This is a genomic window from Streptomyces deccanensis, from assembly GCF_022385335.1.
Lineage (GTDB): Bacteria > Actinomycetota > Actinomycetes > Streptomycetales > Streptomycetaceae > Streptomyces > Streptomyces deccanensis.
In genome coordinates this window covers 4,907,935-5,138,620 of sequence record NZ_CP092431.1, presented here as the reverse complement: position 1 = coordinate 5,138,620, position 230,686 = coordinate 4,907,935, and the positions used below count along the sequence as shown (strand labels likewise).

General features: G+C 69.4%; 198 protein-coding genes, 9 tRNA genes, 1 other RNA gene and 2 pseudogenes (2 of these 210 running past the window's edge). 105 read left to right on the top strand and 105 right to left on the bottom strand.

Translation table 11 applies throughout. The annotated features are described in order from the left end of the window. Positions 1-561, bottom strand: partial view of a DUF6049 family protein gene (locus tag L3078_RS22925; protein ID WP_239755842.1) — the 5' portion only. It extends 1,848 nt beyond the left edge of the window; the window shows 561 of its 2,409 coding nt (coding positions 1-561); the start codon lies at positions 559-561; its stop codon lies off the left edge, out of view. Between the two features lie 236 nt (positions 562-797). Between L3078_RS22925 and L3078_RS22920 the strand changes: the two genes are divergently transcribed. After that, positions 798-2,246, top strand: a complete 1,449-nt coding sequence (locus L3078_RS22920; protein ID WP_239755841.1) for a CCA tRNA nucleotidyltransferase — start codon at positions 798-800, stop codon at positions 2,244-2,246. Positions 2,247-2,343: 97 nt separating this feature from the next. Here the strand turns inward: L3078_RS22920 and L3078_RS22915 are convergent, their stop codons facing one another. The 3 genes from L3078_RS22915 to L3078_RS22905 all read right to left on the bottom strand — a co-directional run bounded on the left by L3078_RS22915 (position 2,344) and on the right by L3078_RS22905 (position 5,519). Next, positions 2,344-3,633: an MFS transporter gene (locus L3078_RS22915; protein ID WP_239755840.1), complete on the bottom strand. Its 1,290-nt coding sequence runs from the start codon at positions 3,631-3,633 to the stop codon at positions 2,344-2,346. 78 nt (positions 3,634-3,711) lie between these two features. After that, positions 3,712-4,794, bottom strand: a complete 1,083-nt coding sequence (locus L3078_RS22910; protein WP_239755839.1) for an inositol-3-phosphate synthase — start codon at positions 4,792-4,794, stop codon at positions 3,712-3,714. A gap of 44 nt (positions 4,795-4,838) precedes the next feature. Continuing rightward, positions 4,839-5,519 (bottom strand): PadR family transcriptional regulator, encoded by a 681-nt coding sequence (locus L3078_RS22905; RefSeq protein ID WP_239755838.1) that lies wholly within the window; start codon positions 5,517-5,519, stop codon positions 4,839-4,841. A 373-nt stretch (positions 5,520-5,892) separates the two neighbouring features. On the opposite strand from L3078_RS22905, the gene L3078_RS22900 reads away from it, so the two are divergent. Next, positions 5,893-8,556, top strand: coding sequence for a transglycosylase domain-containing protein (locus tag L3078_RS22900; RefSeq protein WP_239755837.1), 2,664 nt, complete (start codon positions 5,893-5,895; stop codon positions 8,554-8,556). A 183-nt stretch (positions 8,557-8,739) separates the two neighbouring features. Beyond that, positions 8,740-10,248, top strand: coding sequence for a glycosyltransferase family 87 protein (locus L3078_RS22895; RefSeq protein WP_239755836.1), 1,509 nt, complete (start codon positions 8,740-8,742; stop codon positions 10,246-10,248). Positions 10,249-10,377: 129 nt separating this feature from the next. Here the strand turns inward: L3078_RS22895 and L3078_RS22890 are convergent, their stop codons facing one another. The 3 genes from L3078_RS22890 to L3078_RS22880 all read right to left on the bottom strand — a co-directional run bounded on the left by L3078_RS22890 (position 10,378) and on the right by L3078_RS22880 (position 13,135). Continuing rightward, entirely contained in the window at positions 10,378-11,409 is a 1,032-nt protein-coding gene (locus tag L3078_RS22890) for an alanine racemase (RefSeq protein ID WP_033530670.1), read from the bottom strand. 65 nt (positions 11,410-11,474) lie between these two features. Then, positions 11,475-12,596, bottom strand: coding sequence for a peptidoglycan bridge formation glycyltransferase FemX (gene femX, locus L3078_RS22885; RefSeq protein WP_239755835.1), 1,122 nt, complete (start codon positions 12,594-12,596; stop codon positions 11,475-11,477). A gap of 224 nt (positions 12,597-12,820) precedes the next feature. Further along, the gene (locus L3078_RS22880) at positions 12,821-13,135 is read right to left on the bottom strand and encodes a hypothetical protein (RefSeq protein WP_005482944.1); all 315 of its coding nucleotides are present in this window, start codon (positions 13,133-13,135) and stop codon (positions 12,821-12,823) included. A gap of 264 nt (positions 13,136-13,399) precedes the next feature. On the opposite strand from L3078_RS22880, the gene rpsF reads away from it, so the two are divergent. The 4 genes from rpsF to rplI all read left to right on the top strand — a co-directional run bounded on the left by rpsF (position 13,400) and on the right by rplI (position 15,149). Then, positions 13,400-13,690, top strand: a complete 291-nt coding sequence (gene rpsF, locus L3078_RS22875) for a 30S ribosomal protein S6 (RefSeq protein ID WP_005482942.1) — start codon at positions 13,400-13,402, stop codon at positions 13,688-13,690. 78 nt (positions 13,691-13,768) lie between these two features. Beyond that, positions 13,769-14,365 (top strand): single-stranded DNA-binding protein, encoded by a 597-nt coding sequence (locus L3078_RS22870; RefSeq protein WP_239755834.1) that lies wholly within the window; start codon positions 13,769-13,771, stop codon positions 14,363-14,365. Between the two features lie 82 nt (positions 14,366-14,447). Beyond that, the gene (rpsR, locus tag L3078_RS22865; protein ID WP_003949403.1) at positions 14,448-14,684 is read left to right on the top strand and encodes a 30S ribosomal protein S18; all 237 of its coding nucleotides are present in this window, start codon (positions 14,448-14,450) and stop codon (positions 14,682-14,684) included. Positions 14,685-14,702: 18 nt separating this feature from the next. Further along, positions 14,703-15,149 carry a 50S ribosomal protein L9 gene (gene rplI, locus L3078_RS22860; RefSeq protein WP_184906394.1) on the top strand — a complete coding sequence of 149 codons (447 nt, stop codon included), beginning with the start codon at positions 14,703-14,705 and terminating at the stop codon, positions 15,147-15,149. A 134-nt stretch (positions 15,150-15,283) separates the two neighbouring features. On the opposite strand, the gene L3078_RS22855 is transcribed toward rplI, so the two are convergent. Continuing rightward, positions 15,284-16,630 carry an MATE family efflux transporter gene (locus L3078_RS22855; protein ID WP_420864090.1) on the bottom strand — a complete coding sequence of 449 codons (1,347 nt, stop codon included), beginning with the start codon at positions 16,628-16,630 and terminating at the stop codon, positions 15,284-15,286. A 449-nt stretch (positions 16,631-17,079) separates the two neighbouring features. On the opposite strand from L3078_RS22855, the gene dnaB reads away from it, so the two are divergent. Beyond that, the gene (gene dnaB, locus L3078_RS22850; RefSeq protein WP_184906398.1) at positions 17,080-18,555 is read left to right on the top strand and encodes a replicative DNA helicase; all 1,476 of its coding nucleotides are present in this window, start codon (positions 17,080-17,082) and stop codon (positions 18,553-18,555) included. 50 nt (positions 18,556-18,605) lie between these two features. Beyond that, on the top strand, positions 18,606-19,991 hold the full coding sequence (locus L3078_RS22845) for a serine hydrolase domain-containing protein (RefSeq protein WP_239755832.1): 1,386 nt from the start codon (positions 18,606-18,608) through the stop codon (positions 19,989-19,991). Positions 19,992-20,073: 82 nt separating this feature from the next. On the opposite strand, the gene L3078_RS22840 is transcribed toward L3078_RS22845, so the two are convergent. After that, the gene (locus L3078_RS22840) at positions 20,074-20,526 is read right to left on the bottom strand and encodes a GNAT family N-acetyltransferase (protein ID WP_239755831.1); all 453 of its coding nucleotides are present in this window, start codon (positions 20,524-20,526) and stop codon (positions 20,074-20,076) included. Positions 20,527-20,535: 9 nt separating this feature from the next. Beyond that, positions 20,536-20,994, bottom strand: a complete 459-nt coding sequence (locus L3078_RS22835) for a MarR family winged helix-turn-helix transcriptional regulator (RefSeq protein ID WP_239755830.1) — start codon at positions 20,992-20,994, stop codon at positions 20,536-20,538. A 139-nt stretch (positions 20,995-21,133) separates the two neighbouring features. Here L3078_RS22835 and L3078_RS22830 point away from each other — a divergent pair, with 139 nt between their 5' ends. Further along, positions 21,134-22,345: an MFS transporter gene (locus L3078_RS22830; RefSeq protein ID WP_239755829.1), complete on the top strand. Its 1,212-nt coding sequence runs from the start codon at positions 21,134-21,136 to the stop codon at positions 22,343-22,345. A 32-nt stretch (positions 22,346-22,377) separates the two neighbouring features. On the opposite strand, the gene L3078_RS22825 is transcribed toward L3078_RS22830, so the two are convergent. Beyond that, on the bottom strand, positions 22,378-23,244 hold the full coding sequence (locus tag L3078_RS22825) for a GNAT family N-acetyltransferase (protein ID WP_239755828.1): 867 nt from the start codon (positions 23,242-23,244) through the stop codon (positions 22,378-22,380). Between the two features lie 684 nt (positions 23,245-23,928). Here L3078_RS22825 and L3078_RS22820 point away from each other — a divergent pair. Beyond that, a complete protein-coding gene (locus L3078_RS22820; protein ID WP_239755827.1) occupies positions 23,929-25,398 on the top strand; it encodes a globin domain-containing protein in 1,470 nt (489 codons plus the stop codon). 49 nt (positions 25,399-25,447) lie between these two features. Here L3078_RS22820 and L3078_RS22815 read toward each other — a convergent pair whose 3' ends face one another. The 5 genes from L3078_RS22815 to L3078_RS22795 form a co-directional block, all read right to left on the bottom strand. Next, the gene (locus L3078_RS22815; RefSeq protein ID WP_037689600.1) at positions 25,448-25,930 is read right to left on the bottom strand and encodes an NUDIX domain-containing protein; all 483 of its coding nucleotides are present in this window, start codon (positions 25,928-25,930) and stop codon (positions 25,448-25,450) included. Between the two features lie 123 nt (positions 25,931-26,053). Beyond that, positions 26,054-26,959: a LysR family transcriptional regulator gene (locus tag L3078_RS22810; protein ID WP_239755826.1), complete on the bottom strand. Its 906-nt coding sequence runs from the start codon at positions 26,957-26,959 to the stop codon at positions 26,054-26,056. 188 nt (positions 26,960-27,147) lie between these two features. Beyond that, on the bottom strand, positions 27,148-28,293 hold the full coding sequence (locus tag L3078_RS22805; protein ID WP_239755825.1) for a cystathionine gamma-lyase: 1,146 nt from the start codon (positions 28,291-28,293) through the stop codon (positions 27,148-27,150). Further along, complete coding sequence (locus tag L3078_RS22800; protein ID WP_239755824.1) at positions 28,290-28,781, bottom strand: low molecular weight protein-tyrosine-phosphatase; 492 nt, start codon at positions 28,779-28,781, stop codon at positions 28,290-28,292. Before L3078_RS22800 ends, L3078_RS22805 begins: the two co-directional genes overlap by 4 nt. Positions 28,782-28,790: 9 nt before the next feature. Then, a complete protein-coding gene (locus L3078_RS22795) occupies positions 28,791-29,168 on the bottom strand; it encodes a phage holin family protein (RefSeq protein WP_239755823.1) in 378 nt (125 codons plus the stop codon). 57 nt (positions 29,169-29,225) lie between these two features. On the opposite strand from L3078_RS22795, the gene L3078_RS22790 reads away from it, so the two are divergent. From L3078_RS22790 to L3078_RS22775, 4 genes are all read left to right on the top strand, one after another. After that, positions 29,226-29,543: a cupin domain-containing protein gene (locus L3078_RS22790; protein WP_239755822.1), complete on the top strand. Its 318-nt coding sequence runs from the start codon at positions 29,226-29,228 to the stop codon at positions 29,541-29,543. 161 nt (positions 29,544-29,704) lie between these two features. Continuing rightward, on the top strand, positions 29,705-29,917 hold the full coding sequence (locus L3078_RS22785) for a DUF5326 family protein (protein ID WP_239755821.1): 213 nt from the start codon (positions 29,705-29,707) through the stop codon (positions 29,915-29,917). Positions 29,918-30,664: 747 nt separating this feature from the next. Continuing rightward, positions 30,665-31,390 carry an IclR family transcriptional regulator gene (locus L3078_RS22780; protein WP_392310205.1) on the top strand — a complete coding sequence of 242 codons (726 nt, stop codon included), beginning with the start codon at positions 30,665-30,667 and terminating at the stop codon, positions 31,388-31,390. Positions 31,391-31,487: 97 nt separating this feature from the next. Then, positions 31,488-31,925: an SsgA family sporulation/cell division regulator gene (locus L3078_RS22775; RefSeq protein WP_239755820.1), complete on the top strand. Its 438-nt coding sequence runs from the start codon at positions 31,488-31,490 to the stop codon at positions 31,923-31,925. 30 nt (positions 31,926-31,955) lie between these two features. On the opposite strand, the gene L3078_RS22770 is transcribed toward L3078_RS22775, so the two are convergent. Continuing rightward, positions 31,956-33,344, bottom strand: coding sequence for a YibE/F family protein (locus L3078_RS22770; protein WP_239755819.1), 1,389 nt, complete (start codon positions 33,342-33,344; stop codon positions 31,956-31,958). 220 nt (positions 33,345-33,564) lie between these two features. Here L3078_RS22770 and thiC point away from each other — a divergent pair, with 220 nt between their 5' ends. From thiC to L3078_RS22750, 4 genes are all read left to right on the top strand, one after another. Beyond that, positions 33,565-35,409, top strand: coding sequence for a phosphomethylpyrimidine synthase ThiC (gene thiC / locus L3078_RS22765; protein ID WP_239755818.1), 1,845 nt, complete (start codon positions 33,565-33,567; stop codon positions 35,407-35,409). 486 nt (positions 35,410-35,895) lie between these two features. After that, a complete protein-coding gene (locus L3078_RS22760; RefSeq protein WP_239755817.1) occupies positions 35,896-38,556 on the top strand; it encodes an ATP-binding protein in 2,661 nt (886 codons plus the stop codon). Between the two features lie 680 nt (positions 38,557-39,236). After that, positions 39,237-40,898, top strand: a complete 1,662-nt coding sequence (locus L3078_RS22755; RefSeq protein WP_239755816.1) for a hypothetical protein — start codon at positions 39,237-39,239, stop codon at positions 40,896-40,898. A 936-nt stretch (positions 40,899-41,834) separates the two neighbouring features. Continuing rightward, entirely contained in the window at positions 41,835-42,749 is a 915-nt protein-coding gene (locus L3078_RS22750; protein ID WP_239755815.1) for an aminoglycoside phosphotransferase family protein, read from the top strand. A gap of 3 nt (positions 42,750-42,752) precedes the next feature. On the opposite strand, the gene L3078_RS22745 is transcribed toward L3078_RS22750, so the two are convergent. Continuing rightward, the gene (locus L3078_RS22745) at positions 42,753-44,129 is read right to left on the bottom strand and encodes an NsdA family TPR-like regulatory protein (RefSeq protein WP_239755814.1); all 1,377 of its coding nucleotides are present in this window, start codon (positions 44,127-44,129) and stop codon (positions 42,753-42,755) included. 206 nt (positions 44,130-44,335) lie between these two features. Here L3078_RS22745 and L3078_RS22740 point away from each other — a divergent pair, with 206 nt between their 5' ends. Together L3078_RS22740 and L3078_RS22735 are read left to right on the top strand one after the other, a co-directional pair. Continuing rightward, on the top strand, positions 44,336-44,893 hold the full coding sequence (locus L3078_RS22740; protein WP_239755813.1) for an ATP-binding protein: 558 nt from the start codon (positions 44,336-44,338) through the stop codon (positions 44,891-44,893). A gap of 327 nt (positions 44,894-45,220) precedes the next feature. Next, complete coding sequence (locus tag L3078_RS22735; RefSeq protein WP_239760427.1) at positions 45,221-45,520, top strand: hypothetical protein; 300 nt, start codon at positions 45,221-45,223, stop codon at positions 45,518-45,520. A 410-nt stretch (positions 45,521-45,930) separates the two neighbouring features. Here L3078_RS22735 and L3078_RS22730 read toward each other — a convergent pair whose 3' ends face one another. Next, positions 45,931-46,710 (bottom strand): GntR family transcriptional regulator, encoded by a 780-nt coding sequence (locus L3078_RS22730; RefSeq protein WP_239755812.1) that lies wholly within the window; start codon positions 46,708-46,710, stop codon positions 45,931-45,933. 165 nt (positions 46,711-46,875) lie between these two features. Here L3078_RS22730 and L3078_RS22725 point away from each other — a divergent pair, with 165 nt between their 5' ends. The 4 genes from L3078_RS22725 to L3078_RS22710 all read left to right on the top strand — a co-directional run bounded on the left by L3078_RS22725 (position 46,876) and on the right by L3078_RS22710 (position 50,384). Beyond that, the gene (locus L3078_RS22725) at positions 46,876-47,223 is read left to right on the top strand and encodes an SCO3933 family regulatory protein (protein ID WP_009331900.1); all 348 of its coding nucleotides are present in this window, start codon (positions 46,876-46,878) and stop codon (positions 47,221-47,223) included. Next, entirely contained in the window at positions 47,223-48,527 is a 1,305-nt protein-coding gene (locus L3078_RS22720) for an FtsK/SpoIIIE domain-containing protein (protein ID WP_239755811.1), read from the top strand. The genes L3078_RS22725 and L3078_RS22720 overlap by 1 nt, the downstream gene beginning before the upstream one ends. Continuing rightward, positions 48,524-48,721, top strand: coding sequence for a hypothetical protein (locus tag L3078_RS22715; RefSeq protein WP_009331928.1), 198 nt, complete (start codon positions 48,524-48,526; stop codon positions 48,719-48,721). Before L3078_RS22720 ends, L3078_RS22715 begins: the two co-directional genes overlap by 4 nt. A 292-nt stretch (positions 48,722-49,013) precedes the next feature. Further along, positions 49,014-50,384, top strand: coding sequence for a replication initiator (locus L3078_RS22710; protein ID WP_239760426.1), 1,371 nt, complete (start codon positions 49,014-49,016; stop codon positions 50,382-50,384). Positions 50,385-50,521: 137 nt separating this feature from the next. Here L3078_RS22710 and L3078_RS22705 read toward each other — a convergent pair whose 3' ends face one another. After that, the gene (locus tag L3078_RS22705; protein WP_239760425.1) at positions 50,522-52,012 is read right to left on the bottom strand and encodes a recombinase family protein; all 1,491 of its coding nucleotides are present in this window, start codon (positions 52,010-52,012) and stop codon (positions 50,522-50,524) included. A gap of 152 nt (positions 52,013-52,164) precedes the next feature. Here L3078_RS22705 and L3078_RS44620 point away from each other — a divergent pair. Beyond that, positions 52,165-52,296 (top strand): annotated as a pseudogene (locus L3078_RS44620) (thiamine biosynthesis protein ThiC); the annotation flags it as partial. Positions 52,297-52,388: 92 nt separating this feature from the next. Here L3078_RS44620 and L3078_RS22700 read toward each other — a convergent pair. The 3 genes from L3078_RS22700 to L3078_RS22690 form a co-directional block, all read right to left on the bottom strand. Further along, positions 52,389-53,267: a hypothetical protein gene (locus L3078_RS22700; protein ID WP_239755810.1), complete on the bottom strand. Its 879-nt coding sequence runs from the start codon at positions 53,265-53,267 to the stop codon at positions 52,389-52,391. 183 nt (positions 53,268-53,450) lie between these two features. Next, positions 53,451-54,545 (bottom strand): metallophosphoesterase, encoded by a 1,095-nt coding sequence (locus L3078_RS22695; protein WP_391803261.1) that lies wholly within the window; start codon positions 54,543-54,545, stop codon positions 53,451-53,453. 201 nt (positions 54,546-54,746) lie between these two features. After that, a complete protein-coding gene (locus tag L3078_RS22690; protein ID WP_239755808.1) occupies positions 54,747-55,859 on the bottom strand; it encodes a LacI family DNA-binding transcriptional regulator in 1,113 nt (370 codons plus the stop codon). Positions 55,860-56,304: 445 nt separating this feature from the next. On the opposite strand from L3078_RS22690, the gene hisC reads away from it, so the two are divergent. From hisC to L3078_RS22665, 5 genes are all read left to right on the top strand, one after another. Next, positions 56,305-57,384, top strand: coding sequence for a histidinol-phosphate transaminase (gene hisC / locus L3078_RS22685; RefSeq protein ID WP_239755807.1), 1,080 nt, complete (start codon positions 56,305-56,307; stop codon positions 57,382-57,384). 255 nt (positions 57,385-57,639) lie between these two features. After that, positions 57,640-59,148 (top strand): cytochrome ubiquinol oxidase subunit I, encoded by a 1,509-nt coding sequence (locus L3078_RS22680; RefSeq protein ID WP_239755806.1) that lies wholly within the window; start codon positions 57,640-57,642, stop codon positions 59,146-59,148. 26 nt (positions 59,149-59,174) lie between these two features. Further along, complete coding sequence (gene cydB / locus L3078_RS22675) at positions 59,175-60,179, top strand: cytochrome d ubiquinol oxidase subunit II (RefSeq protein WP_239755805.1); 1,005 nt, start codon at positions 59,175-59,177, stop codon at positions 60,177-60,179. A gap of 108 nt (positions 60,180-60,287) precedes the next feature. Then, on the top strand, positions 60,288-63,785 hold the full coding sequence (gene cydD / locus L3078_RS22670) for a thiol reductant ABC exporter subunit CydD (protein WP_468163561.1): 3,498 nt from the start codon (positions 60,288-60,290) through the stop codon (positions 63,783-63,785). 318 nt (positions 63,786-64,103) lie between these two features. After that, positions 64,104-65,168, top strand: coding sequence for a M23 family metallopeptidase (locus L3078_RS22665; RefSeq protein WP_239755803.1), 1,065 nt, complete (start codon positions 64,104-64,106; stop codon positions 65,166-65,168). A 21-nt stretch (positions 65,169-65,189) separates the two neighbouring features. Here the strand turns inward: L3078_RS22665 and L3078_RS22660 are convergent, their stop codons facing one another. From L3078_RS22660 to L3078_RS22645, 4 genes are all read right to left on the bottom strand, one after another. Further along, the gene (locus tag L3078_RS22660; protein ID WP_239755802.1) at positions 65,190-66,059 is read right to left on the bottom strand and encodes an HAD family hydrolase; all 870 of its coding nucleotides are present in this window, start codon (positions 66,057-66,059) and stop codon (positions 65,190-65,192) included. Positions 66,060-66,219: 160 nt separating this feature from the next. Then, positions 66,220-67,122, bottom strand: a complete 903-nt coding sequence (locus L3078_RS22655; RefSeq protein WP_239755801.1) for an LLM class flavin-dependent oxidoreductase — start codon at positions 67,120-67,122, stop codon at positions 66,220-66,222. 36 nt (positions 67,123-67,158) lie between these two features. Further along, positions 67,159-67,707 carry an RNA 2'-phosphotransferase gene (locus L3078_RS22650; RefSeq protein ID WP_239755800.1) on the bottom strand — a complete coding sequence of 183 codons (549 nt, stop codon included), beginning with the start codon at positions 67,705-67,707 and terminating at the stop codon, positions 67,159-67,161. A 171-nt stretch (positions 67,708-67,878) separates the two neighbouring features. Beyond that, positions 67,879-69,642: an SDR family oxidoreductase gene (locus L3078_RS22645; protein WP_239755799.1), complete on the bottom strand. Its 1,764-nt coding sequence runs from the start codon at positions 69,640-69,642 to the stop codon at positions 67,879-67,881. A 403-nt stretch (positions 69,643-70,045) separates the two neighbouring features. Here L3078_RS22645 and L3078_RS22640 point away from each other — a divergent pair, with 403 nt between their 5' ends. The 6 genes from L3078_RS22640 to L3078_RS22615 all read left to right on the top strand — a co-directional run bounded on the left by L3078_RS22640 (position 70,046) and on the right by L3078_RS22615 (position 74,366). Further along, positions 70,046-71,035 carry an ABC transporter ATP-binding protein gene (locus L3078_RS22640; protein WP_239760424.1) on the top strand — a complete coding sequence of 330 codons (990 nt, stop codon included), beginning with the start codon at positions 70,046-70,048 and terminating at the stop codon, positions 71,033-71,035. Next, positions 71,025-71,963: an ABC transporter permease subunit gene (locus L3078_RS22635; RefSeq protein WP_239755798.1), complete on the top strand. Its 939-nt coding sequence runs from the start codon at positions 71,025-71,027 to the stop codon at positions 71,961-71,963. The genes L3078_RS22640 and L3078_RS22635 overlap by 11 nt, the downstream gene beginning before the upstream one ends. Next, positions 71,960-72,871, top strand: coding sequence for an ABC transporter ATP-binding protein (locus L3078_RS22630; RefSeq protein WP_239755797.1), 912 nt, complete (start codon positions 71,960-71,962; stop codon positions 72,869-72,871). The genes L3078_RS22635 and L3078_RS22630 overlap by 4 nt, the downstream gene beginning before the upstream one ends. 10 nt (positions 72,872-72,881) lie before the next feature. Then, complete coding sequence (locus tag L3078_RS22625) at positions 72,882-73,601, top strand: ABC transporter permease (RefSeq protein WP_239755796.1); 720 nt, start codon at positions 72,882-72,884, stop codon at positions 73,599-73,601. Positions 73,602-73,755: 154 nt separating this feature from the next. Beyond that, on the top strand, positions 73,756-74,001 hold the full coding sequence (locus tag L3078_RS22620) for an SGM_3592 family protein (protein WP_239755795.1): 246 nt from the start codon (positions 73,756-73,758) through the stop codon (positions 73,999-74,001). A 281-nt stretch (positions 74,002-74,282) separates the two neighbouring features. Further along, a tRNA-Ser gene (locus tag L3078_RS22615) sits at positions 74,283-74,366 on the top strand. A 195-nt stretch (positions 74,367-74,561) separates the two neighbouring features. On the opposite strand, the gene L3078_RS22610 is transcribed toward L3078_RS22615, so the two are convergent. The 9 genes from L3078_RS22610 to L3078_RS22570 form a co-directional block, all read right to left on the bottom strand. Then, positions 74,562-75,476 carry an HAD family hydrolase gene (locus tag L3078_RS22610; RefSeq protein WP_239755794.1) on the bottom strand — a complete coding sequence of 305 codons (915 nt, stop codon included), beginning with the start codon at positions 75,474-75,476 and terminating at the stop codon, positions 74,562-74,564. Further along, positions 75,473-76,750 carry a serine--tRNA ligase gene (gene serS, locus L3078_RS22605; RefSeq protein WP_239755793.1) on the bottom strand — a complete coding sequence of 426 codons (1,278 nt, stop codon included), beginning with the start codon at positions 76,748-76,750 and terminating at the stop codon, positions 75,473-75,475. Before serS ends, L3078_RS22610 begins: the two co-directional genes overlap by 4 nt. Before the next feature lie 570 nt (positions 76,751-77,320). After that, a complete protein-coding gene (gene pheA, locus L3078_RS22600) occupies positions 77,321-78,256 on the bottom strand; it encodes a prephenate dehydratase (protein ID WP_239755792.1) in 936 nt (311 codons plus the stop codon). A gap of 122 nt (positions 78,257-78,378) precedes the next feature. Further along, entirely contained in the window at positions 78,379-79,716 is a 1,338-nt protein-coding gene (efeB, locus tag L3078_RS22595) for an iron uptake transporter deferrochelatase/peroxidase subunit (RefSeq protein WP_239755791.1), read from the bottom strand. An 8-nt stretch (positions 79,717-79,724) separates the two neighbouring features. Beyond that, entirely contained in the window at positions 79,725-81,758 is a 2,034-nt protein-coding gene (locus tag L3078_RS22590; RefSeq protein WP_239755790.1) for a copper resistance CopC/CopD family protein, read from the bottom strand. A gap of 14 nt (positions 81,759-81,772) precedes the next feature. After that, a complete protein-coding gene (locus L3078_RS22585) occupies positions 81,773-82,243 on the bottom strand; it encodes a copper chaperone PCu(A)C (RefSeq protein WP_239755789.1) in 471 nt (156 codons plus the stop codon). After that, on the bottom strand, positions 82,240-82,914 hold the full coding sequence (locus L3078_RS22580; RefSeq protein ID WP_239755788.1) for an SCO family protein: 675 nt from the start codon (positions 82,912-82,914) through the stop codon (positions 82,240-82,242). Before L3078_RS22580 ends, L3078_RS22585 begins: the two co-directional genes overlap by 4 nt. A gap of 81 nt (positions 82,915-82,995) precedes the next feature. Further along, positions 82,996-83,742 (bottom strand): YcnI family copper-binding membrane protein, encoded by a 747-nt coding sequence (locus L3078_RS22575; RefSeq protein WP_239755787.1) that lies wholly within the window; start codon positions 83,740-83,742, stop codon positions 82,996-82,998. A gap of 260 nt (positions 83,743-84,002) precedes the next feature. Then, positions 84,003-84,818, bottom strand: coding sequence for a hypothetical protein (locus L3078_RS22570; protein ID WP_239755786.1), 816 nt, complete (start codon positions 84,816-84,818; stop codon positions 84,003-84,005). 237 nt (positions 84,819-85,055) lie between these two features. On the opposite strand from L3078_RS22570, the gene L3078_RS22565 reads away from it, so the two are divergent. Beyond that, a complete protein-coding gene (locus tag L3078_RS22565; protein WP_239755785.1) occupies positions 85,056-85,502 on the top strand; it encodes an ATP-binding protein in 447 nt (148 codons plus the stop codon). Between the two features lie 80 nt (positions 85,503-85,582). Here L3078_RS22565 and fxsT read toward each other — a convergent pair whose 3' ends face one another. The 4 genes from fxsT to fxsA form a co-directional block, all read right to left on the bottom strand. Continuing rightward, positions 85,583-89,578: an FxSxx-COOH system tetratricopeptide repeat protein gene (gene fxsT, locus L3078_RS22560; RefSeq protein ID WP_239755784.1), complete on the bottom strand. Its 3,996-nt coding sequence runs from the start codon at positions 89,576-89,578 to the stop codon at positions 85,583-85,585. 89 nt (positions 89,579-89,667) lie between these two features. Continuing rightward, complete coding sequence (locus L3078_RS22555) at positions 89,668-90,918, bottom strand: TIR-like protein FxsC (protein ID WP_239755783.1); 1,251 nt, start codon at positions 90,916-90,918, stop codon at positions 89,668-89,670. 172 nt (positions 90,919-91,090) lie between these two features. Next, positions 91,091-93,580 carry an FxsB family cyclophane-forming radical SAM/SPASM peptide maturase gene (locus L3078_RS22550; protein ID WP_239755782.1) on the bottom strand — a complete coding sequence of 830 codons (2,490 nt, stop codon included), beginning with the start codon at positions 93,578-93,580 and terminating at the stop codon, positions 91,091-91,093. Positions 93,581-93,623: 43 nt separating this feature from the next. Next, on the bottom strand, positions 93,624-93,821 hold the full coding sequence (gene fxsA, locus L3078_RS22545) for an FxSxx-COOH cyclophane-containing RiPP peptide (RefSeq protein ID WP_239755781.1): 198 nt from the start codon (positions 93,819-93,821) through the stop codon (positions 93,624-93,626). A gap of 383 nt (positions 93,822-94,204) precedes the next feature. Between fxsA and L3078_RS22540 the strand changes: the two genes are divergently transcribed. Both L3078_RS22540 and L3078_RS22535 read left to right on the top strand, forming a co-directional pair. Then, entirely contained in the window at positions 94,205-95,161 is a 957-nt protein-coding gene (locus tag L3078_RS22540; protein ID WP_239755780.1) for an intradiol ring-cleavage dioxygenase, read from the top strand. 9 nt (positions 95,162-95,170) lie between these two features. Next, a complete protein-coding gene (locus tag L3078_RS22535; RefSeq protein ID WP_239755779.1) occupies positions 95,171-96,004 on the top strand; it encodes a triphosphoribosyl-dephospho-CoA synthase in 834 nt (277 codons plus the stop codon). 219 nt (positions 96,005-96,223) lie between these two features. Here L3078_RS22535 and L3078_RS22530 read toward each other — a convergent pair whose 3' ends face one another. Both L3078_RS22530 and L3078_RS22525 read right to left on the bottom strand, forming a co-directional pair. Then, positions 96,224-97,714 carry an aminopeptidase P family protein gene (locus tag L3078_RS22530; protein WP_420864088.1) on the bottom strand — a complete coding sequence of 497 codons (1,491 nt, stop codon included), beginning with the start codon at positions 97,712-97,714 and terminating at the stop codon, positions 96,224-96,226. A 178-nt stretch (positions 97,715-97,892) separates the two neighbouring features. Next, positions 97,893-99,416 carry a PP2C family protein-serine/threonine phosphatase gene (locus tag L3078_RS22525; protein WP_239755777.1) on the bottom strand — a complete coding sequence of 508 codons (1,524 nt, stop codon included), beginning with the start codon at positions 99,414-99,416 and terminating at the stop codon, positions 97,893-97,895. Positions 99,417-99,929: 513 nt separating this feature from the next. Between L3078_RS22525 and L3078_RS22520 the strand changes: the two genes are divergently transcribed. Together L3078_RS22520 and L3078_RS22515 are read left to right on the top strand one after the other, a co-directional pair. Continuing rightward, complete coding sequence (locus tag L3078_RS22520) at positions 99,930-100,595, top strand: bifunctional DNA primase/polymerase (protein ID WP_239755776.1); 666 nt, start codon at positions 99,930-99,932, stop codon at positions 100,593-100,595. A 357-nt stretch (positions 100,596-100,952) separates the two neighbouring features. After that, positions 100,953-101,465: a hypothetical protein gene (locus tag L3078_RS22515; protein ID WP_420864181.1), complete on the top strand. Its 513-nt coding sequence runs from the start codon at positions 100,953-100,955 to the stop codon at positions 101,463-101,465. A gap of 254 nt (positions 101,466-101,719) precedes the next feature. Here L3078_RS22515 and L3078_RS22510 read toward each other — a convergent pair whose 3' ends face one another. The 3 genes from L3078_RS22510 to L3078_RS22500 all read right to left on the bottom strand — a co-directional run bounded on the left by L3078_RS22510 (position 101,720) and on the right by L3078_RS22500 (position 104,662). Further along, the gene (locus tag L3078_RS22510) at positions 101,720-102,709 is read right to left on the bottom strand and encodes a DUF5926 family protein (RefSeq protein ID WP_239755775.1); all 990 of its coding nucleotides are present in this window, start codon (positions 102,707-102,709) and stop codon (positions 101,720-101,722) included. Between the two features lie 207 nt (positions 102,710-102,916). Further along, positions 102,917-103,459 (bottom strand): ATP-binding protein, encoded by a 543-nt coding sequence (locus L3078_RS22505; protein ID WP_391803181.1) that lies wholly within the window; start codon positions 103,457-103,459, stop codon positions 102,917-102,919. Positions 103,460-103,852: 393 nt separating this feature from the next. Next, positions 103,853-104,662: a glycerophosphodiester phosphodiesterase gene (locus L3078_RS22500; protein WP_239755773.1), complete on the bottom strand. Its 810-nt coding sequence runs from the start codon at positions 104,660-104,662 to the stop codon at positions 103,853-103,855. 284 nt (positions 104,663-104,946) lie between these two features. Here L3078_RS22500 and L3078_RS22495 point away from each other — a divergent pair, with 284 nt between their 5' ends. Beyond that, the gene (locus tag L3078_RS22495; RefSeq protein ID WP_239755772.1) at positions 104,947-106,671 is read left to right on the top strand and encodes a S1C family serine protease; all 1,725 of its coding nucleotides are present in this window, start codon (positions 104,947-104,949) and stop codon (positions 106,669-106,671) included. Here the strand turns inward: L3078_RS22495 and L3078_RS22490 are convergent. The 3 genes from L3078_RS22490 to L3078_RS22480 all read right to left on the bottom strand — a co-directional run bounded on the left by L3078_RS22490 (position 106,640) and on the right by L3078_RS22480 (position 109,153). Further along, positions 106,640-107,197, bottom strand: a complete 558-nt coding sequence (locus L3078_RS22490) for a hypothetical protein (protein ID WP_239755771.1) — start codon at positions 107,195-107,197, stop codon at positions 106,640-106,642. The genes L3078_RS22495 and L3078_RS22490 overlap by 32 nt on opposite strands. A gap of 689 nt (positions 107,198-107,886) precedes the next feature. Further along, positions 107,887-108,342, bottom strand: coding sequence for a hypothetical protein (locus tag L3078_RS22485; RefSeq protein ID WP_239755770.1), 456 nt, complete (start codon positions 108,340-108,342; stop codon positions 107,887-107,889). Between the two features lie 580 nt (positions 108,343-108,922). Then, positions 108,923-109,153, bottom strand: a complete 231-nt coding sequence (locus tag L3078_RS22480) for a site-specific integrase (RefSeq protein WP_239755769.1) — start codon at positions 109,151-109,153, stop codon at positions 108,923-108,925. A 206-nt stretch (positions 109,154-109,359) separates the two neighbouring features. Here L3078_RS22480 and L3078_RS22475 point away from each other — a divergent pair. Continuing rightward, positions 109,360-109,447, top strand: a tRNA-Ser gene (locus L3078_RS22475). Positions 109,448-109,720: 273 nt separating this feature from the next. Here the strand turns inward: L3078_RS22475 and L3078_RS22470 are convergent. Beyond that, positions 109,721-110,140, bottom strand: a complete 420-nt coding sequence (locus L3078_RS22470) for a DUF6578 domain-containing protein (RefSeq protein WP_239755768.1) — start codon at positions 110,138-110,140, stop codon at positions 109,721-109,723. Positions 110,141-110,593: 453 nt separating this feature from the next. Here L3078_RS22470 and L3078_RS22465 point away from each other — a divergent pair, with 453 nt between their 5' ends. From L3078_RS22465 to L3078_RS22455, 4 genes are all read left to right on the top strand, one after another. Then, the gene (locus L3078_RS22465) at positions 110,594-111,175 is read left to right on the top strand and encodes a DUF6932 family protein (protein WP_239755767.1); all 582 of its coding nucleotides are present in this window, start codon (positions 110,594-110,596) and stop codon (positions 111,173-111,175) included. Continuing rightward, entirely contained in the window at positions 111,172-112,077 is a 906-nt protein-coding gene (locus L3078_RS22460; RefSeq protein WP_239755766.1) for a hypothetical protein, read from the top strand. Before L3078_RS22465 ends, L3078_RS22460 begins: the two co-directional genes overlap by 4 nt. Then, positions 112,049-113,239 (top strand): HNH endonuclease signature motif containing protein, encoded by a 1,191-nt coding sequence (locus L3078_RS44955; protein WP_420864087.1) that lies wholly within the window; start codon positions 112,049-112,051, stop codon positions 113,237-113,239. The genes L3078_RS22460 and L3078_RS44955 overlap by 29 nt, the downstream gene beginning before the upstream one ends. A 546-nt stretch (positions 113,240-113,785) precedes the next feature. Further along, positions 113,786-115,888: an ATP-dependent nuclease gene (locus tag L3078_RS22455; RefSeq protein WP_239755765.1), complete on the top strand. Its 2,103-nt coding sequence runs from the start codon at positions 113,786-113,788 to the stop codon at positions 115,886-115,888. A 357-nt stretch (positions 115,889-116,245) separates the two neighbouring features. Here L3078_RS22455 and L3078_RS22450 read toward each other — a convergent pair whose 3' ends face one another. From L3078_RS22450 to L3078_RS22435, 4 genes are all read right to left on the bottom strand, one after another. Beyond that, complete coding sequence (locus L3078_RS22450) at positions 116,246-116,743, bottom strand: hypothetical protein (RefSeq protein WP_239755764.1); 498 nt, start codon at positions 116,741-116,743, stop codon at positions 116,246-116,248. Positions 116,744-117,091: 348 nt separating this feature from the next. After that, positions 117,092-117,478 carry a hypothetical protein gene (locus tag L3078_RS22445; protein ID WP_239755763.1) on the bottom strand — a complete coding sequence of 129 codons (387 nt, stop codon included), beginning with the start codon at positions 117,476-117,478 and terminating at the stop codon, positions 117,092-117,094. After that, positions 117,472-117,900, bottom strand: a complete 429-nt coding sequence (locus tag L3078_RS22440) for an ATP-binding protein (RefSeq protein ID WP_239755762.1) — start codon at positions 117,898-117,900, stop codon at positions 117,472-117,474. The genes L3078_RS22445 and L3078_RS22440 overlap by 7 nt, the downstream gene beginning before the upstream one ends. Before the next feature lie 46 nt (positions 117,901-117,946). Next, the gene (locus L3078_RS22435; protein ID WP_239755761.1) at positions 117,947-118,354 is read right to left on the bottom strand and encodes an NUDIX hydrolase; all 408 of its coding nucleotides are present in this window, start codon (positions 118,352-118,354) and stop codon (positions 117,947-117,949) included. Positions 118,355-118,461: 107 nt separating this feature from the next. On the opposite strand from L3078_RS22435, the gene L3078_RS22430 reads away from it, so the two are divergent. Beyond that, on the top strand, positions 118,462-119,250 hold the full coding sequence (locus L3078_RS22430) for a GntR family transcriptional regulator (RefSeq protein ID WP_037722666.1): 789 nt from the start codon (positions 118,462-118,464) through the stop codon (positions 119,248-119,250). 25 nt (positions 119,251-119,275) lie between these two features. Here L3078_RS22430 and L3078_RS22425 read toward each other — a convergent pair whose 3' ends face one another. Then, positions 119,276-119,617 (bottom strand): hypothetical protein, encoded by a 342-nt coding sequence (locus L3078_RS22425; RefSeq protein WP_239755760.1) that lies wholly within the window; start codon positions 119,615-119,617, stop codon positions 119,276-119,278. 178 nt (positions 119,618-119,795) lie between these two features. Here L3078_RS22425 and L3078_RS22420 point away from each other — a divergent pair, with 178 nt between their 5' ends. The 12 genes and pseudogenes from L3078_RS22420 to L3078_RS22365 form a co-directional block, all read left to right on the top strand. Further along, entirely contained in the window at positions 119,796-120,152 is a 357-nt protein-coding gene (locus tag L3078_RS22420) for an SCO3933 family regulatory protein (protein ID WP_239755759.1), read from the top strand. Continuing rightward, positions 120,152-121,528: an FtsK/SpoIIIE domain-containing protein gene (locus L3078_RS22415; protein ID WP_239755758.1), complete on the top strand. Its 1,377-nt coding sequence runs from the start codon at positions 120,152-120,154 to the stop codon at positions 121,526-121,528. The genes L3078_RS22420 and L3078_RS22415 overlap by 1 nt, the downstream gene beginning before the upstream one ends. An 88-nt stretch (positions 121,529-121,616) precedes the next feature. Continuing rightward, positions 121,617-122,273, top strand: coding sequence for a DUF2637 domain-containing protein (locus tag L3078_RS22410; protein ID WP_239755757.1), 657 nt, complete (start codon positions 121,617-121,619; stop codon positions 122,271-122,273). A 3-nt stretch (positions 122,274-122,276) separates the two neighbouring features. Further along, positions 122,277-122,462 (top strand): hypothetical protein, encoded by a 186-nt coding sequence (locus tag L3078_RS22405; protein ID WP_093791174.1) that lies wholly within the window; start codon positions 122,277-122,279, stop codon positions 122,460-122,462. Positions 122,463-122,464: 2 nt separating this feature from the next. Further along, on the top strand, positions 122,465-122,653 hold the full coding sequence (locus tag L3078_RS22400; RefSeq protein WP_037705490.1) for a mobile element transfer protein: 189 nt from the start codon (positions 122,465-122,467) through the stop codon (positions 122,651-122,653). Between the two features lie 15 nt (positions 122,654-122,668). Further along, positions 122,669-122,863 (top strand): hypothetical protein, encoded by a 195-nt coding sequence (locus L3078_RS22395; RefSeq protein ID WP_046709296.1) that lies wholly within the window; start codon positions 122,669-122,671, stop codon positions 122,861-122,863. Positions 122,864-122,888: 25 nt separating this feature from the next. Further along, positions 122,889-123,134 carry a SpdD protein gene (locus L3078_RS22390; RefSeq protein ID WP_239755756.1) on the top strand — a complete coding sequence of 82 codons (246 nt, stop codon included), beginning with the start codon at positions 122,889-122,891 and terminating at the stop codon, positions 123,132-123,134. A gap of 155 nt (positions 123,135-123,289) precedes the next feature. Then, on the top strand, positions 123,290-124,573 hold the full coding sequence (locus L3078_RS22385) for a replication initiator (RefSeq protein ID WP_239760422.1): 1,284 nt from the start codon (positions 123,290-123,292) through the stop codon (positions 124,571-124,573). Beyond that, positions 124,570-124,782 carry a helix-turn-helix domain-containing protein gene (locus L3078_RS22380; protein WP_239755755.1) on the top strand — a complete coding sequence of 71 codons (213 nt, stop codon included), beginning with the start codon at positions 124,570-124,572 and terminating at the stop codon, positions 124,780-124,782. The genes L3078_RS22385 and L3078_RS22380 overlap by 4 nt, the downstream gene beginning before the upstream one ends. Further along, the gene (locus tag L3078_RS22375) at positions 124,782-125,924 is read left to right on the top strand and encodes a tyrosine-type recombinase/integrase (protein WP_239755754.1); all 1,143 of its coding nucleotides are present in this window, start codon (positions 124,782-124,784) and stop codon (positions 125,922-125,924) included. Before L3078_RS22380 ends, L3078_RS22375 begins: the two co-directional genes overlap by 1 nt. A gap of 116 nt (positions 125,925-126,040) precedes the next feature. Then, the gene (locus tag L3078_RS22370; protein WP_162948333.1) at positions 126,041-126,430 is read left to right on the top strand and encodes a hypothetical protein; all 390 of its coding nucleotides are present in this window, start codon (positions 126,041-126,043) and stop codon (positions 126,428-126,430) included. Between the two features lie 320 nt (positions 126,431-126,750). Then, positions 126,751-126,918, top strand: a pseudogene (locus L3078_RS22365) (antitoxin); the annotation flags it as partial. A gap of 129 nt (positions 126,919-127,047) precedes the next feature. On the opposite strand, the gene L3078_RS22360 reads toward L3078_RS22365, so the two are convergent. Continuing rightward, positions 127,048-127,536, bottom strand: a complete 489-nt coding sequence (locus tag L3078_RS22360) for a hypothetical protein (protein WP_239755753.1) — start codon at positions 127,534-127,536, stop codon at positions 127,048-127,050. A 138-nt stretch (positions 127,537-127,674) separates the two neighbouring features. Further along, positions 127,675-128,565: a bifunctional DNA primase/polymerase gene (locus tag L3078_RS22355; RefSeq protein ID WP_239755752.1), complete on the bottom strand. Its 891-nt coding sequence runs from the start codon at positions 128,563-128,565 to the stop codon at positions 127,675-127,677. 362 nt (positions 128,566-128,927) lie between these two features. Here L3078_RS22355 and L3078_RS22350 point away from each other — a divergent pair, with 362 nt between their 5' ends. The 6 genes from L3078_RS22350 to L3078_RS22325 all read left to right on the top strand — a co-directional run bounded on the left by L3078_RS22350 (position 128,928) and on the right by L3078_RS22325 (position 134,815). Beyond that, the gene (locus tag L3078_RS22350) at positions 128,928-129,233 is read left to right on the top strand and encodes a hypothetical protein (RefSeq protein WP_184892033.1); all 306 of its coding nucleotides are present in this window, start codon (positions 128,928-128,930) and stop codon (positions 129,231-129,233) included. Between the two features lie 385 nt (positions 129,234-129,618). After that, positions 129,619-130,575: a bifunctional MaoC family dehydratase N-terminal/OB-fold nucleic acid binding domain-containing protein gene (locus L3078_RS22345; RefSeq protein ID WP_239755751.1), complete on the top strand. Its 957-nt coding sequence runs from the start codon at positions 129,619-129,621 to the stop codon at positions 130,573-130,575. Beyond that, positions 130,572-130,967, top strand: a complete 396-nt coding sequence (locus L3078_RS22340; RefSeq protein WP_239755750.1) for a MaoC family dehydratase — start codon at positions 130,572-130,574, stop codon at positions 130,965-130,967. The genes L3078_RS22345 and L3078_RS22340 overlap by 4 nt, the downstream gene beginning before the upstream one ends. Further along, positions 130,964-132,130, top strand: coding sequence for a lipid-transfer protein (locus L3078_RS22335; protein ID WP_239755749.1), 1,167 nt, complete (start codon positions 130,964-130,966; stop codon positions 132,128-132,130). The genes L3078_RS22340 and L3078_RS22335 overlap by 4 nt, the downstream gene beginning before the upstream one ends. Before the next feature lie 227 nt (positions 132,131-132,357). Next, positions 132,358-132,999: a SigE family RNA polymerase sigma factor gene (locus L3078_RS22330; protein ID WP_239755748.1), complete on the top strand. Its 642-nt coding sequence runs from the start codon at positions 132,358-132,360 to the stop codon at positions 132,997-132,999. A gap of 157 nt (positions 133,000-133,156) precedes the next feature. Next, on the top strand, positions 133,157-134,815 hold the full coding sequence (locus L3078_RS22325; protein ID WP_239755747.1) for a long-chain fatty acid--CoA ligase: 1,659 nt from the start codon (positions 133,157-133,159) through the stop codon (positions 134,813-134,815). A 69-nt stretch (positions 134,816-134,884) separates the two neighbouring features. Here L3078_RS22325 and L3078_RS22320 read toward each other — a convergent pair whose 3' ends face one another. Together L3078_RS22320 and L3078_RS22315 are read right to left on the bottom strand one after the other, a co-directional pair. Beyond that, complete coding sequence (locus tag L3078_RS22320) at positions 134,885-140,320, bottom strand: PAS domain-containing protein (RefSeq protein ID WP_239755746.1); 5,436 nt, start codon at positions 140,318-140,320, stop codon at positions 134,885-134,887. A 299-nt stretch (positions 140,321-140,619) separates the two neighbouring features. Further along, positions 140,620-141,249 carry an SSI family serine proteinase inhibitor gene (locus L3078_RS22315; RefSeq protein WP_338059516.1) on the bottom strand — a complete coding sequence of 210 codons (630 nt, stop codon included), beginning with the start codon at positions 141,247-141,249 and terminating at the stop codon, positions 140,620-140,622. A gap of 214 nt (positions 141,250-141,463) precedes the next feature. Here L3078_RS22315 and L3078_RS22310 point away from each other — a divergent pair. The 3 genes from L3078_RS22310 to L3078_RS22300 all read left to right on the top strand — a co-directional run bounded on the left by L3078_RS22310 (position 141,464) and on the right by L3078_RS22300 (position 142,958). Then, positions 141,464-141,554, top strand: a tRNA-Ser gene (locus tag L3078_RS22310). A gap of 200 nt (positions 141,555-141,754) precedes the next feature. Beyond that, positions 141,755-141,827, top strand: a tRNA-Arg gene (locus tag L3078_RS22305). A 315-nt stretch (positions 141,828-142,142) separates the two neighbouring features. Further along, positions 142,143-142,958, top strand: coding sequence for a PASTA domain-containing protein (locus tag L3078_RS22300; RefSeq protein ID WP_239755745.1), 816 nt, complete (start codon positions 142,143-142,145; stop codon positions 142,956-142,958). A 63-nt stretch (positions 142,959-143,021) separates the two neighbouring features. On the opposite strand, the gene L3078_RS22295 is transcribed toward L3078_RS22300, so the two are convergent. The 7 genes from L3078_RS22295 to L3078_RS22265 form a co-directional block, all read right to left on the bottom strand. Then, the gene (locus L3078_RS22295) at positions 143,022-144,248 is read right to left on the bottom strand and encodes a site-specific integrase (protein ID WP_239755744.1); all 1,227 of its coding nucleotides are present in this window, start codon (positions 144,246-144,248) and stop codon (positions 143,022-143,024) included. Next, positions 144,248-144,430 (bottom strand): helix-turn-helix domain-containing protein, encoded by a 183-nt coding sequence (locus L3078_RS22290; protein ID WP_037725985.1) that lies wholly within the window; start codon positions 144,428-144,430, stop codon positions 144,248-144,250. The genes L3078_RS22295 and L3078_RS22290 overlap by 1 nt, the downstream gene beginning before the upstream one ends. Beyond that, on the bottom strand, positions 144,427-145,890 hold the full coding sequence (locus L3078_RS22285) for a replication initiator (RefSeq protein ID WP_239755743.1): 1,464 nt from the start codon (positions 145,888-145,890) through the stop codon (positions 144,427-144,429). The genes L3078_RS22290 and L3078_RS22285 overlap by 4 nt, the downstream gene beginning before the upstream one ends. A 152-nt stretch (positions 145,891-146,042) precedes the next feature. Beyond that, a complete protein-coding gene (locus L3078_RS22280) occupies positions 146,043-146,738 on the bottom strand; it encodes a DUF2637 domain-containing protein (RefSeq protein WP_239755742.1) in 696 nt (231 codons plus the stop codon). A gap of 59 nt (positions 146,739-146,797) precedes the next feature. After that, positions 146,798-148,204 carry an FtsK/SpoIIIE domain-containing protein gene (locus L3078_RS22275; RefSeq protein WP_239755741.1) on the bottom strand — a complete coding sequence of 469 codons (1,407 nt, stop codon included), beginning with the start codon at positions 148,202-148,204 and terminating at the stop codon, positions 146,798-146,800. Continuing rightward, the gene (locus L3078_RS22270; protein WP_239755740.1) at positions 148,201-148,413 is read right to left on the bottom strand and encodes a hypothetical protein; all 213 of its coding nucleotides are present in this window, start codon (positions 148,411-148,413) and stop codon (positions 148,201-148,203) included. The genes L3078_RS22275 and L3078_RS22270 overlap by 4 nt, the downstream gene beginning before the upstream one ends. Continuing rightward, positions 148,410-148,760 (bottom strand): SCO3933 family regulatory protein, encoded by a 351-nt coding sequence (locus L3078_RS22265; protein ID WP_239755739.1) that lies wholly within the window; start codon positions 148,758-148,760, stop codon positions 148,410-148,412. Before L3078_RS22265 ends, L3078_RS22270 begins: the two co-directional genes overlap by 4 nt. 171 nt (positions 148,761-148,931) lie before the next feature. Between L3078_RS22265 and L3078_RS22260 the strand changes: the two genes are divergently transcribed. Beyond that, on the top strand, positions 148,932-149,414 hold the full coding sequence (locus L3078_RS22260) for a GntR family transcriptional regulator (RefSeq protein ID WP_239755738.1): 483 nt from the start codon (positions 148,932-148,934) through the stop codon (positions 149,412-149,414). Between the two features lie 930 nt (positions 149,415-150,344). On the opposite strand, the gene L3078_RS22255 is transcribed toward L3078_RS22260, so the two are convergent. The 3 genes from L3078_RS22255 to L3078_RS22245 all read right to left on the bottom strand — a co-directional run bounded on the left by L3078_RS22255 (position 150,345) and on the right by L3078_RS22245 (position 152,176). Continuing rightward, positions 150,345-151,139: a protein kinase family protein gene (locus L3078_RS22255; protein WP_420864180.1), complete on the bottom strand. Its 795-nt coding sequence runs from the start codon at positions 151,137-151,139 to the stop codon at positions 150,345-150,347. Between the two features lie 117 nt (positions 151,140-151,256). Beyond that, positions 151,257-151,700 (bottom strand): glycine-rich domain-containing protein, encoded by a 444-nt coding sequence (locus tag L3078_RS22250; RefSeq protein ID WP_239755736.1) that lies wholly within the window; start codon positions 151,698-151,700, stop codon positions 151,257-151,259. A 245-nt stretch (positions 151,701-151,945) separates the two neighbouring features. After that, complete coding sequence (locus L3078_RS22245) at positions 151,946-152,176, bottom strand: hypothetical protein (protein WP_193382243.1); 231 nt, start codon at positions 152,174-152,176, stop codon at positions 151,946-151,948. Positions 152,177-152,301: 125 nt separating this feature from the next. On the opposite strand from L3078_RS22245, the gene L3078_RS22240 reads away from it, so the two are divergent. Continuing rightward, on the top strand, positions 152,302-153,642 hold the full coding sequence (locus L3078_RS22240) for an NsdA family TPR-like regulatory protein (RefSeq protein ID WP_239755735.1): 1,341 nt from the start codon (positions 152,302-152,304) through the stop codon (positions 153,640-153,642). Here L3078_RS22240 and L3078_RS22235 read toward each other — a convergent pair. Both L3078_RS22235 and L3078_RS22230 read right to left on the bottom strand, forming a co-directional pair. After that, complete coding sequence (locus L3078_RS22235) at positions 153,620-154,153, bottom strand: NUDIX hydrolase (protein WP_239755734.1); 534 nt, start codon at positions 154,151-154,153, stop codon at positions 153,620-153,622. The two genes, L3078_RS22240 and L3078_RS22235, sit on opposite strands and share 23 nt — an antisense overlap. Before the next feature lie 464 nt (positions 154,154-154,617). After that, positions 154,618-157,773, bottom strand: coding sequence for a hypothetical protein (locus L3078_RS22230; protein ID WP_239755733.1), 3,156 nt, complete (start codon positions 157,771-157,773; stop codon positions 154,618-154,620). A 705-nt stretch (positions 157,774-158,478) separates the two neighbouring features. On the opposite strand from L3078_RS22230, the gene L3078_RS22225 reads away from it, so the two are divergent. The 8 genes from L3078_RS22225 to L3078_RS22190 all read left to right on the top strand — a co-directional run bounded on the left by L3078_RS22225 (position 158,479) and on the right by L3078_RS22190 (position 169,001). Then, positions 158,479-158,700, top strand: coding sequence for a hypothetical protein (locus L3078_RS22225; RefSeq protein WP_033526723.1), 222 nt, complete (start codon positions 158,479-158,481; stop codon positions 158,698-158,700). Between the two features lie 141 nt (positions 158,701-158,841). After that, on the top strand, positions 158,842-159,729 hold the full coding sequence (locus tag L3078_RS22220; RefSeq protein ID WP_239755732.1) for a DUF2797 domain-containing protein: 888 nt from the start codon (positions 158,842-158,844) through the stop codon (positions 159,727-159,729). A gap of 364 nt (positions 159,730-160,093) precedes the next feature. Next, a complete protein-coding gene (locus L3078_RS22215; RefSeq protein WP_193241596.1) occupies positions 160,094-160,834 on the top strand; it encodes a response regulator transcription factor in 741 nt (246 codons plus the stop codon). Beyond that, a complete protein-coding gene (locus tag L3078_RS22210) occupies positions 160,831-162,555 on the top strand; it encodes a sensor histidine kinase (protein ID WP_239755731.1) in 1,725 nt (574 codons plus the stop codon). Before L3078_RS22215 ends, L3078_RS22210 begins: the two co-directional genes overlap by 4 nt. A 40-nt stretch (positions 162,556-162,595) precedes the next feature. Beyond that, positions 162,596-164,110 carry a bifunctional glycosyltransferase family 2/GtrA family protein gene (locus L3078_RS22205; protein ID WP_239755730.1) on the top strand — a complete coding sequence of 505 codons (1,515 nt, stop codon included), beginning with the start codon at positions 162,596-162,598 and terminating at the stop codon, positions 164,108-164,110. Next, positions 164,107-166,344: an ArnT family glycosyltransferase gene (locus tag L3078_RS22200; protein WP_239755729.1), complete on the top strand. Its 2,238-nt coding sequence runs from the start codon at positions 164,107-164,109 to the stop codon at positions 166,342-166,344. The genes L3078_RS22205 and L3078_RS22200 overlap by 4 nt, the downstream gene beginning before the upstream one ends. Before the next feature lie 147 nt (positions 166,345-166,491). Further along, the gene (locus L3078_RS22195; RefSeq protein WP_239755728.1) at positions 166,492-168,006 is read left to right on the top strand and encodes an MFS transporter; all 1,515 of its coding nucleotides are present in this window, start codon (positions 166,492-166,494) and stop codon (positions 168,004-168,006) included. Positions 168,007-168,239: 233 nt separating this feature from the next. Beyond that, positions 168,240-169,001, top strand: a complete 762-nt coding sequence (locus L3078_RS22190; protein WP_239755727.1) for a TetR/AcrR family transcriptional regulator — start codon at positions 168,240-168,242, stop codon at positions 168,999-169,001. Between the two features lie 56 nt (positions 169,002-169,057). Here the strand turns inward: L3078_RS22190 and L3078_RS22185 are convergent, their stop codons facing one another. The 4 genes from L3078_RS22185 to L3078_RS22170 form a co-directional block, all read right to left on the bottom strand. Next, positions 169,058-169,528 carry a PPOX class F420-dependent oxidoreductase gene (locus tag L3078_RS22185; protein WP_239755726.1) on the bottom strand — a complete coding sequence of 157 codons (471 nt, stop codon included), beginning with the start codon at positions 169,526-169,528 and terminating at the stop codon, positions 169,058-169,060. Positions 169,529-169,664: 136 nt separating this feature from the next. Then, a complete protein-coding gene (locus tag L3078_RS22180) occupies positions 169,665-170,537 on the bottom strand; it encodes a YceI family protein (RefSeq protein ID WP_239755725.1) in 873 nt (290 codons plus the stop codon). 85 nt (positions 170,538-170,622) lie between these two features. Continuing rightward, entirely contained in the window at positions 170,623-173,076 is a 2,454-nt protein-coding gene (locus tag L3078_RS22175) for an MFS transporter (protein WP_468163628.1), read from the bottom strand. A 171-nt stretch (positions 173,077-173,247) separates the two neighbouring features. After that, positions 173,248-173,718 (bottom strand): MarR family winged helix-turn-helix transcriptional regulator, encoded by a 471-nt coding sequence (locus tag L3078_RS22170; RefSeq protein WP_239755723.1) that lies wholly within the window; start codon positions 173,716-173,718, stop codon positions 173,248-173,250. 173 nt (positions 173,719-173,891) lie between these two features. Here L3078_RS22170 and L3078_RS22165 point away from each other — a divergent pair, with 173 nt between their 5' ends. Together L3078_RS22165 and L3078_RS22160 are read left to right on the top strand one after the other, a co-directional pair. Next, on the top strand, positions 173,892-174,092 hold the full coding sequence (locus tag L3078_RS22165) for a hypothetical protein (RefSeq protein ID WP_239755722.1): 201 nt from the start codon (positions 173,892-173,894) through the stop codon (positions 174,090-174,092). A 176-nt stretch (positions 174,093-174,268) separates the two neighbouring features. Beyond that, positions 174,269-175,087 carry an IS5 family transposase gene (locus L3078_RS22160; protein WP_239755721.1) on the top strand — a complete coding sequence of 273 codons (819 nt, stop codon included), beginning with the start codon at positions 174,269-174,271 and terminating at the stop codon, positions 175,085-175,087. Positions 175,088-175,326: 239 nt separating this feature from the next. Here L3078_RS22160 and L3078_RS22155 read toward each other — a convergent pair whose 3' ends face one another. The 9 genes from L3078_RS22155 to L3078_RS22115 all read right to left on the bottom strand — a co-directional run bounded on the left by L3078_RS22155 (position 175,327) and on the right by L3078_RS22115 (position 180,924). Then, positions 175,327-176,247 (bottom strand): RNA polymerase sigma factor SigF, encoded by a 921-nt coding sequence (locus tag L3078_RS22155; protein WP_239755720.1) that lies wholly within the window; start codon positions 176,245-176,247, stop codon positions 175,327-175,329. A gap of 432 nt (positions 176,248-176,679) precedes the next feature. Further along, positions 176,680-177,567: an RNA polymerase sigma factor SigF gene (locus tag L3078_RS22150; protein ID WP_239755719.1), complete on the bottom strand. Its 888-nt coding sequence runs from the start codon at positions 177,565-177,567 to the stop codon at positions 176,680-176,682. Between the two features lie 163 nt (positions 177,568-177,730). Next, positions 177,731-178,024 carry a Dabb family protein gene (locus L3078_RS22145; RefSeq protein ID WP_239755718.1) on the bottom strand — a complete coding sequence of 98 codons (294 nt, stop codon included), beginning with the start codon at positions 178,022-178,024 and terminating at the stop codon, positions 177,731-177,733. Between the two features lie 34 nt (positions 178,025-178,058). Next, positions 178,059-178,235 (bottom strand): hypothetical protein, encoded by a 177-nt coding sequence (locus L3078_RS22140; protein ID WP_033526709.1) that lies wholly within the window; start codon positions 178,233-178,235, stop codon positions 178,059-178,061. A 148-nt stretch (positions 178,236-178,383) separates the two neighbouring features. Continuing rightward, positions 178,384-178,468 (bottom strand) — tRNA-Ser (locus L3078_RS22135). Positions 178,469-178,545: 77 nt separating this feature from the next. Then, the gene (gene tadA, locus L3078_RS22130; RefSeq protein WP_033526708.1) at positions 178,546-178,977 is read right to left on the bottom strand and encodes a tRNA adenosine(34) deaminase TadA; all 432 of its coding nucleotides are present in this window, start codon (positions 178,975-178,977) and stop codon (positions 178,546-178,548) included. Between the two features lie 199 nt (positions 178,978-179,176). After that, the gene (locus tag L3078_RS22125) at positions 179,177-179,701 is read right to left on the bottom strand and encodes a tRNA adenosine deaminase-associated protein (RefSeq protein ID WP_239760420.1); all 525 of its coding nucleotides are present in this window, start codon (positions 179,699-179,701) and stop codon (positions 179,177-179,179) included. Between the two features lie 322 nt (positions 179,702-180,023). Then, positions 180,024-180,254, bottom strand: a complete 231-nt coding sequence (locus tag L3078_RS22120; RefSeq protein WP_239755717.1) for a hypothetical protein — start codon at positions 180,252-180,254, stop codon at positions 180,024-180,026. A gap of 484 nt (positions 180,255-180,738) precedes the next feature. Next, the gene (locus tag L3078_RS22115; RefSeq protein WP_329901935.1) at positions 180,739-180,924 is read right to left on the bottom strand and encodes a hypothetical protein; all 186 of its coding nucleotides are present in this window, start codon (positions 180,922-180,924) and stop codon (positions 180,739-180,741) included. Positions 180,925-181,205: 281 nt separating this feature from the next. Here L3078_RS22115 and upp point away from each other — a divergent pair, with 281 nt between their 5' ends. Next, a complete protein-coding gene (upp, locus tag L3078_RS22110; RefSeq protein ID WP_239755715.1) occupies positions 181,206-181,841 on the top strand; it encodes a uracil phosphoribosyltransferase in 636 nt (211 codons plus the stop codon). Between the two features lie 60 nt (positions 181,842-181,901). Here the strand turns inward: upp and L3078_RS22105 are convergent, their stop codons facing one another. The 5 genes from L3078_RS22105 to L3078_RS22085 form a co-directional block, all read right to left on the bottom strand. Continuing rightward, positions 181,902-182,555: a LytR C-terminal domain-containing protein gene (locus L3078_RS22105; RefSeq protein ID WP_239760419.1), complete on the bottom strand. Its 654-nt coding sequence runs from the start codon at positions 182,553-182,555 to the stop codon at positions 181,902-181,904. A gap of 149 nt (positions 182,556-182,704) precedes the next feature. Continuing rightward, the gene (locus L3078_RS22100) at positions 182,705-183,001 is read right to left on the bottom strand and encodes a type II toxin-antitoxin system VapB family antitoxin (protein ID WP_003999914.1); all 297 of its coding nucleotides are present in this window, start codon (positions 182,999-183,001) and stop codon (positions 182,705-182,707) included. 604 nt (positions 183,002-183,605) lie between these two features. Then, the gene (locus L3078_RS22095) at positions 183,606-183,908 is read right to left on the bottom strand and encodes a hypothetical protein (RefSeq protein ID WP_239755714.1); all 303 of its coding nucleotides are present in this window, start codon (positions 183,906-183,908) and stop codon (positions 183,606-183,608) included. Positions 183,909-184,199: 291 nt separating this feature from the next. Then, positions 184,200-184,793 carry an HhH-GPD-type base excision DNA repair protein gene (locus tag L3078_RS22090; RefSeq protein WP_239755713.1) on the bottom strand — a complete coding sequence of 198 codons (594 nt, stop codon included), beginning with the start codon at positions 184,791-184,793 and terminating at the stop codon, positions 184,200-184,202. Between the two features lie 91 nt (positions 184,794-184,884). Then, on the bottom strand, positions 184,885-185,880 hold the full coding sequence (locus tag L3078_RS22085; protein WP_239755712.1) for a siderophore-interacting protein: 996 nt from the start codon (positions 185,878-185,880) through the stop codon (positions 184,885-184,887). Between the two features lie 61 nt (positions 185,881-185,941). Here L3078_RS22085 and L3078_RS22080 point away from each other — a divergent pair, with 61 nt between their 5' ends. From L3078_RS22080 to L3078_RS22065, 4 genes are all read left to right on the top strand, one after another. Further along, positions 185,942-188,281, top strand: coding sequence for a penicillin acylase family protein (locus L3078_RS22080; RefSeq protein ID WP_239755711.1), 2,340 nt, complete (start codon positions 185,942-185,944; stop codon positions 188,279-188,281). Next, positions 188,271-188,927, top strand: coding sequence for a GNAT family N-acetyltransferase (locus tag L3078_RS22075; RefSeq protein ID WP_420864086.1), 657 nt, complete (start codon positions 188,271-188,273; stop codon positions 188,925-188,927). Before L3078_RS22080 ends, L3078_RS22075 begins: the two co-directional genes overlap by 11 nt. 28 nt (positions 188,928-188,955) lie before the next feature. Then, positions 188,956-189,462, top strand: coding sequence for a cupin domain-containing protein (locus tag L3078_RS22070; RefSeq protein WP_239755710.1), 507 nt, complete (start codon positions 188,956-188,958; stop codon positions 189,460-189,462). Between the two features lie 137 nt (positions 189,463-189,599). After that, positions 189,600-191,792, top strand: a complete 2,193-nt coding sequence (locus L3078_RS22065; protein WP_420864085.1) for a copper resistance CopC/CopD family protein — start codon at positions 189,600-189,602, stop codon at positions 191,790-191,792. A gap of 21 nt (positions 191,793-191,813) precedes the next feature. Here the strand turns inward: L3078_RS22065 and L3078_RS22060 are convergent, their stop codons facing one another. Next, positions 191,814-192,752 carry a DUF72 domain-containing protein gene (locus L3078_RS22060; protein ID WP_239755708.1) on the bottom strand — a complete coding sequence of 313 codons (939 nt, stop codon included), beginning with the start codon at positions 192,750-192,752 and terminating at the stop codon, positions 191,814-191,816. 74 nt (positions 192,753-192,826) lie between these two features. Continuing rightward, positions 192,827-193,807 (bottom strand): TauD/TfdA dioxygenase family protein, encoded by a 981-nt coding sequence (locus tag L3078_RS22055; RefSeq protein WP_239755707.1) that lies wholly within the window; start codon positions 193,805-193,807, stop codon positions 192,827-192,829. A gap of 176 nt (positions 193,808-193,983) precedes the next feature. Between L3078_RS22055 and L3078_RS22050 the strand changes: the two genes are divergently transcribed. Both L3078_RS22050 and L3078_RS22045 read left to right on the top strand, forming a co-directional pair. Further along, the gene (locus L3078_RS22050; RefSeq protein ID WP_239755706.1) at positions 193,984-194,910 is read left to right on the top strand and encodes an NAD(P)-dependent oxidoreductase; all 927 of its coding nucleotides are present in this window, start codon (positions 193,984-193,986) and stop codon (positions 194,908-194,910) included. Then, the gene (locus L3078_RS22045) at positions 194,897-195,382 is read left to right on the top strand and encodes a pyridoxamine 5'-phosphate oxidase family protein (protein WP_338059515.1); all 486 of its coding nucleotides are present in this window, start codon (positions 194,897-194,899) and stop codon (positions 195,380-195,382) included. The genes L3078_RS22050 and L3078_RS22045 overlap by 14 nt, the downstream gene beginning before the upstream one ends. Positions 195,383-195,416: 34 nt before the next feature. Here L3078_RS22045 and L3078_RS22040 read toward each other — a convergent pair whose 3' ends face one another. After that, entirely contained in the window at positions 195,417-196,658 is a 1,242-nt protein-coding gene (locus L3078_RS22040) for a cation:proton antiporter (RefSeq protein ID WP_239760416.1), read from the bottom strand. 147 nt (positions 196,659-196,805) lie between these two features. Continuing rightward, positions 196,806-197,291 (bottom strand): cation:proton antiporter regulatory subunit, encoded by a 486-nt coding sequence (locus L3078_RS22035; RefSeq protein ID WP_239755705.1) that lies wholly within the window; start codon positions 197,289-197,291, stop codon positions 196,806-196,808. Positions 197,292-197,596: 305 nt separating this feature from the next. Between L3078_RS22035 and L3078_RS22030 the strand changes: the two genes are divergently transcribed. The 3 genes from L3078_RS22030 (at position 197,597) to gap (ending at position 200,194) form a co-directional block, all read left to right on the top strand. Continuing rightward, complete coding sequence (locus L3078_RS22030) at positions 197,597-198,040, top strand: hypothetical protein (protein ID WP_239760415.1); 444 nt, start codon at positions 197,597-197,599, stop codon at positions 198,038-198,040. 39 nt (positions 198,041-198,079) lie between these two features. Continuing rightward, a complete protein-coding gene (locus L3078_RS22025; RefSeq protein WP_239755704.1) occupies positions 198,080-199,051 on the top strand; it encodes a GlxA family transcriptional regulator in 972 nt (323 codons plus the stop codon). Between the two features lie 108 nt (positions 199,052-199,159). Further along, positions 199,160-200,194: a type I glyceraldehyde-3-phosphate dehydrogenase gene (gene gap / locus L3078_RS22020; protein ID WP_239755703.1), complete on the top strand. Its 1,035-nt coding sequence runs from the start codon at positions 199,160-199,162 to the stop codon at positions 200,192-200,194. Between the two features lie 61 nt (positions 200,195-200,255). Here gap and L3078_RS22015 read toward each other — a convergent pair whose 3' ends face one another. From L3078_RS22015 to L3078_RS22000, 4 genes are all read right to left on the bottom strand, one after another. Beyond that, positions 200,256-201,113 (bottom strand): hypothetical protein, encoded by an 858-nt coding sequence (locus L3078_RS22015; protein ID WP_239755702.1) that lies wholly within the window; start codon positions 201,111-201,113, stop codon positions 200,256-200,258. A 175-nt stretch (positions 201,114-201,288) separates the two neighbouring features. Further along, complete coding sequence (locus tag L3078_RS22010; RefSeq protein WP_239755701.1) at positions 201,289-205,122, bottom strand: nSTAND1 domain-containing NTPase; 3,834 nt, start codon at positions 205,120-205,122, stop codon at positions 201,289-201,291. Positions 205,123-205,503: 381 nt separating this feature from the next. Continuing rightward, on the bottom strand, positions 205,504-206,778 hold the full coding sequence (locus L3078_RS22005; RefSeq protein WP_239755700.1) for a M23 family metallopeptidase: 1,275 nt from the start codon (positions 206,776-206,778) through the stop codon (positions 205,504-205,506). Positions 206,779-207,025: 247 nt separating this feature from the next. Then, positions 207,026-207,113, bottom strand: a tRNA-Ser gene (locus L3078_RS22000). 141 nt (positions 207,114-207,254) lie between these two features. Here L3078_RS22000 and ffs point away from each other — a divergent pair. The 6 genes from ffs to L3078_RS21970 all read left to right on the top strand — a co-directional run bounded on the left by ffs (position 207,255) and on the right by L3078_RS21970 (position 217,192). Continuing rightward, an RNA gene (gene ffs / locus L3078_RS21995) (signal recognition particle sRNA small type) lies at positions 207,255-207,351 on the top strand. Positions 207,352-207,396: 45 nt separating this feature from the next. Then, positions 207,397-209,904: a DNA polymerase III subunit gamma and tau gene (locus L3078_RS21990; protein ID WP_239755699.1), complete on the top strand. Its 2,508-nt coding sequence runs from the start codon at positions 207,397-207,399 to the stop codon at positions 209,902-209,904. A 256-nt stretch (positions 209,905-210,160) separates the two neighbouring features. After that, a complete protein-coding gene (gene purD / locus L3078_RS21985; RefSeq protein ID WP_239755698.1) occupies positions 210,161-211,414 on the top strand; it encodes a phosphoribosylamine--glycine ligase in 1,254 nt (417 codons plus the stop codon). Positions 211,415-211,884: 470 nt separating this feature from the next. After that, on the top strand, positions 211,885-214,185 hold the full coding sequence (locus L3078_RS21980) for a M48 family metalloprotease (protein WP_239760414.1): 2,301 nt from the start codon (positions 211,885-211,887) through the stop codon (positions 214,183-214,185). Between the two features lie 450 nt (positions 214,186-214,635). Next, positions 214,636-216,159, top strand: coding sequence for a N,N-dimethylformamidase beta subunit family domain-containing protein (locus tag L3078_RS21975; protein ID WP_239755697.1), 1,524 nt, complete (start codon positions 214,636-214,638; stop codon positions 216,157-216,159). Between the two features lie 133 nt (positions 216,160-216,292). Next, complete coding sequence (locus L3078_RS21970; protein ID WP_239755696.1) at positions 216,293-217,192, top strand: phosphoribosylaminoimidazolesuccinocarboxamide synthase; 900 nt, start codon at positions 216,293-216,295, stop codon at positions 217,190-217,192. 64 nt (positions 217,193-217,256) lie between these two features. Here L3078_RS21970 and L3078_RS21965 read toward each other — a convergent pair. The 8 genes from L3078_RS21965 to L3078_RS21930 form a co-directional block, all read right to left on the bottom strand. Continuing rightward, positions 217,257-217,329, bottom strand: a tRNA-Gly gene (locus tag L3078_RS21965). A 23-nt stretch (positions 217,330-217,352) separates the two neighbouring features. Beyond that, positions 217,353-217,985 (bottom strand): response regulator transcription factor, encoded by a 633-nt coding sequence (locus L3078_RS21960; RefSeq protein ID WP_239755695.1) that lies wholly within the window; start codon positions 217,983-217,985, stop codon positions 217,353-217,355. Continuing rightward, entirely contained in the window at positions 217,982-219,361 is a 1,380-nt protein-coding gene (locus tag L3078_RS21955; RefSeq protein ID WP_239755694.1) for a sensor histidine kinase, read from the bottom strand. The genes L3078_RS21960 and L3078_RS21955 overlap by 4 nt, the downstream gene beginning before the upstream one ends. Before the next feature lie 13 nt (positions 219,362-219,374). Further along, the gene (locus L3078_RS21950; protein ID WP_392309710.1) at positions 219,375-220,208 is read right to left on the bottom strand and encodes an ABC transporter permease; all 834 of its coding nucleotides are present in this window, start codon (positions 220,206-220,208) and stop codon (positions 219,375-219,377) included. Further along, positions 220,205-221,236: an ABC transporter ATP-binding protein gene (locus tag L3078_RS21945; protein ID WP_239755693.1), complete on the bottom strand. Its 1,032-nt coding sequence runs from the start codon at positions 221,234-221,236 to the stop codon at positions 220,205-220,207. The genes L3078_RS21950 and L3078_RS21945 overlap by 4 nt, the downstream gene beginning before the upstream one ends. 131 nt (positions 221,237-221,367) lie before the next feature. Continuing rightward, positions 221,368-221,440 (bottom strand) — tRNA-Gly (locus tag L3078_RS21940). A gap of 78 nt (positions 221,441-221,518) precedes the next feature. After that, positions 221,519-221,590: transfer RNA gene (locus L3078_RS21935), tRNA-Gly, on the bottom strand. Between the two features lie 159 nt (positions 221,591-221,749). Continuing rightward, complete coding sequence (locus L3078_RS21930; protein WP_239755692.1) at positions 221,750-222,067, bottom strand: histone-like nucleoid-structuring protein Lsr2; 318 nt, start codon at positions 222,065-222,067, stop codon at positions 221,750-221,752. 341 nt (positions 222,068-222,408) lie between these two features. Between L3078_RS21930 and purS the strand changes: the two genes are divergently transcribed. From purS to purL, 3 genes are read left to right on the top strand one after another with little or no spacing between them, the layout of a single operon-like run. Further along, positions 222,409-222,672 (top strand): phosphoribosylformylglycinamidine synthase subunit PurS, encoded by a 264-nt coding sequence (gene purS / locus L3078_RS21925; protein WP_033526749.1) that lies wholly within the window; start codon positions 222,409-222,411, stop codon positions 222,670-222,672. Further along, complete coding sequence (purQ, locus tag L3078_RS21920) at positions 222,669-223,349, top strand: phosphoribosylformylglycinamidine synthase subunit PurQ (RefSeq protein WP_086803083.1); 681 nt, start codon at positions 222,669-222,671, stop codon at positions 223,347-223,349. The genes purS and purQ overlap by 4 nt, the downstream gene beginning before the upstream one ends. Further along, positions 223,346-225,604: a phosphoribosylformylglycinamidine synthase subunit PurL gene (gene purL / locus L3078_RS21915; protein ID WP_239755691.1), complete on the top strand. Its 2,259-nt coding sequence runs from the start codon at positions 223,346-223,348 to the stop codon at positions 225,602-225,604. The genes purQ and purL overlap by 4 nt, the downstream gene beginning before the upstream one ends. Positions 225,605-225,670: 66 nt before the next feature. On the opposite strand, the gene L3078_RS21910 is transcribed toward purL, so the two are convergent. Next, on the bottom strand, positions 225,671-226,246 hold the full coding sequence (locus tag L3078_RS21910; protein WP_239755690.1) for a Uma2 family endonuclease: 576 nt from the start codon (positions 226,244-226,246) through the stop codon (positions 225,671-225,673). Between the two features lie 133 nt (positions 226,247-226,379). Here L3078_RS21910 and L3078_RS21905 point away from each other — a divergent pair, with 133 nt between their 5' ends. The 4 genes from L3078_RS21905 to purM form a co-directional block, all read left to right on the top strand. Beyond that, on the top strand, positions 226,380-227,177 hold the full coding sequence (locus L3078_RS21905; protein WP_239755689.1) for a maleylpyruvate isomerase family mycothiol-dependent enzyme: 798 nt from the start codon (positions 226,380-226,382) through the stop codon (positions 227,175-227,177). A gap of 54 nt (positions 227,178-227,231) precedes the next feature. After that, complete coding sequence (locus tag L3078_RS21900; RefSeq protein ID WP_239760412.1) at positions 227,232-228,050, top strand: META domain-containing protein; 819 nt, start codon at positions 227,232-227,234, stop codon at positions 228,048-228,050. An 84-nt stretch (positions 228,051-228,134) separates the two neighbouring features. Continuing rightward, a complete protein-coding gene (gene purF / locus L3078_RS21895) occupies positions 228,135-229,661 on the top strand; it encodes an amidophosphoribosyltransferase (protein ID WP_239755688.1) in 1,527 nt (508 codons plus the stop codon). A gap of 67 nt (positions 229,662-229,728) precedes the next feature. Then, on the top strand, positions 229,729-230,686 hold the 5' portion of the coding sequence (purM, locus tag L3078_RS21890) for a phosphoribosylformylglycinamidine cyclo-ligase (protein WP_239755687.1). Its footprint extends 113 nt past the window's final position; the window shows 958 of its 1,071 coding nt (coding positions 1-958); it begins with the start codon at positions 229,729-229,731; its stop codon lies beyond the right edge, outside the window.

The following is a 230,686-nucleotide window of genomic DNA, read 5'->3' as shown; positions in this document are numbered from 1 at the left end:
ACCGAGAACCTGGTCGTACGGGGCGGCGGCGGTCCTGCCCGAGAGCGAGACCCCCAGCTGATAGACACCGTCCGAGCCGAGGTCCAGTTCCTTGACGGGCACCGAGATGGTGAAGGGCTGAGCCACGCCGGATGCGAGCGTGTCGAACTTCTCCACGTACTTGCCGCCGACCTCCGGCCCGTCGGCGTACTGGTCGAAGCCGGTGCGTTTGGCCGCGTCGTCGATGGATGAGCGGCCCTTCACGGCGGCCGGGGCCACCCGCAGGCCCACATGGGCATTCGTGACGGTCTGCTTGCCCTTGTTCGTGACCGTGCCCGAGACGGTGACGGTGTCGCCTTCGGTGGGCACGCTGGGGCTGAACGAGTCGAGGGAGACCTCGACGGTCCTCGATCCCGTGGCCTCGGCGAGGGATGCCTTCGGGGACGCCTGCGCGGATGGGGCCGCCGGGACCTGGAACAGGCCGGCCAACAGGGGTGCGCCGACGAAGAGGGCCCCGGCGCGCAGCAGCCATCGGCGGGCAGGTGAGGGACTCGTCCCCTGGAAGTCTGCCGCCTCGGCCACGCGCTCGCCCGTCCCTCGTCGTCGTCAGTGGTCGTCGGAATGTGCGTCCACGCATGGTAACGATGTGCGCTGAGGGGAAGTGCCGCGGTCCGCTCCACAAGATCGGGGGAGGAGGCCGGGCTGTCCCCGTATGTGCACGTATCTAAGGGGTGGGCGAGGGGGCCACCTGCGCGAAGCCCTTGTGCACGTTCAATGGAGGCGACCGAGGCCACCGGCGCCCCGTACCCTTTTCAGTTGTGCCGAACGCCAACGAAGACATCAGTGCCCTGAGTCAGGTGCAGCGCCGCGCGGTGAGTGAACTGCTGCGGGTGTCCCCTGTCGCCGACGACCTCGCCCGCCGTTTCCAGGAGGCGGGGTTCTCGCTCGCCCTGGTCGGTGGCTCGGTCAGGGACGCGCTGCTCGGTCGGCTCGGCAACGACCTGGACTTCACGACGGATGCTCGCCCCGAGGACGTGCTGAGGATCGTACGGCCCTGGGCGGACGCCGTATGGGAGGTCGGGATCGCGTTCGGCACGGTGGGTGCTCAGAAGGACGGCTACCAGATCGAGGTCACGACTTATCGCTCCGAGGCGTACGACCGGACCTCGCGCAAGCCCGAGGTCTCGTACGGCGACTCGATCGAGGACGATCTCGTACGCCGTGACTTCACCGTGAACGCGATGGCGGTGGCCCTGCCCGAGAAGGAGTTCATCGACCCGCACGGCGGGCTGGAGGACCTCTCGGCGCGCGTTCTGCGTACCCCCGGTACACCTGAGGCGTCCTTCTCCGACGACCCGCTGCGCATGATGAGGGCCGCGCGTTTCGCCGCCCAGCTGGGCTTCGAGGTGGCTCCCGAGGTCGTCTCGGCGATGAGCGACATGGCCGGTCGCCTCGAGATCGTCTCGGCGGAGCGGGTGCGGGACGAGCTGAACAAGCTGATCCTTTCCGCTCACCCCCGTGAGGGCCTGACCCTGCTGGTCGACACCGGTCTCGCCGAGCACGTCCTGCCGGAGCTGCCGGCGCTGCGACTGGAACGTGACGAGCATCATCGGCACAAGGATGTCTACGACCACACGTTGATCGTCCTGGAGCAGGCGATCGCACTCGAGGAGAGCGGACCGGATCTCACGCTGCGGCTCGCCGCACTGCTGCACGACATCGGCAAGCCCCGCACGCGTCGCTTCGAGAAGGACGGCCGGGTCTCCTTCCACCACCATGAGGTGGTGGGCGCCAAGATGACCAAGAAGCGCATGGCGGCCCTCAAGTACTCCAATGACCAGGTCAAGGACGTCTCACGGCTGGTGGAACTCCACCTGCGCTTCCACGGATACGGCACCGGTGAGTGGACGGACTCCGCTGTCCGCCGCTACGTGCGCGACGCGGGTCCGTTGCTCGACCGCCTCCACAAACTGACCCGCTCCGACTGCACCACGCGGAACAAGCGCAAGGCGAACGCTCTCTCGCGGGCCTACGACGGGCTGGAAGAGCGCATCGCACAGCTCCAGGAGCAGGAGGAGCTGGACGCCATCCGCCCGGATCTCGACGGCAACCAGATCATGGAGATCCTGGGCGTCGGACCCGGCCCGGTCATCGGTCAGGCGTACAAGTTCCTGCTGGAGCTGCGTCTGGAGAACGGGCCGATGGAGCACGACGAGGCGGTGACAGCGCTCAAGGAGTGGTGGGCGCAGGCGTCCCAGGTTTCCTGACGGCAGGCAGTCCGTCGTCTTCGCCCGACATCCGTGCGGTGCGATGTTTCACGTGAAACAGAGAGCGATGTTTCACGTGAAACATCGCCGCCCCGCATCAGCGCCTGTTCGCCACACCGAAGCGGGCCATGACCGCAGCGATCACTCCGTAGATCACCGCCACGGTGACCACCAGAGCGGCCGAGCGGCCGTCCGGCGGGAGCATCAGGGCGGCCACGGCAGCGGCGCCGACGAAGGCGATGTTGAACAGGACGTCGTAGAGGGAGAAGATCCGGCCCCGGTATCCGTCGTCGACGGAGGACTGGACGATCGTGTCCGTCGAGATTTTCGCTCCCTGCGTGACCAGACCCAGGACGAAGGCCGCGATCAGTATGGGCACTTCCGTGAAGGGCAGGCCGAGGGCCGGTTCCAGTACGGCTGCCGCCGCGGAGCAGGTGACGATCCAGAGGCCGGGGCCCAGCCGTCCCGCGGCCCAGGGCGTGATCACCGCGGCCGTGAAGAATCCCGCTCCCGAGATGCCCACGGCGAGCCCGAGGATGGCCAGCCCTTCCTCGGATTCGGACGTCCCGGAGCTCTCGGACGACCAGGCATAGCGGCAGAGCATGAGCACCATGACGGTCAGGGCGCCATAGCAGAAGCGCATCAGTGTCATCGAGGCCAGCGCCCAGGCGGCGGCCCGCCGTCCCGGCTCGGCGAGATGTCGTACACCTGCAGCCAGGCCCCGTGCGGTGCCGGCGAGGGCCGCGCCCAACCGCGGCTGTACCAGCTCGGAATCCGGGCCGAGAAGTTCCCGGGCGATGCGCAGGGAGGCCAGAGCCGCACACAGGTAAAGGCCCGCGCCCAGGAGAACCACAGCGGAGTCGGAATCCGATGCCACCAGGCGTACGGCGAAGGCGAGTCCGCCGCCGGCCGTCGCGGCCAGCGTTCCGGCCGTCGGTGAGAGCGAGTTGGCGACCACCAGTCGGTCGGCGTCCACCACACGGGGCAGCGCGGCGGACAGGCCCGCCAGGACGAAGCGGTTGACGGCCGTGACGCAGAGCGCGGAAGCGTAGAAGAGCCAGTCGGGCACATGGCCAAGGATCAGAACGGCTGTCACCGAGGCCAGCAGGGCACGGAGGACGTTTCCGTACAGCAGCACCTGGCGGCGTCGCCAGCGATCGAGGAGGACGCCGGCGAAGGGGCCGACGAGGGAGTACGGAAGAAGGAGGACCGCCATCGCGGAGGCGATCGCGGCTGCCGACGTCTGCTTCTCGGGCGAGAAGACGACGTACGTGGCCAGCGCGACCTGGTAGACGCCGTCGGCTCCCTGGGACAGCAGCCGTACGGCCAGCAGACGCCGGAAGTCCCGGAAGCGAAGCAGGACGCGCAGGTCGCGCACGACGGACATGGGGCACAGCCTCACATACGGGGAGGGTCCCCGGGCACCTGGCCCGGGGACCCTCAACGGCCCACTAAGAACGCTTGATCAGCGTTCGACCTCACCCTTGATGAACTTCTCGACGTTCTCACGGGCCTGGTCGTCGAAGTACTGCACCGGCGGGGACTTCATGAAGTACGACGACGCCGACAGGATCGGGCCGCCGATGCCACGGTCCTTGGCGATCTTCGCGGCGCGGAGTGCGTCGATGATGACACCGGCGGAGTTCGGGGAGTCCCAGACCTCCAGCTTGTACTCCAGGTTCAGCGGGACGTCACCGAAGGCACGGCCCTCAAGACGGACGTACGCCCACTTGCGGTCGTCGAGCCAGGCGACGTAGTCCGACGGACCGATGTGGACGTTCTTCTCGCCGAGCTCTCGGTCGGGGATCTGCGACGTGACGGCCTGGGTCTTGGAGATCTTCTTGGACTCCAGGCGGTCGCGCTCCAGCATGTTCTTGAAGTCCATGTTGCCGCCGACGTTCAGCTGCATCGTGCGGTCCAGGACCACGCCGCGGTCCTCGAACAGCTTCGCCATGACCCGGTGCGTGATGGTGGCACCCACCTGCGACTTGATGTCGTCACCGACGATCGGGACGCCCGCCTCGGTGAACTTGTCCGCCCACTCCTTGGTGCCGGCGATGAAGACCGGGAGGGCGTTGACGAAGGCGACCTTGGCGTCGATGGCGCACTGGGCGTAGAACTTCGCCGCGTCCTCGGAACCGACGGGCAGGTAGCAGACGAGGACGTCGACTTGCTTGTCCTTCAGGACCTGGACCACGTCGACCGGGGCCTCGGCGGACTCCTCGATGGTCTCGCGGTAGTACTTGCCGAGGCCGTCCAGCGTGTGGCCGCGCTGCACGGTTACACCGGTGCTCGGCACGTCGCAGATCTTGATGGTGTTGTTCTCGGAGGCGCCGATGGCGTCCGCGAGGTCCAGACCGACCTTCTTGGCGTCGACGTCGAAGGCGGCGACGAACTCCACGTCACTGACGTGATAGTCACCGAACTGCACGTGCATGAGACCCGGGACCTTGGACGCCGGGTCGGCGTCCTTGTAGTACTCGACTCCCTGCACCAGCGACGCAGCGCAGTTGCCCACGCCGACGACGGCTACGCGAACCGAACCCATTCCGGTTGCTCCCTGTGTGTACGAGTGAGGTCCTGGCAGGGACCTCACGTGGTGGTGTCGCCGGGCGCATCCGGCCCGGGGGTGCCCCCGGGCCGGGGCAGGGCGCCCGGCGCTCCCTCTGTGGTGTCGCGAGCGGGTTCTCCGTGGGCGGGGCCCTTCAGGTCCCGGCCCGCCCGCTCGCTTTCGATGAGCTCGTTCAGCCAGCGCACTTCGCGCTCCACGGACTCCATCCCGTGGCGCTGGAGCTCGAGCGTGTAGTCGTCGAGGCGCTCGCGGGTGCGTGTCAGAGAGACGCGCATCTTCTCCAGCCGTTCCTCCAAACGGCTGCGACGGCCCTCCAGGACGCGCATACGCACATCCCGGGAGGTCTGCCCGAAGAACGCGAAGCGAGCGGCGAAGTGCTCGTCCTCGTAGGCGTCGGGACCCGTCTGCGAGAGCAGCTCCTCGAAATGCTCCTTACCTTCCGCCGTCAACCGGTAGACGATCTTGGCGCGGCGACCTGTGAGCGGGGCGGCGGCAGCATCCTCCGGGGTACCGCCCGACTCCTCGATCAACCAGCCGTTCGCGACCAGCGTCTTGAGGCAGGGGTAGAGCGTCCCGTAGCTGAACGCCCGGAACACACCCAACGACGTGTTGAGTCGTTTGCGCAGCTCATAGCCGTGCATTGGGGCTTCGCGGAGCAGACCGAGGACGGCGAACTCGAGTATCCCGGAGCGCCGGCTCATCGTCGCCTCCCGTCTCCCACTGGCCCTGTCGGCACGATTTATGCCGAGCTGATGTATCGACTCGATACATCACGACGATAGAACGCCCCTCCGGATGCGACAAGTGGGGATCCGGTGAACGGGGTCACATCACCGATTAGTAGGAAGCAAGTTGCCTGTTTTGGGATGAAGTTCGGTGCTCAGTGGGTTTTGGCGGTGCGTAGTCTGTGCGGCATGCACACCACTGGGAACCGAGTGACGTTTGAGCACGTCGTCGTCCTGGGTGCGGTACGGATGAATGCCAACACGACCGCATCCGTACTTCGGGGGGACCGGAAACCAGCCGCCGTTTCCAGGCGCGCACGGGTGCGCCTGCCCGAGGAGTAGTCGTTCGATGAGCGAGCACCGTCGCAAACCGCCGCAGCCGCAGGGAGGCGGACGTGCCGCGGCCCGACGCGGCCAGTCGGCGTCCTCCGGCCGCCGCGCGGCACCGCGGGGCGCCACCGGGTCACTTTCCGAAACCTATGGTGCGGGAGGTGAGGAGTCCTCGTACGAGGGCCGCGCAGCGTCGCGACGTGCGGCGCAGAGAAGCACCGGCGTCGGTCCGGGCGGCGGCCGTCGTAGAGCGGCCGAGCCCGCGGGGCGCGGGCCGGGTCGTGGCCGAGGGCGCGCCGCCCCGCCCGGCAAACAGCGTTTTATCGACTATCCGCGCGCCGGCAAGTACGGGGCGATGCGGTGGGTGCCCTCGTGGCGCCAGGTGACAGGGCTGTTCATCGGCTTCTTCGGCTGCCTCGTGGCGGCGGCCGGCATCGGGTACGCGGTTGTGGCCGTACCTGACCCGGCGCAGGCCGCGACCGCGCAGAACAACGTCTACTACTGGTCGGACGGCTCACAGATGGTCGCGACGGGTGGTGAGGTCAACCGCCAGATCATCGCGTACGAGAAGATCCCCAAGGCGATGCGCTACGCCGTCATGTCGGCCGAGAACAAGACGTTCGAGACCGACAGCGGTGTCGACCCGATGGGAATCGCCCGCGCTGTCGTCAACATGGCCAAGGGTGGTCAGACGCAGGGTGGTTCGACCATCACCCAGCAGTACGTGAAGAACGCCATGCTCGACGACCAGTCGCAGACACTGTCCCGGAAGGTGAAGGAACTCTTCATCTCGGTGAAGGTGGGCGCCTCCGTCGACAAGGACGAGATCATGCGCGGCTATCTGAACACGGCTTACTTCGGCCGTGGCGCCTATGGTCTGCAGGCGGCCGCCCGTACCTACTTCGGCACGGACGCGGAGAAGCTCAATCCCAGCCAGTGCGCCTTCCTTGCCGCGGTTCTCAAGGGCGCGACGTACTACGACCCGGCCGGTGCGACTGCGATCGACCCGGCCGCCACGTCGGAGGCGAACACCAAGCGGGCCACGGAACGCTGGGGTTGGATCCTCAACGAGATGGTCAAGGACAAGCATCTGTCCGCCGCCGAAGCGGCCAAGTACCCCAACTTCCCCAAGATCCAGCCTCCCCGGTCCAACGCGCAGCTGGGGGGCCAGATCGGTTACCTGGTCGACACGGCCAAGGGCTACATCCTCAACAACACCGACATCACGCAGAAGCAGCTCGAGCAGGGCGGCTACGAGATCCACACGACCTTCGACAAGAAGAAGGTCAAGGAACTCGAGAAGGCCGTGACGAAGGTCCGCAAGGAGAACATCAAGCCGGACCTCCGCCCGAAGACCGACACCCACGTGCAGTTCGGTGGCGCGTCGGTCAACCCGAAGTCGGGCGCCATCGAGGCGATCTACGGTGGTGAGGACGCCACCAAGCACTTCACCAACAACGCCGACGTCACCGGAGCCCAGGTCGGCTCGGTGTTCAAGCCCTATGTCCTGGCGGCTGCCATGACCTGGGGCAAGCGCGACCCTGATCTCGATCCCGACCAGGCACAGGACGAACGGACCATCGTCTCGCCGAAGAGCCTCTACAGCGGGAAGAACAACCTCAAGATCAGGGACTACAACGGCGACATCTGGACCAACGAAGAGGGCAAGGAGTGGCTGCAGGCCAACGACGGCGACGAGTCGTACGGCAGCCCGCCGAAGTACCAGATCGATCTCCGTGAGGCGATGCGGGTCTCGGCGAACTCCCCCTACGTGCAGCTGGGTATGGACGTCGGTCTGGACCGGGTGAAGGAGGCGGCCATGGAGGCAGGCCTCAAGGAGGGCAGCCTCACCGGCACGGGCTTCCCGTCCTTCTCGATCGGTATCTCCGACCCGAGTGCGATCCGTATGGCGGGTTCGTACGCGACCTTCGCCGCCAGCGGCAAGCAGAACGAACCGTTCTCGGTCAAGACCGTCGAGTACGAGGGACTGACCAGGTTCGACCACGACGACATCGCTGAGCCGAAGCGGGCCTTCACCTCGGAGGTCGCCGACAACGTGACCGACGTCCTCAAGACCGTCGTCGAGGAGGGAACCGGTACGTCGGCCCAACTGGCCGGCCGTGAGGTGGCGGGCAAGACCGGCACCACCGACGGCAACAAGTCGGCCTGGTTCGTCGGGTACACCCCGCAGTTGTCGACGGCGATCAGCATGTACCGCATGGACGACGACGAGTCGAACAAGAACCGCAAGTTCCTGGAGATGTACGGCACGGGTGGCCAGGAGACGATCCATGGTGCTTCGTTCCCGGCCGAGATCTGGCACGACTACATGGAGGACGCGCTCAAGGGCCAGCCGGCGGAGGACTTCCCGGAGCCGGAGCCGATCGGTGTGATCGTCAACGAGGAACCGGATCCGACGCCGACCCCGACGGTCACCGAGTCCGAGGAGGAGTCGCCCGAGCCGAGTCCGTCGCCGACCGAGAGCGAGGCCTCGCCTTCGCCGACACCCAGCGAGACCTGCCGCAACCCGTTCAACCCCACGTGCGAGGAGCCCGGCGAGACCGACACGGGCGGCACGGACACCGGTGGAATCGACGGCGGGGTGACCGCTTCGCCGACGGAGTCGGAGGATGATTCGAGAGGCAACCAGAACGGGGGTCTCTTCGGAGGCAACGACGGGTAGCTCCACGCCCGGCAGGATGTGTTTCACGTGAAACATGGGCCACCGCACCGATCAGGTGCGGTGGCCCTCGCCGTATCCCCTGCGCGAGCCGACGAGGGGCGGCCTGTGTTTCACGTGAAACACAGGCGCCGGAAACGACGGGTTGCGGTGGTCCTCGGCGTATTCCCAGGCGCGTACGGCAGGATGTGCGGCATGCCCAGTGCAGAGACGACGCGAGTGAGCACGGACGAGCCGGAGCCGGTGCGGCCCACCAAGGAGGACGAGGTCGCTTCGGCCGGCAGTGAGCTGATCGGCGGCCCGATCGGGCGCCGGGCGCTGCTCGGCACCTCCTGGTGGACACCGGTACGAGTCGTCGCGCTGGTGGCCATCGGCATGTTCGCACTGGGCATGGTGCAGAAGCTGCCCTGCTACGACGGCGCCTGGTTCTTCGGCGCCAGCTCGCAGTACACGCACGCCTGCTACTCGGACATCCCGCACCTCTACCAGGGGCGAGGATTCGCCGACGGACTCGTGCCGTACTTCGACAAGATCCCCGGCGACATGGAGTACCTGGAGTATCCGGTACTGACCGGCGTGTTCATGGAGGTCGCCGCCTGGCTCACCCCGGGCAGCGGCACCATTCAGCACCAGGAACAGTGGTACTGGATGGTCAACGCCGGGATGCTGATGGTCTGCGCGGCGGTCATCGCGGTCTGCTGCGCGCGCATTCACCGCCGGCGCCCGTGGGACGGCCTTCTGGTGGCTCTGGCGCCCGCATTCGCGCTGACCGCCACCATCAACTGGGACCTCCTCGCGGTGGCCCTGCTGGCCGCCGCGATGCTGATGTGGTCGCGCCGGCGGCCCCTCGCCTTCGGTGTGCTGATCGGGCTCGCCACCGCCGCCAAGTTCTACCCGTTCCTGGTGCTCGGACCGCTCTTCGTGCTGTGCTGGCGCGCAGGCAAGTGGCGAGCGTTCGCGACCGCGCTGCTCGGCGCCGTCGGGGCCTGGCTCGCGGTGAACCTTCCGGTGATGCTGCTGGCACCCGACGGATGGTCGAAGTTCTACCGCTTCAGCCAGGAGCGCGGTGTGGACTTCGGTTCCTTCTTCCTCGTCATCTCGCAACGGTTGAACATCCAGATCACCGCTGAGACGGCGAACGCGTACGCGATGGTCTCGATGGTGATCGTCTGCGTCGGCATCGTCGCGCTCACGCTCACCGCCCCGCGCCGCCCGCGCTTCGCCCAGCTCGCCTTCCTGATCGTCGCGGCCTTCATCCTCACCAACAAGGTCTACTCGCCGCAGTACGTGCTCTGGCTGGTGCCGCTCGCCGCCCTGGCTCGGCCCCGCTGGCGGGACTTTTTGATCTGGCAGGCCTGCGAGGTGGCGTACTTCCTGGGTATCTGGATGTACCTCGCGTACACGACCAGCGGAGACGCTCACAAGGGCCTGCCTGCCGAGGGCTACCAACTCGCCATCATGGCCCACCTGTTGGGCACGCTCTACCTGTGCGTTGTCATCGTGTGCGACATCTTCATGCCCGAGCGGGACGTGGTGCGCAGGGCCGGTGACGACGATCCTTCCGGCGGTGTGCTCGACGGCGCGGAGGACGTCCATGTGTACGGTGCGGCAGCCCATCCCCCGAGGCACGCGCTGCCCTTCGAAGGGCCTCAGGTGGAGTGGGGCATCCGGGGGCCAGGAGGCAGTTCGCTCTGAGCGAACAGGAGAGCCTGGGCAGGGATGAATGCGGAAGGCCGTACACGAAGCCTCGTGTACGGCCTTCCGCATTCATCCCTGCGGGCTGAACTACCTAGCGTCTGGTCCACTCCGCCTTCGGGCAGGCGCTCAGCGGTCGACGATCCGGTCGAACTGCGTGGTGGTGTGCCGCAGATGGGCCACCAGTTCCTCCCCGACCTTGGGCTCCGGGGCGTCCGACGGCACGAAGAGGATCGACACCTGCATGTGCGGAGGCTCGGCGAACCACCGCTGTTTGCCGCCCCAGACGAACGGAGAAAGGTTCCGGTTGACCGTGGCGAGGCCCGCCCGGGCGACGCCCTTGGCGCGCGGCATGACGCCGTGCAGTGCCTTTGGTGCCTCCAGACCCACCCCGTGCGACGTACCGCCCGCCACGACCACCAGGAAGCCGTCCGAGGCCGCCTTCTGCTGCCGGTAGCCGAAACGGTCGCCCTTGGCGACGCGGGTGACGTCCAGGACGGCACCGCGGTACTCGGTCGCCTCGTGGTCGCCGAGCCAGAGCCGTGTGCCGATGCGGGCCCGGAAGCGGGTCTGCGGGAACTGCTGCTGGAGGCGGATGAGGTCCTCGGACTTGAGGTGGCTGACGAACATGGTGTGCAGCGGCAGCCGGGCCGCGCGCAGCCGGTCCATCCAGCCGATGACCTCCTCGACGGCGTCCGAGCCGTCGGTGCGGTCCAGCGGCAGGTGGATGGCGAAGCCCTCCAGGCGCACGTTCTCTATGGCCGCGTGGAGCTGGGGCAGTTCCTGCTCGCTCACGCCGTGCCGCTTCATCGAGGACATGACCTCGATGACGACACGGGCGCCCACGAGTCCGTACACGCCGTCGACCGACGACACGGAACGGATGACGCGGTCGGGCAGGGGGACGGGCTCCTCAGCGCGTCGGTAGGGCGTCAGCACCAGCAGGTCGCCGCTGAACCAGTCCTTGATCCGGGCGGCCTCGTACGTGGTGCCGACGGCGAGGATGTCCGACCCGAGACGCGTGGCCTCTTCCGCCAGCTTCTCGTGCCCGAAGCCGTAGCCGTTGCCCTTGCAGACGGGGACGAGTCCCGGGAACTGCTCCTGAACGTGCTTGTGGTGTGCCCGCCAGCGCGCGGTGTCGACGTACAGCGTGAGCGCCATGGACGGTCCCGGAACCTTTCTCGTGGCTGCGGTGTATCAGAGGTATGGAAGCAAAAACGGGGGCGTCAGCGGCGCGACATGTAGATGTCGAGCGCCTTGTGGAGCAGCTTGTTCAGCGGGAAGTCCCACTCACCGAGGTACTCGGCGGCCTGTCCGCCGGTTCCCACCTTGAACTGGATCAGGCCGAAGAGGTGATCCGTCTCGTCCAGCGAGTCGGAGATGCCGCGCAGGTCGTAGACGGTCGCGCCGAGGGCGTAGGCGTCGCGCAGCATGCGCCACTGCATCGCGTTCGAGGGCCGGACCTCACGGCCGATGTTGTCCGAGGCCCCGTAGGAGTACCAGACGTGCCCCCCGACGACGAGCATGGTCGCCGCGGACAGGTTCACGCCGTTGTGCCGGGCGAAGTAGAGCCGCATGCGATTGGGGTCCTCGGTGTTGAGGGCCGTCCACATGCGCTGGAAGTACGACAGCGGGCGGGGCCGGAACCGGTCGCGGATGGCCGTGATCTCGTACAGCCGCTGCCACTCCTCCAGGTCGTGGTAGCCGCCCTGGACGACCTCGACACCGGCCTTCTCGGCCTTCTTGATGTTGCGGCGCCACAGCTGGTTGAAGTTCTTGTGGACCTCTTCCAAAGACCGGTTGGCGAGCGGCACCTGGTAGACGTAGCGCGGCTGTACGTCACCGAAGCCGGCCCCGCCGTCCTCACCCTGCTGCCAGCCCATCCGGCGCAGCTTGTCGGCGACCTCGAAGGCCCGCGGCTCGATGAAGTCGGCCTCGATGTCGCGCAGACGCTTCACGTCCGGGTTCTGGATGCCCGCCTTGATGGAAGTGGCCTCCCAGCGCCGGATGATCACCGGGGGACCCATCTTCACCGAGAAGGCGCCCTGGTGCTTCAGATGCGCGAGCATCGGCTCCAGCCAGTCGGTGAGGTTCGGTGCGAACCAGTTGATGACCGGACCCTCGGGCAGATAGGCGAGGTAGCGCTTGATCTTGGGCAGCTGGCGGTACAGCACCAGGCCGGCGCCGACCATCTCGCCGGTCTTGTCGTCGAACCACCCGAGGCTCTCGGAGCGCCACTCGGCCTTGACGTCGGCCCAGGCCGGGACCTGCATGTGGCTGGCCGAGGGCAGGCTCTGGATGTATGCCAGATGCTGCTCACGGCTGATCGTCCTCAGGGTCAGGCTCATTCAGGGCGCTCCTCGGGCTGGTGTGTCCCCATGGGTACAGGGGCTCCGGCTCTCGCGCCGAAGCCTACTGCGCCCTGCGGGCGCCCCGAATGGCTGTATGGGACCTGGAGCCCGGCCAGTACGCGGTCAGGACGTCAGGTGGTGTTATTCGGCCGCTTGGTCCGATGTGAGACCACAAACAGCATGGGGTCGGTCCGCCGACCGCGCGACAGGGCGGCGCGGAGTCAGCCGATGACGCCGCCGAAGAGACCTCCGTGGGCCATGCCCAGGAAGAATCCGACGGCCGAGGCACCGAGACCCACGATCAGGCCGAAGCGCTCACGGGTCGTCTCCGAGATGAACTGCCCGTACGCGCCGGTCAGAATCCCCACCAGGCCCGTCCAGGAACTGAGCAGGTGCAGATGGTGGAACATCGCCGTGATGAAGGAGACCGCCCCGAGCACGAGCGTCACGGCCAGCAGGGTGTCCTGCACGGGGTGGGGCTTGTCGTCGGTGGCGAACAGGGAGCCGGCGATGTTGGGTCGCAATGTCTGTGCCATGGGGCACCTCCTGCGGAAGGCGGCGCATCGTAGCGCCATACACACCCGATGTGTACAGATTGACGGTCACCGCCACCGGATTTCAACCGGAAGCGGGTGTGCGGGTAGTGTGTACCGTCTGCACCGGTGTCTGCCCAGGCCATGACAGGGATCCCCGAGGGGACCCCTCGATTGTCAGTGGCGGCCGATACCGTTGCGTACGCATCACAACCCTCCTGCCACGGAACGACCGTGGCCGTTGAGTCCAAAGGAGGTGGGTTCCACATGCGTCACTACGAGGTGATGGTCATCCTCGACCCCGATCTGGAGGAGCGCGCTGTCGCCCCCCTGATCGAGAACTTCCTCTCCGTCGTCCGTGAGGGCAACGGAAAGGTCGAGAAGGTCGACACCTGGGGCCGTCGTCGTCTCTCGTACGAGATCAAGAAGAAGCCTGAGGGCATCTACTCGGTCATCGACCTGCAGGCCGAGCCTGCGGTCGTCAAGGAGCTCGACCGCCAGATGAACCTGAACGAGTCGGTCCTCCGGACCAAGGTCCTCCGCCCCGAGACCCACTGAGCCTTCCCGCTCAGTCGATCCCGGGATCCGAGTAGCAGCACCAAGCAGCCAGCAGCAAACCCGCCGAGAGGTACCCCCATGGCAGGCGAGACCGTCATCACGGTCGTCGGCAATCTTGTCGACGACCCCGAGCTGCGCTTCACCCCTTCCGGTGCGGCGGTCGCGAAGTTCCGTGTCGCGTCCACTCCCCGCACCTTCGACCGTCAGACCAACGAGTGGAAGGACGGCGAGAGCCTGTTCCTGACCTGCTCGGTCTGGCGTCAGGCGGCGGAGAACGTCGCCGAGTCGCTCCAGCGAGGCATGCGCGTCATCGTGCAGGGCCGGCTGAAGCAGCGGTCCTACGAGGACCGTGAGGGCGTCAAGCGCACGGTCTACGAGCTGGACGTCGAGGAAGTCGGCGCCAGCCTGCGCAGTGCCACGGCCAAGGTGACCAAGACCGCCGGAGGCGGCCGCGGTGGCCAGGGCGGTTACGGCGGCGGTGGCGGTGGCGGCCAGGGTGGCGGCGGCTGGGGCGGAGGCCCCGGCGGCGGTCAGCAGGGCGGCGGCGCTCCCGCCGACGACCCGTGGGCCAGCGGCGCTCCCGCCGGTGGCAACCAGGGCGGCGGCGGTGGCGGCGGCTGGGGCGGAAGCTCCGGCGGCAGTGGCGGCGGCTACTCGGACGAGCCCCCCTTCTAAGGACTTCGAGGCCGGGGCACCGGTCTTAGAGGTCAAGGGTGGGGCCGTACCCCAAACTTCTTGATCACACAGGAGAATCACCATGGCGAAGCCGCCTGTGCGCAAGCCGAAGAAGAAGGTCTGCGCTTTCTGCAAGGACAAGGTCACGTACGTGGACTACAAGGACACGAACATGCTGCGGAAGTTCATTTCCGACCGCGGCAAGATCCGTGCCCGCCGCGTGACCGGCAACTGCACGCAGCACCAGCGTGACGTCGCCACGGCCGTCAAGAACAGCCGTGAGATGGCGCTGCTGCCCTACACGTCCACCGCGCGATAAGGGAAGGGTGACCGACACATGAAGATCATCCTCACCCACGAGGTCTCCGGCCTCGGCGCTGCCGGCGACGTCGTCGACGTCAAGGACGGCTACGCTCGCAACTACCTGATCCCGCGGAAGTTCGCGATCCGCTGGACCAAGGGCGGCGAGAAGGACGTCGAGCAGATCCGTCGTGCTCGCAAGATCCACGAGATCCAGACCATCGAGCAGGCCAACCAGATCAAGGGCCAGCTCGAGGCCGTCAAGGTCCGTCTGGCTGTCCGCTCCGGCGACGCCGGTCGTCTCTTCGGTTCCGTCACCCCGGCCGACATCGCTTCCGCGATCAAGGCTTCCGGTGGCCCCGAGGTCGACAAGCGCCGCATCGAGCTGGCTGCTCCGATCAAGACGCTGGGCGCTCACGAGACGTCCGTGCGTCTGCACCCCGAGGTTGCCGCCAAGGTCAACATCGAGGTCATCGCGGCCTAAGGGTCGCGTTCGCTGAAGCGGTGTATGGGGCCGCACCCTGCGAGGGGTGCGGCCCCACATGCTTGCCGGGGCGATGTTTCACGTGAAACGAGTCGGCCACACCGCGTTCTCAGCGCAAGGCATCGCCCGACCTATCAGCGGGTCGCCCCGGTGACGATCCAGAGTCCGGACCGGGAGCGCAGCCAAAGAGTCAGCATGCGTGTCGTCATCATCAGCGTCATGGCGCCCCAGAGGGCGGTCAGACCGCCGCCGAAGGTGGGGATGAGCAGGGCGGTCGGGACGAAGATCGCCAGGGTCAGGAGCATGGCCCAGGCGAGGTAGGGACCGTCTCCCGCGCCCATCAGTACGCCGTCGAGCACGAAGACGATGCCGGAGATCGGTTGGGCGAGCGCCACCACGATCAGAGCGGGCAGTGCCGTTTCCTGGACTGTCGGATCGCTGGTGAAGAGCGGGATGAACAACGGCCGGGCGGCGACCACCAGGAGTCCGAGCAAGAAGCCTGTGGCGACTCCCCACTGAACCATCCGGCGGCAGGCATCGCGGGCTCCTTGGGCGTCTCCAGCGCCGAGGTAGCGGCCGATGATGGCCTGCCCGGCGATGGCGATCGCGTCCAGAGCGAAGGCGAGCAGGCTCCAGAGGGAGAGGATGATCTGGTGAGCGGCGATGTCCTCGTCTCCGAGGCGGGCCGCCACCGCGGTGGCGATCATGAGGATCGCCCGCAGCGAGAGCGTACGCACCAGGAGAGGTACACCCGCCTGAGCCGAGGCTCGTATGCCGGCGATGTCCGGACGCAGTGAGGCGTCGTGTCTGCGGGCGCCGCGGAACACGACCCAGAGGTATGCGCCAGCCATGCCGAGTTGGGCGATGACCGTGCCCCATGCGGAGCCTGCGATACCCAGGTCGGCTCCGTAGACGAGGCCTGCGTTCAGGGCGCCGTTGGCGACGAAGCCCGCCACGGCGACGTACAGAGGTGTCTTGGTGTCCTGGAGGCCGCGCAGGACACCCGTGGCGGCCAGCACGACGAGCATGGCCGGGATGCCGAGGGCCGAGATCCGCAGATAGGTCGTGGCGTAGGGGGCCGCGGTGTCCGAAGATCCGAAGAGGGCCACCAGGGTGGGGGCCGTCGGGACGACGACCGCGACGACGGCTGCTCCCAGCAGGAGAGCGAGCCAGATACCGTCCATGCCCTGGCGGATGGCGGCGCGCAGATCGCCGGCTCCGACGCGCCGTGCGACGGCGGCCGTGGTGGCGTAGGCGAGGAAGACGAAGACGCTCACCGCAGTGACGAGGAGGGCCGAGGCGACACCGAGACCGGCCAGTTGCGCGGTGCCGAGGTGGCCGACGATGGCGGTGTCGACCATGAGGAAGAGTGGCTCGGCGACGAGCGCGCCGAAGGCCGGAACGGCCAGCGTGATGATCTCTCGATCATGCCGACGTCGCGTGGCCCTGGTGGTCGCGGAAGCCTGTGTCATGAGCACCAATCTAATCTTCCACAGGTAAGAGATGCAATGCGCTTGTGACTATTACTCGCCGCCTGGTCGGGTGTGTTCTCGTGCACTGATCCTGATGATCTTGATCCGGTCGTGGAAGTTTTTCTTCTGCACAGCCCGTGGACGGCAAAAGTGCAGTTCAGGGCGGTAGGGCACGCGTAACTGGAGTCTTGTTCACAGGGCTGTCCACCGAGTCGTGCACAGGTTTTGCGGGGTTCTCCACAGCATCTGGGCCGTCGTCCACATGGCCTGTGGATAACCAGATTGGCTGACGGTGCCGACGGGCCTACGGTGGTGCGGCGCCCACTCCCTGGCCGATCACGGAAACCTCGCAAAACCGACGTGCCAGAACCGGAGTTGGGCCTCTCATTTGTCAGTGTCGTGCCGTAGAAATGAGAAGCACGGCGAGGTCCGCTCGGCGGACGGGAGGAGGTCGCTCGGTGAGCATTTCCGAGCCCTTGGACGACCCGTGGGCCGACAGCGGGCCCAGTGATCGTCTGCCCCCTTCCCGTCGGCGTCCGGACGGCGACCGGAGCAGGGACGAGCGGCACGACCGGGGCCGGGACAACAGGGAGTGGGACGGCGGAGGTTCGGCCTTCGAGCGCGTACCTCCGCAGGACCTCGATGCCGAGCAGTCCGTCCTCGGCGGCATGCTGCTGTCCAAGGACGCCATCGCCGACGTGGTCGAGATCCTCAAGGGTCCCGACTTCTACAAGCCTGCGCACGAAACCATCTACCAGGCGATTCTCGACGTCTACGCCAAGGGCGAGCCCGCCGACCCCATCACCATCGCCGCCGAACTCACCAAACGCGGCGAGATCACCAAGGTGGGTGGCGCCTCCTATCTGCACACGCTCGTCCAGACGGTGCCGACGGCGGCGAACGCCGAGTACTACGCGGAGATCGTCCACGAGCGGGCCGTCCTGCGTCGCCTGGTCGAGGCCGGCACTCGCATCACGCAGATGGGATACGCGGCCGACGACGACGTGGACGAGATCGTCAACAGAGCCCAGGCCGAGATCTTCGCCGTGACCGAGCAGCGCACGACCGAGGACTATCTGCCGCTCGGCGACATCATGGAGGGCGCGCTCGACGAGATCGAGGCAATCGGCTCGCGGTCGGGGGAGATGACCGGTGTACCGACCGGCTTCACGGACCTCGACCAGCTCACCAACGGCCTGCACCCTGGCCAGATGATCATCATCGCGGCCCGTCCCGCGATGGGTAAGTCCACACTGGCGCTGGACTTCGCGCGCGCTTGTTCGATCAAGCACAACATGCCGAGTGTGATCTTCTCGCTCGAGATGGGGCGCAACGAGATCGCCATGCGTCTGCTGTCGGCCGAGGCACGCGTGGCCCTTCACCACATGCGCTCCGGCACGATGACGGACGAGGACTGGACGCGGCTGGCACGCCGGATGCCGGACGTGTCGGCCGCGCCGCTCTACATCGACGACTCCCCGAACCTGTCGATGATGGAGATCCGGGCCAAGTGCCGGCGCCTGAAGCAGCGCAACGACCTGAAGCTCGTCATCATCGACTATCTGCAGCTGATGCAGTCCGGTGGCAAGCGCTCCGAGAGCCGCCAGCAGGAGGTCTCCGACATGTCGCGAAACCTGAAGCTGCTGGCCAAGGAGCTCGAGCTGCCGGTGATCGCCCTGTCGCAGCTCAACCGTGGCCCCGAGCAGCGTACGGACAAGAAGCCCATGGTCTCCGACCTGCGTGAGTCGGGATCGATCGAGCAGGACGCCGACATGGTGATCCTGCTGCACCGCGAGGACGCCTACGAGAAGGAGTCGCCGCGCGCCGGCGAGGCCGACATCATCGTGGGCAAGCACCGTAACGGTCCGACGGCCACGATCACGGTCGCCTTCCAGGGCCACTACTCGCGGTTCGTGGACATGGCGCAGACCTGACCCGGGGAAATGCGCTCGACTCCGGGTCGTGGGCCCGGTGGACTGAGCGCATGACAACACCTCACGAAGAGCTGCTACCTGCCACGCGTCGGGCGCTGCTGCACCGCATCGCCGTCGCTCAGACCGAGGGCCGGGCACCGTCACTGGTCGCGGCGGTGGTCCGGGGCGGGGAGACGGTGTGGAACGGGGCGCGGACCTCGGTGGACGGGCACGGGCCGGACGCGAACGTGCAGTACCGGATCGGTTCGATCACCAAGACCTTCACCGCTGTTCTGGTCATGCGGCTGCGTGACGAGGGCGCCCTGGATCTCGGTGACCCGTTGGAGAAGCATCTGCCGGGCACCGGCGCGGGGGAGGCGACCATCGCCGAACTGCTCGCGCACACGGCAGGGCTTGCGGCGGAGTCCCCCTCGCCCTGGTGGGAGCGGACCCCGGGGTCCCTGCGTCCGGAGCTCGCCGATGTGCTCGGGGAGCAGCCCCACCGCCATCCCGTAGGCCGTCGCTTCCACTACTCCAACCCGGGCTTCACGCTGCTCGGTGCGCTCGTCGAGCAGTTGCGTGGTGCTCCTTGGGAAGAAGTTCTGCGACGAGAGGTGCTGGAACCCCTTGGGCTGAGTCGCACGACATGGCACCGGGAGGCACCGCATGCCGGTGGCTGGGCCGTGCACCCCTGGGCGGACGTGATGCTGCCGGAGCAGGTCGAGGACCTGGGACGCATGGGGCCCGCAGGGCAACTCTGGTCCACGGCAGGTGACTTGGCCCGCTTCGCGGTCTTCCTGGCGAGGGGGGACGAGCGCGTTTTGCGTGCGGAGTCGCTCCTGGAGATGCGGACGCCGGCAGCGCCGGGGGAGGCCGCCGATGTGGTCGCCGGAGCGGCGTACGGGCTCGGGATGCAGCTTCAGCACCGAGACGGCAGGTTCCTCGTCGGTCACGGAGGCTCGGTGCCCGGCTTCCTCGCCCAGCTCACCATCAGTGTCGAGGACGATGTGGCTGCCGTCGTGCTGACCAACTGCACCTCAGGACCGGTGGTGTCGGAAGTGGCTGCCGACCTCGTACGCATCGTGGCGGAGGCCGAGCCGCGGATCCCCGAGCCATGGCGGCCGCTGGCCGAGGTGGACCGGTCGGTCCTGGAGCTGGTCGGTCCTTGGTACTGGGGGACGTACAGCTTCGTGCTGCGGCTCACCGCCGAGGGAGGTCTCTCACTGGAGCCGCTGGCTGCCACCCTGCGCGGTGCTCGTTTCCGACGTAACGACGACGGCAGTTGGACGGGGCTCAACGGCTATTTCGCGGGAGAGCTCCTGCGGGCCGTACGGAGGCCCGACGGGACCGTGAGCCACCTGGACCTCGGATCGTTCGTGTTCACGCGTCAGCCGTACGACGAGGGGGCTCCGGTGCCCGGTGGAGTGGATCCCGAGGGGTGGCGCGCGATCGGGTAAGCACGGTTCTGCTGCTGTGAGGGTCCCGGCTCGCGATGTTTCACGTGAAACAGGACCCCCCAGCGGTCCCCGGAGCCGCTTCTCACAGCGGCAGTTTGAAGCCCACATGGCTGGCCTCGAAGCCGAGCCGCTCATAGAACCGGTGGGCCTCGGTGCGTGTGGCATCGGACGTCAGCTGGACCAACTGACAGCCCTGAGCCCGTGATGACTCGATCGCCCACTCGATGAGCCGTGAACCGAGGCCGCTGCCGCGCTCCTCGTCGTGGACCCGTACGCCTTCGATGATCGCCCGGGTGGAACCGCGTCGAGAGAGTCCCGGAACGATCGTCAGCTGGAGCGTCCCGACGACGCGGCCCTGACGGACGGCGACCACCACGTGTTGGTGCGGGTCACCACGGAGACGTTCCAGAGCGGTGAGATAGGGAGCCAGGTCGTCCGGTGACTCGCGCTGTGCGCCCAAGGGGTCGTCGGCCAACATCGCGACGATCTCCGGGACGTCGTTCTCGGTCGCCGGGCGAATCTCCAGATCTCCCATGCCCGCACCCTACGCGGGCACGTTCAGCGACTCCACGACGCGGACGAGTGGGGCCAGTTCGGGGTTCTCGGCGGCCGCGTCCAGGGCCTCACGCAGGGCGGCGTCGTTGGTGGGGCGTGCTGCCGCGAGGAGTTGCAGGCCCGTTTCGGAGACATCGGTGTAGATGCCCCGACGGTCGGTCGGGCAGAGGTAGCGCGCAAGCAGTCCGCGATCCTCGAGCCGGGTGACCAGGCGGGTGGTCGCGCTCTGGCTGAGGACGACCGCGTCGGCGACCTGCTTCATCTGGAGGTGCCCACCCTCGCCGTCGTGCTGTCGACTCAGCACGTCCAGCAGGGAGTACTCACGCACGCTCAGGTCGTGTCCGGCCTGCAGTGCGCGTTCGATGTGGGCCTCGATCCGACCGTGCAGCAGGGAGAGAGCGCACCAGCCCTGTGCCAGGGCGGTGAGCGCGGGATCCGTCGCTGTCATCGGTGGTCCTCCGTCCCAGAGCTGTCCTCTCCAGGATAGGCCAGTCGTGCAATAGACAGCTCAAGCAGATATGACGCGTCTGCAAGTATTGTGTACGCTCGTAAAGCGCACATGCAATCTTCTGGAAGGTGTAGCCCTCATGCCTCTCGCGCTTCTGGCTCTCGCGATCGGGGCCTTCGGCATCGGAACGACCGAGTTCGTGATCATGGGTGTGCTGCCCGAGGTCGCCGGCGACTTCGATGTCTCCATCCCCACCGCGGGGCTGCTCGTGACCGGCTACGCACTTGGTGTCGTGCTCGGAGCGCCGATCATGACCACCCTGGGCACGCGGGTGTCCCGCAAACGGATGCTCATGCTGCTGATGGGGCTGTTCATCGCGGGCAACCTGCTCTCCACGCTCGCCCCCGCCTACTCCGTCATGCTCCTCGGGCGTGTGGTCGCCTCCCTGGCGCACGGGGCCTTCTTCGGTATCGGCTCGGTGGTCGCGGCCGACCTCGTCGCCCCGGACCGCAAGGCCGGTGCTCTCGCGATGATGTTCAGCGGCCTGACCGTCGCGAACGTCGTCGGAGTGCCCCTGGGCACTCTGATCGGACAGACCGTCGGCTGGCGGGTCACCTTCGCCGGGGTCACGGCGCTGGGCGTCGTCGGGTTGTTGGGCATCGCCAGGCTGGTTCCCGAGATGCCCAGGCCGACAGAGGTCCGCCTCCGGCACGAGCTGGCCGCGTTCAAGAACGTTCAGGTTCTGCTGGCCATGGCGATGACTGTGCTGGGCTTCGGAGGGGTGTTCGCGGCAGTCACCTACGTCGCGCCGATGATGACGCATGTCGCCGGCTTCGCCGACTCCTCCGTCACCTGGCTCCTCGTTCTCTTCGGCCTGGGCATGGTCGGCGGCAACCTGGTGGGCGGCACGTACGCGGATCGCGCGCTGATGCCCATGCTGTACGTCTCGCTGGGCGCGCTGGCCGTCGTCCTCGCCCTGTTCTCATTCACCGCCCACGACAAGATCGCCGCCGCAGTGACCCTGGCACTGGTCGGCGCGCTGGGCTTCGCGACCGTACCGCCGTTGCAGAAGCGGGTCCTCGACCAGGCGCACGGCGCACCGACGCTGGCCTCGGCCGTGAACATAGGTGCCTTCAACCTCGGCAACGCGCTCGCCGCCTGGCTCGGCGGCCTCGTCATCGACGCGGGTCTCGGCTACACGGCACCCAACTGGGTAGGAGCCGCTCTCGCCGCGAGCGCGCTCGCGCTGGCGTTCGTCGCGGCGGCGCTGGAGCGCAGGCAGAGCGTCATCGGCACGGTCGTCGCGGAATCCACGGGAGCGGACGCCCGACGGACACCCGCCCACCACTGACGGTCGGTGGGCCGAGACCGTCGGCGTGGGCCTCAGCCCGCCGCCACGGTCAGTGGGGCGTAGCGCCGGGCCCAGTCACCTGGCAGCTCGGAGATCCCGTACGTCATCACGGCGTTGAAGGCGATCGACACCAGGCCACGTTCCTTCACCCACGTCAGCAGCTCCTCGTGGCGAACGTCGACGTCGGTGCGCAAGGGCCGGTCCGTGTGGGCGGCGAGGGAGGCGATGAGTGCCTTCGCCGCCTCCGTGTCGCGGGCGATCAGTGGACCGACGACCTGGTCGTTCAGATTGGGCCAGGCGGCCGCGTATCCGATGATTCGGCCGTTCTCCTCCGCGACGCGCAGTTGGTCAGCGAAGGCGGGCAGTCGGGTGAGGACGTGGGTGCGGTCCGTGCCGAACACCTCTGCGTCGAGCCGGAGGATCGTGGGGAGATCCTCGGCCGTGGCCGGGCGAGTGGACACCGCGGGGTCCGCACCCCCTGCCGTGAAGTGCCCGCGCACCATCTCGGCCCGTCCGGTGACCTTGAAGCCCAGCTCCTCATAGAGCGGGCGTCCGTGCGGTGTGGCGTGCAGGGTCAGCGGTGTCGTGCCCATCTCCGCGAGGACGTGCCGCATCAGGCGGCGCCCGATGCCCTGGCGGGCGTGCCGCTCGGCGACCAGCACCATGCCGATCGCTCCCAGATCCGGGCGACCCGCAGGGCCGTACTCGGTGACGACGCAGGCAGTGATCAGCCCGCCCTCGGGGTCATCGATGCCGTATCCCGTGCCGGCCGACAGCAGCAGCCCCCACTTGTGCTCCTCGCGAGGCCAGCCCCGATCCTCGGACAGGTCGGCGCAGGCGACGAGATCGCGAAGCGTCAGACGGCGAATGGGCAGAGGAGTGGGGAATGGTGTCGACACGCAGGTCAGGTTGTCCGACACACGCCTCTGACGTCCACCGGTTTGCCGTCGGACGCGCGCCCTTTTGGCCATCTCGTGCACAACCGCACAGCGCGCGGACGGATGTTTCACGTGAAACATCCGTCTCCGGGCATAGGCGTGCAGGCGGGTCTCGCCTCGCATCCATGACCTCACGGATTCGGGGCAGGTGAACGAAGCGCCCGATCGGGGGAGTGTCGTTCGTCTGCGCGCACTCGACACCAGGATCTGTGGGATGCCTATGAATTGGTCTGACGCGCCCGGTAATTGAAGGAATCGCTGATTCGCGCCCGTCGAATTACCGGTACGGCCAGGGGGGACTTGTGCGTGACGGCCCTGCCGGTAGGGTCGAGTCCGGTTCGTGTCCGAAGCGAGATGCAGTCGTCTCATGGCGGGGGTACGAACGCAGCTCAATGCAGCCTAACCGGACAGGGAGATCGAGAACCTGCGTTTACCGTTACGAGGCGGGGGCGTTCGCGCGCTGTGGAACGCTGCCGTGAGTGCTGCGGCTCACGTCACACTCTCATCTACTTGTCCGTACGGAGCAAAAACCCGGGTTGAATGTGGCCGCATTGGTCGACGGGGAACGAACGGGGATTAGCAAGGCCGTCCGCGGGGGAAAACGTGCGACTTCCGTCTGGAGGACGTACGCAGATCGACCGAAAGATGCTCGAGGCGAGGCAGACCATGGACGCTCCGACCACCACGTCGGCCGGCAACGGTACTTCGGGGGACACTGACGGAGGCGGATGGTTCACGCCTCGCACATCGCCGCCCCCTGGCGGGGAGCAGGAGCCAGAGGGCAACCGTCTCGCGGCCCTGCGGCCCGTCGGTCGTTCGCAGGAGCCGCCTGAAGGCCCGCAGCCGAACCGGGAGAGCGCCGCACAGGAGCGAATACAGACCGGTTCGGATTTTCCTCCCAGTGCCCCACTCAGTCCTCCGCCCGCCCCGGATCGCGACTCCGACCACTCGGTCTTCGAGCCCCTCGTGTCGGACGAGCGCGCCGGTCACACCGCCACCGGCTCACCCGACGCCGTTCTCATCCGGCGGACGATGGCCGAGGTCGGACCTGTCGCCGACAAGGTCACCTCGTACTTCTACGCGCTGCTCTTCGTCCAGCACCCGGAGCTGCGCTCGATGTTCCCCCCGGCGATGGACGCCCAGCGGGACCGCCTGCTCAAGGCACTGCTGACCGCGGCCGAACACATCGACAACACGCCCGTCCTGGTCGACTACCTGCAGAACCTCGGTCGTGGCCACCGCAAGTACGGGACCCAGGCCGAGCACTACCCGGCCGTCGGCGAGTGTCTGATCGGCGCGCTGAGCCGGTACGCCAAGGCAAGCTGGAACGACGAGACCGAGGCCGCCTGGGTCCGGACGTACACCACGATCTCCCAGGTGATGATCGACGCGGCGGCCGCCGACGAGCTGCGATCCCCGCCATGGTGGCTCGCCGAGGTCGTCTCACACGATCTGAGAACCGCGGACACAGCGATCCTCACCGTCCGTCCGAACCAGCCGTATCCCTTCCTCGCCGGGCAGTACACGAGCCTGGAGACTCCCTGGTGGCCGCGGATCTGGCGGCACTACTCCTTCGCCTCCGCGCCGCGCTCGGACGGGTTGCTGTCGTTCCATGTGAAGGCGATCTCCGCGGGCTGGGTCTCCAACTCGCTCGTGCACCGTGCCCGGCCCGGCGACGTGCTGCGACTGGGGCCGCCGGCCGGGGGGATGACCGTCGACCACACCAGCGACAGCGGCCTGCTCTGTCTGGGCGGGGGCACCGGTATCGCGCCGATCAAGGCAATCGTGGAGGACGTGGCCGAACACGGACGGCACCGCCCCGTCGAGGTCTTCTACGGAGCCCGCACCGGCCAGGACCTCTACGACCTCGACACCCTGCTGCGGCTGCAGCAGAGCAACTCCTGGCTCGAGGTGCGCCCGGTCGTGGACAAGCACGGACTGCTCCAGCTGCCCGACGCCATACGCGACCACGGGCCCTGGAACGGGTACGACGCGTACCTCTCCGGCCCGCCCGGCATGATCCGCAGCGGTGTGGACGCACTGAAGGCCGCCGGGATCCCAGCCGACCGCATACGCCACGATTCGGTGGAGGAACTGGTGGCCGCCGGGGACTGACGTCCGAGATCAGGACGGCGGTGGTTGGCCACCGGTCGCCTCTGGACGGTCAGCCCAGGTCGGGCGCGTGCATCGCCCGTACGCCCTCGATGTTCCCGTCCAGGTAGTGCCGCAGCGACAACGGGACGAGGTGGACGGAGGCGATGCCGACCCGGGTGAAGGGGATACGCACGATCTCGTACTCCCCCAGGGGCTCCTCCACCTCGGGGCCGTGCCGCTTGGAGGGATCCATGGACTCCAGACGGCAGACGAAGAAGTGCTGGACCTTCACACCGGTGGCGCCGCCGTCCTCGCCGATGTGCTCGACGGTGTCCACGAAACAGGGCACCACATCAGTGATCTTGGCGCCGAGCTCCTCGTGCACTTCGCGGTGGAGCGCGTCGACGACCGTGGTGTCCTCCGGCTCGACCCCGCCGCCCGGCGTGAGCCAGTAGGGATCCATGCCCGGCTTGGTGCGCTTGATCAGGATCAGGTCGTCGCCGTCGAGCAGGACGGCGCGGGCGGTGCGCTTGACCACGGGTCGTACGGTCATGGGAGAAATGTGGCCCCGCATGTTCCACGTGAAACATCACCGGGGCGAGGAAGAGGAGCACCCCGGCGCTCGCCGCTGTTCCGCGCTCGGCCTCCCCCTCTGTCCAAGGAGTCCACCGTTGCCTCAGGACCAGTTCGCCGAGGTCTCCAGCAGCCACTCGTGCGCCCGCGCGATGTGCGCCATGGCCAGGGTGCCGGTACGGACCACCAGGAAATAGGTTCGCAACGGGGGCACCGCGGGTTCGAGAAGCGTGACGAGGTCACCGCGCTCCAGGGCGGAAGCGCACAGGTAGCGGGGGACCACGGCCAGCCCCGCGCCCGAGATCGCACAGGCGATGACCGCGCGCAGGTCCGGGACGACGACGGTCCCGGAGGTGGCGGGCCGGGCGTCGAAGACCGAGGCCCAGTAGCGGGTGATGAAGGGCAGTGACTCGTGTACCTCGACGAGGGGAAGCTCCTCCAGCGTGTGCGCCCCCTTGCGCCCCGGCCTCCCCGGACCGATCACGTCCGCCCAGCGCGGGGCGGCGACCAGGACGTGCTCCTCGTCGCAGAGGGGGGCCGCTGCGAGCAGGGCACCACGCGGCTGGGCGGTGGTGATGGCCAGGTCGTGGTGTCCGGCGGCAAGGCCCTCCAGCACCTCGTCGGAGTTTCCGAAGGAGACCCGCAGCGCGAACCCCTGGCCGTCGTCGCCGGTCAGGGCGGTGAGCGCGGGCAGGGCCCGCTCGGCGGTGAACTCCGGCGGGCCGGCGAGATGGAGGGTCCGTAAGGAGGAGTCGTCGTCGAGGCCGGTCTCGGCGATCTCCACCAGCGCGTCGAGATGCGGGGCAGCCTTGTGGGCGAGCTCGTCGCCGATGGTCGTCGGCGTCACCCCCCGGGCCTTGCGCAGGAAGAGCGGGCGGCCGAGTTGCCGCTCGAGAGTGCGTATCTGCGAGGTGACGGCCGGCTGCGACAGACCGAGCAGGGCGGCGGCACGGGTGAAGGAACCGGCCCGGTGCACGGTCACGAACGTCCGCAGTAGGGCCAGATCCATGGTCGCCTCCCCTCGCCGCCCCCGGAGCGCCCAACTATAAATAAGTCGATAGGTCTCTGTCGCTACTGTGATTGGACACTGACACAGAGTCAACTAGCCTTGTTCGCGCGGTTCTTCGCGCGCGGAACCGGGGACGGTCCGAGCCACGAGGGGGGAGGCTCGGACCGTCCGTTGTACGTAGCGCGGTACTACTCGGTAGAGACTGCGAGCGCCCGCAGCACGTCCGCCACGAGATCGTCGGTGTCCTCCGCACCTGCCGAGAAACGGATGAAGCCCTCCGGCACCGCGTCGCCTCCCCAACGGCCTCGCCGCTCGGCGGTGGAGCGCACCCCGCCGAAGCTCGTGGCGTCGTCCACCAGGCGGAGCGCGTCGAGGAAACGGTCGGCACGCGCGCGTGTGGGCAACGCGAACGACACCACGCACCCGTAGCGCCGCATCTGCTGCGAGGCGATCTTGTGCGAGGGGTCGTCGGGCAGCCCGGGATAGCGCAATCCGGTGACTTCGGGCCGACCCTTGAGCGCCTCGGCCACGGCAAGGGCGTTGACGTTCTGCCGGTCCGCACGCAGTTGGAGGGTGGCGAGCGAGCGGTGGGCCAGCCAGGCCTCCATCGGGCCCGGGATCGCTCCGACGATCTTGCGCCATCGCCTCACCCCGGCCATCAGCGCGGGGTCACGCCCGGCGACGTACCCGAGCAGCACGTCCCCGTGACCGGTCAGCTGCTTCGTTCCGCTGGCCACGGCGAAATCGGCACCCAGATCCAGCGGGCGCTGCCCCAGCGGTGTCGCCAGGGTGTTGTCGACGGCCACGAGGCACCCCCGCGCGCGGGCCGCCTCGCTGAGCCGCCGCACGTCGCACACGTCCAGCCCCGGGTTCGAGGGTGTCTCGATCCACAGCAGCCTGGCGCCGTCCAGGGCGTCGAGCTGGGCGTCGCCGCCCGTCGGTGCGCTGCGCACCTCGACGCCGTACGACCGCAGCTGCTCGCCGGCCAGCGGAAGCACGTTGTAGCCGTCGCTCGGCAGGACGAGGACGTCACCGGAGCGGACCTGGGAGAAGAGGACGGCCGAGATGGCGGCCATGCCGGAGGCGAAGGCGACCGTCTCGACGTCGTCCTGCCCGGGGGCCTCCAGTTCGCCGATGGCCTGTTCCAGAAGGGTCCAGGTGGGGTTCTGGTCGCGTCCGTAGGCGTACGGGCCCGTGGGCTCGCCGGGCAGGTGGTAGTGGGCGGCGAAGACCGGCCCGGGGAGGGTGGGCTCGTGCTTGACCGGCTCGGGCAGTCCGGCGCGCACCGCGCGGGTGCCCTCGCCGGGACCCGTAGCGGGGTTCTCCGTGCTCATGCGGCCCCTACCTCCACCTTCTCGCGTACGGCGGCCAGCAGACCTGGACTCGCGGCCTCCACGAGCTCCAGGCACTCCTCGAACCCGTCCATGCCCCCGTAGTAGGGGTCCGGAACGTCGAGGTCGTCTCCGGCGGCGGGGTCGTAGGAGCGCAGGAGCCGGACCTTGTCCGCGTCCGCCGGCGTCGGCGCCAGGCGACGCAGAGCCTTGAGGTGGCCTTCGTCGAGGGCTATGACGAGGTCGAGGCGGGAGAACCACGAGACCTGGAACTGCCGGGCCGCGTGGACGCTGTCGTAGCCGTTGGACTCCAGGACGGAGACCGTGCGCGGATCGGCGGCGTCGCCCTCGTGCCAGCCCCCGGTGCCCGCGCTGTCGACCTCGACCAGTCCGCCGAGTCCCGCCTCCTCTATACGGGCGCGGAAGACGGACTCGGCCATCGGGGACCGACAGATGTTGCCGGTGCAGACGAAGCAGACTCGGTACGTCATGCCGGACCCTCAGTCCCCGTCGGGCAGGACGAGGGAGAGCGCCCAGGAGACGATCGAGATGATCAGACCGCCGAGGACGGCGGTCCAGAAGCCCTCCACGTGGAAACTCAGGTCGAGGACGTCGGCCAGCCACGAGGTGAGCATCAGCATCAGGGCGTTCACGACCAGCGTGAACAGGCCGAGCGTCAGGATGAACAGGGGGAGGGTCAGCAGTTGCACCAGCGGCTTGACCACCGCGTTCACCAGACCGAAGACGAGTGCGACCAGCAGCAGGGTGCCGACCTTCTTGCCCGTGCTGTCCCCGGTCAGCGTGATTTCGCCGACCAGCCACACCGCGACGGCCAGGGCGCCCGCGTTGGCGATCGTCTTGACTAGGAAATTCATCATGTGTCTGATCGTGGCAGAAGCGATCGGTACGAGTACTGGGCAGGGGCGACTAAGTCGATGAAGGCATTCCGCTTGGACGAGCTTGAGGCGGAGCGCGCCGCCAACGACGGTGCCTACCTGCAGTTCCTGCGCGAGCGGAACATGTCGGTCGGCCTGTACGCGCTCGATGCCGGTGAACTCGATCCGCAGAAGCCGCATGGCCAGGACGAGGTGTACCTCGTCGTGAGCGGCCGTGCCTCGCTCACGGTAGGGCTGGAGACGACCCAGGTGGCGCGCGGCAGTGTCGTGTACGTGCCGGCCGGGATCGCCCACAAGTTCCACCACATCACCGAGGACCTGAGGGTCGTGGTGGTGTTCTCTCCGCCGGAGGGCTGACGTCCGCTCCGGCGTTCCCTAGGGGGACGATCAGGGACGGACAAGGGGTGCGAAGCCCCCGGAACACCCTTGCGCGGCCCTAGCATCGATGACAGACAGCGGGAAGCCCGGAATCAGTGCCCGGTGGCGGGCGACGGGTGGAGACACAAGGAGCAAGGGCGATGCGGGAGATCTTGGCGGGGATGCCGTGGTGGGTGAAGTGGATCGCGGTGCCGGTCATCGCCCTGCTGGTGTTCGGTGGGCTGATAGTCAGCGTCGTCCAGGTCGTGGTGGGCCTGCTCTTCAAGGTGCTGGTCTTCGTGGCCCTGGTCGGTGGACTGATCTACGTCGTCAGGAAGTTCACGGCGGGATCCTCGTCGCGCGGAGACTGGTGAGACGTCAACGGCGTGCAACCGGCTGAGGCGTGAGTGGGTGAGCCCGGTCAGGGCACGCCGGTAACAGGAACGTGAGGTTCCCTCGCCAGGGGGAAGTTTCCCAGCGGGGCCGTATGCGCGCGGTGACGGGCGGCTAGAGTCCGGAAACTCGTCGCGGGCTCGATCCCCGCGGGCGGCGCATCTCCTCCCGTGTCCCCCGCGCGGGCGGCCCTCCTCGCGCTTCGGGAGTGACCCTTGGCCACGGCTGACACCGCACCAGCAGAACCGCTCTCCCCGTCCACCCGGCCACGCTCCCGGTCGGCCCAGAGCGCGGTTCCTCCCACCCAGCCGGGCCCACGAGCGACACCCGCGACGACCGCCGAACAGCCCCGTGTGCGAGCCCCGGAGACGCACGGCCCACCACCACCTCCGCGTACGACGTCCTCGACGGCCCCGGCTCCCCCGGTGCAGCCACGTACCTCGCCGGGTGAGGAGAACGCGCGGCGGCCGGAGTCTCCCGCGCCCCCGTCGCCGACGCAGCGGCCGGCTGTCTCGGGTTCGTCCCCGGCGCAGGCGCAGGCGCCGTCATCATCACCGCCTACCGAAGCCCAGCTGCTGACATCACCTCGGGGCCAGGCGCAGGCGACAGGGCTCGTCCGCTCCGTACCGCCACACGGGCACGGGCACGGGCCGGGCAGGGGCGCCCGCATCCCGTCTCCCGCGCCGCCGACCGTGCCGGAGGCGAATTCCGGCACCCTGATCGGTTCCGTGCAGCGGGCGATGCGGCTGCTGGAGGCCGTCGCCGAGCGGGAACACGGGGCTCCCGCCAAACAGTTGGCCCGGGACGCCGGGCTCGCGCTGCCCACCGCGTACCACCTGCTCCGCACGCTGGTCCACGAGGGCTATCTGCGGCGGGAGAAGGGATTGTTCTTCCTCGGCGAGGCGGCCGAGCGGCTGAGCAGCAGCGGAGCGCAGCAGAAACGTCGCAGCACGGTGAGCGAGGCACTGGCGCACTGGCGGGACGCCCTGGGCGTGCCCGTCTACTTCGCGATCTACCGGGACGGCGAGATCGAGGTCATGTGCGTAGCCGACAGCCCGAGCGCCCCGGCCGTCGAGGAGTGGGCCGACTTCCGCGAGACGGGGCACGCCCACGCCATCGGGCAGTGTCTGCTGTCCCAGCTGAGCGAGGAGGCCCGCCGCGACCACCTGGACCGCTATCCGGTGCAGTCGCTCACCCCGTACACGGTCCGCGACGAGGAGACGCTGCTCCGGCGGCTCGGGCGCCTCGGGCGCATGGAGCCGGTGGTCGAGCAGCAGGAGTACGCCCTCGGGACGGTCTGCGCCGCGATTCCCATCACCGTGGGGACGACTGCCGGGACCCTCGCCATCTCGCTGCCCGCGCACCAGGCGGCCCGGCTGATGCCGGTGGCCCGTCAGTTGCAGACGGAGATCGGAAAGCTACTAGGGACACTCGCGATCTCTATCAGCATCTGAAAAATCACTCCTTGTGATCTCCCGTGTACTTTCAGCAAACTTCCAGGGGTGTCAGGCGGACGATCCTGGCCAGTCGACGAACACGGCGGGGTAGGCGATGCGCGAGTCGGTACAGGCAGAGGTCATGATGAGCTTCCTCGTCTCGGAGGAGCTCTCCTTCCGCATTCCGGTGGAGCTGCGTTACGAGACCTGTGATCCCTATGCCGTGCGGCTGACCTTTCACCTGCCCGGAGATGCCCCGGTGACCTGGGCCTTCGGGCGGGAGCTGCTCATCGACGGAGTGGGCCGACCGTGCGGGGACGGAGACGTCCACATCGCGCCCGCCGATCCGGAGACGTTCGGCGAGGTCCTGATCCGGCTTCAGGTGGGAACCGATCAGGCGATGTTCCGGGTCGGCACGGCGCCTCTGGTGGCCTTCCTGGACCGCACGGACAAGCTCGTGCCGCTCGGGCAGGAGCGTTCCCTCGCCGACTTCGACGCACTGCTCGACGAAGCGCTGGACCGCATCCTGGCGGAGGAGCAGAGCGCGGGCTGAACGTTACGGCGCCGGGGGTGCCGTAACGCTTCAGCGCTTGCGCCGACGGCCCCTTCCGCCACGGGCCGGAGCGGGCACGGACGTCGCTTCGGCGGTGTTCGGACGGTCGGCGGAGACGACGAGGGCGGCAAGCGCGGTGGTCACCGGCACCGAGGCCACCAGGCCGATCGAGCCGACGAGCGTGCGCACGATCTCCTCGGCGACCAACTCGCTGTTGGCGACAGTGCCGACGCTGCTCTGCGCGATCGAGAAGAGCAGCAGCAGCGGCAGCGCGGCACCGGCGTAGGCGAGAACGAGGGTGTTGACCACCGACGCGATATGGTCGCGGCCGATCCGGATGCCCGCGCGGTACAGGTTCCGCCAGCCCATCGTCGGATTGGCCTCGTGCAGCTCCCAGACCGCCGAGGTCTGGGTCACCGTCACGTCGTCGAGCACACCGAGCGAACCGATGATGACGCCCGCCAGCAGCAGACCGCTCATGTCGATCGTCGGGTACAGCCCGTGGATCAGACCGGTGTTGTCGTCCGTGTTGCCGGTCAGGTAGGCCCAGTCGATGAACCCCGACCCCAGCACGCCGATCAGCAGCAGCGAGATCAGGGTGCCGATCACCGCCACGGATGTCCGGGCCGAGAGCCCGTGGCACATGTAGAGGGCGATGAGCATGATGGCGCTCGCCCCGACCACCGCCACCACCAGCGGGTTCGAGCCCTGCAGGATGGCCGGCAGGATGAAGAGGGTCAGCACCAGGAAGCTGACGGCCAGCGCCACGAGGGCCATGACGCCCCGCATCCGGCCCACGACCACGACGGCGAGCGCGAAGATCCCGGCGAGCAGCGCCATCGGCAACTTCCGGTTCACATCGGTGACCGAGTACTGCAGGTCCTTGGGCGCGGCCGGTTCGTACGCGACCACGACCTCCTGGCCCTGCTCCAACTGCCGTGACTGGTCCGGCTGCACGATCTCCGTGAACGTGCGGCCCTTGTCGTCACCGGTGTCGATCCGGACCGTGGCCTTCTTGCAGGTGCCGTTCGCCTGCTGCTGGGCGGACGAGCCCTCGGCGGTGGATGTGTCGCCGGTCGGAGTGTCGCCCGAGGCGTTCACCGACGAGCAGCTGACTTCTTCGACCTTGGTGACGGTGGCCTGCTGCGTCTGCCGGTCGAAGCCCACCCCCGTGCGTTCGTGCCCCGGGGCGCCGCCGGGCCAGAGCACGACGAGTCCCACGACGACCGCGGTCGCGAAGGGGATCAGCACCGCCGCGATGACCTTGCGCAGATGCTGCGAAACGGGCGCGGCGGGGCCGTGGCTATGACTGTGGGAATGGCCGTGGCCGCCGTCGGAGCCATGCCCACGGCCGTTTCCGGGGCCATGGCCGTGGGGCGGCTCGGAGGGCGGAGGCGGGGGCTGCTGCGTCGTGGTCACCGACCGATCATCGCAAGAACGAGCGATGCCCACTGTTCACCGCGCCACATCTGCCGCTAGCGTGGAGGCACCTTTGCACACGCGGGAGCTCGGAGCACCGGGCTGAGAGGGCGCTGACCTCCGCAGACGCGATGTTTCACGTGGAACATCGTCGGGCGGAAATCGCTGCGTCGACCGCTGAACCTGTTACCGGGTAATGCCGGCGTAGGGAGTAGGTCTCATGACCATCGAGGACACACGCACGCCTGCCTCCAGCCAGACGGACGGGGCCTCCGTCGCGTCCGAGGGCGACAACAGCCAGGGTGAACCTTCCCTGGAGGCCGGGAAGTCCATCGGCTGGCACAAGGCGTACATCGAGGGCTCACGCCCCGATGTGCGAGTGCCGGTCCGCCAGGTGCACCTCACCAACGGACAGTCCGTCACCCTGTACGACACCTCCGGCCCGTACACCGATCCGACCGCGGAGACCGACGTCAGGCGGGGGCTGCTCCCCCTGCGCGAGAACTGGATCGTCGCCAGGGGGGACACCGAGGAGTACGCGGGCCGCCCCGTGCGCCCGGAGGACGACGGGATCAAGCACACCTCGCCGCGTGGCGGGCTGCGCAACCTCGACGCGGTGTTCCCGGGGCGGCCGCGCCAGCCCCGCCGGAGCCGCGACGGCCAGGCCGTGACCCAACTCGCGTACGCACGACGCGGGGAGATCACGCCCGAGATGGAGTACGTGGCCGTTCGGGAGAACGTTTCACCTGAGGTCGTCCGTGAGGAGATCGCCGCGGGCCGGGCCGTACTGCCCGCGAACGTCAATCACCCCGAGATCGAGCCGATGATCATCGGCAAGCGGTTCCTGGTGAAGGTCAACGCCAACATCGGGAACTCCGCGGTCACCTCTTCCATCGAGGAGGAGGTCGAGAAGATGACCTGGGCGACCCGCTGGGGCGCCGACACGGTCATGGACCTGTCCACCGGCCGGAACATCCACACCACCCGCGAATGGGTGCTGCGCAACTCCCCCGTCCCCATCGGCACGGTGCCCCTGTACCAGGCGCTCGAGAAGGTCGACGGCAAGGCCGAGGAGCTCACCTGGGAGATCTACAAGGACACCGTCATCGAGCAGGCCGAACAAGGTGTGGACTACATGACGGTCCACGCGGGCGTGCGCCTCGCGTACGTGCCGCTCACCGCGAACCGCAAGACCGGCATCGTCTCGCGCGGTGGCTCGATCATGGCGGCCTGGTGCCTCGCCCATCACAAGGAGTCGTTCCTCTACGAGAACTTCGAGGAACTGTGCGAGATCCTCGCCGCCTACGACGTCACCTACTCCCTCGGTGACGGCCTGCGGCCAGGCTCCATCGCGGACGCCAACGACGAGGCGCAGTTCGCGGAGTTGCGCACGCTCGGGGAGCTCAACCGGATCGCGAAGCGTTTCCACGTACAGACCATGATCGAGGGCCCGGGACATGTCCCGATGCACAAGATCAAGGAGAACATCGACCTGCAGCAGGAGATCTGCGATGAGGCTCCGTTCTATACGCTCGGCCCGCTGACGACGGACGTCGCTCCGGCGTACGACCACATCACCTCGGGCATAGGCGCCGCGATGATCGCATGGTGGGGCACGGCCATGCTCTGCTACGTCACCCCCAAGGAGCACTTGGGACTGCCCAACCGTGACGACGTGAAGACCGGCGTCATCACCTACAAGATCGCGGCCCATGCGGCGGACATCGCCAAGGGACACCCGGGCGCACAGGAGTGGGACGACGCGCTGTCGGACGCCCGCTTCGAGTTCCGCTGGGAGGACCAGTTCAACCTGGCCCTCGACCCCGACACGGCCCGCGAGTTCCACGACGAGACGCTCCCGGCCGAGCCGGCCAAGACGGCTCACTTCTGCTCCATGTGCGGGCCGAAGTTCTGCTCGATGAAGATTAGCCAAAGCATCACAGAGCGGTTCGGGGGTGCGGCGGCCGAGGGGGCGTCTCCCGAGGAGGTCGCGGAGGGGATGCTCCAGAAGTCGAAGGAGTTCGCGGCTGCCGGGAACAGGGTGTACCTGCCGATCGCGGACTAACACTCACCCGCGCACGGTCCGCGTTTCCAAGAAGCATCAAGCCTCGTTGGGGGTGCGGACCGTGCACGCCTTCCTCACAGGGGCATCTCGTGCCCCATGCCCTATGGAGGAAGTTAACGGGCAGGCCGGCGGCCCAACAGGACCTTGAGAGTCTCGCGTGCGTCGCGGCGTCGCTCGGAGGAACGGGCGAGCACTGAGGTGAGAGCTGTGGTGGCCACCGTGACCGCGTACAAGACAGTGGCGGCACACCCAAGGATGGCCCCGTCTTCGAGCACCTGAGGGAGGACGGACATAGGGAGAAAACCTCCGGAACGGGCCCGGTGGTCGTCTCCGTCCGGGCGCTGGTGGAACAGGTGTCCACCTTCCGGAGGGTTTCCGGCGATCTCCTCACGAGGCATCGCGATGTAAGTACGCTGGTCAGCGCAGCAGGAACAGGATTTCCGGGCGAGAGATGCTCCGGATGGCCCGGACAGGCGGTGCGTCTTCGTGAGCGGGGCTGCGGATCGGTTCTGGGGTGAACTGCGCCGGTTGTATGAAGCGGCAGGAGAGCCTCCGCTGAGCCGACTGGTCAAGCTTGGCAAAGATCAGCGGCCACCGCTTGGCGTCGGCCTTGCGACCATTGACGACTGGCTGACCGGCAAAGCGATCCCCGGTCAGAGGTCGGAGCGGTACTTCAAGGTGCTGATTGCTTTCCTGCAAGCCCGTGTCCGGCAAGAGGTTGCATACCAAAAACTCTCGGAGGGTGTGTGGCTGCAGATGCTCATTGCAGCCCGACGTGAGCGTTCGGCCAACCAAGGAGGCCGCCCTAGAACTAGAACGGTGCAGGGCCCGCGAGACGCACCCATGCCAACTTCAGGGCCAGTGAGCCTGCCACCTGACCCAGTGGGTTTCACCGGTCGTAGCGGCTTGCTGGAAGAACTCCTTGTTCGACTCGCTCCGCAGCGTCCTCAACACTCGCCGGTTATCTCGGCCATCGTCGGTATGGGAGGAGCAGGTAAGACCGCTCTTGCGGTACATGCGGCACACGAAGCTCGTAAGCATGGTTGGTTCCCCGGTGGCATCCTTTTCGCTGATTTGTACGGCTATAGCCCCAGTGGTCCTCAAGAGGCGGGTACTACAGCCGAACACTTGCTGCGTGCCCTGGGGGTAGCGGATGCAGTCATACCGCCGACCTCTCAGGGGAAATTGGATCTCTGGCGGGTTTTCCTGGACCGCCTTGCCGAGAGCGAGAGCCCTCTGCTCATGGTGTTGGACAACGCTGCGGCTGCTGGTCACGTCTCGCCATTGCTTCCCGGTCCGCCCCATCGAGTGATCGTCACGTCCCGTCATAATCTCTCGGCGCTGTCCGCCCATCGTGTGGAACTGACAGCCCTACCTATTGATGAGGCCGTAGAACTCCTGCAGGAGGCACTGCGAGCGACCCACTCTGAGGACAACCGCATCTCGGCTCATCCTGCGGACGCCAAGCGTTTGGCCATGCTGTGCGGACGGTTGCCGTTGGCCTTGCATATCATTGCGGCATTGCTTCGGGATGAGCCAGATCGGCCACTGGGCGACCAGATCGCCGATCTGAGCGATGCCCGAATGCGTATGGAGATTCTTCAGTACGACGACGTCGACGAACAGGGGCGCCCACTCTCAGTGCGTGCTGCTTTCGACTTGTCTTACCGCCAACTGAGTAGTGACAATGGCGAGCTGGCTCGCGCCTTTCGTTTGCTCGCTCTTACTCCTGGGCCGGAAATCTCTACGGAGACTGCCGCAGCGCTACTAGACCGCCCAGCTGTCACAGCGCGGAGACTAATGGTAGGACTTACCCGGGCTCATCTTCTGGAAAAACGGCAGAGTGAGCGCTGGGGTATGCACGACCTGATCCGTATCTATGCTGATGAGCACAGCCGAGCATTGGCTGACCATGATCAGCGTAAAACGGCGATCATGCGTCTCCTCGACCATCTCTTGAGTAGTACTAGGGCTGCGAATTCTTTCCTTGAGGTCGCGACTGATGAGCCTGTGGCAGACCGCTTCGCTGACCGATATGCTGCGGTTTCTTGGCTTGACAATGAGCATGATTGCCTGGTCGCAGCTGTAACCCTCGCGGAGGATGAGGATCTTCTTACCGAAGCCGCTTTGCTTTCTTTGGCTCTAGGCGTCTTCTTGAACTGGCGTCGGCACGTCCAGGACTGGCTATACACCGCTCAGGTGGCTGTCCGGGCAACGGAAGCAACCGGAAACCGACATGGGCTAGCAACTGCGCTAAACAACCTGGGCCTTGTTTTGCGTCACATGCGGCGGTTTGACGAGGCGATCGACGCTCATCGGCAGGCAGTAGCTATTTTCCAAGAGTTGGGCGAGCGACAGCGTGAAGGCGGAGTTCTCCACAACTTGGGCCTGGATCTGCAGGACGCACGACGCTTTGACGAAGCCACCGAAACCTACCAGCAGGCAGTGCAGATCTTCAGAGAAATGGGGGATCAACTTGAGGAACAAAAAGCGTTGGACGCGAGAGGAGTAGCCCTTCAAGGGTTGCGGAATTTCACCGAGGCTGCCCAACTTCACCGCCGCGCGGCATTTGTCTTTCATGAATTCGGGAACCTGCCCAGTGAAGCTAGTGCCCTTACAAATCTAGGCGTCTCGCTAATGGAGTTGTTTCTCTTTGAGGAATCACTCGATGCCCACCATCGAGCTGAAGAAATTTTTGAACATCTCGACGACCAGTATCGCAGGGCCACAGCCCTGGATAACCAAGGAACGGCTCTTCAGGGGCTGCAAGATTTTAGTCGGGCTCTAAACCTTCACCAACAGGCATCAGAGACATTCCGAAGAATCGGCGACCAGCATCGACTGGGCGGATCTTTGGATAACCAAGGAACGGCCCTGTACCGGCTGGGACGTTTCCATGAAGCGCTTCATGTTCACCAGGAAGCTGAGCAGATCTTCGGGAGATTTGGAGATGGACATCGTAGAGCCCGGGCAACCGGAAACTGCGGTGCCAGCCTACTAAAGCTGCAGCGATATGATGAATCCGTTGATACCTACCGCAAGGCCGCCGGCCTCTACAAGGCGGAAGGCGACCCGTATGGAGAGGCCCATGCGATGGGAAACTTGGCTATCGCCCATAATGAAAGATGGCGCTCAGCACTGCGATAGCTGAACGTCGGTGTATGAGATTGCGCACCCCTAGCTAGTATCTTGCGTCATACCTGGAATGGTGTGATCTTTTTGAGGCTGGGGCCGGCTGGCTCACGGCGAGGATGGCGTTGCCGCCGTGGCGGCGAGCGGGAACCGGGTGTATCTGCCGCTGATGGAATGACGACCGCATCTGAAGATCGGGGGGCTTACCTCGGGGGAATCGCTCTCGCCGGACCGGGGGATCGACTGCCCTCAGCAGGACGTCTCGTGGGCGACCGCCTCTGCGGAGATCGTCAGGGGCCTCGTACCGCAATGCGAAGCCCTTGATGCCCTATACGCGACGTAGCGGGACACGACCCCATCTGCGGCCACGCTCGTTCTTCAAGTGCTGCCTCAAGATGCTGCGTTGCTCGCCACGGACCGCGTCTGGCTCATGCGGGCCTCTAGTAGATGCCAGAAGCTGCGAACCGTCGTAACGTGGAGGAAGAAGCCTTCTGCCAGACAAGAGGCATCGACGGGTCGGCGACCAACCTTTGCCGATGCATCCCAGAGTGAGTCGGCAGTGATAGTCATGGCGCTGATCCCCTGGCAGTTCGACGCTCATGGGAACAATGAGTTTGGCTCATGGGAACAATGAGTTTGCGGGACTGATCTGTTCTGCTGTCGGGGATTCTGGCATTTTCCTTAAGGAGCCCGTAATGGCCACCAGAGTAGTGGAACCTCGACTTGTAACGCGACCGCTCAGCACAGTGCCGCAATGCCTAGATAACCAATTCCTCCCCAGAGAGCTCTTTGGAACTGTCTCGCAGGCGGGAGATTCTTTGAAGGCGCTATTGGACAGTGTCGTTGATCAGGGGCGACTAGGTGTAGAAGATTCGGATGCGCCCGAGGAGTACGGCGACGTGCAGCGCGTTGAATATATGCGATCACTTCTATTTTCTAGGAACGTGATTGTAAATCGTACTGCGTTCTGGAACACCCCAATGCTGGTTGGGGCAGCCTTGTCCGATGACGGACAGTACCTTGCTGAGCTGATGAGCGGTGAGGTGATCGTGCCATTTCTGTTCGAGGAGACGGATTTTAGCCAGAAGCCGGATGGAATTGATGTACTGCCGCATGGCGAGAACGCTATCTCGCGCCTGGCTAGTACCTTGCAGTCATCTGAACTTACCTGTGCTCGACTCGGTGGCCTCAGTGACATTGAGCAGCGCGAAAATACCTCCCAGCCTGAAGAAGAATCTCTACACGAGGTCAGCGCTCACGAAGTAGAAGTTGGAGAAATGGCCCTCAACTTTGGCATGCAGTTCTCCAAGTTGAGTGGAGATGACTCGGTGAGGCAGTCTGCTCGTGTAGTACTTGCCAAAGCTTTGTTGTCTAAGGCGCATAAGCATGTAAAAGCAGAACGCATCAGCCGGCTCGCCGCGAAGATAAGGAGCGTAGCGGACTGGGTTAGTGAGCAGAACGGATTGGTGCGTCGCGGGCAGATGTACGAGAAGTTTGTCACCTACGGGAATCCAGTGACAAGCCGGTACAGGACAGATGAATTCACGTATGAAATCAAGCAGTGGATAGATCTGGTCTATAATTCGAACCTTCCCAGCAAGATTGGAGTTCTCTCGTACGTGCCTCAGGGCTTCCCGACCCCCTTTGAGGCTAGAATTGCATGGCCCCTTGGTGGTCCTCCGGTTTCGATACCAGATGCTGAAGGAGAACTCACAGATATAGCTGAGCGAGCACATTTGCTTGATACATGGAGAACCTGGGATGCTTTTCAGCAGACCGCTCAACTAGCAGTGCCTGACCCGAGCGAGCTAACCCACGCCGACATCGTATTTCTCAGAGATAGCCCTGAGTGGAAAGCGATGATAGAGGCGCTGGAGAAAAACCTGTATGCGCAAACCCAAAATGACCAAACCCTGACAGAAATATATGACACGTACAAGACGTTCCAGGCGATGCTTGCTAGTTGGTCCCTGGAAAGCGGCAAGCAGACCCGAAGCGAGCGAGCCATTGCCGTAGCCAAGATATATCGGTGGGGAAGTTGGTTCCTGGGGTTCTTCTCTCATATGGGGGACCTCGTTCCTATTGCCCCTCCCCCGGATATCGTCGAACTGGCGCCAGCTGGAGAGGGCGCTGTCGAAGTAACAGTCGAGATTGGCTTGTACGCCTTCGACTGGGCGAAGATTGACTTCCGTCGTTCACAGCTAGTTCGCGGAATGAAGAGGATACAAAAGGTTAACGCCCAGCACCTTCGTGATCTGCAGATGGAAACCATTAATTCTGCCAGGGAGCGCGGCTACTATAACTACCCTGGGCATGATGCTTACGCGGAGCCCTCACAAGAAGACAAAGGGACGTAAGTATGAGTCCCGACATGAAAGGTGAGTCCTGTCGGGATGCTGCTACGCGGGATATAGGCGGACGTAGCAGAGGCTACTATGAAGTGCTTCGGGATAACCGTGGTGATCTCTTCGAGAATTCTGCGGGGCCCACGTATGAAATAGTGGAAGATCTGCCCCGCGTAGCCGAGATAGAGAGAGGCATGAAAGAGCATCTCTTGGGGCAAGGGATGCCGGAATCGTGGGCTGAAGTAGGAGTGGTTTACCAGGACCCGTACTTCATGACGTTGCGAGATCCTGTCGAATTCCCCAACGGGACCACAGGAACCTATGTCAGGATAGTGCCACACAGCACCCTCCCTGGGATAGCATTTCTCCCGATCTTTCGCGGAAAGATCGTCCTATTGAAGCATTTCAGGCACGCAACCCGCTCTTGGCATCTAGAGATTCCTCGGGGATTTGCTGAGTGTTCCGAGCCGGAACGTGACATTGAGCGTGAGGCACGCGAGGAAATGTCTGCTTCAGTTAAGAGGGGAAGTGTTGTGTCACTAGGGACATTGCATCCGGACACGGGATTGTTGGCCCACGCAGTCGGGCTCTACTGTGTCACTCTTACAGCTCTTGGAGATCCGGGAGAAGGGGAAGCGATTAGCGAAATTGTCCCCGTCAGAGCGCGAACCCTAAGTCGGATGATCTCCGAAGGCCTCATAACGGACTCTTTTACGATAGCTGCCTACGCCAGGGTCCGTCTGGGAAGGCGCTTTTGGATGGCTGGACCTCGTGCACCCGCCAGGGCGGTGGCCCGGTTTTGACGCATGGTTGCCCGGTATCGGTGCCGGTCTCGCTCTCAGCCGAAGATCCTCGGTACGGTCAAGGTCGTGTCTGAGCGTGCGTCGGGTTGGTCACCCGTGGGCGTGCGCTAGTTGATCGTGCGCGACTAGGGGAGCTGGTACGGGCATGGCGTTTGACGCTGCTCGATCGGAAGAGGGGTTCACGTCGGCGGGGGCTACGCGGGTGATGGTCGCCGCGTGCCGGGCGGCGGGGCTCTACGACAGAGACGCGGAGTTGATCAGGCTCGGGGAGAACGCGTTGTTCCGGCTGGCTTCGGCGCCGGTGATCGTGCGCGTGGCTCGTGGGCGGGAGTGGCTGCCCAAGGCACGTACAGAGGTGGCCGTTTCGCGGTGGCTGGCTGAGGAAGGGTTCCCCGCGGCGCGCATCGTCGGGGATCTTGAGCAGCCGCTCATGATCGATGGTCACCCCGTGACCTTCTGGCATCTGATCGTCGAAGGTGATCGGAAGGCGACCTACGGGGAGCTGGGGGGCATCCTTCGGGATCTGCACTCCCTGACGGTGCCTGAGGGGCTTGAGCTGCCTTCGTTCGACCCCTTCGACAAGCAAGAGCTGCGGTTGGACCGGGCCTTGATTCCAGAGGATGACAAGGTCTTTCTGCGGAAGCGTTGGCGGGAGCTGCGGGACAAGTACGCCGAGCTGCGGTTCGAGACGCCCAAGGGCCCTGTGCATGGGGATGCTCACGTGCAGAACCTCATGGTGGACGACCAGGGGCACGTGATCCTGATCGACTTCGAGGCCTTCTGCTTCGATCACCCGGAGTGGGATCTGATGGTCACGGCTGTTGAGCACCACAGTCTTGGATGGCAGACCAACGCTCAGTACGCCGACTTCGTGGCTGCGTACGGGCGGGACCTGTACGACTGGCATGGCTACGAGACGCTGCGTGGCCTGCAAGAGTTCGGGATGACGACGTGGCTCATGCAGAACGTGCAGGAGGACGAGAAGACGGCGGCTGAGTATCGCCGGCGCATCGCTGGTCTGCGCAATGACGATGCGCCTCGGGACTGGCGTCCCTGGTAGCCGCTACTCGTCGTCGTCTTCCAGGCGGGCGAGTGCGTCTTGCACCTGGTCGTTGAAGGCGGCCACGACCGGGTTTGCTGCGTGGATGCTCACCTCGGCCTGGAAGTCGGTGACGTAGCGCTGGAAGCGGGAGGATTGGAGGCTGTCTCCGCCGTCGACGGCCAGGCTGGCGGTTGTGACGGCGGCCTCCAGCTCGCCGTTCAGTAGGTGGCTCTGGGCGAGCACCATGCGGCAGAACCCGAGGGTGCGGGCGTACTTTGGGTCGGTGTCGTCGACCGCGCGCTGTGCGGCCTGGAGCGACTCGCGGCGCATCTTGAGATCTCGGAAGCAGTGGGAGATCTCGCCCATGAGTTCGGCGGAGTCGAAGTATCCGAGCCATAGCGGGTCCTCGGCTCCGTCGGCACGCTCGAAGTGGCGCTCTGCTTCGTTCATCGCGCGGCCGGCCGCGACTGGGTCGCCTGCATTCGACAGTGCGCGGGCCTCCATCGCTGAGTTGAGCGCCATGGCTCGTGGGGTTGCCCGGCCCTTGGCGCCTTCGACGGCTGCGCGGGCAAGCTGGATGGCTTGGGCGTGGTTGCCTAGGTAGTTGGCCTGGTGGCTGAGGTTGCCGAGTATGCGGGAGCCGAACATGCGGTCGTCGATGACCTGCGACAGGCGCAGCGTGGAGGTGAGATAGCGGTGCGCGAGTCGGTGGTTTCCGGTGTCGTAAGCGGTCCATGCGAGCAACTGGGACACCTCGGCGGCGGCACCGAACAGCGCGGTGCCCACCTTCTCGCTGTAGCTGGTGTCCAGTAGGGGCAGGACTTCGTGGCGGAAGTAGTGGCGCAGCGCCTTGTGACCGTGGCCTCCGCCGTACTTGAAGTCGAGCTGCATGAACATGTCGGCTGCGTCTCTGATCGCGCGCACGTCACGCATCCCGACCCGCTGGTGACCTGGCCTGTCGGCCTGGACGCCGTCGGGACGCCCGATCATCCACGACAAGACGGCTGAACTGAGATCAGCATCCGCGACAGGCAGGGCATCGCCGGCAGGTGCCTCGACTCGTTCGTCGGCAAGTTCCCCCAGTACGGAGAGAACGTCGCTGACATCGCTCGGGTAGCTGATCGGCTGGGCAGCAGGCGTGCGGGACGGGCCGAAGAATCCCAGATCGCCGGGTGTGATGAGGCGCCCTAACTTGGTGCTGAGCACGTCGGCTGCGATCGCTGCTGTCTGGGGCTGGATGCCTGCGCCGTCTCGCCATCGCTGCACGGCGACATGAGTCGTCCCGAGAGGGATGCCCCGTTGCGCTGCGGCATCGCGCATCCGCTTGGCGAGACCCTTGTTCGAGACTCCAGCCGCGTCCATGACGGCGATCAACTGCGCGTTCGGCTCTCGGCTCATGCTCCCCTGCCAACCCGAGAATGACAGCGAGTGTTCATCGTGTCACAGCCGCACTGTCTTGGGGGTTCATTGGTGAACCCCCATCACGTTTGCCGGTGTTCACGTGAACCCCCTGGTGAACGCTCCCGGTCACAGCCTCTGCGTCGTTCACTGGTCGGCACAATTCGGCGAGCTACAGGGCTCGTCAATGCTCGGGAGGGAATGCGGTGGAAACGCAGCAGAGCAAACGCTTGGCGAATGCCTCGGAGGTGCCTCCCCCGCGCCGCCGCTCGGCACACGACCCGTCCACTGGTCACTTCCGGGCGCTGACGCTCTTCGCCGAGTCACCGGACTGCGTCAAGGCCACGCGGGACCTGGTCCGCTCCTACCTGGAGACCTGGAAGTTGCCGCACGCGGTCGACGACTCGGTACTCATCGTGTCCGAGCTGGTCGGCAACGTCGTCCATCACGCGGTGCCGGACGAACGGCTCACGCTGCCGGGTGCTGCACGGCGTATCGATGTGTCGCTGATGACGTACCCGGAGCTGTTGATCATCGGCGTCGGTGATGAGGATTCGACTCCGCCTGAACTGGCGGCGGGTGAGTTCATCTCGCCCGAGTTGGCTGGTGACTTCTCCGAGGCGCTGCTGCCGGATCGGGGCCGTGGGCTGCTGATCGTTCAGCGCCTGGCTGACGCGGTGTGGTGGTCGCCCCGGAGCGGCGGGGGCAAGCACGTGTGGGCCCGCCTGGACCTTGAGCGGCTCTGGTCCGAGAGGTGGGGCTGACAAACGCCGGGTCGCCGTGCCGGTCTGCTCCTACGCGATCGGGAGCGGACGGTGACCCGGAGTCGGGCCGGGACTGACCTTCCCCGGCCCAGAGGCGCGGCTCCCTTCAGAAATCCGGGTTCCCCACCCGAGAAGGGGGCCGTGCCTCACAACCACATACCGAGACCGGGCCACCCCGTCAGCCCTGGAAAGCGAAGGGTGGCCCGGCAGGGGACGCGACGGTCCCCGGTGCCTGATGGTACCGGGGCCGTCGCGTTGCGTCGCTACTGGCCCTTGGATCACGGGAGTTGACGAACCATCACGTGAGATTGGGCTGAGGTGGATGCAGTGACGGGTGCGGGTGAGGACTGGCTGAGAGATGGGCTCGACGACGTGCGGGGAGTGGAGCCCGGTCTGTGGGTTCCGGGCGTCGACTACCTGGCGGGCTGGCGCGTAGCTCGGGAGTCCGCCGACCGCGTGAACCGCGCGTTGTTGGCCGCCGGTTTTGAGTTATCGGAGTCACGGGCGATTGCAGCGACCGACGAGGAGGGGCGCGGAGTCGTGCGGCTGGTGGCATGGCCCGATGCCGTGGACCGCCTCGCCGGGATCTTGGAGGCAGTCGCGGACGGCGACGGCGGTGCCCCATGAGTGGCGTTTTCGCTGATGAGCGGTGCGCGTGGGCACGTCGCCGGCCGCAGAGACTTTGGGCGGTAGCTGCCATGGGGCGAGTGGACAGGGGGCCTTACGCTCGCCCGGCGAATCGGGCAGGCACCTGCCCTGCCCGCGGTTGTGCCCGATTGGCCCCCTGTTCTTCGAGGCTCGCCCCATGGGAGCTGCCTAAAGTCTCGGAGGCCGTCGACCCTCGGCCACGCAGACCCCGGCTAGTGACGGCCGGTCGACGCTCTACCTCCTCGGGCGGGCTGAGGTCGGGGGCGACCGGCGTCCGGACGGGACCGGCGGTCACGCCGCACGCCCGGCCGGGGCGGCCGGGCGTCCCGGCGCGCCGCAGGCGCGCCCTTGAGGAAGTGAAGACAGATTCGACCGATCGGTGTCGGTGCTCAGCTGCGGGTGCGCCGGGCGGGCTGTTTGTCGGCGGTGATCCGGTAGGCAAGTTCGGCACGGTCTGCGCCGATGCGGAGTTCTTCGAGGATCAGCGGGGTGTCGTCGGTGCCGCACGTGACTCGTGACAGATGCAGGACCGGGGTCGCATCGGGCAGCCGCAACGCGGTGCGCTCGTCGGGAAGTGGCATGCGGGCGCGGACTGTCTCGGACCACCACAGCTCGTGTCCGACCTTCGCCAGCATCGCGTACACGGTCGCGGGTTCGGTCTCCGGTGCTTCCGCGAGGTCGGGGACTGCATCCGCCGTCGCGAATGGGATCAGGGTGCGGTGCATGGCTCGGGTTCCGGTGGCGGGGTCGGTCAGAAGCCGGTCACAGCCGAAGAGTGCTTCCTCGGCTTCGAGTTCCAGCAGGTGTGCTGTGGCTTCGGTGGCGTGCGTGCGGTAGGTGCTTGGTTCTTCGGCCTGCTCCCACGTGGCCACACCGTGCAGCACGAAACGCGCCTCGGGCGTTCGTCCTACATGCCCCGAGAGGCTGACGACGGGTTGGGGCTCGGAGCGTACGAAACTGCCCTTGCCGTGCCGGACGTCGATCAGGCCCTCCGCGCGCAGAGCCGCGATGGCGTTGCGGACAGTCGGGCGCGAGACCTGATAGCGGGCCATGAGCTGTGCCTCGGATGGCAGCAGAGAAGCGGGCGCGAACTCTCCGGACAGGATCGCTTCGCGGATGGCGGCGGCGACCTGTTGGTACAGGGCTCCGGGGCGCTGGATCTCTGTCATCTCGACACCTTCGGGTTGAGGTCATAGACATGTCGCACAATCGACGTCACTCGTCAGCATAAGTAGTTGCTCTCTCGCCGTACAGCACTCCATAGTCGTAACTCGTAAGGACAAGTGACGTCTGGATGAGATGGGCGTCCGAACTGGCCAAGGAGGCCGAACAACATGCAGTCCATTCCCGTGGACACGGCGCGACTGGGCGTACTGCGGTGCGCCATCGCGCCCGAGGCGAAGATCAGTAACTCCGAAACGCAGGAGGTCAAGAGGGACCGAGAGGGCAACCCCGTCTACACCGTGGCCGTCACCGTGCGGCAGGACAGGCGGCGGATCTCCGTGATCGAGATCGCCGTGAGCGGTGAGCCGAAGGGGATCGAGGAAGGGCAGATCGTCAAGGTCACCGGGCTGACGGCGTTCGCCTGGGCGATGGGTGACCGGCACGGGATCAGTTTCCGCGCCGACGCCGTGACGCCCGTGCACGCAGCTCCGGTACCGGCCAAGGGCGGTGGCGCGTGATGAGCGCTTCCATCGTGCTCGCCTTCGGGCTCGCCGTACTGGCGTGGGTGCTTGTCGTGGGTGACCTGGTGCGTCGGCACCGTCCCCTCTGGCACTGGTTCCTGGCCGGCTATCCGGTGACCGCCTGCCGGGTGATGTTCACCTGGCGCAAGGTCGCCATGCTCAATGACCTCACCATCTCCAAGCGTCCGCCGCGCGGGCTGCTCGGGGACGTGGTGGTCAAGGGTGATCCACTGCGGCCGATCGCTCCGAGGATCTCCTTCCCGCGTGCCACCCGCATGGGCCTGACCGTCCTTGTACGGCTGCACGCGGGGCAGACCCCGGCGACGTATCTGAAAGCGGCGGACGCGCTCGTGCACGCCTGGCGTGTGCACGCGGTGCGGGTCACCTCGCCGGAACGCGGCCTCGTGCTCCTGACAGCGACCGCATCCGATCCGCTGGCCCGGCCCGGCTTAGCAACCGCGCCCGCTGCCCTGCTGTCCGCCCTCATCGGTGCACTGGAAAGCGGTGGCGCCTGGGTGATGGACCTGCGGCTCGTCCCGCACTGGCTCATCACGGGGGCGACCCGGTCGGGCAAGTCCACCCTGCTGGCCCGGCTCATCGCTCAACTCGCACCGCAACCCGTCGCCCTGGTCGGCATCGACTGCAAGGGCGGTATGGAACTCGGCCTGTTCGGTGGACGGTTGAGCGCCATCGCGACCTGCCGCCGCGAAGCGGTCGCCGTCCTCAGCACACTCGTCGTCGACATGCAGGACCGCATGGCGGCCTGCCGGTCGGCCGGCGTCCGCTCCATCTGGGAACTACCCGAAAAGCTCCGGCCCGTCCCGGTCGTAGTCATCGTCGACGAGATCGCAGAGCTGTACCTCTCGGACGGCACCCGCGAGAGCAAGGCAGAAGCCGAACAGTGCTCCACGCTCCTGTTACGCCTGGCCCAGCTCGGGGCCGCGCTCGGCCTGCACCTGGTCGTCGCCGGGCAACGCGTCGGCTCCGACCTCGGGCCCGGCGTCACCGCCCTGCGGGCGCAACTCGGCGGCCGGATCTGCCACCGGGTCAACGACCCCGGCACGGCCGAGATGACCTTGGGCGACCTGAACAAGGACGCCGTGGCCGTCGCTCAGTCGATCACTGCAGAGGAACAGGGCGTGGCCGTCTGCACCGCCCCTGACGGCGGCTGGAGTCGCGCCCGCTCCCACCTCACGACGACCGAACAAGCCGTGTCGACCGCCCGAAAGCACGCGGAAATGGTCCCGGAACTGCCCGCCCTCGGCCGCGCTCTGGCGGCACTGGAAGGAGACGACAAGTGATCAGCGTAGGAACTGCGTTCACCTTCGCGGTGATCTTCGGGATCATCACCGTCCTCCTCGTCCGCTCCCGCGACGTCCGCGCCTGGGAAGCGGTCTGCGTCGGCCTCTTCGGCCTCTACCTCGGCCAGACGCCCGTGATCTACACCGTGCACGGCTTCGTCACCTGGCTGATCACCGGCTTCTCCCACACCTGACAGAACGGAGCGAGACATGCCCATGCCGCGCGTGAGGTGCCCCTTCTGCAAGGGCGACGGGGCCCGTAGGACCTGGACCGGCCGACGCCACCGCTGCCGCGTCTGCCGGGGGACCGGAACCATCCGCTGAACCCACCCATTCCACCCGCTCAACGGAGGTGATCCCCATGCCCCACCGAGCACGACCATCCCTCACCCGTGCCGCTTCGGCGGCCCACCCCGAAAGGGCCCCACCATTATCCCGGCAGACACCCCGGCTGACAGGCGCGCCGTCCTCGACCGCGCGGCGCGCCTGCGTCAGCTCCCCGAAACAGATCGCGATGCAATCCGCCTCACCCAAGATCCCCAGTTCGCCCGCTGGCTGGACCAGGTCACCGCAACCGGTGGCTGCGCCCACCCCGTCCACCTCTCCGGCTCAACCACCACCCTGGACGGCACGACCGGCGAGATCCTGTACCACTACGACACTCGCAACGAACCCGGCGAACGCCTCCTCGTCCGCTGCCGCAACAGACGCGCAACCGTCTGCGCCCCGTGCTCCCGACTCCACGCAGGCGACACTTTCCACCTCGTCCGCGCGGGTCTTACCGGCGGCAAGAACGTCCCGGCCACAGTCCGCCATCGTCCCCGGCTCTTCATCACCCTCACTGCTCCCTCCTTCGGCCCGGTCCACCGCACCGGAGACGACCGATGCCGTCCCCGCCGTGACCGCGGCACCTGCGAACACGGGCGTCCCTCGGGCTGTGCTGCCGTCCACGCCCCGGACTCTCCTGCCGTCGGTCAACCGCTCTGCACCGACTGCTACGACTACGCAGCCCATGTCCTGTGGCACGCGCACGCGGGCAAATTGTGGGATCGCTTCGTCATCGGCGTGAGGCGACACCTCGCCACCTCGGCGGGTCTCGTACAGTCCCGCTTTGCCGACCACGCCCGGCTGTCCTTCGCCCGCGTCGCCGAGTACCAGAGGCGGGCGGCCGTCCACGTGCACGCCGTCGTCCGCCTCGACGGCCCCGCCGGACCCAGCGACGAACCTCCGGGCTGGGGCACCGCCGACCACATCGCCGACGCTGTACGGGCCTCCGCGAAGAGGGTCCTCGTGCGCACTCCCTACAGTCCCGCCGTCGGCGAACTCGCCCTCCGCTGGGGCACCCAGATCGACGTACGTCCCCTGCACGCCGATGGCGACGCGCCCGCAGACGATGCTGTAGCCGCGTATGTCGCCAAGTACGTCACCAAAGGAGCGAGCGAGACGGGCGCCGGCACCGACCACAAGCTCTCCACCTGCGACGACATCGACATGGCACCCGTGAGCAGCCACATCCGCACCCTCATGCGTACGTGCTGGCACCTCGGCGGCCTCCCCGAGTACGCACCCCTGCACCTACGCGCCTGGGCCCACACCGTCGGCTACCGCGGCCACATCCTCACCAAGTCCCGTGCCTACTCGACGACGTACGCGGCCCTGCGGGCAGACCGGGCCGAACACCTCGGCCACGACATCCCGTCGGGCACCACGGTCACTGATGCGCACTGGCGCTACGTCGGGTCCGGGCATTCTCCGGGCGCTGCGCTGATCGCTGCTGGTGTTGCGGCTGACCTTGCCCATGCACGCGAGTTGGCTCGGGAGGATTCCCGCACGCGGATGGTGATGCCGTCTGAGTAGCCCTCGGCCGACGAGCGCCGACGCGGAGCGCCAGGAAGCTGCGGCCGTCGACGCATGGATAGAGCGGCACCTGCGCGAATCTCCCCCACTCTCCGATGATCAGCTACGCAGCGTGGGGGAGATCCTTGGACTTCGACTCACTCGCCGGAAGTCCTCCACACGGGCCTGAGGAGTTCGGGATCAAAGGTCTTGTTGCCCTTCCCACCCGGCACGGCGACGATCGCGCTCAAGACCTTCTTGATCGCATCGCGTTTCTGCGTGAGCGTCTTCGACTCCCACGACTTCGCGATGTCCTCGCGGGCTTCCTCGGCCTCCGCCTGCAAGGCCGCGTGCTTGGCCTGGTCGGCCCGCAATTCCTTGATCCGTCGTTCCAAGACGGGGAGGTTGCGGAAGAACGCCTCGTCGTCGATGTCGGTGTCCTCGTCGTCGTGCCAACGACGCTCCAGCTCTTTCCGGCTCTTGATCGCTCGCTCCAACGCATCGGCCTTGTCCCAGTCCGGCACGTCCTGAGCCTTGCTCTCGGCATCCCTCACAAGCTTGGCGACGACCAGCCTTTCAATGCTCTCGTCGGTCTTGTCGCCTCGCTTGTACGTCTTGTTGCAGCCCCCGTCCACGGTCTTCTTGCACATGTACGCGTGCCGGTACTTGAGCCAGTCGTTCGCCTTGATGCCGATCATCTTGTTGTTGCAGACCGTGCCGTCCTCCAGCACGTTGCCGCACCTGAGAATGCCGGTCAGCAGGTACTTGTGGACCAGCCCACCGCGCGGCATCCCGGTTCCGCCGCCCCGCTCCCTGATCTTGGCCGTGACAGCGAACCATTCCTTCGGCGTGATGATCGCTTCCCACTCGCCCACGATGGGCTGGTCGTCGCCGTCGCGGACGATCTCGCCCTTGATCTCCCGATAGCCACAGAGACGCGCGTTCATCAGGACCTGCTTGACCGTCTGGTACTGGAAGGGGTTGCCGCGACTCGTGATGAACTCGGCTTCCTTCCACCGACGCGTGATCTCCGAGATCGAGGCACCCGCGATCACGTCGTGCACGGCCGTCCGGATCGCCTCCGCCTCCTGCGGACGCAACGTCTCCTTGTCGTCGTCCCATCCGAAGGGGCGCCATGCGGCTACAGACTGCCCTCGGATCGCCCGGCTGCGGTGACTGTTCCTGCTGCGACGCTGCTTCTTCCTCGTCTCGCCGAGAGACACGGCGACTCCGACGAGCCCCTTGATCTCGAACCCTTCCGCGTAGAGATCTTGCTTGCCGTTCGAGTCGTGGTAGACGCGGTCCTCGTGTGAGGTGAACGCCTTCAGGTACCGCTCCCAGTCACTCGGGCGTCGGTACAGACGGTCGTCGTTCACGGCCATGACGCCGTGGACGGGATACCCCTCGGGAGTCGTACCGGCCGTGAGGTCGTTGAGTAGCTGCTCGAAGTCGTCGCGGACGACGCTCTCCTTGCTGGCGCTCTTGTCGTTGTCCGTGTAGCGGTAGACGACTAACCACCCGAACCTGCGGGCGGCGTCGGTCATGTCCCGGTGCTGGTCCTCGATGCCGTGGGCGTCCTTCACTCGGCCGTCGAACGAGATCCGTGCGTAGCAGACGACGCACTTGAGGTTGGGATCGGCGGCCACCATGGCGCGGACTTCCTCGACGGACGGCAGTCCCTCAGGTACGCCTCGCAACCTGCTGATGACCTCTTCGCGCTTGCCCACTGGGTCCCCCTCGGTCCACGGAACGGACTGGTGGAACGACCGTAGCGCATGTGTGGGGTTAAGTAATGCTCAGTTCGATGAAGATCTCCCAGGACATCCGCCGCGAACACGGCGGCTCCCGGGCCGAGATCGAGGCGGGCATGGCCCAGAAGTCCAAGGAGTTCGCGGAGGCGGGGAACCGGGTCTATCTGCCGATGGCGGACTGAAGTACGTGGGCGGGAGCTTCGCGCACGGCCGAGAAGTGGGGTTCGTGCGCGGCTCCCGCCGCCGCGGGTGGGCGGTGGTCGGAGGCCGGGCGTCAGTCCGGCTGGTGCTCCGGGCCGCCGAAGTCCGGGCTGGAGAAGTCAGGGCTGCTGTAGCTGGGCCGGGAGGCGGCGCTGCCGCTCTCCGGGCTGCTGCTGAAGCTCGGGCGGTTGTAACCGAGGTGCGGCATACGGCTGGGCGGGGCCGGACGGTCCGGCTCGAGCAGCAGCGCCGGGCCCGGGTTCGCGAGGGCGTCGCGGAGGAACGGCAGGATGCCGCGCTCCAGGAGGGCCTCGCGCCAGGCGTCCCTGGCCCGGGTCAACTCCTCGTTCAGTTCGCTGCGCGCTCCGTCGTCGAGGAGCGCGGTGGCGTTGTTGCGCAGGGCGGTGAGCAGCAGGCCGACCGCGGCCACCAGGATCGCCGCCGCGGTGACCGCGCCGAAGACCCAGCCCGTGGTGAGGAGGGTCTCGGCGATCGCCCGGTCGGGGTCGAGCACTTTCATGACGTACCCGACGAGCAGGAAGAGGACCGCCGCGGTCCCGGCGAGGACCGGAGCGAGCACCGCGGCGACGGCACCGGCGCCCGCACCCGCCGCCTCGGTGACCTCGCCCATGGTGGCCGCGAGACCCACCGTGGAGCCGTCCGGCTCGCTGGAGCCGGACGCCGTCCCCTCGGCGGCGGGCGTGGTGGCCGACGACGGGCTGCGGAATTCGTCGCGGACCTTGACGTAGTACTGGTATTCGGTCGCCGCGGCGGCTGTGATGATCGCCGAGGCGTTGAGGGCCATGGTGCGCAGCTGTTCGAGGTTGAGCCGCTGGAGGCCTGCGGCGAATTCCGGGCGGTGTGGTGCGGAGCGCAGCGCCTCGCCGAGGATCCGCTCGTACTCCTGGCGGTCCTCACTGAGCAGGTGCTGCGGAACGCTGTTCATGTGCATCCCCCGATGCTCCGTAGGGCTTGTGGCTCGGCATGCTGACGAGCCGTCGGGCAGAAACGGAGGGGAGCCTGCTACGGATAAGCCGATGGTAGAGCGGTGACGGCAGGCGGTGACAGGGGGTTTGAAGAAATTGGCCCCTGGCCAGCGAAGTCTTCCGACGGGGGACGCCTGCCCGTTGACGGCTCAGGTAGGCAGCGGAAGTTCCTGGACCAGCAGCTTTCCGGCCATGGTCACACCGCCGTCCATGGCGACGGCCAGACCGTCCGCATAGGTGTACGGCCCGTCGACCGAGGGGCCCGTTCCGTCTTCGCCGTCCTCCGAGCCGACCTCTCCCAGGAGGTACGGAATCGGGCTGTGACCATGGACGATGCGGCTGCCGCCGTAGGTCTCGAGCAGTGAGCGCACGGCATCGGCGCCGCCCTCGTCGCGGAAGGAGAAGCGACGGGTGAACTTGCGGAAGAGGTCCCAGACCTCGTCCGGGTCGTTGCGCGTGATCGTCTCGCGGACGGTGTCGTTGACCGCCTCGATGGAGTCGCCGTAGTCGCGGTAGGCGGTGGTGTCGGAGTGCACCAGGAGGTGGCCGTCGACCTCTTCCATGGCGTCCAGACGGGCCATCCACTGGAGGTGGTGGTCCTGGAGGCGGTCCATGTCGGTCTTCTGGCCGCCGTTGAGGAGCCAGGCGGCCTGGAAGGTGGCCGTGCCGGCGCCGGAGTTGACGGGGGTGTCGCCGAAGCGCTTGGCGCCCAGCAGCAGAAGTTCGTGGTTGCCCATGAGGGCCTTGCAGTAGCCGCCGGCCGCGGCGGCCTCGGCGGACAGGCGCATCACGAGGTCGATGACGCCGATGCCGTCCGGGCCCCGGTCGGTGAAGTCGCCGAGGAACCAGAGCCGGGCGGTGCCCGCCGACCAGTTGCCCGCGGCGTCGACGAGGCCCTTCTCGTGGAGCGCGGCGAGGAGCTCGTCCAGGTAGCCGTGGACGTCCCCGACGACGAAGAGCGGGCTCGGCCTGTCGGAGGCCGGCTCGACCGCCGTGGTCTCCGGGTCGATCACGACCTGGAGCGTGTCGCCCCGGTTGATCACCGGAAGGTCGCGCTGGGTCGGGGTGTACCCGTCGGGGTAGCCCTCAGGGTCCTCGGCGGGCCCGGAGGCTTCACCGGGGTCCGCGGAGTGTCCGTACGGACCGGCCTCGTGGACGTACGCGGGCACGCGGAAATCGCGCACCGTCGGCGTCCGCACCTCGGGTCCCTGACCGGCCCCCTGAGTCATCGACCCCTCCACCACCATCGCCCGCATCTGCACCGCGTCGGACTGCCTGGTCGCAGCGGCCCGCGCGGTGTGTGCGCCCATCATAGGAATGCGGATCGCGCCGTGTGATGACCCAGGGGTGGTGAAATGGCGCAGGGCCCCAGTTCACCGCGGTTTTCTCCCGAATTGGGCGGGGCTCTCCCCGCCCGATTCCCGTTCGGATCCTCAAGTGGGGCGTCAACCCGCTTCAGGTGATCGTGGCGGGCTGACCGTCGTACGCGGTGGACGCCGCTCGGACGAGGTCCGCACGATCAACTCCGTCGGTATCACCTGCTCGACCGGTTGGTCCGATTCGACCCCCTCGATCGCGTCGATGAGGAGCTGGACCACCGCCGTGCCGATCCTGCGCGGCTTCAGCGAGAGCGTAGTGATCGGCGGCTCGGTGGTCGCGTACACCGCCGACTCGCTGCAGCAGACCAGCAGCAGGTCGTCGGGGACGCGCAGGCCGTACCGCCGGGCCGCGGCCAGCAGGTCGGTGCCGTTCGGGTCGAAGAGGCCGTAGACCGCGTCCGGGCGGTCCGGCCGGGCCAGGAGTCGGTCGGCCGCGACGGCTCCGGCGCACGGATCGTGCGCCGGATAGGCCTCGTAGACAGGATCCTGTCCGACGCGCTCGCACCAGCGCAGGTATGCGGTGGTGGAGAGATGTGTGTACGTGTCCGTCGACGTGCCGGTGAGGAGCCCGATCCGGCGGGCGCCCGCGTCGGCCAGGTGGTCGAGGATGCCGAGGACGGCGGCCTCATGGTCGTTGTCGACCCACGCGGTGACCGGCAGTGAGCCGGCCGGTCGGCCGTCGGAGACCACCGGTAATCCCTGGCGGACCAACTCGCTGACGACCGGGTCGTGGTCGGAGGGGTCGATGACCACGGTGCCGTCCAGGGCGACGTTCGACCACACGTCGTGTCGCGAGGTCGCGGGGAGGATGACCAGGGCGTAGCCCCGGGCCAGCGCGGCCGAGGTGGCGGCCCGCGCCATTTCCGCGAAGTACGCGAACTCGGTGAAGGTGAAAGGTTCATCCCCGTAGGTGGTCACGGTCAGGCCGATGAGGCCCGATTTGCCGGTTCTGAGAGTTCGGGCGGCCGCCGAGGGGCGGTAGCCAAGTCGGTCGGCGACCTCGCGTACATGGCGTCGGGTGGCGTCCGGGAGCCGGCCCTTGCCGTTGAGGGCGTCGGAAACGGTCGTGATGGAGACTCCGGCGGCGGCGGCCACGTCCCGGATGCCCGCCCGGCCCGACCGGCTGCCTCGGCGGGGAGTTTCCGCGCGGCTCACCTGGTGCTTCCCTGCTGCTGTCATGGCGAGCCGATAGTAGGGCTCATGCGGTGGGGTAGTGCGGACGCATATGCACTCGTTGACAGGCACGTTTCTGCAAGGTCGCAAAGGGTCAATTTCCTTGCATTGCAAGGGAGTTGTGTGATCCCAGGTAAGGACGTGACTTGTCGACGCGCATGGGCCTGCCAAGTAGCTGATGTCTCGAAGAGGTCTCAACTCACCTGGACGGGTGATGCGCGCTACGGCGTGAGCCACCGGCGCGTGCGTTCCTGAGCAGTGCGCCCCCTGATTCGTACACCTTCGTGCCCTGATGCCCCTGGGGCGGATGTGACGGCGGAGGAGCGGGCGTGGGTGGGCGGAGGAACGGACGTGGGACGGACCGGGAGCGGACGCGGTTGTCCACAGGCCATTCGCAGGGGCGCCGAATCCTCATAAGGTGAGAAGCATTACGTCGACGAGGAGGACTGCGGTGAGCGAGACGAGCCCCAAGCTGCGAGCCGAGCTGGAGGGTATCCCCACCTACAAGCCCGGCAAGCCGGCCGCGGCGGGCGGCCCGGTGGCGTACAAGCTGTCCTCCAACGAGAACCCGTATCCGCCGCTGCCCGGTGTGCTGGAGAGCGTGACGGGGTCGGCCGCGTCCTTCAACCGGTACCCGGACATGGCGTGCACGGGGCTGATGAGCGAGCTCGCGGACCGGTTCGGGGTGCCGGTCACGGACCTCGCCACGGGCACCGGCTCGGTCGGTGTGGCTCAGCAGCTGGTCCAGGCGACCTCGGGGCCGGGCGACGAGGTGATCTACGCCTGGCGGTCGTTCGAGGCGTATCCGATCATCACGCAGATCAGCGGGGCCACGTCCGTGCAGGTGCCCTTGACGCCGGGCGATGTGCACGACCTGGACGCGATGGCGGACGCGATCACCGACCGGACGCGGCTGATTTTCGTCTGCAACCCGAACAATCCGACGGGTACGGCGGTCCGCCGCGCCGAGCTGGAGCGGTTCCTCGACCGGGTGCCCGGCGATGTTCTCGTCGTGCTGGACGAGGCGTACCGCGAATTCGTGCGGGACGTCGAGGTGCCGGACGGCGTCGAGTTCTATCGCGAGCGGCCGAACGTCTGTGTGCTGCGTACCTTCTCCAAGGCGTACGGGCTCGCGGGACTGCGCGTGGGATTCGCGATCGCTCACGAGCCGGTGGCGGCCGCGCTGCGGAAGACGGCTGTGCCGTTCGGTGTGAGCCAACTCGCACAGGACGCCGCCGTCGCCTCGCTGCGTGCCGAGGACGAGCTGCTCGGCCGGGTCGGTTCGCTGGTCTGCGAGCGGAACCGGGTGCTCGAGGGGCTGCGCGGTCAGGGCTGGACGGTGCCGGAGACGCAGGCCAACTTCGTCTGGCTGCGGCTGGGGGAGCGCACCGTCGAGTTCGCCGGTGCGTGCGAGCAGGCCGGAGTCGTCGTGCGGCCGTTCCCGGGTGAGGGTGTGCGGGTGACGATCGGCGAGACCGAGGCCAACGACATCTTCCTGAAGGTCACAGAAGAGTTCCGCAAGGAGCTGTAGGTTTCGGCGCTCGCGGCGGTGAGGGGTTCGGGATCTCCCGAACCCCTTTCGCGTGTGCGATAGGGCTGACGTGCCCGTTTGCGCCATAGGTCCATCGGCACGGACTTAGGGACCCCCCGCCTATCGATGATCGAACGGGCATGCGTCATAATTGCTTGTGAATGTGAACGCGTTCACAAGCGCGTCCTGGTTGTCCTGAGATGTACGTGTCATCGGGACAGGCTGCCGCAGTGCCACGGCATGTAAGGAGAAGACGTGGATCTCGCTCTGGCGCCGGAGACTCTGGCGCGATGGCAGTTCGGCATCACGACCGTCTACCACTTCCTCTTCGTCCCCCTGACGATCTCGCTCGCCGCGCTCACCGCGGGCCTGCAGACCGCCTGGGTGCGCTCGGGGAAGGAGAAGTACCTCCAGGCCACCAAGTTCTGGGGCAAGCTCTTCCTGATCAACATCGCGATGGGTGTCGTCACTGGCATCGTGCAGGAGTTCCAGTTCGGGATGAACTGGTCCGACTACTCCCGCTTCGTCGGTGATGTCTTCGGAGCCCCGCTCGCCTTCGAGGCGCTGATCGCCTTCTTCTTCGAGTCCACCTTCATCGGTCTGTGGATCTTCGGCTGGGACAAGCTCCCGCAGAAGATCCATCTGGCCTGCATCTGGATGGTCTCCATAGGCACGATCCTGTCGGCGTACTTCATCCTCGCGGCCAACTCGTGGATGCAGCACCCGGTGGGCTATCGGATCAACGAGGCGAAGGGCCGGGCCGAGCTCACCGACTTCTGGCTCGTCCTGACCCAGAACACCGCGCTGACCCAGGTCTTCCACACCCTCGCGGCGGCCTTCCTCGCCGGCGGAGCCTTCATGGTCGGCATCGCCGCCTTCCACCTGGCCCGCAAGAAGCACATCCCGATGATGAAGACCTCGCTGCGCCTCGGCCTGGTCACCGTCGTGGTCGCCGGCATGCTCACCGCGATCAGCGGCGACCTGCTCGGCAAGGTCATGTTCAAGCAGCAGCCGATGAAGATGGCCGCCGCCGAGGCCCTGTGGGACGGCGAGGCGCCCGCGCCGTTCTCCGTCTTCGCCTACGGCGACGTCGACGAGGGCCACAACAAGGTCGCCATCGAGATCCCCGGCCTGCTGTCCTTCCTCGCCAACGACGACTTCGACTCGTACGTCCCCGGCATCAACGACGTCAACAAGTCCGAGCAGGAGAAGTTCGGGCCCGGCGACTACCGGCCCAACATCCCCGTCGCCTACTGGGGCTTCCGCTGGATGATCGGCTTCGGCATGGCCTCCGTCGCGATCGGCGCGGTCGGCCTCTGGCTCACCCGCCGGAAGTTCCTGCTGCCGCAGCACCTGCGGGTCGGCGACGACGAGGTGCCGCATCTCGTCCTGCTGCCGAAGAAGGCCCTCGGTCCGACACTCACCAAGTGGTACTGGCGCATCGCGGTCCTCACCCTCGGCTTCCCGCTGATCGCCAGCTCCTGGGGCTGGATCTTCACCGAGATGGGCCGCCAGCCCTGGGTCGTCTACGGCGTGCTGCGCACCGAGGACGCGGTCTCCCCCGGTGTCTCCCAGGGCGAGATCATCACCTCGATGATCGTCTTCACCACGCTGTACGCGATCCTCGCCGTCGTCGAGGTCAAGCTGCTCGTGAAGTACGTCAAGGCGGGACCGCCCGAGCTGACGGAGGCCGACCTCAACCCGCCCACGAAGATCGGCGGCGACTCCCGTGACGCCGACAAGCCGATGGCCTTCTCGTACTAGGCCGACCGGGCCAAGGGAGCACAGTCATGGAACTTCACGACGTCTGGTTCGTCCTCATCGCCGTCCTGTGGATCGGCTACTTCTTCCTGGAGGGCTTCGACTTCGGGGTCGGTGTCCTCACCAAACTGCTGGCCCGGAACCGTCCGGAGAAGCGGGTCCTCATCAACACCATCGGGCCCGTCTGGGACGGCAACGAGGTCTGGCTGCTCTCGGCGGGCGGCGCGACCTTCGCCGCCTTCCCCGAGTGGTACGCCACCCTCTTCTCCGGCTTCTACCTGCCGCTGCTGCTCATCCTGGCCTGCCTGATCGTCCGCGGTGTGGCCTTCGAGTACCGGGTGAAGCGGCCCGAGGAGAACTGGCAGCGCAACTGGGAGACGGCGATCTTCTGGACCTCGCTGCTTCCCGCCTTCCTGTGGGGCGTGGCCTTCGCCAACATCGTGCGCGGGGTCAAGATCGACCGTGACTTCGAGTACGTGGGCAGCCTCGCCGACCTGCTCAACCCGTACGCCCTGCTGGGCGGTCTGGTCACGCTGACCCTGTTCACCTTCCACGGAACGGTGTTCGTCGGCCTCAAGACCGTCGGGGACATCCGTGAGCGGGCACGCACGCTGGCCCTGAGGGTGGGTGCCGTGACGGCCGGAGTGGCGCTGCTCTTCCTGCTCTGGACGCAGATCGAGAAGGGTGACGGCGCCTCCCTGGTCGCCGCGGGCGTGGCGGTCGCCGCGCTGGTGGTGGCGCTGGTGGCGGTTCGGGCGGGACGCGAGGGCTGGGCGTTCGCCCTGTCGGGGGTCACCATCGTGGCCGCCGTCGCGATGCTCTTCCTGACGCTCTTCCCGAACGTCATGCCGTCCTCGCTGAACGAGGACTGGAGCCTGACGGTCACCAATGCCTCGTCCAGCCCGTACACCCTGAAGATCATGACGTGGTGCGCGGCCATCGCCACCCCGGTGGTCATGCTCTACCAGGGGTGGACCTACTGGGTGTTCCGCAAGCGGATCGGTACACAGCACATCGCCGAGTCGGTGCACTGAGTCCCGGCGGGGAGGTGTGTTTGACGATGTTTCACGTGAAACACACCTCCTCAGACCGAAGAGGCATGTTTCACGTGAAACATGACTGCTGAGAAGAGGGTGTTTCACGTGAAACCGATCGACCCACGACTGCTGCGGTACGCGCGCGCCACTCGCTTCTTCCTGGTGGTCGTCGTCGGACTGGGTGTTGCGGGAGCCGCGCTCGTCATCGCGCAGGCCATGCTCATCGCCGAAGTGGTCGTAGGCGCCTTCCAACACGGGATGCCGGTCTCCGAACTTCGGACTCCCCTGCTGCTCTTGGCCGCGGTCGCACTCGGCCGGGCTCTGGTCTCCTGGCTCACCGAGCTGGCCGCCCACCGCGCGAGTGCCGCGGTGAAGTCGGAGCTGCGGGGACGGCTGCTGGAACGAGCCACCGCCCTGGGGCCCGGCTGGCTGAGCGGGCAGCGCACCGGCTCGCTGGTCGCCCTCGCCACCCGTGGGGTCGATGCGCTCGACGACTACTTCTCGCGCTACCTGCCCCAGTTGGGTCTCGCCGTCGTCGTGCCCGTCGCGGTCCTCGCGCGGATCGTCACCGAGGACTGGGTGTCGGCGGCCATCATCGTCGGAACGTTGCCGCTGATCCCGGTCTTCATGGTGCTCATCGGCTGGGCCACCCGCTCGCAGATGGACCGTCAGTGGCGCCTGCTGTCACAGTTGTCGGGGCACTTCCTGGATGTCGTCGCCGGGCTGCCGACGCTGAAGGTGTTCGGCCGGGCCAAGGCCCAGGCCGAGTCGATCAAGCGGATCACCGGCGAGTACCGCCAGGCGACCATGCGGACGCTGCGGATCGCCTTCCTGTCGTCCTTCGCGCTGGAACTGCTCGCGACGATCTCGGTCGCGCTGGTCGCGGTCACCATCGGCATGCGGCTCGTCCACGGCGAGATGGACCTGTACATCGGTCTCGTCATCCTCGTCCTGGCTCCCGAGGCGTATCTGCCGGTGCGGCAGGTGGGCGCCCAGTTCCACGCGGCCGCCGAGGGGCTCGCGGCGGCCGAGGAGATCTTCGAGGTCCTGGAGACGCCGGTGCCGGCATCCGGGGCCGGGGAGATACCGCGCGCGGGCGATCTCCGCTTCGAGGGGGTGACCGTCCGCTACCCCGGCCGGTCGTACGACGCCGTCACGGACGTCTCCTTCACCGTGGCACCCGGCGAGACGGTGGCCCTCGTCGGGCCGAGTGGCGTGGGCAAGTCGACCCTGCTGAACGTGCTGTTGGGGTTCACCGAGGCCACGGCGGGCTCCGTGCGAGTCGGGGGAGCCGATCTCTCCTCGCTCGACCTGGACGCGTGGCGAGCGCGGGTGGCCTGGGTGCCGCAACGGCCGCACCTGTACGCGGGGACGATCGCGGAGAACGTCCGGCTGGCCCGTCCGGACGCGGACGACACGGCGGTGCGCCAGGCCCTCGCCGACGCGGGGGCGCTCGGATTCGTGGACGCCCTGCCCGCCGGGGCCGACACGGTCCTCGGTGAGGACGGCGTCGGACTCTCCGCCGGACAGCGCCAACGCCTCGCCCTCGCCCGGGCGTTCCTCGCCGACCGGCCCGTGCTGCTCCTCGACGAGCCGACGGCCTCGCTGGACGGGGAGACCGAGGCGGAGGTCGTCCAGGCGGTACGGCGGCTGGCAGTGGGCCGGACCGTGCTGCTGGTGGTCCACCGCCCGGCCCTGCTGGAGGTGGCGGACCGAGTGGTGCGACTGGAGGCGGCCTCGGGCCGCGGGGCGGCACCGGCCGCCGAGCGTGAGCGAGCGGTCGCCGTGTCCGCTCTGCCGGAACGACAGGAGGCCCTGGAGCCCGCGCCCGGGGAAGACCTGCCACTGGAGCAGGGCGGAGGCGTGCTGACCCGGGTCCGTCGGATGGCCGGGCCGCGACGGGGACGGCTCACCCTCGCGCTGCTGCTCGGCAGCCTCGCGCTGGGCAGCGCGGTCGGGCTGATGGCGACCTCCGGATGGCTGATCTCGCGGGCCTCGCAGCAGCCCCCGGTGCTGTATCTGATGGTCGCGGTGACGGCGACGAGGGCGTTCGGGATCGGACGGGCGGTGTTCCGGTACACCGAGCGACTGGTGTCGCACGACGCCGTGCTGCGGATGCTGGCCGACACGAGGGTGGCCGTCTACCGGCGACTGGAGCGGCTCGCCCCCGCCGGACTGCGGACGATCCGACGGGGCGACCTGCTCTCACGGCTGGTCGCCGACGTGGACGCGTTGCAGGACTACTGGGTGCGTTGGCTGCTGCCCGCCGGTGCCGCGGTGACCGTCTCCGCCGCCTCCGTCGGATTCACCGCGTGGCTGCTGCCCGAGGCGGGAGCCGCGCTGGCCGTCGGTCTGCTCGCCGCCGGGGCCGGGGTTCCTCTCGTGACCGGTGCCGTGGCCCGACGGGCGGAGTACCGGCTCGCGCCGGCCCGTGGAGTGCTGGCCACCCGCGTGGCCGATCTGCTCACCGGCACCGCCGAGTTGGCGGTCGCGGGCGCCCTGCCCACGCGTACGGCGGAGGCGCGCCGGGCCGACCAGGCGCTCACCCGGATCGCGTCCCGGGCCGCCACGGCCACCGCGCTCGGTGACGGGCTCACCGCGCTCGTCTCCGGGCTCACCGTCGCCGCCACCGCGCTCTTCGGCGCACAGGCGGTCGTCGACGGGCGGCTGAGCGGCGTGGCCATGGCCGTCGTCGTGCTCACCCCGCTGGCCGCGTTCGAAGCGGTACTGGGGATGCCGCTCGCCGTCCAGTTCCGCCAACGGGTGCGCAGGAGCGCGGAGCGCGTGTACGAGGTGCTGGACACACCCGATCCCGTTCGTGAACCGGAGGAACCGGCAGAGGCGCCGCTGTCGCCGTTCCCGCTGCGGCTCGAAGGGCTCGGCGCACGGTACGCCGGGCAGGACCGGAACGCGCTCACCGCGCTGGACCTCACCCTCGACGAGGGCCGCAGGATCGCCGTGGTCGGGGTCTCGGGTGCGGGCAAGACGACGCTCGCGCAGGTGCTGCTGCGGTTCCTGGACGCGCGCGAGGGAACCTACACGCTGGGCGGCGTGGACGCGGGCACGCTCGACGGGGACGCCGTGCGGCGGCTCGTGGGGCTGTGCGCCCAGGACGCGCACCTCTTCGACAGTTCGGTACGGGAGAACCTGCTGCTCGCGAGGAAGGACGCCGGCGAGGCGGAGCTGCGGGACGCGCTCGCGCGGGCCCGACTGCTCGACTGGGCCGACGAACTGCCCGACGGGCTCGACACCTTGATCGGCGAGCACGGGGCACGGCTGTCCGGCGGTCAGCGTCAGCGGCTCGCTCTCGCCCGCGCGCTGCTGGCCGACTTCCCGGTGCTCGTCCTCGACGAGCCCGCCGAGCACCTGGACCTGCCGACGGCGGACGCGCTCACGGCGGACCTGCTGGCCGCGACCGAGGGCCGTACGACCCTGCTGATCACCCATCGGCTGGCCGGCCTCGACGCGGTGGACGAAGTCGTCGTCCTGGCGGAGGGACGTGTCGCGCAGCGCGGGACCTACGCGGAACTGGCCCTGGTGGACGGCCCCTTGCGGGAGATGCTGGAACGGGAGGCGGCGGGGGAACTGCTGGCCGGTGTCTGAGCGCCTCGCGGCTCCGCCGGGGCTGCCACGGCGGTGACCGAAGGTCGGCCGGTGTCCGGTCGGCTGCCGCGGTGCCGCTGATCGGACCCGTTCGCCGCGGGGCTGCCACGACCGCGAGGGGCCGCGCCGAGTGGCTCGCCGTCTCGGTCGTAGGATCCGCGCCGCCTGCCTCGCCGTCTCGGTCGCAAGGACCCGCGCCGAACGCCCCATCCTCCGGACCCTGTTCGGCTCCATTTCTTGGCCCGTCCGGGGCATGGTGTCCCCCGGCCGTACGACGCGAACAGGACTCTGGCGCGGGGCAGGTCCACGATCGCTGCTATGCCCTTCTCTCGCCGACACTCGCTGTTCGTCGCCATGGTGCTGTGCGCCTCGGTCACTGTCGTGGCCCGGCCGGCGGTGGCCGACAGCGATCGTGCTGGGGCCCAGGCCGCGCCCGCCGAGGAGGGCATCAGCGCGCGGGTGGCGCGGTTGTTCGGGGAGGCGGCGGTCGCCACGCAGCGGTACGAGGCGGGGAGGGAGGCGGCGGAGGCGCAGAGGGCGAAGACGGAGCGGCTGGAGAAGCTGCTCACGCGGGAGCGGAAGCAGATCGCCGTGCTCAACGCAGACCTCGGCCGGATCGCCCGCGCCCAGTATCGCGAGGGCGGCGGGGTGCCGTACACCGCGCAGATGCTGTTCGCGGAGGACCCCGAGGAGCTGATGCGAGGTCAGCGGGCGGCCTGGCAGGCCGATCTGGCCGTCAACAACGCCGTCGCCAAGAGCCGTCGCGCGGAGACGCGGCTCGCCGCGGACGAGGCGAAGGCGGCGACGGCGTGGCGAGCGCTGGAGGAGTGGAAGACCGGGCTCTCCGGGATCAAGAAGGCGATCGAGCAGAAGCTCGAAGTGGCGCAGTGGACGCTCCAGGGCCAGGCCGACGAAGCGGTCGCGGCCGGAGCCTGCCGGGGAGCCGTCCGTCTGGACCAGCCGGACGGCGGGCCGTCGGCCGCGTGGGTCGCCCCGGTGGCCACGTACGAACTCTCCGCCGGCTACGGCAGCGGCGGTGAGCGCTGGGCCAGTCAGCACACCGGGCAGGATTTCGCGGTGCCGATCGGGACGCCGGTGCGGGCGGTCGGTGCGGGACGCGTGGTGAAGGTGTCGTGCGGGGGTGCCTTCGGCATCGAGATCGTCGTCGAGCACGCGGACGGCTACTTCACGCAGTACGCGCACCTCGCCGCCGTCACCGTCGACCAGGGGGACCGGGTGCGCCCGGGCCAGTGGATCGGCCAGTCGGGCACGACCGGCAACTCCACCGGCCCCCACCTGCACTTCGAGGTACGGGTCACCCCGGAGCTCGGCTCGGGTGTGGACCCCGTGCCGTGGCTGCGGAAGCACGGGGTCACGTTGTAGACGGTGTTCCGGCAGGTCTCGCTACAGCCGCTCCGCCAGGAGCCGCTCGATCACGACCGCCACCCCGTCGTCGTTGTTGGCCACGGTCCGGCCGGAGGCCGCCGCGAGGACGTCCGGGTGCGCGTTGCCCATGGCGTACGACTGGCCGGCCCAGGTGAGCATCTCGACGTCGTTCGGCATGTCCCCGAAGGCGACGACCTCCTCGTGCGAGATACCGCGCTCGGCGCAGCACAGGGCGAGCGTGCTGGCCTTGGAGACGCCCGGCCCGCTGATCTCCAGGAGGGCACTGGGGCTGGAGCGGGTGATGGTGGCACGGTCGCCGACGGCGATGCGAGCGGTGGCGAGGAAGTCGTCGGGGTCGATCGACGGGTGGTACGCGAGGATCTTCAGCACCGGCTCGTGATCGGCCACACCGCCCGGGGCCAGCAGTTTCTCGGCGGGCGCCAGGGTGTCGGGGACCTCCATGTGGAGCTTGGGGTAGTCGGGCTCCTGGTTGAAGCCGAACGTCTGCTCCACCGCGTACACCGTGCCCGGCGCGGCCTCGCGCAGCAGCCGTACGGCGTCGAGGGCGTTCTCGCGGGGCAACTCGCGGACCTTGACGAAGCGGTGGGCGCCGGGCCCGCCGTGCAGGTCGACCACGGCGGCACCGTTTCCGCAGATCGCGAGGCCGTGACCGTGGACGTGCTCGCTGACGACGTCCATCCAGCGGGCCGGGCGGCCGGTGACGAAGAAGACCTCGACGCCCGCCTCCTCCGCGGCCGCGAGGGCGGCGACGGTGCGGGGCGAGACCGACTTGTCGTCGCGGAGCAGGGTGCCGTCGAGGTCCGTGGCTATGAGCCGGAGCGGGACGGTCGGGGCCGGGGTCTCGGGCTGTCGCGTCGCTGAGGTCACGGGCACCATTGTCGCGCATATGCGCGCACGGTCGTGCGGGCACCCGCACAGGTGAGTGAACGCGGGACCCGCGGCTCCGCTGCCTGGCCTGTTGTCGGCGGCCGTACCCGCACTTCTCCGAGCCGTGCGCTCTGCCCGACCGCGCCGGCTGTGGAGCGCGTCACGCCAACTGGGCCGGGGCCTCCATGGCGATCCGCTCGAAGACCTTCTCGTCCGCGGCGAAGTCCGAGTCCGGGATCGGCCAGTGGATCACGAGGTCGGTGACGCCCAGCTCGGCGTGGCGGCCCGCGAAGTCCACGAAGGCGTCGAGCGACTCCAGGGGGCGGCCTCGGTCCGGGGTGAAACCGGTGAGGAGGATCTTGTCGAGCCGGGCCGCGTCGCGGCCGACCGCGGCGGCGCTGTCGGCCAGCTTGTCGATCTGTCCGCGAATGGCCTGAACCGACTGCTCGGGCGTGCCCGACTCGAACAGCTTGGGGTCCCCGGTGGTCACCCAGGCCTGCCCGTAGCGGGCGGCCAGTCGCATCCCGCGCGGCCCGGTGGCGGCCACCGCGAAGGGCAGCCGAGGGCGCTGGACGCAGCCGGGGATGTTGCGCGCCTCGTGGGCGGAGTAGTGGTCGCCCTCGTACGAGACGGAGTCCTCGGTGAGCAGCCGGTCGAGCAGGGGGACGAACTCGGCGAGACGGTCGGCGCGCTCACGCGGCGTCCACGGTTCCTGGCCGAGCGCGGTGGCGTCGAAGCCGGTTCCGCCCGCGCCGACGCCCAGGGTGAGCCGGCCGCCGGAGATGTCGTCGAGGGAGATCAGTTCCTTGGCGAGGGTCACCGGGTGCCGGAAGTTCGGCGAGGTCACGAGGGTGCCGAGGCGGATGCGGTCGGTGACGGCGGCCGCCGCGGTCAGGGTGGGTACGGCGCCGAACCACGGCCCGTCCCGGAAGGTCCGCCACGACAGGTGGTCGTAGGTGAACGCGGTGTGGAACCCGAGCTGCTCGGCCCGCTGCCACATGTCACGGCCGCCCTCGTGCCAGCGGAGGTACGGCAGGATCACGGTGCTCAGACGCAGACTCATACCCCGAGCGTAAGGGCACCCGCCGGGTGGTCCCACTCAGTGCGACTCCGGGAACCGCAGGTACCGGGGCGGGACCGCCTCGGTCAGCCACACCCCGTTGTCGCTGACCCGGAAGACATGGCCGTCGCGGTGCATGGCGCCCGCGTCCACGGACAGCACCACGGGCCGGCCGCGGCGGGCGCCGACGCGGGTGGCGGTCTCGCGGTCGGGCGAGAGGTGCACGTCGTGGCGGTTCATGGCGCGCAGCCCCTCGGCGCGGATCGCGCCCAGGAAGGCCGCCACGGTCCCGTGGTAGAGGTACGGGGGCGGGGTCGCGGGAGGCAGCCCCAGGTCGACCTCGACGGTGTGGCCCTGGTTGGCGCGGATCCGGTCGCCCTCGACCGCGAAGCGCCGCTTGTCGTTGGCCTCGACCACATGGTCGAGCTCGGCCCTGGTGAAGGGGAAACCGTGGGCGGCGGCCGCCTCCATGAGCGTGTCGATTCCGACCCAGCCGCCCTCGTCGAGCGTGAGCCCGATCCGCTCCGGCTGGTGGCGCAGATGTTTCGAGAGGTACTTCGACACTCTCACGGTACGTCGTTCGTTCATCTCGCCAGCGTGCCCGGCGAGACCCGCGTCACGCACTTGATTTTGCCGCGGATGTTTGATCCACAGCCAAGTGGAGTTATCCACAGGGGAATTGAAGATTCTGTGGACAACGACCGCCGAATTCAGGGATGGGCGGTGCGTCGGCCGACTCGTCCTCCTCGGTGCCGGGGCTCACAGCGGCGGCTCGAGGCGGGCGAGGGCGCGCAGGGCACGGGGGGTGAACCGGGCCATGAAGTGACCGCCGCGGGCTTCCGGGGTGACGGGCACGACCGCCTGGTTCCGGACGACCGCGCGCAGGACGGCCTCCGCGACCTTCTCCGGCGGGTAGTTCCGCAGTCCGTAGAGCTTCGCGGCCCTGCGCTGCCGGCGCTCCTCCGCCGCGTCGACCCCCGCGAAGCGCGCGGTCGAGGTGATGCCGGTGTTGACGATGCCGGGACAGATCACCGACACCCCGATGCCCTGCCCGGCCAACTCCGCGCGCAGGCACTCGCTCAGCATCAAAACCGCCGCCTTGGAGGTGCTGTACGCGGGCAGCGACCGGGAGGGCAGATACGCGGCGGCCGAGGCGATGGTGACGATGTGGCCGCCCTGGCCGCGCTCGGTCATCTGCCTGCCGAAGAGCCGGCAACCGTGGATCACGCCCCACAGGTTGACGTCGAGGACCTTGCGCCACTGTTCGGAGGTCGTGTCCAGGAAGGACCCGGACAGCCCGATCCCCGCGTTGTTCACCAGGACGTCGACCACTCCGTGCTCGGCGGCGACCTTCTCCGCGAGCTTCTCCATGGCCTGCTCGTCCGAGACGTCGACCGTCTCCGCCCAGGCTTCGGGCGCGCCGATCCGCCGGGCCGACTCCGCCGTGCGAGCCGCCCCTTCGGCGTCCACGTCGACGGCGACGACGCGCGCCCCCGCCTCGGCGAACGCGAGGGCCGTGGCCCTGCCGATCCCGCCGGCCGCGCCGGTGACCAGCACCAACTGCCCGCCGAAGCGGTCCGTGTGCCGCCCGGTGGCCATCGGCGTCCGGCGCCCCTCCTCGGTCGCCGTGACGAACTCGGTGATCCAGGCGGACAGCTGATCGGGCCGGGTGCGCGGTATCCAGTGCTTGGTCGGCAGAGTGCGGCGGGTGAGCCGCGGAACCCACGACTCCAGGTCGTCGTGGAGGCGCTCGGAGAGGAACTGGTCGCCCAGGGGTGTGATGAGCTGCACGGGTACATGGGCGTACGCGTCGTCCCGGGGGTCGGCCAGGCGGGCGCGCATGTTGTCCCGGTACAGCCAGGCCCCGTGCGCGGCGTCGGTGGGCAGCGACGCGCTGGGGTAGTCGCCCCGGGGCAGCTTCTCGGCTCTGCGGACCAGGTCGGGCCACCACTTGCCGAGGGGGCCGCGCCAGGCGAGCTCGGGCAGGACGGGGGTGTGCAGCACGTAGACGTACCAGGATCTGGCCCCCTGGCCCAGGAGTTGACCGATCCGACGCGGGGTCGGGCGCTTCACCCGCCGCTTGATCCAGTGCCCCAGGTGGTCGAGGGAGGGGCCGGACATCGAGGTGAAGGACGCGATGCGCCCCTCGGTGCGCTCGACCGTCGCGAACTCCCAGCCCTGGACCGACCCCCAGTCGTGTCCCACCAGGTGCACCGGGCGGTCCGGGCTGACGGCGTCCACGACCGCCAGGAAGTCGTCCGTCAGCTTCTCCAGCGTGAATCCGCCGCGCAGGGGCTCCGGTGCGGTGGAACCGCCGTGACCGCGGACGTCGTACAGCACCACGTGGAAGTGCTCCGCCAGCCGTACGGCGACCTCGGACCAGACCTCCTTGCAGTCGGGATAGCCGTGCACGAGCACCACGGTCGGCCGCCCGGGGTCGCCGAGTTCGGCGACGCTCAGCTCGACTCCGTCGGCGCGCACCCTGCGCTCCCGCGCATCTTTGAGCGTCCCGGCATCCGCCATGTCTCCCCCTTCGGGCCTCGGCAGCCACCGTGCCCGTCCTCGTGCCCGCCCTGGTCGACTACGTTCCGTGATCGTGGTGTGACGTAGGCGAATGTGCCAGCGATCGATGGCTGCGTCAATGGGGGTGCGCGCGGGCTGTGGACAACCCCGCGGCTGCGGGCCGCTCCGGAGATATGAAGAAAGGAGCGGACGCGGGCACGAAACCCTGACGCCGGTCGTTTCCTCTCATGACGGCCCCTCGCGCACGGCTCGGCTCTGTCCACCTGTTCGACCTCAGGGTGACCCCTAGGGGAACCAGCGAGGGATGGCCCCTAGGAGCCCGTACGACTCCAGGGTGAGGCCGAGACAGCTCTGCGGGCTGACGACCGCGGTGGCCCACGCCCCTAATGTCTAAATCGTGACTGTGATCGCGACCGAAAGCCTGAGCAAGCGGTTCCCGAGGGTGACCGCTCTTGACCGGCTCTCCGTGGACATCGGACCCGGTGTGACCGGACTCGTCGGTGCCAATGGCGCCGGCAAGTCCACACTGATCAAAATCCTGCTGGGTCTGTCCCCCGCCTCGGAGGGCCGCGCGGAGGTGCTCGGCCTCGACGTCGCCACCAAGGGCGGCGCCATCCGCGAGCGCGTGGGGTACATGCCGGAGCACGACTGCCTGCCGCCCGACGTCTCGGCCACCGAGTTCGTCGTGCACATGGCCCGCATGTCCGGCCTTCCGCCGACCGCCGCGCGTGAGCGCACCGCGGACACCCTGCGGCACGTCGGGCTGTACGAGGAGCGGTACCGCCCCATCGGCGGCTACTCCACCGGCATGAAACAGCGGGTGAAACTCGCCCAGGCCCTGGTGCACGACCCGCAGCTGGTCTTCCTGGACGAGCCGACCAACGGCCTGGACCCGGTCGGCCGGGACGAGATGCTCGGCCTCATCCGCCGCATCCACACCGACTTCGGCATCTCCGTCCTGGTCACCTCCCATCTGCTCGGCGAACTGGAGCGCACCTGCGACCACGTGGTCGTGGTCGACGGCGGCAAGCTCCTGCGGTCCAGCTCCACCAGGGACTTCACCCAGAGCACGGCGACCCTCGCGATCGAGGTCACCGACAGCGACGAGCACCCGGACGGCACCGGCGCACTGCGTCAGGCCCTCCACGCGCGCGGAGTCACCGTCTCCGACGGCAGCGGCCTCCCGGGCGCCGGGCACATCCTGCTGCTCACCGCCCAGGGCGACGAGACCTACGACCTGATCCGCGACGTCGTCGCCGACCTGGGCCTCGGCCTGGTCCGCATGGAGCAGCGCAGGCACCAGATCGCGGAGGTCTTCCAGGACAACGACGAGCAGCAGGGCACCCGTAGCGCCCAGGACGCAGGAAAGGAGGCGGTCGGCCATGGCGGTTGAGCAGCACGGTGCACCGGCACCGTCCCTCGACGGCGGACAGCCCGCCCGCACGGGCGAGCAGAGCCGTATCCACAACATCGGATACCGCTCCTACGACGGCCCCCGCCTCGGCCGCGCCTACGCCCGGCGCTCGCTGTACTCGCAGTCCCTGCGCGGCGCGTACGGACTGGGCCGCTCGGCCAAGTCCAAGGTGCTGCCCATGCTGCTGTTCGCGGTGATGTGCGTGCCGGCGGCCATCATGGTGGCGGTGGCGGTCGCCACCCAGGCCAACGACCTGCCCGTGAAGTACACCGACTACGCGGTCATCATGCAGGCCGTCATCGGCCTGTACGTCGCCTCGCAGGCACCCCAGTCGGTCTCGCGCGACCTGCGCTTCAAGACCGTCCCGCTGTACTTCTCGCGCCCGATCGAGACCGCCGACTACGTCCGCGCGAAGTTCGCGGCGCTGACCTCGGCGCTGTTCGTCCTCACCGCGGTGCCCCTGCTCGTGCTCTACGTCGGCGCGCTGCTCGCCAAGCTCGACTTCACCGACCAGACCAAGGGATTGGCACAGGGACTGGTGTCCGTGGCGTTGCTGTCGCTCCTCTTCGCCGGTATCGGCCTGGTGATCTCGGCGGTCACCCCGCGGCGGGGCTTCGGCATCGCGGCCGTCATCGCCGTCCTGACGATCTCCTACGGCGCCGTGTCCGTCGTCCAGGCCATCGCCACCGAGCAGAACAGCTCGGACGCGGTGCCGTGGCTCGGCTTCTTCTCGCCCATCACGCTCATCGACGGCGTACAGACCGCCTTCCTGGGCGCCACCTCCGCCTTCCCGGGCGGGCACGGGCCCTCCGACGGGCAGGGAGCCCTCTACGTCCTCGTCGTCCTGGGTCTCATCGCCGGCTCCTACGGCCTGCTGATGCGCCGCTACCGAAAGGTCGGGCTGTGACCACCCTCAACATCGACCACGTCTCCCGCTGGTTCGGCAACGTGGTGGCGGTCAACGACGTCACGATGACGATCGGCCCCGGCGTCACCGGCCTGCTCGGCCCGAACGGCGCCGGCAAGTCCACCCTCATCAACATGATGGGCGGCTTCCTCGCCCCCTCCACGGGCTCCGTCACCCTCGACGGCACCCCGGTGTGGCGCAACGAGCAGATCTACAAGCACATCGGGATCGTCCCCGAGCGCGAGGCGATGTACGACTTCCTCACGGGCCGCGAATTCGTCGTCGCCAACGCCGAGTTGCACGGCCTCGGCGCGACGGCCGCCCAGCGGGCGCTCGCCACGGTGGAGATGGAGTACGCGCAGGACCGCAAGATCTCGACGTACTCCAAGGGCATGCGCCAGCGCGTGAAGATGGCGTCGGCGCTGGTCCACGAGCCGTCGCTGCTGCTGCTCGACGAGCCGTTCAACGGCATGGACCCGCGCCAGCGCATGCAGCTCATGGATCTGCTGCGGCGGATGGGCGACGAGGGTCGCACGGTGCTGTTCTCGTCCCACATCCTCGAAGAGGTCGAGCAGTTGGCGGCCCACATCGAGGTGATCGTCGCCGGACGGCACGCGGCGAGCGGTGACTTCCGGCGCATCCGCCGACTGATGACCGACCGCCCGCACCGCTATCTGGTGCGTTCCAGCGACGACCGGGCCCTGGCCGCCGCGCTGATCGCCGACCCGTCGACCGCCGGGATCGAAGTGGATCTGGCCGAGGGCGCGTTGCGTGTCCAGGCCGTCGACTTCGGCCGGTTCACGACCCTGCTGCCGAGGGTGGCCCGGGACCACGGCATCCGTCTGCTCACGGTCTCACCGTCGGACGAGTCCCTCGAGTCCGTCTTCTCGTATCTCGTCGCGGCGTAGGAGGCCGAACATGTACGACCCCACAGTCGCCCGGCTCACCTACCGGGCCCTGCTCGGCCGCCGTCGGGCCCTCATCCTCAGCGCGCTGCCCGCCCTGTTGCTCGTGCTCTCCGTGGCCGTGCGCGCCCTGAGCGGCGCCGACGACCAGGTGGCCGCGGATCTCCTGGGCGGATTCGCGCTCGCCACGATGGTGCCGATCATCGGCGTCATCGCGGGAACAGGCGCGATCGGGCCGGAGATCGACGACGGCTCCGTGGTGTATCTGCTGGCCAAGCCGGTGAAGCGGCCGACGATCATCTTCACCAAGCTGATCGTGGCCATCGCGGTGACCATGGCCTTCTCGGCCGTGCCGACACTGATCGCCGGCCTGATCCTGAACGGCAACGGGCAGCAGATCGCGGTCGCCTACACGGTGGCGGCGCTGGTCGCCTCGATCGCGTACGCCGCGATGTTCCTGCTCCTCGGGACGGTCACCCGGCACGCGGTCGTCTTCGGGCTCGTCTACGCACTCGTCTGGGAGACCCTCTTCGGGTCCCTGGTGGAGGGGGCGCGCACCCTCAGCGTCCAGCAGTGGGCGCTGGCCGTCGCCCAGAAGGTCACCGACGGCGGTCTGGTGACCTCCGACGTCGGACTGCCCACCGCGGTGGTCCTGTTGACGGTCGTCACGGCGGGCGCGACCTGGTACGCGGGGCAGAAGCTGCGGACGCTGAAGCTCGCCGGCGAGGAGTGACGGAACCCTCCGGGGCGCTTCGCCCCGGAGGCCCCTCCTCCGACCTTGACGGCGGCTTGACACGCGTCCAGGCAGACTGGGCAGGACGGATACACGGGACAGAAGCGGGACATACGCGGCCAGGAAGGGCGGCCGGAGGGCGGGAGGCACGGGGATGGCGGCGGAGGGTTCGGCCGACGGCGGCGAGACGCGGGGCACGGGTGAGGACGTCTGGGACGACCTCGTGCTGGACGACGACTTCATACGGTCCGCCGAGACGGCCGAACCGTCGGCGCGGGCCCGGATGTTGACGGCGCGGTGGCGGCGACAGGCCCCGGATCCCCAGCCCTGGCGCTCGGACGAGCCGCCCGCCGGGTGGTTCTTCAGCAAGGCACGACGCCGCAAGTGGCGCCGCCGGTGACCGTTCGGAGTGGCCGGGGGCCGGCGGCCGATATTCGGTGGCGGGCAACTCGGTCGCCGGGCACAGTGGTTGATGTCCAGGTCGCCGGATCGAGCGGCGCCACGTACTGGGAGAGGAGCCCGGCGATGCTGTCCTTCAGGCGCAGTACGTCGAGTTCCCCGCAGGGCAGCTCACGGCGGACTCCGGAGTAGTCACCCCTCCGTCGAGTCCGTCCCCCAGTGGGGAGCTGCCCGGGGCGGCCGCTTCGAGCACGCGAATCGCTTCGCGTGGGCCGCCCACCCGGAGGATTGGCCGAGTGGTAAGGCACCGGCTTGCTAAGCCGTGGTCGGGTTCTGCCCGCGCACGTTCGATCCGTGCATCCTCCGCCGTTTCGCTGTCGCTGTGACGTGGCCGGGTCGTGGGGCCTGGGGTACGTGTGGAGAGGCTCGTGAGCTGTGGCGGGGCTCCGGACGCCGGCTGTCGGCGCCCAGGTGGTCCGCGCCGAGCGAGCGCAAGGTCCACTCCGTCCCCACTTCCACACGCCCTCGCCGTCGTCGCGGCGAGGGCGGTGGTGTGCGTGCTCAGGGGAGCAGGCGTTCGAGTACCTCGGCGATGCCGTCGTCCTCGTTCGAGGAGGTCACCTCGTCGGCGACAGCCTTGAGGTCGACGTGGGCGTTGGCCATGGCCACGCCGTGGGCGGCCCAGGTGAACATGGGGATGTCGTTGGGCATGTCGCCGAAGGCGATGGTGTCCGTGCGCTTCGCGCCGAGGCGGCGGGCGGCGAGGGAGAGACCGGTGGCCTTGGTGAGGCCGAGGGGGAGCAGCTCGACGATGCCCTCGCCGGCCATGGCGACCGTGACGAAGCCGCCGGCGGCCTGGCGGGAGGCCTCGGTGAGTTCGTCGGAGGTCAGCGTGGGGTGCTGTATGTAGATCTTGTTCAGCGGGGCCGCCCAGAGCTCGGACACGTCCGTGAGCGGAGTGGTGGGGAGCGAGCCGTGCAGGGCGTACCCCGAGCCGACCAGGATCTCGCCGGCCAGGCCCGCGCGGCTGGCGGCCAGGTGCAGGGGGCCGACCTCCGCCTCGATCTTGGCGAGCGCGACCGCGGCGAGCTGCCGGTCCAGGGTGACCGCCGTGAGCAGCCGGTGCTCCCCGGCGTCGTAGACCTGTGCGCCCTGGCCGCAGACGGCCAGTCCCCGGTAGCCGAGGTCGTCGAGGATGTGGCGGGTCCAGGGGACGGCCCGGCCGGTGACGACGATGTGGGCGGCGCCCGCCGCGGTGGCCGCGGCGAGCGCTTCACGGGTGCGCCGGGAGACCGAGTCGTCGGAGCGGAGAAGCGTTCCGTCGAGGTCGGTCGCGATCAGCTTGTACGGGAAGCCCGGGAGTGTCGCGGACGGTTCGGAGACCGCAGAGCCCTCGGCGACGGACGCCCCGAGGGCTGCGGACATCGTGGTCTCGCCGGAGTCCGTGGAGCCCCCGGTGGCTGCCGCTTCGCTCACTTGGCTACCGGCTCCAGCACCTCGCGGCCGCCCAGGTAGGGGCGGAGGATCTCGGGGACGCGGACCGATCCGTCGGCCTGCTGGTGGTTCTCCAGGATCGCCACGATGGTGCGCGGGACGGCGCAGAGCGTGCCGTTGAGCGTGGCCAGCGGCTTGACCTGCTTGCCGTCACGGAAGCGGATCTGCAGTCGGCGCGACTGGTACTCCGTGCAGTCGGACGTCGAGGTCAGCTCGCGGTATTTGCCCTGGGTCGGGATCCACGCCTCGCAGTCGAACTTGCGCGAGGCCGAGGAGCCGAGGTCGGCGGAGGCGACGTCGATGACCCGGAAGGGCAGTTCGAGCGACGTCAGCCACTGCTTCTCCCAGTCCAGCAGGCGCTGGTGCTCGGCCTGCGAGTCCTCCGGCGCGACGTACGAGAACATCTCGACCTTGTCGAACTGGTGGACGCGGAAGATGCCCCGGGTGTCCTTGCCGTGCGAACCGGCCTCGCGGCGGAAGCAGGGGGAGAAGCCCGCGTAGCGCAGGGGGAGGCGGTCGGCGTCGATGATCTCGTCCATGTGGTACGCCGCGAGCGCGACCTCGGACGTGCCGACCAGGTACAGGTCGTCCTTGTCGAGGTGATAGACGTCCTGGGCGGCCTGGCCGAGGAAACCGGTGCCGGCCATGGACTGCGGGCGGACCAGCGCCGGGGTCAGCATCGGGGTGAAGCCGGCTGCGGTGGCCTGGGCGATCGCCGCGTTGACCAGGGCGAGTTCGAGGAGGGCGCCGATACCCGTCAGGAAGTAGAAGCGCGAGCCGGAGACCTTGGCGCCGCGCTCGGTGTCGATGGCGCCGAGGATCGTGCCGAGCTCCAGGTGGTCCTTGGGCTCGAAGCCCTCGGCCGCGAAGTCACGGATGTCGCCGTGCGTCTCCAGCGTGACGAAGTCCTCCTCGCCGCCGACGGGGACGTCGGGGTGGACGAGGTTGCCCAGCTGGAGGAGGAGCTCCTGGGTCTCGCTGTCGGCCGCGTCGCGCTCGGCGTCGGCGGCCTTGACGTCGGCCTTGAGCTGTTCCGCGCGCTTGAGCAGCTCGGCCTTCTCGTCGGCGGAGGCCTTGGGGATCAGCTTGCCGAGCGACTTCTGCTCGGCGCGGAGCTCGTCGAAGCGGACGCCGGACGACCTGCGCCGCTCGTCGGCGGACAGGAGGGAGTCGACGAGCGCGACGTCCTCTCCACGGGCGCGCTGGGACGCGCGCACACGGTCGGGGTCCTCACGGAGCAGGCGAAGGTCAATCACCCCTCAAGGCTACCGGTGCGTGGTTCCGGCCCACGACTTGAATTCGCGGTACGCCCTTTATGGGGGCTATTGCGCGGAATGTCGATCACGTCGAGTCGTCCTGACGGATGCCGGTGAAAGTCAATGAACCACGGGGTAACCCCCTGAAAGGGGGCAGGCGTGCGGCACCTGGTTGACTCGACTCCCTTGCGCGGCAAGGGACTTGGGGTTCGGTCGTCCACAGGAACCCGCGGTGCCGCAAAGTTATCCACAGGCTGTGCGAAAGATCTGTGGACTTCGAGAAAGATCACCGGGGATATCGGGCTCCGCCTTGAGGATTCCCGAGTCAAACCACCGTCACGCCCACTTTCGAGTGGATTGGCGGGGGAATGGGTCGCTCTAAAGGATTGACGTGAGGAAACACGTGGACGAAGGGTGACCTACGGGGTTGTGGACACAGCGAGGTCCGCGAAGGGGATTTGTCGACTGAGTGGGGCTGTGTTGTCGACTTGTCCCCAGGTCGAGAAGGTGCCCTGTGGATAACTTCTGTGGACAAAGAAAATAAGCAGGTAGCACCGGCGGCGGGCCGGATCAGAAGCGGCCGTCCTGGCAGCGCGCCACCCAGTCCGACGCGGCCACGAACTCGGCGTCGGAGGTGCCCGGCAGCGTGGGCCGGACCTTCGCGGTGGCGGCGTCCGCACGCGGGTACGAACCGAGGAAGCGGACCTGGAGGCAGACCCGCTTGAGGCCCATCAGCGCCTCCGCCACCCGCCGGTCGGAGATATGGCCCTCGGCATCGATGGCGAAGCAGTAGTTGCCGATGCCCTCGCCGGTCGGGCGGGACTGCAGGAGCATGAGGTTGACACCGCGGACGGCGAACTCGCCGAGCAGGTCGCGCAGTCCGCCGGGGTGGTCGTCGCGCTGCCAGATGACGACGGACGTCTTGTCGGAGCCGGTCGGGGCGGCGGGCCGGGCGGGACGGCCGACCAGGACGAACCGGGTCTGGGCGTTCTCCGCGTCGTGGATCTCGGTCTCCAGGGCCTCAAGGCCGTACCGCGAGGCCGCGAACTCGCCGGCGAAGGCGGCGTCGTAACGGCCCTCCTGGACGAGACGGGCGCCGTCGGCGTTCGAGGCGGCGGACTCCCAGACGACGTCGGGCGGGAGGTTGGCCTTCATCCAGTTGCGGACCTGCGGCTGAGCGGCCGGGTGGGCGGTGACCGTCTTGATGTCCGAGAGCTGGGTGCCCGGTCGGACCAGGAGCGCGAAGGTGATCGAGAGGAGCACCTCGCGGTAGATCATCAGCGGGGCGCCGGCGACCAGCTCGTCGAGCGTGGTCGTGATGCCGCCCTCCACGGAGTTCTCGATCGGGACGAACGCGGCCTCGGCCTCGCCGTTGCGGACGGCGTCGAGTGCGGCGGGCACGGACACCATCGGGACGAGCTCGCGGGTCGCGGACTCCGGCAGCGTGCGCAGGGCGACCTCGGTGAAGGTGCCCTCGGGGCCGAGGTACACGTAGCTGGCTGGCATGGACTCACCCTAATGGGCCTCGGTCCGGCCGTACGACCCTCGGCCCGACAGCCCCGCCCGACCCTCGGCCCGACAGCCCCGCCCGACGCCCGGTCCGGTGGCCCGGCCGGACAGCCCGGCTGTCAGCCCTCCAGCAGCCGCTGCCCCACGTACTCCCCCTCCGCCGCGCCCCCCGGCACCGCGAAGAGGCCGCTCGACTCGTGGCGGATGAACTTCGACAGCGCGTCGCCGCGGTCGAGCTTGCGTTGGACGGTGACGAAACCCCGCAGGGGGTCGGCCTGCCAGCAGACGAAGAGGAGACCGGCGTCAGGGACGCCCTTCGCGTCGATGCCGTCGTGGAAGGAGAACGGGCGGCGGAGCATGGCCGCGCCGCCGTTCTGGTCGGGGCGGGTGATGCGGGCGTGCGCGTTGATCGGGACGAGGAGATTGCCCTGGGCGTCCGTCTTCTCCAGATCCATCGCGGTCGTCTCCGTCGCCTTCGCACCCCCGCTCAGCGGCGCGCCGTCGGACTTCCGGCGCCCGATGACGTTCTCCTGCTCCTTGACCGAGAGCTGCTCCCAGTCGTCGAGCAGCATGCGGATACGGCGCACGACCGCGTAGGAGCCGTTCGCCATCCACGCGGGGTCGCCGGAGGTGCTCGGTGAGGCGGACTCGGGCACGAAGATCCGCTCGTCGAAGTCGGACTCGGTCGGCTTCGGGTTGCGCGTGCCGTCGACCTGCCCCATCAGATTGCGGGCGGTCATGGGGTGGGCCGTGGCACCCGGCGAACGGTTGAAGCCGTTCATCTGCCACCGCACTCGGGCCGCGCCGCCCGCGTCCTTCTGGATCGCGCGCAGGGCGTGGAAGGCGACGAGGGCGTCGTCCGCCCCGATCTGCACCCACAGATCGCCGTTGCTGCGCGCCTTGTCGAGCTGGTCCGAGGAGAAGTCCGGCAGCGGGTCCAGGGACTCCGGGCGCTGCTTCTCCAGACCGGTACGGGCGAAGAAGCTGTGGCCGAAGCCGAAGGTGATCGTCAGGGACGAGGGGCCCGCGTCGAGGGCGATGTCGGTGTCGTCCTGAGCCGCGGGCTCGCCCGCCATCAGCCGTCGGGCCGTGTCCGACCAGCGGCGCAGCAGAGCGGCCGCCTCCTTGCGCCCCGCCCCGGCGGCCAGGTCGAAGGCGACGAGATGGCCTCGGGCCTGGAGCGGGGTGGTGATCCCCGGCTGATGTTTCACGTGAAACATCACCTCCCCCGCACCGAGGGAGGACAGGGGGGTGACCTTCTCGGAGGAGGACGCGGAGGCGGAACCGGCCGCATAGCCCCCGGCGGCCCCCGCCACACCCAGTGCGAGGCCGGTCGCGCCGGCCGTGCCGAGCAGACGGCGCCGGGAGACGGTTCCGTTCGCGAGGTCCCCGGGGGCCGGGTCTTCCTGTCTCGTCGGCACGGCGGAGCCGTCTTCGACGAGGTTCTGGTCAGCCATGGTGTGTTTCAGCCGATCTTCGCGTTCTTGCTGACGGTGACCTGGTCGATCTCGGATGTCCGTACGGTGATCTCGATCTTCCAGTCGCCCGCCATGGGGATCTGTACGCCACTCGCCGTCCAGTGGCCGGTGGTGACGCGGTCGGGGACCACGGGCAGGGGGCCGATCTTCTTGGCCTCCAGGGTGAAGGCGACCTTCACCTCGGGGACGTCGAAGGGCTTGCCGTCGGGCCGCTGGACATAGACGTGCATCTCGTTGGCGCCCACCCGCGCGGGGTCGATCTGCAGCCGGGCCACGCCCTGGCCGTTCTTGCCCCCGGTGTCGAACGACATGTCCAGCGCCAGCGCCCCCGACGTCTCGTCCTGCTGCGTCACGGCAGCCTTGGCCGCCTCGGCCTCCTCCACCGTGCGCCCCGGTTCGGTGGCTGTCAGCACCGTCGTGACGGCGAGCAGGACGACGGCGACGCCCGCCTCCGCCAGCACGGACCGACGCAGCCCCGTACGGCCCGGATCCGCGTTCCGCATCCGCTTCTCGCGCGCGCTCGCCATCGCCGCCCGCTGCCGGGCGAGCTGAGCGGCCCGCTCGGAGCCCTCGCTCTGCGCGGCCCGCCCGGAACCCTCGCCGGTCGCCTTCGTGGAGCCGCCTGTGGCGTGCGCGGTCACCGGCTCCTTCGCCTCGGCGGCTTCGGTGTCCACCGCCGTCGGCGCCTCCGCCAGCTGCGACGTCCAGCGGCGGGAGATCCAGGCGATCCCGACCAGTACGGCCACCAGGCCGATCTTCACGAGGAGGAGCTGCCCGTACGACGTGCCGGTCAGCGCGGACCAGCTGCCGACCTGGCGCCACGACTGGTAGATCCCGGTCGCGGTCAGTACGAGCACACTGCCGAAGGCGACCCGGGAGAACCGTCGTACGGCACCGGTCTCGATCTGCGCGTCGACGGGTGCCCGGAAGAGAGCCACGAGCAGCGTCGCGAGGCCGCCCAGCCAGGCGGCGACGGCCAGCAGGTGCAGGACGTCCAGGGGCATCGAGAGGCCGGTCTGGATACCGGTCGAGGCGTGCTCGGCCATCGCCCAGCTCGCGGCGAGCCCGGCCGCGACCACGCCCCCGCCGATGGCCAGCCCGAAGGTGAGGTCCCGCTGGAGGGACACGTCGTCCTTCTCGGAGTCCGCGTCGTGTGCGGAGTCGGTGTCCTTTTCGGAGTCGGCGTCCCCTTCGGATGCCGGCTCGGAGTCGGTCGTGTCCTCGGTGTCTTCGTCGTCCTCGGTCTCCTCGTCCCGTCGGGCGTACGCGCCGAAGAGCACGGCGATGAAGAGTGCCGCCGCGGCGAGGAGCAGGAGTCGGGAGACGAGGGCGGCGCCGGTCTTCGTCTGCAGGACCTGGCTGAGGAGGTCGAGGTCGACGATGTCGCCGAGCTTGCCGGAACCGGTGTAGGAGCCGCGCAGCAGTAGCATCGCGAGGGTGGCCGTGGTCAGCGTGAGCCACCCGGAGACCACGAGCCGCTGCACGGGCCGTACCCCGGCCCCGCGCTGCCAGCAGGCCAGCACGAAGGCCGCGCCGCCGACCAGCAGGATGAAACCGGCGTACGACAGATAGCGCGCGAAGCCGTAGAGGCCGCCGACGAGCCCACCGCCGGCCCCCTGCTCGGGTACCGCGACCGTCGTCTTGGACGGCGCCCCCACCGAGAAGGTGAAGGCGCCGGAGACGGGGTGGCTGTCCGCCGAGACGACCTGGTAGGTGACGGTGAACGTGCCGTCGGGCAGGCCCGAGTGCAGCCCGACGGCGTAGCTGTTGCCGCCCAGGTCGGTGACCTCGCCGGTGTCGGCCTCCTTGCCCTTGGGGTCGTACACGCGCACCGAGCCGTCGGACACCGCGACCTTCTCGGAGAAGGTGAGCGACACCTGGTCCGGTGCCTCCTGGACCACGGACCCCTGTTGCGGGTCGCTGCCCGTCAGCGCGGCGTGCGCGGAGACGGGCACGGCACCGGCGAGCAGCGCTCCGACGGTGGCGAACAACAGCAACAGCAACGGCCTCAACCGGCTCACCGGTGCTACCTCCCTCAGTGACCGCTGGTCGGCTGGTACGTCGCCGACTTCACGGGCATCTCGACCGTGATGGCCTCGGACTTGGTGAAGTTCAACCGCAGGGACACCGTCTCGCCTTCCTTCGGCTTGCGCTTCAGGTTCTCGAACATCAGGTGGTTTCCGCCGCTCTCCAGGACGAGTTCGCCGTCGGCCGGGACCTTCAGGCCCGCGACCTCCCGCATCGACTGCCCGGCCGTCTCGTGCACCGTGACGTCCTGGGCGAGGTCGCTGGTGACGGAGGTCAGCTCGTCCGCCGTACCGCCGTCGTTCTCGATGACGAGGTAACCGGCGGCCAGGGAGTCCGTGACGGGCTGCGGCATGTAGGCCGCCTTCACAGACAGCTCCGCCGCGGAGGAGTCGCCTGAGGAGGAGTCGGAGGAGCCGCAGCCGGACAGGGCGACCAGCGCGGCGGCGGTGATCAGGACGGGGCCGGTCAGTGGTCTCACGGGTTCTCGCCCTTGAGCAGCTTCGGCAGGCCCTGCTCGTAGTCCTGCACGGTGGCATTGTCGTCGTACAGCACATAGCCGCCGTCGGTCTTCGGCGAGAACGCAATGACCTGGGTGCCGTGCTCGGAGACGGTCTTGCCGTTCTTGTCCTTGGTCGGCGGGGCGATGGAGATGCCGAGGGTGCGGGCGCCGGCCTGGATGTCGTCGAAGTCGCCGGTCAGGCCGACGATCTCGGAGTCGATGCCCTTGAGCCACTTCCCCAGTTCGGCCGAGGTGTCGCGCTCCGGGTCGGTGGTGACGAAGACGAGCCGCAGGTTCGCCAGCTCCTCCTTCGGTACCTTCTTCGCGATCTCCTTCTTGGCGACCGCGAGGTTGTTCATGGTGAGCGGGCAGACGTCGGGGCAGTTGGTGTAGCCGAAGTAGATCAGCGTCGGCTTGCCCGCGGTCTCCTTGCGGAGGTCGTACGACTTGCCGTTCGTGTCGGTGAGGACCAGGTCCGGCTTGGTGAACGGCTGGTCGAGGACCGTGTAGTGCTTCTGGGGACCGGTGTCGGAGACCTCGGCGACGGAGGTGGTGGAGCTGTCGCCCGTGCCGCAGGCCGAGAGGCCGAGGACGGCCGCGACCAGCAGGGCACCGGCCGCCAGCGTCTTCTTGTGGGTGTGCGTGCGCATGAGAAATGTCCAGTTGGTTCGTGCCCCGGCGCGCACGGGCGTACCCGCGCGCGCCGAGGGAAGGGCCGGGAAGCCGGAGGCTCAGGCGGTCGTGCGCCGGCGGCCGGCCAGGACGCCGTACGCCACGCCCGCGGCGCCGACGACGATGCCGACGACGGCGAGAACGCGGGCGGTGGTGTCGCTGCTGTCGGCGGGCGCGGCGGCGGTCTCCTTCGACGCGGCCTCGGCGTCGTCGGCGTTCTTCGAGTCGTCGGAGGCGTTCGAGGCGCCGGACGAGCCGTGGTGGTCGTCGGACGCGGCGGACAGCGCGAGCACGGGTGCCGGGTTCTCGGGCTCGTCCTGGCCTTCCTGCGGGACCTCGATCCAGCGGACGACGTCCTTGTTGGAGTACGTCTGGATGGCCTTGAAGACCAGTTCGTCGGTGTTCTCGGGGAGCTGGCCGATGGAGACCGGGAACTTCTGGAAGAAGCCCGTCGCGATGCCGTCGCCGGTCGCGGTCCAGGTGATCTTGGAGACGGCCTCGTCGATCTGCTCACCGTGCAGTTCGAGCGGCTTGTCGAGCTTGGCCTTGGTGACCTGGATCTTCCAGCCGGGGACGGCCTCCGGCTGGGCCGAGGCGAGCGGGTGGTCCGTCGGGAAGTTCACCTCGAGCTTGGTGGTCGTGGCGTCGTCGCGCTCGTTGGGGACCTTGAAGTTGACGGTCGCGTACCCGCCCTTGGCCGCCGTGCCCTCCGCCGCGACGCTGACGTGCGCGAACGCGGGGCCGGACAGGAGGAGGACGGCCGAGCCGGCGAGGGCGCCGACGGCGGCGATACGAGAAGCCTTCATGACTGGTGACACTCCACAGTGAGTGAGAGGAAAGTGCGGGTGAATAAGGGAGAGGCGAGGACGAGGGACACCGCGCGCCGAGCCGATGGCCGACAGCCGATGACCGAGCCGACAGCCGATCGAACAGCCGACACCGACAGCCGAAAGTCGATGTCCGACAGCCGAGGCCGCTGGGCCTGGAGTGGGCAGCGGGTGCGCGGGTCTCGACGCCGGGCGCCGACGGACTCCCTCTCCCAGGTGTGGAGTGAGCGTGCGTCGGGTCAGGCGGCGAGGGTGAAGTCCGGTGCGGCGGTCGGCGGGCCGCGGCGGACGAGGGCGTGTTGGAGCGTGGTCGTCCGGAGTGCGGCGGGCGCGGCGTGGCTGGTGTGCGGGGCGCGCGAAACGGCCTCCGGCGTGCCCGGGAGCCCGGATCGCAGGGCCCGCGCCAGCGCGAGCGCGCCGCGCAGGGACCGTACGAGCGGCTCCTCGGTCGCCAGCCGGGTCAGACGAAGCAGTGCGAGGTCGCCGTGGCGCAGGACCCACCCGGCGGCCACGGCCGCGAGGACGTGGCCGAGCAGCATGGGCAGGGACGGCAGCAGCGCGGCGGAGGAGCCCGGCACGGTCGTCATGGCGTCCGCCGGGTCGTGCGCGACGTGTGTGCCGCCGACCCCGGCGTCGACGAGGATGCGCCGGGCCTGCGTGGGGCTCAGGGCCGCGGCGGTCGTGCCGCACACGAAGCGGGCGGCGCGCTCGATGAGCGCGGCGTCCATGGCTTCCGTGGTGCGGGACGCGGCCGCGGTTCCGTGCTGGTTCAGGCCGAACAGGATGTGCAGCACGGTCTGGCCCACCGCCAGCAGTGCCGCGATGCCGGGGAGCGAGCGCCGCCGGCCGGCGAGCGGGGCGGCGACGCAGAAGGTGCCGATGAAACCGACGCCCAGGCTCCACAGCGGGACCGTCGCGCACGAGGCGAGCGCGTGTCCGGCCCCGGCCAGCACGACGCAGACCGCGGCGAACACCGCGGCCCGCAGGAACCGGAGGTCCCCTCCGGCGCGGGTGCGGCGCGTCGCGGGCGCGCGGTGGGGGTGGGGGGCAGTCATGGCGGGCCCATCATCCCACCGGGGCGCTCCGCAGGGGTCGGCGGGTTCATGGGTGGAGGTACGGGGAGGGAGGGGGCGGTGTTCAGGTGAGGGATTTGGAAGCGTTCAGTGCGCATACACCGGATGTTCGGGGGGCGCATCCGCCGTATGGGCGGAGAGACGGGTTCCGGGCGATTGCGCGTGGCTCTTGGCGGCAATACGTAACGGTATGTCGAGCCGCGGCCAGGAGGCTGGAGCATGAGCATCTGGTGGTCCCTCCATTTGCGGCGTGAGGCTGCGAGCGTGCCGCTCGCCCGACGGCTGCTGATCGGCACGATGGAGACCGCGGGCGTCGATCCGGACGTCTCCTACGACCTCTCCATCGCCCTCAGCGAGGCCTGTGCCAACGCGGTCGAGCACGGCGGCGCGATCCCGGCCGGCACCACCACCGAGGCGTACCGGGTGACCGCGTACCTCGACGGGGAGAAGTGCCGGATCGAGGTCGTCGACTCCGGCCCCGGCTTCCCGCACCGCCACCCGGTCCGCCCCGCCCCCACCGACGCCGAGGACGGCCGCGGCCTCTGTCTCATCCGGGAGCTCGCCGACCACGTCCACATCGGCAACAAATCGGGCCACGGCGGCGCGATCGTCAGCTTCGACAAGATCCTGAAGTGGCGCGACGGCGCACCCCTGGTAGCCGTCTAGCCCCCACGCCGCTCCTCCGGGGCCCACGATCTGCCGGGCCCCACGGCTTCCGGACCCCCCACGCCTCCGCGACCCCCGCCTCAGATCTGATGCGGCTCCAAATCCCTCCCCACCCGCTGCCAGCCGCGTACCAGCGTGGTCACCGGGTGGCTCCGGCCCAGGAGTTGGGCCAGCCGGGTCGCCGCCTTCTCCTGGAGCCGTACGGCTTCGTCCCGCCCCGTGTCCCGCAGGGTGATCGCCAGATTGCCCATGCCGACCAGCACATCGGGGTGGTCGGCGCCGAACCGTCGCCGCAGCCCCTCCACGGCCTGGCGCTCCGAGCGCTCGGCGTGGTCGTACAGGCCCCGGTCCCCGTAGGCGTTGGCCAGGTTGAGGCCGGCGGAGAGCACGGCCGGGTGGTCGTCGCCGAGCGTGGCGGCCAGGCAGTCGCGGGCGTGACGGCTCAGCTCCTCCGCCTTCTCGATGTCGCCGAGGGCCCGGTGGTACATGGCGAGGTTGTTGTAGCAGTACATGGTGAACGGGTGCTCGATGCCGAACGAGTCCTGGTACCCGTCCAGCACCTCCTCGACCTGGTGGACCGCCCGCGCCGGGCCGTCCTCGGGATCCGTGGCGTAGTAGTCCGCGGCCAGGTTGAGCCCGCAGGCCAGGATCTCGGGGATGGTGCTGCCGTAGCGGTCGTGGTAGCGGGCGTACGTCTTCCAGGTCTCCTCGGTGATCCGCAGCGCCTCGGCGGTACGGCCCGCCTTGCGCAGGGAGACCGCGAGGCTCTTGTCGGCCTGCAACACCTCGGGCACCCCCGGATTGAACACCTGTTCGAAGCCTTCGCGGACCTCGCGCAGCAGCTCGGCGGAGGTCCGGTAATCCCCCAGGTCGCGCAGGTCGCGCGCGTGGTGCCCCTTGGTGGCGAGCGTGTAGGGATGGGTCGGACCGAGCAGCGCGGTGCGGCGGCGGACCGTGTCCTCGGTGAGCCGGCGGGCGGCTTCGCTGTCGCCGGCCAGCCGCAGGTCGATGGCCAGGTTGTTGGCCGCCGAGAGCGTACGGGGATGGTCGTCGCCGAAGATCTCCTTGAAGCCCAGGTGGATGCGCAGGTCCAGGTCGAGCGCCTCCTTGTAGCGGCCCAGCGCGCGGAGGTCGGCGGCCAGGCTGCCCGAGGTCATCAGGATGTTCGGATGGTCCTCGCCGAGCAGCCGGCGCTGGCCGTCCAGGGTCCGCTCGTCCATCGCCCGCGCGGCCTGGTAGTCGCCCTGGGAGCGCATCACGTTGGCCAGCTGGAAGCGGAGGTTGAGGACCTGCTCGTCGTCCGCGTCGAGGATCTCGTTGGTCCACAGCTCGTCGAGGTCGGTGGCCAGGTCGCGGGCCGCCTGCAGTTCGCCGCGTTTCCCCAGGTAGCGGACGCGGTCCACCATCAGCTGACGGGGCTCCTCCTCCGCGCACTCGCGGATGTTCGAGGGCATCAGATGTGGCCAGATCACCTCGAACCCGAGCCACTGCGCGGGATCGTCCACGGCGCCCTCGCGCGGCCGGGCGGCGGCGAGGATGCGGTGCACCTCGTGGATGGTCTCCACGTACCGCTGGGGGTCCAGGCTGTCCCGCACCGCCGCCTGCACCAGCCGGTGCACCTGGATGGAGTTGTCGGCGGAGTCGACCTTGGCGAGGGCGAAGCGGTTCAGGGCCTGGGTGACGCGGCCGAGCATGTAGCGGGCGCGCAGGTCACGGTCGTACGGCAGCAGGGCGTCGATCATCGCGTCACTGCTGATCAGGGTCATGGAGATGGGCTCGGCCGAGAAGAAGGCGCACAGTTCGAGCAGCCGGGCCGCGGCCGGGGACTCCTCGCGCAGCCGGGTGATGGAGATGTTCCAGGTGGCGCCCACGGAGGACGGGTACTCGACCGCGTTCACCGCCTCCTGCACCGACAGCACCCGGGTGGACTGCTCCCGCAGCTGGTCGATGTACTCCTCCACCGGTGTGGCCGTCGCCTCCAGCCAGGCCGCCGCGACCTCCACGGCGAGCGGCAGGTCGCCCAGCGCGTCGGCGACCCGGTCGGCGTCGTTCTCCCGCAGTCCGGGCACCCGGCGGCACAGGTGCTCCACGCTTTCCTCGCGGGTGAAGACCTCCATCTCCAGCGACTGGACCAGCGTCGAGCCGGGCCGATCGCGGGTGGTGACCAGGATGTGGCCGTACACGTGGTCCCGTACCGGGGCCGCCTGGCCCGGGAAGAGCGGCAACGCCCGGTTCAGGTCCGGGACGTTGTCGAAGATCAGCAGCCAGCGGGCGCACGGGTCGCCCTGGCGGAGCGCTCTCATCGCCGCCTCGGCCGCCTCGGAGACGTCGTCGCCGACGGGCAGGTCCAACTCCTGCGCGAGGGCGGCCACCTTGGGCAGGACGAGGTCCGGCTGCTCGGCGTCGATCCACCACACCAGGTCGTAGTCCGCCTTGAACCGGTGGGCGTACTCACGGGCCAGCTGGGACTTGCCGACCCCGCCCAGACCGTGCAGCACCTGCGGCAGCCGCTGCCCGGAGCGGCCGCTGACCAGGCGCTCGCGCAGCCGGTCCAGGATCGGTGAGCGGCCGGTGAACCACGGGTAGCGGGGCTGGACGTTGGAGATCCGGGTGCCGGTGTTGGGGAAGCGGGCGCCGCCGTCCGGCGGCGCGGACAGGACGTCCGGGTGGTCGAGGCTCGTCAGCAGGGTCCGGTGGGCCCGTTCCTCGTCGAGCCGGGTGAGGTCGATGGCGCCCCGGGAGGAGTGCGGCAGGCTGAGCCGGACGTCGTCGACGCGGACTGCCACCGGCCGGTTCCCCGGCTTGCGCCCGTCGGCGTGCACGGCGTCCTCCCAGGCCCGGCGCGCCCGCCGGGAGTCGAGGAAGGCGGGGGAGACCACGGCGAGCAGTCGCTCCGAGCCGTCGGCCGCGTCCTCGGCGCCGGACGCCGTCCGGTCGTCGTCGCCCGGCAGTCCCCCGGCGTCCTGCGGCAGCGCCCGGACGTCCATCGGCGCCACGTCGAAGCCGGCGTTCCGGAGTACCGACTCCAGCCAGTCGACCCACATGCGGTCCTCGGAGACGTAGTACAGCACCAGCCGGGAGACGGGCAGCGGCCGTCGGCGGGTGTACGCGGCCTTGTACCGGGCCCGCTTCTCCTCGCCGATGAGGGGGAGCCGGGTGACCCGGCCCTCGGTGATGACGGAGGTGACCCGTTCGCAGGCGCTCAGCATGGAGTTGGCCGTCTTCGGCGGGTCGCCGAAGGCCGCCAGGATCTCCTCGTAGGCGTAGTACGGCTGGTAGAGGACCTCCATCGACGACCAGTAGTCGGTCAGCCGGTCGCCATCCAGGCCGGCGGGCAGTCCGGCGAAGCGCTCCCGGGCCAGGGCGCGCCCCGCGTCGAGCTTGTCCTTCTCGCCGAGGTCGATGCGCATGGCGAGGGGCAGGATGCGGATGCCCTTGTGGCCGAACCGCTCCCGGATGCTCTGCGCGACGGCGGCGGCGCCTTCGATGCTCTGGCCGCTGAGGGTGTAGCAGACGACGAGGGTGTTGGGCATCTGCACGGTGCAGACGTCGGCGAGGTCGCTGAGGCCGGTACGGCTGTCGATCAGGGTGTAGTCGTAGTGGCGCCGCATGTCCGCGCGCATCGCCTCGAAGAACCGGCCGCCGCCGTAACTGGCGTAGAAGAGCTCCCAGTCCATGTTGCCGATCACCGGGTAGTCGTCGTGCCGGCGCCCGGCGGAGAGGAAGTCCAGGCTGCCGCCCTCGGGGAACGTCCAGTCGAGGGTCAGCGCGTGCGGGCGTACACGGGCGTACCTGCGGTGCCAGTCGGGGGCGCGGTCGGGCAGGTCGCGCAGCGCCTCCCGGCGGTAGTCGCCGATGAGGTTGCTCAGGCCGGGGGTGGCCCGGAGCATCGCCGGGTTGAGAAAGGGGTGGAAGAACTTGTGCAGACCGGGTGCCTCCAGGTCCCAGTCGACGGCCAGGACGCGGTGTCCGCCCGCGGCCAGAATCCACGCCACGTTCGCGAGCGTCATGGTCCGGCCGGTGCCGCCCTTGTACGAGTAGAACGTGATGACCGTGCCGTTGCGGTTCTCCGTCATGCGCCTGCCGTCCTCCGCCCTGTCCGACCCGCTGTTGCCGTACTCCCGACTCCCGCACGTCCTTCCGCACGCCCCGGTGACACCGGGTTTCAGCCGCCCAGGTCGTCCGGGCCCCGCAGCCGCGGGGGTGCGACGAGGGGTCCCGCCGGTGGATAGGTCCGTGCGTGTGCCTCGTAGGAGGCGACGGCCTGCTTCACGGCCGTCTGCAGTTCGTTGCCGAAGGCGTCCAGGGTGCGGATGCCGCCGTTGAGGGTCCGGTGGCCGCTGCCCTCCGTGGTCCGCGCGGCCAGGGCCTTCTCGGTGAGCGCCGTCAGCCTCTTCTCCCGCGCGGGCCCGGCGTCGTCGTCGCACCGGGGGATCATCACGCTGATCCACGGCCGCTGCTCCTCGCACAGCCGGTCCATCAGCTCCCGGCCGCGCGCGGAGGCGAGGGCCCACCGGTCGAGCAGAAGCAGCCCGGGGGCGCGGGGCGGGCCGGGGCCGAGCAGCCGGTCGGCGTCCTTCTCGAAGTCCCCGATGTTGACCTTGTAGTCCATGGTGCGCACCAGATCCGCCGCGTGTTCGCCGAGGGGGCGCGTCGATGCCGGGTGGTACGGGTTCCAGTCGCGCGGCAGTTGCCCGTAGCAGTCGGGCTCACGGCCGGGCGGCAGGTCGGAGCGGGTGCACGCCATGACCGTGATGTCGAACTCCGGGGGGTGGCCCGACGTGCCGAACGCGCTGGGCAGCGACTCGTAGTCGTCGTACGTCTGCCCCTCGTCCAGCTCGGTGACCTTGGCGACGTGCACGATCTGCTTGGCCAGCCGGTACAGGGCCCGCTCGTACTCGTCCCTGAGGTACCGGAGTTTGGTGAGCCCGTAGAACCCCTCCTCCGCGTAGTCCTGGCCGAAGGACACATGGTTGAACTGCAGGTCCTTGGCCGCGTGCGGTAATTGGGCGGGTTCCACGGGCACCCATAACGCGGGGATGATCGCGTGCTCGCGGGTGACGCCGCCGCGGGCCCGGTGGCTGATCTGCCGCTGGCTGAACGCCCACCACTCCCGCCCGCACTGCTCGCTGATGAAGTAGCGCGGTGAGTACAGGGGGACGAACACCTTGCAGCGCGCGAGGTTCTCCGACAGCTCGTCCGTCCACCGGGTGCCGACCGCCATGCCCTGGTCCAGGAAACCGGCCCGTGCGCCGCGCGGCAGATCGGTCATCTGCATGATGTGCGCGCACAGCCCGTCGTAGAGCTTTCTCACCCAGATGTTCGGATCGGTGTCACCGGCGTCGTTTCGCGGCGTGTGCGCGTAACTGAGGAAGAAATAAGGGCTTCCGCCGCCCCTGGCCGCATCTCCTCGCACCCATGCCCCCCGATGCCCGGTGACTTTCCTCAGTGTAGGAAGGGGGCAGGGGCACGTGGAATATGACGAACGGGCCCAATGTCCCGGCATCGGCCCACCGGCACGCGGCTCTCGAACAAGTAAGCGGAAGCAAAGGGGCCCCGCGCTCCCCATCCGCTTCCACCCTGCTCCCCTACGGCCGCATGGCCCGCCGGTGCTCCTCCGCCTCCTGCCGGGCCGCCCGCAGGGCCTCCGCGCTCACCTCGTCCGCCGCCAGCGCCTCCCCGAGCCCGGCGACGAACCGCTGCCCGGCCTCCGTCAGCGCCCCCGAGCCCGCGAGCGTCCCCACCGCCTCCGCCGTCTGGTCCCGCCACCGGGAGAACCGCACCTCGGCCTCCCGCCCGCCCCCGCCGCGCCAGCGGGCGCGCCAGAAGTCGACCACCGCGAGATGCGCGTACGTCCCCTGCAACAACCCCTCCAGCGGGCGCGGGTCGGGACGCCAGGGCGCGTAGAACAACGTCTCGCAGGCAGGGTCGTGCAGGTCGACGAGATCCAGTACGGCCCCCAGCTTCACGTGCTGGAACTCGTGGACGAGGAGCAGCGCCAGGGTCTCCGGCGTGGACGGGCGGGCGATGGCCACCGCGCCGAAGGCGTCGCGGGCGGCGGAGCTGATGTCGGCACCCTCGGGGGACGGCCTGAGCGGGGTGATCACCCGGAGCCCGGCGGCGATCCCCGGCGCGTACGCGGGCAGTTCGCGGCGGATCCAGGCCCAGGCCTCGGTCAGGTCGGCCCGCCACGCCTCGGCCTCGACCTCCGCGAGCCGGGGGTGCGCGGGATGTCCGTGGCAGTCCCGCCAGGGGTCGGTGTCCTCCAGGGCCACGGACCAGCCGTCCAGTTCGAACGGCCGGGTGCCCCGCCAGGCGGGATCCCCGGGGCCGCCTCGGCCGATCGCGTACGACCGGTCGATCGCGTACGTCCGGTCGTCCACGTGGACGGTGCAGCCGTCGATGTCCGTGCGGACCAGGGCTCGCCCGGTCTCCGCCTCCACCGTCAGGGTCCCGAGCGTGGGCAGCCGCAACAGCCCGTCGTGCACCGGGACGACCACCGATGCCCGGCGCCCGGCCCGCAGCGCCGCCGCGGCGGCGATCTCCGCCATCCCGCGTGCCGCGATCCCACGTGCCGCGATCGCGGCGGCTTCCGCGACGCCTCCGCTCGGTCCCGGAGCCGGACGGGCCCCGAGGGAACTCAGCGCCCAGGACCGTACATAGGGGTGGGCCAGGACGCGGTCCACGGCTTCCGGGGCCTCGCTGTCGAGGGCGGTCAGCGTGTCCCACGCCGCCTGGGTGTCCCACGCCTCCTCGTCGGCCTCCTTCTCCGCCGCGAGCGTCGTCTCGTGCCGGACGAGGCCCAGCAGCTCGCGGGAGAGGGCGAGTTGGTGGCGGGCCAGCAGGTCGACGGTGGCGCCCGTGCCGCGTCCGGTGGCCAGTTCGGCCAGATGGTGGTCGGCGAGCGCCGGCCGCGCGGACTGGTCGGTCATATGACGGTCCCGGAGGTCGGTGATGAGGGACAGCAGATCGGAGCAGTACACGGACGGATTGCGGAAGCCGCTGCCGTCGGAGCGGTACCGGTGGGCGTAGAGGCCGCCGCCGCACGAGCGCACCACCGGGCAGGCCCGGCACTGCTCGGCCAGCCCGTCCAGGCCCTGCTGCCGGGCCACGATGCCCGGATGCGCGGCGACCTCGTCCAGGGAGTTGCCGAACACGTCCAGTCCGGTGGCGGGCGCCCCGTCGTGCGCGGTCTTGAGGGAGTCCGCCTGTTCGAAGGTCCCGTCGGTCTCGATCACGGCGAGATCGGTGGGCGCCAGCCCCAGCGACTCGGTCAGGCTGCTCTCGCCGCGCAGGGTCCGCAGCACCGAGTCGAACACCCGGACGTCCATGGAGCGACCGGTCGCGGTCCAACGGTCGTGGACGGCCAGCAGCCAGCGCGCGTACGCCGTGCCTGCGGTGTCCTCGGCGGGGCGCGCGGGGGGCTCGTCCCAGGTGGCGTGCGGGAGGAGGAAGTCGACGCGGGGCGGGGCGAGCGCGGCGAGCGCGTCATGGACGGCGACCGGGTCGTTGCGGAGGTCGATCGTGCAGAGGATGCCCGCGAAGAGATGGCGGTGGCGGGGCCGGTTGAGCAGGGCGATGCCTCTGAGGACGCGGTCGTGGCTGCTGCGCCCGTCGGCGTAGCGGCGGTGCAGGTCGTTCGCCGCGCGGTCGCCGTCCAGCGAGACACCGACCTTGATGTCGAACTCGTCGAACAGGTCCAGGAACCGTTCGTCGAGCGTGACGGCGTTGGTGTGGATCCGCAGGTCCAGCTCGCACACGCCGCTCAGGGCGGTCGTCAGCTCCCTCGCGGCCCTGCGCAACCGGGCCCGGCCCGCGAGGAGGGGTTCGCCGCCGTGCAGGACGACGTGGACGGTGGTCAGTCCGTGCGCCCCGGCGTGTTCGGCGATGCGTTCCGCCGTGCGGCGCAGGACCTCGTCCGACACCACCACGGGCCGACGGCTCCAGCTCTGGTCGGCGTGCTCGTACACATAGCAGTGGTCGCACGCGAGATCGCAGCGACTGTGCATCTTCAGCACGAACTGACGCAACGGCAGGAGCGGTCGGCCCATGACGGTCTCGACGGTCTCGACGGTCATGTGATGTCGGTGGTCTCGGCGGGGGTGGTGGGGGCCGGCGGTGTCAGACGGAGGACTGGAAGGCCGCCACCGCGACCCTCGCCGGGCCCCTGCGGTCGGTGCCGTTCGACACGGCACGGGTCAGGGCGGGCGACAGCGCGCCGCCGCTCCGGGCCGCCAACTGCACCAAGGACACCCGCTCCGGACCGACGGCGGCCGTGGTGCCCGACTCTTCGGCCGTGGGGTCGAGGGATGCGTTCATGGGGACCTCATCAATCTGTGCGTGGAAACTGACGGGGTTGCGGGTGCCTTGCGGCTCGATGAAGCAGATGCCGGTAGGAATTTCTCACTCGAGCACCGGCCGCAGTAGAAGTTAGCGGCCGACCTGGCGAACAGCGCCGAATATCCGGTCGGCTGCTGGTTGGGACCAGAACATAGCCGACGCCGAGGAGTGCTTCGGACGGCACCACAAGCCTCGTCCGTATTCGGGGCGGCAAACGTGAGAACCGTCTCACCGCCCGGCGCAAGCACGGCAGTTGAGCGGAAGGTCGCCCATTCCGGGCGGCTTCGGGGTTCTCGGCACTCTCAGCCCCGGCACAGCCACGCCTCAGCCCCCTGACGGGCCCCCTCCCTACCTTCGCCGGTATGACGGGACACCACACAAGCAAAACGATCACCCGGCGCCGCGCCCTCGCGGTGACCGGAGGGACGGTCGCCGCCGGCGGCTTTGCGGTCGCCGGCTACCAGTCGGCGTTCGCGGACGGAACGACGAGCGACGCCGAGGCCACGGCCACGGCCTCCACGACGAGCACCGCCGACGCGTGCATGACGCTGATGTCGAGCGTCACGGAGGGCCCCTACTACCTGGACGGCGCCCTGGTCCGCAAGGACATCGCCGAAGGCAAGAGCGGTGTTCCGCTGACGCTGCGGCTCACGGTCGTGGACGCCACCGACGGCTGCACCCCGGTCCCCGGCGCTGCCGTGGAGATCTGGCACTGCGACGCCTGGGGCTACTACTCCGGCTACACCACCGCGAATCCAGGCGGCGCGGCGCCCGCCGAGAGCGAGGACGGTTCGACCGCCGACGACGCCACCTATCTCCGCGGTTACCAGATCGCGAACGCGAACGGGGTGGTCAAGTTCGAGACCATCTTCCCCGGTTGGTACACACCGCGCACCTGCCACATCCACGTGAAGGTGCACACCGGCGGCGAGAAGGAGGACGGCACGTACGAGGGCGGCAAGGTCAATTACACCGGCCAGTTCTTCTTCGACGACGAGATCGCCCAGCAGGTCTTCACGCTGGAGCCCTACTCCCGGCACACCGGCAGCTACACCACCCTCGACGACGACATGGTCTACGACGGAGGCGGCGCCGCCGGCGGCCTGCTCACCCTGGAAGCCGTGAAGAAGGCGAACCCGGCCCGCGGTTACAAGGGCTCCCTCACCCTCGGCATCGACCCCGACGCCGAGAACACCGGCGCCGGCGGCGGTGGTGGCGAGGGCGGCGGTGGTGGTGGCGAGGGCGGTACGCCGCCGTCGGGCGAGCCCCCGGCGGACGCCCCGACCAACAGCGCCACGGCCGCCGAGCCGGCCTCGTAGGGTACGGCCATGAGCAGCCGCGAGGACGAGACGCTCGCGCGGGCCGCGGTGGCCGCGCTGATACGGCAGTTGGAGCTCATGCCCAAGCCCGGCCTGCCCGACCCCCGCGATCTCGGCGCCCGGATCACCCGGCAGGACCACCGTGCCCTGCGCTGGTCGGCGAAGGCGCTGGTGCCCGGCCTCACGGCGACGGCGGCCTGCGCCCGCCGCCACGGTGCGGCGACGCCCGAACTCCGAGACGAACTCGGGGCGATAGGACGCTGCACCGAACACTCGACGCGGCTCGCCGGGGGCGGCCACCGGGGCGCCACCTGGGTGCTCGGGCTGCTGGTCGCCGCGGCGGCGATGGATCCCGGGGCGCGGGGACGTGAACTGGCCGCCATCGCGAAGAAGATCGCCGCGCATCCGGACCGGCGTGCGCCGCGGCGGCCGTCCCGGGGGTCGTCCGTCTCCGCCAAGTACGGGGCGGCCGGGGCCCGGGGTGAGGCGCGGGCCGGATTCCCCCATGTGCGGCGGGCGTTGGACGTGCTGGCGAAGGCCCGTACGGCGGGCACGCCGGAGGCGGACGCCCGGCTCGACGCGCTGCTCACGGTCATGTCGACGCTGCAGGACACCGAGTTGCTGTACACCGCCGGGCCGCGTGGGCTGCGGCATGTGCAGGCCGGGGCGCGAGGGGTGATCGACGTGGGGGGTGCGGGCACGGCGGAGGGGAGGGCGGCGTTGGGGGCGTTCGACGTGGATCTGCAGGAGCGGGGGTGGAGTCCTCGGGGGAGCGGGGCGTTGCTGGTGGGCGCGTTGTTCGTGGACGCGCTGCCGGTCGCTGCCGCGAGGGGGGCCGCGTAGGGTTTCTCGCCCCCGCCGCCCCTACCCGTCCCATCCTGAAGGGGCTGCGCCCCTTTGACCCCCAGGCGTCCGTCCGGTGGGGCTTCTCGCGCAGTTCCCCGCGCCCCTGAAAAAGCGGGCTGCGCCCAGCTTTTTCGGGGCGGAAGGCCGTAGGCCTTCAGGGGCGCGGGGAACTGCGCGACCAGCCCCCACGCACCCTCAGACGAAAAGCCGGCCCCCTCAGCCCCGCGTACCCCGCAACGAGGCCATCCACAGCTCGACCTCGTCCGACCTGCGGGGCAACCCGGCGCTGAGGTTGCGGTTGCCGTCGGCCGTCACCAGGATGTCGTCCTCGATGCGGACGCCGATGCCCCGGTACTCCTCGGGGACGGTGAGGTCGTCGGCCTGGAAGTAGAGCCCGGGCTCGACGGTCAGGACCATCCCCGGCTCCAGGGTCCCGTCGACATACGACTCGACGCGCGCGGCGGCGCAGTCGTGGACGTCCATGCCGAGCATGTGCCCGGTGCCGTGGAGGGTCCAGCGGCGCTGGAGCCCCAGCTCCAGGACCCGCTCCACGGGGCCCTCGACGAGCCCCCACTCGACCAGCCGTTCGGCCAGGACGTGCTGCGCGGCGTCGTGGAAGTCGCGGTACTTGCCACCGGGCCGCACGGCGGCGATGCCGGCCTCCTGGGCGTCGTACACCGCGTCGTAGATCTTTTTCTGGATCTCGCTGAACGTGCCGTTGATCGGCAGGGTCCGGGTCACGTCGGCCGTGTAGTACGTGTGCGTCTCGACGCCCGCGTCCAGCAGGAGCAGGTCGCCGGAGCGGACCGGACCGTCGTTGCGGACCCAGTGCAGGGTGGTGGCGTGCGGGCCGGCGGCGCAGATGGAGCCGTAGCCGACATCGTTGCCCTCGACCCGGGCGCGCAGGAAGAACGTTCCCTCGATGTAGCGCTCCGACGTGGCCTCGGCCTTGTCCAGCACCCGGACGACGTCCTCGAAGCCGCGCACGGTCGAGTCGACCGCCTTCTGCAGCTCGCCGATCTCGAAGTCGTCCTTGACGAGCCGGGCCTCGGACAGGAAGACCCGCAGCTCCTCGTCGCGCTCGGCGGTGACCTTGTCCGTGAGGGCCGCCTCGATGCCGGCGTCGTAGCCACGGACGACCCGGACCGGGCCGGTGGCCTCGCGCAGCTTGTCGGCGAGTTCGCGCACGTCGGCGGCGGGGATGCCGTACAGCTCCGCCGACTCGGTCAGCGAGTGGCGTCGGCCGACCCACAGCTCACCCTGGCCGGAGAGCCAGAACTCGCCGTTCTCCCGGTCGGAGCGCGGCAGCAGGTAGATCGTCGCGTCGTGGCCCTCGCCCGAGCGCGAGGGCTCCAGGACGAGGACGCCGTCCTCGGTCTGGTTGCCGGTGAGGTACGCGTACTCGACCGACGCCCGGAAGGGGTACTCGGTGTCGTTCGAGCGGGTCTTCAGGTTGCCCGAGGGGATCACCAGGCGGTCGCCGGGGAAGCGCGCGGAGAGCGCGGCGCGGCGGGCGGCGGTCTCGGCGGCCTGGGCGATCGGCTCCAGGCCGTGCAGCTCGGTGTCGGCCCAGCCCGACTTCATGTTCTCGGCCAGCTCGTCGGACACGCCCGGGTACAGGCCGTTCTTGCGCTGCTTGATCGGCTCTTCGGCTTCGGTCGCCTCGGTCTCCGGGATCGCCGGCTCGAGCTCGTCCGCCACGGTCATCCTCCTAGGTACGGCACTGGACCCCGTCCATCGTACGGTCGCGCCGAACACCCCGAAGGGCACATGACCAGCCCTCACAAGGGGTCACCACCCCCTCACGACAAGCAGCCGCGAGACTGCCGCTCACCGCCTGGCCCGAAGGGGCAACACGGGCTGGTCCCCGCTCGAACCGTCCGCCCTACTCGAACCGCGCCGCCAGCACCACGACGTCCTCCGCGCCGTGTGCCTCGTCGAGGCCGTTCGGGAGCATCGTGCGGAGGATGTGGTCGGCGACGGCGCCGGGGTCGGTGCGCAGGGCCCGGGGGACGCCGGCGGCGGCCGCGTGGAGGCGGGTGAAGGCGCGGTCGACGGGCTCGCCGGTGCGCTGGAGGAGGCCGTCGGTGTAGAGCAGGACGGTTTCTCCTGGCTCGGCGGTCAGCTCGACACTGGGCGCCTCCCAGCAGGCGAGCATGCCGAGCGGAGCGGACAGGGACGTCTCCACGTACTCCGTGCGCCGGTCGCCGATCAGCAGCGGCGGACTGTGCCCGGCCCCGGCCAGGGTGATCTTGCGCAGCGCGGGTTCGACGTAGGCGAAGAGCGCGGTGGCGGAGCGGGCCGGTTCGGTGAGCCGCAGGAGCAGCTCCAGGTCGGAGAGGACCGCGACGGGGTCCTCCCCCTCCATCACGGCGTAGGCGCGCAGCGAGGCCCGCAGCCTTCCCATCGCGGCGACCGCGCTGGGTCCGGCCCCCGTGACCGAGCCGACCGCGAGGCCGAGCGCGGCGTCCGGCAGCGGCAGCGCGTCGTACCAGTCGCCGCCGCCGCGCGGCCCGGTGCGGTGCCGGGCGGCGAGCTGGACACCGGAGACCCGGGGCAGCCGGGAGGGGAGCAGCTCCTCGGCGATGGTCGCCATGGACGCGCGCGTGCGCTCGACCTCGACGATCCGTGCCAGGTGCTCGGCGGCGTACCGCGTGTACAGCCCGGCGAGATGCCGCTGCCGCTCGACCGGCTCCGCGGGCTCGTCGTACAGCCAGACGGCGGCGCCGAGCCGGCCGGCCTTCTCGGTGGACAGGGGCAGCGCGTAGCTCGCCGCGTATCCGAGCCGGGCCGCGACCTCGCGGTGGCGGGGATCGAGCCCGTCCTCGGCGAACAGGTCGGGCTGGGCGATCTCGCCGTCGCCGCCGGGCAGCCCGTCGAGGATGCGGCCGTACGGCAGGGAGCTGCGGGGCACGGTCTCGATGTGCCCGAGGTCGGCGCGGCCGAGACCGAGGCCGATGGTGGTGTCCGGGCCGAGCCCGTCGGCCGGTTCCAGGACGACGAGACCCCGGCGGGCACCGACGAGGGCGGCTCCGGCGTGCAGGATTTCCTTCAGGGCGCTGTCGAGCGCGTCCGTGCGGGTCAGGCGTTCGGTGAGTTCGTGCAGCGTCGTGAGGTCCGAGACCCAGCCCGCGAGTCTGTCCTGGAGCACGGCCCCGGGGGCGGTGCCCGGTCCTGTGGCGGGAGGGGCCGATGGGGTGCTCGGGGGTGCGGGCGCGGGCGCGACAGTGTGTGCGGGGGAGGGAACCGTTGAATCGATTCCAGCCACTTTCGGAGGGTGAGGGGCGTTCATGGTGTCCGGCTTTCCGACCGGTGCGTATTGCTCAAAAGCATCGCAAACCCCCATGTCATTCTGCGCCGCTAGCAGTGTCTCCACATGTACACGCACTCGTGAGGGGATGTCCAGCATTGTCCTGCTGGGATATCTGGTGTCCGTGAGGCGCTGTTGGGCGACCGTCGACTTCTTGTCCAGTCCTTTGGCGAAAGCTAAGTTGGCCTAAAAGTGTTGTGGTGAACGGTGTATTGAGGTCGACTGGCCTTGTTCAACAGAGCGTCACAGCGGTCGTGATGGGTACGTACCCGGTGAAGGCCAGGGGCGGCGGAGGCCACCCGGAACCTGGCGACGGACCCGGGCGTCCTATCCACCGACGACCGAGCCCCATCCTCCCGTGGCGGAGGCGGCGAGCACATGCGGGACAGCAAAACGCCAGGCGCCGCCACCCCTACGCCATGCCCATGCTTTTGACAGACGCAAGTCGACGCAAGCGATGGACGCGGACGTAACCGAGCTCGGCCCGCAGGGCTTCCCCTTGTCCGCGACAGGGGTGTGATGCGCCAGCAGGTACGCACAGTGCAGTGAACGACACATGTTGTGATGTGACCCACGGTGTTGCCATGCGTGCAACGGAAAGGACGAGCGCTCATGCGCGAGATCCCCGGAAAGCGACGCAGGCTCCTGTCCAAGCGCAACGGCGGGAGGCCCGAGCTTCTTGAGCAGGCCCTGACGTTCGCGACGGAATGGCAGTGGCCCGTACTCCCGGGGGTGGCGCCGGACCCGCACGGGCGTGCCCGCTGCGGCTGCCCGGACCCGGAGTGCGTGGTGCCCGGCGCTCACCCCTTCGACCCCGGCCTGCTGGCCGCCACCACCGACGAGCGCATGGTCCGCTGGTGGTGGACCAACCGGCCGACCGCGCCGATCGTGCTGGCCACCGGAGGCGCCGCCCCCTGCGCGGTGAGCCTGCCGGCCCTGGCCGCCTCGCGCGCCCTCGCCGCCCTCGACCGCACCGGCATGCGCCTCGGCCCCGTGGTCGCGGCCCCGCACCGCTGGGCGATCCTCGTCGCGCCGTACTCCATGGAGCAGTTGGGCGAGCTGCTCTACGCCAAGGACTTCGTCCCCGGCTCCCTCCGGTTCCACGGCGAGGGCGGCTACCTGGCCCTGCCTCCCTCCGAGACCGGGCACGGCCTCGTCCGCTGGGAGCGGGCACCGCTGCCCGGTTCGGCCGCGCCCTGGGTGCCCGACGTCGAGGCGGTCGTGGACGCCGTCGTCGACGCCCTCACTCGTACGGGTGTGAGCGCGCCCGAGTTCTGAGCCCGCCCGGCGCGCGCGGGGCCGGGCGCCCCCGGTCGGTCGTATCGTCCGGACATGCAGCGTCTTCCCGGGGGCCACGGGGCCCCGTCGCGCGGCCGTCACAGTGCTCCCCCGCCCCGGAGCCGCAGAGCACCCGAGCCGGCGTGCGGCGGGCCGGATCCGCGTCGGTTCCGGCTCGCGGGACTGACCGTCGCGGTCGCGGTCGCCCTCGGCATCCCCCTCGTCGCCTCCGCCGGCCCGCTCGCCGACCTTCCCGCGTCCGAGCGCGCCGCCAATCCCGAGAGGGCCGCCACTCCCGAGAGGGCCGCCACTCCCGAGGGTGCTCTCACCTCCGAACTCGAGCGTGCCGCCGGGAGCGTGGCCGGGGCCGGCGGAAGCGCGGACGGATCCGGCGGGGACGTCGAGAAGTCCGCCGACCGCGCTGATCAGAAGGCGGGCGGTGCCGCCGACGAGCAGGACACGAAGGCCGCGGACGACACCGACACCCCGGGCGATGCCGAGGCTCCCGCGCGGCTGCTCGGCCTCGGGCTCGCCACCGCCGCCCGCTGCGGCCCCGACCTCACCTCCCCCGACGGCATCGAGGCGCAGACGTGCGTCCTCACCCAGGGCGACCGGACCTGGGCCCGCACGTACTACCGCAACGCCACCGGACGTGAACTGAGTTCGGTCCTCAGCATGATGGCGCCCGGCGGGCACACCGTACGGATCCACTGCGCCGTGGGCGCGCACGACGAGCCGGGTGTGTGTGAGACGCCGAGGGAGCGTACGCGGGGCGGGACGGGGGCGTACACGGCCGTCGCGGAGTTCGCGGCACCGGACGGCGGGGGACCGCTTCTGCTGCGCTCAGGGAGCAACTCGGGCCGCTCGTAAGGGCGTTGACGCCCAGAGGGATTCCGTCCAGCGAGGCCGCTCCGAACCCGGGCATGAAAAGACCCGGTTGCTGGCGACGGGGGATGCACCAGCAACCGGGCTAATGGAACCGTAACAAGAGATCGGCGCTTCGCAAATTCGATCTCGGCTATTCGGACACGAATTTGCCTGTCACGTAGGGGAGTTGTGACAGGAGTCACCACACTTCGAACGCACTCGGTCGGCCGACCGCCCCGTCGGCGCGGGAGCGTACGTCAGCTCAGCGTGACCTGTCGGTTGGTGAGGCCACCGCGCGCCCGGCGTTCTTCCGGAGTGAGCGGGGACTCGTCGGCCAGGGCACCGGCGAGCCGCTCGGCGAACTCGGCCGCCGGCTTCTCGATGTCGTCCGCGCCCACCCCGCTGGGGAGGTCCCAGACCGGCACGGTGAGGCCGTGAGCACGGAAGGAGCCCACCAGACGGGTGCCCTCGCCGAGGCTCGAGCGCCCCGCCGCGTGCAGCCGGGCGAGCGCGTCGAGAAGCTGCTCCTCGGCGTGCGGCATGACCCAGCGCAGGTGGTTCTTCTCGGGGGTCTCGCACCAGTAGGCCGCGTCGACGCCCGCGAGCTTCACGGTCGGGATCGCCGCGGAGTTGGCGCGCTCCAGGGAGGCGGTCACCTCCGGAGTCGCGTTCTCCGTGTCCGGGACCCAGAACTCGAAGCCCGTGTGCACAACTGGCTCGAACTCACCTTCGGGGTCGAGCAGGTCCTGCAGGCGCGGGCCGTCGGCCGGAGCGCGCCGCCCCTGAACCGGAGTGCCCGGCTCGGCGACGAGGGCGCGCTGCAGGGTGTCGGCGAGGTCGCGGCTGATGTCTCCGGACGAGGTGTCGTTCTGCAGGCCGAGCAGGACCGAGCCGTCGTCGCGGCGCAGCGCGGGCCAGGCCATGGGCAGGACGGTGGCGAGCGTCACCGACGGGACCCCCTCGGGGAGCGCGTCCTTCAGCTTCAGCTCGACGGTGGCGGCGGGCACCAGCTCGCGCAGCGCGATCCAGTCGCCCTCGCCCGGCAGGCCCTCGAAGGGGCGCTGCACCAGCTCGGTCACCGCCTGGGCGGCGGCCCGGCCGTGGCAGGCCTTGTAGCGGCGGCCGCTGCCGCAGGGGCATTGCTCGCGCGCGCCGACAACCGGAACCTGCCCATCGGCGCTGGCGGCGCCGGCTCCGCCGGTGCCCTGCGGGCGCTTGGCCTTGGTGTGGGGTCGCTTCTTGGCCATCGTGGGTGTCTCCCGATCACGGCTCGTCTCGTACTCGCGCGAGCCTAGCCGCTCGTACGACGCCCGACGGGACCCTGTGGACAACGCACCGAGTCGTCCCGGAACCGGCGGATCGGAGCGGGATGTGCCGGGCCCCGTGCCGGATGTGCCGGGCCGGGGCAGTCCGTGTCATCGCCCGGCGGTCAGTCCGTCTGTTTGCCCGGCGGGTCAGTCCATGTCGTCGAACGCGTCCGCGAAGTCCAGGTCGGGGAGGGCGGAGACCGAGGGGGCGACGACGCGGGTGACGAAGTCGTCCCGGCGGTGGGCGCGGTAGACGTCGTCCTGGACGACGACCCACACCGTGACCTCACCGCGGGCGTCGTCCCGTACGCCCCAGTCGTCCGCCAGTGCCGTGACGATGTTCAGCCCGCGGCCGCCGTGTGCGGTGACCGAGGGCGTCGACGGAACCGGGCGGGTCGGACCACCGCCGTCCGTCACCTCGACCGTGAGTCGCCCGGAGGGATCCATCCGCCAGGCGCAGCGCACGTCGCCGTCACCGGCCAGCGCGTCGCCGAGCGGTCTGCCGTGTTTGCAGGCATTGCTGAGCAGTTCGGAAAGGATCAGTAGGGCATCGTCGATGACCGATTCCGCCACACCGCCGGTGCGCAACTGATCGCGCATCCGGTGCCTCGCTTCCCCCACGCCCGCAGGGCCATGGGGTACGGCCATGCTCGACGACGTGGGCACCTCCTGTGCCACCACCAACGCCACCCCCGAGACCTCCTTCGCCCCACGCCACGGTGTGAATGCCCCATTGGACTGGACTGGAAACCGGCCAACCCGCGTGCCCTGACGCACTCCTCACACTCGAATACGGACCGAACGCGCCGGTGCACACCCTGTAGTCAGGTGGCTGAATTTCGTCCCCGATATGCCGACTTGTCCCCGGGAGTGGCCAGGTCGTCTTGGCGGAATTCTTACCTCCGCCAAGCGCCGCGCAGGGGCGGCGCCGGCGGACGACGGGGCGGTCGCAGATGTGAACAGAGGCGTGTTCGGAGCTGCCGCCGTGCGCGTGTGCGGAGTTGTCGAGAACGGTGTGTTCGAAGTTGTGGGAACCCGTGCGCCCAGCGGCCGAGTTGAACGCTCGGCGGTCGGGGCGCGGGCTCAGCGGCCGAGCTGACGGAGAACCGCGCGTGGCCGATTGGTGATGATGGCGTCCACGCCCAACCCGACACAGAGGTCGACGTCCTCGGGCTCGTTCACGGTCCACACGTGCACCTGGTGCCCGGCACTCTTCAGGCGCTCGATGTACACGGGGTGGTTGCGCACGGTCCGGATCGAGGGGCCCGCGATCCGGACACCGGTCGGCAGCCGCCCGTCGCGCAGCCGGGGCGAGACGAACTGCGTCAGATAGACCGTGGGCAGGGTCGGGGACGCGGCCCGGACGCGGTGCAGCGAGCGCGCCGAGAAGCTCATGATCCGCACCGGGGAGTCGGCGGCCGATTCCGGGGCGTCCAGGCCGAACCGCTTGAGCAGGACCAGCAGCCGCTCCTCGACCTGGCCGGCCCAGCGTGTGGGGTGCTTGGTCTCGATGGCCAGCTCCACCCGGCGCCCCGCGTCGGCCACGAGTTCGAGCAGACGCTCAAGGGTGAGGACGGAGGTGTCCGCCCGGTCCTCGGGGGTGACCTCCCAGTCAGGGGCCTCGTCGCCGTTCTTCCAGGAACCGAAGTCCAGGGCGGCCAGGTCGGCGAGCTCCAGGGCGGAGACCGCGCCGCGGCCGTTCGACGTACGGTTGACGCGTCGGTCGTGGACACAGACGAGGTGGCCGTCCGCCGTCAGCCGGACATCGCACTCGAGGGCGTCCGCGCCGTCCTCGATCGCCTTCTTGTACGCGGCCAGGGTGTGCTCGGGGGCCGCCTCGGAGGCGCCCCGGTGGGCGACGACCTGAATCGGGAGCTGTCGTGCGTGGGTCACCGCGTCATGGTGCCACCGTGACGGGGTACGCGTGGGGGTGGTGACCGTGGACGACCGGGTTCGTACGCACAGTACGCGCTGTTAGTCCGATAGATCCTATATAAAGGATGGTCCCGGACCCACAGACACCGCTTATGGTGCCCTGACGGCTCGTGGGAAAAGCTGACCGCAGCAACAAACTCACGCACAGCCCTCTGTGCGACCAAGAACCCGCGATGCGAGAGCACGCGATCAAGAACAGTCGACCGCCTACCAGGTGAAGCCGTGGACCGAGGAGAAAAGCTGTGAGCACCGAGAACGAGGGCACCGCGGTACCCCCGGCCCCGTCCGCACCTCCCGTGCCGGTGGATTCTCCCGCTGCCTCCGCGCAGGCCCCGGCGAACGAGCCGAGCGCGGCCCCGGCGGAGACCACCGCCCCGGCCCCCTCGGCCGCGACCGCCGCCGACAACGCGCCGACGACGCAGATCCCGCCGGTCCCGCCGACGGAGCAGCTTCCGCCGGTCCCGCCGACGGCGCAGCAGCCCCAGCCCGAGCTGGTGTCCACGGGGGCACCCGGATACGCGGCGAGCCACGGCCAGGTGCCCGGCGGTGGATACGGTCAGGCGCCCGGTGGCGGCGGCTACGCACAGGCACCTGGCGGTCCGGCCGGACCGGGCGGACCCGGCGGGTCCGCGCCCGACGCCTCCTGGCCTCCCCCGCCGCCGCCCGCCGTCCCGTCGTACGCGGACCACGGCGCGGCCGCCGGCGCGTACGGGGACAGCACCGGCGCGTACGGGAACGCGGGCGCGGCCGGAGGCGCCGGTGGCGCGGGCGGTCCCGGCGGCCCGGGCGACGGCGGCTGGGGCTCCTCCTGGCAGCAGACGCAGCAGCCGGCCCCCAAGCCGGCCGGCAACAAGCGCGGCGGTCTGATCGCCGCGATCCTCGTGGCCGCACTGGTCGCGGGTGGTGTCGGCGGTGGCATCGGCTACACGCTGGCCGACCGCAACGACGACTCCACGGGCTCCACGACCGTCTCGGCCTCCCAGAACGGCGGTGACGTCAAGCGCGCGGCCGGCACGGTCGCCGCGGTGGCCTCCGCGGCGCTGCCGAGCACGGTCACCATCGAGGCGTCCGGCAACGACGGTGAGGGCGGCACGGGCACCGGGTTCGTGTTCGACAAGGAAGGCCACATCGTCACCAACAACCACGTGGTGGCGGAGGCCGTCGACGGCGGCAAGGTGTCGGCCACCTTCCCCAACGGCAAGAAGTACGACGCCGAGGTCGTCGGGCACGCGCAGGGCTACGACGTGGCGGTCATCAAGCTGAAGAACGCCCCGTCGAACCTGCGGCCGTTGACGCTCGGCGACTCGGACAAGGTGGCGGTGGGCGACTCGACGATCGCGATCGGCGCGCCCTTCGGCCTCTCCAACACGGTCACGACGGGCATCATCAGCGCCAAGAACCGCCCGGTGGCCTCCAGCGACGGTTCCTCCGGCAGCAAGGCCTCGTACATGAGCGCCCTGCAGACCGACGCGTCGATCAACCCGGGCAACTCCGGTGGCCCGCTCCTCGACGCCCGGGGCAACGTCATCGGCATCAACTCGGCGATCCAGTCCGCGAGCAACGGCAGCTTCGGCTCCGGTCAGGCGGGCTCCATCGGCCTCGGCTTCGCCATCCCGATCAACCAGGCCAAGAACGTGGCCCAGCAACTGATCAGGACGGGCAAGCCGGTGTACCCGGTGATCGGCGCATCGGTCTCCCTGGAGGAGGGCACGGGCGGAGCGAAGATCACGAACTCGGGCGAGGGTGGTTCGGAGTCCATCACCGCGGGCGGACCCGCCGACAAGGCCGGCCTCAAGCCCGGTGACGTGATCACCAAGCTCGACGACCACGTCATCGACAGCGGCCCCACCCTCATCGGCGAGATCTGGACCCACCTCCCCGGCGACAAGGTCACCCTCACGTACACCCGCGACGGCAAGACCCACACGGCGGAGGTCACGTTGGGCGAACGCGAGGGCGACAGCTGACCCACCCCTCACCACTTGCTCCGCCGTCTCCGCCCCAGCTATCTGCTGGGGCGGAGACGGTCCGGCATGAGGTAGCGCATTCGGTGGGCCTCAAGGCAGCGCATTCGGTGGGCCTCGCCATCGGACAGACGTCGGGCAACGTCAGGCAGCATCGAGCAGGAATCTCCCACGGCGGAATCAACACGGCTCGGAAGTTCTCGCCGCCGTACATCGACTCGTAGAAGATCTCGATCATCAGACGCTCACTGACGAGCGCCCAGAACCATGCGTGCGCGTCCCGTTCGAAGTCGTCGGAAAACAGCAGCCTCACGATGGTCGTGGTGACGATGGCCGGCCCCAGACCGGCGTTGACGAGCTGGATGCCCGTCCGTGTCCCTTCAAAGTTCAGCACCCGCCGGATCTGCAGGAGCGGTCTCACCGACTGACGGTTGTGCGATCGGATGCTTCTCGATTCCGTGAAGCTCACCCAGAGCGAAGCGAGTGCGATCACGGTGGCCGACACAGAGATCAAGGTCTCCGGCTTCATTGGGCCCCTCCCCCAACTCACCGTCGCAGCCGATCGCCCCGTCACTGTGGAACCTGTTGCGGGCCGCCATCCCATGATCATGAACGCAGCCGGTACGCTGTACCCGCTTCGCCCCAGGTGGGCGGGGCGCAGGTGGGTTGCCCGAGCGGCCTAAGGGAACGGTCTTGAAGAACGTGAGGACGCGAAAGCGTCTCCGTGGGCCCGGATCCCGCCCACTCCGCAGGTCATAGACATGCTGGTCAGAAGGGGTGCCTCTCACTGAGCGCACCCCTTCTGCGCGGGGCTGTCTCACCTTGATCCGGCCGTGTCGCGGTGTGGATCAGTACGTGTGGACCAGGCGTGGACCAAATGGCGCGCTGTGGGCAGACCTGTGAAATGCCGGCTGACCAGGGCTCATCCGATGATCTGAGCCAGTCTGTCTTTTCATCCGGCCGTCCATGATGTGGACGCGAGATGTGGCAGAGTCACTGATCGCCTACGACCACTGACCCACATCGGAACTACTCGTCTAGAAGTGGTTCCCCGCTGTTCGAGTTGTGCGACCAGGTCGCCACCCCGCGACCGTCGCGTAATCAGCGGCGGACACAACTTCGTGGCGGAGCGGTCCAAGAACTACAGGTACCCCCGCAGTGGCGGATCACGGATCCCCCTCCCGCCGCCCGCCGGTTCGTCCCGTCGAGGGGCCGCGGCTACGCGTAGACGTGGTGGCCCGCCGTGCAGACCTCCTCCGAGCCCTTCACCAGGCAGCCCGTGAGTCGCAGCTTGGTCCCCTCTTCGAGGTTGCCGGTATTCCACGGAGTCGTGTAAGGGGACGGCATTCCCCGGGTGGTAGCCGTACGGGAGTAGCCGATCGTGATCGTACTGACCGTCGCCTCGACGCCCCACCCCTCTGCCGCGCTGTCACGCGCCCGCAGCGCGTCACCAGGAGTGGAGCCCACCGGGTCAGCGTGCCATTCCACGAATCCGGCGTAGGCACCGTTGGCGTAGAGGTAGTAGATCGCCGATTTGTTGGTCTGGGACCAGTACACGTCGTAGGTCAGCGTGGGAGCAGCCGCGGCTGTGCCCGCGCCGGAACCGAGGGAGATGCTGACGGCCATAGCGGTCGCGGCCAGAAGCGTGGCGGTCCGTTTCGCGAATATCGACACCGTAATCCCGTCTGTAGCAAGAATGATCATGGACGGACGCGATTCTAGAGTCATCGTGGGGCAGGCGAACCCACATCGATGAAACGTCCGTAGTCCGCTGCGGCCGGAAGGCCACCCAGCGACGTTCGGCCGCACCGCGCGAAAGGCGCGGCGGTACTCCCGAACGGCCCCGGTCGTTCGCGCCGATCGACCCGACCCTTCGAAACGGCCACGCGGCCGAGTTGCTCGCCGACGCTGGCCGCCCCCTTCCCCCGTCCCTGTTGCCGTCCGGGCAATGTAGATCGAGTCGAAGCTGTTGTACCGCTCGGTGTCGAGATGCTGTGCCCGGTTGAGTCCTCCGCGTATCGCCACATGCCTGAGAAGGTCGGCTAGACGGTGTTGGACGGATTGGTGACGAGCACGGGCGCGATTTGTTTGCGGTAAGGGCCGGGCGCCACCACGAACCGGCAGACTTTTCGGGAAAGTGCTGGTCAGAGACCTTCTCTCGTTCGGAGCGTCGACCACACCAGAACAGCGCAAGGAGCCATCCTCTCCGCATGTGGGTTGAGGATGGCTTCTGCGGTTGGACGGACGGCCTTGCCTATTCGCCGTCGGCAGCCTCCAGGGCCCGTTCGATCTGCTCGTTCGAGCGCTGTTGGTTGCGGTGAATCGCCTTGGCGTAGAAGCGGAACAGGACAGCGATGCTGTGGCCCGCCCGTCGCGCGACCTCTGCTGGGGAGACGCCGGACTCAAGCCAGTGGGAGACGCCCGCGTGGCGCATGGAGTACGGCACGTCAGCCAGCGGCGAGGCAGCCTCGGACTGCGTCAGCACTGCGAGCCGGGCCGCCTTCTACGCCTCCCCGTACTCCGGCATGGTGAGGCAGTAGGGGCCCGGTTGCTGGGGCTTCCTCTGTGACGTTTGGCGGTCGGCGGCAGGCACCCGGCACCGGGGCCAGTGGACCCGGCGTGGACCACGCCCCCGAGCACCGCCCGCGCCCGGTACGCTGTACCCGCTCCGCCCCAGGTGGGCGAGGCACAGGTGGGTTGCCCGAGCGGCCTAAGGGAACGGTCTTGAAAACCGTCGTGGCGCGAGTCACCGTGGGTTCAAATCCCACACCCACCGCCAGGTGAAACGGCCCCTGACCAGGCAATTGGTCAGGGGCCGTCGTCGTGCGCGGTCCCCGCTCAGCACCGTGGTTCCCCGTGGCTTCCCGCTGGATCGGGCACGGATGGGGCACGTGCACCTTCTGATCCGTAGCTCCAGCCGGATCGGTCAGCGACGGCCATACGGGCCGCGCCGAGGCCATGGAAGAACGTTGGCGGACGGGGCCGGTTGCTGGGGTTGCGGTACTGCGCTGCTGTACAGCGCAAGGGCCCGTAGCCTCTCCCGCCGGCTTCCTCATTGACCGCGAGCAACCGCGCCTTCCGGCAGGTCTGTGACGCGTCGGGCGGTCACCAGGTAGCCAGCGAAACGAACGTCCGTCCGGGCCTGTGCCCACCCATCCGCCTTATTGACCGGAACCAGTGCAGTCGTGCCCGGAACGGGGTAGTTCACCTTGTCCGTGGCGCCCGGGGGGATCTCGTAGCGGCAGTGGACCTCAGCGATCGACAGCACCTCTACCGAGGTGGGTACATGCCCCTCCTCCTGGCCGTGATGTTCCTCCCGGAAGTCGATCTCATCCGCACGTTCGCTACCGACGACGTCGGCGTAGTCCTCCGGATCGGCCTCCAGCAGCGTCCAGGAGACAACGTCACCAGGCGCGAAGCTCGTGCCGCAGCACTGGATCTGCCAGTCATCGACCCAAATCGTCAACGTCACGACTTGATTGTCCGCCGAGCGACCTGAACTCGTCAGGGGCCTCGTACATGATCTACGACACCCGCTTTAGGAGAGAGGCGGGGGCGATTGGTCGGTGACCTGCGGCTTCTTGGGTTGAGCTAGGGGGCACGGACGCTCCCGTTCGTCCCCGCAGTTGACCGTGGCTGACCCCTGCATCTGGCACGACTGTGGCACGAGACCTCTTCGTCCCGAACAACTTGGGCGGGCGCATGATCCTGAGGAAGCGCCCCCTCTTCTGTAACGACGGCCCGTGGGCCTGTGCGCTTGTCCGCTGCCGTTTGTCGCCGTTGTCACGCAGCTAGACATTCAAGGCGTCAGTGTGGGCGGTAGCCTGCGGTTCCGCTGCGAGGGAACCAGACCGATCAGCGGTCTTGTCGACGGGCATCAGTGCACCGATCATGGGTGGGGAGGGAACGACGCTAAGGGGGGCACGTGGTTCTCGAGTGGGGGGATAACGGCTTTCTCGCGCCCGGCCGGTACCGATTGGAACCTGAGCGAGCCGAGCAGGAGCTAATTCATGATCCGCGCTTCGCTGGCTCGGAGACTCGACAGTTGTTATGGGAAGGCCTGGAGACCTATCTCAGTCGCTTTTTTGATCTTGAGGACCGGCATCGAGCGGTGCTCGGAAACACTTCCCTCATCCATGCAATCTGGTTGGGGGGCAGCTACGTCAGCACCAAGTTGAACCCCCAGAACATTGATCTCACGGTTTTGATAGATGAGGCTGCCGTAGCTGCCATGCGTGGCCTGGAGGGAACGCGGTGGCTTGCGTCGGCGTTCAACCGGAAGGCACGCCTGGCTGAGCTTGGGGTCTCGCCGCTCAGGGTCGGATATCGCCCGATCGTTTCTGTCTTCCGCTCGGAGCGACTTGATCCGGCCGAGCAGACATACCTTCGGGAGCGTGGCGCATGGGACGACTGGTGGCAGCGTTGTCGGCCCAATGGGGTAGACAAGAGTGAGCCGACGCTTCTCAGTGCGGCTCCCCGACGCGGCTACGTGGAGGTGACGTTATGAGCACCAACTGGCGGCAACGTGCCCTTGAACGGAACCGCGAGGCCAACGCGCGCTTCTTTGCTGATCAAGATTCAGAGCATCTGAGCGAAGACGCCTACGAAGAGGAGCTGCGCCGGCACTGGCTTGAGGCAGTACGTCACTACGATCCTGCGGCGCAGCTGCACGAAGAACTGGTTGTGCGTCTCCGAGGAGAGGCGGCCGACCGAGGTGCTCTTGACTTTCGCATCGGTGACGCGTTACTGAAACCGCTAAGGGAGGGCGTTTCTGCGGCCGCTCGTAAAGACGTGGAACTTGAATTGACAGGTGTTTCCCGGGGGAGCACTGTCCTGCACGTGCGACCCAGTGTTCCAGAAATCGCTGTTGACGCTGATGGGGATATGGCGGTTGTGGATTCCTCCATCGCTGACCCTGCAATGCGTGATTTTCTCAAGCTCGTTGACGCTGCGGAGAAAGAGCAGGATGTGCGGCGGTGGGAGCGGATAGTTCCCGGCCTGGACGGCGTTGTCGAAGCGCTAGACAAATTCGACCTGGCCATGGATATGCGCTGGTTCAGTCTGGATGGAACGGTTCGGTCATCGCGCCTATCGCGGCGAGGGAAGGATTACGTCCGTAGTCTTCGAAACACTGAGATGCAGAAATCCAAGATGGGCATCACGGGCAGGATCACTGAGCTCCGTGAATCTGGATTCGTTAAGATAAAAACCGGCGTTTCGCGAACATCTTCCGCATACGAAGTGCGGGTGGATCCTGAAGCCCTTATCGGGATGCACCTGGAACTCGGTATGACGGTCTCATTCGTAGTCGAGGTAGCTCGACGGACGGACAGGCTTGGCCGCGCTCGATCGACTGAGTACCGCTTCTTGCGGGTCAGTGATGGGCAAGAGCAATTGTTTGAGGAATAGAGCATCCCTCGACATCGCCAGAGGCCGTCGCCGAGTCGGGCCAAATATCCTGCTATCAGTTTCGAGAGTCCTATGGCTCTGCACTCAAACCGACCTAGCATGCGTAACATCGCGGGCGCTTAGCTTGAAGCAACGGTTATGGGCCTGGCAGGGCTACTCAGGGAGAAATATGGCGATCGGCAGTACTGCGCGAAAGGTCCTTTGGGCTCGGTCAGCAGATCTGTGTGCTTACTCGGGATGCCTCCAGCGTCTCACGGTCAATCTGCATGATGAGGGGTCACAAAGTCTGGAAGCGGCCGGGATTCCTCTAGGGGAAGAAGCTCACATCATCTCCGGAAGCCCGGAGGGCCCGAGGTATGACGCTTCATACCCTGTCGAAAAAGTCGACAGCTATGAGAACCTAATTTTGTTGTGTCCTACGCACCACCGTCTTGTCGACAAGAAGGATGGTTCCGGCTTCTCTGTGGAGACTCTTCGGCGGATGAAGTCCGAACATGAAGCCTCTCGGAGTGTCTTAAAGAGCGGACCCGAGAAACGTCTTGAGGACATTGAGCTTCGCACCCTCGCAATGGTTGAAGTGTGGACAAGGAAGGCGAATCTGGCTGAGTGGGAACGCCTTACTTGGAGGCTGAACGTTCCCGTTGTCCGTTTGCCTCAGAGCGACATTGATCTCCTCGCGGAGCAAGCCGAGTGGGCGATGATGCGGAACTGGCCGATACAGTATCCGGAGTTGAGGCGAGCCTTTAAAAATTACACTGCTGCACTTCGGGACACGGTGAATCATATTCGTCGGTCAATGAAACCCCTCGAAGGCAGGGAGGAGATGTGGGAGATGTATCGAGAATACAAGCATAGAACCATGAGTCAATCAGAGTACGATGCATCTCTTCGCGATTTTGAGTACCGAACGGACCTACTTTGTGAGCTTTCCTGGGAGCTGACTAAAGCGGCCAACTTTGTGTGCGATTCAGTACGACTGGAGCTTGACCCGCTTTTTCGCTTCGACGAAGGAGTTCTGCCTCATCGTGTAGGAGATGGCATCTTTGTTAACAACTTCACCCGAGAAGAATACGGGCGGTCGGAATTGGATCGACCCGAGCCATACGTTGGGTTGAGCGCCCTAGAAGAGCGAGTAAAGACTCAGGGGGGAGCCAGTCGGTGAGGGCCAGGCCTCGGACGGCCCAATGTTGATCGGCTACAGTGCCGCGTTCGACTGACGGCGGCGCCTTTGATGCGGCCCGACTGAGCCTCAGCCGACGAAAGCCAGCCACGACGGCGGGTGCCCTAGCCGACTGCGCGCGCGTGTGCCTCGCTGCACCCCTACCGGCCTCAACCACGCCTATCGGTGCCGTCGACCTGAGCAAGCCCCAACGGCCGGCCTACGAAGGCGGCTCTGTCAAACCTCTCAGCTTGGGAAGCTGCAGTCACTCGAGACCTGCTGGAGGGCTCGCCTTGGCCACAGCCTGGCTGTGGCCAAGGCGGGTCGGACCGCGCTCCGGGCAACACGTGTCGCGGAGGCTTCCTCGTTGCAGGCGGGTTGGTTTGGGACTCGCGCTCACCAAGGCCCTGCAGGAGTAAGGCAAGTGCCAGCAGGATCGGCCAACTCGCAAAAAACACCGCTCCCATGAGCCTCGTACACCTACTCTGGTCAACACACGAACCAGGGCGCTGTCTGGCCTGGAGCCCATGATCCACGAGAGGCACAACGATGCGGATCTCGCATGTACATGTCCAAAATTATCGCGGACTTCGAGATCTTCAGATTCCAGTCTCTCAATTTGGCTGCATCATCGGTGAGAATAATGCGGGAAAGTCCTCTATCCTGCAAGCTCTCGACATCTTCTTCGGTGGCCCTTCCTTGAAAGACGCAGATTTCTATGACGCGCACAGCCCACTGCGCATCGAGGTCGCTTTCGAAGAGATCAAAGACGAAGACCTTGCGAGACTTGCAGAGGAACATCGAAGTCGAATTGGAAAGGTAGCCGAAGGTGGAAAGCTGACACTTTCGCGAGTCTACGCCACTCCCGGAAAGGGCATCCTGAAGCAGGTTGACGACGTTCCGTCAGATATGCGCTACTGGCCCACTTCCGCTCAAGAACTCGTGGCGGGCAAGCGCGGAGACGAGCTGAGGCAGAGTGCCATCTATGCTTTTCCCGAGCTTCGCGATAAATTGTCAGCGAATCCGACACAGAAGGCAGTGAAGGAAGCCATTGCCGAGCTGGCCGCCAATCTCTCGCCTGCCGAGCGGAAAAGAGGCGATGTTGACCTCGTGACAGGAATGGACAAATCCATTCAAGCACTTCTCCCCGAGGTAATCTACATCCCAGCCGTGAAAGAATTGTCCGACGATCTCAAAACATCCGAGAGCGCCTCTTTCGGTAAGCTGCTGGGGATCCTTTTCGAGCAGATCAAGCCTCGACTGACCGACGTCGACACGCTGTTTGGGCAGTTGCGCCGTTACCTCAATGCCGAAACCTTGCCCGACGGTCAGGTCAGTGACGAGCGGCTTGACGAAGTTCGCCAGATTGAGTCTTTGGTGCAAGGAAACTTGCAGGCGGCATTTCCCGATACGGCGGTGAGTATTGAGATTCCTCCGCCTGACCTTCGAAGTGTTTTGTCAAATGCGACTATCACAGTTGACGACGGAGTCCGTGGGGCTTTCAAGAGTAAAGGTGACGGCCTCCGCAGGTCGGTTACGTTCGCCATTCTGCGATCTTACGCAGAGTTGCGAACTACCGTGCGTGGAGACTCAACAGGGGCCCGCCCTAGACCGTACCTGCTCTTGTTCGAGGAGCCTGAACTCTTCCTGCACCCGCGTGCTCAGCGACAACTCTTCGAGGCGCTACGGATTTTCGCGCAGGACAACCATGTTCTCGTCAGCACTCATTCAACGGCATTCTATAGCCCTCAAGCGACGGGAACTTTTGTCAAGATTGCGAAGAATCGAACAATAACTCCGCCGACTGCAGTCGCATTCCCTGTAGACCTTTCCCATCTCAAGGCGAAGGATCAGTTTCAGATGATTCGCCAAGAGAACAACGATGCAGCCTTCTTCTCCGATAAGGTGCTTCTCGTTGAAGGGGATAGTGATCATATTCTCATTCCCCATATCGCGCGAACGCTGAATCCTGATTGGGATTTCGATAAACAGTCTGTGGCTATCGCGCGCGTTAACGGTAAGGCGAGCATCGCAAGGTATCGGGACTTCTTTGAGCGATTCGGTGTATCGGTGGCCGTCCTTGCGGATCTTGATGCCATCGCAGAGGGATTTAACAAATTGGGCGCTGGCGCTAACTCGCTTGAGAAGCAGCGCCATCTCATGCAGTTGATCGGGGAGCATATTTCCGCCAGCGGCTCGGAATCTGACGAAGTTTCCAACAATCAGGCGCGCAGGCTGCGTGATGCTCCTACCATGAAAGAGCTCTGGAGAGACGCGAAGGAATTTGGCGACCTATTCATGGACGGGAAGTGCGAGTGGCCCGAACTGCAGAAGAAGGTTGACGACTTCTTCACCCGCGCTGTAACTCGCGACTTGCGAACGATTCTCGTCAAATACCCTCCCTCTGGCAAGATTTCCGATGCGAAGGATGCGCTTATCTCATCTTTGCGCAGCGAGAAGATTTATGTGCTTGAGCGGGGTGCAATTGAAGATTATTACCCCGAATCGATTTCGGGGGATAAGTTGACGGCGGCGCAAAGCTTTTGTGATGGGTATCGAACGGGTAGCGCAATCAGATCTGCTATTGCGCAGGATACTCCTGCTGACGAGTGCGAGTTTGACTTGATCTTCCGGAGTTTCTTCGAGGATTAGTGCCGCTCCCCTGAGGCGGTCAACTGCTCCAGCTGTGACGCTCCCACCTCGCTCTGGTTCAGGCGGCTGACTGCTGAGAGCGTGGCGCGGGCGCCGGCCGGGCTGGAGCGGGACGAAGGCAGGAGCGCAGGCCCGGCCGGGGGCCGGGCCGCGCGCGGTGAGCGGAGCGAGCCGCCTTGAACCAGTAGAGAAAGTTGTAACTCAGTCGGTCCGCTGGGGCGGTCGGCTTGAAGGCGTGTACGCAGGCTGGAAATTTCCGCACCTTGGCGCTGAGCGAGTGACAGGAAGATCGCCCGTCACGTCGTCCAGGCGATGCGGCGCAGTGCCTCGCCGTACGCCTGAACCTGCTGGTCTACTTCAGTCTGCCCGGACGTCGTTGCGGATCGTGTCCACTTCGCTGGCGAAGGCGTCAAGGTTCACATCTTCGGGCTTGACCGTCGGACGCAGTACCTCGCTCACCGTCGCGACCGTGGAGGCATCAGCCCACGTGCACGCCGCTTCTACCGTGTCGAAGTCCACGTCAGGCATCCGCCGAGTGGTCACGCGGCACTGCAGCGGCTCTTGGGAGCCGGGCGGGGTGATAGTGCGGGGTCCGACCAAAGGGACCGGTCCGTTGTCGCGGCGATCCAGTACCCGAAGGAGTTCATCACGCGCCGTCACCGGGCTCAGGACGGTGCCGTAGACCCCGGTGACCGACAGGACCAGCGCCTGAGAGCGGTCGGAAACGGGGTCGTAGGCGCCAAAGGCAGCCGTTGGCTGCTCGACATGCCCCGACATCAGTTCAGCCAGAGTCTCGTCCGGGTCAGCTGCATCACGTTCACGTCGATAGCGGCCGTCGGCCAGGCTGTCCGGCATGACCAGCCGGTGGTATGCCGGCACCGTCTGCTGCTGTTTCGGGGATGACTGAGCGGTGTTCGAGCCCGCACCGCTGCTGCTGCATCCGGCTGTTGCCACTACTGCCGCTATGACAGCTGCCCATCCTGTACGCCTCACCACAAGACTCCCCGTTGATACAGCAGTAGATGACCATGACAGCTTTGCAGACCTGACCGTTGCGGAGGGCACTAACCGGCCTCTCCGAATCCTCCTCGATGCATGCCCCCGTGAAAGTCAGCGCGGTAGGTGGTGAAACCCGCCATCTACCATGCTCAGCCACATCCGGCAGGTAGACATCAGGCATCAACAGTCGACGAGTAACAGCGACTAGAGATAAGTCTGTTGTGGTTTGAAACCGTATGCGCAAGCTGGTAGTACAGTCCCTTCCCGGTGTGCGAGCGGCAGGAAGATCACTGGCCGGATCGTCCAGGTGATGCGGGTGGTGAAGAAGGTGACCGACACGGTGCAGGGCTCGGAGCGCAGGAGGGCTCGGCGGGTTTCTATGCGGCCGTCGTACAGCCACTGCCATGCCTGCTCGGATGCTTCCGGGTCGAATGCCGGTGAGATGGTGCGGAGCGCGACGGCAACCCATCTGTCGGCCTGCGGCGCCGTGTAAGCGTCGAAGGACGCCCGCAACACCAACTCGCTCTCGTCGGTGAGGTCTTCGGTCCAGCACTCGCACCAGTAGCCGCGGCGGGCTTCGTCGTTCAGCACGGGTGGTCTCCCGGTCGGGTGCCGGTGAAGAGTTCCGCGGTGACCGTGTAGCCGTCGTTGCTGCCGTGGATGGCGACTCGGTGGGCGAGTGCGGTGACCATGCCCAGGCCCCGGCCGTGTTCGGCCTCGTTGTCCTGGTGCTCGGCCTTGGGGGCCGTGCCGGTTCCTCCGCCGTCCGTCACCGAGAGGGCGATCACCTGCCGGGTCACCGCGAGGGCCAGGTGGAAGCTGCCGGACTCCATGCCGCTGGCCGTGTGGAGGATCGCGTTCGCGCTCAGCTCGCTCACGATCAGCTCGGCGTCGTCAGCCAGGGGTGATCCGCGCAGGATGTCGCGGGTCCAGCGGCGGGCCCGGCTCACCTCTTCCGGAAATCCTGGGCAAGTGAGTCCCCAGACCCGCGCAGTGCTCGTATACTCGTGCATACAAGTTCCTTCATGCTGGTAGGCCGCCATGTGCAGCGGGTTCGGGCTAGATGAGTTTCACGCCGTCGTGGGCGCGGATGGCCGGCGGGGATGTTGCGTCGAGTGCGTCCAGGACGCGGATCGCGTATGCCTCGTCGGCAAGCTCGGTGACTTCTTCACGGGTGGCCCAGCGCAGTGCGCGGGTCTCGTCGCCGGTGGTCGGTGTGCCGTCGGCCGCTTCGCAGCGGAAGACCAGCGAGACGATCAGGCCCGTCATGTTCTTGTAGACCCCGGTCAGGGTCGCGGGAAGCGCGATCTTGATGCCGGTCTCTTCGAGGACTTCGCGCTGGAGGGCTTCGGGGAGGGTTTCCTCGCGTTCGAGGACTCCGCCCGGGGGTTCCCACTTGCCGTTGTCACGGCGTTTGATCAAGAGGGCCCGGTTCTGGTCGTCGACGATGACTCCGGCGACGCTCACGGAGTGTGGACGGTCGGTGCTCACGTTCCTCGGCCCTCTCGGCTGGCTAGGCTCTCCACCGTAGCAACAACAATCGCCCACTCGTCTAGATATCTAAAGGAGTACACGTGCCCTCTCTTCCTTCCGGCTTCCTCGGTGATCTCGACCCCACGAGCGATCGTGCGGTGTTTCGGCAGATCGCCGACCAGTTGCGCGAGGCCATCGACCGGGGGCGGTTCAAGGAGGGTGAAAAGTTGCCCTCGGAGGCTGAGCTTGTTGACCACTACGGGGTATCCCGGATGACGGTCCGCAACTCCTTCTCCGTCCTCCAGGGCGAAGGGCTCGTGCACGCCGAGCACGGCAAGGGCGTCTTCGTCCGGCCCCGGCCTCCTGTGCGACGGCTCGCCTCCGACCGGTTCGCCCGGCGCCACCGCGAGCAGGGCAAGGCGGCCTTCATCGTCGAAGCCAACGCGGCCGGCAGTCACCCCCAGGTCGACAGCCTTGAGGTCAAGGAAGAGAAGGCCAGCCAGGACGTCTCGACACGGCTCGGGTCCGTGCGTCGGGTGCTGGCTCGTCGGCGCCGGTATCTGCTCGACGGACGTCCGGTCGAGTTCGCGACCTCGTATCTGCCGCTCGACATCGCGCGCGGTACGCCCATTGCCGAACCCAACCCCGGGCCCGGCGGGATCTACGCCCGCCTTGAGGAACTGGGGCACCGACTCGACCACTTCGAGGAGGAGATTCGCGCCCGGATGCCGTCACCGGCTGAGGTGAAGACGCTCCGGCTGGCCTCCGGTGTGCCGGTGATCCACCTGATCCGTACCGCCTTCGACGCCGAAGGCCGGGCCGTGGAGGTCTGCGACACGGTCATGGCGGCGGACGCGTACGTCCTGGCGTACCAGCTCCCGGCGACGTGATCGCATGACCGGCGTCGGTGGGGTGCTAGGCCTCCGGTGTGAACATGTCGCCGATGTTGTTCCACATGAAGCCATCGCGCCAGTCCGGCTTGCCGGTTGCCCAGCCGATGAGCGCCACCCGCACCTTCTCTTGCGAGATGGTCCGCGTCTGGTAGTGCTCGGCGGGGGCACCGTCCCGGTATTCCAGCTGGTAGGTGTTGTTGTCGTGGAACAGGACCTGGATGTACCAGTCTCCTTCGAGGTCCTCCGCCTGGCGCTCAAGCACCATGTGCTCGTTGCCTCGTCGCAGGTTGGCGAGCATCGTCCCGATGGCCGGCTTCGAGGGGCGCTTGACCACGTGGCCATTGGCGCTTGTCGCTATCAGCATGACCGGATTCTGGCGGATGGCTCTGACAGTGGGCGGGACGCTTCTCCGACTCGTACACCCCAACAGGCATACTCGTATAGACGAGTGGGCAAGTGGTGTGGCAGGGTGGTCCTCGCGAGCCCGGCAAGTTGGGTTCGCAGGACACATCACGTATAGACGAGTAGATGGGTGAATTGCCTTGCGCACCATTCGTGTTGAGACCTCGGCCGCCACGATCCTGCTGACCGAGGCTCCCGAGCCCAAGGTCCGGGACCGGCAGACGGGCGAGATCGCCAAGGACGCCGTCAGCGGTGAAGCACTGATGACGATCGGCGTCGTCTACATCGAGGACGGGGAGTCGTCGCTGGTCAAGGTCACCGTGCCCGAGGGCGGTGTGGCCGAGGGGCTGACGCTCGGGGCGCCGGTCTCGCTGCCGGGGCTGGTTGCCCGGCCGTGGGAGTCGGTGTTCAACGGCCAGCAGCGTCACGGCATCGCCTTCCGCGCCGCCGCCGTGACTCCGGCCGCGTTCCCGGCTGCCATGGGGGCCACGGCCTGATGTCCGATCTGGTGACTCTTCTGGAGGTGGGTGGTCCTGTCGCCGCGCTCGGCGGCGGGGCTGCCTACACCCGGGCCAAGCACCCTCGCGTGTACTGGCCCACGGTCGGCCTGCCGATATCGACTGCCCGGCTCCTCGGCTCGTACGGCTCGGTCATGGAGGCGTGCGGCCTGACCGTGGCGCCGTCCCGGCTGCGGGTCCTCGCCGTCAAGGCCACCACCCGGCGGGAGGTCCGGCCGGTGCCGCCTCGGCGGGGCATCATCCGGCCTACCTCGACCGGGCTGCGGCTTCGTCTCCGGCTCGCTCCGGGCCAGGAACCCGCCGACGTCGCCGCCTCGGCCGAACGGCTGCGGCATGCCTGGGGCGTCCACGCCGTGTACGTCTCGACCGTCAAGCCGGGCGTCGTCGAACTACGGCTCGTCGGCTTCGACGTACTGCGGAACGTGCGGATGCCACGCAAGGCCACCGCCGAACTCCTCAAGGTGCCCGTGGCGCTGCGGGAGGACGCGACCCCGTTCGTCCGCGACTACCGCACCATTCCGCATCAGCTCACCCTCGGCGCCACCCTGTCCGGCAAGTCCATGTACCTGCGGCACCTGATCACCGGGCTTGCCCGGCAGTCCGTCGCCCTGGTCGGTATCGACTGCAAGCGGGGTGTGGAGCTGGCGCCGTTCGCCTCCCGGCTCTCGGCTCTTGCGACCGATCCCGACGAGGCTGCCGAGCTGCTGCCCGTTCTCGTGAAGGAGATGGAGGACCGCTACGACCTGATCAAGGCCCGGCAAGGTATCGCGCCGGGCACCCCCGACGAGGAGATCACCTCCGACATCTGGGGCCTGCCCGACAGCGAACGCCCGGTGCCGATCGTGCTGTTCGTCGACGAGGTGGCCGAACTCTTCCTCGTCGCCACGAAGAAGGACGAGGAACGGCGCGACGAGATGGTCACCCAGCTCATCCGCCTCGCCCAGCTCGGCCGCGCCGCCGGGATCTACCTGGAAGTCTGCGGTCAGCGCTTCGGCGCCGAGCTGGGCAAGGGCGCCACCATGCTCCGCGCTCAGCTCACCGGCCGGGTCTGCCACCGCGTCAACGACGAAGCATCCGCCAAGATGGCGCTCGGGGACATCGCCCCCGAAGCGGTCTCCGCCGCCTGCGCCATCGCTCCCGAACTGCCCGGCCTGGCCGTGGCTGGTGACACCTCCGGCGGCTGGTCCCGCATCCGCACGCCGTACCTCTCCCTCGGCGACGCCGCCGAGATCTGCCGGGAGTCGGCCCACCTCGTGCCCGACCTGCCCGCGCTCAAGCCCTTCCGGCCCGACACCCCCGTACAGCCCGTGGAGTCCTCAGCCCTGGCAGCGCAGCCGCACCCGGTGACCGACTGACCTTCGCTCACCCCTCCCTCCGGTCGGCGTTACCGCCTCGCGCCAACTCCCTACCCCTGCCATGCCCGAATCCGAAAAGGAGCCGCTCATGCGCGCCCAACTGGCCCGTGTCGACGCGGTGCTCGTCCAGGCGCTCATCGCCGCCGCGCTGTCCTTCGCCCACCTGCACGACATCGCCTCGGCGGCCGGACAGGACGGGTGGAAAGCGTGGGCCTACCCGATCTCGGTCGACCTGCTGCTCGTCGCCGCCTGGCGCCGACTGCGCTCCGGTGAGGCGAAAGCGTCCGGGTGGTGCTGGTTCGTCATCGCCCTCGCCGCATCCCTCGGCGCGAACGTCGCCACCGCCGGCCTCCTCGACCTCAACGACGTACCCGCCTGGCTACGCATCCTCGTCGCGGGCTGGCCCGCCGTCGCCTTCCTCGGCGGAACCCTCCTCGCCCACACCACACCGACGACAACCGACAAGGACCCCGAGGACACAGACGACACCGTGGACCAGGAGGACGTCCCCGAACTCGCCCCCGAGGAACCGCCACCGACACCACCGGCCATCGAGCCACCGCCGCCCGAACGGCCCGCCGTACCCGTCCCGGCCGCCCTCGTCGAACACGCCCGCAAAGTCGCCGCAGAACACCACACCCGCACCGGAACACCCATCGACACCCCGACCCTCCGCGCTCGCCTCGGCGTCCCCGCGCCCATGGCCGAAGCCATCGCCGCCCACCTCGCCCCGACCGGGAGCTGACCCGTGCCCCTCTTCTGCTTCAACACCGCCGCCGACTACCTCGAAGCGGCCCGCGAGATGGCCCTCAGCGGCCGGACCACGCTGGCCCGGCTCCTCGCCGAAGAAGCCGCCGACCGCGTCACGGACCCCGCCGAAGCCGCCCGCATCCTGCACGACTTCCCCGGCCCCAGCCTGCGACAGGAGGACTGACCATGCCCAACCGCCGCTTCCGCAACGTCACCCGCATCGGCCCCGTCCAGGTCGCCACGTCCTACGACGGCCGGGGCCGCGAGAAGCACACCGCCGCCTGCACGGCTCCGCGCTGCAACTTCTCCGCCGACTACGACAGCCGCGCCGCCGCCGAGCTGGCCGCCCGCACCCACCGCTGCCCCGTCCGCTGAAAGGACCTGCCCACCGTGACCGTCAGCCTGCCGCTCGTCGTCGTCCTCGGCCTCTTCGCCTGGGGCGCGGTCAAGTTCCTCGGCGTCCGCACCTGGGTCGTCGTCCTGATCGCCCTCTTCGGCTTCTACCTCTCGCAGACCTTCCTCGCCCCCGCCATCGAGTCCGGCACGCGCTCCGGCGTGGACGTCATAAACGGCTCACATGCCTAGACGAGTAGATAAGGAGAGTTCGACCGTGTTCCTGCCCCAGTACCCCGACACCCCCACCCCGCCGCCTGTGCACATCCACGCCCCGGCCGATCCGGCTCCCGTACGGCGCTCACTCCCGGCGGTCTCCATCAGTCCCGGAGTCGTGGCGGCCGTGGTCGTCGGCGGTGTCGTCCTCACCGCGCTCCTGGCCGCCGTCGCCGTCTCGGCCATCTCCGTCGCCATCGCGGCCGTGGTCCTGCGCTCCCTGATCCGCGAGCAGAACCGGCGCTGAACCCGCACGACACCCGGGGCGGCACACACGACCAAGCATCCGCCGCCCCGGGCCCATCACTCCTGACCGAGCCAGCCAGAAGGAGAACCGCCATCTTCACCCGCACCACACCGCCCCCGCTCCCGGAACTCGCGAAGCTGGCCGAGCACGGAACCCTGCCCGGTATCCTCCGCCAGTTGTCCGGACTCGGCGGCTGCACCCACCCCATCCGCCTCGACGGCCACCGCACCGAGCACGACGTCGACACCACGACCGGCGAGATCGGCCGCGTCCTCCAGCACCTCGACTCCACCGACCTCCCCGCCGGCCAACTCCTCGTCCGCTGCAACAACCGCCGCACCACCCGCTGCGCGGCCTGCTCCGAGGTCTACCGCCGCGACACCTTCCACCTGATCACCTCCGGCCTGCGCGGCGGCAAGGGCGTCCCCGAACACGTCGCCACCCACCCGCGCGTCTTCGCCACCTTCACCGCGCCGAGCTTCGGCCCGGTCCACAACCGCCCTTCCAGCGGGCGCCCCTGCCGCTGCGGCACCCACCACGACCAAGACGACGCCGCACTCGGCTCGCCGCTCGACCCGGACACCTACGACTACGAAGCAGCCGTTCTCTGGAACGCCCACGCCGGTCCGCTCTGGCAGCGCTTCTCCACCTACCTGCGCCGAGAGGTCGCCAAGCGCGCGGGCCTGTCACAACGCCGCTTCCGAGACCACGCCCGCGTCTCCTTCGCCAAGGTCGCCGAGTACCAAAAGCGCGGCGCGGTCCACTTCCATGCCGTCATCCGCATCGACGGCCCCACCGGTGGTGACACCCCACCTCCGGCCTGGGCGACCGCCGAACTCCTCACGGACGCCATCGAGACAGCGGCGGCCAAGGTCCGCGTGGACGGCCCGGTCATCGACGGACGCGCCCACACCTTCGCCTTCGGCCGCCAACTCGACGTCCGCACCATCCGCTCCGCCGACTTCAACGACGGCCAGGAGCTGACCGAACGCGCGGTTGCCGCGTACATCGCCAAGTACGCCACCAAGGGCGCCGAGACAGCCACGGGAGCTCTTGACCGGCCGCTGAAGTTCGCCGCCGAGCTGGCCCAGCTCGACATCAGCGACCACGCCCGCCGCCTCATCCGAACCGCCTGGTTCCTCGGCGCGCGCAAGGACCTCGAACACCTCCGCCTACGGGCCTGGGCTCACATGCTCTGCTTCCGCGGCCACTTCTCCACCAAGTCCCGCCGCTACTCCACCACCCTCGGCGCGCTCCGCGACGCACGCGCCGAATGGCGCCGAGCACAAGCCGCAGCCAACACACCCGACAACGGGCCCGAGACGACGTACGTCCTCGCGCACTGGGTCTTCGCCGGAACCGGCCTGTCCGACACCGAAGCCTGGCTTGCCGCCTCCCTCGAACCCGCCCCCGGAACGGAAGGAGAACCGACCGCATGAACGACCGCTACATGTCCGTGGACCAGGTCGCCGAGTTGCTGGGCACGTCGATCCGCTTTCCTCGGCGCCTGGTCGAGGAGCGGCGCATCCGGTTCGTGAAGGTCGGTCGGCACGTCCGCATCCCGGAGAGCGCTGTACGGGATTTCATCGCCGCCAACACCGTGGAACCGATCGTGCTGCGGCCGACGGGCTTGAGGAGGGCTGCCTGATGGCTGGCAAGCGCAAGTCCCGCCGGAACTTCGGTCGTGTCCGCAAGCTCCCCTCGGGACGCTTCCAAGCCCGGTACCCGGGGCCTGACGGCGTGCTGCGGCCTGCGGATCGTACGTTCGCCACGTCGACGGACGCTGACCGGTGGCTGGCCAAGAAGCGCATCGAGATCGAGGACGGGCGTTGGCTCGACCCTGCTGAGGGGCAGACGACCGTGCGCGACTGGGCGGCTCGCTGGCTCGCTGCCGTCTCTCCTCAGCTCAAGCACAAGACCCAAGCGTCGTACCGGTCGTTGATCAACTCGCTGATCAATCCGGCGCTCGGCGACCGTGAGCTGTCGGGCCTCCGGCCGATCACGATCACGGAGTGGGTGGCCAGCATGAACACGCGGGGGCTCAGCGCCTCGCGCATACGGCAGGCGTACCGGGTGCTGTCGCAGATCATGCGGGCCGCTGTCGACAACGACATGATCCCGCAGACACCGTGCCGGGGTGTGAAGCTGCCGCGTATGCCGCAGACGGAGCCGCACATCCTCACTCCGCTCGAAGCCTCCCGGATCGTGGGGAGCGCGGCCAAGCCGCATGACTTGCTGATCGCGCTCCTCGCCTACGCGGGCCTGCGGGTGGGGGAGGCGTTCGCCCTCCGGCGCGTTGACATCGACGTGTCCGGCGGGTTCGTCCTGGTCGACGAGAACCTTGCCGAAGCCAACGGGGCCTTGGTCTTCGACACACCGAAGTCGCATCAGAAGCGGCTTCTCCGTGTCGGCCCGGCCCTCGCGAAGCGACTCGGCCGGCACCTGGAGACCCTGTCCGGCGGGGATGACGCACTCCTGTTCACGACACCCGGCGGGAAGCCGCTGCGCTACAACCAGTGGCGCAAGGCGTACTTCGACCCCGCCGTCTCGGCGGCCGGGCTCACCGACGTGACCCCGCACGACCTTCGGGCCTCACACGGGACCTGGGTCGCCGACCGCTACGGCGTCATGACCGCCGCTCACCGGCTCGGCCACTCGAACGCGAGCGTCACGACTCGGCACTACGCCCGGCCGGTCGCCGGTCGTGATGATCAGGTCGCCGAAGCGGCCGATGCGTGGCTTGGAGGGCAAGAAGGAACCGGCCCTCCCGAAGTCCAAGAACCCCTCTGAGACACCCTGCACCTGTGACGCCCCTGGCCAGAAGCACGGTCAGGGGCGTTGTGCTGTGCCGCAGTGTCCAATTCACGTCTATGCGCTGCGCATATGCGCCGATACTCTGCGTGCTCATGGGGAAAGTGGTGCGTCTGTACTGGGGATACATGGTGGCTGCTGCCTTGGTCGTGGCCTGGAGCCAGCAATGGTCATTGCCTGTGATCGTGGCTCTGTCACTCGGCGTCTCGACCTATGCCGCCTTCCAGGTGCCGGTCTGGTGCGGAGCGGTCAACCGAGACGGGCAGACCTACTGCCGCAACAACGCTTATGGCGTGTTGATGGGGTGCTCGAAACGCCAGCACAGGTGGCAGAAGCTCAAGATGATCGTTCTGCGCAGCAAGGTCGGGAACGTGAGTCGCTCCGTGTTTCCAACGGCCAAAGAGAAGTTCAATGGCGCTCTCGCCGTAGGAGGGCTGCTGTCGGCTGTCGCCGCCGTGATCGTTCCCGCTGTGACTGGCGGCTGAGCGGGCACGACCGAGCGCCTGGGGCACGTAGCGGGCACGACGAAGATGAGGACGGCTCTGCCGGGGCGCTCGTACCCGTCTGACCTGCGGCGAAGGGGCAGGCGTCCATGATCGCCGAAAGGTCTTGAAAACCGTCGTGGCGCGAGTCACCGTGGGTTCAAATCCCACACCCACCGCTGTTGGTGTGTGAAAGTGCTGGTCCGAAGGGGTGTCCCGGTTTGGGGGCGCCCCTTTGTGGTGCGTGGGGAGTTACGAGATGCGGGGCGGGGGAGCGGCGCGGATTCTGGTGGGGACGGGATTTTCCTGCGGAAGGAGCCGTTATGTCCGTGATGGGCAAGCTCAAGCAGATGCTGAAGGGGCATGAGGAGCAGGCCGGGCGGGGTGTCGACAAGGCCGGTGACTTCGTCGACGGGCGGACGCAGGGGAAGTACAGCGGTCAGGTCGACTCGGCGCAGGAGATGCTCAGGCAGCAGCTTGGCTCGGATCGGGCGGGGAGAGAGCGGACAGGGCAGTCCGACGCCCGTCGTCCCGACATCGGGCGTCCCGATATCAGTCGTGACGATGCCGGGCGTGAGGATCCGCCTCGATGACGGTGCTTGTCGGCCGGGGGCGGGGGCTCAGTCCGAGTCCGTCTCCGTCTCGGGAATGGACCCGGTCTCCCATTCTTCCGGCGGGTTCGACTCCCGTGCCGCCATGATTTCCGTTTCGTACTGGTCGATGACCTGTTCCGCGGTGCGGCCCGTGTGGTGTGCCACCTCGTCGATGGCGACGACCGCCCAGTTGGCCAAGGAGAGTGCGAAGGCGAGGAGTTGGTCGTCGCCGTAGGCTCGTTTGACCGTCAGGAGATACATGAGGTTCAGGTAGGGCACGAGATCGGGTTCCGAGACGTGGCCCGTGCTCGTGCGCATCAGTTCGATCGTGGTCTCCGTCGCCTCCGCGCGGAGTGGGAGCAGTCGGTCCCGTTCTCGATGAACCTCGGCGAGCATGTCCCGGCGGTGTTCTCTGTCCCGGTCCCGGTCCCAATCCCCGTCCCCGTCCCCGTCCCAGTCCCAGTCCTTGGCTGAGTCCCTGTCCGGGGCCCCATCCGCGGCCCCGTCCGAGTTCATCTCCGAGTCCAAATCGCGCCTCCGAGCGGCTGTTCCTCACACGGGCCGGGTCAGGCCACGCCGGACCACGGCACCTTCAGTTCTTCCAACCACCGCTGTCCCGAAACGCCCGCACCGGTTCGCCGCGTCGTCGCCCCTTCACCCCCCACCCCTCGCCATCCGCGCCGCCGACGCGATCGTCGACCTCGCCTCGCGGTCGGTGAGGCCCGTGCGTACGGCTGCCTCGCGGAGCGCTTCTGCGAGTTCGGGGCCGAGACCGTTCTCGTAGGCGCGGCAAGCCGCCCAGAAGAGGCGGGTGTTGCGTTGTCCCTCCTGGGCGGTCAGGACGAAGTGCACGAGGCCGTGGCCGTTGCCCTGGCCGTCCGGCGTCCGGGAGGGGCCCGTGCGCGGCGGTGGCAGCAGGAGGCGGAGCAGGGCCGGTGGGCAGGGGGCCGGGTGGAGGTGGGACGTGCCGGGGGCCGCGGTGTAGGTGCCGTGGTCGGTGCGGGAGCCGGGGCCGACGAGGTAGCCGCCGGCGCCGCGGATGTCGATGCCGGGGGCGAGTCGGCTGGCGGAGTTGGGGACGGCCACGTCGGGTGGGCCGGTGAGCCAGAGGTGGCGGCCCCCGCTGGGCGTCAGCACGACGACCGTCTCGGGGATCGTGAAGAGGTGGCGCAGGGCCAGTTCACGCAGGGCCGCCGAGGAGTCCGTACCGGACTTCGTGTCCAGGTCGACGCCGATCAGATGGTGAGGGTGGACCCCGCACGCGATGCCGTAGCCGGTGGCCCAGGGGGCGGCGGCGAAGAGTTCGCGGATGCGCCGGGGGTCGGTGGAGGCGTCGTACACGCCGTGGCCGAAGCGCCCGCACTCCCCATGACACGGGGGTGGGAGAGGGGATGGGGCGGGAGTGGAGGAGTGCGTCGGTCGGTGGGGGGAGCGTAGGGCCGGGAGCTTGGTGCGGGACAGGGGGATCACCGCCAGTCCGCGTTCGGCGGCGGAGAGCGCGTGTGCCAGGGCCAGGGTGCTGGCCTGCCGGTCCTTGGTGGCCATACCTCTATGTTCGTACGCGTGTTCGATAAAGGGAAGAGGGTTCGGGGTGCGCTTTCGGTCGTCGGAGGCCTGTTCGCGGGTTGGCCGGAAATGTGCCGGAACGCTTCACCCCTTGTCTCACTTGATCTTGTGGTGCCTCGTCGCGTCCATCCGGCCTGAACTGGGAGTTCCTTGATCCAAGGGGGTTTATCGACTTGTCATCACGCTTCAGGGGGAATGGGAGCTTCCGGGGTGGTTCGCCGGGGATTCGGTGGGCAACTCTTGATTCGCGACGTCGAAGACCCGAAGACACGCACCGAGGCGGTCGGCCAACTGCCCTGGCGCAACCCGTACTTGTGTGAAAGGCCCTGGAGGAAATGCACATGGCAAGCATCCGTACCGCCCGCGTTCTCGCCGCCGTCTCGGCTCTCCCGCTCGCCGCCGCCCTGTTCGCCGGCGTCGCGACCGCCGACAACGGTGCCATCGCGGACAACGGATCGAACGCCGGCGTGGCCAACATCGTCGGCAGCGGTGTCGGCCACGACAACAACGGCAACTCGTCGACCTCGCAGCAGCAGGCGAACGGCTCGGGTGCCTCGAACCAGAACAACACCGCCCAGGTCAACGGCTCCGGCTTCACGGCCATCGACCAGGACAACGCGGTCGTCAGCTTCACCAACCTCTGGTGAGCCGGGCGAGGGCGGGCGGTCGGGTCGGGGGTGGATGGATGAGGTCGCCCCGGCCCCGAGGCCACCGCCCTCGGACGACGTAGGACGTGTGGGACATGTTTTGTGGGGTGTGACACGCCTGTGCGGCGGTGCTTCGGCGCCGCCGCACAGGCGTTTCGCCGTTGTGCGCGGGCGCGCACGCCCTGGTGGCCAAGGGTCCCTTCGACGAGTCCGGCCGGAAGGCCCGCCGCTTCGACGAGTACGGCTGGACAGCCCGCCGCTTCGCCCGAGGTCGGCCGGAAGGCCCGCCGCTTCGACGTCGCGGGGCTGCGGCGACCTTGACAGTAGCCGTGGCAGGCCCGCAATCTGACGGACAGTCAGATAAATCGGAGGGGGCTGCGCCACGATGGTCGAGGACCTGTCCGTACGGCTCAAGGCCTACGAGGGGCGCCCGGCCGTCCTCGGCGGCCGTGGCAAGGACCCCGTCAACGCGCCCATGATCCGGCACTGGTGCGAGGCCATGGGGGACACCAACCCCGCGTACACCGGACCGGACGCCGTCGCGCCGCCGACCATGCTCCAGGTGTGGACGATGGGCGGACTGAGCGGCCACGAGACCCGCGCTCCGGCGTACGACGAACTTCTCGCGCTGCTCGACGACGCCGGATGCACCTCCGTCGTCGCCACGGACTGCGAGCAGGAGTACCTGCGCGCGCTGCGGCCGGGGGACGAGATCACCTTCGACTCGGTCATCGAGTCGGTGTCGGAGCGGAAGACGACCAGGCTCGGCAGCGGGTATTTCGTCACGACCCGGATGGATGTGCGGGTCGGCGACGAACTCGTGGGCACCCATCGCTTCCGGATCCTCAAATACGCGCCGGCCCACGCGCCGCGAACACCGGCGCCCACGCCACCCCCTTCCACGACCCTCGCGCCGCCCCAGGAGCGACCCCGCCGCCCCCGTCCCGTCGTCAATCGCGACAACTCCGGTTTCTGGGAGGGGATCTCACGGCATCGGCTGCTCATCCAGCGCTGCGTCGACTGCGCCACGCTCCGCCTCCCCTGGCTGCCGGGCTGCAACGCGTGCGGTTCGGCCGCGTGGGACACGGTCGAGGCGAGCGGCGAGGGGTCCGTGTACTCGTACGTCGTCATGCACCATCCGCGCTTCCCGGCCTTCGATCCGCCGTACGCCGTCGGGCTGATCGAGCTGGTGGAGGGGGTGCGGATGGTCAGCAACGTCGTCGGGGTGCCGTGCGACAAGGTGCGGATCGGGATGCCCGTACGGCTCGAATTCGCGCGTTGCGACGAGGAGTTGGAGCTGCCGGTGTTCCGGGCGACACGGGAAGGGGTGGTGTCGGCGTGAAGGTCGAGGCCGGGGACGTGATTCCGCCGCTGGAGATCGAGATCACCCGCACGCTCGTCGTCGCGGGCGCGATCGCCTCGCGCGACTACCAGGACGTGCACCACGATCCGGAGCTGGCGCGGCGGCGCGGGTCGCCGGACGTGTTCATGAACATCCTGACGACGAACGGCCTGGTGGGCCGGTACGTCACCGATCACTTCGGTCCGGACGTCGTGCTGCGCAAGGTGGCGATCCGGCTCGGCGCGCCCAACTACCCCGGCGACACCATGGTGTTGACCGGCACGGTCGAGGCGATCGACGGCGCGACCGTCACCGTCAAGGTGATCGGCGACAACGGCGTCGGGCGGCACGTCACCGGCACGGTGACCCTGACCTCGGGGGAGGCGGCGTGAGCGTACGGGCCAGGGACGGGCTCGGCGGGCGGGCCGCGATCGTCGGCGTCGGCGCGACCGACTTCTCCAAGGACTCGGGGCGCAGCGAGCTGCGGCTCGCCGTGGAGGCGGTGCGCGCGGCGCTGGACGACGCGGGACTGGCGCCGTCGGACGTCGACGGCATGGTGACGTTCACGATGGACACGAGCCCGGAGATCACGGTCGCGCAGGCGGCCGGCATGGGTGAGCTGTCCTTCTTCTCCCGCGTCCACTACGGCGGCGGTGCCGCGTGCGCGACCGTGCAGCAGGCGGCGCTCGCGGTCGCGGCGGGCGTGGCGGAGGTGGTGGTCTGCTACCGGGCGTTCAACGAGCGCTCCGGGCGGCGGTTCGGGTCGGGCGTACGGCACCGGGAGCCGTCGGCGGAGGGCGTGGCGCTCGGGTGGACGCTCCCTTTCGGGCTGCTCACGCCCGCTTCCTGGGTCGCGATGGCGGCGCAGCGCTACCTGTACGCCTACGGGCTGACCCCCGAGGCGTTCGGACACGTGGCCGTGGTCGACCGCAAGCACGCGGCGACGAACCCGGCGGCGTACTTCCACGGCCGCCCCATCACCCTCGACGAGCACGCCGCCTCGCGCTGGATCGTCGAGCCGCTGCGGCTGCTGGACTGCTGCCAGGAGACGGACGGCGGCCAGGCCCTCGTCGTCACCTCGGTGGAGCGCGCACGGGATCTGCGGAGGCCGCCCGCCGTGGTCGTGGCCGCCGCCCAGGGCGCGGGCCGGGCGCAGCAGCAGATGACCGGCTTCTACGACAGCGATCTCACCGGGCTGCCGGAGATGGGCGTCGTCGCCCGGCAGCTCCGGCGGACCTCGGGGCTGGGCCCCGACGACTTCGACGTGGGCATCCTGTACGACCACTTCACGCCGTTCGTGCTGATGCAGCTGGAGGAGTTCGGGTTCTGCGGGCCGGGGGAGGCGGCGGACTTCGTCGCCGAGGAGCGGCTGCCGCTCAACACCCATGGCGGGCAGCTCGGTGAGGCGTATCTGCACGGGATGAACGGCATCGCGGAGGCGGTACGGCAGCTGCGGGGCACCTCCGTGAACCAGGTCGCCGGCGCGGAGCGGGTGCTGGTCACCGCGGGGACGGGGGTGCCCACCTCGGGGTTGGTGCTGGGAACGGCGGGGTGAGCGGTCCTGACGGGGCGGCCGAGGGGGCCTCGGACGCCCTGGGGTCCGCTGGGACGAGGCGCCGTACACCGTGGGCAGGTGGTTCTCAGGGGTACACCCTCAGTACCTGGGGGCTGTTCATCCACCTCCAGTAGGTGAGGTCTGCCCCACTCCTACAACCTGAGGGGGATTCGCCTTCGGGACCTGCGGCCGATCCGCCGGGCGGGGCTCGCTCCTAGCGTGGAGCCATGACCACACCCGTCTGCACCAGCGCTTCGCAGGCCGCTGCACCAGTGTCGCGGACCCTGTCGACCTCGGCCCGATCCCACTCGGCCCGTTCGCACTCGGCTCGTTCGCACTCCACCCGGCCGACGCTGTCGGGCCTGACGGACCTGTCGTACCCGTCGTTCGCGGCGTACGTGAAGGCCCGCCAGCCGGTGCTGCTGCGGACCGCCCGGTCGCTGACCGCGAACCCGTGCGACGCCGAGGACCTGCTGCAGACCGCGCTGGCCAAGACGTACGTCGCCTGGGAGCGCATCGAGGACCACCGGGCCCTCGACGGCTATGTCCGCCGGGCGCTGCTGAACACCCGGACGTCGCAGTGGCGCAAGCGCAAGGTGGACGAGTTCGCGTGCGACGAGCTGCCGGAGCCCGAGGGGGTCCAGGCCGCCGACCCGGCCGAGCAGCAGGCGCTGCACGACGCGATGTGGCGAGCGATCATGAAGCTGCCGGCGCGGCAGCGGGCCATGGTCGTCCTCAGGTACTACGAGGACCTGAGCGAGGTCCAGACGGCCGAGGTGCTCGGCGTCTCGGTCGGCACGGTGAAGTCGGCGGTGTCCCGCGCCCTGGGCAAGCTGCGGGAGGACCCCGAGCTGGAACCCGTGCGCTAGCACGTTCGTTGGCCTGTCGGGTGGCTCCCGCGTTCGGGTCTTCGGACGGCTCTCTCTGATCGATCATCCTGACACCTAGTGACATACCGATCGGTATGTGAGCAGAATCAGCGCAACCGTTACCACCGCGTAGGCAGAGCCGCCCCGGGAGGACGCCGTGCTGAGCACCATGCAGGACGTACCGCTGTTGATCTCCAGGATCCTGACCCATGGGTCGAGCATCCACGGGACGTCGCAGGTGATCACCTGGACCGGCGAGGGCGAGCCCCACCGCCGCTCCTTCGCCGAGATCGGCGCCCGCGCCGCGCAGCTGGCCCACGCCCTGCGCGAGGACCTCGGCGTCGACGGCGACGAGCGGATCGCCACGCTCATGTGGAACAACTCGGAGCACGTGGAGGCGTACTTCGCGATCCCCTCCATGGGGGCCGTCCTCCACACCCTCAACCTGCGGCTGCCCCCCGAGCAGCTCGCCTGGATCGTCAACCACGCCGCCGACCGCGTGATCATCGCCAACGGTTCGCTGCTCCCCCTCCTCGCGCCGCTCCTCCCGCACCTCAAGCCGGTGGAGCACGTCGTCGTGGCCGGGCCCGGCGACCGGTCGCTGCTCGCCGGGGCGAGCGTCCAGGTGCACGAGTACGAGGACCTGATCGCCGGCAAGCCGACCACCTACGACTGGCCCGAGCTGGACGAGCGCACCGCCGCGGCCATGTGTTACACCTCCGGCACCACCGGCGACCCCAAGGGCGTCGTCTACTCCCACCGCTCGATCTATCTGCACTCCATGCAGGTCAACATGGCGCAGTCCATGGGGCTGACGGACGCGGACCTCTCGCTCGCCGTCGTCCCGCAGTTCCATGTCAACGCCTGGGGGCTGCCGCACGCGACCTTCATGACCGGCGTCAACATGCTGATGCCGGACCGCTTCCTGCAGCCCGGCCCGCTCGCCGAGATGATCGAGACGCTGAAGCCGACGCACGCCGCCGCGGTGCCCACCATCTGGCAGGGCCTGCTCGCGGAGCTGACCGCCCGCCCGCGCGAGGTCTCCTCCCTCAACCAGGTGACCATCGGCGGTTCGGCCTGCCCGCCCGCTCTCATGGAAGCCTTCGACAAGCTGGGGATGCGGGTCTGCCACGCCTGGGGCATGACGGAGACCTCCCCGCTGGGCACGATCGCCCGGCCGCCGGCCCATGTCGAGGCCGACTCGGAGGAGGAGCTCGCCTACCGCCTCACCCAGGGCCGCTTCCCCGCCTCCGTCGAGGCCCGCCTCACCGGTCCCGGCGGCGAGCGCCTCCCCTGGGACGGCGAGTCCGCCGGTGAGCTGGAGGTCCGGGGCCCCTGGATCGCGGGTTCCTACTTCGGCGGCCAGGGTGCCGAACCCCTCCGCCCCGACGACAAGTTCAGCGAGGACGGCTGGCTGAAGACGGGCGACGTCGGCACGATCAGCCCCGACGGCTTCCTCACCCTCACCGACCGCGCCAAGGACGTCATCAAGTCGGGCGGTGAGTGGATCTCCTCGGTCGAGCTGGAGAACGCGCTCATGGCCCACCCGGACGTCGCCGAGGCCGCCGTCGTCGCCGTGCCGGACGAGAAGTGGGGCGAGCGCCCCCTCGCCACGGTCGTGCTGAAGGAGGGCTCCACCGCCGACTTCGCCGCCCTGCGTTCCTTCCTCGCCGACGAGGGCCACATCGCCAAGTGGCAGCTTCCCGAGCGCTGGACGATCATCGAGTCGGTGCCCAAGACGAGCGTGGGCAAGTTCGACAAGAAGGTGCTGCGGAGGCAGTACGCGGAGGGCGCCTTGGACGTGACGCAGATCTAGGGCACGCACATACGACAGTTGGGGCGATGTTTCACGTGAAACATCGCCCCGACGTCATGCTCAGCGAGCTCAGTTCGTACCTACTCGTGCCAGCAGGTCCACGATTCGGGTCTGGACCTCGGGGCTCGTCGAGCGTTCCGCGAGGAAGAGGACCGTCTCTCCCGAGGCCAGGCGCGGGAGTTCGGACTGGTCGACGGCGGCGGTGTAGACGACGAGCGGGGTGCGGTTCAACTGGCCGTTCGCCCGTAGCCAGTCGATGATCCCGGCCTGGCGGCGGTGCACCTGGAGCAGGTCCATCACCACGAGGTTGGGCCGCATCTGCGCGGCGAGGGTGACGGCGTCCGCGTCCGACGCCGCCCGCGCGACCTGCATGCCACGGCGTTCCAGCGTCGCGGTCAGGGCGAGCGCGATCTCCGCGTGCTCCTCGATGAGCAGGACACGCGGCGGGTGCTGCTCGGAGTCGCGCGGCGCGAGCGCCTTCAACAGGATCGCCGGGTCGGCCCCGTACGCCGCCTCACGTGTCGCCTGACCGAGGCCCGCCGTGACGAGGACGGGGACTTCGGCGGCCACGGCGGCCTGGCGCAGCGACTGCAGTGCCGTGCGGGTGATGGGGCCGGTCAGCGGGTCGACGAAGAGAGCGGCCGGGTACGCGGCGATCTGGGCGTCCACGTCCTCGCGGGAGTTCACGATGACGGGCCGGTAGCCGCGGTCGCTCAGCGCCTGGTGGGTCGTCACGTCCGGCGCGGGCCACACCAGCAGCCGACGCGGGTTGTCGAGCGGCTCCGGCGGCAACTCGTCGTCCATCGGCTGCGGATGCGGCCGATCGGGGACCTCCACCGCGCCGCCGGGCCCGTCGAGCGGTTCGGGACCTTCGTCCGCGTTCTCGTCGGGCGCCCCTATGGCGTACGACCGCCCGGCACCCTCCGTACGGCCCGCCAGCCGGGACTGCCCGGCGACGGACGGCTGCGGCGGGAGCGGGACCTGGCCCGCGAGCGAAGGCTGCGCCGGGAGCGGGACCTGGCCGGCGAGCGAGGGCTGCGACACCTGCGCGGCCGTCTGCGGCTGGGCCGGGGCCTGGCCGGGGGGCGGGGTCTGTCCGGTACCGAGGCGAAGGCCCGTGCCGTTGGTCGGGGTGGACTGCGGGTGGGGGCGCGCGGCCGTCTCGGGGCGGTCACCGGTGGGTTGGGGCGGTGTCCCCAGCTTGCGGCGCCTGCCGGAGCCGCCGGGCTGGTTCGGGGCGGGCGTGGACCCGGCCTGGGGCTGCGCCTGCGTCTGCGCGGCGGCCTGTACGCCGGGCTGTGCCGCCTGTGCCTGTGCCTGCCCCTGGGCCTGAGGGACCTGGACCTGGGGACCGCCTTGGCGGGAGAAGGGGACCCCCTGGCCCAGCGTCCGCACGCTGATCGACCGGCCCTGGGTGGAGTTGGGGTCGACGGGAGCGGGGGCGGGGGCGGGTGCGGGTGCGGGGGGCGCCTGAGCGGCCTGAGCTTGAGCCCGTGCCTGAACCTGGGCTTGGGCTTGGGCCGCGGCCTGGACCGGCGGCGCTGCTTCGGCCGGCAACGGCTGTGCGGCGCGCGGCTGCTGCTGGACCGCGACCTCCGGCGGCAGCGGCGTGCCCGAGGACGGAGTGGACTGTGGAGGCAGCGGTGCCTGGGGAGCGGCTACGGGGATACCGGCGCCGGAGGTCTCGTGGCGGGGGTCGGGCCAGGACTGCGGCTGCTGTTGCGGCTGGGCCACGCCGGGGCCGGCGGCCTGAGCGGGGGCGGGCTGCTGGACGCCGGGCATCCCTGCCGCGGGCATCCCTACGGCGGGCGCGGGCTGGCCGAGGCCCGGGACCGGCTGCGCGCCCTGCGCCCCCGGGACGGCCTGGAGCCCCGGTACGCCCTGCGCTCCCGGTACGAGGACGGAGTGCCCGAGGGCTCCGGCCTGCGCGGGCACCTGCTGTCGGCCACCGGGTGCCCCTTGCGGCGGGACGACTCCCTGCACGGCACCGGGTTGTCCGACGGCGGGCTGCCCCGGGGCGTGCTGGGCGACAGCGGCCTGTGCGGCGAGAGGCTGCCCGGTGGCCGCTTGCCCGGTCGCCGGCTGCCCGGGGAGGGCCTGTCCGGGAAGGGCTTGTCCAGGCAGGGCTTGTCCGGCGGCTGCCTGAGCGGCGCCGCCCGGTACCCCTTGCGGAGCGACGGACTGCGCGGCCGCGATCCCCGCCGGGACGGGCTGACCCGGAGCCACCCCACCGGCCTGGCCGGGCACTGGCTGCGGTCCGCCGGGGACCCCCTGTGCGGGCACGGCCTGCGGGCCACCCGGGACGCCCTGGGCGGAGACGGGCTGCGCGGCGGCCATCGGCGCGCCCTGGACGGGAACCGGCTGCCCGGGTCCTCCCTGCGGGGGGATGCCTTGAGCGGCGGCGGCAGTGGAAGCGGCAGCGGCCTGGGCCGGAGCCTGCTGTCCGGGTGCCATCGCGCCCGCGCCCTCGCCCTGCTGGGGGGCGGGCTGCCGTACCGCCCGGCGGCGGCCCGTGGGCGTGGGCACCGGGTGCGGCTGCGGCGGGGTGTGGTCGTCGCCGGGGTTGTGGAGCGCGGCGTCATGGCGACCGTCGTCGCCACCACCGGCCGGGGCACCCGACACCGGCCCCGAGGCGGCCACTTGGCCACCGCCGGGCACCTGCCCGAGACCGGCGGCGTCACCGGCACCGGCCGCCACACCGGTCCCAGCCATCTGCCCCGCGTCGGCGGCCTGCCCCGCACCCGGCCCCGCGACGCCACCCGGCGCCCCCGGACCGTTCTGGGGAAGCTGCTGTCCCACACCGGTGAACTGCTGCCCGACACCAGCGGCGGGCACCGGCCCCCCGACGGGCGCGACTCCCCCGGGAGGCACGGGCCCACCCCCGGGAACCTGCCCTCCCACCGGCACCGGTCCGCCGACGGCAGGAACCCCGGGCGGGGCAGCGGCGGCTGCACCCTGGCCGCCCTCGCCTTCGTACCCCTCCCCGTCCTGCGCGGGCCCGGCCGTTCCGGTGGTTCCGGCGGGCAGGGGCATCGGCATGGGCGCGCCGGGGGCACCCGGCGCCGCGGGCAGCGGGACCGGGCCGAGGCCGGCGGCCTCCGCGTACTCCGGGCCCCGGTCGGCCTCGGCCGGTGGCAGGGCGAAGACGGTTCGCGCACCCGGCTCGGGCGCGGCGGCACGCTCCTCGCCACCCCCGAGGGCGCGACGACGGCGGCCGGTGGGCTGCTGGGCACCGCCTGCCTCGGCGGAGGCGGAGGCGGCGTCGGTCGCCTCGGGGACCGGGACCGGCCCCGCGGCCAGGGCCGGCGGCAACGCGTTCTGCGCGGCGGGCTCCCGGCGCGCGCGCCGTCCACCGGGGGCGGGCACACCCTGCGGCGGCACGGTTCCGCCCAGCCCGGTGGCGGCGGCAGCGGCACCCGCCGCGTGCTCGGCCGCCGTGACGACGGCACCTTCGGTGGCCACACCCTCACCGGCCTGCTCGGCCGAGGCGGCACGTCCACGTCGCCGCCCGGTGCCCCCGGCGCCCTCGGCCTCGGCGCCCTGTGTGGGCCCGGCGCCCTCACCGGGGCCGGCCGCGCCCGGCGCACCCGCCGCGTCCTCCGCCCGGCGGCGACGCCGTCCGGTCGGGGCGACAGGGGCCTCGCCCTCCCGGGCCTCGGGAGCGTCCTCGCTGTCCAGGAACGCGTCCACCGACGAACGCCGCGCCCGCCGCCGCCCACCACCGGCGGGGGCCTGCTCGGGCAGCGCGACCTCGGCACCGGTGGCCGGGGCACCGGTGGCCATCGCCCCGGGATCGACCTCGGCATCCGTCACGGCGGGCAGCTGAGCGGCGGGCACCGCGCCGGCACCACCGCCGAGCGGCACCTCCAGTACATACGCGCTGCCGCTCATGCCCGGCACCTCGACCGTCTGGAGGACACCGCCGTGCGCCCGCACGATCCCCTGGACGATCGGCTGATGCACCGGGTCTCCCCCGGCGTACGGCCCGCGCACCTCGATCCGCACGACCTCGCCGCGCTGCGCGGCGGCCACGACGACCGTGTTGTCCATGTAGCCGCCGGTGGACATGGGCGCGTTGCCCGTCGCGTCGACGCCGGCGACATCAGCGATGAGGTGGGCGAGGGCGGTCGCGAGCCGCACCTGGTCCACCTCGGCCTCGATGGGCGGCGCGTGCACGGCGAACTGCACCCGCCCCGGCCCGACCAGCTCCACGGCCCCGTCGACACCGGCCGCGACGACCGCGTCGAGCATCACGGCCGTACGCACGAGGTCGTCCTCGCCCGCGTCGATCCGCTGGTAGCCGAGCACGTTGTCGATGAGGGTCGTGATCCGCGAATACCCGGCGGTCAGATGGTGGAGCACCTGGTTCGCCTCGGGCCACAGCTGCCCGGCGTCGTCGGCGGCGAGGGTGCCCAGCTCGCTGCGGAGCTGGTCGAGCGGGCCGCGCAGCGAGGTGCCGAGCACGGCGAGCAACTGCTCGTGCCGCGCGGCCAGCGCCTCGTAGCGGTCCTTCTCGCGCTCCCCGAGCGCCGCGTACCGCTCGTCCCCGGCGGCGAGTTCCTCGGCGTGCTGCTCGCTGAGCTCGGCCAGCTCGGCCGCGTGCTCCTCGCGCACGCCCGCGAGTTCCTCGGCGTGCTCCTTGGCGAGCCGCTCCAGCTCCTCCGCGTGCGTCTCGGCCTCGGCGTCCTTCTCCTCGGCGAGCTTGTCGTAGGGCCGCCGGTCGGTGAACGTCATCACGGCGCCGACGAGCTGATCGCCGTCGCGTACCGGCGCGGTCGTCAGGTCGACCGACACCTTCTCGCCGTTCTTCGACCACAACACCTGCCCGCGCACCCGGTGCTTGCGCCCGGACTTCAGGGTGTCCGCGAGCGGCGACTCGGTGTACGGGAAGGGGGCGCCGTCCTCGCGGGAGTGCAGCACCAGCGTGTGCAGCTCGCGTCCGCCGAGGTCACTGGCCCGATAACCCAGTATCTGGGCGGCCGCCGGATTGACCAGAACGATCCGTCCGTCGGTGTCGGTCCCGACGACCCCCTCGGAGGCGGCCCGCAGGATCATCTCCGTCTGCCGTTGCGAACGCGCGAGTTCGGCCTCGGTGTCGACGGTGCCCGAAAGATCCCGTACGACCAGCATGAGCAGCTCGTCATTGGCGTAGCCGTAACCGTCGTACGCCTGCTGGCCGTTCTCCAGATTCGCGCTTGTGACCTCGACCGGGAACTCGCTGCCGTCGGTCCGGCGGGCGGTCATCCGGGTCGGCTTGGTCCGGCCCGTCGGGTCCATGGTGTCGGGCCGCCGCATGGAGCCCGGGATGAGCCGGGAGTCGAACTCGGGCAGCAGATCGAGCAGACCGCGCCCCACGAGGGCGGTCCCCGGGGCCTCGAAGGCCTCCAGCGCGATCGTGTTGGCGTTGACGACGGTCCCATTGGCGTTGACCAGCACCAACGCATCGGGCAGCGCGTCCAGTATGGCTGCGAGGCGAGCAGCGCCTCGGGATGGCCTGCTGCTCACGAGACGCTTCCTCCCTGTTACCGCACCTTGCCGACCGCTGGGCCCATGGCCATCTTGCCAACCGGCCCGCAACGTGTCACGCGAGGGAGTCTACGGGCAGAGGTTGCGCTCGCGACGCCGGATGAGAGGGAGGTCGCACACCGAACATACGGATATGCCGTGACCGCGCGGGCGGGGGTGCCGTGACCGTGTGTTTTGCCGGAGGACCTTGACGGAGGCACATACGTACGGGCTGTGCGCGGGCGTGGAGGGGAGTGTCCACGTCGCTCGGGGAGTGGCTGGTTTCGCGCCCCTCCTCTTTACGCGCGGAGGTCCGGCAGTACGGGAACCATGGCGTCCCAGCGGGCGATCTCGCAGCCGTCGCCGCGGTCGAAGCGGGCGTCGACACGGCGGCCGGCCCAGGTCCCGGTCACATGCGCGGTGGCCGGTCCGCCGTACTGCATCGTGCACACGGTGCCGGACCGGACCGGCGCGAACGGATCCGTGCCCCAGGTCGTCCGGCGGTCGAGCCGCCCGCACGCCTCCCGTACGTCCGGGTGGGTGCCCCCTTCCGGATGGCACCGCAGCTCGAACGTCCCGTCCGCCCCGCCGCCGGCCTCGCGCACGGTGACGGTCAACCGGTCCCCGGGGGCGGCCGCGGGGCCGACGGCGGGGGTCGGCATCGGAAGCGAGGGTCGCGAGACCGGCTCGGCGGCGTACGCGTCCGGCGCCACCGGCGCGAGCGTGCCGACCGCGGCCGCGGCGAGCGAGGCGACGGCCCCGAGGCACATCCGCCCCGGGGTGACGGAGGGGCGGGTGGGGTGTTGTGGGGCGGGGTGGGGCGTCGGGTGGGGGGCGGGGGACGCGGTGGGTGACGCCGGGGCCGGCGCGGTGGGTGACGCGGTGGGCGACTTCGGGCGTGCTCCGGCGCCGGAGAGGCTCTGCAACATGACCTGACTAACGCCATGCCCGCCCCGCGGTTGCGGCGCCGTGGTGCGCCGTGTCCGCCCCGCGCCGGACGGTGCGTCGCACCGCTCCCGACACCGCCGTACGGCTTTGCCCTGCGGCCTCTCCGCCTAGTACCGTGGGAGGCGATTGGTGACAGCCCACCCGGCTGTGTCATCATCTGCACGCACCACTCGCGCTCGCGCGGGCGGTTGTGCTGGAGGCGTCGCCTAGTCCGGTCTATGGCGCCGCACTGCTAATGCGGTTTGGGACTTCAATCCCATCGAGGGTTCAAATCCCTCCGCCTCCGCGCTTGATCACGAAGCCCCGGTCCACGCGACCGGGGCTTCGTCGTTCCCGCCCCCTCCCCAAGACCGCCTCTGTGAGGCGTTTTCCCAGGTCACAAGGGGTACAGCAAACGGATTTCACATGGCGACGGCAGTCATGTAATGTTCTTCCTGTCGCCGCGAGCGGGCCGAAAGGACCGGGACCGACGAGAAAACAGAACAAGCACTCGTAGCTTAACGGATAGAGCATCTGACTACGGATCAGAAGGTTGCAGGTTCGAATCCTGCCGAGTGCACAGCAGACCAGAGGCCCTGTGGAGTGATCCACAGGGCCTCTGGCTTTTGCGTTGACGGCAGCGTTTGACGGCAACCGTGGATCGCGCGGTGACAGGGAAGCCTCTCAGGCTGCCGCTTTCGTCTCATCTGTTGCCATCACCTCTCTCGTTCCGATAGAACCCGATACGCGCGGATCGTCATGCCCTGGCCGCTGCTGAAGGTGACGTGCGCACGCCGTCCTTCTGGCGGATGTCTCGGATGGACGGCAGTCCCGCACCCCGGTGGGGCTCCCGGGGGTCGATCATGGGCACCAGGGGGGTATCACCGCATTGGCAATGACCAGAGGTGAAAAGGGATGGTTCGGTGGCGTAAGCGCTTTGGCCGTGGTGCTGCTTCTGCTGCTACTCAGCTCTTGTGGCGATGACTGTGAGGACGTGGCAGCGGCGCCGGGTGCGACGGTCACTGTCACGGCCACACCGGGCCGGCCCGGGAGCCAGGTCGGGAAGAGCGTCGACAGTGCCTCGGAGAGAGCACGACAGAGCGGGTTGAGCGTTGCTGTCCATGACGCCAGCAATCAGGACGAGGCTCCAGGCGGGGACTGGACGGTGTGCTTCGAGAAAGCGACCTTGAGCAAGGTCGACTTCGCTGCCGTCCCGGACGGGGCACCGTGCCCGAAGAAGGACGGCCGACGCATTCCCTGGCCCAAGATGCCGAACGTCAAGGGCATCACGTACGCCAAAGCAGTGGAGAAGCTGCGGCATGCTGTCGGTGACGTAGACATCGAGGCTGCCTACAAGGACGAGGCCGCCTACGACACGAACAACGATGATGGTGACTACGCGAGCTGGAAGGTGTGCTTCCAGAGCGTCAAGGCTGGGACTGCCCTGCCGTATGAACCAGACGTCACCCTGCACGCCGTGGACAACGGCGAGGCGTGTCCATCAGCGAAGGGGCTCTACAAGGACCCCACGAACGATCCGGACTACGTCGAGCCCGATTACGTCGACCCCGACGACGGATCATCTGCGGACGACGGCAGCAGCGGTGGCAGCGGTAGTGGTGATAGCAGAGAGGACTACTACCCCGGTGACAAGGGTGGATGCCCGCCCGGCGGTTGCTACAACCCGTGTCCGCCCGGAGGCTGCCGGTAGGACGCAGAGGCCCGCGCCGATGTTGCTTGGCGCGGGCCTCGATAGGCGGAGTGGGCGTTCTTGCTATTTCAGCGCATCCCCGACGCGGTCGAACGCCAAGCGCTGGGAGTCGAGTCGCACGAAGGTGTAGATGTCCATGGTCACCCGGATCGAGCTGTGACCAAGAACCTCCATGATCATGCGGGCGTCGGCGCCCTGCTCGTGGAGGAGGGACGCGCACGTGTGGCGCAGGTCGTGGAAGCGGACCTTGCGGACGCCGGCCCGGATGGAGAGCGCCTCGAAGGAGCGGTTCAGATTGCGTGGCTCGATGGGGGTGCCGTTCCTGGTGGTGAAGACCAGGCCCTGCCCCGTCCCCGTCCAGTTGTTGCCCGCCGCCTTACGGTCGGCGATCTGCTGCGCGCGCTGAGCACGGAGCGCGGTCACACACTCGGACGGCAGGGCCACGCGACGGGCCGAGCGCTGGGTCTTCGGCGCGACGATCAGCAGCTCGCCGCCGACCCTCTGAAGGGCCTGCCGGACGGTGAGTACACCTTCGAGGAGATCTACGTCCGACCAGCGCAGACCGAGCAGCTCACCCCGCCGCAGGCCGATGCGGACCGCCAGCTCGTACGCAGCCCAGAGCCGGTTGTCGCGGGCCGCCGTCAGAAGCTGACGCCCCTCTCTGGCCGTGAGCGGTTCGATCTCGCGCTTCGTGCCCATGCTCAGTTCCACGTTCCGGGCCACGTTTCGGGGCAGCTCGTCCTCGCGCACGGCGTGCTGGAGGGCGGCCCGGAAGATCACCAGGAGGAAGCGCACGGTCCTGTCAGAGGGGAGCTTCTTGCAGCACTTGCCGAGGGCGCAGCATCGCTGCTTGTGCTCCGGCCGCTTCTTGTCCTTGTTCTGCGCGCAGCACTGGCAGGTGACGGCGGTCTTCGCGAGGAAGGCTCGGATGTCGCGGGCGGTGAGCCGCACCAGTTTCTTCCGACCGAAGTCCGGGGTGACGTAGTTGCGGACGAGGGACTCGTAGTTGACGTAGGTCGTCCTGCGGACCTTGCCCTGTGCGACGTGCGTCAGCCAGTACGTCAGGTACTCGGCGATGGTCATCTTGTTGGTGGCCACCGGGAGGCCGCTGAGGGAGTTGGCCTTGAGCTTGGTGAGCTTCTCGTGGGCGTCGTCCCAGGTCTTGCCGTAGACACTGCGCCGCTTGTACGTGCCGTCAGTCGTGAGGACGTACGCGCTGCCCTCCCAACGGCCGTCCTTGCGGAGGTAGATGGTGCCCTCGTTGTTGGCGTTCTTCTTCGGCTGAGCCATCAGGCAGCTTCCTGTTCGGTGCGGAGGGATATGTAGGCGTCCACGGCGGTAGCGCTGATGCGTCGGCAGCGGCCGATCTTGAAGGAGGCGAGTTCGCGGGAGCGGATCAGGTCGTGGACCTTCCAGCGGCTGATGCCGAGACGCTCGGCGACCTGGTCCACGGTGAGCACGGCGGTCGTCATGCAGGCAGAGCCCTTTCATGCTTGAGCTGTTGGCTCCAGGCGAGGTCATGGCGGACCTGGGCGGCGAGGAGCTCTTCGCCGGGGCGGTAGCCGCTGCTGAGGTAGGTCCACGACGAGGCGGTGACGAGGGTGGTGTTCTCGTCGTCGACGGGGAGGCCGGCGCGGATGCGGGCGGCTTCGGCTTGAGCGGTGCGCCAGGCACGGCGTACGTCGCGGAGTGCGCCGAGGGTGGTCGAGTAGGCGCGTGACTTGCTGGAGAAGTGACCGCGGAAGCCGAGCATGTGGGCCCACTTCCAGAGCTTGAGATCGGCGAACTCGGGGAGGTGGCCGAGCGCCCATGCAGTGCGGATCATCTGGCGTGCGTGCTGCTGGACGGGGAGATCGGTGAGCGGTTCGGCTTGGCCGGTGCCGTCGCAGTCGTCGCACAGGTCGCGGAAGCGGTCGGGGCCGCGTACGTAGCCGCGTCCGGCGCAGGGGCGGCATACGAGGGTGCGGTCCACGGTGCCCGCGCCCTCGGCGTTCTTCGTGGCGTACTTGGCGACGTATCCGGCGACCTTGGCGTCAGTGAGTTCGCCGTCACCCAGGGCCGAGATCTGGTCCACCTTGAACCGGTCGCCCCACCGGATGACACGTTCGCCGACCGCGTCCGAATCGACCGTGAGCTGGGCACGCTCGACCGCCAGGCCGACGGCGACGCGTAGGGCGTCGAACGTGGCCCAGGCCGGGGGCGACGTGGTGTGGCCGTCGGGACCGTCGAAGCGGACGACCGCGTGGAAGTGGACCAGGCCGCGTTGCTGGTACTCGGCGACTTTGGCGAACGAGACGCGGAGAGCCGCGTTGAGTGCTTTCTGCGTCATGCCGAGGTGCTCGGCGAGGGCACGACGTAGATAGATCGTGAAGCGAGCCCACAGGGCCCCGGCGTGCGCGTTCCACAACACGGCACCGGTGTAGTCGTAGCTTGCCGGGCGGAGCGGGGTGCCGAGTTCGGGAGCGTCCTGGGGGTGGCTCTCGCCGCATGCGCAGGGGCGGGGCTTGCCCGTGTGGGTCGTGGGGCGGTTGTGGACGGGGCCGAAGGACGGGGCGGTGAGGGTGACGAAGGCGCGGGGGTGGTCGCGGACGGCTTCGGCGACGTTCTTCCCGCCGGACAGTCCGGCCCTGATCAGGTGATAGGTGTCGGCCGCGTAGAGGCGGGAGCAGGCTGGGCAGCGGGAGGCACGGCGGTTGCCGCAGGTGGTGAGGAGGCGTCCGGAGGGTTCGTCCTCGGAGCGGTAGGAGCGGATCACTTGCTTGGTGGTCTGGTCGGTGGTGATCGTCCAGCCGTGCAGGTTGACGGGACTGGTGCAGCCGCGAAGGTCGCGGACCTGTTCCGTCACGCGGTCGAAGTCGTCGGTGTTGGCCAGTTCGACCAGGTCCCGCAGGCCGGGGCTGATGACGTGGCGCAGGTCGAGGGGGCGGCGCATGGGTGGCGGGGTGTCCTCTCTGGCGCGAGGGTGGGGGCCTGCGGGCAGCAGCGATTCAGTGCGCTCGGGCTGCTGCCCGCAGGCATGGCGAGTCGGGCCCAGGGGCGGGCGACGATGGGAGGTGCCGGAGAAGCCGGCGGAAGGGCGGAGTTCTACAGCGCGGCGTGAAGCGCGGTGGCCATGGGCAGGCCGATCCCGAGTCGTGTCTTGAGCTGGGCCGCCGTGATCGGTTCGCCGTGCTCGGTGTGGTGGGACGTTGCGATGGATCGGGCTTCGGTCAGCAGCGGCTCAGGAACCTTGACCGCAGTCGGGGCGGGCACTGGGGCGATGCGAGGAGCGACCGGGGCCGGGGCCGTAGCGAGCGGCACCGCAGGGCGGGGCGCGTCAGAAGCCTTCTCTGGTACGGACTCGATCTTGTCTTGCTGGGGGGCCGGTATGGCAGGGCGCGCAACGGTGTGGAAGGCGCGCAGGAGCTGCGGGCCGACGGAGCCCCAGCCGAGGAGGAGCAGCGGGGCCACCGCGTCGACGGCGGCGCGGCCGTAGTGTCCGGCGACGATCGGTTCTGCGACGTTGAGGGCGAGGGTCAGCAGTCCGGAGAAGTGCATGAGGCGGGTGGCGGCCGTCATCTGGTCTGCGGGCAGGCCGCGCAGGGAGAGGTAGCGGAGCGCGACCAGGAGGCCGACCACGGACAGGTCCACCATCGGGGCGATGAGCGGTGCGATCGGGCCGGGGACGCCGAGGCGCAGGGCAAGGGACCAGACGTTGCCGAAGGAGAAGACAAACGCCAGCGCAGCGATGAGGATCATGACGGCGGTGATGGTGCGCTGAGTGATCCGGTCCTCTGTCATGGGTTTTCACCTCCTTTCCTGGAGTGTCGGGAACGTGCGAGCGCGGTCGGTCCGGTTGCTCAGGCGTCGAGCTTGGTGAGATCCGCGTCCGCCATGCGAGGGCCGAGGAGGGCTTCCAGGAGGGCGTACGGGTCGGCGGTGAGGCTGGCCGTCTGCTCGGCGACGCGAGCCGCTTCCGCGTCGGGCACGTAGGGCGTGCGGATGCGGGTGAAGCCGGGTTGCGACTGGTGGTTCATGGACGCGACGCCGACGTAAGTGGGGTCCTGGAGGTTGATCGGGTTGGCGTCCGGCCATTCCCGGATCTCGTCACCGAGGGCTGCCACGGCGGCTTCGGCGGTCTTCTGAGCGAAGCTCAGGCCGACGGGGCAGACGTCGCGGATGAAAGTGGGGATCGCGTCGCCCGTGGATTTCTGAGTGGTGAGGATGACGAGCAGACCCACGGACCGGCCCTTCTTCACCAGGTCTTCCACGAGCCGGGCGTTCTCGGCGGCGAGCGCGGCCAGCTTCTTCGTCTGCTGGTCGCTGCCCTTGTGGTCGCGGAAGTAGGTGTGGGCTTCGTCGACGATCAGCACGACCAAGGGCCAGCTTTCGGAGGGCCCGACGTCCCACATGGACTTCACCCCGAGCACTTGGCGCACCGACGCCGACCGTGCGCGGCGGAGCTCCACCAGGTGCCGGAACAACTTGTTGGCCGCTTCCAAGTCGTCGCCCACGAAGGCGAACATCCGCTGGACCCAGTCGGCGTAGTCGCCTTCGTAGGCAGCGGACACCTTGCCGTCCGCGCAGGCGAACTGCACTGCGGGCGAGGGTGCCCAGTCGGAGAGAAGCCGGTTGATCAGGCTGGTCTTGCCGAAGCCGGGAAGGCCGGCCACGGTCACGCCGGGCACCTGCGTGAGGTTCACGGATACGGGTTGCGCGTACTCGTCCAGGCCCAGATCCCACCGGGCCGTCTCTTCCGGTGCGTCGCCCGAGGGGTGGTGCTCTGTGGGGAACTTCAGTGGATCCAGTCGCACACCCCGGATGAGGACCTGCCCAGGCTTGTCCTGGGTGACCGCCACTCGTGTGCACCGCCAGGCGTCCGCCAGGTGCGGAGCCGCTTTCTGGAACTGTTGGAGTCCGACGCCAGGCAGGCACTGTGCCCGCGCGATCACTCCGTATGCGTCGTGCTTCACCTTCAGGGCCGGGATGAGGACGCGGGGCTTGTTGGGCTTGCCCTGTGTGTTCGCCAGCGACGCGAGCGCGGTCGGGGTCTTGTCCGTGGCCGACAGCTTGAGCATCGGTGCCAGTCGCTTCCAGCCCCACCGCACGCGTACGGCCTGCCGTATGGACTGCCGGGTCATGGCGTCGGCGCGCACGTAGCGGACCACCCACCAGAGCGCCCATCCGACAAGCGAGGCCAACACCAGGGCGACGATGATCGGGACGTGACCGAAGATCCCTTCCGCCGGGGCGTTCGGATCTTTCATGCGTTGCACTCCATCGGGTTGTAGAGGAAGGCCGCGAGGGCCGATTCGAGGGCTGCCCGATCCGCCGAGGCGGCGAGGCGGGGATAGCCATAGCCGACGAGCACGGCTGCCACCGAGGTCACGAGCGATTCGGTGAACCGGGCATCCGGCCCGGCGTGAGGCAGCGGGTAGCTGCGCTCAGCGCCGGACCGGCGAACGGTGTCGCTCACGCCGCTTCGACCGCAGGGGCCACCAGGTCCAGCCGACCCGCGCGGTAGGCGATGCCGTCGGAGAGGGAGCCATTGAAGATCCGCGCCCACGGAGTGGCGAACAGTTCCACCGGCATGACCGGGACACCCGGACGGAGGCCGTTGGGCAGGCCAGTCTCCGGAACGGTGATCTTCAGAGCCTCGGCACGGTCCTCCTCCATGAAGAAGAGGGTGATCGTGTAGAGCTTCGCGCCGGTCTCACGGTCGGTGGCGAACTGCGTCTTCTCCTGGTCCGCGTACTTCGGTACCGGCAGGGTGCCGACCATGAACGACGAGGTGGGGAGCAGGCCAACACGGATGCGTGCCATGGGAGTTGCTTCCTTTCGTTGCGCTCCACCCAGGGCGGTGGGGCGTGATCACCATTGAACATAGCTGACCTAGCAGTGTCAAGTGAATCGAGTGTGCTAGGTATCAACTGACATAGGCCACCTATGTCAGTGGGGTGTGCTAGGGGTGCTAGAAATCGCTACTCTTGGGCCATGAGCCCCGCGCCAGAGAGCAAGCAGGACCGTCGGCCGCCGTATCAGCACGCTGCCGACGAGCTCCGGCGCGACATCTTGCAGGGGCGGATCAAGCCCGGCGAGCAGATGCCGGCCATTCGCGAGCTACAGGAACGCTTCGGCGTGGCCAACATGACCATGAGGTCCGCGCTCAACGTGCTGCGCGACGAGGGCCTGATCTACACGATCCATGGCCGAGGGAGCTTCGTCGCAGACCATGACGGTGGGGGCGAGTTCTCTGCGAACTACACCGCGCCAGCTTGGTACTTGTCGAAGAAGGGCCAGAAGCCAGGCCAGGCAGAGCCAGGAGAGGGAAGGCCCGACGACGCTGAAGCCGCCGGGGCCAACCTCGCTGACATCCTCACATCGCTACGCGACGAGATCCGTGCCCTTAGCGCTGATCATCAGGAACTACGCCGTGAGGTAGAGGAGTTGAAGGCAGCGCAGCAGTCGAAGTCGTAGTCCTGAGCTGGGCCACTGCCTCTCGCAGTTCCTTGGTCTCTCTGCTGAGGCGGACGACCATGGCCCGCATCTCCTCGATCAGTGCGACTACCTGATCCGTGTTCCCGACGTGAATGCTGGTCGACCCCATTTCGTTGTCCGGTATGTGCTCGGTCATCGCTCCCCGCTTGCTGCCGCGCCGTTGTTCCGTGCCGCACTGTCCGAGCCGCCGGACCCTGCCCACGGCATCCGTGCCTCTCTCAGGTTGCTGGGCCACTGCCCTGCGTGCTGTTCAGAGTTTCTTTACTGGATCAAGGCGGCCCGCCTTCGGCGGTCCGCGCGCGCTGGCGGCCACGGGCCGCCGCCGCTCCCTGTCTCCGCCACCGCTGCGGCGGCCCCCGGCCGCTCAGCGCGCAACACCACCAAGACGAACAGTCAGAGCAGGAAGCACCTCGACCGTCCCGAGCGCGAGGCGCAGACCGAAGCGCCCCGGTGGCGAGCGCACCGTCCCACCACCCGCCGTATCGCACCGGAAGCACGACGCGGAGTTGAGTGCCATCCCTACGTTCACAACGCCCAGGCAGACGGGAGCACGGGCCGTGACGTATTGGGGCAGCGTGGCTGAGGCCCGCACGGGGTTGCTGGAGGCACACGTGACGGGTGCTCGTTCGGCGCGCCCGCCGCCGTGGCTGACTTTCGGTGGCTGAGGCCAGAACTGCGTTCCTCGACGGGACTTCACCGGTGATCCTCTCCAACTCGACAACACGAAGCCGAGGTTGTGGCCGCACCCGTATTCGGGCACGCCGACCACCCCGGTACCATCGGCACCGGGGTCCTGATCAGGGCTTCCACGACCGGACCACCCGGAATGCTGTCCAGGCTGAGGGGTGGTCCGGTCTGTCGTTGTCGGCCCGCCGCCGTACGAGCAACCACGGCGCGCAGGGTTTGGGATCAGCTCAGGGCTTTACCCACCTCGTAGATCGTCGGCCGGTCCTCGGGCGCGTGGCTGAGCATGGCTTCGATCAGTTCGCCCAGCTCACCGGGCGCCTTCACGGCACGGCGTCGACCGTTCGCCACGGCTTCTCTCTGCACGGGGCGAGGAGCGTCGTCCGGGTACTCGACCGCTCGCCAGCCGGTGGCGGAGATGAGCAGGGACGCGCCGAGTGCGTAGATGTCGGCTTCCGGCGTGGGTTCGGCTTCCCCGGTGGCGAGCACGCTGCGGGAGATCTCTGGTGCTTCGTAGTGGACGAGGCAGCCGCGGAACGGGAAGTCGTACCCCTGGGGAACGCTTCCGCCACGGGCGAGGGCCAGGTCGATCAGGTGAGTCCGTTCGGGCCCGATGATGAAGTGCGCGGGTTGCACGTCTCCGTGTGCCCAGCCCTTCGCGTGCAGTTCCGCCAGTGCTTCGACGCACCCCAGGGCGACGCTGGTGTGCGGCGCGATGGACGAGTCCGGCTTACGGCAGGGTTCCCACAGCCGGTACAGGTCCGGCCCTTCGCGCCACGGCTGGAAGTTCCACGTCCCGCGTTCCCACTCGCCGTAGGCGATCGCGTCGAGGTCGAGGCCGAGCCGGTGCAGTACGGCGCCCTCGCGCGCCGGCGCGAGTGCGGTCCAGGGCTGGGCGGCCCAGTCGGCGGTGGCTTCGATCGGGTAGCCGAGTTTCACGGCGTAGTGGCCCCGTTGGCTCTGCACCTCCCAGACTGTGGAGCCCCGGCGGTTGATGACGAGGCGCTGGGCCGTGGGCATGAGCGCGTCGAGCACCACGATCGGCAGTTCAGCGGTTGAGCCGGGCAACGTCGTTTCTCCTTCCAGGCGTACGCGACCGGCCACGAGTCGAGGCCGGTCGCGCCGCTGTTGCGTGGGTCAGTCCTGACCGTAGGGTCGGCCGCAGTCCGAGTCGCACTGGGCGAGGTTCGTGCCGTCCACGGTCCACAGGTCGTCGAAGACCATGAACCCAGCCGCCTTCATGGCGTGCGCCGAGGCGGCGACCTTCTCAGGGTCGCGTGCTCCTCCGCCGGGCTTCGGGTTGTGGTGGAGGAAGCGGCCCGCGTACCGCTCGCACAGCCCGGCGTACTCCTTCGTGTGCAGGATGAGCGCGTGGAGGCCGAGGTCCACGTCGTCGGACGGGACCATGGGAACGGTGGCGGTGGCAGCCGTGACGACGAACGCGACCGCCTGGTCCGCGATCCGCTCGGCACGTTCGGGTGACTGCCCGTTGTGGGTGATCACGAAGTGCGTGAGGCTCTGGAACAGTTCCTCACCCGCCACCGCGCGACCGGTCTTCTGATCGTTCGCTGTTGCCGTCATGTGCAGTCTCCTGGTGTGAGAGGTGCAGGGCACGTACCTGCCGTCGCGATCACCGAGCGCGGCTCGAAGACCATCGCGAGCGGGCTTGGAGGCCGGCCCCGAACGGGAACGGGGGAGCCGTAACGGCACCCGCTCGGGGCGGCCGGTCTACTGGCCGATGCCGAGGGCCACACCGATCACCAATCCGCACGAACCGCTGATGCAGATGATGAACAGGACCCCGGCGTAACGGCCGACGGCGCGCATCACAGCCCGACCCGACTGTTGCCGTTCCTCGCGGCCAGCCGCACGCTCAGCTCCTCCCGAGCGCTGAGCGCCTCCACATCGCCCCGCATGGCATCCCACTCCCTGCCACCACGGACCGGCCGCATCTGCACACGGCCGCCGACCTCACCCATGACGACCCCGATGCGTCCGGTGGCACGGTCCTTCGCCAACTCGCTGATGCCTGGTCTGGTCTGCTGATTGCTCGCCATGAGAGGAGCATCGCGATCAGGGCACCCCTGCCAAAAGGCCAGGCTGATTACCCAACTTGGGTAATATCGCGGCTAGTAGAGAATCCGCGACGTTGCGTAGCCCTCGCAGTGTGGGAGCTGGCCCGATGCCCGACGCCGACCGGCCGCAGGAATTACCTGCCAGGCTGCTCACCGACCCCGAGATGATCAACGCATGCCGGGTGCGGGACTTCGCCCGAGTCTTCCGACTGGTGAAGACCCGAGCGGGCATCTACCCATCGATGATCGCGAGGCGCTGTGACCTGACTCCGAGCCGGGTCGGCGAAGTAATCGCTGGGCGCCGCCAGTTGCTCCACATGGACGTGATCGAGCGCATCTCGGACGGCTTGCGCATCCCAGGAGGCATGCTCGGACTTGCCCGCCGCCCCTGGGAGACACCGCAGGCTCTCGCGGTCACCGAGCGCGAGGCACCTCACGTGCCAGAACCCGAGGAACGGTCAGCGGCTTCTCTCCCGGGCCCGGACGTAGACAGCATCTTGGCGTTGGCCACGCGGACCAACCTCAGCGCGGCCACGCTCGAAGCGTTCCGCTCCTCCATCGAGGACTACTGGCGACGGGACGACCAGCACGGTGGCGAGGCACTGAGGCCGGCTGTCGTCGGCCAGCTCCGCTATGTGGTCGGTCTGCTGAAGGAGAGCCGCCCGCCGTCCATCCAGAACGGCCTGTACGGGATCGCGGCCGAGCTGGCACGCCTCACTGGCTGGACCTACTTCGACGCCCGCCAGTACAACCAGGCTCGCGCGTACTTCACCGAGGCCCTGCAACTGGCCAAGGAGATCGACGACCGCCAGTTCATGGCCAACGTCCTTGCCTGCATGAGCTTGCAGGCGACCTACCAGGACAAGCCCGCTGACTCCCTGGCACTCGTGACCGCCGCCCAGGACCAGGCCCGCTCAGCCTTCGGCACGACGCCGCGAGTCCTGTCGATGCTGTCCATGCGCGAGGCATTCGCCCACGCCACGCTCGGCAGCCACACGGCGACGCACCGAGCCATCGGGGAAGCCCACCGCCAGTTCGAACAGATCCAGGAGAGCGACCCGGACCCGTCGTGGGTGACCTACTTCGACGAACTGAAGCTCATAGTGGACACAGGCATTGCCCACGGCCGATTGGGCGAGGCGGCGACGGCTGAACCCTTGATCGCGGATGCGCTGCGTCGGGAGGCCCGCACCAACCAGCGGGGCCGGGCGTTTCACGCCTTCTGGCTGGCCCGTACGCAACTGGACCAAGGGAAGCTCGACCAGGCGTGCGGCACCGCCACGCAAGCTTTGGAGTCCGCGTCGGCGGTGGCTTCCGAGCGGGTGTCCGGCCATCTCAGGGAGTTCTACGACCAGTTGGCCCCGCACAGGCAGGAGCCCGTAGCACTGGCCTTCGAGGCACGGCTACGGGCGATGCTCCCACCGGTCAGCGGATCGCTTCATCCATGAGCACGTAGAGGAGACCAACGAGGGTTCCGCTGCTGACGATCTCGCGACGGTCGATCATCCCGCGCACCTCGCTGAGCGGGATCCACTCGATCCGGTCCGACTCGTTCTTCTCGGTGGGCGGTCCCACGTGCGTCGCGCCGTCCGCGCGGAAGACGTGGTGCTGAGAGTCGGTGATGCCGTTGGCCGGCTCAGCGTAGATCAGAGGCTTGATGGGGCCAGGCCGCCAACCTGTCTCTTCCAACACTTCGCGGGCCGCCGCCTCTTCGGGTGACTCGCCCTCTTCGACCAGGCCCATGGGGAGCTCCCAGGCCCAGGAGTCCGTGATGAAGCGGTGGCGCCACATCATCAGCACCTCTTGCCGGTTGTTGACGACGGCGGCCACGGCCAGGTGCCGGAGGCGAACGACGTGGTACTCCCACCTGCGTCCGTCAGGCTGTTGGACGTCGACCAGACACAGGTTCACCCACTTGTTCGTGTAGATCTGCCGCTCACCGTGGGTCTTCCACTCCATGCCTTCGGCCCCTCTCGATCGGACTCCAGGATCTCAGACTGCTGCGGAAGGGGGCGTCAGTTCGACATTTTTCGCGTCACATTGACGAGATGTCCTGTGTCACGGTTGGAGCGGCCGAACGCCAGGAGGAAGAGTTCTCGAAGCCTCAGCTTGGGGGGCTAAGGGTGTTGAGGGCCTGTTCGAGGGCTGACCTGCGGCGGCGTAGCCTCGTCGGATGGCGAGTGGTTGCCGAGTTCCCCGGTGTTCCCCGTGGTACCCCGCACCAACTGGCACGACTCTGGCATGGCCGTAGCTGAACTTCGCGTCCCGGCCACTGACCACCGCCGGGGTGCGTCCGCCAAGCGACGGCTTCAACCTGCAAGCAACGCAGTGGAGTCTGCTCCACCCACGGAACTGTTACCCCTCGCCGGCCTCTGTGGTGCAGACCCGGAATGCCGGAACCTGGAATCGGGCATCCGTAGCCATCAATCCATGAGTCCTCGCTCTAGCAAGGTATTGCGGAGCCGACGGTATTCAGCCGTGTCGGCAAGTGAACCAGCGGAAAGGAGTGCATTTCGAGCATGCGTGGCCACTTCCCTCCGATCCCATTCCTCTTCGAGTCCTCTAACGAGTGAGTCAAGTATTGCCAGAGTTTCCGTCGTTTGTTCTTGACCTGCCGCCCGCTCAGCTACAGATTGCGGCAAATCAATCTTTCCGCGAGTGGAGGTGAGCATGGTTTGTGTTATGCGACTCCAGTCGCTATCTGTAATGATCTTCACTTCGGCCATCCAGCCAAATCCAAACAACTCATTTGAATGATCTCTTACGGCGAGTTCCCAGAATTCTATAGCAGCAGCAGCGTGATCATCTGAGACGTCTTCGCCCCTCAGGACGAGTCCGAGCGTCTTGCCTGCCTCAGAAACCTCCCCCTCACTTCCGGAGAGGAAACCAAGGGTCTCGCTAGGGGAGTAACCCTGAACTCGCCAAAGCATGGCGATCATGTAATGGGAGAGGGCGTTTTGTACTCCTCTCCGAACAGCATCCCTGATGGAACTTCGATAATGTTCGAGGAGCCATTCGTAGGGTTGTCCCCACTTCAAAGCAAGGTCGACAGCCGTTTGCCCCAAGGTCGAAGGGGCTTCGTCGCCAAAGAGTTTTGACGCAATCGCATTAAGCCATTCAGGAGCAACGTATGCAATAAATCTAACTCTTGGTGCGATAATGGCGCGAGCCTCCGCACCGTCACGGCCAGTGAGCGTCAACTGCGAGTCGATGATGCGCAGGCCATCTGGTCGAATAAGACCTGCTTTGCGCTCCATTGATACTACCGAGAAAATTGCCTCCAAGGCCCGCGTGAAAGGCCTATTGATCGCGGTTTCCAGGTAATCGACTGAGTCCGAGATGATGCCGGAAGATTCAGACCGGTCTTCAACCTCGCTTGTCAGGACGGACCAGACGTAATCATCTCGATTACCGAAGCCGATATTTGATTGCGCTAGTGCCTTGATCAGAGACACACCGGCATGTTCCGTCGGTCGCCATGTAGGGTCATAATCAAAATCATTATTCCCCAGAGCCACGACCGGCCACGGATGAGTACGAGTCAGCTCGATCAAATCAACTATCTTGCTGGCGGATTCATTCTGTACTGCGGAGACACCATTGGCCAGGCCCTGAAGGTAATGGGCGATGTATGTCGGATGCCGAAGCTGACTGGCAATGACTACCGGATCTCGTGCCCACTCTGCGGCGTTGGACGACACAGCAGCTTCTAGAGCTCTCCCGAGCTCGCGTGCGCTAACCAGCCACTCAGCGTTGCTGGGAGACCAGCTAGCTACCCACTGCGCAGCATCTTGAGGTGACATGGCACCCAGTTCTTCGCTGGTTATCGGACTTCTGCCGAAACCAAACGTTGCCCGAATAGGGTCCTTGTGTTTTACCGGTGGTCCATATGCGCCTGAGATCACTGCTACAACGGTTGCCCAAGGTGCGCTGACCTCGGCGGGAAGGAAGGCACTCCAGCGATAGGCTCGAAGCCATTCGTCGTTCATATTCCGCTCGGCGAGGGCAGTCCCCAACTCTTGCAGCCCAGGTGGAGTCCCCAGCGAGTTCTGCCAAACGGATACGTATGACTCCTCTGGGCATTCGTCAACCACACGCTGTATCAGCAACTCATCATCGGAAAGTGGATCACGCGTTGCGATAGCCGCTACTAGCTCGTCATTAATCGAACCAATTTCGACATCCCGCGAGTTCGCCAGAATCCACGATCGAGCACGTTCCTTCAAGGCAGCGGGAAGTGGGCTCGTCGATGTAAATAGATCACCAGAGTTAAACAGCTCAACCAGCTGCTTGAGGCAGGATACCAATCCTTTCAACAGCACTGGAAGGATTCCGCGATCGCTTTCTTGTGCGCTATATTCACTCAAAGATGCATTTTGCATCAGGAAGAGGGCATGGGTCAACTCCTCTTCCGGCACATCGGATACTCTGTATGCCAGAATTTTTAGACGCTTCAAGCCATTATCTTGATTCAGTCCAGAGCAATAGGTGTCCATGAATTTCTGGATGTAGGTCTGGGAGTGAGACCAATTGGAATGGTTCATTACAATACTGGCGACGAACTCTACGAAGGCGCCTGCATTGGGGTTTGCTTCAGCCGAGCTCACAGCAAAGCTCGATATGGCTGGCGATCGCGGATGCTTCTGCAGGCAAATCTTTAGGATCGAGTGTCCGTGTTCCGCGATGTCGAGAGCAGCTCGTGCGGGATACCAAGTGGCCGTCTCAGTGCGGATGAACTTCCTAGCTATTTTTTCTAGGATGCCAGCCAGTTGACGGGCGTGCCCATCCTTAAGCTTGTCAACTGCAGCAAACATTGGCCATCCCTGACCATCTGAGGGCGGATCCAACAACTTCGTATTCAAAAGGAGTTCTAGCCATGCAGGGTGATTAAGCTGTCCCAGGAAACGGCGGAGATGGTAAGGACTTACAATCAGCTGTTTGAGCTTTTCAACGTCCTGAGAGGTTGGAGAATGCAGTGATGCCAATTCATCGAGTTCTGCAATTCGGATCTCTGGAGGCGTGAAGAGCTGCCGCAGTATTGACACGCAGTCGCGCCATAGGTCTCTAGCTGCATTGATCGTTATTCCGGCGTGTAGGCCTCTATCCAAGCGGCTCAATATCTTTTGGTATGACGTGATTGGGGCTACGTCTCCAGCAGTAAGTGGTTGGGTGCCGGTGCGGTTTACGATTACCGCAATTAGGCGCCGTTGGTGTACGGCGTCCTGCTTGTGGAAGGTGTCGAGAGCATCGACTTTATTAAAAAGGCGTTGAATCGCACCTTCTCTATCTTCATCGGTTAGTTCGGCAGCGGCCAGAAGTTGCTGTTTGGCTTCTACAACCTCGCGGGACAAGACTTTCCATTCCCCGCCGCTGCTGGCTGTGCTCTGTGAAGAGGGGATTGCCTTCATTGCCTCCCGCAAGGCGTAGGCAATGAGCGAACCGTGCTCTGGGATGGAGTTGTCATCGAGAGCAGTCAAGGCCTGGGCCGATCGCAGGAAGCTAACCGCCCGCTTGCCATCGTCGTTCAGTTCGTCGACGAGGTGGGCCAGCAGTTTCTCGTCTAGCTCTGGAATCTCCATATTCCGTTTTAGCACATCACCGCACCATGCGACATCACATTGAACGTGTAGCTGGGCGTACGGAGTGAAGGTCGGCGGAGCGGCTTTGGGGTGGCGCTGCTTTGGCGCGAGTGATCATGGCCCCGCAAAGCCGTGGAGCCGACGCCCCAGCCACGACGTAGCTCTCTCACTGCAAGCGGCTGATTGCTGTGCGCAGCACGGGCGCCGGCTGGGCTGGAGCGGGGCGGAGACATGAGCGCAGGCCCGGCCGGGGGCCGGGCCTGCGCGCGGGGAGCGGAGCGAGCCGCCTTGAATCCAGCAGAGAAAGTCGTAACTCGCAGGAGGCCCCGTTCAGTTCGCACGCTGAAGACTGATGTAGTCGAGGGAGCCAGAGTGGTGTGGTGGGGTGCGACGGGTGCAGCCAGTTGGAGGCGGTGCCAGGGTCCTGGTTGACGGCAGTCCTGACGGCAACGACGGCACATAGACACGCATGATCGCTAACCTGGGCGATCGACATCAGAGGCCGTCAGCCTCTCACCTGGGGTCTTGCCCGATCCTACGGATCAGAAGGTTGCAGGTTCGAATCCTGCCGAGTGCACATAGGTCAAAGCCCCCTCGGGATCATCCCGGAGGGGGCTTTGTCGTGGGGTGTCGTGGGGTGTGGTGGCGAAGATCAAGATGATCGAGCCAGTCTGGGGTCTTGCACGGTGGCGCATACTGGTCGCAATGACAAAGCCAGGTGCACCGAAGCGCTATCTGCCCACCAGTCCCTTCAAGGCCCCGGTCGCCCCGCCTCCCAAGCACTTCGCGGTGGGCGACCAGGTCACACATGACATGTACGGTCTCGGCCGGGTGATCGGCATCGAGGACGGGATCGCGGCGCTCGTCGATTTCGGTTCGGCGCGGCAGCGGATCCTCAGCCCGTACAGCAAGATGAGCAAGCTGTAGGACGACACAGGGCCGTTGGGTTTCGCTCCTGAGGGGCGAGCCCTGCCGCTCCCGCATGCCCCGCCCCGTCGCGTCCCCGACGTCCGCATCCCGGTCGTTGGGCGGACGCGTTGTCAGTGCTGCCCTCTAATGTAGTGAGGGATGGCACGTGTGTGGAGATGTACGGGGCTGCGCTGGGGCGAGGATGGGGCCCCGGCGTTGAGATGGGCGGGTGGGCGGGGGAGTCCGCTGCCGCGGGGGAAGGTCGTGGCTTTCCGGGTCGTGGGTGACGCGCGGACGTGCTTCGGCGCTCGCGGGAACCCGTGTCCGGTGCGGGCGGAGGTGCCCGGGCGGAGTACGGGGGCCCGGTGCGAGGAGTGTGTGCGGCTCGACCGGGCGCACTCCGTGGCCGCCGACACGATCGCCGACGACCCGCGGCCGTATCACGTGTACCTCGCGTGGTTCGGGCCCGGCATGGTGAAGGTGGGGATCACCGCCGTCGAGCGGGGACCGGCGCGGCTGTTGGAGCAGGGCGCCGTCTGCTTCGGCTGGCTCGGGCGGGGGCCGTTGATGGCCGCGCGCCGCTCGGAGGAGACGCTGCGGGCCGCGCTCGGGGTGCCCGATCGGATCCCGTACGCCGAGAAGCGGGTCGTGCGGGCCGATCTGCCGGCGGTCGAGGACCGCGTCGGGGAACTGGCCGAGCTGCACGGGCGGGCCCAGGCACTCGCGGGATGGCCCGAGTCGTTGGAGCGCCTCTCCTTCCGAGCCGTCGACCACTTCGGGGTGTTCGGGCTCGACGGGTTGCCGGCCGCCGACGGTGCGGTGACCGAGCTGGTCGCGGGCGGGGCCGTGGGCGGAGAGATCCTCGCCGTCGCCGGGCCCGATCTGCATATGGCCACCGGACGGGGAGTCGTCGTCCTCGACACACGGCTCATGACCGGGTGGGAGCTGACCGGACCCGTCGGCGAGGGGCCTCGTGACGTCCTCACCCTGCCCGTACGGGAGTTGAGGGGGCGGGGGGACGGGAGCGTGCAGGACGGGTTGTTCTGAGAGCCGGGGTGGGCTTTGCCCGGCAGCCCGGCAGCCCGGCAGCCCGGCAGCCCGGCGGGCAGGGCGGGCGGTCGCGATCTGTGTGCGTTGTGGGGAGCGGGCGCATCATGACGGCGCTTGCATAAAGGTGGGGTCAGGGCGGGTGGTCCCGTGGCCCGGTCCTGTGGTGGCGAGGCTGTGGGTCCTCGGTGAGGGGGCCTGGGGAACGCCGTGGGAACGGAGAGAGACCTGCTGGTCGGCGGGGGTGGTGTCCGAGAAGTCGGGGATCTTCCCAGGGGTTCCCTGAGAGGCGCCTGTGTGTTTCTCAGAAAAATCACAGGTTCCGGAAAGGGTGTTCTCAGGGGGCCCCGACAAGGTGTCCAGCATGACCACGACCTCGCCCCAGGGGCGCACCGAACTGCTGAGGCCGGACGGGAGCCCCGTCCGAGTGCTTGTGGTGGACGACGAGCTGTCGATCACCGAACTGCTGTCCATGGCCCTGCGCTACGAGGGATGGCAGATCCGGAGTGCCGGGGACGGCACCGGCGCCATCCAGACCGCCCGGGACTTCCGGCCCGACGCCGTCGTCCTCGACATGATGCTGCCCGACATGGACGGGCTGACCGTCCTCGGCCGGCTGCGGCGTGAGCTGCCGGACGTGCCGGTGCTCTTCCTCACCGCGAAGGACGCGGTCGAGGACCGGATCGCCGGGCTCACCGCCGGCGGCGACGACTACGTGACCAAGCCGTTCAGCCTCGAAGAGGTCGTGGCGAGACTGCGCGGGCTGATCCGACGGTCCGGTGCCGCCGACCGCCGCTCCGACTCCGTGCTCGTCGTCGGTGATCTCATGCTCGACGAGGACAGCCACGAGGTGTCGCGCGGCGGGGCGAACATCCACCTCACCGCCACCGAGTTCGAACTGCTGCGGTTCCTGATGCGGAACCCTCGGCGCGTGCTCAGCAAGGCGCAGATCCTCGACCGTGTCTGGTCGTACGACTTCGGCGGCCAGGCCAATGTGGTCGAGCTCTACATCTCGTACCTGCGGCGCAAGATCGACGCCGGGCGGGAGCCGATGATCCACACCCGGCGTGGGGCCGGCTATCTGATCAAGCCCGCCTCGTCATGAGCGGGCGACGGCGGACGCGTACGCAGAGGCAGCCGCGGCCGGGGCTGAGGCGAGGACAGCCGCGCACACTGCGTACGCGGCTCGTCGTCTCCGTGGTGGCGTTGGTCGCGGTGGTGTGCGCGGTCATCGGGACGGTGACCACGGTCGTGTTGAGCGAGCGCCTGAACGACCAGCTCAACGATCAGGTGACGGAGGTCGCCATGCGTGCCTCCGGCGGCCCGCTGAAGCCGGAGGGCGCTGGCGACGACGACCGGCCCCTGCCGGGCGGCCCCTTCGGGTTCGTCACGAAGGGCGGCACCGAGGAGAACACCGTCGTCGCCCAGGTGAGTACCTCCGGCGGGATCACCAAAGCTGTAGTGGCCAAGGAGAAGACCTCCGACAGCGAGGTCTTCGAGGGCATGTCGGCCGTCGCACTGAGCGCCGAGAAGGTGGCCGCTCTCGCCGACGTGTCGAAGACCGGCACCCACACCGTGGACATCCCTGGCCTGGGTGAATACCGGGTCCAGTACGTCGAGGGCAATCGGGGCAACTTCTACGTCGCCCTCCCGACCGATTCCGTCACCAAGACCCGCAACGCCCTCATCGTCGTCGAACTCAGCGTCACCGGCGCCGGTCTCGTCGCGGCGGCCATCGCCGGATCCGCCCTCATCGGCGTGGCCCTGCGCCCGCTCCGCAAGGTCGCCTCCACCGCCACCCGTGTCTCCGAACTGCCGCTGCACACCGGTGAGGTCACCCTCAACGAGCGGGTGCCGGCGTCCGAGACCGATCCGCACACCGAGGTGGGCCAGGTCGGCGCCGCGCTCAACCGCATGCTCGACCACATCCACGGCGCCCTGCACGCGCGGCAGGAGAGCGAGACGCGCGTACGGCAGTTCGTGGCCGACGCCAGTCATGAGCTGCGGACGCCGCTCGCGTCCATCCGTGGCTACGCCGAACTGACCCGGCGCGGCCGCGAGGAGATCGGGCCCGACACCCGGCACGCGCTCGGGCGGATCGAGTCCGAGTCCGGGCGGATGACCATGCTCGTCGAGGACCTGCTGCTGCTCGCGCGGCTCGACGCGGGACGGCCGTTGCAGTTCGAGCAGACCGACCTCGTCCCCCTCGTCGTGGACACCGTCAGCGACGCGCGCGTCGCCGGACGGAGCCACAACTGGCGGCTCGACCTGCCGGACACGCCCGCCCTCGTGTCGGCGGACGCGGCGCGGCTGCAGCAGGTGCTCGTCAACCTGCTCGCCAACGCGCGGACCCACACGCCACCCGGCACCACCGTCACCGCACGTGTGCAGCGGCGCGGCCCGTGGATGTGCGTCGACGTCGAGGACGACGGGCAGGGCATCCCGGAGGAGTTGCTGCCGCACGTGTTCGAGCGGTTCGCCCGAGGGGACTCGTCGCGGTCCAGGGCCTCCGGCTCGACCGGACTCGGGCTCGCCATCGTGCAGGCCGTCGCCGACGCGCACGGCGGCGCCGTGACCGTCGACAGCGTGCCCGGCAGGACCGTCTTCACCGTGCATCTGCCGGCCCTCGGCCGGGACGTACCGCCGCTCGACGACGCCGCGAACTGGGAGCTCGACGACGCCCAGTACGACGCCCAGCACGACGGGTACGACGCCCGGTACGACGGCGAGCACGAGGGCGCGTACGCCGCCGGCGCGCTCGACGGGAACGGCCTGGTGACCGGCCGACAGGTCGGCGATCGGACTCACAGCCGCACCACAGTGTGAGCACACGGGCATAACAGAGCGGCTCGCGAATGTGGTGGTCATGCGAACCGACTCTTCTCCCGGCACCCTGCCGGCGCGGGAGCACCTCCCGGCCGGAAACGCCGGTACGCCTGTCCTGGACGTAGTGATCCCCGTCTACAACGAGGAGAAGGACCTCCAGCCGTGCGTGCTCAGACTGCACGAGCACCTCGCGCGCACGTTCCCGTACGCGTTCCGCATCACGATCGCGGACAACGCGTCGACGGACACCACCCCGCGGGTGGCCGCGCGGCTGGCGGCCGAGCTTCCCGAGGTGACGTCCTTCCGGCTGGAGCAGAAGGGGCGGGGGCGGGCCCTGGGGACCGTGTGGTCCGCGTCCGACGCGCCGGTCCTCGCCTACATGGACGTGGACCTGTCGACGGACCTCAACGCCCTGCTCCCGCTCGTCGCCCCGCTGATCTCCGGTCACTCGGACCTCGCGATCGGCTCCCGGCTCGCCCGCTCCTCGCGGGTGGTGCGCGGCCCCCAGCGGGAGTTCATCAGCCGCGCGTACAACCTGATCCTGCGGGGCTCGCTCCAGGCCCGGTTCTCGGACGCGCAGTGCGGGTTCAAGGCGATACGCTGGGACGTCGCCCAGGTGCTGCTGCCGCTGGTCGAGGACACCGGGTGGTTCTTCGACACCGAGATGCTGGTGCTCGCGGAGCGGGCCGGGCTCAGGATCCACGAGGTGCCGGTGGACTGGGTCGACGACCCGGACTCGACCGTCCACATCGTGCAGACCGCCACCGACGACCTCAAGGGTGTGTGGCGGGTCGGGAAGGCGTTGGCCACCGGGTCCCTCGCGCTTGATCGGCTCGCACGGCCGTTCGGGGACGATCCCCGGGACCGTGAGATCCAGGACGTGCCGCGCGGCCTCGCCCGCCAGCTCCTCGGGTTCTGCGTCGTGGGCGGCCTCTCCACCCTCTTCTACCTGCTCCTCTACAGCGGCTTCCGGGCCTTCTCCGGGGCGCAGATCGCCAACGCGCTCGCCCTGCTGGTCTCGGCGATCGCCAACACGGCCGCCAACCGGCGCCTGACCTTCGGCGTCCGTGGCCGCGGCGGTGTGATCAAGCACCAGGCGCAGGGCCTGGTGGTGTTCGGTATCGGACTGGCCCTCACCAGCGGCTCGCTCGCCGCCCTGAACGCGGCGACCTCCGACCCCGCGCACTCCACGGAACTGGCGGTCCTCGTCGCGGCCAACCTCGCTGCGACGGTGCTGCGGTTCCTGCTCTTCAGGGCGTGGGTGTTCCCGGACCGGCGTGACGGCTCCCCGGGCGAGGGCTTCCCCGTCGAGGGCTCGACCGTCGTGGCCGCGCACCACCCCGCCCCGCAGCACACCTCGTCGCCGGTCCACGCGACCGCCGCGACGGTGCGTCCGGGGCAGCCGGGGCCGTACGGCCATCAGGACCGGTTCCAGCCGACGTACACCACGAACCCGTTCCGCGCCGGAGACGCCGCGGACCGCACCTGGGGGGAGCCGACCATGCGGATGCGTCCGGTGAGCCCGCACGATCAGGATTCGAGGAACGCACGATGACCACGCAGTACGAGACGACGACCGGACGGCCGGGGGGTCCCGGCTCCGGCCAGGGGCCGGACACGGAGAGAACAGCCGCGCGGGAACCGGTGGTTCCGGGGGCACCCGCCGAGCCCCCGGCCGCCGGAGCGGGCGAACCAGCCCCAGGCGCGGGCGAACCGGCCCCCGGCGGGGGCGAGCCACGGCAGCCCTTCGCGAAGCGCCTGTGGCGAGGCCGGCCCGAGGACCACCGCTGGATCCGCCCCGGCTTCCTCCTCACCCTCCTCCTCATCGGCGGCCTCTACACCTGGAACCTCACGGCCTCCGGGTACGCCAACTCCTTCTACTCGGCGGCCGTGCAGGCGGGCAGCCAGTCCTGGAAGGCCTTCTTCTTCGGCTCGCTGGACTCCGCCAACGCGATCACCGTCGACAAGCCCCCGGCCTCCCTCTGGCCGATGGCACTGTCGGTGCGGCTGTTCGGCCTCAACTCCTTCGCGATCCTGTTCCCGCAGGTCCTGATGGCCGTCGCCACCGCCGGGGTGCTGTGGGCGGCCGTACGCCGTCGGTTCAACGCCACGGCCGGCTTCCTCACCATGGCGGTGTTCGCGCTCACGCCCGTCGCCGCGCTGATGTTCCGCTTCAACAACCCGGACGCGGCGCTCGCGCTGCTGATGGCCGCCGCGGTCTACTGCACCCTCCGCGCCATGGAGAAGGCGCAGACGAAGTGGCTGGTCTGGGCCGGTGTCGCCATCGGCCTCGCCTTCCTGGTCAAGACGCTCCAGGCGTTCCTGATCCTGCCGGTCCTCGCCCTCGTGTACGTCGTCCTCGCACCGGCCTCGGTCAAGAAGCGGGTCGGGCAGGTACTGCTCGCCGGGCTGGCGATGGTCGTCTCCGGCGGCTGGTGGGTCGCGATCGTGGAGCTGTGGCCCGCGTCGTCCCGCCCGTACATCGGCGGTTCGCAGAACGACTCCTTCCTCGAACTGACCTTCGGCTACAACGGTCTCGGCCGTCTGAACGGCGAGGAGACCGGCAGCGTCGGCGGTGGTGGCGGAGGCGGCGGTGGCGGCAACTGGGGCGAGACCGGCTGGGACCGGATGTTCAGCTCCTCCATCGGCGGTCAGATCTCCTGGCTGATCCCGGCCGCGCTGCTCCTGCTGGGCGCCGCGATCTGGGCCACGCGGAAGCTGAAGCGCACGGACACCACCCGCGCGGCCTTCCTCCTCTGGGGCGGCTCGCTGCTGATCACCATGGTGGTCTTCAGCTTTATGCAGGGCATCTTCCACGAGTACTACACCGTGGCCCTCGCCCCCTACATCGCGCCGCTGATCGGTATGGGCGCGGCACTGCTCTGGGACCAGCGGGACAAGTTCTGGGCGTCGATCACGCTGGCCGCCGCCATGACGGCCACGGCCGCCTGGGGTTACGTCCTCCTCAACCGCTCCTCCGACTACCTGCCCTGGCTGAAGTGGGTCGTGCTCGTCGGCGGTCTGGTGGTCGCGCTCGGCCTGGTCTTCGTGGCCAGGCTGGGGCGGCGACTGGCCCTGGCGGTCGTCGGCCTGAGCTTCGTCACGGCGGTGGCGGGCCCGACGTCGTACAGCCTCACCACCCTCAACGAGGGGCACACCGGTTCGATCGTGACGGCCGGCCCGTCGACCCGCGGGGGGATGGGCGGCGGCCCCGGCGGTGGCGGCATGCGCGGCGGCCCCGGTGGCGGCGGTGGCGTTATGCCTGGCCAGAACAACCAGCAGGGGCAGAACAACCAGCAGGGGCAGCCCCCGACCGGCGGCTTCGGCGGCGGCCAGGGCAACCAGCAGCCGGGCCAGGGCACCGGCCAGACCCAGAACGGTGACGGCGGTCGCATGGGTGGCGGCGGCGGTGGCGGCATGGGCGGCCTGATCAACGGCACCTCCGTCAGCGACGAGGCCAAGGAACTGCTGGAGAAGAACGTGGGTGACTACACCTGGGCGGCCGCCGCCATCGGCGCCCAGAACGCGGCGAGCTACCAGCTCTCCACCGGCGACCCGGTCATGGCGATCGGTGGCTTCAACGGCACCGACCCGTCCCCGACCCTCGCGGAGTTCAAGGAGTACGTGGAGGACGGCAAGATCCACTACTTCATCTCCGGCGGCTCCGGCGGCCGCATGGGCGGCGGCAGCGACGGCACCTCCTCGCAGATCAGCTCCTGGGTCCAGGAGAACTTCGAGTCGGTGACGGTCGACGGCACGACGTTCTACGACCTGACGCAGGCGAAGTAGCGCCGGACGCGTCGTCAGCGGGGCGGTGGCCCAGGGTGAGCACGAACCCCTGGGCCACCGCCCTTCTCGTACGCCGGTGGCATCGGGTTCGTACGTCGGTGGCATCCGTTTCGTACGCCGTACAGGGACTGTTCTACGGTGTACAGCATGTCGACCCCCGCCGTCCCCGCAGCCCCCTCCACCCAGGGGCATCCGCAACGCTGGCTGATCCTCGGTGTCATCTGTCTCGCGCAGCTCACGGTGCTGCTGGACAACACCGTGCTGAACGTGGCGATCCCGTCCCTCACCGAGGAGTTGGGGGCGGCCACCTCGGACATCCAGTGGATGATCAACGCGTACTCGCTGGTGCAGTCGGGCCTGCTGCTCAGCGCCGGCAGCGCGGCCGACCGCTACGGCCGCAAGAAGATGCTGATCGCGGGCCTGGTGCTGTTCGGCATCGGCTCGCTGGTGGCCGGACTCGCCCAGTCCACCGGCCAGTTGATCGCCGCGCGGGCCGGGATGGGCGTCGGCGGCGCGCTGCTGCTGACCACGACCCTCGCCGTCGCCATGCAGATCTTCACCCCCGACGAGCAGCCGAAGGCGATCGGCATCTGGGCGGCGGTCAACGCCCTCGGCTTCGCGGCCGGTCCCCTCCTCGGCGGCTTCATGCTCGGCCACTTCTGGTGGGGCGCCATCTTCCTGATCAACCTGCCGGTGGCCGCGCTGGGCGTGGTGGCCGTGATCGCGCTGGTCCCCGAGTCGAAGAATCCGCGGGGCGACCGGCCGGACCTGCTCGGCGCGCTGCTGTCGACCATCGGTATGGCCGCGCTCGTCTACGCGATCATCTCGGGTCCCGAACACGGCTGGACGTCGGGCCGGGTGCTCGTCACGGCCGCCGTCGCCGCGGTCGTCCTCGCGGCCTTCGCCTACTGGGAGAGCCGTATCCCGTACCCCATGCTCGACCTGCACTTCTTCCGTGATCGTCGCTTCACGGGTGCCGTCGCCGGGGCCGTCCTCATCACCTTCGGCATGGGGGGCGCGCTCTTCCTCCTCACCCAGCATCTGCAGTTCGTGCTCGGCTACGACGCGTTGGAGGCGGGGCTGCGGACCGCGCCGCTCGCCCTGGTCGTCGTCGTCCTCAACTTCTCCGGGCTGTCGGCGAAGTGGACGGCGAAGCTCGGGATGCCGGTGTCGATCGCGCTGGGGATGGTGCTGATGTCGGGCGGGCTGGTCGCCATCGCCTCGATGGCCTCCGGCGGTTACGCCGGGACACTGCTCGGGCTGGTGCTGATCGGGGTGGGCTGCGCGATCGCCAACCCCGCGATGGCGCACGCGATCATGAGCGCGATTCCGCCGGCCAAGGCGGGGGTGGGCGCCGGGATCAACGGCACGCTCGCGGAGTTCGGAACGGGGTTGGGGGTGGCCGTGCTGGGGGCCGTGCTCAACTCGCGGTTCGGGGCGCTGGTTCCGGTGGCGGCGGCGTCGTTGCCTGCGGCGTTGGCGGGGGCGGACACGGCTGGGGAGCGGGCCGAGGTGATGTCCGCGTTCTCCTCCGGGGTGGAGACGAGTCTGGTGGTGGGGGCCGTGGCTGTGCTGCTCGGGGGGTTGGTGGCGGCGGGGTTGTTGCGCAGGGCGGAGAAGGGGGAACGGGAGCGGGGGCGTGGGCTGGTGGGCGCCTCATAGCTCGGGGGGTGCTGGCCGTTCGGCGGGTGCGGGTGCGTCGTGGTTGTTCGCGCAGTTCCCCGCGCCTCTGAAGTGCGCGCTGCGCGCGGCACGTTCGGCGTCGTCGGAAAACGCGTGTCCCTTGCCGCACATCCAGCGCCGTCGCGCGTGCGCGCCGTTCGCGGCACTTCCCGAGGGCTGCGCCCGCCTAGCATCGTCACCGGCGGCGGAAAGTATGTCTCGGAAGGTGGGTCATGGTGAAGGGAGCCGGTCGGGCCGGAGGGGGCGCGCGAGCCAGCGTCTGGCTGGAGGAGAAGGCGCGGGTCGGGCGGGGTGGGCAACCCTCGGGGCTGGACCGGGAGCGGATCACCGTGGCGTCCGTGCGGCTGCTGGACGCCGAGGGCCTGGCCAAGTTCTCGATGCGGCGGCTGGCGGCCGAGCTGAACGTGACGGCGATGTCGGTCTACTGGTACGTGGACACCAAGGACGACCTGCTGGAACTCGCCCTCGACCAGGCGTTCGGCGAGATGCGGCTCCCCTCGCCCGACTCCGACGAGGACTGGCGGGACCAACTGCGCACGCTGGCCGGGGAGTACCGGTCGGTCCTGGTCCGCCACCCCTGGGTGTCACCCCTCGCGGGCACTTTTCTCAACATCGGCCCGCACGCGCTGGACTTCTCGCTCGCCGTGCAGCGTGTGATCCGCCGCACCGGGCTGCCCGCGCGCGGCCAGGCCGGTGCCATCGCGGCGGTCTTCCAGTTCGTGTACGGCTTCGGCACCATCGAGGGGCACTTCGCGCAGCGCTCCGCCGCAGCCGGGATGACCCAGGAGGAGTACTTCCGCAACGCCATGAGCGCGGTGTCCGACTCCCCCGAACCCCCTGAGGTCATCCAGCACTCCGCCGACCTCATGGAGGCCCGCGGCGGCGAGACCGTCGAGGAGATGCGCGAACGCGACTTCGGCTACGCCCTGGACACCCTCGTCGCCGGCATCGAGGTGATGGCGACGAGGGGCTGAACCCCCTGCGGCCGCTCAGCCCCCGCCGCTCAGCCCGGCCGCTCAGCGCTGGCCGCCTAGCCCTCCTCCACCAGCCGCGCCGGAAAGCCGCCCGTGGCCACCGGTCCCCACTTCACCGGTGTGATCCGGATGATCGACTTGCCCTGCTTGATCATCGCCGCGCGGTACTCGTCCCAGTCCGGGTGCTCGCCCGAGATGTTGCGGAAGTACTCCACCAGGGGCTCGACCGAGTCCGGCGAGTCGATGACCTCGGCCGTGCCGTCGATCTGGACCCAGGGGCCGTCCCAGTCGTCGCTCAGCACGACGACGCTCACGCGCTCGTCCCGCTTGGCGTTGCGGGTCTTGGCCCGCTCGGGGTACGTGGAGACCACGATCCGGCCCGAGTCGTCGACACCGCAGGTCAGCGGGGAGGCCTGAGGGCCGCCGTCGGACCGCCGGGTGAGCAGGAGCGCCCGGTGCCGGGGGCGGACGAAGTCCAGCAGTTCTTCGAGGGAGACCGACGTGTTGGTCGCGATGTTCCGTGCCATGCGCTCAGCGTAGGGCCGGGGGCGCCTCATGGCTCGGGGGGTTCCGCGGTTCGGCGGCCGCGGGTGCGTCGTGGTTGTTCGCGCCCACGCGGCGGAGCCGCACATCGGGGACAGCCCCGCGCCCCTTGCGGGAGCGCTACGCGCCCCGCCCCCGCACATCCTGCACAGCCTGCACGTCCAGCTCGACCCTCAGCGTCGTCCCGATCGCCGCGATGCCCGCCTGGACCACCTGGTTGTAGTTCATGGCGAAGTCCTCGCGGCGGAGTTCGGCGGTGGCCCGGAAGGCGGCGCGGGTGCCGCCCCACGGATCCGCGCCGGTGCCCAGGTACGCCAGGTCCAGGTCGACCGGCCGTACGACCCCGCGCATGCCCAGCTCGCCGTGGACGGTCCAGCGGTCCGGGCCGACGGGCGTGAGGCCGGTCGAGGCGTAGGTGATCTCGGGGTGCCGTTCGACGTCGAGGAAGTCCGGGGAGCGCAGGTGCTGGTCCCGGGTCGCGTTGCCCGTGTCGATCGAGGCGGCCCGGATCACCGCCTCCACCCGGGACTTGGTCCCCTCGTCGGGGGTCGGGGCGATCTCGACGGACGCCGAGAAGTCGGTGAAGCGACCGTGGACGCTGGAGATCCCGAGGTGCTGGGCCACGGCGGCGACGGAGGAGTGCGCGGGGTCGACGGTCCAGGGCCCGGGCGGGGGCAGTTCCGTACCGCCGAGCCGGGCCAGGGTGACCGTGCCGATCTCCGCCCGCCCCCGCGCGGTCACGAGAGCGCTGGAGGCCACCGGTGTGTAGCCGACCGCCGTGACGATCACCGTGTACGCGCCCGGCGCGAGCGGCGTGGGGTCGTGCACGCCCCCTTCGGCGTCCGCCTCGGCCCGCAGCACCTGCGTACCGGTCATGTCGGTCACCGTGACGACCGCGTGCGACACGGCCCAGCCGTCCCGGGTACGGATCCTCGCGGTCAGACCGGTCCGTGCTGCTCGTCCTGCCTTCTCTGCTCGTCCCGTGGGTTCCATCTCCGTCAACTCCTCAGCGTGCGACCGGCCGGTGGAGCGGGGGGAGGCTCCACCGGCCGGTGGTTCAACCAGTCGTCCGCGCGAACTACTCGCCGGGGTGCGCGAGTTCGATGTCGTGGCCGTCGACTCCGGGGCCGCTGACCGTCAGGGCCGTGGCCACGGGCGGGTAGCCGGTCGCGATGACCGTGTACTCGCCGGCGTCCAGGTCGGCGAAGGCGTACGCCCCGTCCGCGCCGGTGGTGGCCGTGCCGACCACGTTGCCCGCCGCGTCGACGAGGGTCACGCGGGCGTCGGCCAGCGCCCCGCCCGGCGCCCGTACGACTCCCTGGAGCCGGGCCCCGGCCTCCAGGTCGATCTCGATCCGGGTGACCCCGGTGCCGCCGACCTCGACGGGTAGCGCGCGGGGGCGGAACCCGGCGGCGTTCACCGCGACGGTCACCGCGCCCGGCACCAGCTCCCCGAAGCCGAACTCGCCCTGCTCACCGGTGACTCCGCTGGCCAGCACATCGCCGCGCACATCGGTCACCACGACCATGGCGTCCTTGACGCCCTGCCCGGCCCCGGCGGTCCGCACCACACCGCTCAGCCCGCTCGTCCCGCTGAGCAGGACGTCGTACGCGACCGGCTCGTCGTGCACGACGACCGTGGAGGCCTGCGGCTGGAACCCGTCGGCGGCCGCGATCAGGACGTACGACCCGGCGGCGGGCGCGTCCACCGCGTAGGCCCCGTCGGCGCCCGCGACCGAACGGCCGAGCTGCCGCCCGCCGAGCGAGATCAGGGTGACGGCGGCCCGCGGCACGGGCGCGCCCTCGGCACCGCGCACCTGACCCCGTACGGGAATGCCGCCGCCGGGAGCCCGGACCTCGCCGGGAGTTGCGGCCCCCGATGCCGCGACCGGAGCCCCTGATGCCGCGACCGGAGCGTGCGACGCGGCCGGCGCCTCCGCCTCCACGTCGGTGTCCGTGGCTTCGGGCTCCTTGGCCACTGACTCCGTGGCTTCGGACTTCGTGGCATCGGCCTTCGCGGCCTTGGTCTCCGCGGCCTGGGCGAGTGCCCCGGTGGTCCGCAGCGGGACCTCCTTGATGAAGAAGGAGAAGACGAGCGCGAGGACGGCGAAGGGCGCGGCGTAGAGGAAGACGTCTCCGATGCCGTGGCCGTAGGAGCTCTCGATGACCGTGCGGACCGGTGCGGGCAGCGCGTCCAGGTCCGGGATCTCCCCGTGGCCCATGGAGGAACCGGACACACCGAGCTTGGCGAGGCCGTCCTCGGCGTAGTGGGTGATCCGGTGGCTCAGCACCGCGCCCAGGGCCGAGACGCCGATCGCGCCGCCGAGGGAGCGGAAGAAGGTGACGACCGAGCTGGCGGCGCCGAGGTCGCCGGGGGCGACCTGGTTCTGCGTGCACAGCACCAGGTTCTGCATCATCATGCCGACGCCGAGCCCGAGCAGCGCCATGAAGATCGCCACGTGCCAGTACGGGGTGTCGTACCGCAGGGTGCCCAGCAGTCCGAGGCCCGAGGTGACCAGCACCCCACCGGCGAGCAGCCAGGCCTTCCAGCGGCCGGTGCGGGTGATGACCTGCCCGGAGACGGTCGACGAGACGAACAGACCGGCGATCATCGGGATCGTCATGACGCCGGACATGGTCGGCGACTTGTCGCGCGCCAGCTGGAAGTACTGGCTGAAGAAGATGGTGCCCGCGAACATCGCGACACCGACGAAGAGGGAGGCCAGCGAGGCCAGGGCGATCGTCCGGTTGCGGAACAGCCGCAGCGGCATGATCGGCTCGCTCGCCTTGGACTCGACCAGCAGGAACACCGCGAGCAGCGCGACCGTGCCGCCGACCATCGCGTACGTCTGCCACGACACCCAGTCGTACTTGTCACCGGCGAAGGTCACCCAGACCAGCAGCAGGCAGACGGCGGCGGTGATGAGGAACGCGCCGGCCCAGTCGACCTTGACCTTGCGCTTGACGACCGGCAGGTGCAGCGTCCGCTGGAGCACGACCAGGGCGATGATCGCGAAGGGCACGCCGACGTAGAAGCACCAGCGCCAGCCCAGCCAGCTGGTGTCGGTGATGACACCGCCGACCAGCGGGCCGCCGACCATGGCGGTGGCGAAGGTGGCGCCGAGGTAGCCGTTGTACCGGCCGCGTTCGCGCGGGGAGATCATCGCCGCGAGGCAGATCTGGGCCAGCGCGGAGAGCCCGCCCATGCCGACGCCCTGGACCGCGCGGAACCCGATCAGCATTCCGGCGTTCTGCGAGAGTCCGGCGGCGGCCGACCCGAGCACGAAGATGACCAGCGCCAGCTGGATCAGCAGCTTCTTGGAGAACAGGTCGGCGAGCTTGCCCCACAGCGGGGTGGACGCGGTCATCGCCAGCAGCGACGCGGTCACCACCCAGGTGTACGCGCTCTGCCCGCCGCCCAGGTCCTTGATGATGTCCGGCAGCGCGTTCGACACGATCGTCGACGACAGGATCGCCACGAACATGCCGAGCAGCAGGCCGGTCAGCGCTTCCATGATCTGCCGGTGCGTCATCGGGGCGTGGTCGCCACCGCTGTGGGGGGCACCCTTGGCGGGTCCTCCACCGTGCTTGGCGTGAGCCCGCACACCGGCTGGTGTGGTCGTTGCCATGGGGCTTCCTTTTCCTACGGGTCTTTGCGGGTGTACGGGTTGTGGTGGTGGGCCGCCGGTGGCCCCTGGCGGCCGCTACACGGACGTACGGGTCGGCGGCGTGGGCGTCCGGGGCGGCGCGGGGGTGTCGAAGCTTTCCCGCAATCGGCCCAGGAGCCGGGCCAGTTGTCCGACCTCGTCGTCGGACCAGTCGCTCAGCCGGGCGGCCATCAGCCGGCTGGTGCGCCGGTACAGCTCGGTGACCACGGCCCGGCCCTCGGGGGTCAGGCGCAGGATGCGTGAGCGTTTGTCCGCCGGGTCGGGGAGGCGTTCGATCCAGCCCCGCTCGGCGACGTGCGCGACGTGTCGGCTGGTCACCGACATGTCGACGGAGAGCAGCTCGGCGAGCTTGCTCATCCGCATCTCGCCGTGGCGGCCGAGCAGCGTCAGGACTCCCGCCGATCCGCCGGGGCACTCGTACGGGAGCATCCGCGCGATCTCCCGGTTGACGGCCCCGATGGCACTGAGCTGACGGGCCAGCTCCTCGTAGTGCGCTTGCCCGGCCATGGAGTCCCTCCCGTGGTTGTTGCTTAGGGCAACCATAGATCTGGATGGTTGCTACAGGCAAATGAAATGGGGGTGGGTGCGGCCCAAGTCTTGGCAAAGGAGAACGTTCGGACTGTCTGGGGCCGACCACCCCGCTTGGGCGCGTCCTGCCGGATTCGCTAAGGTCTCGGGCCATGGCCGACAACCAGAACCCCCAGGGCAATTACGACCCCGCGGGCAGCACGCAGATGTTCCGCGCCTTCGTCGACGAGACGCCGGCGGGGGCCCGACAGGCCGCCGCGACGGGGTCCTCCGGGCCGCGGGTCGGTGTGATCGTCGGCGTGATCGCGGCGGTGGCGGTCGTGGCCGCGGTGGTGTGGCTCGCGCTGGCGTGATCGCGGGGGGTTGCTTTTGAGCGGCGCCTGCCCGACTGCCGGGTCCTGCGGATGGGCGGCTGCGGGTGCGTGGGGCTTCTCGCGCAGTTCCCCGCGCCCCTAAGGGGTCCTTGCAGAAAGATCGTGTTGTGGCACGGTGGAGAGGTATGTGATCCCGTCTTTTGTGGGGTGTGACCATGGCGCGGCGGAAGCCGTGGGAGGTCAGTGACGAGTTGTGGGCGGTGATCGAGCCGCTGTTGCCGAAGCATGAGCGGCGCTTCCGGTATCCGGGGCGCAAGCGGATCGATGACCGCAGGACGCTGCAAGGTGTGCTCTTCGTCCTCTACACAGGTGTCCAGTGGGAGTTTCTGCCGCAGGAGCTGGGGTTCGGTTCGGGTCCCACCTGCTGGCGTCGGCTGGCCGAGTGGCAGGAGGCCGGGGTGTGGGAGGAGCTCCAGCGGGTGCTGCTGGACCGGTTACGGGCGGCGGACCGTCTGGACTTCTCCCGCGCCACTGTCGATGCCTCGCATGTGCAGGCCAAGCGGGGGCGAAGCAGCCCAAAAGTCGGTCCGAGCCCGGTTGACCGCGCACGGCCGGGCTCGAAGCATCACGTGCTGACCGATGCCCGCGGCACTCCGCTGCGGGTGTCGCTGACCGGTGGTCACCGTCACGATGTCACCCAGCTTCTGCCGCTGGTCGACAGCCTCGGGCCGGTACGGGGCAAGCGGGGCCGGCCCCGGCGCAAGCCCCGCGTCTTGTATGCCGACCGCGGCTATGACTACGACATCTACCGCCGCCGTCTGCGCGAGCGCGGCATCACACCGAAGATCGCCCGGCGCGGCCGGCCACACGGCTCGGGCCTTGGCAAAGTCCGGTGGGTCGCCGAGTCCGCCATCGCCTGGCTCCACGGACCCCGCCGCCTACGGACCCGCTGGGAAACCAGAGACGACATGCACGACGCCTTCCTTCAGCTCGCCCACTGCATGACCCTCGCCCGCAAGCACCCGGCTTTCTGAAAGCACTCCTAAAAGACCAGGCCCTGCGGGCCTGAAAGACCACGGCCCTGCGGGCCTGAAAAGCACGGGGCGCAGCCCCTGCTTTTCAGGGGCGCGGGGAACTGCGCGAGAAGCCCCACCGGGCCGCCGGCCGACGACGCACCCGCACGCACCCCCACCTGGAATGACCCACAACCACCGCCGGGCTGCCCGAAATCGGCAACCCGGCGGTGGTACGTGTCAACGCGAGGCCGATGGCCTCAGTCGGAGATCAGGCCCTCCCGCAGCTGCGCCAGCGTCCGGGTGAGGAGGCGGGAGACGTGCATCTGGGAGATGCCGACCTCCTCGCCGATCTGCGACTGCGTCATGTTCGCGAAGAAGCGGAGCATGATGATCCGGCGCTCACGCGGCGGCAGCTTCGCCAACAGCGGCTTCAGCGACTCCCGGTACTCCACGCCCTCGAGCGCCGTGTCCTCGTAGCCGAGGCGGTCCGCGAGGGAGCCCTCGCCGCCGTCGTCCTCGGGGGCCGGGGAGTCGAGCGAGGACGCCGTGTACGCGTTGCCGACGGCGAGACCGTCGACCACGTCCTCCTCCGACACGCCCAGCACCGCGGCGAGTTCGGTGACCGTCGGCGAACGGTCGAGCTTCTGCGACAGCTCGTCACTGGCCTTGGTGAGCGCCAGCCGCAGCTCCTGCAGCCGCCTCGGCACCCGGACCGACCATGACGTGTCGCGGAAGAACCGCTTGATCTCGCCCACGACCGTCGGCATCGCGAACGTCGGGAACTCCACGCCCCGTTCGCAGTCGAAGCGGTCGATCGCCTTGATCAGGCCGATCGTTCCGACCTGGACGATGTCCTCCATCGGCTCGTTGCGCGACCGGAAACGGGCGGCGGCGTAACGCACCAGCGGGAGGTTGAGCTCGATCAAGGTGTCCCGGACGTATGCGCGCTCGGGGCTGTTCTCGTCCAACGCGGCGAGCCGCAGGAACAGGGAGCGGGACAGGGTGCGGGTGTCGATGTTCGCCGAGGCCGACAAGGCCGGGAACTCAGACGCCGGCGGAGCCTGGGGACCGGGAAGGTCCTCAAGCGCCTGAAGGTCCTGAGGGGCCTGGATAGCGTCGGGCGCGGTCTCGCTCTTGTCGAGCGTGAGCACCTTCGAGCTGCCCTGGTCTGCGGACATGCCACCCCCTTTGGGTCGCGGACGGTCGCGGCGGACGCTCCGTCGTAAGGAACGCAGCCTCCACCTGAATACCGGCGGCGAGGCCACGGCAAACGCGCTGGGGGAAGAATGTCACACGTCGGCAACGCGATGTAGTGACATGTCGACATGGAGAGGGTGAATAGACCCTGGAATCAGCTGTTCTGATGGGATCTCAGAGGAGATGCACCTAATGAAGCGCCAATGAGTGATTCGCTCTCACCGGTGACATCTCGACAGCGCATTCGGTCACGCCCCATGGCCTGCGCACGCGTACCGATGGCCGATTCTGTGCGCCCCGCCTGCCTTCGTGCGCCCCGTGTGCCCCACGGTCCATCCGCGCTTGCGCGGGGGTTTCCCGTTACCGAGGGTCACCCACCGTGCCGCATCGGGGCGGCGCTCCGGGCGGAGCGTCTACGCCTCGATCCGGTTGGCCGACCGCAGCCGCGCGAAGCTCCGGGCCAGCAGCCGCGACACATGCATCTGGGAGACCCCCAGCTCCGCGCTGATCTGCGACTGCGTGAGGTTGCTGTAGTAGCGGAGCAGCAGGATCCGCTGTTCGCGTTCGGGGAGTTGGACGAGGAGGTGGCGTACGAGGTCACGGTGTTCGACGCCGTCGAGTTCGGGGTCCTCGTAGCCGAGCCGGTCGAGCAGCCCCGGCAGTCCGTCGCCCTCCTGGGCGGCCTCCAGGGAGGTCGCGTGGTACGAGCGGCCCGCCTCGATGCAGGACAGGACCTCCTCCTCGGTGATGCGCAGCCGCTCGGCGATCTCGGCGGTGGAGGGGGTGCGGCCGAAGGCGGTGGTGAGGTCCTCGGTCGCGCTGTTCACCTGGACCCACAACTCGTGCAGCCGGCGCGGGACGTGGACCGTGCGGACGTTGTCACGGAAGTACCGCTTGATCTCCCCGACGACGGTCGGCATGGCGAAGGTCGGGAACTGCACGCCGCGGTCCGGGTCGAACCGGTCGATGGCGTTGATCAGTCCGATGGTGCCGACCTGGACGACGTCCTCCATGGGCTCGTTGCGGGAGCGGAAACGGGCGGCCGCGTAGCGCACGAGCGGGAGGTTCGCCTCGATGAGCGCCCCGCGCACGCGGTTGTGCTCCGGAGTGCCCGGTGCCAGATGCTTCAGCTCGCCGAACAGCACCTGGGTGAGGGCCCGGGTGTCGGCGCCGCGACGTTTCTCCGGGGCGGGGGCCGTGGCCTGGGCGGTGACCTGGGCCGACGAGGGGTCGGGAGCCGGGACGTCTTCCTGGGGAGGCGCAGTACTGGCCGACACGGTCAACGCCACCTCTTCATCCATCAACTCAACCGTCAAAAGCGGTCATAGCATCACAAGACATGTGCACTGTGATCAAGCACCGCATAGCGCCGTGTTGAGCGAGAGTTGACGGCGGGGAGGGCAATCGGGTGCAAAAAGCCCCGCACGGTTCGAGTGCGGGGCGGAGAGGGAGGCGGCGTACGGCTCAGAACTCGTAGTCGGCGATGATCCACGTGGCGAACTCGTGCCACAGCGCCACGCCTGCCTGGTGGTCCGGGTGCTCGACGTACGTCCGCAGCGCCTCGACGTCGTCGAACGCGGAGTTGATCGCGAAGTCGTAGGCGATGGGACGGTCGCTGCGGTTCCACCCCAGCTCCCAGAAGCGGATCTCCTCGATTTTGCCGTTCAGCGCGCGGAAGGCTTCCACGCCCCGCACCACCCGCGGGTCGTCGCGCTCGACGCCCTCGTTGAGCTTGAACAGGACCAGGTGGCGGATCATGGGCGCTCCGGGAAGGTCGGGCGAGGTGTGGGGGCTACTCGGCCCCGTCGGCGATCCAGGTGAAGAAGTCGCCGATGGACTGGGCGGCGTTCGAGACGCCCTCGAAGCCTATCTGGACGTAGTCGGCGGCCTTGGCCGGGTCCGTGATGATCACGTAGAGCACGAAGACCACGAGCACGTACAGCGCGATCTTCTTCCCCTGCACCGCCACCGCGGCCTCCCCCGCCTCTTGTGCCCTGTGGGCCCCATGGGTCCCTCTTTGTCGGCGGCGAGTGTAACCCGATCATGCGTTCGCAGGAGAGGCGCCGGAGCCGGGAAACGCAGGAAGGGTCCCGTCTGACGACGGGACCCTTCTCCAGCGGTAGCGGAGGGATTTGAACCCTCGGTGACTTGCGCCACACTCGCTTTCGAGGCGAGCTCCTTCGGCCGCTCGGACACGCTACCGAGGGAGACCTTACAGCAAGGTGGGGCGTGGTTTGAAATCGGTATCGGGCGGGGGCGGAGGCCGGTGCCGACGGGGGTCAGCGGGTGCGGAAGAAGTCGGTGAGCAGGCGGGCGCAGTCGTCGGCGAGGACGCCCTCGACGACCTCGGGGCGGTGGTTGAGGCGACGGTCGCGTACGACGTCCCAGAGTGAGCCGGCGGCTCCGGCCTTCTCGTCGCGCGCGCCGTAGACGACGCGGTCGACCCGGGACTGGACGAGGGCGCCCGCGCACATCGTGCAGGGTTCGAGGGTCACCACCAGGGTGCAGCCGGTCAGCCGCCACTCCCCGAGCGCGGCGGCGGCGCGGCGGACGGCGAGCACCTCCGCGTGGGCGGTGGGGTCGCCGGTCGCCTCGCGTTCGTTGTGTCCGGTGGCCAGTACGGTCGTGCCGTCCGGGGACAGGACGACCGCGCCGACCGGGACGTCACCGCCCTCGGCGGCCCGCCCGGCCTCGACCAGGGCGAGCCGCATCGCGGCCCGCCAGCGGTCGCGTACGGGGTCGGTTCCGTCCGGTGCGTCTGCGCCGGGTGCGCCGGCTGCGCCCGGGGTGCCTGGGGCACCTGGGGCGCCAGGGGCGCCGGTTGCCTCGGTCACCGGGGGGAGGCCCCCGGCGGCCGGACCGGACCCGACGGACTCGGTGGATGGGGCGGGGTCAGCGGACGTGGCGGGGTCAGCGGACCGTCTCCAGGACCTCCGACGCGCCGAGGGCCTCGGCGATCGAGTTGAGGGCGTCGTCGGCGTCGAGAGCACGCAGCTCCTTCTCGCCCACCCCCAGGTCGTCGAGGATCTCGGTGTCGCCGACCGGGCTGTGCGGCACGGCCTCGGCGCCCGTGTCGTCGTCATCGTCGTCCGGCTCACCGTCCTCCGTGCCGTCCAGGTCGAGGGAGTCCAGGTCGGGGTCGTCGTCGCCGGGCTCCCTTCCGAGCAGTTCGTCGGTGAGCAGGATCTCGCCGTAGCTGCTGCGGGCAGCGGCGGCGGCGTCCGAGACGTAGATACGAGGGTCTTCCTCGCCATCGATGCGGACGACGCCGAACCACGCGTCCTCCTGCTCGATGAGCACCAGCACCGTGTCGTCGTCGGGCGAGGCTTCACGGGCCAGGTCGGCCAGATCCGACAGGGTTTCCACATCGTCGAGCTCTGTGTCGCTCGCTTCCCACCCGTCTTCGGTGCGCGCGAGCAGTGCGGCGAAGTACACCGTGACTCTCCCACTGGTCATAGGTGTGCCGGTTGGGGGTCCCCCCGGCGGAGGTTGCGGGTGGGGAGGTTTGCGGTCCGAGCCCCACCCACTCGGAATCGTGGCAGAAACAGAGCGCACAGGGGACGTCTTCGGCTCCCTGTGTCCGGCTCTTTTGATCGCCGGTGGGTCCGCCGTTCACCTGCGCACCTGTTGCCGCCACCAGCGGATCGTACGCGGAGTTCCTGGCCGCATATGCACGACCACCCCGTGAACGCCCCACACATACCCCACGAACCCGACACATGGGTCCCAGCGGGTGGGTCAACGGGGTGGCCGGAGGCTACGGCGGGGCGCCGATGGGGGCGTAGGGGCGCCGTTCGAGGGGGCGGGGCATGAGGGGGCGGTGTACGAGGGCCGACTGGCCGTACGCGAGCGGCGGCGCCGCGTGCTGGAGGCCGATGTGCTCGCCAGGACCGCGCGGTGGGGCAGGGCGGCTGGGCGGCGGAACGCTGGACGCGATGCGGGCGGGGTGCGGTGGCTCGGCGAGAACCGGCCACAGATCGATCTGCACGGTACGGAGCCGACGCACGGGGCGTGGGCGTGGTACCGGGGGGCGACGGCGGGGTGGCCCAATTCCTCGCTGCCTCGCTGCCTCGCTGCCTCGCTGCCTCGCTGCCTCGCTGCCGCGATGCGTCGGGTGCCCGGTTCTTGGCTGCCTGGCGACCCCGGCCTTTCAGCGACCCTGGCACCGCGGTGCCCCGGCTTCCCAGTGACCCTGGCTCCTCGGCTTCCCGGCTCTCCGGCGCCCCAGCGCTCCTGGCACCGCGGTGCCCCGGCTCCCCGGCGACCCTGGCTCCCCGGCTTCCCAGCGACCCTGGCTCTCCGGCGCCCCAGCGCCCCTGGCTCTCCGGCGCCCTTGGTACCCCGGCCCCCCAGCGCCCTTGGTACGTCGGCTCCCCACCGCCCCTGGCTCCCCGGCTTCCCGGCGCCCGCCCCCACATCTCAGTTCCCCAAAGTCCCGGCCTCGGTCCCTCAGGGGCGGGTTCCGCCCGGGGTCACCAGCGGAACGTGCGCATGCGCATGGCGTGGCGGAGGCGGGCTGCCTTGGCTCGGCGGGGCTGGACGCGGTCGCGCAGTTCGCGTGCCTCCGTCAGCTCCCGCAGGAACTGTGCCCGCCGTCGCCGACGCGCCGCATCGCTCTCCGATCCGGTCCCGCGCGTTTCCTCGACCGTTCCCGCCACCTCATCAACCTCCTGAGTCGCACGGTTCGCCGCTTGCCCGGGCCGACCGCTGGACCTCGCGGTCCCGCCCGCCGTTCGTACTGGCTTGTCGGTCATGTGCCCCCGCTCGGCCGTCGGATGCTCATCGGCGGCGGTTCCGGAGTGGGCGAACGTCAGGCCTCGGCCCGTTCAGGCGCCGCTCTGTTCATCCCACTTTCCCTCCGATGGGGGGTTTGATGCCATCGGGAGGGGCGGACCGTGCGGGGGCGCTCGCCATTGTCGCCCCGGTTACTGTTGTGGACATGCGTCTCCATGTCGTCGACCACCCCCTGGTCGCTCACAAGCTCACCACGCTGCGCGACCAGCGCACCGACTCCCCGACCTTCCGTCGTCTCGCCGACGAACTGGTCACCCTGCTCGCCTACGAGGCCACGCGGGACGTGCGCACCGAGCTGGTCGACATCACGACGCCGGTCGCCTCGACCACGGGCGTCAAGCTCTCCCACCCGCGCCCGCTCGTCGTGCCGATCCTGCGGGCCGGCCTCGGCATGCTCGACGGCATGGTCCGGCTGCTGCCGACCGCCGAGGTGGGCTTCCTGGGCATGATCCGCAACGAGGAGACGCTCGAGGCCTCCACGTACGCCACCCGCATGCCGGAGGACCTCTCCGGGCGTCAGGTGTACGTCCTCGACCCGATGCTCGCGACCGGCGGCACCCTCGTCGCCGCGATCCGTGAGCTGATCGCCCGCGGCGCGGACGACGTGACCGCCGTGGTGCTCCTCGCCGCTCCCGAGGGCGTCGAGGTCATGGAGCGCGAGCTGGCGGGCGCCCCGGTGACGGTCGTGACCGCCGCGGTCGACGAGCGCCTCAACGAGCACGGTTACATCGTGCCGGGTCTGGGGGACGCGGGCGACCGGCTGTACGGCGCCGCCGAGTAGCCGGGGCAGCGGCTCCCACGGAGGAAGCGGATCCCAGCGGGGGCAGCGGCTGTAACGGAGTCAGCAGGTCTTCGTCGTGGTGGGCGTCGGCTTGGGACTGGTCAGGTCGGCCAGTGCCTTGTCGGCGTCCTTCTGCTTGCTGAGGGCCTTGAAGGCGGTACCGATGATCAGGTCCACCTCGGTGGCCTTCGTACGGCCGTCGGTCTTCAGCTGCGCCCCGGCGAGCTGCGTGTTGAGGACCGGCAGCGCCGTGCCCTCGGCGGCCTTCGCGCCGAGCAGTATCGCGGCGCCCTTGACCTTCTTGTCGTACTCCTTGGTCGCGTTGCCCACGTTCCCGATGCGGAAGCCGCGCTTCTTCAGCTCGTCGGCGGTGTCCTTGGCGAGGCCCGCGCGGGGCGTGGCGTTGAGGACGTTGACGGTGATCTTGCCGGGTGCGGGGAAGCCCTTCGCCGCCGTACCGGCCTTGCCGGGCTTCCCGGCCGAGCCGCTCGCCTTCGGGGACGGGCTCACCCGGGTCGCGCAGTCCGCCTTGGGGCCGGCCGCCGCGGCCTGGTCCCCGTCGCCGGTGAAGACGTCGATGAGCTGCAGGGTTCCCCAGCCGACGAGGCCGAGGGCGGTCGCGGACGCGACGACGGCGAGGACGAGCCTGCGACGCCTCTTGGGCCGGCGCAGCCTCGGGTACTTGTCCCCCGTGATCCGGTACTGGCCGCCCATGCCAGGAGGAGTCAGCATGCTCATGGGCGCAGCGTAGTGCCGTTGGACGGCGATGCCTACTAGATGATCATTCACCGCGCTGCAGTCCAACCCGAAAGGGCCAACCGGCGACCGGACGGGCGCGGGTACGAACTGCCCGCGGTGAGGGGTCAGTCCAGTTCGAGGACGCGGGCGTGGAGCACCTGGCGCTGTTGGAGGGCGGCGCGGACGGCGCGGTGGAGGCCGTCCTCCAGGTACAGATCGCCCTGCCACTTCACCACGTGCGCGAAGAGGTCGCCGTAGAAGGTGGAGTCCTCGGCGAGGAGGGTCTCCAGGTCCAGCTGCCCCTTGGTCGTCACGAGCTGATCGAGGCGGACCGGGCGCGGCGCGACGTCCGCCCACTGCCGGGTGCTTTCCCGGCCGTGGTCGGGGTACGGCCGGCCGTTTCCGATGCGCTTGAAGATCACACGGAAAGCCTACCGGTCGAGACGTTCCGGGCGCAGCCATGGCGACGGAGTGCGACCCCGGAAAAGGCGCCGTGAAGCGGGGCAAACGGGTCATTCTGTGGGGGTCTGGTGGCGGTCGTGGGTGCTCGGTGGGGCTTTTTCGGGGGCGCGCAGAGGTCGCCGCGAGGTGTCGCCGGGCGATTGTCCGGGCTCGTGGACCGACCCCTCCTCGGCTTCCACGAGCCTTCGCCGGGATGTCTTCCGGACTTCAGCCGGGCTTCCGGCGCGCTTCGCGCCGCACTTTCCACCGGCTCCTGCGTGCGGGGCCCGTGGGCGGCAGGGGTGAACGCCCTGAAGCTGGTGGGGTCCAGGGCGCTTCACCAGAGGTGAGTCGGTTCGGTCGGAGCGGGTGGATCAGCTGTGGTTCGGGTCTTGGCGCGGCTGATCGTCCGCGTCCGGGGTGCGGGAGTGTTCGGAATTACGTTCGGATTCCGACTTGGGGGCGCTGCGTAGGGCCTCTGCCTGGAGGAGCGCGCGAAGGACCGTGTACGGGTCTGCGGGCATGGGGGGTCTCCTGTTCCTGTGCTGGGGGTGGTCAGTGGCTGTGGGTGAGTTGGGGGCTCTCTCAGCAGCGCAGGACCACGGAGCGCAGGGCGTGCAGGGCGTACGGGGGCCGGGGCCAGGGAGGGGCGGGGAGGAACAGGTGGCCGTGCGGCGGCGCCGGTGAGGGGCGCGGGGACGCGACCGGCGCGGAGCGCGGTGGGCTGACCGGGCGCGGGGTGTGGCGGGTCTGGGGGCGGGGGGCGTTCTCGAGGAGGTCGTACTCGGTCGTGGGGAGTTCGCTCGAGAGCGTGGGCGGGAGGGTGGCGGCGGCGTGCGTGGCGGTGTGGGCGGTGGGGACGAGGAGCGCGACGGTCAGTGCGAGCACCCGCAGCCAGGTTCTGCGCCGGGCGTACCGCCTCGCTCGGACACGGGGGGTGTCCGGGGGGCGGGAGCGGGCGATGGGGGGCACGGCGGATGTTTTCCCGATGCGGGGGCGCGCGCATCGGGTGGGGCGGGAGATCCGCTCGGTCGGAGTACGACCCGCCCGGCGCGTCCCGGGCGTTCGGCGTACGACTCGCCCGGCGCGCGTCCCAGGCGTTCGGCGTACGACTCGTCCGGCGTGCGCCCCAGGCGTTCGGCGTACGACTCGCCCGGCGTGCGTCCCAGGGATTTGGCGTTACTCGCCGGAGGCCTTCGCCGCTTTGGCCGCTGCCTTCATCTCCTGTTTGTGGGCGCGGACCTTGGCCAGGGAGTCGGGTCCCTTGATGTCGGCGACGGAGCGGAAGGAGTCGGGGTCGCCGTAGGAGCCGGACGCTTCGCGCCAGCCGGTGGGGTGGACGCCGAGTTGCTTGCCGAGGAGGGCCAGGAAGATCTGGGCCTTCTGGCGGCCGAAGCCGGGGAGGGATTCGAGGCGGGAGAGGAGTTCCTTGCCGGTCGTCACGTCCTGCCACACCGCGCTCGCGTCACCGTCGTAGTGCTCGACGAGGTACTGGCACAGCTGCTGGATCCGCTTCGCCATGGAGCCCGGGTAGCGGTGGACCGCCGGCTTGGTGGAGAGCAGCGCGGCGAAGGACTCGGGGTCGGTCGCCGCGATCTCGTGGGCGTCCAGGTCGGTCGCGCCGAGGCGTTGGGCGATGGTCCAGGGGCCCTTGAACGCCCACTCCATCGGTACTTGCTGGTCCAGCAGCATGCCGACCAGTGCGGCGAGGGGACTGCGGCCGAGGAGCTCGTCCGCCTCTGGGTCCTGGGCGAGGTGAAGGGTGACGTTCATGCCCCGATGATCACCCTTCTGCCGCTGAGCCGCAGCCCGGCCCCCGGGGTGAAGGGGAGGCGGAGGCGGTGGGTGCGGCGGCGGGGCGTCGTCACGGGCGCCAGTAACCCAGGGCGTGCATGCGGTGCTTCGGGAGGCCCAGCTCCTTGCGGAAGTACGCCGCCAGGGATCGGGTCGTCGCCGTGTCGCAGGCGATCCAGACGTAGGGGTCGGGGGTCTCGGCGAGGAGCGCGGGGGCGTCGGCCTTCACCTGGGTGATCAGGCGGGCGCCGGCGTCCTGGCGGGCGATCGGGCGGAAGTCGTGGTGGGCGGGATCGAGACGGAGGGGAAGGCCGCCCGCGCCGGGGGTGGGGATGGGGACTGCGGCTCGGTCCCGGACGCCGTCGGACGGGTCCTGCGCACCGCTGAGGACGGCGGCGCCGGCGCCGTGTCCGGCGGGCTCCACCGCCGACCCGGCTTCGTCCTCCACGACGTCGCTCCTGATGGCGACCGGTGCGGCTGCCGACGGCCCCGCGTCCGGCCGTGACGTGGCCACGGACACCGATGCCTGCAGCTCGGGCGCCGCCCCTGCCGTCTCCGCCGTCTCCACCGCCTCCGTAGGTGTCTCGAACCAGATCGTCGTCGGGGTGGAGGGGAGGGCGGTGAGGAGGGAGTTGATGGCGGGGAGGGAGGCCGGGTCGCCGATGGCGAGGATGTGGGAGGGGGCCGGGTCGGGCTCGGTGAAGGCGGTGCCCTGGACCGTGGCCTCGATGGTGTCGCCCGGCTTCGCGGTGCGGGCCCAGTCGCTGGCGTGACCGTCGTGCAGGGCGAACTCCAGGCTGAAGGTGCCGGCGGCCGGGTCGGGGTCGACCAGCGTGTACGCCCGCTGGTGCGGTTTGCCGGCGGCCTCGAACCAGAGGCGGACCCACATCGTCGGGTGGACGCCCGTGACCGCGAGCATGCCGCCGTCGGTGAGGTGGACCCGGCGGTAGTGCTCGGTGACTTGTTCCGCACCGGTCACCGTGAAGACGAAGTCCTTCCCCCGGAGCAGTTTGAGGACCGCCCCCTCCCAACCGTGCCCCTGGCCCATGGCTTCTGCACCCTTCACGTACGCTTTGATCACGGATTGCTTAGGTGAGGCTAACCTAAACCACAGGTGGGATACAGAGATGCGGGACATCAGCGGTGCGCGGGGACATGCTCGGGGGAACGATTCGAGCCACACGGGTCATGGGATCTTCCGTGACGCCTGGGGCATTCCGCACCTGCGCGCCGCCGACGCCCGCGTCCTCGCCCACGCCCAGGGCCGGGTGACCGCCCTCGACCGGGCCTGGCAGCTGGAGGTCGAACGCCACCGCGTCCAGGGCACCTCGGCGGCCTTCCTCGGCGTGGACTCCCTCGGCTGGGACCGGTTCGCGAGACGGGCCCGTCTGGAGGACACGGCCCGAAGATGCTTCGCCCGGCTGGAGAGCACGGACCCGGAGAGCGCCGACTGGGTCCGCGCGTACGTGGAGGGCGTGAACGACGGTCTTGCCGAGGGCGGTCGGCGCGCCCCCGAGTTCGCTCGCGTCGGGCTCGTACCCGGGCGCTGGGAGGCATGGCACCCGCTCGGGGTCTGGCTCGCCACGCACATCCTGTTCGCCGGGTTCCCCGCCAAGCTCTGGCGCGAGGAGGCCGTACGCCATCTCGGCGCCGACGCGATCGGGCTCTTCGCCACCGACGGGCCCGCCACGTCCGGCAGCAACGGGTGGCTCGTCGACGGGTCCCGGACGAGCACCGGACAGGCCGTCATCGCCGGTGATCCGCACCGGTTCATCGAGGAGCCCGGGGTCTACCAGCAGATCCACCTCTCCTGCCCCGAGTTCGACGTCGTCGGCCTCGCGGTCCCGGGTATGCCCGGCATCGCCCACTTCGGCCACACCGGCGAGGTGGCCTGGGCCATCACCAACGCCATGGCCGACTACCAGGACCTGTACCGGGAGCGGCTGCGGTACGCGGACAGGGATGGGGGTGGGGACGAGGGTGGTGGCGGAGGTGTCGTCGAGGCGCTCGATCCCGATGGGGTGTGGCGGGCCGTGCACAGGCATGTGGAGGTCATCGAGGTCGCGGGCGGGGAGCCCGTCGAGGTGGAGGTGATCGAGACCCCTCGGGGGCCGGTCGTCATCGGGGGCCTGGACGCCGCCGCCCCGGCAGACGCCGCCACTCAGCCTGATGCCACCGCTCAGCCCGATGCCGCCGACCGGTCCGGTGCCGTCGATCCCGTCGGTCCGCTCAGTCTCCGGTATCCGCCCCGGGTCACCGAGGACCTCGGGATCGGGGCGCTGCTGCCGCTCCTCCGGGCCCGTGAAGTCGCCGATGTGGACCGGGCGTTCGACCGGTGGGCCGAGCCGGTGAACGTCGTACAGGCCGCGGACACGCGGGGCGGGGTGCTGCATCGGGTGGCGGGCCGGGTTCCGGTGCGGAGCCGGGACAACCGGACCCGGGTCGTCGCGGCCTGGGAGCCGGGGCACGAGTGGGAGGGGTGGCACGAGACGCCGTACGGAACGTTCGAGGACGGTGTCGCGGTGATGGCCAACCAGCGTGGTCCGGCGACCCCGTTGGGCGTCGAGTTCGCCCCGCCGCACCGGGCGGAACGCATCCGCGCGATGCTGGACGAGAAGCGGGTGTGGTCCGCCGCGGACATGCCCACGATCCACATGGACACCCATCTGGCCTCCGCAGGGCCCCTGTTGGAGATCGTGGCCACCGCCACCGCCACCGCCACCGCCACCGCCACCGCCACCGCCACCGCCACCGCCGCAGAAGCAGCCGCCGACGCTCCCGTGGACCACGCGGTCGCGCTGGGTGAGCGGCTGCTGGGTTGGGATCGGCGGATGGCGGTCGACAGCGTCGTCGCGGCGGAGTACGCGGCGGTGCGAGGGGCCGTCGTACGGCGGCTGGCCGCGGAGCCCGCCTTCGCGGCGCTCGCGGTCCCGCCGGCGTACCCCGAGGTCTTCCGCCCGTGGCTGTCGCTCACCGTACGGATCGGATTCGCGCTCGAACACCTGCTCAGGGCCGAGGAGTTGTACGGGATCGACCGGGTCGCCCTCGTGCGGGAGGCGCTGGAGGAGGTCGCCGGTCGTGACATCGGCCGCTGGGGCGACACCCACAAGCTCGTGCCATGGCGCGCGCTGCCGGAGGACGGCGCCGACCTTCGCCCGGGTGTCGTCACCGAGCCGGGGCTCGCCGGGGATCACGACTGTGTGCTCTGCACCTCCGCGGTCCCCGGCATCACCGACCTCAGCGCTCGCGGACCCGCCGCCCGGTACGTCTGGGACCTGGCCCGGCGCGAGGACAGCCTCTGGGTGGTGCCGTTCGGGGCGTCCGGCGTCGGCGGTTCGGCCCACCACCGCGATCAACTCCCCCTCTGGCTCCGGGGGGATCTCGTACCGGTCGTCACCGACTGGGACCAGCTCACCGAGGACGAGCACACCGACCACAGCAGCGAGGAGAAGCGCCATGACCACTGACACGCGGGGGACTGGGGGGACGCGGGGGACGCGGGAGCCCGGTGTGCCGTACGCCGATCGTGCGGCCGTGCATGAGCAGGTGGTGGACGGGTTCGGGACCATGCGGATCCTGCCGTTGGACGCCGGGGCCGATTCCGCCGTGGTGCACGGCTGGGTGAGGGAACCGAGGGCCGCGTTCTGGGGCATGAACGGGCTCACGGAGGAGCAGGTGCGGGAGGTCTACGCGGGCATGGACGCCTTCGACACGCACCACGCCTACCTCGCGGTGCACGACGGCGAGCCCGTCGGGCTGCTGCAGACGTACGAGCCGGAGGCCGACCGGGTCGGCGAGTGCTACGACGTCCAGCCCGGGGACATCGGCGTCCATGTGCTGCTCGCGCCCGCCGGGGACGGGGGAGCGCGGCCGGGGTGGTCCTCCTCGGTGCTGGCGGCCTTCACGGCGTACGTGTTCGTCGGGCTGGACCGGCGGCGGGTCGTCGTCGATCCGGACGAGCGGAACGAGAAGGCGATCGCGCGGTTCACCCGGCAGGGGTTCGAGCCCGGGCCGGTCGTCGTCCTGCCGGAGATCGATCTGCCGGAGGTGTATCTGCCCGAGAAGCGGGCCCGGTTGGCGTTCCTGCGCCGGGAGACCGTGTTCGGTCAGTAGTTCGCGTGGTGGGCGTAGCCTCGGGCGGATGACTCCCGAAGACCTCATAGGGCACTACGAGTTGGAGCCCATACCGCGCGAGGGTGGACGCTTCCGCCAGACGTGGGCCGGGCCCGAGCGGGGCGACGGGCGGCCCGAGGGGACCGCGATCGTCGCCCTGCTCACCACCGAACCCGGCGACTACTCCGCCCTGCACCGGCTGCCCGGCGACGAGATCTGGCACTTCCACCTCGGCGCTCCGCTCCGGATGCTGCTGCTCGCCCCCGACGGGTCCTCGCGGATCGTCGTCCTCGGGCCGGACGTGCTCGGCGGCCAGCACGTGCAGTACGTCGTGCCCGCGGGGACCTGGATGGGGGCGCGGGTTCTGGGCGGTCCTGCGGGCGGCGCGGGCGCGGGCGGCGGGGGCTGGACCCTGTTCGGGTGCACGATGGCGCCGGGGTTCACCTTCGAGGGGTACGAGCACGGGGACGCCGCGGAGCTGGCTCGGCTGTACCCGGACCGGGCCGCGGAGATAGGGGAGCTCGGGCGGGCGTAGGGGCGGTGGCGGGCCGGGAGCCCGGTGGGACCGGGGCCCGGGGTGGAGGGACAGGGGCGGAGGGACAGGGGCGGATCGCGTTGAACGCGGCGTTCGTGGTGTGCGTACCTGTTCGAGGAGTCCGAGAGCCGGCGACCGTGGATCCGGAGCACTACGTGGACCTAGGCAGGTACAGCGACCCAGTCGACGACAGGGCCAGGAGCTGGGAAGGCAGAGTTCGAACCCGGGGCCGGGTCGAGAGGCGGGACCAGGACAGAGGTGCGCGGCCGCGCGCCGGAATCGGCGGGTGGGGGCGGGCACTCCAGCGTCTGGTGCTGCTGGGTGCCGTGCTGCTCCTGAGTCTCCTCGGCGGGGCGGGTAGCGCGTCCGCGCACGCCGCTCTCAAGGGAAGCGATCCCGTCGACGGGAGCGTCCTCGACGCCGCTCCCCGGGACGTCACCCTCCGCTTCACCGAGTCGGTGAGCCTGCTGGCGGACTCCATCCGCGTCGTCGACCCGGAGAACCGGGCGGTCGACACGGGCAAGCCGGGGCGCGCGGGCGACCGGGCCGACACGGCTCGGGTCACCCTTCCCACCGGCCTCGACGACGGCACGTACACGATCGCCTGGCGGGTGATCTCGGCCGACAGCCACCCCATCTCGGGTGCCCTGATCTTCTCCATCGGGGAGCCCTCCGCGACGGCCGCGGTCCTCCCGGACGACCTCGCCGAGGACCCCCTCACCGCCTCCCTCTACGACATCACCCGCTACTTCGCGTACGGCGCCCTCGCCCTGCTCATCGGCGTGACCTTCTTCCTGGCGGTCGTGCTCCGCGGGCCCGGCGAGGCGCTGCGCAAGCTGCTGCTGGCCGGCTGGCTGGCCCTGCTGCTCTCCTCGGCGACCCTGCTGCTGCTCCGCGGACCGTACGAGCGGGGCAGCGGCATCGGGGCCGCCCTCGACCTCTCCGTCCTGCGCGACACGCTGGTCAGCCGGCCGGGTCTCGCGCTGCTGGCCCGGCTGGGGCTGCTCGCGCTGGCCGCCGTCCTCCTGGTGCGCGTACGCCGCCAGGGGGAGCGGCAGGAGTGGGGGAAGGGCGCGCTCGTCTGCGGGGCGCTGCTCTCCGTCGGGCTCGCCGGGACCTGGGCGGCCGCCGAGCACGCTTCCGCCGGTATCCAGGTGCCGGTCGCGATGACCTCGTCCGTGCTGCACCTGCTCGCCATGGCCGTCTGGCTGGGCGGGCTGACCGCGCTGCTGACCGTCCTGTACCGGGCGCCGAGGACCCTGACGGCCGCCGTGGTCGACCGGTTCTCGCGGCTCGCGTTCGCGTCGGTGGTCGTCCTCGTCGTCACCGGCGTCTACCAGTCCTGGCGCGGCCTCGGCTCCTGGTCCGCCTTCACCTCCACGGCGTACGGGGAGGTCCTCGTCGCCAAGTTGGTCGCGGTGCTGATGCTTCTGGTGGCGGCGGCGTTCTCGCGGCGTTGGACGGGACGGCTGGGGGCGGCCGAGCGTGCCCGGCGGGCCGGGGACGAAACCGGGGCCGGGGCCGGGGCCGTGGCCGGTGAGTCGGTCGCAGGGTCGCGTGGGGCGGTGGGGGCGGCCGTACCGGCGGCGGTGAGCGTCTCGGCGGCCGTGGCGGCGCCGGTGCGGGTGCCCGAGCGAGTGGGCGCCGCCGAGGCCGACGCCGCTTCCGACTCCTCCAACTCCTCCGCCGCCTCCGCCGCCTCTGACTCCTCCGAGTCCTCAAGCTCTTCCGGTGCCGCAGACTCCTCCGGCGCCCCCGACTCCTCAGGGCCCACCGATGGCTCAGGGCCCACCGGTGCCTCCGGCTCACCGGATGACGAGGACGACGCCCCCGGTGACATGCCGCGCCAAGCGCTGCGGCGGTCCGTGCTCGCGGAGTTCACCGTCGCGGTCGTCGTGTTGGTGATCACCACCGTGCTGACGGGGACCCTGCCGGGCCGGGCGGCGGCGGAGATCGCCCAGGAGAGCGCGGGCCAGGCGGCGGGTGGGGTCACGGCCTCCTCGTCGGTGCTCCCCTTCGACGTCGGCACCCCGAACGGTCACGGCAAGGTCCAGATCGACCTCGGCCCGGGCCGGGTGGGCAAGAACTCCGTGCAGGCCGTGGTCTTCGGCCCCGACGACGGCATCGCCACCGTCCCGGAGCTGCGCCTCACCTTCACCCTGAAGGCCCAGAAGATCGGCCCGATCGACGCGAAGCTCACCGATCGCGGCGGTTACTGGGCCACCGACACCCTCCAGCTCCCCCTGCCCGGCAAGTGGACGATGAAGCTCACGGTCCGCACGACGGAGATCGACCAGGTCACGGTGGAGAAGTCGGTACGGGTGAGCTAGGGCTCGTCCGACCCGCCCGGGTCAGCTCGTGCCGAGGACTCGCCGCATCGTCTCCGCCGCCCTCACCGCCGCGTCGGCGCAGCAGTTGTTGAAGAGGACGTGCAGCTCGTCGACCTGGGCGGCCGCCTTCCGTAACCGGGGTGCCCACGCGGCGAGTTCGGGCTCGGAGTACGCGTACCGGAAACGGTCCTCCTTGCTGCCGGTGCCCCAGGCGGGGCTGCGGCCGTGGAACCGTACGACGGCGAGCTCGGGGGAGGTGACGGGGGCGAGGGGCGGCAGGGAGGACTCCAGCCCCTGGGCCATGTCGACCCCCACGGCCACGAAGCCGAGCCGGGAGAGTAACGCCGCCGTACGGTCGGCCTGTTCGCCCCGCCACCACGCCGGGTGCCGGAACTCGACCGAGACGGGCCAGCCTGCCGTACGCTCCGCGCACTCCTCCAGCGTCTTCTCCGGCGAATGCCCGTTCAGCCCGGCAGGCCCGTAGGGCTCGTGAGGCCCCTCCGCCCCCTCCGCCCCCTCCGTCGGCCGTCCCGGCGCGAACCACGGGGGGAACTGGAACAGGACCGCGCCCAGCCGACCCGCCGTCCGCAACGGCTCGATGGCGTGGGCGAACCGCTCCCAGACCCGGTCCAGTACGGCGGCGGGGGCCCGGCGGCGCAGGTCGGGCCCGAGGGATTCCCTGAGGTCAGGGGGCAGGGACGCCGGGCGGGTCGGGTGGCCGGTGAGGAGGGAGAACGCCTTGACGTCGAAGCGGAATTCGGGGGGTGTCCGCTCGGCCCACAGGAGGCTGTTGCGGCGGCTGGGCAGGGCGTAGTAGCCGGAGTCCACCTCGACGACCGGGAACTGGTCGGCGTAGTAACGCAGTCGGGGCCCGGGGTCGCGGTGGCCGCGCGGGTACCAGCCGCTGGCCAGCAGCGCGCGGTCGGTCCAGGAGCAGGTTCCGACGAGAACATCACCCATGGGGTGCCGGTTACCCGAAATCGCGTCCTGCCCACGCGCCGGCGGTGTCCCGCCGCCCGCGCCCCCGCCGCGGCCTACTCGCTCCGGTCGTGCAGGGGCGTGCCGCAGAGGGACTTGGACGGGGTGCCGTCCACGCCGACCGGTGGGTCACCGGCGACCATGACCCGGTGCATGATGCGCTGGAAGTCCAGGTGGGCGGTGTCGTTGGGGGCCAGGTGGACGGTCGCGCGGTTGTCCCAGAGGGCCACCGACCCCGGCTCCCAACGGAAGCGGACCGTGTACTCGGGGCGCGTGATCTGCTCGACGAACATCTCCAGCAGGAGCCGGCTCTCCGCCCGGGTCACGTCGACGATGTTCTCGACGTAGTACGGGTTGACGTACAGGACCCGTTCGCCGGTCTCGGGGTGGACGCGGACGACCGGGTGGACGGACGCGACCTGGTGGTCCTGGAGGTGGCGCAGGTAGGGATCGGGGCCGGAACGGGCGAGGTACCCGACGCCGAGACGGTGCTCGGCGCGCAGCCCGTCGGCGAACCGGCGCACCGGCTCGGACAGGCCCGCGTACGCGGTCGCGAGGTTCGCCCAGGTGGTGTCGCCGCCGTACGGGGGCACCCGTTCGGCGCGCAGCAGGGTCAGGGCGGGCGGGTCGATGCGCGCGGTGTGGTCGGCGTGCCAGCCCCGGAGGGTGGAGTGGCGGCGGCGCTCCAGCCACTCGGCCTGGTCCATGCCGTGCTTGCGGCCCAGTTCCTGACGGTCGGCCGTCGTCTCGATCTCGGGGTACCCGGCGGGGGAGACCGAGCCCCGCGACCGTAGCCGGATCGGCTCCCCGAAGCGGCGCGCGAAGGCGATCTGCCCGGCGTGGTCCAGCCGCTGCCCCCGGAAGAACACGACTTTCCAGCGGAGCAGCGCCGCCCGGATGCCGGCGACCGTGTCGTCGTCGAGCGGGGCGGCGAGGTCGACGCCGTGGATGTCGGCGCCGATGTACCCGGAGGCCGGGCGTACGTCCAGGCCGCCGCCCGCGGGCCCCGTCGAGGACCTGTTCGTGTCGATGCTCACGTGGCCCGGTCTTCCCACGGCACCGCCCGCGCATGCGGCCCGGCCGGGACGCGTCCTGATCCGTCTCTCCGCATCCGTCTCTCCGCCATCGGGGTTCGCCCGGTGTCGTAGCCCCCTCCGCCCCGCCCCGAGCTGCGAAACTGCCAACGCACTGTACGCGGCAGGAAGTTGACGTCATGACCGACAAGCTCACCGTGAGTGTCCTGGGTACCGGCATCATGGGGGCCGCGATGGCCCGCAACCTCGTCCGCGCCGGTCACACCGTACGGGTGTGGAACCGCACCCGTGCGAAGGCCGAACCGCTCGCCGCCGACGGCGCGCAGGTCGCCGGAAGCCCGGCGGAGGCCGTGCGGGGTGCCGATGTGGTGCTCACGGTGCTCTACGACGGGGCCGCGGCCCGGGACGTGATGCGGGAGGCGGGGCCCGCGCTGAGCCCGGGCACGGCCTGGGTCCAGTCCACCACCGCCGGGCTCGAGGCCGTCGCCGAACTGGCCGCGCTGGCCGACGAGCACGGGCTGGTCTTCTACGACGCCCCGGTCCTCGGCACCCGGCAGCCCGCGGAGGCAGGGCAGCTGACGGTGCTGGCGGCGGGGCCGCTCGACGGGCGGGGGACGGTGACACCCGTCTTCGACGCCGTCGGCGCCCGTACGGTGTGGACCGGTGAGGACGGCGCGGCGGGCACCGCGACCCGGCTCAAGCTGGTGGCCAACAGCTGGGTGCTGGCCGCCACCAACGCGGCCGGCGAGGTCCTGGCCCTCTCCAAGGCCCTCGACGTCGACCCGCGGTCCTTCTTCGAGATCATCGAGGGCGGCCCGCTCGACATGGGCTATCTGCGCGCCAAGTCCGCGCTCATCCTCGACGGCGGGCTCTCTCCGGCCTCCTTCGCGGTCTCCACCGCCGCCAAGGACGCCCGCCTGATCGTCGAGGCCGGGCAGCGCTACGGGGTACGCCTCGACCTGGCCGCCGCCGGCGCCGACCGCCTCACCCGCGCCGCCGCCCAGGGCCACGCCGACGAGGACATGGCGGCCGCGTACTTCGCGAGCTTCGAGGAGGGAACGGGCCAGGCCGATGGAGAGGGGGGAAGCGCGGGTGGACGTGGGTGACGTGGCCGCCCCGGGCGGCGGGGATCCCGCGGGCCGCGATGCCCTGCCCGCCGCTGTGCTCGACCGTCTGACCGTGGAGCGGAACGTATGGCTCTGCACCGTACGGCCGGACGGGTCGCCGCATGTGACGCCGGTGTGGTTCGTGTTCCTGCGGGGCAGCTGGTGGATCGGCGCGGACAGGGGCTCGGTCAAGGTCCGGAACATCGAGAAGTGCGCACGGGTATCTCTGGCGCTGGAGGACGGCCGGTTCCCCGTGGTGGCGGAGGGGACGGCCACGGTGCACCCCGGCCCGTTCCCGGCGGGCAACCCGGACGACACGAACGTCGCGGGTATCCCCGGGGTCGCGGGCGTCGCGGAGGCCTTCGCCGTGAAGTACGGCTGGGACGTCACCGCCCCGCACCGGCCGGGCGACACCCGAGTCCTGCTGGAAGTACCCGTACGGCGCTGGCTGCTGGCCGGCACGGCTCAGTGAGCGCCCGGCCGCCCCCCCGTCCGTACGCCGCCCCTCAGGCCCGGTCGGCCGCGCTCTGCTCGTCCAGCGCCTCGTGTGCTCCGGCCGAGGGCACCGGCGAGGCACCTCCCCCTCCCGAGCCGGCCGGCGCGGGCCCGCGCAGACGGCCGGTCACCCACATCACCGCCGGCTCCGTCCACCGGGCGGTCAGCGGGCCGACGATCACCAGGATGAGGACGTACGCCGTGGCCAGCGGGCCGAGGGACGGTTCGATGCCGGCGGTGACGGCGAGGCCGGCGATGACGATGGAGAACTCGCCGCGTGCGACGAGCGTGCCGCCCGCCCGCCAGCGCCCCTTGGCGGAGATACCGGCCCGGCGCGCGGCCCAGTACCCGGTGGCGACCTTCGTCAGCGCGGTGACGACGGCGAGGGCGAGCGCGGGCAGCAGCACCGGCGGGATGCTGGCGGGATCGGTGTGCAGCCCGAAGAAGACGAAGAACACGGCGGCGAACAGGTCCCGGAGCGGCGCCAGCAGACTGTGCGCCCCCTCGGCGACCTCACCCGACAGCGCGATGCCCACCAGGAACGCGCCCACCGCCGCCGACACCTGCAACTGCTGCGCGAGCCCGGCGACGACGAGCGTCACCCCCAGCACGACGAGCAACAGCTTCTCGGGATCGTCGCTGGAGACGAAGCGCGAGATGTGCCGCCCGTAGCGCACGGCCACCAGCAGTACGAGCCCGGCGGTACCGAGCGCGACGGCCAGGGTGACGCTGCCCGCCGCGAGACCGGCCCCGGCCAGGAGCGCGGTGAGGATCGGCAGGTAGACGGCCATGGAGAGGTCTTCGAGGACCAGGATGCTGAGGATGACGGGGGTTTCGCGGTTGCCGAGGCGGCCGAGGTCGCCGAGGACCTTGGCGATGACGCCGGAGGAGGAGATCCAGGTGACGCCGGCGAGGACGACGGCGGCGACGGGTCCCCAGCCGAGGAGGAGAGCCATGGCGGCGCCGGGCAGGGCGTTGAGGGCGGCGTCGACGAGTCCGGCGGGGTACTGGGTTTTGAGGTTGGAGACGAGGTCGCTGGCGGTGTATTCCAGGCCGAGCATGAGCAGCAGCAGGATCACGCCGATCTCGGCGCCGATCGCGACGAACTCCTCGCTCGTGCCGAGGGGCAGCAACCCGCCCTCCCCGAAGGCGAGTCCGGCCAGCAGATACAGCGGTATCGGCGACAGCCGGAACCGCCCGGCGAACCGCCCCAGCAGCCCCAGCCCGAGGATGATCGCCCCGAACTCCACCAGGAAGACGGCGGACGAGTGCGTGGTGGCCGACTCGGCGACATACCGGGCGGCGTGCGAGAAGGACGGCTCGGCGAGGTGCCCCACGGAGTGTCCGGCGGCCTCCTCACCCCACTGGGCCGCGGTCTGAGCGGAGACGTGCACGACCGCTCACTCCCGCCCGAGTATCGCGGCGGCGGTGTCCACACCCTCCCGGGTGCCGATCACGATGAGCGTGTCACCGCCGGCCAGCCGGAAGTCCGGCGTCGGCGACGGAATCGCCTCGGCCCGCCGCAGCACGGCCACGATCGACGCGCCCGTCTCGGTCCGCATCCGCGTGTCGCCCAGGACCCGCCCGTTCCAGTGCGACGTCGAGGCCAGCTCGATCCGCTCGGCGACGAGCCCCAACTCCGTGGTGGACAGCAGGTTGGGGCTGTGGTGGTCCGGCGCCAGCGCGTCGACGAGCGCGGTCGCCTCACCCGACGTGAGCCGTACCGACAGCGCGCACGCGTCCGGATCGTCCTGCCGGTACGCGCTCAACGTCCGCGCTCCGTCCCGATGGGCGACCACCGAGATCCGCCGCTGCTCCCTGGTCGTGAGGTCGTAGCGGACCCCGATCCCCGGCAACGGCGTACTGCTGAGGCGCGGTGCACCCACGGCTGGCCCCCTGTCTGATTCGGATATGTCATCGGACAACCGTCGGTGCCACCCTAACGAGACCGGAAAACCGGCCTCCGAACGCCAGGTCGGCCCCCCGATGGAACAATCCCCCTTCAACCCCGGGACCCGGCACACCCACCCGGCACCGAGGCACGCCGCTGACCGAAAGGAACCACCACCATGACCCCCACGGGTGTCCCCACACCCCGCACAGCGGGCACCCCGACGGCACACGCGATACCTCTGCCTCCCGGCGCGGCGCGCCCCGTCCCGCGAGGCCCTCACACCCCCGGAGCGTGCCCGTGATCCAGTGGGTGCCCCTGGGGAGCGGCCCGCGCCCCGTCCCCCAACCCGTGGCCACCCCTTTGGTGTGGGCGACGGCCTTCGGGGGCGCGATGGCGCTGGTGGCCGTCCTGAACGCGCTGGTGGGCACGGACCGCCCCGGCCTCGCCCTGGCGGCCCTGTCCCTGCTCTCCGCACTCCTCGGCGTCTACGCCCGCTTCATCGCGGCCCCCGGCACGGCCGCCCTGTGCTGGCTGTTCCTCAACGGCTTCGCCATCCCGCCCGCAGGCGTCCTGACCTGGGCCAACCCTCGCGACACCTTCTGGCTGACGTGCCTCCTCACCGCCGCCCTCACCGGCACGGCCCTGGCCCGCCTCCTCCAGGCCCGCGCCGCCTACCGCCGCCTCACCACGGCTCACCCCCCGCCCACGCCCGAACCACCGGACTGGCCGCACACCCGCTGACCACCACGCCCCCCGCTCACCCCCTCGTACCCTGTCCCCGTGCCGTCGCCGTCGCCGTCGTCCTCCCGTCCGCATCGCGTCGCCGTCCTGGTGCTCGAGGGCGCGAAGCCGCTCGACGTCGGCATTCCGGCCCAGGTGTTCACGACGCGCGCGAGCATGCCGTACGAGGTGCGGGTGTGCGGGGCGACCCCCGGCCTCGTGACCGGCGGCGACGGCCTGTCGTACTACGTCGCCGACGGCCTCGACGCGCTCGCGTGGGCCGACATCGTCTTCATCCCGGGCTACCGGTTCCCGGACCGCGACGACCCGCCGCGGGCCGTCGTCGACGCGCTGATCGAGGCCCACGCCCGGGGCACGCGGCTCGCCGCCATCTCGACGGGCGCCTTCGCGCTCGCCGCGACGGGCCTGCTCGACGGCAGACGCGCCACGACGCACTGGCACTACGCGCGGGCGCTCGCGGCGAAGCATCCGCTCGTCCGGGTCGACGAGAACGTGCTGTTCGTCGACGAGGGCAGCGTGCTGACGTCGGCGGGCGCCGCCTCGGGCATCGACCTGTGCCTGCACATCCTGCGCGGCGACCTCGGCGTGGCCGCGTCGAACCACGCGGCCCGGCGCCTGGTCGCGGCCCCCTACCGCAGCGGCGGCCAGGCCCAGTACGTGCCGCGCAGCGTGCCGGAGCCGCTGGGCGAGCGGTTCGCCGCCACCCGCGAATGGGCGCTGCACCGGCTCGGCGAGCCCCTCACCCTCGACGTTCTCGCCGGGCACGCGGCGGTCTCGCCGCGCACGTTCTCGCGCCGCTTCGTCGAGGACACGGGGTACACGCCGATGCAGTGGGTCATGCGCGCCCGCATCGACGTGGCCCGTGAGCTGCTGGAGCGGTCGCAGCGGAGCGTCGAGCAGATCGCCGCCGACGTCGGTCTGGGCACCGGCGCGAATCTGCGCACGCACTTCCAGCGCATCCTCGGCACCACGCCGAGCGAGTACCGGCGCACCTTCACGCGGGGCGAGTAGCCCGCCGCGTCGTGGCGCGATCCTTTTGAACCGTGGCGATCACGCCGCTGTCCCGGCCGTGTGCCGCACGCGACGCTGGTGGCGAATCGAAGGGACGGGACACCACTCATGACTCGCATCGCGATCAACGGATTCGGCCGTATCGGACGCAACGTGCTCCGCGCACTGCTCGAACGCGACAACGGCACCGACAGCGGTAGCGGCCGAGACAGCGGCAGCGATCTCGACATCGTCGCCGTCAACGACCTCACCGAGCCCGCGACCCTCGCCCGGCTGCTCGCCTACGACAGCACGGCCGGCCGTCTCGGGCGCCCGGTGACCGTCGACGGTGACACCCTCGTCGTCGACGGCCGTCGGATCAAGGTGCTGGCCGAGCGCGATCCCGCGGAGCTGCCGTGGGCCGAACTCGGCGTCGACATCGTCCTGGAGGCCACCGGCCGCTTCACCTCGGCGAAGGCCGCCCGGGCCCACCTCGACGCGGGTGCGAAGAAGGTGCTGGTCAGCGCACCCTCGGACGGCGCCGACGTCACCCTCGCGTACGGGGTCAACACCGACGCGTACGACCCGGACGTCCACACGATCGTCTCGAACGCCTCCTGCACGACCAACGCGCTCGCGCCGCTGGCCGCGGTGCTCGACGAGCTCGCCGGCATCGAGCACGGCTTCATGACGACCGTGCACGCGTACACGCAGGAGCAGAACCTCCAGGACGGCCCGCACCGCGACGCCCGCCGCGCCCGCGCCGCCGCCGTCAACATCGTGCCGACCACGACGGGCGCCGCCAAGGCCATCGGCCTGGTCCTGCCGAACCTGGACGGCAAGCTGTCCGGCGACTCGATCCGGGTGCCCGTCCCGGTCGGCTCGATCGTCGAACTCAACACGACGGTCGCCCGCGACGTGACGCGCGACGAGGTGCTGGCGGCGTACCGCGCGGCGGCGGACGGCCCGCTCGCCGGCGTCCTCGAATACTCGGACGACGCGCTCGTCTCCGCCGACATCGTGGGCAACCCGGCCTCCTCGATCTTCGACTCGGCCCTCACCCGCGTCGACGGCCGCCACATCAAGGTGGTCGCCTGGTACGACAACGAGTGGGGCTTCTCGAACCGGGTGATCGACACCCTCACCCTCCTGGCCACCTCCTGACCCACGAAGAGGAAGGGCCCCACCGCGGACGGTGGGGCCCTTCTTCGTGAGCGGCGGTGTCTCAGCGCCGGCACTCACGCGCCGTGACCGCACGGTCGCGCTTGTAGAACTTGAACACCGGCTGCCCGTTGCGGAGCACGTCGGAGGTGCCGTCGTAGTAGTAGTTGCGGTCCACGATGTCGCGCTGGGTGCCGTAGATGCCCCACTTGTTGTGGCCCTTCTTCTCGGTCCCGTCGTACCAGTTGTACTCGTCGATCCAGAAGTGCGGGTTGACGCGGACGACGCGCTTGATGGGCGCCGCGGTGAGCCACCCGGTCCGGCCGGGCGGGACGTCGATGCTGACGGAACGGCCCCAGCTGACGGTCTTGGCGTAGGACCACGAGTACGAGAACTCGGCACCGAGTTCGGCCTTGAACATCTTGCCGACGTCGCGGGTGACGCTGAGGCCGCCGTTCACCGTCTTCGTGGTGGTCGTCGTCGTGCTGTAGGCCTGATCGACCCGCTCGGTGAGGTTGCCCCCCTTTGAGCAGTTGACGGCCACGTCGGAGTACGCGGTCTCCTTCCCCTCGTACGTCCAGGAGGACGACGCCGGGTAGTAGCAGTGGCCCTTGATCTCACGCCAGCCCGGGTTCATGGCGTAGCGGTTTCCTCCCTTGCCGCCGCCGATGTACCGCCAGACCGGCGTCTTCCCCACGCTTCCATGGCTTCTGTCGAGCAGTTGCTTGGTGTCGACGTTGTAGTACCAGAGGCTCTGGCCGCTCCGGTTGGAGCCGTCCTGGCACATGTTCGGGAGCAGCCAGTCGTGTACGCCGTTGACGTCCGTCGACGCGCTCGCGGCGGGGGCGGAGGTGAGGGTCAGGCCGCTGATCGCCATACCGAAGGCGGCGCCTGTCAGAAGGCACTTCTTGATGGTGGGCACGATGTCTACGTCCTTGTGCGTCGGGTGGGGGACCACTCGTGTGCGGCCGGGCGGTCGGTAGCCGTGGAACCGGCTGGGAGCCCAGTTTTTTGGCAGCGCGAGTTGGTGCCCAACCCCGTACGAGGGAGGAATCAACTCCTCCGGGACCCGGTGGCCCGGCCCGATGCCCCGGGAATCAACGGCCGCACACCTTGCGGTACGGCGCCTCGGGCACGTACGTGCGCCATTGCGCGGGTGTCAGGTCGGCGTCGCCGGTGCGGGCGCAGATCCGGGTGACGGCTTGTGCGGGGTCGATGGTGTGGCTCTGGAGCGGGACATGGACGCCTGCCGCGAGGACGGTCGTGCTGTCGGTGCTGAAGGCGAGGGACACGACGGCGTCGCCGGGGGTGGTCAGCGGGCCGCCGAGGGGCTGTTGGGTGGCGATGTCCCACAGCTGGAGCGTGCCGGCGTCGCCGCCGACGGCCAGGGTGCGGCCGTCGGGACTGAGCGCGAGGGCGCTGACCGCCTCGGCGGTGTCGCCGGGCGCGGCGGGGAAGACGTTGCGCAGCGTGCCCACGCGGTGTCTCAGGTCCCCGTCCCACAGCGTGACCCGCCCGGTCAGGTCGCCCGCCACGAGCCGGGAGCCGTCGGGGGCGAAGGAGAGGGCGCCGAGTTCGCCGCCCTGGACGAGGCTGCGGACGACGGGGGCGGCTCCCCGCACGAGCGCGGCCGAAGACTCGGAGGACGTGCCGGGGGACAGGCGCACCGAACGGTCGCCGGTGACGAGGAGCCGCCCGTCGGGCCGGACGGCCAGCCCGGGGTCGGCCACGTCCGGGTATACGGCGGCCCGCCGGTGCCGTGCGGTGTCCCACACCTCGTCGGCCAGTCCGCCGATGCCGGAGGTGCGCGAGGCGTACAGGGTGTGGCCGCCGGGGCCCAGGGCGAGTGTGACGACCGCTCCGTCGGACTGCGGCGTCGTCAGGTCCAGTGTGGTGCGGACGCGGCCGCGCGCCACGTCCCAGAGGACGAACCGCTGGGACGCGACCGGACGGCCGGACGCGGAGACGCCGTAGGCGAGGGTGCCCCCGTCGGGGCTGAAGGCCATCAGAGCCGTGGTGTCCTGCGGGACGATCGGCTGCTCGGGGTCGCTCGACACGGGCAGGGGCAGCGGCGGCGGCGTCCGCGACACGTGCCCGGCGGCGCGTGGCTGGGAGCGCGGAAGGGTGTCGCGCAGCCGGAGACGGAAGCCGGTGTCCCCGGTGCGTTCGGCGGTGGCGAGCGTACGGCCGTCGGGGCTGAGCAGCACCGAGGCCAGGGGGCGCTCGCGCCATGCGGAGCTGACGGCGCCCGCGAGGTCCAGCGTGTGGACGGTGCCGCCTTCGAGATAGCGCAGCAGCGGCCGGTCGGGGTCCCACGCGAGCCCGCCGTAGAGGCGCTCGTTGTAGAGGGAGTGGCGGAAGACCGGGGCGGGGTCCTCCGTGGTGGACGAGCCAGGGTCCCCCGTCGTGGACGACGTGAGGCGCCACGCGCTGATCTCGGTGTCGTCGGCGGTCGCCAGGAACGTCCCGTCCGCGCTGAAGGCGAGCGCGTCCACGCCGGGGGCCGGAAGGTCGGCGATCAGGCGCCCGGACGCGGCGTCCCAGACGCGGACACCGTCGGCGGAGGCCACGGCGAACCGGTCGGCGGCGGCGCCCGGGCCGCCGAACGCCGGCGTCGAGTAGTCGTCGCAGCGAGCGCCCCCGCCCTCCCAGGCGCCGGGCACGGTGCGGTGGCGGGCGGTGTCCCACACCTGCGGTGCGTGGCCGGTGGGGCAGAGGGCCATCAGACGGCCGTCGGTGCTCGGCGCGACGTTCGCGAGGCCGGTCACCCGGGTCTCGGACAGCGGTGAGCCGTCGGCGGTCGAGTAGAGCCGCACCAGGTCGTCGTCCGGACCGCTCACCGCGTAGCTGCGGCCGTCGGGGCCGAAGTCCACGTCGGCGTCGATGGCGAGGGCCGGCCCGGTCCACCGCCCGGTGGAACTGTCCCACAGCCGCATGTCGTCGTCCCGGACGATCGCGAGCAGCCGCCCGTCGGGGTCGGCTCCGACGAGCATGCCGTCGGGCAGTCGGCCCGATGCGAGCGGGCGGTGCGTGGGCACGTCCCAGGAGCGCCAGGTGTCGCCGTCCGTGCTGAGCAGCCTGCGGCCGGAGCGGGTGAGGAAGCGGGCGGGTTCGCTGCCGGGCGTCGGGTCGGTGAAGACGTCCGTCTCGGGCTGGGCGAGGGCGCCGAGCAGGGCGCGGCGGGTCTCCGGCGACTCGGCGACGCGCCAGGCGGCGACGCCGAGCAGCTGGGCGGTGCGCGGGTCGGTGGTGCGCAGGGACTCGGCGACCTCCGCGACCCGGCGGGCCGCCGCATCCGTACGACGCCGCTGGTTGTCGTGGTGTTCCGACCAGGCGGCCAGCCCGGCCACCAGGGCCACGGCCAGGACGGCCGAGAGGGTGGCCAGCAGGGCCCGGGACCGCCGCGCGGCGCGGGCGGCGGCGCGGAACTCCGCCTCGCGGCCGTCCAGCCCGGCGGTGAGGAAGGCCCGCTCCGTCGCGGTGAGCATGCCGTCGTCGTCCGCGAACAGCTCCTCCGCGCGCGCCAGCCGGGTGCCCCGGTACAGGGCACCGGAGTCGCGGTCGTGCTCCAGCCAGACGCGGGTGGCCTCGGCGAGGCGGCGGTGGTGGCGCAGCCGTTCGCGGTCCTCCTCGATCCAGCCGTGCAGCCGCGGCCAGCAGGTGATCAGCGCCTCGTGGGCGAGCTGGACGCCGTCCTCGTCGGCGGTCAGCAGCCGGGCCCGGGTCAGCCGGTCCACGATCACCGGCACCTCGGGCGCGGCCCACTCCGCCATCTCGGCCCGGGTGAGGGGGCGCCGGGTGTCGGGGGTGCCCTGGCCCGGCTCGACCATCCGCAGCAGCAACTGCCGGGCGGTGCGGGCCTGCTCCGGTGACAGCTGCCCGTACACCTCCTCGGCGGTCGCCGCGATCGCGCCGCGCACCCCGCCCGCCGCCTGGTACCCGGCGAGGGTGAGCATCCGGCTCCGGCGGCGCCGCCATGTCTCCAGCAGGACGTGCGAGAGCATCGGCAGACCGCCGGGCTCGTCGAGCACCTCTTCGACGAGCCGCGCGGTCAGCTCCCGCTCGACGAGCAGGCCGACCGCCTGGGCGGGTTTGACGACCGCCTCGCGCAGCTCCTCCGCCTTCATCGGACCGACCAGCAGGGACGCGCGGCTCAGGGCGTCCGCCAGCTCCCGGTGCTCGGCGCAGCGGGCGTAGAAGTCGGCGCGTACGGCGATGACCACCCGCACCCGGCTGCCCGGGTCCCGCGCGGCGAGCAGCAGGTCGATGAACCGGGCGCGCTCCTCCCGGTCCCGGCAGAGGGTGAAGACCTCCTCGAACTGGTCCACCACCACCCAGCTCTCCGGCTCGTCCTCGGCCGGGGCGAGCAGACGGCCGTACGTGGTGGCGGGCCGCGGGCCGGGGGCGAGGATGCGCAGCACCGCCGGTGCGCCCTGCTCCGCTATCCGCTCCCGCAGCCGGGGTATCAGCCCGGCCCGCAGCAGCGAGGACTTGCCGCTGCCGGACGCCCCGAACACGACCGCGAACCGCCGGCCCCACACCAGCTCCCGCAACTCCTCCACGAGCTGGTCCCGGCCGAAGAACAGGTCACGGTCGTCCGGCTCGAAGCGCGACAGCCCCCGGTACGGCGGCGCCGCGTCCCCGGCGTCGCCGAGCGCCTCCCCCGCGGCCTCGGCCTCGGCCTGCTTCCAGCGGAGTTCCCACTCGCCGGGGTCGCCCCCGCAGGCGCGCACATACCCCTGGACCGCGGCGAGCGACGGCAGCCGTGTCCCGGACGCGGCCTTGGACAACGCCGCCGCCGAGAACCCCGCCGCGCCGGCCATGCTCCGGTACGACGGGCTGCCGGCGGCCCGCCGCAGCTCCCGGAGCTCATGGGCGAGACGTGGCACGGGGCCGGCCGCGGGATCCAGCGGTCTCTCGGGACGCGCCACGGTTCCCCTCACTTCCATCCGGACACCGCAGAGCGGCAAAAGGCATGCGAAGACGTTCCTAAGGCATGCGTAAGGCGGCTAAACATATTTTCCAGGGCGCTCCGGAGTCACCGTTTCCCGCCGAGATGTGGCATTGACGACATGCGCACGGACATGGGCCGCCGAGCCCGAGACAAACCGCCCCACGCGAAGGGCGCCTGGCGGGAGACGGGGAAACGTGCCCCCCGACACACACAGCCGCAAGAGCCGAGCCGCGGTGGCGGCTCGGCTCTTGGGCGCGTTCGCTATGCAAAGCCCGGACGACGGCCCGGACGACGGCCGGGACATCGGCCGGGACCACGCCCGAGACATCGGCCCGACCGGAGTCCTACCGGAGCGGGGTCAGAACTCCAGCACCTCGCGGTCGAGCGGATACCGCGCACGGTGAAGGCCGTTGTGCGGCGAGGGCGTGATCGGCAGGACGCCGGTCGGCTGCAGGCCCAGGTTGTCGTCCCAGATGCGGGGCTCGACGTGTCCGACGACGCGGAACTGCCGGAAGGTGAACGGCGGGCTGTCGGTCGGGAAGAACTCGGGCGTGGTCATCACCTGGAAGTGCAGGTGCGGCGTGGTCGAGTTGCCGCTGTTGCCGATCAGCCCGAGGACCTGGCCGGCTTGGACCCGGTCGCCCTCCCGGACCTCGAGCGAGCCGGGTGCCAGGTGGGCGTAGAGCAGATAGCGGCCCGGAGCGACTTCCAGGGTGACGTGGTTGCCGACGGTCTCCTCGATCGGCGGCACGGGCGGCGTGACGGGCGGCGTCTGGTCCGGGAGCCCGTCCTGGACCTCCACCACTCGGCCGCCGGCCGAGGCGACGACGGGCTGACGGTAGCTCAGGTAACTGCTGAGCAGTGCGGGGTCGCCCTCCCAGGTCTGCCCCTGCTCGCCGACCCGGTACCAGTCGATCGCGAAGCGCTGCGGCACGTAGAAGCGGCCGTTGATCGGGGCGAGGCCGCGCCGGTGGTGGGTGTTGCCGCAGCACGACTCGCTGGAGTACCAGGTGCCGGGGCGGACCGGCGCGCCCAGGTTCAACGGCGGCCTGCCGGAGGTCCGGGTGGCCTGCACCGTCTCCTCGAAGGGGGAGGGGCCGGAGGGGGCCAGGACGGCACCCGAGAGATGGTGTTCGAGGACCCTGGGCACCCGCTGACCGCGGTCGAGGACCAGGTCGAGCCAGATGATCCACTGCTGGGAGCCCTGGATGACGGTAGGTGTCGGCCCCGGGGGCGCCGGGGTGTACCCGTCCGCACCCGGCAGGGGGTCGCCGACCGGATGGGCGGCGTCGGCCAGGGCCTGCCCGCTCAGCGAGCCGATGACCCGGTGCGTGCGGGCGTCCCGGACGTCGACACGGTCGAGCCGCAGCGGCGTGCTGGTGGGCAGGGAGCTCGTGGTGAGCAGTTCGTACGAGAGGTGCGTCTTGCCGTCCGTGGCGACGAACGGCGTCGGTTTGGTCAGTACGTCCGCCGTCAACGGCGTGAACTCCGCGGCGGGCGCCGGAGTGGCCGCGCCGGTTCCGTGTCCTTGTCCCGCTGAGAGCACCAGCATGCCGGCCGCGAGCACGGCGGCGACGAGCCCGCGAAGCAGCGAACTGCGGCCAGTGCGGTTGCGAGGGTCGCGCTCTGCCATTGCGCCCTTCCGTTCATCGGACCCGGGGCCCGTGAGGCACGCCGGCACGCCCCACCCCGGAGCGCCCCCTCATGTAATCCGCCCACACGCCCCACCAAGCGAAGCCCACCGAAGCCACCCCCGAACTACACCCGTCCAGCCCCCCGCCCCCCTCCCGACACCGCCCAGGTCCCCGACCACCCCGAGAAACGTCGAAGGGCCCCACCGCGAACGGTGGGGCCCTTCGACATCGTGCCCGGTGAGGCACTGGCGGAGGATACGAGATTCGAACTCGTGAGGGGTTGCCCCCAACACGCTTTCCAAGCGTGCGCCCTAGGCCTCTAGGCGAATCCTCCGCCAGGAACATTACATGACGGCGGAGGGTGCTTGCGAACTCGTTCGGCGGTGGGTGATCAAGGTGGGGGCGAGGGAGGAACGAGGTGGGAGCGAGGGGTGGGGAGGCGGGTCGGCGGGCTCCGGGGATCGGGTAGGCTGGGGTCAGCCCCTCACGCGGCGCTATCTGACTGAACTCCCCCAGGGCCGGAAGGCAGCAAGGGTAGGTTGGCTCTGGCGGGTGCGTGAGGGGTCTTCGTCGTCTCGGGCGCCGGGTTGTCAGTGGGCGCCTATAACCTCGTATGCGTGTCGTCTCTCGCGCTGTACCGCCGTTATCGCCCGGAGTCGTTCGCCGAGGTCATCGGGCAGGAGCATGTCACCGACCCGTTGCAGCAGGCGTTGCGGAACAACCGGGTCAATCACGCGTACCTGTTCAGCGGGCCGCGCGGGTGCGGCAAGACGACCAGCGCGCGCATCCTGGCCCGCTGTCTGAACTGCGAGCAGGGACCCACACCCACGCCGTGCGGGGAGTGCCAGTCCTGTCAGGACCTCGCGCGCAACGGCCCGGGGTCGATCGACGTCATCGAGATCGACGCCGCCTCGCACGGTGGCGTGGACGACGCCCGTGAGCTGCGAGAGAAGGCATTCTTCGGACCCGCGAGCAGCCGGTACAAGATCTACATCATCGACGAGGCCCACATGGTCACGTCGGCCGGTTTCAACGCGCTGCTGAAGGTCGTCGAGGAGCCGCCGGAGCACCTCAAGTTCATCTTCGCCACCACCGAGCCCGAGAAGGTCATCGGGACCATCCGGTCGCGTACCCATCACTATCCGTTCCGGCTCGTCCCGCCCGGCACGCTCCGCGAGTACCTCGGCGAGGTCTGCGGCAAGGAGAAGATCCCGGTCGAGGAGGGTGTCCTCCCGCTGGTCGTGCGCGCAGGCGCCGGCTCCGTGCGTGACTCGATGTCCGTCATGGACCAGCTGCTGGCGGGCGCGACGGACGAGGGCGTGACGTACGCCATGGCCACGTCGCTCCTCGGCTACACGGACGGGTCGTTGCTCGACTCGGTCGTCGAGTCCTTCGCCTCCGGGGACGGAGCCGCGGCCTTCGAGGTCGTGGACCGCGTCATCGAGGGGGGCAACGACCCGCGGCGGTTCGTCGCCGACCTGCTGGAGCGCCTGCGGGACCTGGTGATCCTGGCCGCCGTGCCGGACGCCATCGACAAGGGCCTCATCGACGCCCCCGCCGAGGTCCTGGAGCGGATGCGGGCCCAGGCCGGCGTCTTCGGCGCCGCCGAGCTCAGCCGTGCCGCCGACCTCGTCAACGAGGGCCTCACCGAGATGCGCGGGGCCAACTCGCCCCGCCTCCAGCTCGAACTGATCTGCGCCCGCGTACTCCTCCCCGCCACCTACGGCGACGAACGGTCCGTCATGGCCCGCCTCGACCGCCTGGAGCGAGGGGTCAACTTCTCCGGCGGCGGCGCCGCCCCGGCCATGGGATACGTGCCCGGGCCCGACGCGCACGGGGGAGCGGCCCCGCCCATGGGCATGCCTCCGCAAGCCCCCCACGCGCCGCACACCACCCACCCGACGCAAGCCCCCCACGCTCCGGCTGCCGCACAGGTTCCGCCGGGCGGCGGGCCCGCGGCTGCTCGGGCCGCGGTTCGGGGGGCCGGGTCTGGTTCCGGAGGCGGAGCGCCGGGTGCCGGCCCCGCGCCGGGTCCGGGTTCGGACACGTACGGCTCCGGTGGCGCCGTCGGCGGACCTGGGGCCGCCGGTCAGGGCGGGGGCGGCAACGCCGGGGTGGCCCCGGCCGCCCCCCACGAGGGTGCGCCCAACGCCCCGGCCGCCGCCGCGAGCGGTGCGCCGACAGCGCCCCCCACCGCTCCCGCGCACGCCCAGCCGGGCGCGGGTGCCACGCCCTCCCCCCAGCCCACCGCGCAGGGCACCCCCGGCGGCGCTCCCGGCTCCTGGCCCACCCCCGCCGCCGCGGGCAGTGGACGCCGACCCGGCGGATGGCCCACGGCCGCGCCCGCCGGCGGCTCCGCCCCCGGGGCCCAGTCCCCGCCCACCCCCGGCCCGGCCGCGCCCCCGGCGTACGCCCAGCCCGGTCCTCCCGCGGCGGCCACGCCCCCCGCCGCCGCCTACAACCCCGCCCCCGGCGGCCCCGACCCCCGCATGCTCTGGCCCAACATCCTGGAGACGGTGAAGAACCGCCGCCGCTTCACCTGGATCCTGCTCAGCCAGAACGCGCACGTGGCCGGTTTCGACGGCACGACCCTGCAGATCGGCTTCGTCAACGCGGGCGCCCGCGACAACTTCGCGAGCAGCGGCAGCGAGGACGTCCTGCGGGCGGCCCTGGCCGAGCAGTTCAACGTGCACTGGAAGATCGAGGCCGTCATCGACACCTCGGGCGGCTCGGCCCCTCCGTCCGCCCCCGGCGGCTACGGATCTCCCGCCCCGTCCGCAGGTGGTTACGGAGGCGGCGGTTACGGCACTGGCGGCGCCGGTGGCTACGGCGGTGGCGGCTCCGGCGGCTCCCCGGCCCCGTCCTCCCGTCCCGGCCCGCCCCAGGCACCGGCCCCGGCCTCCCGCCCGGCGGGCCCGGGCACGGCAGCGCCCCACCAGTCGACCCCGGCCGCTCAGCCCGCCGCCCCCGTACCGCCCCCGGCCCCCGAGCCCCCGCCGGTCTCCCCCGAGGACGACATCCCCGAGGACGACGACCCCGACCTCGACGAGTCCGCCCTCTCCGGCCACGACCTGATCGTGCGCGAACTGGGCGCGACGGTGGTCGAGGAGATCACGAACGAGTAGGGAGTGGATCGTGCACGAGTAGGGAGAGGAGGGCGCGCGGGGCGGACACCGAGGGACAGGGTGCGCGGGGCGGACAGCGAAGCGGGCAGGGCGCGCACCACGCGTACAGCGAAGAGCAGGGCGCGCGAAGCGGGCCCAACCCCCTACCACCCCACCCTGCCATCCCACCCCATTCGTACGATCCGACGAACCTCCCTCGTCCCACCCTTCGGAAGCCCCCACAAAGCCCCCCACCCCCTCCGGCTAGGCTGGCCCCGTGAAGGTCCTTGTCATTGGTACCGGTGCTCGTGAGCACGCGCTGTGCCGTTCGCTGTCCCTCGACCCCGATGTCACCGCCCTCCACTGCGCCCCCGGCAACGCGGGCACCGCGGAGGTGGCCGAGACGCACTCCGTCGACGCACTGGACGGCGCCGCCGTGGCCGCGCTGGCCACGCGTCTGGAGGCCGACCTGGTGGTCGTGGGGCCGGAGGCCCCGCTGGTCGCGGGTGTCGCCGACGCCGTGCGCGAGGCGGGCATCCCGGTGTTCGGTCCGTCCGCCGAGGCCGCGCGGCTGGAGGGCTCCAAGGCCTTCGCCAAGGAGGTCATGGCCGGTGCGGGCGTGCCCACCGCGCGGTCGTACGTCTGCACCACGGCCGAGGAGATCGACGAGGCCCTGGACGCGTTCGGCGCTCCGTACGTCGTGAAGGACGACGGGCTCGCGGCCGGCAAGGGCGTCGTCGTGACGGCGGACCTCGCGCAGGCCCGCGAGCACGCGCTCGCCTGCGGGCGGGTCGTCATCGAGGAGTTCCTGGACGGCCCCGAGGTCTCCCTCTTCGCGATCACCGACGGGGTGACCGTCGTCCCTCTCCAGCCCGCGCAGGACTTCAAGCGCGCGCTCGACGGCGACGAGGGCCCCAACACCGGCGGCATGGGCGCGTACTCGCCGCTCCCGTGGGCCGACCCGAAGCTGGTCGACGAGGTCCTGGAGACCGTGCTCCAGCCCACCGTCGACGAGATGCGGCGCCGCGGCACCCCGTTCTCCGGCCTGCTCTACGCGGGGCTGGCGATCACCAGCCGAGGCGTACGGGTGATCGAGTTCAACGCCCGGTTCGGCGACCCGGAGACCCAGGTCGTCCTCGCCCGTCTCAAGACCCCGCTGGCCGGTGTCCTGCTCGCCGCCGCCAACGGCACTCTCGGCGACCTCGAACCCCTGCGCTGGAGCAGCGACGCCGCCGTCACCGTGGTCGTGGCATCGCACAACTACCCCGGCACACCGCGCACCGGCGACCCCATCACCGGCCTCGACGAGGTCGCGGCCGTGGACGCCCCGCACGCGTACGTCCTGCACGCCGGCACCAAGCGCGCCGGTGACGACATCGTCAGCTCCGGAGGCCGCGTCCTCTCCGTCACCGCCACCGGCAAGGACCTCACCCAGGCCCGCGACCGCGCGTACACCGCCGTGGCCCGCATCGGCCTGGACGGCTCCCAACACCGTTCGGACATCGCGGCCAAGGCAGCGGCCGAGGCCTGACCGTCCGGCTCGGGCCCGACCGGCCGCGGGTCGCGCGACACGGCGGCCCGCACGCCCATCCCCACGCAACCGAACACAACCGCCCCGTTCGCGACATCCGCATACGAAGCCTCATCAACGGGTACGAACCCCAGGCCCCGGCATCCCTCGGAGACCCCCAGGAACCCCTGGAAAATCCTTCGGAATCCGGGGCCCGATCCTTGCCCAGCGTCATTCACCTCTCCCCAAAGCCATTCCATCGAGTGAGCGATGGTCCATCCGGCTGACGGCGGCCGGGCCCCCAACTAGGGTGCGGCGCAAGCGTTCCGGCACTTGGCCCACCGGCATTGCGATGTCAGTGGTCGGTGCCACAGTGGGGGAGTGAGCAACGTCAGGGCATTCGGCGGCGACCACTTCGACGAGCAGTCGTCGCAGTCGTCGCGGTGTGCGCCACACGGGACAGCAGGGGGTGACGTCGGGTCGTGACCGGTATGGCAGGTGGTGAGGAGGCGGGCGCGCAGGCCGCGCGCTCCCGGGCCCTCGCCGTGCTGCGGGTCCGCAGCAGGGCGCTGGCCGTGGCATTGCTGCCCGCGGCGGCCGCCGTCGTCCTGCTGGCCGGCGGGGCGACCGGCCGGCTGACCGGCCCGGGCTGGTCCATGGCGAGCTGGTTCGTCTCCGGCCTCGCCGTCGTCGTGCTCCTCGCCGCCGCCGGCATCGCGCTCGTCGTCGCCCGCGCCCGGCCCGCCGTGAGCCCCACGGTCTCGATCACCGAGCAGGCGGCCCCCGATCTCTACCGCCTGGTCCGGGATCTGGCGGACCGCCTCGACGTCCCGCCCCCCTCCGCGATAGCGCTCACCCCGGACTGCGACAGCTGGCTGGAGGACCGCACCCACCCGTCCCACAGCTCGCCCGAGCCCCGATCGGAGACCGCCGGTTCCTCCGGGGCGGCCGACAGGGGCACGGGTGTCACGGCCACCGACCGGCCCGACGACATGACGGACGTCCGCGGAACAGCCCGTGGATCATCACCCGGCCCGCACCCGGATCCGCCGTCGGGCCTGCGGTCCGGCCTCCCGTCGCGTCCGCGATCAGGCGCGCGCTCAGGCTCGCGATCAGATCCACGATCAGGTGTGGAGCCCGGGCTCTCCTCACCCCGTCGGCACCGCCCGCCCACCGCCCCGGTGCTCGTCATCGGCTCACCCTTCCTGTGGTGGATGCGGGTCGGGGAGCTACGAGCGGTGCTGGCCCCGGTCGTTGCCGGTACGGGACCGTCGGCGCACCCGGACATAGCCGCGGCCCGGCGTTTCGTACGCGGGCTGGACGCGGCCGTGGCCGTCACCTCGTCGCCGACGCACGGCCCGCTCGTCCGCTCGGTGCTGGGCGGGGTCGGCTGGGTCACCCGGCTGCTCCTGCGCGGCTGTCGCGGGCACGCGGCCGAGATGGAGCGCGGGGTCGCCGCCGCCGCGGCCGAGCGTGCACAGGCTGTGGACTACGGTCTGCGGATCGTCGCCCAGGAGCAGGTCGGCCTGGCCTACGCGGGCTGGGACCGCCTCCTCACCCGGGTCGCGCTGCCCGCCTGGCGGATGGGCCGCTGGCCGTCCCGCCTGGACGCGGGTGTGGTCGCCGCGCTCACGGAGCTGTCCCGCCGCGACCGCCTGGCCGAGGGATTCGCCTCCCGGCTCGGCGAGCGCCCCGCCTGCGACCTGCTCGAAGAGCCCGGGACGGTCGACGAGGCCGCGTCCCTCCTCGCCGCCCGCCTTTTCCACGGCGGCCCCGCCGAGTCCGGCGGCGACTGGGCTCCGGTCGACTGGCACGAGTACCCGGACGAGGTCGTCGACCGCAAATGGCGGACCGACGCGGCCCGACTCCACCGCGTCCTCGACACGTTGGGCGTCCGCCACACCACGAGCGACCCGACCCCGGACCCCACCGGCCCCGCCCCCGGCGGCCCCACCCTCTCCCGGGTCCTCAACCACCTGACGACCCTGACGAGCCCCGCCCCGACCCCGACGACGGACCAGGCCGCCGAAGGACTCCATGCCGCCCGCCGGCATGAGCCCAACCCCGCCCAGGAACCGGACCGGCACCACATATCCCCACTCGGCGACGGCGACGGCGAGGACCACGGCGGCGGCGAGAGCCACGGCCATGGTGACAGTGGCCGAACCGGTGCCGACGGCGGCGGTGTTGACCGTCTCGGCGACGGCGACGGCGACGGCGACGGCGAGAGCCACGGTTACGCCGACGGCGCCGGCGCCGGTGCCGACGCTGCTGTCGGATTCGACGTCAGCGTCAGCGACGGCCTCGGGGACGGCTTCGACGCCGGTCCCGGCGGCGGTGTCGGACTCGGTGAGGACGACGACGAACCCGGTCTCGCCAACGTCCGGTCCGCGGGCCTGGCCGCCGCGTTGACCGCCGAGCTGGCGCGGGAGGAGGCCGCCGCACCGCCCGCCGCGTCCGCCGCGGGCGGCGGAGCCGAGGCGCAGGGGCCGGATCGGGCGCTGTGGGACGACGGGCTGTTGCCGCTGTTCCCGATGCAGCCGCCCCGCACGGGCCGTGAGCTGCTGGCCGAGCACGTCACCGCGATGGTCTGCTGCGCGGCGATGGACACGGCGGGCGCGACCCCGGGCCTGGACTGGCTCGACGGCCCCTCCCTCCTCGTCGACGGCGAACGAGCGGCCGACCTCGCCCCCAGGGTCCTGACCCTCGTGGAGGACGGCGACCCCGCCCCCCTCCGCGACTGGCTCCGCCGCCTGGGCGTCCGCCCGGAAAAACCGGTCCGCCTGGTCTGAAGCAGGGCCCCCACGCCCCCGTAGGCCCACCCACACGCCGCCGACCACCCATGGCGGCCCGATCACCCACGCCTCGCTCGACCACGCACCACCACTCACCGCTCCACTACCCCACCCCTCCCCCCTCCCCCCACGCCCCCGAACTGACGATCCCCGTCTCCCACCTTCGGGAGCCCTGCCCTCCACCCCCGGCCGAAGCCCACACTCTCCACCGTCGAAGTCCACGGCCCCACCCACAGGCGCACACCGCCCCCCACCTGCGCGGGCACCCCCCGACCACCCGGGCCACGCCCCGCCCCACCCAACTCCCCACCCGGAGGCAGCTGTTCCACTCTCGCCAATTCGCAACGAACGGTGACGGAGCGCGTGCGTAATGTGATGTGCTGGGACCGATCGCTTACATAGCAAGGGCTTGCGAAAGCTCACGGGGGACGAGGGAGGGGACCATTCATGGACTCGGAGCACCACATCCGCCGGTGGGAGTCGGGCGCACTCGCCCACGCCGTGACGGACCCCTTCGGCCAGGGCCCCGTCCCCTGGCTCCGGGGCAACGTGACGTACTTCGACGACACGGGCCACGTGGTCCCCTGGTACGTCGAGCCGGGCCCGCCGGAGCCGGACCAGCCGGCCAAAGGAGGCCGCACCGGCGCCCGGGCCCGCGTCCCCGCCCCCCGTACCGCACCGGGCGGCCCCCGCTCCGCCGACGACGTGCGCCGCCAGATCAAGGGCTTCGCCGCGACCGGCGCCGCCGCCCCCGGCGAATCCATCGACTTCCACATCACCGTCGACCCGCCCCAGGAGTTCGGCGTCGACATCTACCGCATCGGCCACTACAGCGGCGACGGCGCGGCGAAGATCATCACCAGCCCGCGCCTCTCCGGCATCGTCCAGCCCCCGCCCCTGACCGCCGACCGCACGGTCTCCTGCCACCACTGGTGGCTCTCCTGGCGCCTGCAGATCCCGACGTACTGGAACGTCGGCGCGTACGTGGCGGTCCTGACCACCGCCGACGGCTACCGCTCCCACGTGCCGTTCACCGTCCGCGACGACCGCCAGGCCGACCTGCTGCTCCTGCTCCCGGACATCACCTGGCAGGCGTACAACCTCTATCCGGAGGACGGCCGCACGGGCGCCAGCCTCTACCACGCCTGGGACGAGAACGGCCGGCTGCTCGGGGAGTCCGGCGCGGCGACGACCGTCTCCTTCGACCGCCCGTACGCCGGCGCCGGTCTGCCCCTCCACGTCGGGCACGCCTACGACTTCATCCGCTGGGCCGAGCGCTACGGCTACGACCTCGCCTACGCCGACGCCCGCGACCTGCACTCCGGCCGCGTCGATCCGACCCGCTACCGGGGCCTGGTGTTCCCGGGCCACGACGAGTACTGGTCGCCGCAGATGCGCCGCACCGCCGAGCTCGCCCGGGACGGCGGCACCTCACTCGTCTTCCTCTCCTCCAACACCATGTACTGGCAGGTGGAGCTGGGCCCTTCCCCGTCCGGAGCCCCCGACCGCCTCCTCACCTGCCGAAAACGCCGGGGCCCCGGCAAACCCGCACTGTGGCGCGAAATCGACCGTCCCGAGCAGCAGTTGATGGGCATCCAGTACGAAGGCCGGGTCCCCGACCCCCACCCCCTGGTCGTGCGCAACGCCGACCACTGGCTCTGGGACGCGACCGGCGCCCACGAGAACGACGAGCTGGCGGGCATGGTCGCCGGTGAGGCCGACCGCTACTTCCCGCGCACGCCGCTCCCCGAGCACCAGGGCCGTATCCTCCTCGCCCACTCCCCGTACCGGGACGCCGACGACATCGTCCGGCACCAGGAGACCTCCCTGTACCGGGCCCCCTCCGGTGCCTGGGTCTTCGCATCCGGAACGTTCGCGTGGTCCCCGGCCCTGGACCGACCGGGCCACGTCGACACCCGCGTCCAGCGCGCCACCGCAAACCTCCTGGACCGCATCTGCAAACGTGACTGAGTGGCGCATCGAGTCCCGTACCGCGTCCGGTGCCGAGTCCCGCGCCGGCGCTCGCCGAAGCACCCCCTGGGCACGACCGGTCGCCCTCGTACGGGAGAATCGAGCCACTTGGACATCACCACGGGGAGGAACCGTGTCCGGATTCGTAGAAAAGCCCGAGCCGCTCCAGGTTCCGGGCCTGGTGCACCTGCACACCGGCAAGGTGCGCGAGCTGTACCAGAACGAGGCGGGCGACCTCGTGATGGTCGCCAGCGATCGAACGTCCGCGTTCGACTGGGTGCTGCCGACGGAGATTCCCGACAAGGGGCGCGTCCTCACGCAGCTGTCCCTCTGGTGGTTCGACCAGCTCGCCGACCTGGTTCCGAACCACGTCCTGAGCACCGAACTCCCGCAGGGCGCCCCCGCCGACTGGGCGGGCCGCACCCTCGTCTGCAAGTCGCTCGCGATGGTCCCGGTCGAGGCCGTCGCCCGCGGCTATCTCACCGGCTCGGGCCTGCTGGAGTACAACGACTCCCGTACGGTCTGCGGTCTCGCCCTCCCCGAGGGCCTGGTCGACGGCTCGGAGCTGCCGGCGCCGATCTTCACCCCGGCCACCAAGGCCGCCGTCGGCGAGCACGACGAGAACGTGTCGTACGAGGAGGTCGCCCGCCAGGTCGGCGCTGAGACCGCCGCCCAGCTGCGCCAGACGACCCTCGCCGTCTACAGCCGGGCCCGGGACATCGCCCGTGACCGGGGGATCATCCTGGCCGACACCAAGTTCGAGTACGGCTACGAGGGCGACACCCTCGTCCTCGCCGACGAGGTGCTCACCCCGGACTCCTCCCGCTTCTGGCCGGCCGACCTCTGGGAGCCGGGTCACGCCCAGCCGTCCTTCGACAAGCAGTTCGTCCGCGACTGGCTGACCTCGGAGGCCTCGGGCTGGGACCGCAAGAGCGAGCAGCCCCCGCCGCCGCTGCCCGAGGAGATCATCGCCGCGACCCGCGCCAAGTACGTGGAGGCGTACGAGCGGCTGACGGGCACGAGCTGGTCGTAGAGCCGCGGGACACGAAGAAGGCCCCGGTCCAGTGGACCGGGGCCTTCTTTCGACCTATCTCACGAGCGGACGACCAGGTTCGAACTGGCGACCTCAACCTTGGCAAGGTTGCGCTCTACCAACTGAGCTACGTCCGCGCTGCGCCGTGGCGCGAGGCCTACTATACCCAACCTCGCTCCCGGGCGAGCCGCACCGCCGCGTGCCGGTTCTCCACGCCGAGCTTGGAGACGGCCGACGACAGATAGTTCCGGACAGTCCCCTGGGTCAGCGCGGCCCGCTCGGCGATCTCCGCGACGGGCGCCCCGTCGGCGGCGAATTCGAGCACCTCGGCCTCCCGCGCGGTCAGCGGCGAGTCCCCGGAGGAGATCGCGTCGGCCGCCAACTCCGGGTCCACATAGCGGTTCCCCGCGTGCACGGTCCGGATGATCTCCGCGAGCCGTTGCGCGCTGACGGTCTTGGGGACGAACCCGCGCACACCCGCTTCGAGGGCCCGCTTCAGATGCCCCGGCCGGCCATGACCGGTCACGATCAGCACGCGACAGCCCGGCAGTTCGGCCCGCAGCGATGTGGCGACCCTCACACCGTCCGCGCCCGGCATCTGCAGATCCAGCACCGCGACATCCGGTTCGTGGGCCCGCGCCATCGCCAGCGCCTCCGGCCCGCTCGCCGCCTCCGCGACCACCACCAGGTCGTCCTCCAGCGCCAGCAACGCGGCCAGCGCTCCCCGGATCAGATGCTCGTCGTCCGCGAGCAGCAGCCGTACCCGCCGCGGCGCCTCCGGCACGTCGCTCATGAAGCGCTCTCCGGCACCGCGGCCGACCCGACGACGGCCCCCGCACCCCGCGACGCAGGCCCCGACGCCGACTCCTTCCTCGAACCGGCCGAGCCCGAGGCCAAGCCCATCGAGCCCGAGCCCGACCCCGACCCCGAGCCCTTCGAACCCCCGGACCCCAGCGGCACCCGCGCCACCACCCGGAACGCCTCGCCACCCACCGGACCCGCCTCCAACGTCCCGTCCACCACCGCCAGCCGCTCCCGCAGCCCGGCGAGCCCCGAACCAGCCCCGGAAACGGAGCCCACCGCCTGCTCGCCGCCGCCCGTACGAATCCCGTCGTTCTCCACGGTCAGCACCACCTGCCCCTCTCTCACCCGCAGCACCACAGCGCACTGATCGGCGTTCCCGTGCCGCAGGACGTTCGTCGTCGCTTCCCGCACCACCCAGGCGAGCGCGGACTGCACCTCGCCGGGCAGCCCGGCGGTGTCCGCCCCGTCCACCGAGCAGTTGATGCCGGCCGCCGCCAACACGCCCTGCGCACCGGAGAGTTCGACGCCTAGGTCGGCCTCCCGGTAGCCCCGTACGACCTCCCGCACCTCGCGCTGCGACTCCTGCGCGATCCGCTGGACCTCGATCATCTGCTCGACGGCCTCGGGCCGTTCCCGGCGGGCCAGTTGGACCGCCAGCTCGCTCTTCAGGGCGATGACCGCGAGGTTGCGGCCTATCACGTCGTGCAGGTCGCGCCCGAAGCGCAGCCGCTCCTCGGCGACGGCGAGGCGGGCGCGGGTCTCGCGGGCGTCCTCCAGCTCGTAGACGGCCTTCAACAGCCAGACGGAGAAGAAGGACGTGAAGGAGATGAGGGTGGTGGCGAGGAACACCGCCACCAGTGTGGCCAGCGCGGCGGCACCGTCGGCCCCCACACCGAGGGCCCACGCCCCGCCGCCGACGGAGCAGGACACGATCAGGGCCAGCAGACGCCGGCGGCCGTGCACGCCGAGCGCGAGGGTGCCGATGCTGAAGATCAGCACACCGCCGAACGCCACGCCCAGCGCCGTGCGAGCCTCCTCGTCGAGGTTCGCGCTGCGGGCGAGCAGCATCGCGACGAGACCGACCAGTGCGGAGACGGCCCCGAAGGCCCAGAGCAGGCGTACGGGCTGGGCACGGCGCCCGCGCACCCCGTCGAGCGCCCGGGAGACAGTGAAGGACGAGAGCACGCCGTGCGCGCACAGCAGGACGAAGAACCAACTGGCGTGCCGCGTCGGCACCTGGCCGAAGAGGGGTATCCCGAACCCGCCGACCTCGATCAACACAAACGAGTGGAACGACCACCGCGTGTACGTGTCCACCTTGCCCGCGGTGCTCTTCGCCCGCCACCAGGCCCCCGGCCCCCGCATGGCTCAACTCCCCTCATCGGCGCGGTTCCCAGCGGAACCACCGCTGTACAGCAAACACGGCGAGCACGGTCCAGGCCAGCGCGGTGGCGACGGCGCCCAGGGCGTCGTACGCGGACAGGTCACCGGTCCAGCCACCGCGCACCAGCGTGATGACGGGGCTGAGCGGCAGCAGTTCGCAGATCGACGCCACGCGGTCGGGCAGCACCTCGAGCGGCACGGTGATGCCCGATCCCAGCAGGGAGACGAACATCAGCGGCAGGCTGGTGACCTGCGCGCTCTCGGAGGTACGGCTGAAGCTCGCGGTGACCGCCGCCAGCGCCACGCACAGCACGACACCGAGCAGCACACCCACGACGGCCAGGTGGGGCGCGGACGGCGCTCCGACGTCGAGCAGGATCGAGCAGCCGACCGCCATGAGCAGGCACTGCGCCAGCCCGATGCCGACGGCGGGCAGCGAGGCACCGATGAGGATCTCGGGGTCGCGCAGCTCACCGGTCCGCAGCCGCTTGAGGACGAGTTCCTCACGGCGTACGACGTAGATGTTGGTCAGGGCGGTGTAGATCGCGAAGAGCAGCGAGAAGCCGATGCCGGCGGGCAGGATGACCATCCCGACGCTCAGTCCCGCCTCCTTCAGATCCATCTGGTCGGTCGCCGACTGCACGCTGAGCGGCAGCAGCAGCGGGACGAGCAACGCCGTGATCAGCGTGGCCCGGCTGCGTCCCAGCAGTGTCAGCTCGGCGCGGGCGAGCGCGGTCATCCGGCCCTTGAGGGTCGTGGTCCCGGCGGTGGGGACGGTCGCCGTGCCTGCCTCCGCCGCCGTACCGGTGGCCCCTGTGGTCGTGCTCATGCCGCTACCCCTTTCTTGCGCGTTCCCGTGTCCGTGCGCGATTCCGTTCCGGTGTCCGCGCCCGCGCGCGCCGCCTCCGCCGTCTCCCGCGCGATCCGCAGGAACGCCTCCTCCAGCGAGGCGGACCGCACCTCGAGCCGGCGCAGTTCGACGCGGGCCCGCTCGGCCCAGAGCAGCAGCCCGGTGGCCGCCCGCTGCAGTTCGGCGGTGCGCAGCACCACCACGCGGTCGTGCTCCTCGTGTCCGGTGACGCCGAGTTCGCCGAGCGGGGGCAGGTCGCCGAGGAAGTACCCGGCGGGCAGTTCGAAGGAGATGCGGGACGGCTGGGAGGCGGTCACCTCGGCCGGTGTCCCGGTCGCGGCGACCGTGCCCTCGTGGAGGATGGCGAGCCGGTCGGCCAGGTCCTCGGCCTCCTCCAGGTAGTGCGTGGTGAGCAGCACGGTCGTCCCCGCGTCGCGCAGCTCCCGCACCAGCTCCCAGGTGTCCTGGCGGCCCTCCGCGTCGAGCCCGGTGGTCGGCTCGTCCAGGAACAGCACCTCGGGGCGCCCGAGGAGCGCGAGCGCCAGGTCGAGGCGCCGCTTCTCACCCCCGGACAACTGCTTGACCCGTACGCCGGCCCGGCGCCCGAGCCCGACGATGTCCAGGGCCTCGCCGACGGGACGCGCCCCGCTGGTGCAGCCGGCCCACATCCGTACCGTCTCCGCGACGGTCAGCTCGGAGGGGAAGCCGCCCTCCTGGAGCATCACGCCGATCCGGGGGCGTACGACGGCGCGCTCCCCGTAGGGGTCGTGCCCGAGGACCCGGACGCGGCCGCCGGACGGCGGTGCGAGTCCTTCCAGCAGTTCGACCGTCGAGGTCTTCCCCGCGCCGTTGGTGCCGAGAAGTGCGAAGAGTTCGCCCCGGCCGACGGAGAAGGTGATTCCCCGTACGGCCTCGAAACCGCCCCCGTACACGCGCCGCAGGTCGGTGACCTCGATCACGTTCTCGTGATCGTGAGTGTTCACGTCCTCGTGCCCGTTCGTTTTCATGTCTCCAGCGTCCCGGCGGTACGGGACGTGGGGCAGTGCGCGCTGTCATCAGCCGACATGACAAATGTCAGACGGGGGTGGGGGAACATGAAGAAGACCCCGGTCCAGTGGACCGGGGTCTTGCTTTCCAGAGCGGACGACGAGGCTCGAACTCGCGACCTCAACCTTGGCAAGGTTGCGCTCTACCAACTGAGCTACGTCCGCATTGCCTCCGACCGGCTCCCACCGATCGGCGCGAAGACCACATTACCTGATCCACAGGAGTGGCTGGTAAGTGATCAGAGCGGGTGACAGGAATTGCACACTGCGCCTTCCCCCTGGAAGGGGGATGTTCTACTACTGAACTACACCCGCGTGACTCCGGTGAGCCGGGCCTTTCGGCCTTGCCCCTCGGCGTGCTCCAGACTCTAGCTGATCCGCCGGGGGGCAACGCAAGTCGGTTGTCCCCGGCACCCAAGTCGACCGCCCTCGGGGCCCGCTGACGGGCTCTGAGGACGGCCGACGGAGGTGTGCCTACTGCGCCTCGGTGAACGCCTCGTAGACCCTCTTGGGGATCCGGCCGCGCGCGGGGACCTCCAGCTTGTTGGCCTGGGCCCAGGCGCGTACGGCCGCCGGGTCCGGGGCCACCTGGGTCTGCTTGTACGCCTTGCCCGACCTCGACCGCTTGCGGCCGGCCTCGACGTAGGGCGCGAGCGCCTTACGCAGTTTCTTGGCGTTGGCTTCGTTCAGGTCGATCTCGTACGACTTGCCGTCGAGTCCGAAGGCGATCGTCTCCGCCGCTTCCGAGCCGTCGATGTCGTCGGAGAGAGTGACCACGACACGCTGCGCCACGAATATCGGTCCCTTCGTGCGACATCTCTCCGTTGACGTGCCCTGACGTCAGGAAGATGTCGACTGTCCGGCTGTTATTTGGGCAAAGTATCGGCTATTGCCAATTCATTTGTACAGTGCCCGGCATTGCATTGTGAAGACAGACTTAATCTGCCCGCGTGTCCCTCGCGCAATAGGGATCCGAGATCTTTCCCGGAAGTTTTCGTGAGGGTGATCGTCCGATACCTGATCGTGACCGCCGTCACCCGGAATCCCTGTAGTTTCCTACTAATCTACCCGCGTAGAAATTTTGTACGGGTAGTCTGAAGGAACCTGCTCAGCACCACACACCGGGAGTGCCAGTGGCACGCGTCGTAGTCGACGTCATGCTCAAGCCGGAGATCCTCGACCCCCAGGGCCAGGCGGTGCAGCGCGCGCTGCCGCGCCTCGGTTTCGAGGGCGTCTCCGACGTACGTCAGGGAAAGCGATTCGAACTGGAAGTTGACGGACCGGTGGACGACGCCGCGCTCGCCCGCATCCATGAACTGGCGGAATCCTTCCTCGCCAACACCGTGATCGAGGACTTCACCGTCAAGGTGGAGGAAGTCGCGGAGGTCGGAAAGTGACCGCACGTATTGGCGTCGTCACTTTTCCCGGCAGCCTCGACGACCGGGACACGCAGCGCGCGATCCGGCTCGCCGGTGCCGAGCCCGTCGCTCTCTGGCACAAGGACAAGGACCTCCACCAGGTCGACGCCGTGGTGCTGTGCGGCGGGTTTTCCTACGGCGACTATCTGCGCGCCGGCGCCATCGCGCGCTTCTCGCCGGTGATGGAGACGCTCATCGAGCAGGCGAAGGCCGGACTGCCGGTCCTCGGCATCTGCAACGGCTTCCAGATCCTCACCGAGGCCCACCTCCTCCCGGGCACGATGCTGCGCAACGACCACCTGCACTTCATCTGCCGTGACCAGAAGCTGCGGGTGGAGAACGCCGAGACCTCCTGGACCACCGACTACACGGCCGGCCAGGAGATCCACATCCCGCTGAAGAACAACGACGGGCAGTACGTCGCCGACGCGTACACGCTGGACAAGCTGGAGGCCGAGGGCCGTGTCGCCTTCCGGTACCTCGACTTCAACCCCAACGGCTCCCAGCGCGACATCGCCGGCGTCACCAACGAGGCCGGCAACGTGGTGGGCCTCATGCCGCACCCGGAGCACGCCGTGGAGCCGCTGATCGGCACCGGCCGCACCGACGGCCTCCCGTTCTTCACCTCGATCCTCAAGAAGCTGGTCAACGCATGAGCCGGACGCCTCTGGACACGGTCGAGCACGCGGCCGCGACCCCCGACGTCGAGCTGCCCTGGGCCGAACTGGGCCTGAAAAAGGACGAGTACGAGCGGGTCGTCGAGATCCTCGGCCGCCGGCCCACCGGTGCCGAGCTGGCCATGTACTCCGTCATGTGGTCCGAGCACTGCTCGTACAAGTCCTCGAAGGTCCACCTGCGCCAGTTCGGCGAGAAGGCACCCCAGTCGGACGCCCTCCTCGTCGGCATCGGCGAGAACGCCGGCGTCGTCGACGTCGGCCAGGGCTACGCGGTCACCTTCAAGGTCGAGTCGCACAACCACCCCTCGTACGTCGAGCCCTACCAGGGCGCGGCCACGGGCGTCGGCGGCATCGTGCGCGACATCATCGCGATGGGCGCCCGCCCGGTCGCCGTCGTCGACCCGCTGCGCTTCGGCGCGGCCGACCACCCCGACACCAAGCGCGTCCTGCCCGGCGTCGTCGCCGGCATCGGCGGCTACGGCAACTGCCTGGGCCTGCCGAACATCGGCGGCGAGGTCGTCTTCGACGCCTGCTACCAGGGCAACCCGCTGGTCAACGCCGGTGCCATCGGCGTCATGCGGCACGAGGACATCCACCTCGCGAAGGCCTCCGGCGCCGGCAACAAGGTCATCCTCTACGGGGCCCGCACCGGCGGCGACGGCATCGGCGGCGCCTCCATCCTGGCCTCCGAGACCTTCGACGACGCCAAGCCCTCCAAGCGGCCCGCCGTCCAGGTCGGCGACCCCTTCCAGGAGAAGCTCCTCATCGAGTGCACCCTGGAGGCGTTCAAGGAGAAGCTGGTCGTCGGCATCCAGGACCTCGGCGCGGCGGGCCTGTCCTGCGCCACGTCCGAGCTGGCGTCCAACGGCTCCGGCGGCATGCGCGTCACCCTCGACGACGTCCCCCTGCGCGACTCGACCCTCTCGCCCGAGGAAATCCTCATGAGCGAGTCGCAGGAACGCATGTGCGCGGTCGTGGAGCCGGAGAAGGTCGACCGCTTCCTGGAGATCTGCGACAAGTGGGACGTCATCGCCACGGTGATCGGTGAGGTCACCGACGGCGACCGGCTGGAGATCTTCTGGCACGGCGGAAAGATCGTCGACGTCGACCCGCGCACGGTCGCGCACGACGGCCCGGTCTACGAGCGCCCGTACGCCCGCCCGTCCTGGCAGGACGAGCTCCAGGCGGACGACGCGAACAAGCTGCCGCGCCCGGCGACGTCCGAGGAGCTGAGGGACCAGGTCCTGAAGCTGGTGGCGTCCCCCAACCAGGCCTCGAAGTCCTGGATCACCTCGCAGTACGACCACTTCGTGCAGGGCAACACGGTCCTCGCCCAGCCCGAGGACTCCGGCATGATCCGCGTCGACGAGGAGAGCGGCCTGGGCGTCGCCATCGCGACCGACGGCAACGGCCGCTACGCCAAGCTGGACCCGTACCACGGCGCCCAGCTGGCCCTGGCGGAGGCGTACCGCAACGTCGCCACCACCGGCGCCAAGCCGCTCGCCGTCTCCGACTGTCTGAACTTCGGCTCGCCGGAGGACCCGGCGGTCATGTGGCAGTTCGCCGAGGCCGTACGCGGTCTGGCGGACGCCTGCCAGCAGCTGGGCACCCCGGTGACCGGCGGCAACGTCTCCCTCTACAACCAGACGGGCGAGGTGGCCATCCACCCCACCCCGGTCGTCGCGGTCCTGGGCGTCATCGACGATGTCGCGCGCCGCACGCCGGTCGCCTTCCAGGAGGAGGGCCAGCTGCTCTACCTGCTCGGCGACACCCGTGAGGAGTTCGGCGGCTCGGCCTGGTCCCAGGTCGTCCACGACCACCTCGGCGGTCTGCCCCCGCAGGTCGACCTGGAGCGCGAGCGCCTGCTCGCCGAGATCCTGATCTCCGCCTCCCGCGACGGCATGATCGACTCCGCGCACGACCTCTCCGACGGCGGCCTGATCCAGGCGGTGGTGGAGTCGGCGCTGCTCGGCGGCAAGGGCGCCCGCCTGATCGTCCCCGACGGTCTGGACGCGTTCACCTTCCTCCTCTCGGAGTCGGCCGGCCGCGCCGTCGTGGCCGTCCCCCGCTCCGAGGAGGTCCGCTTCAACGACATGTGCGGCGCCCGGGGGCTCCCGGTCACGCGCATCGGTGTCGTGGACGGCGACACGGTCGAGATCCAGGGCGAGTTCACCCTCTCCCTGGAGGAGCTGCGCACGGCCCACGAGGGCACGATCCCGGCCCTGCTGGCGTAGTCCCGCATACGACGAAGCCCCGCCCGGATCGGTACGTCCGGGCGGGGCTTCGCCATGTCCTCGGGGTCAGCGGACGTAGTTCTTGAGGATCTCTGTGTCCAGTTCGATGTTCATCGGGCCGGGGATGCGGACCTTCTCGCCGAACTTCGCGATGCGTACGTCGCGGTAACCGCCGACCTGCCGGTCCGGGCCGCTGTGCACGGTGAGGGTGCACGAGTCCCGGTCGATCAGCAGATACAGGGGGATCCCGGACTGCCCGTACGCCGCGGGCTTCTCGTGCCGGTCCCGCCGGTCGGTGTCGGAGTCGTACGAGGTGACCTCGACGACCATGAGGGCACCGTCGGGGTCGGCCCACTCGCCGTGTCCCGCGAAGTGGGCCTCGGGCGCGATCACGGCGTCCGGCCTCGCTCTGCCGCGCCGGGAGGTCTCCACGCGGAGTCCCCGGTCATGACACAGGTCCAGGTCGGGCCTCGACCGCATACAGCACCGGGCCAGCCAGGCCACGATAGTGCCGTGGTCCCCGTCCGTCGCCTTCTTGACCCCGATCCGCCCGCCGACGAACTCCAGCGCGACGGTCTCGGGGGCGGCAGCGGCGATCGTTTCGAAATCCTCCACCGACATCTGGGACGTGCGCTCTGCCATGGCCGTCGGACCGCCTCCCTCCTGGCGAAAAGGCCAGTGTCGCCGGGGGACCGCCGGAGCGAGGCGCACCCCGCCTTCGATCATCCTTCCGGGTGACCCTCCCGCCCGCCCCGCCCTCCCCTACGCTCACTCCATGCCCCCCGCCAGGAAACGCCCCCGCGCCTACGACCCCGCCAAGACCCGCAAGGCGGTGCTGGCCCAGTTCGAGAACGTACGGGAGGCGGTGGGCACCCTCACCGCGGAGCAGCTCGCCTCGCCGACGCGGCTCGGGGAGTGGACCGTGCGGGACCTGGCCGCGCACCTCACCATGGCCGTGGAGAGCGTCAGCCGGGCCCTGGAGCGGCCGGAGCCCCCGAAGGCCGAGCTGAACGCGCTCGACTACCCCTCCGCGACCGCCGCGCACGCCGCTGCCATCGCGGAGAGGAGCCACGAGCTGGCCGAGGCCCACCCCGTCCTCGCCGCCCTCTACGCGGACGTGCAGCGGCGGCTCGCAGACGCGCTCGAGGCAGCCCCGCAGGGCCGGATCATCGACACTCGGGCCGGCGGCATGCTGCTCGACGACTACCTGGTCACCCGCACGATCGAGCTGGTCGTCCACACCGACGACCTGAACGCCGCCGTCCCCGGCCTCGACGTCCCCTTCGACCGGACCGCCCTCGCCACCTGCGTCCGGCTGCTCGCCGACACCCTCGCCGCCAGGGCGCCCGGTGGCTCCACGGAGGTGCGGATCCCGCCGTACGCCGTCGTGCAGTGCGTGGAGGGGCCCCGGCACACCCGGGGCACCCCGCCGAACGTCGTCGAGACCGACCCGCTGACCTGGGTCCGGCTCGCGACCGGCCGGGTCGAGTGGGCCGCCGCCCTGGACGGCGCCCAGGTCAGCGCGAGCGGCGAGCGGGCGGACCTGAGCGGGCTGCTGCCCCTGATGCGCTGATCCGGGCCACGAAACCCGGTGGAACCACCCACGCACCCCACCCGTCCCACCGCCATGGACAAGCGACTGACCCTCACCGCCCTGGCACTGCTCCCGCTCCCGCTGCTCGCGGCCTGCGGCACCGAGTCGGCCGGCGACTCCGGCAGCGGCAACGTCGGCTCGGCCGCCACGAAGTCCTCGGTCACCGGCGTCCGCTGGAAGGTCGACAGCCTGACCGTGGGCGGGAAGACCCAGAAGGCCCCCGACAGCGCCTACCTGAAGATCGCCGACAATGGTGACGTCGACGGCAACTACGGCTGCAACACCTTCGGCTCCACCGCTGCCTTCGAGGACGACGGCATCGACTTCGAGACCGCCCGGTCCACCGAGATGGCCTGCGGCGACGCCCCGATGACGTTCGAGAAGAGCTTCGCCCACACCCTCGACACCGAGACGTTCACGGCCGCGACCACCGGCGACGGCAAGCTCACCCTCACCACCGGCGACGGCGACACCGTCGAGCTGACCGAGGAGAAGCCCGCGGAGCTCTACGGCACCACGTGGCGGATCGACTCCCTCACGGACCACGACGTCGCCACCTCGCTCCCCGAGGCCGCCCGGGGCAAGGCCTGGTTCACCCTCGACAAGAAGGCGGGCACCCTCAGCGGAAGCGTCGGCTGCAACGACATCTCCGCGAAGGCCACGGTGAGCGAGGACGAGATCACCCTCGGCAACCCGCGGACCACCCGCAAGATGTGCTCGGATTCACTCATGGCCGCCGAGCGCAGCCTTCTGGAGCTCTTCAAGGGCACGGTGAAGTATCGGATCGATCACCGCGGCATCACGCTGACCAGCGAAAACAACACGGGTGTCGGAGCCGTCGCCGACAAGTGACCTGCGGAGGGCCGCAGTCGGGGACCGGGGCGGGCGAGATCACCGGATTCGGACCGGTGCGCGATCTCGCCTACACTCGGTGGCGTGCCACGTGGTGACGGACGACTCAACCACGACCTTCTCCCCGGCGAGAAAGGCCCCCAGGACGCGTGTGGCGTCTTCGGTGTCTGGGCCCCGGGTGAAGAGGTCGCCAAGCTCACGTACTTCGGGCTCTACGCCCTCCAGCATCGGGGCCAGGAATCCGCGGGTATCGCGGTCAGCAACGGCTCCCAGATCCTCGTCTTCAAGGACATGGGCCTCGTGTCCCAGGTCTTCGACGAGACCTCGCTCGGTTCCCTCCAGGGTCACATCGCGGTCGGTCACGCCCGCTACTCGACCACCGGCGCCTCCGTCTGGGAGAACGCCCAGCCCACGTTCCGTGCCACCGCGCACGGCTCCATCGCGCTCGGCCACAACGGCAACCTGGTCAACACGGCCCAGCTCGCCGAGATGGTCGCCGACCTGCCCAAGCAGGAGGGCCGTACGCCGCGCGTCGCGGCCACCAACGACACCGACCTGCTCACCGCGCTCCTCGCGGCCCAGGTCGACGAGGACGGCAAGCCGCTGACCATCGAGGAGGCCGCCCACACGGTCCTCCCGCAGGTGCGCGGTGCCTTCTCCCTCGTCTTCATGGACGAGCACACCCTCTACGCCGCCCGTGACCCGCAGGGCATCCGCCCGCTGGTCCTCGGCCGGCTGGAGCGCGGCTGGGTGGTCGCCTCCGAGTCCGCCGCCCTCGACATCTGCGGCGCGAGCTATGTCCGCGAGATCGAGCCGGGCGAGTTCGTCGCCATCGACGAGAACGGCCTGCGCACCTCGCGATTCGCGGAAGCGAAGCCCAAGGGCTGTGTCTTCGAGTACGTGTACCTGGCCCGCCCGGACACCGACATCGCCGGCCGGAACGTGTACCTCTCCCGCGTGGAGATGGGCCGCAAGCTGGCCAAGGAAGCCCCTGTCGAGGCCGACCTGGTCATAGCGACCCCGGAGTCCGGCACCCCGGCCGCCATCGGTTACGCGGAGGCCTCGGGCATCCCGTTCGGTGCGGGTCTGGTGAAGAACGCGTACGTCGGACGTACGTTCATCCAGCCCTCCCAGACGATCCGCCAGCTCGGAATCCGGCTGAAGCTGAACCCGCTCAAGGAAGTCATCAAGGGCAAGCGCCTGGTGGTCGTCGACGACTCGATCGTCCGCGGCAACACCCAGCGCGCACTGGTCCGGATGCTCCGCGAGGCGGGCGCCGCCGAGGTCCACATCCGGATCTCGTCCCCGCCCGTGAAGTGGCCCTGCTTCTTCGGCATCGACTTCGCCACCCGTGCCGAACTCATCGCCAACGGCATGACGATCGACGAGATCGGCACCTCCCTGGGCGCCGACTCCCTGGCCTACATCTCCATCGACGGCATGATCGAGGCGACCACCATCGCCAAGCCGAACCTCTGCCGCGCCTGCTTCGACGGCGAGTACCCGATGGAGCTGCCGGACCCCGAGCTGCTCGGCAAGCAGCTCCTGGAGACCGAGCTGGCGGCCGGACCCGCCGCCACGGCCGCGGCCGACGCGATCCGTCGCCCGTAAGACTGCCCGTAGACAGCCGGTAACACCTGCTTACCTGCCGCAGTACGACACGAAAGTTCTCACCGTCATGTCTGAGACAACTGGTGCCAGCTACGCAGCCGCGGGCGTCGACATCGAGGCGGGCGACCGCGCCGTAGAGCTGATGAAGGAGTGGGTCAAGAAGACCCGGCGCCCCGAGGTCCTCGGCGGCCTCGGCGGCTTCGCCGGCCTCTTCGACGCCTCCGCCCTCAAGCGCTACGAGCGCCCGCTGCTGGCCTCCGCCACGGACGGCGTCGGCACGAAGGTCGACATCGCGCGTCAGCTGGGCGTCTACGACACCATCGGCCACGACCTGGTCGCCATGGTGATGGACGACATCGTGGTCTGCGGCGCCGAACCGCTGTTCATGACCGACTACATCTGCGTCGGTAAGGTCCACCCCGAGCGGGTCGCCGCCATCGTCAAGGGCATCGCCGAGGGCTGTGTCCTCGCCGGCTGCGCCCTCGTCGGCGGCGAGACCGCCGAGCACCCCGGCCTCCTCGGCCCCGACGACTTCGACGTCGCGGGCGCCGGCACGGGCGTGGTCGAGGCCGAACGCCTGCTCGGCCCGGATCGTATCCGTACGGGTGACGCGGTGATCGCCATGGCGGCCTCCGGCCTTCACTCGAACGGGTACTCGCTCGTCCGGCACGTCCTGCTCAACCAGGCGGGCCTCTCCCTGGACGCCGAGATCGCCGAGCTCGGCCGCACCCTCGGCGCGGAGCTGCTGGAGCCGACGAAGATCTACTCGCTGGACTGTCTCGCCCTCACCCGCACCACCGAGGTCCACGCCTTCAGCCACGTCACCGGCGGCGGCCTGGCCGCCAACCTGGCCCGTGTGATCCCCGACACCCTGCACGCCACGGTGGACCGCTCCACCTGGACCCCGGCCCCGATCTTCGACCTCGTCGGCACCACCGGTCAGGTCGAACGCCTGGAGCTGGAGAAGACCCTGAACATGGGCGTGGGCATGATCGCCATCGTCCCCCAGGAATCGGCCGACGTGG

Excerpts from the sequence above, each read along its gene's own strand:
- L3078_RS22645 (WP_239755799.1), bottom strand. The coding sequence starts at position 69,642 with ATGGCGGATGCCGGGACGCTCAAAGATGCGCGGGAGCGCAGGGTGCGC.
- L3078_RS21960 (WP_239755695.1), bottom strand. The coding sequence starts at position 217,985 with ATGAGCGACGTGCCGGAGGCGCCGCGGCGGGTACGGCTGCTGCTCGCG.
- L3078_RS22900 (WP_239755837.1), top strand. The coding sequence starts at position 5,893 with ATGAGCGAGCACCGTCGCAAACCGCCGCAGCCGCAGGGAGGCGGACGT.
- L3078_RS22190 (WP_239755727.1), top strand. The coding sequence starts at position 168,240 with ATGGTGAAGGGAGCCGGTCGGGCCGGAGGGGGCGCGCGAGCCAGCGTC.
- L3078_RS22835 (WP_239755830.1), bottom strand. The coding sequence starts at position 20,994 with ATGACAGCGACGGATCCCGCGCTCACCGCCCTGGCACAGGGCTGGTGC.
- L3078_RS22225 (WP_033526723.1), top strand. The coding sequence starts at position 158,479 with ATGACAAAGCCAGGTGCACCGAAGCGCTATCTGCCCACCAGTCCCTTC.
- L3078_RS22490 (WP_239755771.1), bottom strand. The coding sequence starts at position 107,197 with ATGAAGCCGGAGACCTTGATCTCTGTGTCGGCCACCGTGATCGCACTC.
- L3078_RS22070 (WP_239755710.1), top strand. The coding sequence starts at position 188,956 with ATGACTCCCGAAGACCTCATAGGGCACTACGAGTTGGAGCCCATACCG.
- L3078_RS22200 (WP_239755729.1), top strand. The coding sequence starts at position 164,107 with ATGACCACGCAGTACGAGACGACGACCGGACGGCCGGGGGGTCCCGGC.
- L3078_RS22290 (WP_037725985.1), bottom strand. The coding sequence starts at position 144,430 with ATGACGACCGCCGTGCTCACCGTGGACCAGGTCGCCGAGCGTCTCGGC.
- L3078_RS21950 (WP_392309710.1), bottom strand. The coding sequence starts at position 220,208 with ATGAGCACGACCACAGGGGCCACCGGTACGGCGGCGGAGGCAGGCACG.
- gap (WP_239755703.1), top strand. The coding sequence starts at position 199,160 with ATGACTCGCATCGCGATCAACGGATTCGGCCGTATCGGACGCAACGTG.
- L3078_RS22455 (WP_239755765.1), top strand. The coding sequence starts at position 113,786 with ATGCGGATCTCGCATGTACATGTCCAAAATTATCGCGGACTTCGAGAT.
- L3078_RS22330 (WP_239755748.1), top strand. The coding sequence starts at position 132,358 with ATGACCACACCCGTCTGCACCAGCGCTTCGCAGGCCGCTGCACCAGTG.
- rplI (WP_184906394.1), top strand. The coding sequence starts at position 14,703 with ATGAAGATCATCCTCACCCACGAGGTCTCCGGCCTCGGCGCTGCCGGC.
- L3078_RS22580 (WP_239755788.1), bottom strand. The coding sequence starts at position 82,914 with ATGCGCACGCACACCCACAAGAAGACGCTGGCGGCCGGTGCCCTGCTG.
- pheA (WP_239755792.1), bottom strand. The coding sequence starts at position 78,256 with ATGCCAGCCAGCTACGTGTACCTCGGCCCCGAGGGCACCTTCACCGAG.
- L3078_RS22690 (WP_239755808.1), bottom strand. The coding sequence starts at position 55,859 with ATGACAGCAGCAGGGAAGCACCAGGTGAGCCGCGCGGAAACTCCCCGC.
- L3078_RS22380 (WP_239755755.1), top strand. The coding sequence starts at position 124,570 with ATGAACGACCGCTACATGTCCGTGGACCAGGTCGCCGAGTTGCTGGGC.
- L3078_RS22540 (WP_239755780.1), top strand. The coding sequence starts at position 94,205 with ATGACGGGACACCACACAAGCAAAACGATCACCCGGCGCCGCGCCCTC.
- L3078_RS22195 (WP_239755728.1), top strand. The coding sequence starts at position 166,492 with ATGTCGACCCCCGCCGTCCCCGCAGCCCCCTCCACCCAGGGGCATCCG.
- L3078_RS22910 (WP_239755839.1), bottom strand. The coding sequence starts at position 4,794 with ATGGGTTCGGTTCGCGTAGCCGTCGTCGGCGTGGGCAACTGCGCTGCG.
- L3078_RS22400 (WP_037705490.1), top strand. The coding sequence starts at position 122,465 with ATGCCCAACCGCCGCTTCCGCAACGTCACCCGCATCGGCCCCGTCCAG.
- L3078_RS22240 (WP_239755735.1), top strand. The coding sequence starts at position 152,302 with ATGCCCGACGCCGACCGGCCGCAGGAATTACCTGCCAGGCTGCTCACC.
- rpsF (WP_005482942.1), top strand. The coding sequence starts at position 13,400 with ATGCGTCACTACGAGGTGATGGTCATCCTCGACCCCGATCTGGAGGAG.
- L3078_RS21900 (WP_239760412.1), top strand. The coding sequence starts at position 227,232 with ATGGACAAGCGACTGACCCTCACCGCCCTGGCACTGCTCCCGCTCCCG.
- L3078_RS22280 (WP_239755742.1), bottom strand. The coding sequence starts at position 146,738 with ATGACAGAGGACCGGATCACTCAGCGCACCATCACCGCCGTCATGATC.
- L3078_RS22700 (WP_239755810.1), bottom strand. The coding sequence starts at position 53,267 with ATGCACATGAACAGCGTTCCGCAGCACCTGCTCAGTGAGGACCGCCAG.
- cydB (WP_239755805.1), top strand. The coding sequence starts at position 59,175 with ATGGAACTTCACGACGTCTGGTTCGTCCTCATCGCCGTCCTGTGGATC.
- L3078_RS22625 (WP_239755796.1), top strand. The coding sequence starts at position 72,882 with ATGTACGACCCCACAGTCGCCCGGCTCACCTACCGGGCCCTGCTCGGC.
- rpsR (WP_003949403.1), top strand. The coding sequence starts at position 14,448 with ATGGCGAAGCCGCCTGTGCGCAAGCCGAAGAAGAAGGTCTGCGCTTTC.
- L3078_RS22870 (WP_239755834.1), top strand. The coding sequence starts at position 13,769 with ATGGCAGGCGAGACCGTCATCACGGTCGTCGGCAATCTTGTCGACGAC.
- L3078_RS22775 (WP_239755820.1), top strand. The coding sequence starts at position 31,488 with ATGCGCGAGTCGGTACAGGCAGAGGTCATGATGAGCTTCCTCGTCTCG.
- L3078_RS22635 (WP_239755798.1), top strand. The coding sequence starts at position 71,025 with ATGGCGGTTGAGCAGCACGGTGCACCGGCACCGTCCCTCGACGGCGGA.
- L3078_RS22285 (WP_239755743.1), bottom strand. The coding sequence starts at position 145,890 with ATGCGCCGCCCCCTCGACCTGCGCCACGTCATCAGCCCCGGCCTGCGG.
- L3078_RS22230 (WP_239755733.1), bottom strand. The coding sequence starts at position 157,773 with ATGGAGATTCCAGAGCTAGACGAGAAACTGCTGGCCCACCTCGTCGAC.
- L3078_RS22880 (WP_005482944.1), bottom strand. The coding sequence starts at position 13,135 with ATGGCACAGACATTGCGACCCAACATCGCCGGCTCCCTGTTCGCCACC.
- L3078_RS22755 (WP_239755816.1), top strand. The coding sequence starts at position 39,237 with ATGGCCACCAGAGTAGTGGAACCTCGACTTGTAACGCGACCGCTCAGC.
- L3078_RS22805 (WP_239755825.1), bottom strand. The coding sequence starts at position 28,293 with ATGAGCACGGAGAACCCCGCTACGGGTCCCGGCGAGGGCACCCGCGCG.
- L3078_RS22295 (WP_239755744.1), bottom strand. The coding sequence starts at position 144,248 with ATGGCTCAGCCGAAGAAGAACGCCAACAACGAGGGCACCATCTACCTC.
- L3078_RS22250 (WP_239755736.1), bottom strand. The coding sequence starts at position 151,700 with ATGACGGCAACAGCGAACGATCAGAAGACCGGTCGCGCGGTGGCGGGT.
- L3078_RS22830 (WP_239755829.1), top strand. The coding sequence starts at position 21,134 with ATGCCTCTCGCGCTTCTGGCTCTCGCGATCGGGGCCTTCGGCATCGGA.
- L3078_RS22425 (WP_239755760.1), bottom strand. The coding sequence starts at position 119,617 with ATGCTGATAGCGACAAGCGCCAATGGCCACGTGGTCAAGCGCCCCTCG.
- L3078_RS22005 (WP_239755700.1), bottom strand. The coding sequence starts at position 206,778 with ATGGCAGAGCGCGACCCTCGCAACCGCACTGGCCGCAGTTCGCTGCTT.
- L3078_RS22790 (WP_239755822.1), top strand. The coding sequence starts at position 29,226 with ATGAAGGCATTCCGCTTGGACGAGCTTGAGGCGGAGCGCGCCGCCAAC.
- L3078_RS22410 (WP_239755757.1), top strand. The coding sequence starts at position 121,617 with ATGCGCGCCCAACTGGCCCGTGTCGACGCGGTGCTCGTCCAGGCGCTC.
- L3078_RS22820 (WP_239755827.1), top strand. The coding sequence starts at position 23,929 with ATGCTCGAGGCGAGGCAGACCATGGACGCTCCGACCACCACGTCGGCC.
- L3078_RS22815 (WP_037689600.1), bottom strand. The coding sequence starts at position 25,930 with ATGACCGTACGACCCGTGGTCAAGCGCACCGCCCGCGCCGTCCTGCTC.
- L3078_RS22350 (WP_184892033.1), top strand. The coding sequence starts at position 128,928 with ATGGCAAGCATCCGTACCGCCCGCGTTCTCGCCGCCGTCTCGGCTCTC.
- L3078_RS22275 (WP_239755741.1), bottom strand. The coding sequence starts at position 148,204 with ATGAAAGATCCGAACGCCCCGGCGGAAGGGATCTTCGGTCACGTCCCG.
- efeB (WP_239755791.1), bottom strand. The coding sequence starts at position 79,716 with ATGGCTGACCAGAACCTCGTCGAAGACGGCTCCGCCGTGCCGACGAGA.
- L3078_RS21980 (WP_239760414.1), top strand. The coding sequence starts at position 211,885 with ATGGCAGGTGGTGAGGAGGCGGGCGCGCAGGCCGCGCGCTCCCGGGCC.
- L3078_RS22170 (WP_239755723.1), bottom strand. The coding sequence starts at position 173,718 with ATGGCCGGGCAAGCGCACTACGAGGAGCTGGCCCGTCAGCTCAGTGCC.
- L3078_RS22370 (WP_162948333.1), top strand. The coding sequence starts at position 126,041 with ATGGGGAAAGTGGTGCGTCTGTACTGGGGATACATGGTGGCTGCTGCC.
- L3078_RS22525 (WP_239755777.1), bottom strand. The coding sequence starts at position 99,416 with ATGCTGGACATCCCCTCACGAGTGCGTGTACATGTGGAGACACTGCTA.
- L3078_RS22810 (WP_239755826.1), bottom strand. The coding sequence starts at position 26,959 with ATGGATCTGGCCCTACTGCGGACGTTCGTGACCGTGCACCGGGCCGGT.
- tadA (WP_033526708.1), bottom strand. The coding sequence starts at position 178,977 with ATGCGGCTCGCCCTGGTCGAGGCCGGGCGGGCCGCCGAGGGCGGTGAC.
- L3078_RS22665 (WP_239755803.1), top strand. The coding sequence starts at position 64,104 with ATGCCCTTCTCTCGCCGACACTCGCTGTTCGTCGCCATGGTGCTGTGC.
- L3078_RS22570 (WP_239755786.1), bottom strand. The coding sequence starts at position 84,818 with ATGACTGCCCCCCACCCCCACCGCGCGCCCGCGACGCGCCGCACCCGC.
- L3078_RS22845 (WP_239755832.1), top strand. The coding sequence starts at position 18,606 with ATGACAACACCTCACGAAGAGCTGCTACCTGCCACGCGTCGGGCGCTG.
- L3078_RS22535 (WP_239755779.1), top strand. The coding sequence starts at position 95,171 with ATGAGCAGCCGCGAGGACGAGACGCTCGCGCGGGCCGCGGTGGCCGCG.
- L3078_RS22550 (WP_239755782.1), bottom strand. The coding sequence starts at position 93,580 with ATGACCGTCGAGACCGTCGAGACCGTCATGGGCCGACCGCTCCTGCCG.
- L3078_RS22915 (WP_239755840.1), bottom strand. The coding sequence starts at position 3,633 with ATGTCCGTCGTGCGCGACCTGCGCGTCCTGCTTCGCTTCCGGGACTTC.
- L3078_RS22210 (WP_239755731.1), top strand. The coding sequence starts at position 160,831 with ATGAGCGGGCGACGGCGGACGCGTACGCAGAGGCAGCCGCGGCCGGGG.
- L3078_RS22750 (WP_239755815.1), top strand. The coding sequence starts at position 41,835 with ATGGCGTTTGACGCTGCTCGATCGGAAGAGGGGTTCACGTCGGCGGGG.
- L3078_RS22205 (WP_239755730.1), top strand. The coding sequence starts at position 162,596 with ATGCGAACCGACTCTTCTCCCGGCACCCTGCCGGCGCGGGAGCACCTC.
- L3078_RS22530 (WP_420864088.1), bottom strand. The coding sequence starts at position 97,714 with ATGACCGTGGCGGACGAGCTCGAGCCGGCGATCCCGGAGACCGAGGCG.
- L3078_RS22520 (WP_239755776.1), top strand. The coding sequence starts at position 99,930 with ATGCGCGAGATCCCCGGAAAGCGACGCAGGCTCCTGTCCAAGCGCAAC.
- L3078_RS22300 (WP_239755745.1), top strand. The coding sequence starts at position 142,143 with ATGACCAGAGGTGAAAAGGGATGGTTCGGTGGCGTAAGCGCTTTGGCC.
- L3078_RS22160 (WP_239755721.1), top strand. The coding sequence starts at position 174,269 with ATGGCGCGGCGGAAGCCGTGGGAGGTCAGTGACGAGTTGTGGGCGGTG.
- L3078_RS22075 (WP_420864086.1), top strand. The coding sequence starts at position 188,271 with ATGACCACTGACACGCGGGGGACTGGGGGGACGCGGGGGACGCGGGAG.
- L3078_RS44955 (WP_420864087.1), top strand. The coding sequence starts at position 112,049 with ATGGGCAAGAGCAATTGTTTGAGGAATAGAGCATCCCTCGACATCGCC.
- L3078_RS22415 (WP_239755758.1), top strand. The coding sequence starts at position 120,152 with ATGTCCGATCTGGTGACTCTTCTGGAGGTGGGTGGTCCTGTCGCCGCG.
- L3078_RS22510 (WP_239755775.1), bottom strand. The coding sequence starts at position 102,709 with ATGGCCAAGAAGCGACCCCACACCAAGGCCAAGCGCCCGCAGGGCACC.
- L3078_RS22795 (WP_239755823.1), bottom strand. The coding sequence starts at position 29,168 with ATGATGAATTTCCTAGTCAAGACGATCGCCAACGCGGGCGCCCTGGCC.
- L3078_RS22905 (WP_239755838.1), bottom strand. The coding sequence starts at position 5,519 with ATGAGCCGGCGCTCCGGGATACTCGAGTTCGCCGTCCTCGGTCTGCTC.
- L3078_RS22440 (WP_239755762.1), bottom strand. The coding sequence starts at position 117,900 with ATGCACGAGTATACGAGCACTGCGCGGGTCTGGGGACTCACTTGCCCA.
- L3078_RS21945 (WP_239755693.1), bottom strand. The coding sequence starts at position 221,236 with ATGAAAACGAACGGGCACGAGGACGTGAACACTCACGATCACGAGAAC.
- L3078_RS22785 (WP_239755821.1), top strand. The coding sequence starts at position 29,705 with ATGCGGGAGATCTTGGCGGGGATGCCGTGGTGGGTGAAGTGGATCGCG.
- L3078_RS22215 (WP_193241596.1), top strand. The coding sequence starts at position 160,094 with ATGACCACGACCTCGCCCCAGGGGCGCACCGAACTGCTGAGGCCGGAC.
- L3078_RS22565 (WP_239755785.1), top strand. The coding sequence starts at position 85,056 with ATGAGCATCTGGTGGTCCCTCCATTTGCGGCGTGAGGCTGCGAGCGTG.
- L3078_RS21955 (WP_239755694.1), bottom strand. The coding sequence starts at position 219,361 with ATGCGGGGGCCGGGGGCCTGGTGGCGGGCGAAGAGCACCGCGGGCAAG.
- L3078_RS22165 (WP_239755722.1), top strand. The coding sequence starts at position 173,892 with ATGGCCGACAACCAGAACCCCCAGGGCAATTACGACCCCGCGGGCAGC.
- L3078_RS22725 (WP_009331900.1), top strand. The coding sequence starts at position 46,876 with ATGCAGTCCATTCCCGTGGACACGGCGCGACTGGGCGTACTGCGGTGC.
- L3078_RS22105 (WP_239760419.1), bottom strand. The coding sequence starts at position 182,555 with ATGGGCGGCCAGTACCGGATCACGGGGGACAAGTACCCGAGGCTGCGC.
- L3078_RS22800 (WP_239755824.1), bottom strand. The coding sequence starts at position 28,781 with ATGACGTACCGAGTCTGCTTCGTCTGCACCGGCAACATCTGTCGGTCC.
- L3078_RS22730 (WP_239755812.1), bottom strand. The coding sequence starts at position 46,710 with ATGACAGAGATCCAGCGCCCCGGAGCCCTGTACCAACAGGTCGCCGCC.
- L3078_RS22720 (WP_239755811.1), top strand. The coding sequence starts at position 47,223 with ATGAGCGCTTCCATCGTGCTCGCCTTCGGGCTCGCCGTACTGGCGTGG.
- L3078_RS22360 (WP_239755753.1), bottom strand. The coding sequence starts at position 127,536 with ATGAACTCGGACGGGGCCGCGGATGGGGCCCCGGACAGGGACTCAGCC.
- L3078_RS22180 (WP_239755725.1), bottom strand. The coding sequence starts at position 170,537 with ATGGAACCCACGGGACGAGCAGAGAAGGCAGGACGAGCAGCACGGACC.
- L3078_RS22650 (WP_239755800.1), bottom strand. The coding sequence starts at position 67,707 with ATGAACGAACGACGTACCGTGAGAGTGTCGAAGTACCTCTCGAAACAT.
- L3078_RS22355 (WP_239755752.1), bottom strand. The coding sequence starts at position 128,565 with ATGGCCACCAAGGACCGGCAGGCCAGCACCCTGGCCCTGGCACACGCG.
- fxsT (WP_239755784.1), bottom strand. The coding sequence starts at position 89,578 with ATGACGGAGAACCGCAACGGCACGGTCATCACGTTCTACTCGTACAAG.
- L3078_RS21905 (WP_239755689.1), top strand. The coding sequence starts at position 226,380 with ATGCCCCCCGCCAGGAAACGCCCCCGCGCCTACGACCCCGCCAAGACC.
- L3078_RS22150 (WP_239755719.1), bottom strand. The coding sequence starts at position 177,567 with ATGGATGAAGAGGTGGCGTTGACCGTGTCGGCCAGTACTGCGCCTCCC.
- L3078_RS22260 (WP_239755738.1), top strand. The coding sequence starts at position 148,932 with ATGAGCCCCGCGCCAGAGAGCAAGCAGGACCGTCGGCCGCCGTATCAG.
- L3078_RS22050 (WP_239755706.1), top strand. The coding sequence starts at position 193,984 with ATGACCGACAAGCTCACCGTGAGTGTCCTGGGTACCGGCATCATGGGG.
- purL (WP_239755691.1), top strand. The coding sequence starts at position 223,346 with ATGAGCCGGACGCCTCTGGACACGGTCGAGCACGCGGCCGCGACCCCC.
- L3078_RS22345 (WP_239755751.1), top strand. The coding sequence starts at position 129,619 with ATGGTCGAGGACCTGTCCGTACGGCTCAAGGCCTACGAGGGGCGCCCG.
- L3078_RS22060 (WP_239755708.1), bottom strand. The coding sequence starts at position 192,752 with ATGGGTGATGTTCTCGTCGGAACCTGCTCCTGGACCGACCGCGCGCTG.
- L3078_RS22655 (WP_239755801.1), bottom strand. The coding sequence starts at position 67,122 with ATGAGTCTGCGTCTGAGCACCGTGATCCTGCCGTACCTCCGCTGGCAC.
- L3078_RS22090 (WP_239755713.1), bottom strand. The coding sequence starts at position 184,793 with ATGAACGTCACCCTTCACCTCGCCCAGGACCCAGAGGCGGACGAGCTC.
- L3078_RS22245 (WP_193382243.1), bottom strand. The coding sequence starts at position 152,176 with ATGGCGAGCAATCAGCAGACCAGACCAGGCATCAGCGAGTTGGCGAAG.
- L3078_RS22840 (WP_239755831.1), bottom strand. The coding sequence starts at position 20,526 with ATGGGAGATCTGGAGATTCGCCCGGCGACCGAGAACGACGTCCCGGAG.
- L3078_RS22450 (WP_239755764.1), bottom strand. The coding sequence starts at position 116,743 with ATGCCGGACAGCCTGGCCGACGGCCGCTATCGACGTGAACGTGATGCA.
- L3078_RS22895 (WP_239755836.1), top strand. The coding sequence starts at position 8,740 with ATGTGCGGCATGCCCAGTGCAGAGACGACGCGAGTGAGCACGGACGAG.
- L3078_RS22255 (WP_420864180.1), bottom strand. The coding sequence starts at position 151,139 with ATGCCCACGGCCCAGCGCCTCGTCATCAACCGCCGGGGCTCCACAGTC.
- L3078_RS22185 (WP_239755726.1), bottom strand. The coding sequence starts at position 169,528 with ATGGCACGGAACATCGCGACCAACACGTCGGTCTCCCTCGAAGAACTG.
- L3078_RS21910 (WP_239755690.1), bottom strand. The coding sequence starts at position 226,246 with ATGGCAGAGCGCACGTCCCAGATGTCGGTGGAGGATTTCGAAACGATC.
- L3078_RS22220 (WP_239755732.1), top strand. The coding sequence starts at position 158,842 with ATGGCACGTGTGTGGAGATGTACGGGGCTGCGCTGGGGCGAGGATGGG.
- L3078_RS22575 (WP_239755787.1), bottom strand. The coding sequence starts at position 83,742 with ATGAAGGCTTCTCGTATCGCCGCCGTCGGCGCCCTCGCCGGCTCGGCC.
- L3078_RS22145 (WP_239755718.1), bottom strand. The coding sequence starts at position 178,024 with ATGATCCGCCACCTGGTCCTGTTCAAGCTCAACGAGGGCGTCGAGCGC.
- upp (WP_239755715.1), top strand. The coding sequence starts at position 181,206 with ATGCGTCTCCATGTCGTCGACCACCCCCTGGTCGCTCACAAGCTCACC.
- L3078_RS22745 (WP_239755814.1), bottom strand. The coding sequence starts at position 44,129 with ATGAGCCGAGAGCCGAACGCGCAGTTGATCGCCGTCATGGACGCGGCT.
- L3078_RS22890 (WP_033530670.1), bottom strand. The coding sequence starts at position 11,409 with ATGGCGCTCACGCTGTACGTCGACACCGCGCGCTGGCGGGCACACCAC.
- femX (WP_239755835.1), bottom strand. The coding sequence starts at position 12,596 with ATGAGCCTGACCCTGAGGACGATCAGCCGTGAGCAGCATCTGGCATAC.
- L3078_RS22175 (WP_468163628.1), bottom strand. The coding sequence starts at position 173,076 with ATGACGCACCGGCAGATCATGGAAGCGCTGACCGGCCTGCTGCTCGGC.
- L3078_RS22375 (WP_239755754.1), top strand. The coding sequence starts at position 124,782 with ATGGCTGGCAAGCGCAAGTCCCGCCGGAACTTCGGTCGTGTCCGCAAG.
- L3078_RS21975 (WP_239755697.1), top strand. The coding sequence starts at position 214,636 with ATGGACTCGGAGCACCACATCCGCCGGTGGGAGTCGGGCGCACTCGCC.
- L3078_RS22080 (WP_239755711.1), top strand. The coding sequence starts at position 185,942 with ATGCGGGACATCAGCGGTGCGCGGGGACATGCTCGGGGGAACGATTCG.
- L3078_RS22265 (WP_239755739.1), bottom strand. The coding sequence starts at position 148,760 with ATGGCACGCATCCGTGTTGGCCTGCTCCCCACCTCGTCGTTCATGGTC.
- fxsA (WP_239755781.1), bottom strand. The coding sequence starts at position 93,821 with ATGAACGCATCCCTCGACCCCACGGCCGAAGAGTCGGGCACCACGGCC.
- L3078_RS22155 (WP_239755720.1), bottom strand. The coding sequence starts at position 176,247 with ATGTCCGCAGACCAGGGCAGCTCGAAGGTGCTCACGCTCGACAAGAGC.
- L3078_RS22460 (WP_239755766.1), top strand. The coding sequence starts at position 111,172 with ATGAGCACCAACTGGCGGCAACGTGCCCTTGAACGGAACCGCGAGGCC.
- L3078_RS22235 (WP_239755734.1), bottom strand. The coding sequence starts at position 154,153 with ATGGAGTGGAAGACCCACGGTGAGCGGCAGATCTACACGAACAAGTGG.
- thiC (WP_239755818.1), top strand. The coding sequence starts at position 33,565 with ATGACCATCGAGGACACACGCACGCCTGCCTCCAGCCAGACGGACGGG.
- L3078_RS22315 (WP_338059516.1), bottom strand. The coding sequence starts at position 141,249 with ATGTTGCAGAGCCTCTCCGGCGCCGGAGCACGCCCGAAGTCGCCCACC.
- L3078_RS22620 (WP_239755795.1), top strand. The coding sequence starts at position 73,756 with ATGGCGGCGGAGGGTTCGGCCGACGGCGGCGAGACGCGGGGCACGGGT.
- L3078_RS22705 (WP_239760425.1), bottom strand. The coding sequence starts at position 52,012 with ATGGTGGCCGCCGATCCCAACCTCAAGTGCGTCGTCTGCTACGCACGG.